Genomic DNA, 226,647 nt, shown 5'->3' on the forward strand with positions numbered 1-226,647 from the left:
CAAGATGCCCAAGTGGCACGTCAAACGCGCCGACCACCGCACCTGGCCCCAGCCCCAGCAACCGCCCACCTACCAAGTCAAACCCCTTAACTGAACGGTATTGGGGTTAGCCCGGATCTTTCGTGACCTCGTCGTTCGTCGTGGCGGCGGCTTGGCGGCCGGCGTTCGAGGTTGATTCTTGCAGTCGGGTAGGACAGGAACCCGAGTGTCGTCTCGGGTGGGCGCGGTTCCACGGGCCGGGTTTGTTGCGGTCGCAGTGACGGGTGCGGCGTCGTCAGCCGGGTGCGGTGAGGGCGCGGATCCGGGTGAGGCCGGCGTGCAGCAGGCTGGTCCAGACGGCGTTGCGGGCGAGGCGGACGACGGTTCGTCTGCCGGTTCGGGCGAGCCTCGCGGCGGTCGAGAACAGCCGCAGGCGCAGGCGTTTGGGCTCCCATCGGCGCGCCTCGTGGGTGGTGCCGTCGGTGTCGGTGAACGCGAGTAGCTGCATCCAGGTGGTCAGTTCGCAGGCCAGGGCGACGATCGCGCACCAGATCTGGTCTTGGCCGAAGTCGTGCAGCGGCAGATTCCTGAGTCCGGTGTCCTTGGCGCAGCGGATCCGGTCTTCGGCGCGGGCCCGGCGCCGGTGCCGCAACTCGAGGTCGGCCAGCTGGCCGCGGGCGGTGTTGGTCGCGAACGCGGTGACACGGTGCCCGTCGACGTCGGTCAGGCGCAGCTGGGCGCCGGGGTGTGGGCGTTCCTTGCGGACGATCACCCGCATGCCGTTGGGCCACCTCGACAAGTTGAGCAGGCCGGTGACCTCGGCGACCCAGGCGCCGTCGCGGACCCGGCCGTCGCCGTCGTAGGCCGGTGCCCACGCGTGGCCGGGGATGAAGGCGAGCTTGGCGGCGAAGTCGTCGGGCGGGGTGAACCCGACCGTGTACGACAGGCGCTGGCCGACGATCCAGTCGAGGAACTCGTGGGTGCAGCCGGCCGCGTCGGTGCGGATCAGCACCTTGCGCCCGGGCTTGGTCCCGGCCCGGTGTGAGGGGAGTTGTTTGAGGGCGTCGCGGACTACGGTGATGTGGTCGGCGGCGGTGTTCGAGCCGGCGTTCCCAGGTCGCAACATCACCGCCAATGGCTCACCGGACCCGTCGGGTCCATGGTCGACGAACGCGCACAACGGGTGGAATCCGTAGCCTCGCTTGAAGGTTGGCGCCGCACCCTGCTTGTCCGAATGTGCACCCACCAAGGTGGCGTCGAGGTCGATGATCAGCGGATCGTCGACGTCGCGACCGGCGTCCGGCGCGTGCCGGCCGGCCAACGCCCACACCCGCGCTCGGGCCGCGGCCCGGGCGACGTTGATCGCCTTCAGCACCGGTTCGACGTCGCCGGCGAGTGCGTCGATCGTGCGTGACACCGTCGGATCTGAGGCGACCGGGCCGAACAGCCCGGGCTCCCCGCGCAGTACCGCGATGTCGGCCAGACAGTCCCCACCCAGCCCGAGCGCGATCGCGAGATCGGTGACGATCTTAGCCGGGTCGTGCCTCGCCAACGGCTTGCGCCATGGCGCCAACAGCCGCGACAGCTCCGCGGCCACGCCGCTGGCCCGGACCGCGTCGGTGAGTAACAGGCCACCGGCCTGCGACACCACCCCGACCCGGCCGCGTCAAGCCGGACACACGGATACAACCCGGTAGTCTTCACCTCGAAGGTGCTCCTCGATTGCGCACGACATGGTCCTAGACAGACCACATCGTCGCTGGTCAGGAGCACCTTTCAGTTCACCAACACAGCCTCACCATCAACCGCCATGAAAGCGGCGGGCTAGGAGGAGGGCGTCTACCAGGTATTGGCGGAGGATGTGCCAGGGCTTGCGGGGCAGGACTCGGTGGTGAGAGTCGGGTTCGGGGCCTCGGGCATCTATGGGGGTGGTGGAGATGCTGATGTCGTCTACCAGGTCTTTGATGACCAGGCGGGTGGGGAGGCCGTTCGGGTTGGTGATGATGGCTAGGTTTTCGCCGTGAGGGTTCACGGTGATGCCGTAGTGGTGCATCAGGTGGAGTAGCGGGCGTAACAGGGTGGTTAGTAGGTGGCTGAGCCAGGTTTGCGGGTCTGCGCTGGAGCGGGTGATCAGCTCGAGGGCTAGGCCGGGGTGGAGGACTGCGGCCAGCGGCCAGACAGACTCGCCCTCGCGGAGGCGGGGGTCGATGGGGTCGCGCCAGATGCAGCCGAGGGTTTCGGTCCATTGGTAAGGGATGCCGGGAGCCGTCGAGAGTTGGGGGTGGCGGACGGTGACGGAGGCGACTTCGCCGAGGAGTTCGGTGCCTAGGCGGGTGAAGACCTCGTCCCGGGACCAGAGGCCGCGGAGCCATTGCGTGATCATGGGGGCCGCGAGGGTGCAGTGTTCGGGGGATGCCGCGGTAGACCGAGGTGTTCAGGATCTTGAGAGGAAGCTTGACCTGGCAATGCGCGGGGTTGGTGATGTTGACCATCGTGCGGATCGACTGGGTCGGCAGATACTCGTCCGGCCCCTCCCCGAGTACGACGATCTCGCCCGTGGCGAGCTCACGGGCCCACTGCGTGCGTACCACGTGGTCCAGCTGCCAGGGGTGACACGGAAGCCACACATACGAATCCGGATCGACCAACTGGGCGCGGAAGTTCTCCTGAACCGACGGACCGAGCTCTCGACCGACGACCGAGTGCTCTGACAGGTCGGGGGTGCCGCGGAACTCTGCTAGCCCGCGTCGGACAGCCAGCCACACCAACTGAAGCGGTGTGCGGGCTTCGGGCGTATAGCGCAGGCTGTCCGAGGCCGAGAACCCCAGCCGGCCTTTATTGGCCACCAGCAACGGATGCCCGGTCAGATGTCCTTCCAACCGGCTGTGGTGCAGATCCATCAGCTCAGCGGGCGGCAAACCGGCAGACGCGAGACGTACGTCGGCCGCCAGCGTGCTGGTCAACTCCGCGACATAACCGGCCACCGTGGACCCGTCGAGTCCGAGTACGCCGGCTGCGTCGACGAAGAACTGGATCGGGTCAGTAGCGATCTCGCTCTCGTCATTTCCCAGGATGCCTGCGGTGGTACGACGGATCGAGTCAGCCTCCACCCGCCAGCTGGTGAAGGCACCACGTGTCGCCTCAAAGCTGTACGACACACCACCGAGGTCCAGTCGATTGTCGACCGGCTGCAGCAGGTTCTCCGTGCAGAACTGGGAGATCAGCTTCGCCAGTAGCTCTGACGAACAGCGGGTCCACTCACTCATCCGGGGATGGCGAACGTCGTGAAGGCAGTGGACTTCGGCAGCCGGAACACCTCGCGCCCGGCCACGCTGTTCAGGATGGTCGCGTTGCGGATCGCCCCGATGCCAAGGTCCGGCGCGGCGACACCATGGCTGTGCAGATCCGCGTTCGCCACGAAGATCCGGCCGGCCAGCTCGTCGTCCGCGAGAACGCTGTGGTCGCGGTTGATGATCCACCGGCCCGCGGCGTCACGTCGTACCCGATCCTCCAGAGAGGTCACGAACGGCAACGGCCGATTGCGATAGCCGGTGGCCGCAACCACAGCATCGCAAGTGTGCTGGAAGGTCCTGCCGCTGTCCGCGTGGTGCATGGTCAGCTCGATGCCGTCAGCACGGGCAACAGCGGACACCACAGCCACACCGCACTGCAGGTCGACCGGTGCGCCGTTCAGATCGCGCTGGTAGAGCACATCGTGGATGTCGTCGAGCGTGTCCGAGGAGATGCCCTTGTAGTGCCGCCACTGCTCCTTGACCAGCTTGTCGCGCGTCGACTCGTCCAGTGCGTGGAAGTAGTCGACGTACGACGGCGTCGTCATCTCCAGCACCATCTTCGAGTAGTCCAGCGGCGTGAAGGCCGGCGTGCGGGTCAGCCACGACACTGCGGGACCGTTCGCACGCAGCAGGTCAAGTGCGCACTCAGCGCCGGACTGGCCCGATCCAACGACAGTCACCCGGCCGGTCTTCAACAAGTCCTCGCGACGGAACAGGTAGTCCGCGGAGTGCAGGAAGCGCTCTGAAGGCAGTCCGGCCAATGCAGCAGGCACAGACGGCTCAGTGCCGACGCCCACGACCAGATGCCGGGCTTCGAACGTCTCCAGCGCTTCGCCCCGCTCGACCGTCAACTCGAAGAACGAACCGTTCCAGGAGGCCGAGCGCACGTGGTGACCGAAGTGGAGTGAGTCCAGCTGCGCCGCACACCACCGCAGGTAGGTCTCGTACTCGCGTCGCGTCGGATGGAACTTCTCCCGCACGTAGAACTGGTACGTCCGGTCGTTGTCCTTCAGGAACGACAGAAACGACAGGTGATGAGCCGGCTCGACCAACGACACCAGGTCCGCCAGGAACGACACCTGCAGCATCGCGTCGTCGAACATCAGCCCGCGGTGCCAGGTGAACTCCGGACGGCTGTCCAGGACGGCCAGGCGTACGTCGTCCACACCGTCGGCCAGCGCGGCCAGTCCGAGGTTGAACGGACCACAGCCGATCGCGATCACGTCGTACATGTCATGCCTCCACGGTCCGGGTGCGGACCATCAGTTGTGCTGTCTTCTCGGGCAACTGCAGCTCCCCTTGCTGGACGAAGCCCGCTGCGACGAAAGCGCGGACAGATGGCGTGTTCTCGATGTCCGGCTCGGCCACGACGCGCTGACAGGCCGGATCGGCCCGGAGCAACGCATCGGCGAGCGCACGCAGCAACTGGCGCCCGAGGCCGCGACCGACGCGGCTCACGTCCCCGATGGCTACGTGCACACCCCAGTCATGCTCCGAAGCGTCGTAGTACTCCGCCAACCGGTCGTGCCGGACCCGGTACAACTCGACGTACCCGAAGTCCTCCGCGTCGACCCCGGCCACGCATGGGACCGAGTGCTCCCCCGCCGCCTGCCGGGTGATCTCCTCCGTCCAGCGCTCCACCGACCAGTCCTGCTGCCACCACCGCTGGATGTGCGGTTGCGCCATCCACACCGCGATCCTGGCGGCGTCCTCCGCCCCGGCCGGCCGGAGGTCGAACCCGTTGTCCAGGTGAAGCATCGATCTGCTGTCACACCTCATCGCAGTGGGTTCGGAATGTCGAGGTAGACCGACTGCGCATCCAGCGGAGCGACGACCTCGTCGATTCCGCGCAGCCGGGTCATCATGTTCGCCTTGCACGGCAGCGTCTCCGCCTCGAGCCAGCGCCGGGCCAGCCGATCGCCCTCCGGCCCGGCCGACTTCAGCAGGGACAGCGCCAGGGTCAGCCGATCGCGCACCACAGCGAGCAGCTCAACCTCGTCCGCGAGGCCGTCCACCGCCAGACAGCCGACAACTGCCAGGGCCTGGTTGTGCAGCAGGTAGTAGGTCAGTCGATCGTCGACAATCGGATCGTCGACCACAGCCAGCGTGGAGTCGTGCAGCCCGGTCACAGACAACAGACCGCGCAGGTACGACGAAGCCAGGTAGTAGCCCTGGTTGTCGCGATAGGCGCCACCCGTGATCCGGCCGGCCTCGTCCAATCGGACCAGTGTGTTCTGCTGATGCGCTTCGAGTCCGATCCCTGTTTCGGCGTACAGATGCAGCATCGGGATCAGCACGTTGTCGATGTACGACGCCACCCAGCCGGCCGGGTCCTCAGCGGCGTACTCGCTCAGCCGGCTCACGCCGCCGGGCCTTGGCGCGACTAAGCCGGCCAAACATGCATAGCTGTTGACGTCTGTTGGCACTTCTCGTACAGCAACGTCAAGACCAGTCAATGTTGGTCCACCTTCGTCAAGAGCGATCCAGGCCGGGTCGCGGACGATGGTGAAGCGCGGGTGCGCGGTCGCCGTACCCGCGTTGTAGGCGGCGTCCAGCAGCCGGTTGATCTCCAGCCCGCGCCGCAGCTCGGTCGAGGTCGACTCCCGCCGGGAGTTGGTGATGCGCAGGCCGAGCGACAGCTTCAGCATCACCGGCAGGTCCGGGTGGAAGACGGTCCGCAGACTCGACGTCGGGTACCACTGCGCACCCTGCGGACCGAGTGCCTTCAGCCGGCCGGCCTTGACCAGCGAAGCCACCCGCGGGCGCTCCAGCAACGACGCCGCCTGCCAGGGGTGCGCTGGGATCAGCACCCGACCGGACGACGCAGTGATACCGGCCAGCGCGCCCATCAACTGCACAGCGTCCAGTCCCTGCAGTGAGGGCGCCCCGGCCACCTGGTCCGACGACACCAGCTCGGCGTCGGCCTCGAACCAGTGCACTGCGAAGCCGCCACCGAGCTCCGGCGAGTACGCCGCCAGCTCGTCACCGCTCAATCCGTCCCGGCTCTTCGGCGCGGGGTGATTCAGATGCCCGAGCAGCAACGCCTGCTCGAACTCGAGGAAGCGACCAGGACCCCGCTCACCGTCGGCCTGGTCCCAGAACAGCTCGACGTTGCGCACCGACTCGGCGGTCCGCGCCGCCAGGTCGTCGATCTCCGCCGGGTCCGCGTCCGCGGACAGCAGCCGCACCAGATCCTCCGGGGCCGGCTCCACACCATCCACGCGTACGTCGGTGAACTGGTGCAGGCCGGTCCTGGACGCCTGCTCGACCCGCGCCGTCACGGTCGAGTCCCCCACCGGCAACGTCAACGGCCCGACGGCCACGGGTACGGACGTCTCCCGGGTGTAGCACCGCAGAATCGCGTTGAGGTGGGCAACAATTGCAGTAGATCTCACGCCGCTCCTTCGCCGTCCAGATTCCGTCCCCGTCCCGCCGCGCCGGTCGGGTCTGCCAGCACGTCGAGGCCGGTGGCCACGACCTGATCGAGCAGGTCCTCGATGTCCGTCGCAGTGGCGTTCGGATTCAGCAGCGTCAGCTTCAACGCGACCACCGCCGGGCGGCCGCGACCGGCCGGGATCTTGGTCCGGCCGATCAGCACCCGCCCGGACGTCAGCAACCGGCGCCGGACCGCACCCTGGAGGGCATCGGCGGCCGCTGTCTCCAGTCCCTGCCCGGCGACCCGGAACAGCACCGTGGTCAGGGTCACCGGCGCCAGCAGCTCAAGGTTGCTGTCGGCAACGACCCGCGCCGCGGCGGCATGCGCGAGCTCGTGGCAGGTGTCGAGCATCGTGCCCAATCCGGCCCGCCCGTATGCCGTCAGCGTGGTGGCGACTTTCACCGCATCCGGACGGCGGGTGGTCTGCAGGCTGCGGCCGAGCAGGCCGTCCAGCCCGGAGTCGATGTCGTCGGCCGGGTTCAGGTAGTCGACCGAGCGGCCGAGCGCGGAGAAGCGATTCCGGTCGGCCACCAGCAGCACGCTGGTCGCAGCCGGCTGCCAGCCGATCTTGTGCAGGTCGAGCGTGACGGAGTCCGCCTGCGACAGGTCAGCCAGCAAGGGCGCGAGCCGCTCGGAGAACAGTGCGCCGAACCCGTACGCCGCGTCCACGTGCACCCAGGCGCCGTGCCGCCGGGCCAGTTCCGCGATCGGCGCGATCGGGTCCACCGAGCCGAAGTCCGTCGTACCGGCGGTCGCAATCACGGCGATCGGCGTCCGCCCGGGCTTGGCCAACTCGTCCGCGAGTACGTCGGTGCGCATCCGGAAGTCCTCATCGGAGGCGATCGTGATCGCGGCCTCCTCCCCGAGCCCGAGCGCGGCACAAGCTCGCTGGACCGAGAAGTGGGCGAGCTCGGAGCAGAACACGACCGGGTGATCCAGTCCCCGCAGGCCGTTCCGCCGTACGTCGACTCCGACCGCAGCGGCAGCGTTGTCACGGGCGATCAGCACAGCGAGCAGGTTGGAGATCGACCCGCCGGGCGTCAGGACGCCGTCCGCTGCCGGACCGAACCCGGCCAGGCCGGCGAGCGCCTTCACCACCCACTGCTCGATCGCGAGCGTCGCGGGACCGGAGTCGTAGGTGTCCATCGAGGCGTTGCTCGCCGAGGCCAGCGCGTCGGCGTCGACCGCGACCTGCAACACCGGCGGCTGCAGGTGCGCCGCCGCGTGCGGGTGGCTCAGGTCGATCCCGTTCTCCTCGAGCAGTCCCGCGATCAGGTCGAGCGCCGCGGACTCACCGACGCCGGTCGACGGGACCCGCGGCTCGCCGAGGACTTCCGCCGTACGCCGCAGCACCTCCGCCGGCGAGCCGTGCGGCAACGGCCCCCGGTCGCGATCGGACACCGCCGAAGCGAGCGGCCACGCGGGGGCGAACGGGTTGCGCACAGGCGAGGGCAACGCGGTCAGACGCGCAGGATGCGGCACCAGATCTCCCGGGAAGTTGTCGAGTAAGGCAACCCTTACTAAGGCAGCCCTAACTTTTGCCCCGAGTCACTCATCGTGTCAACTCGGCCACCCAGGGAGTGGCGAGCCTCTCACCCGTTCAGGCCTGGTTCAGCCCACGCGACGCAGGCTGAGCCGTGGATGAAAGGAGCACAGCTCATGATCGGCTGGAGGAAACCCGGAGTCCTGCTCGCAGTCACCGCTCTGCTTGCGGGTGCCACTCCCATCACAAGCTCCGCGCACGCGGAGCACCACCACCCGACGGCGTGCCCGCTACCGGTGTTCGGGCCGGGCAGCCGGTACCACCCCAAGATCGACCCCGACGACTTCTCCCCGAACGTGACCAACCCGTGGTTCCCGCTCAAACCCGGGCGCACGATGGTCTCCACCGGCGTCAAGGATGGTGAGAAGGCTCTCGACCTGTTCGCCGCGACGTCCCGGACCAGAGTGATCGCGGGAGTCCGGACCCGTGTCGTCGAAGACCGCCTCTACCTGAACAACGTCCTCGAGGAGCGCACCAGCGACTACTACGCGCAGGACCGCTGCGGAAACGTCTGGTACTTCGGGGAGGACACCGCCGAGCTGGACAGCCGCGGCCACGTCGTCAGCCGTGAAGGCAGCTTCCACGCAGGCGTCGACGGCGCCCAACCCGGCGTCTTCATGCAGGCCCACCCCCAACTCGGCCGCAAGTTCCGCCAGGAGTGGTACGCCGGCCACGCCGAAGACGTCTTCTGGCTCATCGCCCGCAACACCACGGTGACCGTCCCCCACGGCACCTTCCACCACGCCCTCCGCACCGCGGAGACGACCGCCCTCGAGCCAGACGTCCTCGACAACAAGTACTACGTCAAAGACATCGGCCAGGTCGCCGAACTGTCCGTCCGAGGCCCGACGGAACAACTACGCCTAGTGGAGATCATCTCCTAGGCCGTACGGCGTTCTGGTGAGGACGAACGTGGCGACGTTGAGGTGGGTGATGCGGTTGCCTTCGCGGATGACGTGGAGTTTTTCGCCGGCCAGGTAGCCGTCGCGGCCCTGGTAGAGGTCGGGGCCCAGTGGGGAGAAGCGAGTGGTGAGGCCACCGGAGAGTTGGAGGATGCCGGCGGAGACGGACATGGTGAGGGGCGTGTTGCCCCAGTACCAGTGGCCGAGGAGGTCCGCGCCCTCGGCGAGTGGGGGCTCGGGGAGCCACTCCAGCGGGAGGCTGGGCTCATAGGTGGCCACCGTCTCGATCAGGTCGGGTGGGAGCGAGGCGACGCGACCGTACGTCGCGTTCCCGAGGGTGACGGCGCCGACGCGGCGGACGCGGTCGACGAACAGGCCGGCCAGGAAGCCGGGCATCGAGCCGGTGTGGCCGACCAGCAAATGCGGGTTGTCGGCGATCAGACGCAGGCCCAGGCCGTACGACGCGGTCAGGCCTTCTCGTGGATCCGCGGCCACCGGCGCCGCCATCTCGTCGACCGTGTCCCGGTTCAGCACCTCGTAAAGCGGATCGATCCAGAAGTTCGCGTACGTCGCCAGGTCCTCGATCGTGCTCCACAACTGCCCGGCCGGCGCCATCGCACCCGCGTCGTACGCCGGCTCGTCCACCAACTGACCGCTGAACGGGTGCACCGAGAACCCTTGCGCGGACGAGCCCGTCGGGAAGTACGTCGTACGACGCATCTCGAGCGGATCGAGGATGCGCTCCTGCACGAGGTCGAACCAGGAAGCGTTTCGCAGCCGGGCGACGATCTCGCCGAGGAGTCCGTAGCCGAGGTTCGAGTAGTGGTGCCGGCGGTCGGCCGGGCCGACCGCCTGGGACTCGTCCATCGCCGCGGTCAACTGGTCGAACGTGACGCCCGGGTTCCGCTCCCACCACGGACCCTCGGGCTCGGCGTTCATCCCGCCGCTGTGCGCGAGCAGTTGCCGGATCGTCCGATCACCGAACGCGATCCCCGGCAGATGCTTGCCCACGGCATCGTTCAGCGAGAGCAGTCCGTCGTCCCGGCACTGCATCACCAGAACAGCCGTCAGCGTCTTCGTGATCGAGCCGATCCGGTACTGCACGTCCGGCCCCGGCACACCACCGTCCGCGGTGGCGAACTGCCCCCGCGACCCGGTCCACACCAGCGAACCGTCCCGGACCACTCCGGCATTGATCGAAGGCAACTTCCATTCGCTCTGCGCTGTCGCGATCTCAGCGAGGAGCGCGGCTGCGGTATCAGGTCGAACCAGGGTCACTCAAAGGCCTCCGGGGCTGGGCAGGAGCAGATGAGGTTGCGGTCGCCGTAGGCGCCGTCGATGCGGCGGACGGGGGGCCAGTACTTCGAGGCGCGGTCCACCGAGCGGGGGAACGCGGCCTCCTCGCGAGTGTAGGCGTGCTCCCACTTGTCGTTGATCACCGACTCGGCGGTGTGCGGCGCGTTCACCAGCGGGTTGTCGCCGGCCGGCCACTCCCCCGCGGCGACCCGGTCGATCTCGTGCCGGATCGCGATCATCGCGTCGCAGAACCGGTCCAGCTCGCCGAGGTCCTCGGACTCGGTCGGCTCGACCATCAGCGTGCCCGCGACCGGGAACGACATGGTCGGTGCGTGGAAGCCGTAGTCGATCAGCCGCTTCGCGACGTCGTCGACGCTGATCCCGGTCTCCTTGGTCATCGGCCGCAGATCCAGGATGCACTCGTGGGCGACCAGGCCGTTCTCGCCGGTGTAGAGCACCGGGAAGACACCCTCGAGCCGCTTCGCCACGTAGTTCGCAGTCAGTACGGCGGCCTTCGTGGCGGCCGTCAGACCCTCGGCACCCATCATCCGGATGTACGCCCACGAGATCGCCAGCACACCCGCCGAACCGAACGGCGCCGCGCTGATCGGGCCGACCCCGGACTCCGGACCGGCCTGGTCCAGCAGCGGGTGGTTCGGCAGGTACGGCGCCAGGTGCGCGGCCACGGCCACCGGGCCGACACCCGGACCACCGCCACCGTGCGGGATGCAGAAGGTCTTGTGCAGGTTCAAGTGGCTGACGTCGCCGCCGAACTCACCGGGCTTGGCGAGACCGAGCAACGCGTTCAGGTTCGCGCCGTCGACGTACACCTGGCCGCCGTGCTCGTGGACGATCGAGCAGACCTCGCGCACGCTCTCCTCGTACACGCCGTGCGTGGACGGGTAGGTGATCATGATCGCGGCCAGCTTGGCCGCGTGCTCAGACGCCTTCGCCCGCAGGTCGTCCAGGTCGATCGTGCCATCGTCGTTGCCCTTGACAACGACCACCTTCATGCCGGCCATCACCGCGGAGGCGGCGTTGGTGCCGTGCGCGCTGGCCGGGATCAGACACACAGTGCGATCGAGATCGCCCCGCCCGTGGTGGTACCCGCGGATCGCGAGCAGCCCCGCCAGCTCACCCTGCGAGCCCGCGTTCGGTTGGATCGAGACCTTCGCGTACCCGGTCACCTCGGCCAGCCAGCGCTCCAGCTGCCCGATCAGCACCGCGTACCCGGCCGCGTCCTCGATCGGCGCGAACGGGTGCAGGTCGGCGAACTCCGGCCAGGTGACCGGCTCCATCTCGGTGGTCGCGTTCAGCTTCATCGTGCAGGACCCGAGCGGGATCATCCCGCGATCCAGCGCGTAGTCCTTGTCGGACAGCTTGCGCAGGTACCGCAGCATGGCAGTCTCGGACTGGTGCGTGTTGAACACCGGGTGCGTCAGGTAGTCCGTGGTCCGCGGCACGGCAACCGCGGCCGCGTCCAGCGAACCGTCGTACCGAACGCCGAAGGACTGGCAGACCCGGGTCAGGGTGGCGACGTCGGTCTTCTCGTCGCAGGAGATGCCGACGTGGTCCGCGTCGACCAATCGGAGCCAGATGCCGTTCTGCCGGGCGGCGTCGACCACATCCGCGGCCTGACCGGGGACCCGGGCGAGCACGGTGTCGAAGAAGTCGCCGTGCACGACCTCGACGCCCCCCGCCCGCAGCGACGCGGCCAGCTTGCCCGCGTAGTCGTGGACGCGCTCGGCGATCGCCTTCAGACCCGCGGGCCCGTGGTAAACGGCGTACATCGACGCGACCACCGCCAGCAGGACCTGCGCCGTACAGATGTTGGAGGTCGCCTTCTCACGGCGGATGTGCTGCTCGCGGGTCTGCAGTGCCAGCCGGTACGCCGGTGCGCCGTCAGAGTCGACGGAGACACCGACGAGGCGACCGGGCAACGACCGCTCGAGGCCGGACCGGACGGACATGAAACCGGCATGCGGACCGCCGTAGAACAGTGGTACGCCGAAGCGCTGCGAGGATCCGATCACGATGTCGGCGCCGGCCTCACCCGGTGCCTCGAGCAACGTCAGCGCGAGCAGGTCGGAGGCGACCGCGACCAGCGTGTCGCGCTCGTGCGCGGCGGCGATCAGCGGCTTCAGGTCGCGGACGACACCGCCGGAGCCCGGGTACTGCACGAGGAAGCCGAAGAAGTCACCGTCCGGCAGACCGTCGGTGGTGTCGGCGACGACGACCTCGATGCCGAGCGCCTCGGCTCGGGTCTGGACCACTGCGATGGTCTGGGCGAAGCAGTCGGCGTCGACCAGATAGCGATCGGACTTGCTCTTCTTGTTCGACCGGTGGGCCAGCGTCATCGCCTCGGCGGCCGCGGTGCCCTCGTCCAGCAGCGACGCGTTCGCGGTCGGCAGGCCGGTCAGGTCGGACACGACGGTCTGGAAGTTCAGCAGCGCCTCGAGCCGGCCCTGGGAGATCTCCGGCTGGTACGGCGTGTAGGCCGTGTACCAGGCCGGGTTCTCGACCAGACGCCGGACGATGACCGACGGCGTGAAGGTGCCGTAGTACCCCTGGCCGATCATCGAGGTGGCGACGGTGTTGCGGGCCGCCAGCTGGCGGAGCTCGGTCAGCGCGTCGACCTCGGAGGCCGGCTCGGGCAGCCGGAGCGCCTCGGCGGACCGGATCGACGCCGGCACCGCGGCATCCACCAGCGCGTCGACGTCGTCGTACCCGAGGAGTTGGACCATGCGGGCGATCTCGTCCGGACGCGGCCCGATGTGCCGGTCGGCGAACGTCGCCGAGAGCTGGGGTGAGTTGTTCATCTAGAGGCTCCGTTGCTGACAGTGCTTCCGGTCGCCTCCCCCTCTGTCACGCCCAGCTCACGCAGGGGCACTCCAGAGTCGCCTGTGGCACTCGGTCCATGGGCCTGAGAGGTTCCGGGGAGGAATTGCCCCTTCGGCGCCCGGTTGCGCGGGTCTCTCCCGAGTGCTGTGTACGGCTGAACCGAGGCTACCAGGAATCCTCGAACAGTTCGGGCAGCAGCCGTCGTGCGACCGGCCGGACTGGACTCCGCCGCCGTGCCGTGCGCGTAGCCGCGAACGGGATGGAACAGGTCAGCCGGTCATGCGAGCGCGGCGGCGGGCCGCGAGCTCGTCGTTCGCGTGGCTGTCGCCGTCGTCGTGACCGTCGGCACGCTCGGTCGGCAGCTCGGACAGCGAACCCTCGACCTCGCGCCAGACACCACCGAGGGCGATACCGAAGACGCCCTGACCGCCGGCGAGCAGATCGATCACCTCGTCCGGCGAGGTGCACATGTAGACCGAGGCGCCGTCACTCATCAGCGTGATCTGAGTCAGGTCGTCGATGCCGCGCTTGCTGAGGTGGGCGATCGCGGTCCGGATCTGCTGCAGTGAGATGCCGGCGTCGAGCAGCCGCTTGATCACTTTCAGCAACAGGACGTCACGGAAGCCGTAGAGCCGTTGGGTGCCGGAGCCGGTCGCCGGGCGCACGGACGGGGAGACCAGGCCGGTGCGGGCCCAGTAGTCGAGCTGACGGTAGGTGATCCCGGCCGCGGCGCACGCCGTCGGACCGCGGAACCCGACATCCTCCGGCATCGGCCGCAGGTCGTCGTCGAAGAGCAGACCCTGGACGCCGGCAGCGGCGGCCGCCTCGGCGTGTGCGTCGGACGTCGACTGCGCCGTCAGATCCGTGTCGCCGGTGCGTGTCACGCCTGAGCCTCCCTGGGTACCGACTGGAACGGGTCACATCCGTGGAGTGACAACACCCCACGACTCCTTCAAGGTAAGCCGCCGACCAGGGAGGGTCAACGACAACCGCACCGAGCCGGGAGCGTGTCGCGGCCTTCGTACGAATCGTTACCTATCTGGTCTTGTACCACTCCGGTGAACTGAACTGGTCAGCTCTTGTCGAAATCCTCGGGTTTCACCTGGTCGAGGAACTCGCGGAAGCGCTCGACCTCTTCTTCCTCCACCACTTCGTCGGCGTCGTCGGTCTCACTCTCCGGAACCGGGATGCCGGCCTCGGCCAGGATCTCCTCGGTGCAGAACACCGGGGTCCCGGTCCGCAGCGCCAGCGCGATCGAGTCCGACGGTCGCGCCGAGATCTCGGTCTTGTCGTCGAACACCAGGATCGCCTCGAAGATGCCGTCGGTCAGGTTCACGATCCGGACCTGGCTGAGGGTGTGCCCGAGCACCCGGATGGTCTCCGCGAACAGGTCGTGCGTCAGCGGCCGCGGCGGCTCCATCCCCTGCTGGGCGAAAGCGATCGCACTCGCCTCGGCCGCGCCGATCCAGATCGGCAGGTACCGCTCCCCGCCAACCTCTCGCAGCAGCACGATCGGCTGACTCGAGGGCATCTCCACCCGGACTCCGACCACGTCGACTTCGCGCACCCCTTCAGCCTACTCCGCAGGGAAGCCCCGGGCAGGCCCGCGGGGTGCGCCGGCTACCTGGGCAGGCGGGAACGGACCAGCGCCGCATGCAGGCGGACGGCGAGCGCGGCCAGTTCCTCGGTCTGTTCGGTATGGCGGGGGCCTGTCACCTGCTCGATCAGACCGGCCTCCCGATCGGCCGCCGTACGGAACTGGCGCAGGTGCCGCGGCTCGATCCCGTACGGCGCGAAGTCCGCGGCCAGCCGCGCGATCACGATCGCGTCCCCGTCGTAGTGGTTGCCACGGGCCACCACCAGGCCATGGCCCTCCAGCTCGCCGAGCAGCTCGGCGGAGATCCCGGCGGCGGCGCGGAGCTCCTCCCGGGTCAGCTTCAGATCGATGCCCGCAGCACCGAAGTCGTCGGCGACCGGAAGCCCCGGTGGCTCCGGCAACGAACTCGGCGCGACCGGTGGACCGCCGGCCGCCGGGCGCAGGCCGCGATCGATCGCGCCGAGATGCTCCTTGATCACCTTCAGCGGCAGGTACTGGTCACGTTGCGCGGTCAGCACGTAGCGCAGCCGCTCGACGTCGGCCGCGCTGAACTTCCGGTAGCCCGAGGCGGTCCGGGCCGGGGTCACCAGCCCCTCGGCCTCGAGGAACCGGATCTTGGAGATCGTGACGTCGGCGAACTCGGCCTGCAGCAGCTGCAGCACCTCTCCGATGCCGCGGCCTTCAGCGGGGCCCTCGACGGAAGGCTCAGGCTTGGCCACTGGCGTAGTACACCAAGCGGTACTTGCCGATCTGGACCTCGTCGCCGCTGGTCAGCTGGACCTCGTCGATCCGGTCCCGGTTCACGTAGGTGCCGTTCAGGCTGCCCACGTCGCGGACCTTCACGCCGTACGGGTCGCGGCGGAACTCCGCGTGCCGGCGCGAGACGGTGACGTCGTCGAGGAAGATGTCGCTGTCCGGGTGCCGGCCGGCGGTGACCACGTCGACGTCGAGCAGGAACCGGCTGCCCGCGTTCGGCCCGCGCTGGACGATCAGCAGGGCGGATCCGGCCGGCAGGGCGCCGACCGCGGCCTCGTCCTCCACCGACAGCGGCTCGCCGGTGCGCTCGGGCTCGGGCTCGGCGCCGATCGGGGTCAGCATCGCAGTGTCGGTGACACCGTTGGTCGCCGGCGGGGCCGCCGGGGCTGCTGCCGCCGGGCGGTCCGCGCCAGGAAGCATCGCTCCGCACTGCGAGCAGAACCGGCTGCCGTCGGAGTTCTCGTGCCCGCACTGGTTGCAGAACGGCATGCTGTGATCCTCCCGATCGCCGGTGGTCCGGCGACGTTTTCGATAGACCCCGTATGAACAAGTGTGGACGCAGATTCGCGGACCTCAACCCTCGACCAGCGGTTGAGGTCCGGACAACGTACCAGGCGCGGCCAAGCCGCTGCCGGTCAGCTCTGGTCGAGCTGTCCCTGGTAGGTCTCGGCGTCCATCAGCGCAGCCACCTCGGCGGCGTCCTCGACCTCGATGTCGAGCAGCCAGCCCTCGCCGTACGGGTCGCTGTTGACCAGGTCCGGCTGGTCGGCGAGCGCCTCGTTGACGGCGGTCACGGTGCCGTTGACCGGCGCGAACAGGTCGCTCACGCTCTTGGTCGACTCCAGCTCGCCACAGGAGTCGCCGGCCCGCACCGCGCTGCCGATCTCGGGCAGCTGCACGTACACGATGTCACCGAGCGCGTCCTGTGCGAAGTCGGTGATGCCGACCCGCACCGGCGCCTCGCCGTCGGCCTTGACCCACTCGTGCTCGGCCGTGTACTTCAGGTCTTCGGGGTACACCTCGGTCCTCTTTCTTTGAACACAGCTTTCGAACGGACACAGCTACTTGGTCGGGCTGGGTGCCGGGCGAGCGTAGCGATGCTCCTCCGGCGCGTGCAAGGCGGTGATCTGGAGCGTCGGAACCTCGGTCACCTCGGCCGTTCCGCCCACCTGCGGACCGGTCACCTCACTGACCAGGCCGCCCGGGAAGTTGGCCGCCTCGGACAGATTGTGCGACTCCCCGATCGCCTCGACGACGTACGGCGAATTCAGCTTCTGACCGTCGATCCGGATCCCCGGTGCGTCGTCGACGAAGTCGGTGCTGGCGACGACCCGGACCGAACCGTTGATCTGGATCGCCTCGGCGCCGGCGTCGCGCAGTTCCTCGATCGCGTCCAGCAGGTTGCTCGAGGTCATCTTGCCTTCGGGGTCGTTCAGCGTGATCCGGACGCCAGGCCCCTGGGCGGGCAGGGTGCCGGCCAGGATGCCGAGCACCTGGACCTGCGCCTCGGCCTGCTCGCGCGCGGTCTGGGCCTTGTCCGCGCTGGAGGACAGCGAGTTCTTCCGCGCCTCCAGCTCGGCGATCTCGCTCTCCAGCCGGCGGGTGTTCTGGCCTAGGCCGTCGAGGATCGCGATCAGGTCTTCGCGGCGGGCGTTCTGGTAGCCGTCGTCGGCCCGGTTCACCCGCACCTGGACGACGGCCACGCCGGCGACCAGCGCGAGCACGACGGCGACGATCGCCTGCCCTCGGGACGGCTTGAACCCGGCCCGCAGCCGCCGCAGCGCCAGGTTCGGCGTCCGGGGCTTGGGCATCGGTGTCGGCGTCTCCGGCTGCGGCCGGTCGGCCGGATCTGCGGCTGCCGGATCAGGCGTCGGATCGGGTTTGTCGTCGCTCATGTCAGGCCCTGAAGATGTGCCGGCGGATGGCGGCCATGTTCGTGAAGATACGGATGCCGAGGACGACCACCACGCCGGTGGACAGTTGTGAGCCGACGCCCAGTTGGTCGCCGAGGTAGACGATCAGCGCGGCGATCAGGACGTTCGACACGAACGAGACGACGAACACCTTGTCGTCGAAGATCCCGTCCAGGAACGCCCGCAGCGCCCCGAACACCGCGTCCAAGGCGGCGACGACGGCGATCGGCAGGTACGGCTGGGCCCACTCCGGGACGTCGGGCGCGACCAGCAGGCCGATCACGACACCGATCACCAGTCCGAGTACGGCGATCATCTGGGTCCTACCTTCGCGTAGCGCAACGCGATGGTCGCATCGGCCGGCACCAGCAAGGAATCCTCCGTCGTGGTCGTCATCCGGACACCGAAGTTGCTGACCAGATACTGCACCCATTGGCCGCCCGAGCTCTGCGCGAAGCGGGCCGGCATGGTCGCGGTGTCCCCGATCGCGAGCACCGTGTACGGCGGGGTCAGCGAGCTGTAGTCGACCGTGATCGCACTGCCCGCACCCCGGATCGCGGTCAGCGAGGTGAGCCGGTGATCGTTCACCGAGATCGCCTCGGCGCCCGCGGTCCACAGGCCGTTGACCAGCTGCTGCAGGTCGACGTCGAGCAGGCGGCCCTCCTTGGCGTCGGCGTCCTTCGCATCGTCGATCACCGCCTTGATCCCGGGCCCGGTGGCCGCGACCGCGCCGGTCTGCAGCTCCAGCGCGTCCAGCTGCTGCTGCAGCGTCGCGCCCGAACTGGTGTTGCTCAGTCCACTCGCCTGCAACCGCCGTACCTCGTCGGCCAGTTGCGTCTGCTGGGTGCGCATGCCGTTCAGCCGGGTGTTGGCCTGATTGATCCGGGTGATCAGCTCCTTGCGTTGCTTCTCCGCCTCGGGCGCTCCGCGGTAGTTCTGCGAGGCCGCGACCGCGAGCAGGAAGCCGAGCACGATGGTGGCCACCACCAGCATCACCCGGTGCCGGGACCGGAGCGACTTGCCGCCCTTGTCCGGGCGGGTCCGGGCTGCGACGGCGTACCCCTCGTCCAGCGGGTGCGCCATCAGGTTGTTCAGCAGCGACATCGACGCGTCGACGCGCCGCGGCTTCGGTGGGGATTGCTGAGTCACGGGTCTACCCGGCCGGATGGTTGATCGGTTTCACCGTCTGGACGAGGTGGCGCAGCTGGACGAAGTACAGGACGCCGGCCCAGTAGTACAGCCCCGTCCCCCAGATCGCGAACGCCCAGCCGAACACCCGCGCGAGCAGGTTGAGGGTGCTGTCGCCGTCACCGAGCAGGAGCAGCGGGAACGCGTACAGCAGGCAGAACGTGGCCGACTTGCCCAGGAAATGCACCGGCAGCGCGTTGAAGCCGCGACGGTGCAGGGCCGGCAGGGTGAACGTGAGCAGCAGGTCCCGCAGCGGGAGCGCGATCGCCAGCCACCACGGGATGATGTCGCGCAGCGCCAGGCCGATCACGGTCGCGAAGATGTAGAGCCGGTCCGCGACCGGGTCGAGCATCTGGCCCAGCCGGCTGGTCTGGTTCATCCGGCGGGCGATCTGGCCGTCGGCCCAGTCGGTGAACCCGGAGATGGCCAGCACGAGCAGCGCCCAGCCGTCCTCCTGCGGGCCGAGGATCAGCCACAGGAACAGCGGCACTCCCAGCAACCGGAGGAAGCTGAGCGCGTTCGGGATCGTGAGCACCCGGTCGGACACTTCCACCTCCGGCACGCGATCCCTCCCTCTCTCACCCTGATACCGGTCGTAACTGTACTTGGGCACCTCGACAGGTTTACTCCCGGCCATCCCGGGGCAGGCCGGGCCATCCCCTGCTACCTGAACGCGCCGGCCCCCTTCCCGCTACGCCCGCTATGAACCGGTGACCCGATCGATACGCAAGGGTGATGCTTAGGTTGTTGAACGGGAGGGGTATCCATGAAGTTCCTGGTGCTGATCTACGGCAACCCGGAGTCGCGGGCGGTGTGGGACTCGCTGTCCGACGACCAGAAGCGGGAGGGGATGGCCGGCTATACCGCTCTGAACGACGCTCTCTCCGCCAGTGGCGAGCTGGTGGCCTCGGAGTCGCTGGGCGACCCGGCCGCCACCAAACAGGTGCTGGTCCGCGACGGCCGGGTGATGACCACGGACGGCCCGTTCGCGGAGGTGAAGGAGCAGTTGGCCGGCTTCTACCTGCTCGACTGCGACAGCGTGGACCGCGCCGTGGAGATCGTCGCGCAGATCCCGGAAGCGCCGTTCAGCATCGTCGAGGTCCGCCCGGTCCGGGACCTCGGTGCCCTGACTTGATCATCGAAGAGCTGCTGCGGGAGCAGGCGCCGCAGGTGCTGAGCGCGCTGGTCCGCCGGTACGGCGACTTCGACGCGTGCGAGGACGCCGTCCAGGAGGCACTGCTGGCCGCGTCCCTGCAGTGGCCGGGTGACGGCGTACCGGACAATCCGCGCGGGTGGCTGACCACGGTCGCGTCGCGGCGGCGGATCGAGGTGCTGCGCAACGAGGCGGCACGGCAGCGACGGGAGGAAACGATCGCCGCTGCTCCGGAACCAGAACCCGCGTCGTCGGTCGACGATTCGCTGACGTTGCTGATGCTGTGTTGTCACCCGTCGCTCACTCCGCAGTCGCAGGTCGCGCTCACCCTGCGGGCCGTCGGCGGGCTGACCACGAGCGAGATCGCCCGGGCGTTTCTGGTGCCGGAGGCAACGATCGGGCAGCGGATCAGCCGGGCCAAGGCCAAGCTGCGGGGTGCCCGGTTCGCGTTGCCGCCGGCGTCCGAGCAGCCCGAGCGGCTGGCCGCCGTACTGCACGTGCTGTATCTGATCTTCAACGAGGGCTACACCGCGTCGTCCGGCGCGTCACTGCATAGGGTCGAGCTGAGCGCGGAGGCGATCCGGCTGACCAGGCAGCTGCACTTCGCACTGCCGCACGAGGGTGAGGTCGCGGGGCTGCTGGCGCTGATGCTGCTGACCGACGCGCGCCGGCCCGCGCGAACGACGGCCGACGGCGCGCTGGTGCCGTTGCCGGAGCAGGACCGGACGCGGTGGGACGCGCAGGCGATCTCCGAGGGCACCGAGTTGATCGCGTCGACGCTGCAGTCGGCACCGGTCGGTCCGTACCAGCTGCAGGCCGCGATCGCCGCTGTCCACGACGAGGCGAAGCGCGCCGAGGACACCGACTGGCGCGAGATCCTGATGCTGTACGAACTCCTCGAGTCGACCGCGCCAGGCCCCATGGTGACGCTCAACCGGATCGTCGCGGTCGCCATGGTGCACGGTCCGGCGGCCGGGCTCGCGCTGCTCGACGACGCCGATCCCGCGTTGAAGGATCATCACCGGCTGGCCGCCGTACGCGCGCATCTGCTCGAACTGTCCGGCGACCGGGCGGCCGCACGGTCCGCATACCAGCTGGCGGCGCGGTTGACGCAGAGCGTCCCCGAGCAGCGCTACCTGCAGATCCGCGCCGACGCCCTCTAGGCGACCCGCGGCCGGCCCCAGCTCAGCTCGGCGACGATCTGCAGCTCCAGTACGCCGTCCTGCGCGTACGGCGACACCGCACGCTCGATCGACGTGTCGAAGGTCGCGGCCTCGTCGGCGGGCATCAGATCGCGGGCCAGGCTCGAGGTCGAGTGGAACTGCCGATGTAGTCGTCGACCCGCTGGTGGTACGTGACCGGCGCGGTCCTCGTCGTACCGGCCAGGTCGAGCAGCCCGCGCTCGCGGATCGCGTCGACGACGCTGAACTTCGGGTCGTGGTTCTGTTTGCGGGAGTGGCGCTGGATGACCTGCACGATGTCGTCCCACCACGGTTCGTCCACTGCCCCGTGCTCGATCACGACGAGCTGGGCGTTGGGGCTCAGGTGCGGGACGATCCGGGCGAACGTCTCCTCCCACGGCATCCAATGAATGCTCGCGCCGGCGGTGACGAGCGCATACGGCCCGGTCAGCTCGGCGGTCTCGATGCTGTTCACCTGCCAGTGGATGTTGGCCTGGTCGCCGCCGGGTCGCTGCCGTCCCGCGGCGACCATCGCCTGCGACATGTCGACCGCGTCGATGGACTCGACCCTGGACGCGAGCGGCCGCGCGATGGCGCCCTCCCCGGCACCGATGTCGAGCACGCGGCGCGGCTCGTCGGCGATCAGCGCGTCGAGCCGATCGAAAACCTCATCCGGGTACGGCGGCCGGTGCTGGTACGCCTCCGCCACGGCCTCGTGCTTGAACGTCGCCGCAAGATCTGTCATGCGCGCCAACCTAGTCGGGTGATTGGGCGCGGGCTCGGGGTTTTCTGTTCCGGACGGTGATCGTCCGGAACCGGAGTTAGCCTGCGGGCATGAGGCAGCAGACCGCGGTGATCGAGGACACGCAGGTGACCTTCGTACCGGCGAACGAGGCGTCGTGGGAGGACCTGCAGGCGATCCTCGGCACCGCCGACGCGGGGCACTGCCAGTGTCAGTGGTTCAAGATCCGGGGGTGGATCTGGCGCGACTCCACCTATGACGAGCGAACCGCGATGCTGCAGGACCAGACCGCGTGCGGGACCCCGGACGCGCCGTCCACGAGCGGTTTGGTCGCGTACGTCGACGGTGTGCCGGCCGGGTGGGTCGCGGTCGAACCGCGGACGGCGTACCCGAAGCTCCGCGGTTCGCGGGTGCCGTGGACCGACCGGTCCGAGGACAAGGACGACGAGAGTGTTTGGGCCGTCACCTGCATGGTCGTCCGTAAAGGCTTCCGCGGCCGCGGACTCACCTACCTGCTCGCCCGCGCCACCATCGACCACGCCCGCACCCGCGGCGCCCGGGCTCTCGAGGCCTACCCCATGCTCACCCAGCCCGGCAGAACCATCACCTGGGGCGAGCTCCACGTGGGCCCCCACCAAGCCTTCGAAGAAGCCGGCTTCCACCAGATAACCCACCCCACCCTCCGCCGCACCGTCATGCGCATCGACTTCCCCGCACCTCAGTCGTAGGTGGCTTGGGCTTGCCAGGTTGTTTGGTGGAGGGTGAAGAGCCAGGCGCGGGTGTCGGCGGTGTGGAACTGGAAGCGGGCCTGGCGGGATTCGGTGCTCGGGTCCCACCAGCGTTCGTCGGTCAGCCAGGGGCCGGCCCAGGCGGTGATCGGGTGGATCTTGTTGCTGTCGGCAACCTGTGGGGCGGGGGCCAGGCAGAAGGCGGTGGGGACACCGGAGAGTTCGCCGCGGGCGCTGACCGAGACCTGAGTGCCGTCCTCGGCGAACACCTTCGCCTGCAGAGGCTGGGGAAAGATCGTCGTCGGTGCGAGGGTCGGCCAGCGGACGGGGTCACTCGAACTGATCGCCCCGGGCCACGGCTGATCCGGCGGCCGGGCCGGCACCGGAGGATCGCCCCACGGGACCAGCGTCTGCCGCTCCGCGAACCCCCGGCCACCGCCGATCACCACCGACGCGACCGCACCATGGCCGAGCATGCTCTGCACCCGCGACAACGCCCGGTGGATCCGCTCGTCCGGCCCACCGCCCCACAATCCGTCGACATGCGCACCGACCGGATCCGCTTGGTCGGGGACGAGCCGGAGCCGTACGACGGGTGACGTCAGCTCACTCGTCGCCGTGCCACTCCCCTGCAACTGCCAGCGGACCCGGTCCACCACGTCTGCCGCGGTGAACCAGCGTGGATGCAACCACTCCCGCTCGTGGATCCGCCCGGACTCGGTGCCGATCTCGACCCGGAGCGTCGTACACACCAGGCCGAGCTCGGTCAGCCGGGCGATCAGTTCGTCGGCGACCGACCGGACCGCGAAGGCGACCTGGTCGACCCGGTCCACGGCCGGCTCGAAGTCGAGGGTGCGGGTGAGCTCCGGCGGGATCTCCCGGCCAACCACCGGGCGATCGTCGTACCCACGGGCCAGCCGGTGGGCGAAGGCGCCGGTCGGGCCGAACCTGGTCAGCACCTCGGTGCGCGGCAGTTGCGCGAACGCACCCAGCGACCGCAGCCCGAGCCGGCGGAGCAGGTCCGTGAGGGTGGGTTGCTCGAGGACGTCGACGGTGAGCGGCGCGAGGAACTCCGGGGACTCCCCCGGCGGCACCACCAGAACCCGCGCCCGCACCGAACTCGCCCGCGCCGCCTGCTCGGCGGCGAACGGACCGTCGGCGATCCCGACCCGGCCGCCGAAGACGTCGAACGTCTCCAGCCGGTCGAGCAGCTTCTCCGCGGCCACGGACTCACTGCCGTAGAACCGGGCCGGCCCCCGCGCCTTCAACGCACACATGCCCGGGCGGATCACCTGGATGCCGGGCGTGAGCGCCTCCAGGCACGCGATCACCGGGTCGAACGCGCGGGCGTCGATCACCGGGTCGTACTTGAGCACGACGAGCTCCGGGCACCGCGACTGCGCGTCCCGGGCCCGTTGACCGCGGCGGACGCCCTCGGCCCGCGCGGCGGCGGAGGTGGCGAGCACCTTGCCCTTCTCCAGTACGGCGATCGGCTCGTCGGGCGACCGGCCCGTGGCCACCGCGGCCGCGGTCACCGGCCAGTCCGGCACCCAGATCACCATCGTGCGGGTGAGACGTCCGTCGCCCATCAGCCCACCGCCTCCTCCTGCCAGCGTGGCGCCTCGTCACGAACGATCTCGGCGGAGCGGATGGCGCCGTCCGGGCCGGGGAGCCAGAGCTGGTGCCGACGGCGCACGGCGGCTCTCCGGCCGGTCACCACGACCGTCGCCTGCCGTGCGGTGAGCAGACCTTCCCCGTCGCCGAGACCGGTCCAGGTGTTGCTCTCCACCTCCAGCCGGGCCTCGCTCCCCGGCCAGGACCCGTACGCGATCAGCAACGCTCCCCGCGTCCGCAGCCGAGCGGCCAGCCGGGACGCCTCCCCCGGTGTCACCTCACCGGGCGGCCGGACGACCACCACGGTCAGCGCGTCGACCAGCGCGGCGACGACGTTGAGCCAGTCGTGCCCGGGGTCGGGCACCAGCACGAGACGCTCGAGGTCGACCCCCAGCCCGCGCGCCGCCTCCGCGCCGAACGACGGCAGTCCGACGACCCCGCACCACGCCCCCTCCGCGGACGGGCCGGCCATCAACGCCATCACCAACGCGGCCGAGCCACGCACCGAGTACGCCGATCCGCCACGCAGGCCGGCCCCCGACAGCAACTCGGAAACAGCCGGCAGCGTGGGCAACTCCCGATCCACTCCGGCGGTGTCCAGGGCCTGCTGCATCCGGGTCTCGGTGACCCGGGTGTCGAAGCCGGTGATCGAAGCCAGGCGAGCCGTGGGATGGGTGGGGGCATCGAGGGCTAGATCCGGATCGAGGTCGTGCCTCGAGTCGGGGTCGAAGCTCGCGACCGAGGCGAGGCGAGCGGAAGAATCCGGAGAGTCGGTGACAGGGGCATCCTGGGCTTTGCCGGCCTGCACTTGGGCAAGGAGCATCCGGGCCCGGTCGAGCGCTGTGACCCGGCCCGCTTGCTCGGCTGTCGAAGTCCCCGTCATAACCCCATGTTCGAACACCTGTTCGAACATGTCAATCCGGTCGCCGGACCCATAGGGTGGAGGCATGCCGAGGACTATTGCCACCAACACCAAGGTCGACCTCGAGGGACTGCTGGAGTTCGTCCGGCCCCGTCACCACATGCTGCTGATCACCACCCGGGCGGACGGTACGCCGCAGGCGTCACCGGTGTCGGGTGGTGTCGACCCCGAGGGCCGCATCGTCATCTCGTCGTACCCGGAGCGGGCCAAGAGCACCAACGTGAAGCGTGCGGGGCGGGCCGGCGTCCTCGTGCTGTCGGACGACTGGAACGGCGCGTGGGTCCAGGTGGACGGCAGCGGCGAGGTCATCGAGTTGCCGGACGCGGTGGAGCCCCTGGTCGACTACTACCGCTCGATCTCCGGCGAGCACCCGGACTGGGACGAGTACCGCGAGGCCATGCGGACCCAGGGCAAGTGCCTGATCCGCATCACCCCGGACCGCTGGAGCCCGGTCGCCACCGGCGGCTTCCCGGCCCGCCTTGCCGACTGACGTGCGTACGGCGCTCGTCGTCCACGCCCACCCGGACGACGAGGCGTTCGCCACCGGCGCTGCGACCTGGGTGCTGCACGACGCCGGCTGGCGGGTCGTCCTGCGCGTTGCTACGCAGGGATGGCAAGGCACTGCAGACCACCTCCCCGCGTCGTGCGCACTGCTCGGGATCGACGAGTGGGACTGGCTCAGCGACGCGGACCGGTGGATCGACGACGGAGGGGTCAACGGATCCCGCACACTGGCCCACGCCGAGCCCGGTGCGGTCGCGGAGGAGATCGAGCGGGCCATCGACGAGCTCTCGCCGCAACTGCTGCTGACCGTCGGCAGTGACGGCCTCACCGGCCACCCGGACCACATTGCGATCTCACAAGCCGTCCGACTGGCACTGAAGGACCAGCCGTGCCGGGCGCTGGGCGCACGGCTGCGAGCCCAGGACGTCCGTGCGGGTGAGCGACTCGTGCGAGAGCTGTTGCCAGGCGAGTCGATCGGGTCAGGCCGTGTCACCGGATGCGACGACGGCACACCGCTGGAGGAGATCTCCGGGGTACCGGAGCTGCGCCGGCGCCAAGCACTCGACCAGTACTACGACGGCCTCGGGACTCAGTCGCTCCCCGACCTCGTGACGACGTACGGCGGTCGCGGGGACGGAGTGCTGCTGAGGGCGGTGTTCGACGCGTCCGGCTGGCAGCAGGACCGGTTCGAGGTGCTCACGGCTTGGCGGAGCGGCGCTCCATCGTCTCGGTGATGCGCTGCATGGCGCCTTCGAGGTGTTCGCGCAGAGCTGTCTCCGCGCCCTCCTCGTCGTGCGCGACGCAGGCGTCGAGGATGGCCTGGTGCTCGCGCCGGGTCTGTTCGATCCGCGCCTTGGTCTGCCGGGAGCCGAACCGGTAGCGCTCACTGTTCTGCCAGACCGGCTCGATCGCCCGTGGCAGCCAGCGCGAGCCGCCGGCTCGGTAGATGGCGAAGTGGAACTCGGTGTGCGCCTGCCGGGACGCGATGTTGTCGCCGAGCTTCGACAGCCGGACATGCTCGGCCAGTGCGGCCCGGGCGAGGGTCGCATCCGATTCGGCGAACCGGGTCGCGGCCGCCCGGACCGCGAGCGATTCCAGCGCCAGCCGGGTCGCGTGGGTGTCGCGCAGATCCTCGATCGACAGCTCGCGCACCCAGGCGCCCTTGTGCGGAACGATCTCGACCAGCCCGAGCGCCGCCATCCGCCGCAGTCCTTCCCGGATCGGCATCTGGCTCATGTCGAGGCGCTTCGCGAGCTCCTCCAGCCGGAGCGGCGTACCGCTGGGAAGTTCGCCGGACAGGATGAGCTCGTGCAGCTCGGCGGCGGCTTCCTCGGCGAGAGTACGACGGCCGGTCGGTCCCCCAGGTGTGAGCTCGAGTCGTCGGGTCATCGGTTGCGGGCTACCTCTCTCCTTCATTGCATACAACTCTGGGAGGTAACCGTAGCCGCCGCTCGGGGTATCGCGGGCACTCCGACGACCAGATTGCCCAGGGGAGGTTCTGACAACCCTGTGTGGTCTAGGCCAGCCAGCCCGCGGAGAGCAGTCAGCTCAGCACCGTCAGGTCCAGCAGAACCCGTCCTGCTTGCGGATCCAGCACCTCACCGACACGGTCCGCGGGCAGCAGTTCGAACTCCGGTCGCCACTGCGCCGTCGCGACATCCGCAAGCGCCTGAGCGACCGCAGAGGGTTCGAGGTTGGTCCGCTGCAGATTCACCGGCAGCACTCGCAGGTCCCGGCCGATCAGCTGATGCAGATCGATCGTGGCGAACTCACCGGCGTGAAAACCCAGCACGGCGACCCGTCCGCCCGGACTGATGTGCCCGAGCACCCCACTGGTCACCGGACCACCCACAGTGTCGATGGCGGCGTCACACCAGGACAGCTCGCGACCGACCTGCCCCAGCGAGTCCACCCGGACGATCTGGTCGACCAACCCGGCCGCGGACTCGACGGACTCACCAGTCCACGCCAGCCCGATGACCTTGGCCGCCCCGGCCGACCGGGCCACCGCGGCACAGAGCCGACCGAGCAGACTCGTGATCCCGGTGACCACGACCGTCTCGCCCTCGGCTACCTCGGCAACACGTCGTACGGCGGTATGGGCCGTCAGCACAGGTGTCAACAACGCTACAGCGGCCGTCGGCTCCAGACTCGACGGCAGACGATGTACGGCGGCATCCGGTACGACGGCGTACCGGCCCCACAGACCGGGCCTGGTCACGCCGACGCCCTCGCCCCGAACCACCACTGCAGTGCCGGCCTCGATCACGCCAGAGCTGACCACGACTCCTGCTCCCTCTGAGCCCGGCGTGAACGGCGTACTGGGCTGCTTGCCCGCCAGCACCGACCTGTCCTGCTGGGTCACCGCGGCCAGCCGCATCTCCACCAGCGTCTCGCCCGTCTCGGCGACGAGCTCGATCTCCTCGGCCTTCAACTGCTCTCCAGGCCCGTGACTCCGAACTACGATCCCCCGCGTACTCATGCCTTTGCCCCGTTCACAATTTGATATCTGATCACACCGAGGCGCTGCCGAAAGCGTTGTCTCACGAGGCGACAACCTCCTTCACCAGCGGCCTGGTCAGTTCCTCGGCCGCGCCGGACCGCGCGGCCGACACCACGTCACCGCCCATCGGGAACGGCCAGTCGCTCCCGGCCAGCACCCGCTCGGCCCCGAACGTCTTGGTCAGCAGCTCCAGTACGGCGTCGTCGTGCACCAGATCGTCGACGTAGAACCGGCGCAGCGCCTCCGCCACCGACAAGGACAGCGGTTCGATCCCCGGCCGGGCCTGATCGATCCCGCGCTGCCACCGTCCGGCCAGCGTGGCCGTCACACCACCCCCATGGCACAGGCAGAACCGGATCCCCGGAAACCGCCCCGGCACATCCGCGAAGACCAGCGACGCCGCGGCCACCCCAGTCTCGTACGGATTCCCCAACAGGTTCGACAAGTAGAACGAATCGAGCCGCTTGTCGTCACTGGGACCCGGGTGAACAAGAGTGAACGCCTCCAGCTCGTGCAGCACCCGCCACACCGGATCCAGTCCCGCGTAGCTCGGCGTACCGAGGGCGAAGCCGCTGAAGACACCTTCACCGGCCAGGGCCGCGGCAACTGCCGGTGCGGACGGATCGAGCAGTGGCAGCTGGCCAAGGACGCGCAGCTGGGGTGTGACGAGCTCCCGAAGGCCCTGGTTCACCAGCTCGGCCCACTCCACGCCGGCGTCGTACCGGAACAAAGCCGGCGGAACGGACACCACAGCACCGTCCAACTCCTGGTCGGCGATCCACTGCAGCAGTGCAGCCGGGTCAGCCAGGCGCCCCAACGGCAGCCGCTGCCCGTCGACCACCAGCCGGCCGCTGTCGATCGACAGACCGAACTCACCGCGGTGCGCCGCCGTCAGCACGGTCGGAGGGATCAGGTGCGTGTGGACGTCCCAGCCGGCCATGTCAGCGAGCGTCCTCGTCGTTGTCGTAGAACTCCGGCCGCTCCGGGTAGTGCGGGCCGTCGTACACCTCCAGCAGGATGGAGGTCTCCTCGGCGAGCGTCGGCCCGTGCGCGCACCCCTTGGGGTTCCAGTAGAAGCTGCCCTTGGTCAGCGTCGTCCCGGTCGGCAGGTACACGTACCGCCCGGACAGGCAGAACATGAACTGGTTCGACGCGTGCATGTGCTCCGACGGGATCCCCGACCCCTGCTCGAACCGCACCAGCGCGATCGACGCCTCGGTCTCCGGGTCACGCCACAGCATCTTGTGCGACAGCCCGGCGAGTGACTTCTCCACCCACTCCAGGTCCTCTGTCTGCAGCAACATCTCTCGCAGCGGCTCGTCGAAGGTCATGGAGCCCTCCGGCCGGTGATCCGGGTGTACAGCTTCTCGGCCACACCGGCGGCCAGCGGAGCCATGGCAGCGATGTGCCCGTCCGGCCGAACCAGTACGACGCTCTCCGGCGGTACGCCGTACCTGTTCGTGGCAACGCTGCCCGGATCGAACAGAGCGCGGTCCCGCAGGCCGGAGTCGTGCGGTGCGTCCCACCGGGAGACGGCGTAGTGCTTCAACGCCGGCGAGTCGTTCAACGGGATGTCCGGACGCCGCCGTGCGTCGGTGAAGTACAGCGCGACGAACGAGTCCCGGCACAGGTCGTGGATCGTGGTCCGGCCGGTCGGACTCTGCAGAACCAGGTCAGGGGCCCGGTCACCCGCACGGACGGCCGGAGGTTCGGCGCCGGTCGCCACCATCGACCAGTCGCCCACACCGTCCACGTCGAGCCGGACACTCAGCAGCGTGCGGTTGTACGCCGTCGCCCAGGCACCCGTGTCCTCGGTGACGGCACCACGCTGCTGGGCCATGTACTTGCGCGCGGCCTCGGCCATCTCACCCGAGCCCTCGATCGCCACCGGCCGCTGCTCCTGCTCGTACCCGTCCAGCAGCGAGGGCTCCGCCCAGCCACGCAGCACCCATGCCAGGCGCCAAGGCAGGTTCGACGCGTCCAGCGCGCCCGTGTTGAGGCCCAGCGCCCACATCGGCGTGATCAGGTGCGCCGCGTCGCCCATCAGGAACACCTTGCGGTCCTTGGTCCACTGCTCGGCGATCCTGTGGTGCACGTTGTAGACCACCGAGCCCAGCAGCTCGATCCGGTCCACCTCTCCGATGAACTGCTTCACCTTCACCAGCAGGTCCTCGTCGTCCGGCGGCTCTGCCCCGGCAGCGAGCGGGAACAGGAAGCGCCAGTTGTCAGGCTGCCGGATCAGCACCATCCACTCGGACCGGTCCGCGAAGTACGCGAGGTAGGGGTAGTCGCGCGCGTTGTTGACGTCCAGATCCACCAGGACGTCGATCAGCATGTACCGCTCGGGCAGGGTCTCCCCCACCACCTTCACACCGAGCGCGTCGCGGATCTTGCTCCGGCCACCGTCACATGCGAGCAGATGCGAGGCCTCAATGTCCCGCAGCCCGTCCGGTGTTTCCACGTGCAGCACGACCCGGTCGTCCAGGACGTCGAACGACAGCAGGCGGTGCCGGGTCAGCACCGGCTGCTCCAGCGCCGCCGCGAGGATCGGCTCCATCTTCTGCTGCGGCAGGTTGATCACGAACGGGAACTGCGTGTCGTTGACCAGCTCGGCCAGCTGCACCGACGCCCGGGGCGTGTTGGTGGCCCGGTCGATGTCACCGATCTCGTCGATCCGCAGTCCGGCCGCCAGGATCCCGTCCACGACGCCGTACCGGTTCCAGATCTCCAGTGTCCGGCTGAGCGTCGTACCGGCCTTGGTGTCCGAGGACAGGACGGCGTCCTCCTCGAGCAGCACGAACGGTACGCCGTAGTGCGCCAGGCCGAGAGCCGTGGTGAGGCCGATCGGTCCAGCACCGACTACCGCGACGGGAAGCTGATCAGTCACTCATCACTCCGCAAACCTCGTGAGCTTGGCAAAGGCACGTTCCCGGGTCAGCACCGACCCGGTCATCGCGGCCGCGTCGGACAGCAGGAACAGCAACGGGCCGGCCACGTCCTCGGGGTCGCCGATGCCTATGGTGTCGTGCCAGTGCTCCCGGTCCGCACCGGCGTTCGCAGTACGGAACTGCTCGGTGTCGATGACGCCGGGGGCGACCACGTTCACGCGGACCCGGTGCTGAGCCACTTCGGCGGCCAGTGTCTTGGCGAAGGCGATCAGTGCGGCCTTGCTCGACGCGTACGCCGCCGCACCGGCGTACCCGGTGAGAGCCATGCCCGACGTGAACACGACCACCGATCCGGACCGCCGCGCCACCATGTGCGGTACGACGGCCTGGCACGTCCACACCACTCCGTCGAGGTTCACCTGCAGAGTCCTGGTCCACTCGGCCGGGTCCATCTCCAGCACCGGCGACCGAGGCTGCACGGCCGCTCCGGCGACCAGTCCATCGATCCGGCCGTAGCGGTCGACGACAGCCGAGACACCCGCCTGCACCGAGGACCGGTCCGCGACGTCGACCTCGACGTACTCGACCGCTGCGTCGGCCGGCTTCACGACGTCGAAGACCACCGCTGTACCACCGGCGGCGTTCACGGCCGCGGCCAGCGCCGCACCGATGCCCTGCGCACCACCGGTGATCACCACGACCTCACCGGTCGCGTCGAAGCTCACCTTCATGACGTCTCCTTCTGCTTCGACGTCTCGTGCTGCTTCCCCTCGGCCCGCCTCGTCATAGTCTCGGTGATCCGCTGGAACGCGCCGGCGAGGTGGTTGCGCAACGCCTGCTCGGCTCCGTCCGAGTCGCGCGCGAGACACGCGTCCAGGATGGCCTGGTGCTCCTGCCGGTTCCGCTCGATCAGGAACGCGGTGGGCCGGCTGCCGAACCGGTACCGCTCGCTGTTCTGCCAGACCGGCTCGATTGCTCGCGGCAACCACTGCGACCCGCTCGCGCGGTAGATGGCGAAGTGGAAGTCCGCATGCGCCTGCCGGGCCCCCGCCGAGTCATGCGCCCGGGAGAGCTGGAGGTGATCGGCCAGTGCGGCCGCCGCCTTCTCGAAGTCGTCACTGGTGAACCGCCCCGCGGCGGCACGGACTGCCAGCGACTCCAGGGCCAGCCGAGTCTCGTGGGTGTCGCGCAGGTCCTCCAGCGACAGATCGCGCACCCACGCACCGCGGTGCGGGATGATCTCGACCAGTCCGAGCGCCTCGAGTCGGCGAAGTCCTTCCCGGACCGGCATCTGGCTCATCTCCAGCCGATTCGCCAGCTCCACCAGGCGCAACGGCGTACCGCTGGGAAGCTCACCGGACAGGATCAGCTGGTGCAGCTCGGCCGCGGCGTGCTCCGCGAGCGTACGACGCCCGCCCTTGCCCCCACCCGGAAGCAACTCCAACGGCCCGCTCACGTCAGGTCCACCCGACGGCACACACGTACCTCCCCCCCGGTCATGGGGCCGCCCAGCCTGGACTGAGGAGCGCAGGGAGCGAAGCGACCGGAGCGACGAGGGAAGGCCGGGCGTAAAGCCCCATGACCGCGCCGAGCCGGAGGCGAGGCCAAAGGTACAATCATGAGATCACTGCGATCGCGTTGATCTCGATCAGATAATCGGGGTGCGCGAGCTTGCTGACCTCGACCATGGTCGAGGCCGGCAGCGGTTCGGCGAAGTACTGGGCCCGGATCTCGTGGATCTTGGCGAAGTCCTCCATGTTGCGCACGTACACATCCACCCGGCACACGTCCGCGAGACTGCCACCGGCCGCCTGGACCGCGGCCCGCACGTTCTCACACACCTGCCGGGTCTGCTCCCGGATGTCGCCGACGCCGGCGATACCGCCGTCCGGGCGGCGCGCGGTCATGCCGGAGACGAACACCAACCGCCCGGTCGCCTCGATCGTGGTCGCCTGCGAGAACACCCCGTTCGGGGTGTGCAGCGCGGTCGTCGAAACCTGTGTCTTCGGCATCAGCTCAGTAACCCTCCCGCCGGAACCACGGCACCGACCGCCCGCGCGGCCGCCAGCAGCCCGTCCAGCCCCGACCTCTCGATCAGTACGCCGTGCCGCCGCTGATGTGCTGCCCGGTCCGCCTCGATCTCCCCCGGCAGATGCAGCCGGTTCACCCCCGGCGCCGTCGCACTGCCCCGGACCCGCGCGGCCAGCCCGGACGAGCGCCGCCGGAAGCTCTCCACGCCGCCCATCAACTCCGGGTCGATGGCCAGGAACAGGTGGGCACAGTCGTTCGGCCGGTCCGGCTCCCGGTACAGCGGCCGGACCTGGTCGCCCCAGCCGCCGCCGCTCAGCACGCCGGTCAGTACGTCGATCATCAATGCCAGCCCGAAGCCCTTGTGCCCGGCGGCCGGCAGCAACATTCCGAGCACGGCCTCCTCCGGGTCCGAGGTCGGGATCCCCGACGGGTCGGTCGCCCAGGTGTCCGGGATCGGCCGGCCGGCCGACGCCGCCAGCCGGATCTTGCCCAGGGCAACGGCCGACAGGGCCATGTCGAGCACGATCTCCACGCCGACCGACGTCGGCACGGCGATCGCCAGCGGGTTGTTGCCGACGATCCGCTCGGCCCCGCCCGGAGCCGGCATCAACGGCGTGGTGTTGGACATTGCGATACCGATACACCCGGCCTGACCGGCCTGCATGGCCCAGCGGCTGGCCGCACCGAAGTGATGTGCGTTGCGGACCGACACCAGGCCGATGCCGAACTGCCCGGCCCGCTCGATCGCGTGCCCCATCGCCTGCGGGCTGGACAGCTGTCCCATACCGCCGCGCGCGTCCACGACCATCGCCGCGCCGGCGTCGTACAGGATGTCGAGCTCGCGTTCGCGGGTGACGCCGCCGGCGTTCAGGCGCTCGACGTACATCGGGACGAGCATGACGCCGTGCGAGCTCACGCCGCGCAGGTCGGCCTCGACCAGCGCGGCGGCGATCTTCGCCGAGTCGGCCGGGTCGAAGCCGAGCGCACTGAAGACCGCCGAGACAGTCGCTTCCAGCCACGCAGGCCGGACCAGAACGCGCGGATCCGCGTCGGAGGCTTGAGCGGTCATCGGGTCTCCTGGGCCCAGGGGAGCAGCAGGTGCTCCAGTAGGACCAGGCTGTAGAACAAGACGATGCTCATGATGCTCAGCAGGGTGATCGCGGCGAAGGCCAGCGTGGTGTCGGCACTCGCGCCGGACTGCTGGATCACGTAGCCCAGACCGCGGGTGGCGCCGACGAACTCGGCGATCACCGAACCGATCACCGCCAGCGAGATCGCCACCTTCAAGCCGGTGAAGATCTGCGGCATCGCGTACCGCAGCCGCAGCTTGAAGAACTCCTGGGCCCGGCTCGCGTTCAGCGACCGGAGCAACTCGACCAGTTCGACCGGCGTCGACTTCATCCCCTGCGCGGTCGAGATGACGATCGGGAAGAAGCACATCAGCAGCACCATCACGACCTTGGGCAACTGCCCGAAGCCCATCCACACCACCAGCAGCGGCGCGACCGCGATCTTCGGGATCGCGTTCACCATCAGCAGCAGCGGATAGACCAGGCGCTCCAGGACCGCCGAGCGGACGATCACGATTGCGATCGGCACACCGATCACGATCGCCAGGACGAAGCCCTCGATCGTCTCCAGCAACGAGACCCCGGTCTCCTGCAGCAGGTACACCGGCTGCTCGGAGAACTTGCTGATCACGTCACCCGGGCTGGGCAGCAGGAACGGCTCGATCGAGAACACGATCGTGGCCAGCCACCACAGCGCGATCGCGCCGATCAGGCCGAGGATCGGAAGGACGACGGCGGCGCCCGGTGAACCGGTCAGCCAGGAGCGCTTTCTCATCCCTGCCGCACCTCGTCGACCGGGCGCTGCGCGGTCTTCTCGGCCAGCAGTCCGTGCAGCCGGACACTGATCTGCGCCACCTCGGTCAGGTGCGCGTCCTGGCCGAGACTGCGCGGACGCGGGATGTCGATGTCGACGATCGCACGCATCCGGCCCGGCCGCGGCGTCAGCACGACGACCCGGTCGGCCAGCACGATGGCCTCCTCGATCGAGTGGGTGACGAACACGATGGTGGTGGACAGCTCCATCTTGATCCGCTGCAGTTCCTCGGACAGCTCGGTCCGGGTCAGTGCGTCGAGCGCGGAGAACGGCTCGTCCATCAGCATCACCTGCGGGTCGCGGATCAGCGACCGGCACAGCGACACGCGCTGCTGCATGCCGCCGGACAGCTCGTGCGGCAGCCGCCGCTCGAACCCCTGCAGGCCGACCATCTCCAGCAGCTGATGGGCCCGGTCCCGGTACGCCGCCCGCCCGCGATCACCGCCGTCGATCTCGACCGGGAGCATCACGTTGGACAGCACCGACCGCCACGGCAGCAGGGCCGGGCGCTGGAACATGAACGAGACGTCCCGGCGCGGCCCGGTGACGGACTCGCCCGCCACCTGGACCGCACCGGACGTCGGGGAGATGAGTCCCGCGATCAGCCGGAGCAGGGTGGACTTGCCACACCCGGACCGGCCGATCAGCGTGACGAACTCGCCGTCGCGGACGTGCAGGTCGATCTTCTCGAGGGCCGTGACCTGGCCCTCGCGTCCGTCGAAGACCTGCCCGACACCGTCCAGCTGGATCATCGACAGGATTCTCAGGCCTTCGGAGCGAGGCTGACGGTGACCACGTCGTCCGGAGTCACCGAGCCGGGCTGCGGAATCGCCTTCGCGTTCTCGAGCAGTTTGATGATCGTCTTCACCCGGTCCACATCGACCTCACCGAGCGGGCCCTTGAAGTCACTCGGCTTGGTGTAGTCCTTCATGATGGTCAGCTCTTGGGTGGCGACCGCGAGATCGGTGTTCGGCACGTACTTCTTCAGGATCGCGGCGGACCCGGCCGGGTCGTCGACGGTGTCCTGCAGGCCCTTGAGCAGCGCACCGGTGAACTTCTTCACCTGGTCCGGGTGGTCCTTGGCCAGGTCGGAGCGGGTGATGATCGCGTTGCCGTAGAGGTCCGGCAGGGCCTTGCCGTACGACAGCGTGACCGCCTTGCGGTGCTTCGGGTCGGCCTTCTCGATCAGCGGCTGGCCGACGACGAACTGGCCGATACCGTCGACCTTCTTGGTGGCGAGCAGGTTCGGCAGCGCCGGCGGCGGCGACGGGATGAACTTGACCGAGTTCGGGTCGATGCCGACCGCGTTGGCGTAGACCGGGAACATCACCGTGTTGGTCGAGCCCGGCTGGTCGCCGATCTGCTTGCCGACCAGGTCCTTGGGCGAGTTGATGCCGTAGCCCTCGAGCGACATGATCGCGGCCATCGACCGCTGGTGGACCATCCCGACCGTGGTGACCGGCAGCTTCTGCTTGCCCAGGGTGATGACGACCGCGGTGAAGTCGCCGATGCCGTAGTCGGCCTGGCCGCCGGCGACCAGCTTCATCACGTCGACCGTGCCGGAGCCCGGGTTGATCGTGACGTCGAAGCCGGCGTCCTTGAAGTAGCCCTTCTCCAGGGCCACGTAGGCGTAGGCCTCCCGGCCGAAGGTGTTGAACGAGGTCAGGTAGCTGACCTTCGTCAGGCCGCTGTCCGCTGCCTTGTTCTTGTCGTCACCGCTGTTACAAGCACTGACCAGGGCGAGCCCCAGGACCGTCACCAGTGCGATGACGGAACGCCTCAACCTCATATCGACCTCTCTCGTCCGATATTTGATCAAACATCAAATATGGAAAGGTGGTCAATCGGCCCTCCGGGGACTTCACGGTGATTTCACATCCACCGCGCCGAGCCTCGCCGAGCCTACCGGCCACCTGTCCTGGAGCCGTTCCCCATACCTGTCCGTGGTCGGACCGGCATCCCGCCCCGACCACAGACCGTACCCGTCCGGACAGCAGATCGCGACGTCCACCGGCTCCGAACCCGTCCGTACCCCGTCAAATTTGCGTTAACCCTCACTTCCGGGCGACTCAGGCCACCCTCCGACGGGGGCCGGATCCAGGGGTTCCCCGCGATCCCTCCGGGGAGGGAGGTGGCCGGAGACGGGATTTGACACGATGAGGGGGTGACGGACGGACTGGTGCGTGGGTCGGCGCGTCCCGCGCGCGAGCCGGGTCGCCGGTCGTCGCCGCGCCGCTGGGCGTCGTACGCCGGACATGCGGTGACCAGCCTGGTCCGCACGTCGACGTACCTGCGCTGGGTCTATCTGCTGCTCGGCGCCGCGCTGGTCCTGGCGTTCATCCTGGTGGACAGTGCCCTCGGCTCGGTGGTCGAGGATCTCCAGTTGCCGAATGTTGCCGCCGGCATCGTCCTCGCAATCCTGGTGGCCGGGCCGCCGCTCGTGCTCGGCATGCTGCCGGCGGTTCGCGAGGTCGAGGGCATCGCGGTCGAGTCGCTGCTCGACGTACGGTTCGAGGAGCGCCCGCTCGGTCCGGCGCGGACCGGAGCCCAACGACGGCGTACGGCGGTCTGGTTCTGCCTGCACCTGGTCGCCGGCGGTGTCATCGGCATCCTCAGCACGATCGTGTTCGGGGTCGGCGCGATGTGGCTCGCGGCGCCGTTCCGCTCCCCCGGCCCGCACGACATCGTGCCCGGGATGTCGTACGACATCAGCGGCACCTGGACCGACATCTGGCTGCCGGCGGCCGCGCTGGGCGGGATCGTCGTGTTGTTCATGCTGTCCGCCGCGGTCGGAGCGCTGCTCGCCCACCTGGCGCCGCGCGTCCTCGGCCCGACCGCCGCGGAGCGGATCGAGCTGCTCGAACGGCAGACCGCAACCCTTGCCGAGCGCAACCGTCTGGCCCGGGAACTGCACGACAGCGTCGGGCACGCCCTCAGTCTGGTCACCATCCAGGCCGCCGCCGCGCGCCGCGTGCTGGCGACCGATCCGGAGTTCGCCGAGACCGCGCTGGCCGCGATGGAGACGTCCGCCCGGGCCGCGCTGGCCGACCTCGACCACGTCCTCGGCCTGCTCCGCGACGACCGGCGACCGGGTTCCCGAACCACTCCGCAGGCGACCCTCGGTGAGCTCGACCGGCTGGTCGACGCGACCAGGGCCGGCGGGATCACGGTCGAGCTCGAACGCTCCGGCGATCTCGACCAGCTGCCGGCGGCGCTGTCCCGGGAGGCGTACCGGATCATCCAGGAGGGCCTGACCAACGCGATCCGGCACGCCGGTCACCCTGCCGGTGCGCTCAGCGTGGACCTGTCGATCCGGCTCGACGCCACCGGACTGCGGCTCGCCGTGACGAACCCGGTCAGCGGGCCGGTCGACGGTCCGGCGGACCACGCGGGCGGCGGCCGTGGACTGGCCGGGATCCGTGAAAGGGTCGCCGTACTGCGAGGGACCGTGGACGCCGGCCTGACTGGGGAGACCTGGCGGCTCGCGGTCACGTTGCCGGTCAGCGTGACGACGAAGGGATGACATGAACCTGTCGGTGGTCGTGGTCGACGACGAGCCGCTGATCCGCAGCGGGCTGCGCGCCATCATCAACGCCGAGCCCGACCTGACGGTCGTCGGTGAGGCCGGTGACGGCGCGGAGGTGCTGCCGGTGGTCCGCCGGACTCGCCCCGACGTCGTGCTGATGGACGTCCGGATGCCGGCCGTGGACGGCATCCAGGCGACCCGGTTGCTGCTGGAGAACCTCGACCCGGCGCCGCGCGTCCTGGTCGTCACGACGTTCGAGAACGACGACTACGTGTACGACGCACTCCGCGCCGGCGCGTCCGGATTCCTGCTGAAGCGGACGCCGCCGGACGACATCATCGCCGCGATCCGCACGGTCGCCGGGAGCGAGTCGCTGTTGTTCCCGGAGGCGATCCGGGCCCTCGCGCTGGCGCACGTGGGCACGCACGCATCCCGGTCGACCGGCCTGGACGAGTACCAGCTGACCGATCGCGAGCAGGAGGTGCTGCGGTTGATGGCCCGCGGCCTGTCGAACGCGGAGATCGCCGAGGAGCTGATCCTCGGACTGCAGACGGTCAAGACGCATGTCGCCAACGTCCTGGCCAAGCTGAACGCGCGGGACCGCACTCAGGCCGTCATCCGCGCGTACGAGTCAGGCTTCGTGCCGCTGCACTGAGTCTCAGGTGTCGGCTGGGTCGACGGTGGCGTCGGCCAGGGCGCACGCGTTGTGCAGCGGGTCGATCGCGTCGGCCCTCATCGCCACGCGCTGCAGGAGCAGGCGGAAGCTGGAGCGCTCGGACTCGTCGAGAATGCCGAGCACCTCCTGCTCCGCGGTGGCCAGGCGGCGCTCGAGGTCGCAGAGCGTCTCCAAGCCCTGCTCGGTCGGCACGATCAGCCGCGCCCGCCGGTCGGCCGGATCGGGCTGGCGCTGCACCAGACTTGCCGTCTCCAGGTCGTCCAGCAGATAGGTCATCACCGTCCGGTCCACGCCGAGCAGCGCGGCCAGATCCAGCTGGCGCTTCGGGCCCTCGGAGTTCGTGGTCGCCAGGACCTGGTAGCCCCGCGGCCCGCCCGGTATGTCGTCCAGCGCGGCGGCCGCCGCCTTCGCGTACCGCCGGAACACCACGCCCAGCGCCCAACCGAGGTCGGACTCCACGGGCGCGCCGCTGGCGGTCCCGGGCTCGGCCTCTCGGGTGGCCCGGGTCGCGATCTCGGGCGAAGAACTGCTCACGTCCCCATCGTACGTGGTGTACGCCACTCGGAATACGATCTGACTTGAATATGTTCTGCTTCACAGACTATCTTCAGAACAGCCTAGCCCTCTCACACTCCGATGGAGATCTACGACATGAGCACCCTGTTACGCGTCGACGCGAGCATCCGCGTGGACGGATCGGTGACCCGCGCCCTGGCGGACAGCGCGGAGGCCGCCTGGAAGGCGGAGCACCCGGACGGCGTCGTGGTCCGCCGCGACCTCGGGCTGCACCCGCTGCCCGCAACCGCCTGGCCCGCGCTGGCCGGAGCCATGCTCGGCCAGGAGTCCCCCGCCGACGGCATGCCGGTGGCGGAGGCGAAGGCCCTCGCCGAGGAGCTCGCGGCCGAGGTCAAGAACGCCGACGCGATCCTGCTCGCCGTACCGCTGTACAACTACGGCATCGCACAGCATGTGAAGACCTGGATCGACCTGCTGCTGATCGACCAGGAACTGGTCCGCGGCCCCAGCCCGACGGCCGGCCGGCCGGTCATCTTCACGCTGGCTCGCGGTGGCGGCTACAGCCCCGGCACCCCGAAGCACGGCTGGGACCACGCCACGCCGTACCTGGAGCGCGTCTTCGGCGACATCCTCGGTATGAACGTCCGCACCGCCGTCGCCGAGCTCACCCTCGCCCCGGTCACCCCGGGCATGGAGGAGCTCATCGACGCCTCCAAGGTCTCCGAGTCGGAGGCCCACGTCACCGCCGAGGAACACGGCACCGTGGTAGGCCGCGAGCTCGTCGGCAAGGCCGCCTGACAGGTCGCGGACTCCCGCCATGTGGGTGGCGGGAGTCCGCCTAGGCGGGCCGCCAGGTCGACAGCGTGACCGACAGCGTGACGATCGCCGGTTCCGGGAGTACGGCGAGCCGCCCGGTGAGCTCCCGGTAGTTCACGTGCCGCGCGCTCGGCGTCATCAGCACCAACTGCTCGACCGCTGTTCGGTCGAGCCGCATCGTCTCCTCGATCACCTCGCTGCCGGACCGGGCGAACACCCCGGCGAACGTCTCCTGCAGCCGGCGCTCCTTCTCCTCGTCCACCGTCACGAGCCCCAGTACGCCGACCAGCTCGGCAAGGTGCTGCTGATTCGGTGTGACCACCAGCAGTGTGCCGTCAGGCGCGAGTACCCGGGCCATCTCGGCTGCGTTGCGCGGGGCGAACACGTTCAGCATCAGCTGGGCCGAGTCGTCCAGCAGTGGCAGCTCCTGCCAGGCATCGCACACCACCGACCCGATCCGTGGATCCGCCCTTGCCGCGCGGCGAGCGGCGTACCGCGAGACGTCCAAGGCGACGCCGCGCCGGCCGGTTGCGGTGCCGAGGACGCCGGTCAGGTAGTAGGCGGTGCCGGCGCCGACTTCCACCACCAGGTCGTTGTCACGCAGACCCGCGGCTGCGAGGATCAGCGCGTCCCTGATCGGCGCGTAGTGGCCGCTGCCGAGGAACACGGTCCGGGCGCCGATCATCCCCGCGGAGTCGCCGTCGATACCGGTCGATGCCGAGGGCAACAAGTTGAGGTAGCCCTGCTTGGCCAGGTCGTAGGCGTGGCCGCGCGGGCAGCGCGCGGTCCGGTCGGTCAGGGCGAGGGCGTCGCCGCAGACGGGACAGCGCAGTACCGCTACCAGGTCGGCTTCCACCGGCCCAGCCTCTCAGGTGATGTCGCGGCTGGTGATCCGGGCCCAGGCGGCGGTGTAGAAGACAGCCAGATACCCGGCCTGCAGCAGCAGGTTGAGACCGATGTCATGCCAGTACGGCGGATCTCGCAACAGGTCGGCGAACGACGACCAGCGGTACATCAGCAGCCACGGATGGATCACGTGGATCTGCGGGATCGCGGTCATGATGCCGAGCACGATGAACGTGCCGAACGTGGCGGCCATCGCGGCCAGCGGGGTTGACGTCAGCGACGACACGAACAGCCCGATCCCGGCGAGCCCGAGCAGTGACAGCGAGATCACCACGGCGATCCCCAGGGCGCGGAGCAGGCCGTCACCGAGCGAGACCGTCGTACCGGAGAGCAGGAGTACGTCGCCGACCGGGAACAGCACGAATCCGACGATCAGGCCGGAGACCCAGATCGTCATCGTCGCGGCCAGGCAGAACACCGCGAGCGCGACCATCTTGGCCGCGAGCAACCGGGAGCGCCCGGCCGGCGCGGTCAGCAGGACCCGCAGGGTGCCGAGACTGGACTCGCCCGCGAGCGACTCCCCCGAGATCACCGTCACGGCGGTCGGCAGGAAGAACGGCAGCGACAGCCCGAGACTCGCGACGATCAGGAACAGGCCGTTGCCGGCGACCTGGCCGAGGAAGCCCTCGGTCCCGCCTTCGGAGCCGGAGAGCTTGATCGCGATCCCGATCAGCAGCGGGACGGCCGCGAGTACGCCGAGGCCGACCTGGGTGCGGGCCCGCCCGAAGACGAGCCGCAACTCTGAGCGGAACAGCCCGAGGGTATGGCGGCCGGCGGACACCGGCCCGGCGACGGCCACTGCACTACTCGGCGACATCGAAGCCCTCCCCGGTGAGTGCGACGAAGGCATCTTCCAGGCTGGGGCGTTCCAGCCCGAAGCCGTGGATGCGGACGTCGGCGGCGACCAGCGCGGCGGCGAACTTCTCGATCGGCAGTTCGCCCGGGTCGCCTTCGACGGTCTCGGCAGTGGTCTTGAGGTCGGTGACGCCCAGGCCCTGGAGCGTGTCGGCTGCCTGGCTCAGGTCCGGCGTACGGACGATCAGGCGAGGCCGGAGCTCGGAGCGGAGGTCGGCGACGGTGGACTGGCGGACCAGGCGACCGCGACTCATCACGGCGGCGTGGGTGCAGACCTGCTCGACCTCGGCCAGCAGGTGGGTCGAGGTGAAGACCGTCGTGCCGTCGGCGGCGAGCTCGCGGATCAGGTGGCGGACCTCGCGGGTGCCCTGGGGGTCCAGACCGTTGGTCGGCTCGTCCAGGACGAGGAGTTCGCGGCGCTGCATCAGCGCGACCGCGATGGCGAGGCGCTGCCGCATACCGAGTGAGTACGCGCGGAGCTTCTTCCCGGCCGCGTTCGAGAGGCCGACCCGTTCGAGCGCCTCACCCGCGCGGGCCTTGCGGGTCCGGGGGTCGGCAGTGCGGTCGGCGGCGTCGAACCGGAGCAGGTTGGCCTGGCCGGTCCAGAACGGGTAGAACGCAGGGCCTTCGACCAGCGCTCCGACGCGTGGCAGGACCCTGAGGTGCGCCTTCGGCATCGGCTCACCGAGCAGCTCGACCGAGCCGGAGGTGGGGGCGATCAGGCCGAGCAGCATCCGGATCGTTGTCGTCTTCCCCGACCCGTTCGGCCCGAGAAACCCGAACACGCTCCCCGCCGGCACCTCGAGATCAACCGCGTCCACCGCCACCTGGCCCCCGTGGAACCGCTTCGTCAGGCCCCGAGTCACCACCGGGGTCGGTGTGCTCACGGTTAGCGGGGTGCCTTGGCTGCGGCGGCCTGCAGGGTGTCGGGGGTGACCAGGCCGACGAAGACGCGGCCGTCGTCGGTGATCAGCGCGCTCACCATCTTGCTGGTGACGACCTTGCCCGTACCCCACGAGCCCCGGACGGTCGGCGCCTTGGCCAGCAGCTGGTCCAGCGCTCCGTTCCCGGTGGTGACCGTCACGCCGCGCACCATCGCGACGCTCTCCCAGCCCTTACCGATCACGGTCGGCCCGCCCGACTTCGCCGTACCGGGCTTGCCCGGCTTCTCGCCCTTCGGACCGATCGCCTTCGGCGGCGTGCCCTGCTTCGGGATCTCACCGGCAGCAGGCGCCTTCTCCGTCACCTTCACACCCGGGGGCGGGGTGAACGCGAAGGTACTGGCAGCCGGTACGTCGAACGACACCGAGGAGAACCCGAGCTGGACGGCCGGGTCGTTCCCCGTCCGCGGCATCACGGTCACCTCGAGCGGGACCCACGTCTTCGAGTCGACCGCCAGCGTGACCGAGCCGACGGTCGTCTTGTCAGTCTTCGGCACCAGGCGCAGCTTGTACGCATCCCGGCCGGCGACCTTCTCCGTGCCGCTCACATCGCCCCTGGTGGTCGGGTCGATCGCGTCCAGGAACTGCTTGGCGACCGCCTGCGGGTTGTAGTCCTGCGGCATGGCCTTCTCCGGCTTCGACGTGTGCGCCGGGACAGTCAGCTTCACGGCCTCACGCTTGGACGAGTCGTACGCCCAGGCGGACTTGCCATCCGTCGTCCACACCCGCTCGGCCATGTTGTCGAGCACCGAGACCCGAGCCTTGTCCGGGCTCGCGAACGCAACCCGGGCAGTGTGCTCGCCGTTCAGCAGGTCGAGGACCTGGTTGCTGCCACCGCCCATGCCAGGGATTGCGGGCAGACCGAGATCCGTGGCGGAGCGGACGGTGCCGCTCAGGCCGTCCACCTTCGCGGTCTGCACCTTGGCGAGCAGATCCTGCGCGGTGATCCCGGGCAGCTTGGGCGAGGCATCGGCGACCACCGGCCCGAGTGCCCCCACACCTGCCACCACGGCGACTGTCGCGACCGGAACCAACCACCGTCGACTGCGCTGCGCTACACCCATGGCTCAAGACTCGCACCGGCGCAGGCCGGAACCAAGGGTCTCAGGGTCAGTTCACCCAAAAGAGTGAGCCCGGCATACGACCGTGGTAGTACACCGGACTCAGCTTTCCCTCAGCCGGCTCGCCGTACGGCGTGAATCAGCGGCCCTGCAGGGCGTCGAGGGCAACCGTCATCGCGGCGGCAACGCGGAAATCCAGGCGCTGGTCCTGGACGGTGATGTGGTAGCGATCCCGGACCGAGATCTTCCGCTCGACCGACAGTACCGGTTGCCCGGTGCCCCGATCGGTGAAGTCGAAATGGAAGATGAACGGCAGCGGGATCTCCCCGACGAACGGGACGAACTCCCAGACCCGGCGGACGATCGCGATGGTCGGGTTGCGCTCCGTGCCGTCCGCGTCGACGCCGGCGCCGCTGAGCTGCCAGCTGGACCGGAGCAAGCTCTTGCCGAACTCCTTCTTGAACCACCCGATCTGCTGCCCGTTCGCGTCGAACACGTCGTACCCGGAGCCGAGGTCGACCTTCTTGCGCGCCTTGAACGAGAACACCGGCTGGGACTTGGTGTCGTCGGTGTAGAAGGTGACCTGTTCCTTGAACGCCATCCGCTTCTGCTGCGCGAACGCCAGCAGCGGGCCGTCGCTCCCGTCCGGGTTGGCGGCGATCAGCTCGTACTTGTTAGCCATCATGGTGACCCGCTGCTTCATCGAGAACGCGGGCACGTACATGGTCGGCTCCGGTGTCATACCGGGAAGTCTGTCATCTCATCGGTGCAACTCATTCCACAAGCCGACGCGCCAACCCGCAGTCCGCGGGCCAGTCCGTCCGCCTCCGCTGACTGCTCTGCCGTCCGTACGACGATCTCCCCGACGCCCTGCATCGCCAGATCCCGTGCAATCTCGACTCCGAGCTCGACCGCCTCCACCGGCGTCCGCGCCGGCCGCCACAGCACCCCGAAGTCGGGTGCCGGTTTCTCAGTTCGCAGTACGACGACCAACGCGTCGGACTGCTCCAGGTCTCTCGCCGGATCGCCGCCCACGATCACTGTGATTCGCTGACGGCCTTCAGCTGGTACGGCGTTCTGCCCGGCCTGCAACGCATCGTCGACAATCGACGCGCGTCGGCCCCATTCCTCGTGGTGAACCGCCCAGGCGAGCGGCCGGCGAGCGGCCCAGCCCGCGCGCACCAGCTCGGGCGCGGCGGCGAACTCCTCCACGTGCCCGACACACAGGTAACCCACAAGCTCGATGTGAGCCGGGAGATCCAGCACCGCCGCGACCTCATCCGGCGCGAAGAACGAGACCCAGCCGACGCCAAGCCCTTCGGCGCGCGCGGCCAGCCACAGGTTCTGGATCGCGATCGCCGCGGAGAACCACGTCGTCCGCGGATCCGCGTGCCGCCCCAGCACATGCCGCCCACCCCGGCCCGGGTCGCAGGTCACCGCAATGTTCAACGGGGTATCGAGAATCGCCTCGATCTTCAGCCCGTCGAAAGCCCCGCGCCGATCCGCCGGCAACGACGCCGCGAACGCATCCCGCTGAGCCGTCGCCAGCTCATGCACCTTCCGCCGAGTAGCCACATCCCTGATCAACAGAAAGTCCCAAGGCTGGCTCAACCCCACACTGGGCGCCCGATGCCCCGCCTCCAGCACCCGCAACAGCACCTCGTCATCAACCGGCACATCCAAAAACCCCCGCCGCACATCCCGCCGCTCGGCAATCACCCGATGCACCACCGCCCGCTCCTCAGCCAGGTAGCCGGGGGCCGCCACGCTCGCCGGAGCCGGGCGAGTGCCGGGCCCCGGTAGGCGGCCGACGGCTGCGGTTGCCTGGGCGGAGCGACGCTTGGGGACGAGGAGCTCTGCTCCGATTGCAAGGACGGCCGCCTCCGCGACGCTTGGGATGCCGGTTAGTTGCTCGACCGCCTGGCTCGGGGTCGGCACCGGTTGGCGGGCCAGCTCTTCAGGCGCGGCGGTCTTGAGTTCGGCGCCGAGTGATGCCGTGAGGCGTTGCAGTCCCGGCTCGGTTTCACGGCCGGCGACCGTGACCACGTAGCGCACCGTCCCCGTGCCTGCTTCGGCGAGCGCACCGGCAACCAGGTCGCGGAGTTCCTGATAGCGGGTACCGGCGCGGAGGCCCACTCCTACGACGAGGTTCATTTCTCGAGGCCCGCATGGACGCGAGCCGCGGCGACGAAGCGGGCTGGGATGTCCGGGGTCGCCGTCCAGTGCAGATGCAGGTACGACGCGTGCAGCCGGGGCAACGCGATCCCCTCGACGCCACCCGGCAGGTACCAGGCCGGATCCACCTCGGCGTCGAGCTCGATCGCCGTACGGTGGAACTCGTGGCCCCGAACGCGGCGGCCCTCGTCGAGGAACGTGGTGGTTGTGGCGGCGATCGCCCTCCGGTAGCCGAGGGTCAGACGGCTCGTCATCCGGCCTGCGGCGGGCAGGACGCCGGTCATCGGGTGGCCGTCGAGCTCGCGGCAGAGGTACAGCAACCCGGCGCACTCGGCGATCACCGGGAGACCGGCCGCCACCTCGGTGGCGACCTGGCGGCGGAGGCCCTCGTTGGCGGACAGCGCCTCGGCGTGCAGTTCGGGGAAACCACCGCCGAGGTAGAGCGCCGCAGTTGCCTCAGGCAATGGATCGGACAACGGGTCGAAGGCAACCACTTCGGCGCCGGCGGCAACGAGCAGCTCTGTGGTCTCGGTGTAGTGGAACGAGAAAACCGGGCCGCTGGCAACGGCAATCACCGGACGCCCGTTCTCGGCCGGAGTCACCTCGGCAGAAGGATCCCAGGCCTCGACGACGGCCGGCGCGGCAGCTCGGGCGCCCGCGACGAACGCGTGCAGGTCGACCCCTTGGCGGACCAGTTCGGCCGCCGCCTCGACCGCGTCGGCCGCCTGCTCCCGTTGCTCACCGGCCGGGACGAGACCGAGGTGCCGGCTGGGCACGGTCAGGCGGGTGTCGCGCCGGAGGACGCCGAGCACCGGTACGCCGGTCGGCGCGACGCCGGCGCGGACCTCGGCCTCGTGCCGATCCGAGCCGACCTTGTTCAGGATCACGCCGACGATCCGCACCTCGGTGTCGAAGGCAACGAAACCCTGGACGACGGCACCGACACTGCGTCCGGCCGCCGACGCGTCCACGACCAGTACGACGGGTGCCCGAAGCAACTTCGCGACGTGGGCGGTGGAGGCATATCCCTCGGTTCCGAGGGCACCGTCGTACAGGCCCATCACACCCTCGACGACGGCGATGTCCGCACCGACGGCCCCGTGCGCGAACAGCGGCGCGACCCGCTCCTCCCCCGACAGCATCGGATCGAGATTCCGCCCCGGCCGACCGGTGGCGACCGCGTGGAACCCGGGATCGATGTAGTCGGGCCCGACCTTGAACCCCGCGACCGTGTGCCCGGCCTGCCGTAGCGCCGCCATCAGCCCGACGGCAACGGTCGTCTTCCCGGCCCCCGAAGACGGCGCCGCCACCACCACCCGCGGGATCACGCGCCCTTCCCCCGCGACCGTGCGCTCACCACTCGATGCCCTTCTGGCCTTTCTGGCCGGCGTCCATCGGGTGCTTGATCTTCGTCATCTCGGTCGCCAGGTCGGCGGCTTCGAGCAGCCGCGGATCAGCGTTGCGTCCGGTGATGACGACGTACTGGTGGCCCGGTCGGTTCACCAGCGTGTCGACCACCTCGTCGACGTCGACCCAGCCCCACTTCATCGGGTACGTGAACTCGTCCAGGACGTAGAGGTCGTGCGTCTCCGCAGCGATCCGGCGCTGGATCTCACGCCAGCCTTCGAGCGCGTCGGCGGCGTGGTCTTCGTCGGTGCCGGCCTTGCGCGACCAGCTCCACCCCTCGCCCATCTTGTGCCACTCGACCGGGCCGCCCGCACCGGTTGCCGCGTGCAACTGCCCGAGAGCCTTGAAGGCGCTCTCCTCGCCGACCTTCCATTTCGCGCTCTTCACGAACTGGAACACGCCGATGTTCCAGCCCTGGTCCCAGCCGCGCAGCGCCATCCCGAAGGCGGCCGTCGATTTTCCCTTCATCTCGCCGGTGTGCACCATCAGCAGCGGGCGGTTCCGGCGTTGCCGGGTGGTCAGGCCGTCCTCCGGAACGACCGTCGGCTGTCCTTTCGGCATCTCAGGCTGCCCTCCGCTCCGTGACCGTGCGGATGAGGTTGCCCGCGGCAACTTCCCCGAGGTCGAGGTACTCCGCGCCCAGGTCCGCGGCGAGCTCCCCGGCCAGGCCGAGCCGGACCCCACGATGCGGTTCGCAGTCAACCACGACGGTGGCGATCCCCTGCTGAGCAAGCCATCCGGCGGCCTGCCTCGCCCGGGCGAAGGCTTTGTCTCCATGGGTCGCCCGGCCGTCCGTGACAAGCACGAGCAAGGGCCGCCGTCGCGGGTCGCGGATCGCGGCGATCCGTAGTACCTCAGCCGCCTGGAGCAGGCCTTCGGCAAGGGGTGTGCGTCCACCGGTCGGTAGCGACTCGAGACGACGTACGGCGGTCTCGACGCTGCCGGTGGGCGGCAAGGCAACCGTGGCGGCGGCGCCGGCGAACGTGACGAGGCCGACGGTGTCGCGACGCTGGTACGCGTCGAGTAGCAGCGAGACGATCGCGGTCTTCACCGCCCCCATCCGCTGCTTCGTCCCCATCGACCCCGACGCGTCAACACAGAACAGAACGAGGTTGCCCTCGCGCCCTTCCCGCACGGCGAGCCGCACATCGGAGGGTCGTACGGCGAGCCCGGCGCCGGCTCGACCGCGAGCGTGCTGATGCGGGGCGGCGGACCGGATGGTCGCCAGCAGATGCGGACGTCCAGCCTCGCGCCCGATGCGGGCGCGATCACCCACCACGCGCCCGACCTCGGTGATCGCCCGGGACCGCCGCCCGGCGACACCGGCGCCCGCGGCCTGCACGCTGAGCAGTCGCGCCTTGTAGGGCTCGGAGCTTCCGACCACCTCGCCGACCGGCGCCGGCCGGCCACCCACATCGCCGGCATCCGCGCCGTCCTCCCGGCCCGCGCCGTGGGCCGCCGAGTCCGGGTCGGTGCCGGACTCAGCACCATCCGAGGCGGCCGAGTCCGCATCCACCCGGCCCGCGTCGGACTGGTTCGCGTCCGACCGGTCTGCGTCGGCCGGGCTGCCGTCGTCTGCGGGGTCCGCTCCCCCACCCGGGCCATCCGGGTCGTCGTCGGGGTTGGGTGGTGGTGTGCTGTCTTGGATGGCTTGTTCTAGTTGATCCTCGTCGAGGCCGGGGGCGTCGAAGGGGTTCCGGCGGCGGCGGTGGGGCAGGGCGAGTTTGGCGGCGGCGCGGACGTCGTCGACCTCGACGACGGTGCGGCCGGACCAGGCCGCGTGGGCGACCGCCGTACGCGCGGTGACCAGGTCAGCGCGCATGCCGTCAACGTCGAAGGACGCGCAGATCTCGGCGATCTGCCGGAGCGCGGCGTCGGTCAGGATCACCTCGGTGATCAGGTCGCGCGCCTTGACGATGCGCTCGGCGAGCTCCCGCTGCGGTCCGTCGTGCCGCGCAACAAAGCCCGCCGGATCGGCCTCGTACGCGAGCCGCGCCCGCATCACCTCCACACGCACGGCAGGATCACGGCTGGCGACGACGTCGACGCTCAGGCCGAAGCGATCGAGCAACTGCGGTCGGAGCTCGCCCTCCTCCGGGTTCATCGTGCCGACCAGGACGAAGCGCGCCGGGTGCGTGACGGACACCCCGTCACGTTCGACGGTCGCGCGGCCCATCGCGGCGGCGTCGAGCAGTACGTCGACCAGGTGATCGTGCAGGAGGTTGACCTCGTCGACGTACAGAAGTCCGCGGTGCGCGGCAGCAAGCAGACCGGGTTCGTACGCCGTGATGCCCTCGGCGAGCGCCTTCTCCAGATGCAGCGACCCGAGCACCCGATCCTCGGTCGCGCCGACGGGCAACTCGACCAGCCGGGCCGGCCGGTTGAGGGCCTCCGTGCTGTGGTGCGGTCCGTCGGGGCAGGTGTCGTCAGGGTGCTCGGGGTCGCAGGAGAACCGGCAGCCCGGTACGACGTCCACCGGCGGGAGGATCTCGGTCAACGCGCGGACCGCGGTCGACTTCGCCGTACCCTTCTCGCCCCGGATCAGCACCCCGCCGATCGCCGGCGAGATGGCCGCCAGGATCAGGGCGAGCTGAAGGTCGTCCATTCCGACCACGGCGGTGAACGGGAATCCGGTGGACGGTGAGGTTGGCCGCATCGGCGGTGGGTCCCTTCGTCGAGCGGGTATCCACGCCCGCCACGGCTGGTACGCCGTACCGCGGTGACCGCGGCCCGGCGGACGGACGCGGATGTCCTGGCTCCCGGGCCGCGTCGACTTCGATCAGGCCCGGTCACAGTGGCGGGACCGCCCCGGACTCCCGGCCTCAGCCGGTCACCGGTGTTCCTCCACAACCGTCGGCCCGATCATGGCACACCCCGCCCACCCGGCAACCACCACGGTCACGTGGCAACCCCCACGTCGACACGAGCCTCACGAGGTGCATCGGCCGACGGAGACGCGTACCGAAGGACGGGTAGTAGTCCGCCCGGCGCCGGGTCGCGGCCGCCGTGCACGCGGGGGTGTCGAGGCTGGGGCTGACCACTACCCGTCCTTCGGCACACCGGCAACCCGTTTGCCTACGGGCGGTAGCCGGACAGGTCGAGGGCTCCCGTCGGCACGGCTCCGGGTGTTGACTGGGGACGCATGGGGGGTCTGCGGCCCGATCATCGCTTCGCCGGACGCGCAGCCGAACAACGGTTCTTCGGCGATGTGCTGCTCGATGCCGTGGCCGGCGTACCGCACGCGATCGTCATCCATGGCGAAGCCGGCATCGGCAAGACCCGCCTCGCCCGTGAGGTCTGCGGCGATTCGCAGCTGAACGTGCTTTGGGGATCGAGCGTGCACTTCGGTGGCGCGTCGGTCCCGTTCGCCCCGATCGCCGGCGCCTTGCAGGACTGGCTGAGCCGAGCGGATGCCGACGAGAGGGCCGAAACTCTCGCCGGGACCGACGGGCTGAGTGCCTTGCTGCCGTCGCTCGGCGTCAGCGGCGGCGGCGACACCAGGAGGCTTCCGATGCTCGTCGACCTCGTGCTCAATCGGATCGCGGTACGACGGCCGACAGTGGTGGTCGTCGACGACCTGCAATGGGCCGACGTGGCCTCGCTGGATGCGATGGCCTACCTGATCGCCGGATTCCGCTCCCAGCCGTTGGTACTGCTGGCCACGTGCAGGACGGAGGAACGCGGCGAGGGGCACCCCCTCCACTCCTGGCTCGCCGACATGCGCCGGATGCCCTTCTTCGGTGAGCTCCGGTTGGATCCGCTGGACCTGGACGGCACCAGCAGCGAGATCGAAGGACTGCTCGGCCAGGCGCCCGACATCGAACTCGCCGCCGAGGTCCTCGACAGGTCGGACGGCAACCCCTACCTCGTCGAACTGATGGTCAGCGGTCTGTCCGGCGCTGAGCGCACTCTCCCGGCCACCGTTCCCGCTGCGCTCCGCGAAGCCCTGCTCGCCGCCTGGCACAGCCTGTCGGACCAGGCCCGCTTGGTCACCAGAATCCTCGCCGTCGGCGGCCGACCGACCTCATCGGCCGTACTGACCGAGGTCGCCGCCGGCCACGGACTCGAGGCGAGCTCGATCGCCTCCTGTCGCGCGGAGGCCCACGACCGCGGTGTCGTGGAAACCGCACCCGACGGAACCTCCTGGTTCCGGCACCCGCTCCTCGCCGAGGTCCTGTACGACGGTCTGCCACCGAACCAAGCCAAGGAGCTCCACGCCGACTACATCCGCGTACTCGAATCGCGGCCCACCGAGGTTGAGGCTGCGGACCTGGCGATCCACAACGAGAGAGCCGGAAACATCGACGCCACCTACCACTGGTCCCTCGTGGCAGCCGATCACGCGGCGAGTCTGAGGGCGCCAACGGAAGAGGCGATCCAGCTCCGCCGCGCGTGTGCTGTCTGGGAAACGGTGTCACCGACCATCCGCGGCGGCCGCGACGAGAGAATCGCCCTGTTACGGCGAACGAGCGCAGTCTGCGAGCGGGCAGGCTGGCCCGAGGTTTCAGTCACGCTCCTCACGGAGGCGCTGAGTCTGGTGAACAGGAAGCAGCAGCCGCTGCTGGCCAGTGATCTACTGGTCTCGAGGGCCAACTGCCGCTGGCAATCGACGACGCCGGCGATGGCCGACCTGGAAGAGTTCCTCGAAGCGATCGAGCTGACGACGGACCTCCCTGAGAGTGCAGAACGCGCCGTCGCGTTCGCCGAGCTAGCTGCGACCGAGTCTTTCCACGGCCTGCCGAGTGACACGATCCACGCGGAGGAAGCCGTCCGAATCGGCCACCTCTCAGGCTCGACGCAGGCCCTTGGGCGGGCGCTCTGCGCACACGCGGCGGTGTTGGAGGCTCCAGCTGCGGTGTCGATGGCTTCCGCGCCGCTGGCCGCGCTCGCCGAGGCGGAGCGGTCAGTGCAGTTGGCGACAGCGTGTGGAGATACAGCCACCGCCACCGAAGCCGCCATCGTCCGTTTCCATGCCCTGCACGGGCTCGGCCGGTGGGCCGACGCAGCCGAGGCCACCCGCGCGGCCTACTTCGACGCGGTCGCCTCCGGGGTCGGCGCCTGGGCATATTTCCTAGCCGGCCTGGCCGCCGAAGAACTGTTCACCCTCGGCCGCTGGGACGAGTGCCGGGTCCTGCTACGGTCCGCGTTGGCGGGACGATCCGCCGGGATCCCTGGAGCAACTGTCAGGCTGGCTGCCAGCGGGCTGGCCGTCAGGTCAGGGCGGAACGAAGAAGCACGACAGCACTTCGATCGGGCGTTGGAGTTGATCTCCGACGACTTCAACCCATCCCGCCCGCGCGTCACCAGAGTCGGCATCGAGCTGATGATCGCCGATGGGACGGCTGCGGACGCCATGACCTGGGCACGCCCGCGGCTCACAGCTCAGGATCAGCCTCCCGATCCCTGGGACGACGAGGCGCTTCCGGACTACGCCTGGGCCGCAGCCGAGGCAGCTCGCGTCGCCCGGGATCGCAGTGATCCTGCTGGAGTGGCCGCGGCGGTGGAGGCGCTGGACGGTGTCATCGACGACTGGCCGCGGAGCCGTTCGTCGACGCCATGGGAGGGGTGGATGTCCAGGCGATGAATCAGGCCCTCTGGGCGGCCGAGATCAGTCGCTGCCGGGATACTGCGGATCAGCCCAAGCGTTGGCGCCGGGCCGCGGAGACCTGCGGTATCGCGGGAGATCGCTGGCACCAGGCGGTCGCCCAATGGCGGTGCGCCGAGGCAGAGCTAGCGAACGACTGGACCTCGCCCGAAGCGCGCGATTTGCTGCGCCAAGCACACCGATGCGCGGTCGAGCTCGGCGCCAAACCCTTGCAGACCGACGTCGAAGCGCTGGCCCGGAGGTCGAGGATCGATCTTCACGAGCCGGCTCCGGTCGTGCCGGTGGCCGACGACCCCGTCCTGGCAGGACTCACTGACCGAGAGCGGGAGGTACTAGCTTTCCTGGTGGCCGGGCGGTCGAACGGTGAGATCGCGAAGGAGCTCTTCATCAGTGACAAGACGGTCAGCGTCCATGTCTCGAACATCCTTCGGAAGACCGGCACGACGAGCCGGGTGGCAGCCGCCGCCCTGGCTGAGCGACGGCTGCCGGATCAGTGAACGCTGATCGGATGGCGGCGCCGGTAGGCCCAAAGGGCTGCCACGGCGATGCCGGCGCCGCCGAGGGCGGCTGCGCCTGTTTGCAGGACTTCGGCGACGGTGTCGTCGACCTCGACGACGGGGCCTGGTATCGGGACGACTGCGAAGCTTTCGCCGTGGGCGCCTGGCTCCGGGTCGACGTTGGTGGCCGAGGCTTGCGATGCGCCAGCAATCACGGCGCCGCAGGTCAGGACGGGCACGGCCACGAGGGTGCAGATGTGCTTCATAACTCCTCCTCACGGCGTGGATCGCCGTCTGCATCCACCGTGCGCTGAGCGCTAGGACCGCCACATCAGGCGCCCTCCCTTAGATCCGCGCCGCACCCCCTTAGGTCGGGCCCGAAGTCGCGATGAGCTTGTCGGCGACCCACTGAGCGACGTCGCGCGGATAGGGAGCTGACAGGCCGAGGACGATGTGACGGAAGCCGGCCTCGAGCGCTTCGTCGATCGCTTTCCGGGTGACGTCAGGCTCGTCGTAGGAGATCTGCAGGTGGATCGAGCGGGTGATCGAGGCGGGGTCGCGGCCGATCTCGGCGCAGTAGCGGTCCAGCAGTGCGCTGCGGCGTACGACGTCTTCGATGTTGCCGCCGGGGATGTTCCACAGGTCAGCGTGCTCGGCGACCAAGCGGAGCATAGCGGACGAGCGTCCGCCGATGAGGATCGGCGGGTGTGGGCGCTGAACGGGCTTCGGGTTGCCGAACGCTCCGGTCAGGCGGACGTCGCTGCCCTCGAAGTCGAACGGCTCAGCCTCGGTCCACAACCGCCGAATGACTGTCAACGCTTCGGCGAGATTCCCCACCGAGTGTGCGAAGTCGTCGTACGGCAGGCCGTGCGCCTCGTACTCGCGCCGGGCCAACGGGTGACTCGGTCGTGAACCCGCGCCGATGCCGAAGTCGAGCCGCCCGCCGGAGACGATGTCGACGGTCGCCGCGATCTTGGCCAGCATCGCCGGCGGCCGGAAGCGGTTGCTGGTCACAAGCAGGCCGAGGCGCAGTCGTTCGGTCTGTGCGGCAAGCGCCGACAGCAGCGTCCAGCCTTCGTACGTCGGTCCGCCCGGGTCACCGCCGATCGGCATGAGGTGATCGAACAGCCAGGCGTGCTCGATCTCCGGGACGGCGTCCGCCTCGCGCCACACCCGCAGTACGTCGTGATAGTCGACCTGCATCGGCGCGGTCATGATCCCGAAACTGGGTTGCGACATAGCTCGTCCTTTCACCGGCGCCGCAGCGACGGCTCGAGCAGCGCCGGTGGTGTGTCGAACTTCTCGTGCGGGGCAAGATCGATGCCGGGGGCAACGATGGCGTCGATCGCATCGAGGACATCAGGACTGAGCACGGTATCGGCAGCGGCGAGCTGCGAGTGCAGGTGAGCCAAGGTCCGTGGGCCGATGAGGGCGCTGGTGACGGCAGGGTGGGCGGTGACGAAGCCGAGAGCCAACTGGATCAGCGTCAGGCCGGCCTCGTCGGCCACCTTCGCCAACTGCTCGACCGCGTCGAGCCTGGCCTGGTTGTACGGAAGCGTGGTGTCGAAGCGTTCCGGCGCGAAGACCGAGCGGCTGGTGCTGATCTCCTGGCCCGCGCGGACCGCACCCGACAGCCAGCCCGATGCCAGCGGACTCCACGCCAGCACCCCGAGACCGTACTCCTCGGTCACGGGCAGGACGTGGGCCTCGATTCCGCGCTGCAGGATCGAGTAGCTGGGCTGCTCGGTGACGTAGCGGCCGAGGTGGTGCTCGCGGGCAGCCCACTGGGCCTGCACGATCCGGTACGCCGGGAACGTCGAGGAGCCGAACGAGCGGATCTTCCCCGCGCGTTGCAGGTCGGTCAGTGCCGACAGCGTCTCCTCGTCGCTGGTGCTCGGGTCCCACCGGTGGATCTGGTAGAGGTCGACGTGATCGACGCCGAGCCGGCGCAGGCTGTCGTCGAGTGCCCTGACCAGCCAGCGACGCGAGCTGCCCTGGTGGTTGCGCTCGTCACCCATCGGCATGGTCGCCTTGGTGGCCAGCACGAGGTCGTCCCGGCGGCCGGCGATCGCCTTGCCGACCAGTTGCTCGGACTCGCCCTGGCCGTACATGTCGGGGGTGTCGATCAGGTTGATGCCGGCCTCCAGAGCGGCGTCGACGATCGCGGTGGCCTCGTCCTGGCTGGTACGGCCGATCGCGCCGAAGTTCATCGCGCCGAGCGCGAGGGTGCTGACCTGTACGCCGGTGCGGCCCAAGGTGCGGTACTGCATAACGGTGCTCCTCCTGGCATGATGGGCGGATACGGAACGATGTTCCGTTACCCAACATACGGAACAGCGTTCCGCTTAGCAAGGTAGGAGGCAGCGAGAGCATGGCCGACGACGGATCAGCGCAGCCTGCTCAGCGCAAGCGGGCCGACGCCCGGCGGAACGAGAAGACACTGCTGGACGCCGCCGCAGCGGCCTTCGTCGACTCCGGCGTCGATGCGCCCGTCCGCGACATCGCCGGGCGGGCCCGCGTCGGCGTGGCCACGATCTACCGCCACTTCCCGACCCGGGCCGACCTCATCATCGCCGTCTACCGGCACCAGGTCGAAGCGTGCGCCGAGGCGGGTCCGGCGCTGCTGGCGGACAGCACCTCACCGCACGCCGCCCTGGCAAGTTGGATCGACCTCTTCGTCGACTTCCTCGTCACCAAGCACGGCCTCGCCGAGGCGCTGCAGTCCGACGACGCCGCCTTCCAGACGCTGCACACTTATTTCCTCGACCGCCTTGTGCCCGTGTGCGCCAAACTGCTCGAGGCGGCCGCCGCGGCCGGAGAGATCCGCGCCGACGTGGACGCCTACGAACTGATGCGAGGCGTCGGCAACCTTTGCATCGGCGCCGAGAACGACGTCCGGTACGACGCCCGCCGCATGGTCGGCCTCCTCATCGCCGGACTGCGGCTCACCTAGGAGCGTTCCAGAGATACGTGTCCACCTTCGGGGGTCGAACGCTGCCCACTTCACCGAAGGGTCCCGCCAAGGGGCTGCAGGGTGTTCACTGAGTACCCATGGGGGGTCTGCAGCCCGATCGTCGCTTCGCCGGACGCGCTGCCGAACAACAGTTCCTCGGCGACGCGCTGCGACACGCCGTGGCCGGCGGCCCGCACGCGATCGTCATCCATGGCGAAGCCGGGATCGGCAAGACTCGACTGACCCGGGAAGTCTGCAGAGCCTCAGAGTTGAACGTGCTCTGGGGATCCTGCGTGCACTTCGGTGGCGCGTCGGTCCCGTTCGCCCCGATCGCAGGCGCCCTACAGGACTGGCTCACCCACGCGGACGCCGACGAAAAGGAGGAGATCCTCGCCGGCACCGAGGGCCTGAGCGCATTGCTCCCCTCCCTTGGCACCAGCGCGGGCATCGACACGACGAGACTCCCGATGCTCGTCGACCTTGTGCTCAACCGGATCGCGGTACGACGGCCCACGGTGGTGGTCGTCGACGATCTGCAATGGGCCGACGTCGCCTCGCTGGACGTGCTGGCCTACCTGATCGCCGGATTCCGCTCCCAGCCGTTGGTACTCCTCGCCACCTGCCGGACGGAGGAACGGGGCGAGGGGCATCCCCTCCACTCGTGGCTGGTCGACATGCGCCGGATGCCCTTCTTCGGTGAGCTCCAGCTGGATCCGCTGGACCTGGATGCCACCAGCAGCGAGATCGAAGGACTGCTCGGCCGGCCGCCCGACATCGAACTCGCCTCCCGGGTCCTGGCCAGGTCGGACGGCAACCCCTACCTCGTCGAACTGCTGGTCAGCGGTCTGTCCGGCGCTGAGAATGCCCTTCCCACAACGGTTCCGGCCGCACTCCGCGACGCCTTGCTTGCCGCCTGGCACGGCTTGTCGGACCAGGCCCGCCTGGTCACCAGAATCCTCGCGGTCGGCGGGCGACCGACCTCATCGGCCGTACTGGCCGAGGTCGCCGCCGGCCACGGACTCGATGCGAGCTTGGTCGCCCCCTGTCTGGCGGAGGCTCACGTCCGCGGCGTGGTGGAGACTGCAGTCGACGGGACCTCGTGGTTCCGGCACCCGCTGCTGGCCGAGGTCCTGTACGACGGCCTGCCACCGGACCACGCGGCACAGCTCCATGCCGACTACATCCGCGTACTCGAGTCGCGGCCCACCGAGGTTGAGGCTGCGGACCTGGCGATCCACAACGAAAAGGCAGGGAACATCGACGCCACCTACCACTGGTCCCTCGTGGCAGCCGATCACGCACAAAGCCTGCGGGCGCCAACGGAGGAGGCGATCCAGCTCCGCCGAGCGTGTGCTCTCTGGCAGACGGTGTCACCAACCGCCCGCGGGGGACGTGCTGAGAGGATCGACCTGTTACGGCGGACGAGCGCCGTCTGCCTCCGGGCAGGCTGGCCCGAGGTGTCAGTGACGCTCCTCACGGAGGCGTTGACTCTGGTGAACAGGGAGCAACAGCCGTTGCTGGCCTGCGATCTGCTGGTCATCAGGGCTAACTGCCGCTGGCAATCGACGGCGCCGGCGATGGCCGACCTGGAAGAGTTCCTCGAAGCGATCGAGCTGACGACGGATTACCCCGTGAGTGCGGAACGCGCCGTCGCGTTCGCCGAGCTAGCTGAGACCGAGTCTCTGCACGGCCTGCCGAACGCCGAAATCCACGCGGAGGAAGCCGTCCGGATCGGCCACAAGTCAGGCTCGACGCAGGCCCTTGGACGGGCACTGTGCGCGCGCGCGTCGGTGTTGGAGGACTCCGCGCCGTTGGCCTCGCTCGCCGAGGCTGAGCTGTCAATACAGATGGCGACGGCATGCGGAGATACCGACACCGCCAACGACGCCGCCATCATCCGTTTCAATGCCCTGCACGAGCTCGGCCGGTGGGCCGACGCAGCCGAGGTCACCCGCGAGGCCTACTTCGACGCCGTCGCTGCCGGCGCCGGCTCCTGGGCAAACTTCCTCGCCGGCATCGCCGCGTTCGAACTGATCGACCTCGACCGTTGGGACGAGTGCCGGGCATTGCTGCGGTCCGCGTTGGCTGGACGATCCGCCGGGATCCCTGGAGCAGCTGTCAGGCTGGCTGCGAGCAGGCTGAGTGTGAGGTCAGGGAGGACCGAAGAGGCACGACAGCACTTCGATCGGGCGTTGGAGTTGATCTCCGACGACTTCAACCCACTCCGCCCCACCGTCGCCTACGCCGGCATCGAACTGATGATCGCCGAAGGAGCGGCCGCGGAGGCCGTGACCTGGGCACGCCCACGGCTGACAGCTCAGGATCATCCTCCCGGTCCCTGGGACGACGAGGCGCTTCCGGTGTATGCCCAGGCGGCGGCCGAGGCAGCTCGCGTTGCCCGGGATCGCGGTGATCCTGCTGGGCTGGCCGCGGCGGTGGAGGCGCTGGACGGCGTCATCGACTACTGGTCGCGGGAACCCTTCGTCGATGGAATGGGTGGGCCGGACGTCCAGGCGATGAATCAGGCGCTCTGGGCTGCCGAGATCAGTAGATGCCGGGATACTCCGAATCAACCCGAGCGTTGGCGCGAGGCGAGTGCGGCCTGCGCTACGGCGGGAAGTCGTTGGCACGAGGTCATGGCGCAGTGGCGGTGCGCGGAGGCAGGGCTGGCGAGTGGGTGGACTCCGTGGAATGCGCGTGAGCTTCTGCGGGAGGCTCATCGTGGCGCGGTCGAGCTGGGGGCCGAGCCCTTACAGGTCGAGATCGAAGCGTTGGCCCGGCGGGCGCGGATCGATCTGGAGGAGCCGGTTCCGGTGGTGGCGGCCGATGACCCGGTCCTGGCGGGGCTTACCGGGCGGGAGCGGGAGGTGCTGGCGTTTCTGGTGGCTGGGCGGTCGAACGGGGAGATCGCGAAGGAGCTGTTCATCAGTGACAAGACGGTCAGTGTGCATGTGTCCAACATTCTCCGGAAGACCGGTACGACGAGCCGGGTGGCAGCCGCCGCTCTGGCTGAGCGACGGCTGCCGGATCAGTGAACGCCGACCGGATTACGACGCCGGTAAGCCCACACGGCTGCCAGCGCGATCCCGGCCCCGCCGATGGCGCTTGCACCTGCCTGCACGCTCTCGGCGACGTTGTCGTCGACCTGCACCTTCGGTCCCGGCTGGGTGACGACCACGGCACCTTCGCCGTGGGTGCCACGCTCGGGATCGGCATACTGAGCCGACGCTTGGGTCGCCCCGGCCAGCACAAACCCACAGGTCACTACCGGTACGGCGATCAGGGTACGGAAGTGCTTCATAACTCCTCCTCACGGCGTGGATCGCCGTCTGCATCCACCGTGCGCTGAGCGCTGCGACCGCCACATCAGGCGCTCCCCCTCAGATCCACGGCGCACCCCCTTAGGTGTCGGGGGCCGGTGGGTTCGGCGCGCGGTTTGGGCTGTCGCCAGGCCGAAGTGAGCTCGGAGAGCCGCCCGAGTGGCCGAGGTTCGCCTACCGCTCGATCCCCAGGTGCTCAGGAAGTGATAGCCGTCGCCGTGGCCGTGGATGAAGAGCTGCGGTGGCGCGCGCTGGACTCGGCGACGAGGAACTTCATGACAGGCGTTTCTCGAGGGCGGTCGCTGCCGCGTCGTCCTTGACCTCTCTGATGCCGACGATCGGGGTGACCGTGACGAAGCCCGCGGCGAGCAGGGCCTCGTCGGACCCCGCGACCGGGTTGGGATGAGGAGCTTCCAGCTCGATCATCGGCTCGCCGGTCGGCGCCGTGGCGCCGATGATGCGGGAGCGTTTGATCGGGGCCAGGGAGGCGTGGCGGACGCCGGCCAACTGGTCGACAGGGCGGTCGGGGACGTTGATCGTGACCACCGTGCCGCCCGGCTCGGAGATGATCCAGCCGAGCGCCTCGGCGGCGACCGTGGCCGCGGTCGGCCAGTACGACGGGTCCTCCGAGTCGATGCTGATGGCAACAGCCGACCTGCCCTGCTCAGCCGCGGTGAGCGCCGCGGCGACGGTGCCGGAGTGGAAGATCGGTACGCCGATGTTGTGGCCGCGGTTGATCCCCGACATGACCACATCCGGTGCCCGGCCGAACGCCCCGACGGACGCCAGCGTCACTGCGAGTGCCGGCGTACCGTCGATTCCGTTGAAGGTGACGCCGGACTCCTCGTCGGAGGCGATGCGGATCGGGCGGCCGACCATGCCGGCGCGGGCCGAGCCGACACCGCTCTCGTCGTGCAGCGGTGCGACCACGAGTACGTCGTACCCGAGCTCGGCGATCGCCGGGGCGAGCGCCCGGATCCCCGGAGCCTGGTACCCGTCATCGTTGGTGATCAGGACTCTCAGCTGCTCCGACGCCATACCTCTACCCAATCAGCCGCGGTCTTCGATGTCACCTTCCGTCTCAAGGACCGCACTGCGCAGCGTCTCAAGGGCCTCGTCGGTCGGAGCCGACCACAGACCGCGTTGGGCCGCCTCGAGCAGCCGCTCGGCGATCCCGTGCCGGGCCCACGGGTTCGACTTGCGGAAGAACTCCGCCATCTCGGGATCTGCCACATACGAAGTGGTCAGCGTCTCGTACATCCAGTCGTCGACCACGCCCGCGGTCGCGTCGTACCCGAACAGGTAGTCCACCGTCGCGGCCATCTCGAAGGCGCCCTTGTACCCGTGCCGCCGCATCGCCGCCATCCACCGCGGGTTCACCACCCGGGCCCGGAAGACCCGCTTCGTCTCCTCCTCCAGCGTCCGCGTCCGAACCTGCGCCGGTACGGCGGAATCCCCCACGTAGGCCTTCGGATTGGATCCGGTCAGGTGGCGGACCATCGCGATCATGCCGCCGTGGTACTGGAAGTAGTCGTCGGAGTCCATGATGTCGTGCTCACGAGTGTCGGCGTTCTTCGCCGCCACCTGGATCCGGGCGTACGCGCGTTCCATCGAGCCGCGCGCCTCGGCCCCGTCGAGGTCCTTGCCGTAGGCGTACCCGCCCCAGACCGCGTACACCTCGGCCAACTCGGCGTCGGTGCGCCAGTTCCGCGCGTCCACGAGCGGCAGCAGGCCGGCGCCGTACGAGCCGGGCTTGGAGCCGAAGACCCGCGCGGTGGCGGAGCGTACGTCGTTGCCCGCAGCAACATCGGCGTCGACGTGCGCGCGAAGGTAGTTGCCAGCGGCATCCTCATCCAGGGCGGCGACCGTCCGCACGGCCTCGTCGAGCAACGCGACCACGTGCGGGAACGCGTCCCGGAAGAAGCCGGAGATCCGGATCGTCACGTCGATCCGCGGCCGGCCGAGCTCCTCCGGACCGACCACCTCGAAGCCGGTGACCCGCCGCGACGCCTCGTCCCAGACCGGGCGGCAGCCGAGCAGCCACAACACCTCGGCGAGATCGTCGCCCTGGGTCCGCATGGCCGACGTACCCCAGATGGTCAGGCCGACCGACCGCGGCCACTCCCCGGTCTCGGCCTGGTGCCGGGCGAGGAGCGAGTCGGCCAGCGCGACGCCGACGTCCCAGGCGTTGCGGCTCGGGATCGCCTTCGGGTCGACGGCGTAGAAGTTGCGGCCGGTCGGCAGCACGTTGACCAGGCCACGCGTCGGCGAGCCCGACGGGCCCGCCTCGACGAAGCGGCCGTCCAGCGCGCGCAGGACGTTGGTCAGCTCGTCACCGGTCCGTGCGAGCCGCGGCACGACCTCCTCGGCCGCGAAGGTCAGGGACGACTCGACCTGGGCCGACGACCGCCCGAGCACCTCGGTCACGACGACCGGGACCTTCGCGGCGTCCCAGCTCAGGGTCTCCATCGCCACGACAAGCTTGCGCGCGACCGCCTCGAGCAGATCCACCCCGTCGGCCCCGCTCACCGCGGGCAGATCGGCCAGCGTTGCGAGGTCGGCCAGGTCCGCGGCTCGTCCCGGGTTCGCGAGCAGCTCGGCCTCGTCCACGCCGAACGTCTCCCCCAGCGCGGTCCGCAGACCGGGGATCGAGTACGAACCACCCCACAGCTGACGAGCCCGCAGTACGGCGAGCACGAGGTTGACCCGCGCCTCGCCGGCCGGCGCACCGCCGAGGATGTGCAGCCCGTCGCGGATCTGCACGTCCTTGATCTCGCACAGATACCCGTCGAGATGCAGGACGAACTCGTCGAACTCCAGGTCGTCCGGCTTCTCGTCCGTGTGCAGATCGTGGTGCAGCTGCGCCGCCTGGATCAGTGTCCAGATCTGCGCCCGCAGGGTCGGCACCTTCTCCGGATCCAGCGCCGACACGGTCGCGTACTCGTCGAGCAGGTACTCCAGCTTCGCCATGTCGCCGTACGTCTCGGCGCGCGCCATCGGCGGCACCAGGTGGTCGACAACGGTCGCGTGCGCGCGCCGCTTGGCCTGTGTCCCCTCGCCGGGGTCATTGACGATGAACGGGTAGACCATCGGCATATTCCCCAGGACGGCGTCCGGCGCACAGCCGGCCGCCATCCCGATCCCCTTGCCCGGCAGCCATTCGAGCGTCCCGTGCTTGCCCAGGTGGACGACGGCGTGCGCGCCGAAGCCGCCCTCCTCGGCCGGGGCCTCGAGCCAGCGGTACGCCGCCAGGTAGTGATGCGACGGGGCCATGTCCGGGTCGTGGTAGATCGCCACCGGGTTCTCACCGAAGCCACGCGGCGGCTGGATCATCAGCACGACGTTCCCGAAACGCAACGCCGCCAGGGCGATCGCAGGCTCGTCGCCGGAGGTGTCGACGTACAGCTCGCCCGGCGCCTCGCCCCACGCCCCGGTCATTGCCGTACGCAACGAATCCGGCCCTCGCCCGAACCACTGCTCATAGACGCTGAGCGGAACCTTCGCGACGGCGTTCGTCAACTGCTCGTCGGTCAGCCAGTCGACGTCGTGACCACCTGCGGCGATGAGCCGATGGATCAGCCCGTCGGCGCCGTCCGGCCCCTGGAGCTCACTGAGATCGAGGTCGCCGAGATCGTACCCGGCCTCTTGGAGTTGACCGAGCAGGACCACGGCCGACGCCGGTGTGTCGAGACCGACCGCGTTCCCGATCCGCGCGTGCTTGGTCGGGTACGACGACAACACGAGAGCCAACCGTTTGTCGTGAGCCGGCACGTGCCGGAGGCGGGCGTGCGCGACCGCGATCCCGGCCAGCCGGGCGCACCGCTCCGGGTCCGGCGCGTACCGGGCCAGCCCATCGGCGTCGTATGACTTGAAGGAGAACGGGATCGTGATCAGTCGCCCGTCGAACTCCGGGATCGCGACCTGCGTGGCAGCGTCGAGCGGGCTGACCGCGGCGTCACTGGCCAGCCACTGCTCACGGGTCGACGTCAGCGCGAGGCCCTGGATCAGCGGGATGTCGAGCGAGGCGAGTGCCCCGGCATCCCAGGAGTCGTCGGAACCGCCGGCGCTCGCGTTGGCCGCGACGGATCCGCCCGCGGCGAGCAGGGTCGTCACCAGGACATCGCACTTACGCAGCAGGTCGAACAGTCCGGCATTCTCGGACGACGTCGGATCCAGTCCTCGCAGGGTCCCGCAGTACACGGGCAGCGGCTGCGCACCCGCCGCCTCGACGGCGGCGGCCAGCGTGTCGACGAACGTGGTGTTCCCGGAGATCTCGTGCGCGCGGTAGTAGACGATCCCGACCACCGGCCGGTCGTCCTCGACGTACGTCCCGCGGACGCCGTACGCCGGGAGCGCGCGCGGCGGCTCGAATTCGTCGCCGGTCAGAAGCAGTGTGTCGCGCAGGAAGCCGGCCAGGTTACGCAGGTTCTCGGAACCGCCCTCCCGGAGGTAGGCGAGCGCCTCGGTCACCGCACCCGCGGGCACGGTCGACAGCGACATCAGCTCGGCGTCAGGTGCGGCCTCACCGCTGACGACCACAGCCGGCTTGCCAGACGCGATGACCGCGTCGAGACCTTCCTCCCAGGCGCGGCGTCCGCCGAGCAGACGGACCACGACGACCTCGGCGTCGGCGAGTAACGGCGCCAGGCCGTCGAGGTCGAGCCGGGCCGGGTTCGCGACCGTCCAGCCGGCGTCCGCCTCGGCGGCGGCGAGCAGGTCGGTGTCGGCGGTGGAGAGCAGCAGCAGGTTCGCGGGCACGCGTAACCGGTCCTTCCTCGGGGTGTCCACGCCCCGACCGGAGGTACGACGGCGGCAGTTCCTGACTCCCCCTCGGGTGCGAGGGGTTCACAGTGGCGGGACCGTCCCGGACTCACACCGGGTTCCTGCACGTGCCGTCGATGACGTGCCGACTCTAGCCGACCAGCCCGGCGACCTGCCGGGCACAGCTCATGACCTGAGCGGGCTACAGGTGTAGGCCGGAATGCCAAACGGGTTTGTACTGCGGACGCCCTCCGGCGTCGCACGACAGCGTCTTCTTCAGCGCAAGCCATCGGCCCGGCTTCACCTGAAGGAGGCAATCATGCGCTTGAAGGTCTGGAGACTTCTGGTCGTCGTCCTGACGGCCGGACTCGCCGCTCCTGCCCTCGCCGCCACGCCGAGTCAGGCAGGCGGCAACCACGCGAACCCGGCGGTCATCACCCAGTGGAACGCGATCGCCGGCCGGACGATCTACACGGAGAACGCCACCCCGGTCCCGGTGGGGAGTCTGTACTACGCCTTCGCGTCGCTGGCCGTGTACGACGCGGTGGTGGCCATCGAGGGCCGCTACGAGCCGTACATCAAGCAACCGAAGGTCCGCGGCAGGGCCTCCTCCGAGGCGGCGGCCGCGACCGCGGCGTACGACGTGCTGCGGTACTACTTCCCCGCCTCGGCCGCGAACCTCGCAACCGACTACGCCGCGTCGCTCGCCACCATCCCCGACGGTCGCGCCAAGGCCCGGGGGACCGAGGTCGGCCGGCACGCGGCTGAGACGCTGATCCGGGCTCGGGCCGACGACGGCAGAGGCGCGACCATCCAGCTGACGGTGACGCCCGCCCCGGGAGTCTGGCGTCCGACACCTGATGCCTTCGCGCCGATGCTGGCCCCGTGGCTCGGCTTCGTCGTACCGCTAGCGCTCCGCTCGCCAACCCAGTTCCGGCTGCCCGGCCCGTACCCGATCACGTCGAAGGCCTATGCCCGGGACTTCGCCGAGGTGAAGGCCAAGGGTGCGCTGGTCGGATCCACTCGGACCGCGGCGCAGACCGAGACCGCGCTGTTCTGGAACGCCAACGCCGTGCTGCAGTACCAGACGGCGCTCCGCGAGCAGGTCATCGCACGGGGGATGAACATCACCGACAGTGCCCGGGCGTTCGCCCTGCTCAGCACGAGCATCGCCGATGCGCTGATCGCGTGCTGGCGGTCCAAGTACGACTACGCCTACTGGCGACCGATCACCGCGATCCGGCTCGCGGACACCGACGGGAACCCGGCGACCAAGCCCGACGCCACCTGGATGTCGCTGGTCCAGACGCCGCCCTATCCGGACTACGTCAGTGGGCACGCATCCGGCACCGGCGCAGCAACCGGAACGTTCAGCTATCTGTTCGGCGCTCGGTCCATCAACCTGGACATCTCCTCGTCGGTGACCGGGACGACCCGGCACTACGACAGCGCCGCGGCCCTCGATGCCGAGACCATGAATGCCAGGATCTGGCTCGGCATCCACTTCCGGAAGGCCATGACCGACGCCAACCGCCTCGGCCACCGCACCGCCACGTGGACGATCACCCACGAGTTCCGGCTGCTCCACCACTGAGCGTCGACTCGGACCGTTTCCTCGCCGCGCGCTGCGTCAGCGATGCATCGCGTAGTGGGCGGCGAGGAGGTCGGTGGCCCAGTCGTTGCGGAGGTCTCGCCAGACGGAGTGGATGTGGTTGGCGTTGTCCTGGGTGTTGTCGTACTCGGCGAGGAAGGTGGGGCCGGCGATCGAGTAGTAGTGGCGGTGGCCGACGCCGGGTTCGGTCTCGCCGGCCCACGCGAAGGTGAGGCGTTCGATGCCTTGGTCGGTGATGTCCTGCCAGGTCTGCAGCCCGATCGGTCCGGCGGCGCGGCCGACGTACTGACCGATGAGGAGGCTCAGGAGTTGACGTTGCTCCGGTGTCATGTCGCCGTACGCGAGCCCGCGGTGCAGCAGGGATGCGTCGGCGACCGGGTCGTGCCGGGTCAGGATGTCGTCCGGCGCCGCGTCGGAGACCAGCGCGACGGACAGCTGGGCCGGCTCGAGGGCGTGCAGGAGCTGGAAGCCGAGGTCCTGCTCCGCGGCAAGGAACCGTCGCCCGGCGTGCGGGCCGGTGCGGACCTCCGCCGGGTTCGAGCCGAAGAACTGCGGGGTGAACGAGATGGCGCCGTCGACGAGCGTGACGTGCAGCGCGAGATGGTGACCGTTCAGCCGCCAGGCCCACGGCCCGGACCCGGCCGGGTCGCCGAGGACCCGGAGGTAGTAGCGATCACCGACCGTCGAGCCGGCCCAGCCGCCGACCTCCGCGACCTCCATCGGATCGGCGAGGCCGCGGACGATGATCTCGGCGGCCATCACCCCGCGGAAATCGGCCAGACCGCGCTCGCTGTAGACGAGGCCGAGCAGGCGCACGACGAGGGCCTCCTGCGCCGCGGACAGCTCGTGCAGCGGCAGGCCCGGAACGGCACCGGGCAGATACGTCCATTGATGGTGATCCGGCGTGTCGAACGCCGCCTCGATCTTGTCGAGCTGGGCGGGCGAAAGACTCGCCAGCAGCTCGAGGACCGCTTCCCGGGTCTGCTCTACAACCATGCCGATCGCTCCCGTTCCGTCGGTTCGTCGTGCGTCCACTGTTCGAACGGCCGGTCCAGCTTGTACTGGAAATCCGGCTGCCGCAGCAGGACGCGTGTTTCGGCGTTGCCCGGGTTACGCAGCGTCTCGAAGAATCGCACCGACCAGTGGAACCAGCGCATGCAGAACAGCCGCATGGTCAGCCCGTGCGACACCAGCAGGAGGTTGCGCGGCGCGTCCGGAGTGTCGAAGTCGCGGTGCATGGTCTCCAGGAACGACGACACCCGGTCGTACACGTCCGCGCCCGACTCACCGTCCGTGAACCGGTAGAAGAAGTGCCCGTAGCGGTTCCGCAGCTCCTTCTGCTGCTCGATGTCCGCGGTGTCCTGATAATTGGCCCAGTCCTGCTCCCGCAGCCGCGGCTCCTCGCGGGCGAGGCCGATCAGATCGTCCAGCCCGAGCGAGTCCAGCGTCTGCAGAGCTCGCAGGTACGGCGAGACGTACACGCGGACAGGCTCGTCCTCGAACAGCTCCCGCAGCTCCTTCCCCGCCTTGGCCGACTGCTCGTGCCCATGCGGCGTGAGCGGGATCCCGTGGTCGGGGACGCGCTCGAAGATCGTCTTGTCCAGGTTGGCCTCGGACTCGCCGTGCCGGATCAGTGCGATCCGCAACGGCCGCCGACTCAGATCCATCGTGTCCCTTTCCGCCGTACTGCCAGCATTGCGGCGACCCCCGCCGCCGCGACTCCGACGCGCCGGGCGAGCGCGGCGGTACGGCGTACGTCGGCAACCGCCGGCGTGGGTCCGTCGCCCAGCGTGCCACGGTCCTCCTGATACGACCCGTAGCTGTTGGTCCCGCCGAGCGTCAGATCGAGGGCCCCGGCGAACGCAGCCTCGACCGGTCCGGCGTTCGGACTCGGATGCTTGGGCGCATCCCGCCGCCAAACGGTCACCGCTTGCCGCGGCCGCCCCGCCACGAGTCCGGTGAGCAGCGCGCACACCCGGGCGGGCAGCAGATTGAGTACGTCGTCCAGCCGCGCCGATGCCCAGCCGAAGTTGAGGTACTTCGCCGACTTGTAGCCGACCATCGCATCCAGTGTGTTGGCCGCGCGGTAACCGAGCAGGCCGGGTACGCCGAGCACACCGCCCCACAGCAGCGGCGCCACACACGCGTCGGACGTGTTCTCGGCGATCGACTCCACGGTCGCGCGAGCGAGCTCGTCGGCTTCCAGGTCGGTCGCGTCGCGGGCGCAGAGGTGGCTGAGGCGGTCTCGCGCGGCCGGGATGTCCTTCTCCTCGAGCAGCCCCGCCATCACCTCGGCCTCACGCTCCAGGCTGCGCGCGCCGAGCACGGTCCAGGTCGCGGCCGCGGTGACGATCGTGTGGACAATCGGACGATTCCGGGTGAGCCGTTCGGCGACGACTCCGGCGGCGGTCGCCGTACCGACGAGGACGGTCGCGTACGCCGTACCCGTCACGCGCGAGTCGTCGTACCAGCGAGACTCGAGCCGGGCGGCGGCCTGGCCGAAGCCGGCGACCGGGTGGAAGCGCCGCGGGTCGCCGAGGACACGGTCGGCGGCGAACCCGAGGAGGATGCCGAGAGCCCTGGACACCCTCGGCAGTCTGCCAGGTGGGGTTGTGATTGGGTGATCCGCATGGGAATCGCGGAGCTGCTCCGGGAGGTCGACGGGAGCGGGGAGTTCGGGGTCTGGCTCGGACGGCTGGACGGCGTACCGGTGTTCGAGCACGCGGCGGAGCGGACGCACTACGCGGCCAGCACGATGAAGCTGCCGGTGGCGATGGCGATGCTGCGGAAGATCGAGGCGGGTGAGCTGACGCTCGACCAGCCGGTGAACGTGCACAACGACTTCGCGTCCGCGGCCGGCGGACGGTTCGGGGTGAATCCGGACGAGGACGAGGCGCCCGCGACCTGGACCAAGCTGGGTACGCCGGTGCCGCTCAGTTGGCTGGCGAGCGAGATGATCACCCGCTCCAGCAACCTGGCGACCGACCTCGTGCTCGAGCAGGTCGGCGTCGACGCCGCCCACGCGGTGCTCGCGGAGTACGGACCCGGGGACAGCGCGATCCGGCGCGGGATCGACGACGCCGCCGCTCAGCGGGCCGGGATCAGCAACACGATGAGCCCGGCCGGACTCGCCGGCGTACTGGTTGCGGTCAGCAACCAGAAGGACGACTACCTGCGGGATCTCCTGGCCGGCAACCAGTGGAACGGCGAAATCCCGGCCCTGCTGCCGGCCGGGACGCGGGTCGAGCACAAGAACGGCTGGGACACCCGGATCCGGCACGACGGCGGCATCGTCCGGCCCCCGGATGCGGACCCGTTCGTCCTGGTCGTGTGTACGACGTCCGACCTGCCGGACTCCGAGGCACAGAAGCTGATCGCCGCGATCGCCCTCGAAGCCTGGAATCACCGGCACGACCTGGAGACGATCCGGTGAAGATCACGACGCACCTGGTGTCGGCGCCGCTGCACACACCGTTCGTGACGGCTCTGCGGACGGCGACGCACGCTGACTCGTTGCTGGTCGAGATCAGCGACGGTGAGCTGAGCGGCTGGGGCGAGGCGCCGCAGGTCTGGAAGGTGACCGGCGACTCGCTCGCCGGCGCCCAAGCCTGCGTCGAGGGCCCGATCACGACCGCACTCGATGGTCTCGGCCCGGACGACCTGACCGAGGCACTGCGCCGCGTGCAGAACGCCGCCGCCGGCAACTTCGGCGCCAAGATGGCCGTCGACGTCGCCCTGCACGACCTGGCCGCGCGCCGTCGTGGTCAGACGCTGCACGGGTTCCTCGGGTCGACGGTCGACGTCGTACGCACCGATGTGACGCTGTCGGTGGGTGACGCTGAGGCGCTAGCGGCCGCCGGACGAGCCCGGGTCGCGGACGGTTTCGACGTACTCAAGGTCAAGGTGGGCACCGACGCCAAGGCCGACGTCGAGCGGGTCCGGCGGGTCCGCGAGGCGATCGGCCCGGGACCGACACTCCGGCTGGACGCCAACCAGGGCTGGTCGCGACGGGACGCGGTCACCGCGATCCGTGCGCTGGAGGACGCGGGCTGCGCCATCGAGCTCGTCGAGCAGCCCGTCGTCGCGGCCGACCTCGAGGGGATGGCGTGGGTGACCGATCGGGTCGGTACGCCGATCCTCGCCGACGAGTCGGTGTACGGCGTACGCGATCTGGTGGCGGTGATCCGGCAGGGCGCCGCGGACCTGGTCAACGTGAAGCTGGCCAAGTGCGGCGGGCTCGGTCCGGCGCGGACGCTGCTCGAGCTGGCGCGGGAACACGGTCTGGGCATGATCGTCGGCTCGATGATGGAGAGCCACGTCGGCGTCGGTGCGGCGGCCGCGCTGGTGTCGGCGTACCCGACGACGGCGGTCAACGACCTGGACGCGGCGTGGTGGCTTCGCGAGGCTCCGGTGGCCGGCGGCATTCGTTATGAAGGCTCGCTGATCCACCTGCCTTCGGCTCCCGGGCTCGGCGTGACAGGCTTGACCGTATGAAGCTAGTCGCCGCCAAAGTCCCGGTCAGTACCGTGTGGACTTCGCCGGATGCGCCGCGTGACATCGACGCCCCGGCCACCGCTGCCCGGCCCGACGTGGCCGCCTGGGCCAAGTCCATGGACACCGAAACGCGCCTCGGCCTGCACGGCCGGACCCTGACCCAGCTGTTGTTCGCCGAGCCCGTGCTGGTCCGCTCCGAACGGGACGGCTGGTCCGAGATCGTCGCCCCGTGGCAGCCGTCCTCCCAGGACGAGCTGGGCTACCCGGGCTGGGTCCCGTCGAGCCACCTGGGTGAGTTGCCGGGCAGCGCCTCGGCTCCGGTCGCGATCGCCGTACCGACGGCATCGCTGACCGCCGAGCCTGGCGGTGCCGCGCTGACCGAACTGTCGTTCGGGACCGTGCTGGCGTCGATCGAGCACGCGGACGGGCACACGCGGGTCGCCACCCCGGATGACGGGTCCGGCTGGCTGGCGGACGACGTACTGCGGCCTGTCGAGGACCCGGCGACTCCGGAGGACCGACTCCGGCTGGGGTCGATGTTCCTCGGCCTCGAATACCTGTGGGGTGGTACGTCCGCGTACGGACTGGACTGCTCTGGTCTGATCCACGCGGTCGGGCGCGTCCTCGGCCTGCGGACGCCGCGGGACGCCCACGACCAGGCTGCCGCGCTGGAGGACATCCCCGTCGACGAGGCTCGGCCCGGCGACCTCTACTTCTTCGGCCGCCCTGGTCAGCAGGTCCATCACGTCGGCTTCGTCTCCGCCGAAGGCATGCTGCACGCCTCCGAGACGGGGAAGAAGCTCGAGAACGCACCCCTGACCGACGACCGCCGAGCCACGTTGGTCACCGCCGCACGCTTCTGACCGCCACTTTCGCAGGAGATGTTGTGCACAACGCGTTGGATCCGCGCGACCTGGTTCCGGACGACGCCGAGCAACGGCTCAGCGCGGGCTATCCCGCCGCGGACCTGCTGGCGCGAGCCCGGCAGGCTGCCGCTGACGACGACCTGACCACGCTCGCCACGGTGGAGACCGAGCTCGCCGTCCTCGAGCGGGCGACGGACTGGCCGTACGACGAACCGCCGGCAGCATCCGTGGAGTTGCCAGCGGTACCGGTCGACGAGGACACGCTGGCGGACCGGATCAGCGGCGCGTGGCTCGGGCGCTGTATTGGCAACACCATGGGGAAACCGGTGGAGGGTTTGTCCCGGGCGGACGTGCAGACCTACCTGCGAGCGGCCGATGCGTGGCCGTTGACCGGATTCGTGCCGTATCTGGAGACACCACCCGACGGGCTCCGGCCGCATCCGTCAGCCGGCGAGGCGTCGGACGGGCGGTTCGACGCGATCCCGCGCGACGACGACATCGACTGGACCATGCTCGGGCTCCACCTGCTGGAGAGGTACGGGCGCGGCTTGACGACCGACGACGTCGCCCGCGAGTGGCTGGACCGGATGCCGTTCACCCAGACCTACACGGCCGAGCGCGTCGCCTACCGAAACCTTGTCGCGGGGCTCCGGCCACCGCTGACGGCCACGGTCCGCAACCCCTACCGGGAGTGGATCGGCGCCCTGATCCGCGTCGACACCTATGGCTACGCGAACCCGGGTGACCCCGCCGAGGCCGCCCGGCTCGCGCTGGTCGACGCGTCGTTGTCCCACACCGCCAACGGCCTGTACGGCGCACAGTGGGCCGCCGCCCTGGTCGCCCAAGCACTCGTCGCCGATTCGGCCGCGGACGCGCTCCGCGTCGCCGTCGAGGTCGTCCCGCCGAACTCGCGGCTGGCCGTCAGCCAACGTGCCGTCCTCGAGCTGCACACCGACGGCGCCACCGCTGAGCAAGCCCTCGACTGGGTCGACTCGGCTCTCGACTACAACTGGGTCCACACTCTCAACAACGCGGCGATCATCAGCATCGCCTTGCTCTGGGGCGACGGCGACTACCGCCGTACTCTCGGCCTGTCGGTCTCCGCCGGCCGGGACACCGACTCCAACGCCGCCACCGTCGGCAGCACCTTCGGCGCCCTCCACGGCGCGTCCGCCGTCCCCGCCGACCTGGTAGCCCAAGGCAATCGCATCGTCCGCAGCGCTGTCCGAGGATTCGACCGCATCACCATCGACGAACTGACCACCCGAACCCTCGCCGTACGCAAGGCCCTCTCGCAGAGCTGATCAGCACGCTTCGCGCCTACGCTGGCTGGATGGAGGGGAAGCGGGCTGAGGAGATCGCCTTGAACCGCGAGCTGTGGGCGCTGGTCAACGAGCACTTCACCGGTCCGGCCGCGGAGGGGCTGTGGTCCAGGCCGGAGATGGTGTGGGGGTTGTTCGAGGTACCGGAGCGGCATCTTGGCGTCCTCGGGGAGGTCGACGGCCTCGAGGTACTCGAGCTGGCCTGCGGTACGGCGTACTGCTCGGCCTGGCTCACCCGATCCGGGGCCAGCGTGGTCGCCGTGGATCTGTCGGCTGAACAACTCCGGACGGCTCGCGCGCTGCAGCGCCGTACCGGACCCTCTTTCCCGCTGGTGCAGGCGGATGCCGAGCACGTGCCGCTCGCGACCGCCTCCTTCGACCTCGTCGTCAGCGAACACGGTGCCGCCGCGTGGTGCGACCCGGAACGCTGGCTCGCCGAGGCGGCCCGAGTACTGCGGCCCGGTGGACGACTCGTGTTCCTCACCAACAGCCTGCTGTCCGCGCTCTGCGTACCGGACCACGAAGGCGTCGCCACCGACAGCCTCCACCGCGGACAGCGCGCCGCGTACCACGTCCGCTGGCCGGGCGGCGGCGCCGAGTTCCACCCCTCCCACGGCGACTGGATCCGCCTCCTGCGCCGCTCCGGCTTCAGCGTCGAAGCCCTGCACGAGCTCTACGCCCCACCGGACGCACCCGACCACCCGTACTACGAGATCGTCAGCACCGCCTGGGCCTCGCAGTGGCCGGCCGAAGAACTCTGGGTGGCCCGGCTCACCGCGGCGGCAGCCATCCACAACGGATGAGGTCCCCACCGCTGATCCCGCCGAGAATCGACAGCGAGCGGGAGGGGTTCAGCATGTGGTACGTGTTCATCTTCTCGGGGCTGGCGATCCTCTGTGTGGTCGTCGTCCTGATCCGCAACGCCCGCACGAAGGCCGGCGAAGAGACAGCGTCACCGAGCGGTACCGACCACCACCACACGGACACCGAGCAGGACCGTGCACGCCGCGAGCGCAAGCGCCGCCGCGCCCAGTCGAAGGCGGACCGCCGCAAGCGCCATTGAGTCGCTCAGCGCCCGGGCGCGGCCGACGGACGCGGGGAGCTTGGGGCCTTACACACGAGCTGCGGTGTGCACCGTTCCCGGAACTTGTCGTCCCGGGCCGGGGACGGTTGCCCCGAACCGGCGGCGCAGGTCCCGGGGCGCTGATCATCAGGTTGCGGGGTGCGGGCTTTGGGGGTGCGGGCTTGCGGGGTGCGGGCTTGCGGGGTGCGGGCTTGCGGGGTGCGGGCTTGCGGGGTGCGGGCTTGCGGGGTGCGGGCTTGCGGGGTGCGGGCTTGCGGGGTGCGGGCTTGCGGGGTGCGGGCTTCGGGGGTGCGGGCTTGCGGGGTGGGGGCATGTGGCGTGCGGGCTTGGGGGCAGCCGGGTCGGGCAAGGGCTCGGCCGACTACTTGGCGCATCGCCGGGGCCCAGCCGACCGCGGCCGTCGTCGGCTTCCGCTCCAGGGTGGGTTCGGCGGACGGTGTCGACTTGGGTGATCCAGTCCCCGCCGACCCGGACCCAGACGTCCGCGGCTGAGACGGCTTCGGCTCGGGCGATTGAGTCGCCTCGTGCTCGGACGGCTGATGCTCAGTCGCGTTCGGCTGCGACGGCGTCGGCCCGGGCGGCTGAGTCGGCTCGGCCTCAGACGGTTGATGCTCAGACGATTGGGGCTCGGTCGCCTTCGGCCCGGACGGTTGGTGCTCGGACGCCTGCGGCTGAGACGGCTTCGGCTCGGACGGTCTGGGCTCGGACGGCTTCGGCTGAGTCGGATCTGGCTCGGACGGTCGGGGCTCAGTCGCCTTCGGCCCGGACGGCTTCGATCCGCGCGGTTGAGTCGGGACCGGCTTGGGCGGTTGAGGCAGGGCCGGTTCGGACGGCCTCGTCTTGGTGGTCAGGGGGCCGACCGTGGTCGGGGCTGGTTTAGGAGCGGCGGTCTTGCTGGGCCGGGGAGCGAGCGGGTTCGGCTGGTTGGGCGGCGGGTTCGTCGTCTGCGGGCGGTTCACCGCACGTGGTGGCGCCGCGGGTTCGGTCTGTTGCGTCGGAGCGGGCTTGGCGAGCACCGTGTCCCCCGGCGGCGCGCCTGTGGCCCAGGAGCGACGCGCCGGCGGCACGTGGGTGGGCCAGGAGCCAACCCCCGGCGGCGCAGTGGTCGGCCAGGGGCGTAGCGCCAGCGGTTTGTCGGTCTCGTCGGGGAGGAGTTCGCCGGTCGACGGCAGACCGATTACTCGGCCGGTCTGGTAGATCCGGGCCAGCGCGAGCACTAGACGGATGTAGGAGTCGGCGTTGTTGTAGCGCCGGATCGCCTGGGCTGCACGGGCCGGGTCGCGCAGGTTCGACGTACCGGTGCAGAGGTACTGGGCAGCGCCTTGCGCGGCGTCGAACATGTTGTTCGGGTCGGCGAACCCGTCGCCGTTGCCGTCCGCGTTCACCGCGCGCCACGTCGACGGGATGAACTGCATCGGCCCGACCGCGCGGTCGTACACGGCATCGCCGTCGAGCGCGCCACCGTCGGAGTCGCGGATCAGCGCGACGTTCGGCCGGCCGTCGAGCGGGATGCCGCGGATCCGCCGGGTCGCCGAGCCGTCGTCGCGCAACTGTGCACCACCGAAGCGTCCGTGATTGGACTCCACTCGTCCGATCGCGGCAAGCAGCGTCCACGGCACCCCGCAGCCGGGGTCGGTCACGGCCAACCGTGCCTCGGCCTTCTTGTACGCCCGCACGGCGACGTCCGGGATTCCGCTCTCGCCGAGCGTCCTGATCACCGGCGCACCCGAGAGCACCATCTGCACCGGTTTCGCGACCCGGCCAGGCCCGACCGGGACCGCCACCAGCTGCTCCGGCGTGACCAACTCGTCCAGCACCTCGTCATCGACGAACGGATCGGCCGGTGCGTCCTCCGGCAGCACCGTACGCCCCATCGCTGACGCCTCCGCAGCCCCGGCCGCGTCGTACCCGCCGCTCTCCGAGCGGTCCGGGAGCTGCGCGGTCGCCGACGCGGCGAGGGTGACCACCGCGGCGACCGAACCCGCCACCTGCCAGTGATTCTGGGCCGCCGACCGGCCGCGGCGATACCGTCCCCGGTCACGTCCGTGTCGCTCGATGAGCTTGTGCACTTCGGGCACTCGCATGATCCCGATCCCTCCGCCAGTCCGCTGTCGAAGCAGACCCCGCCTTCCCCAGCGGTTCGGGGCAGACCGCACCCCGGATCGGTCCGTCCACACCAGATCGCTGGTAGGACGAACGGTGTGCGGGCGAGCGCTCGGGTGCCTCGCCAAGAAACGACGACGTCGTTACCGCACTTGGCTTCCGCGCGGGGTCAATTTGCGGGGAGAACCTCCCAGCTGCACCGTTCCCCCACCGCGTACTTGGGGTGAAGGGTCCAGATCAGGGGTGAACCCCGCACCTGGCCGCCAGGGCCGGCTTCGGGGGCACTGCGGATTACCTCCCCAGCCCTGTTTGACGCGGCACTGGCACAGAGGCGTCGCCCCGGACCGGAGGTCCGGGGCGACGTGGGTAGGTCGGATCAGGAGTTCTTGGCGTCTGAGTCGTGGGGCTCTGGCGGACGGATCGCGTCGAGTTCGGCCTTGGTTTTCGGGTCGAGCTCGGGCTCCGACGGGCCGGGCGAGGCTTCCGGGGTGGTCGCCGTAGCCTCGGCCTCGGCCTCGGCCTCCAGTGTGCGGGACTTGCGGAGGCTGGCGACGGTGGTGATGCCGAGGGTGATGATGATGAAGCCGAGGGAGAACCAGATCGGGATCTCGGGGGCCCAGTCGATGTGGTGGCCGCCGTTGATGAACGGGAGTTCGTTGACGTGCATCGCGTGCAGGACCAGCTTCACACCGATGAAGGCGAGCACGACCGACAGGCCGATCGAGAGGTAGACCAGGCGCTTCAGCAGATCGCCGAGCAGGAAGTACAGCTGCCGCAGGCCCATCAGCGCGAACACGTTCGCGGCGAAGACCAGGAAGGGTTCCTGGGTCAGGCCGTAGATCGCCGGGATCGAATCGAGCGCGAACAGCAGGTCGGTGGTGCCGAGCGCGATGATCACGATCGCCATCGGGGTGACGAGTCGCTTGCCGTTCTTCAGGATGGTGAGCTTGACGCCGTTGTACTCATCGGTGGCGTTCAGCCGCTTCTTGGCGAACCGGATGACCGCGTTCTCCTTGAAGTCCTCGTCGTCGTTCTCCCCCTGCCTGGCCAGGTGGATCGCGGTATAGACCAGGAACGCGCCGAACAGGTAGAAGATCCAGGAGAACTCGTTGATCGCGGCCGCGCCGACCGCGATGAAGATGCCGCGGAACACCAGCGCCAGGATGATGCCGATCAGCAGCGCGGTCTGCTGGTATTTCCTCGGCACCCCGAACCTGGCCATGATGATCAGGAAGATGAACAGGTTGTCGACACTCAGGCTGTACTCGGTCAGCCAGCCGGCGAAGAACTCCCCCGCGTAGTTGCCGCCGGAGAATACCCAGACCCCGAGGCCGAAGAGCACCGCCAGACCGACGTAGAACGCGATCGCGGTGGCCGACTCACGGGTGGTCGGCTCGTGCGGGCGGCGGCCGATGATGAAAACGTCGAAGGCCAGCAGCGCGAGCAGGACGCCGACGGTGATGTACCAAACGTAGTCAGCAACGTCCACAGAAAACCTCCGGAGCTCAGACGAAACAGGACTCCGAAGGTCTCTTCCGCCGGACTCACGGAGTGAGCCTGGCCGGGGGCACCGGGCGCGGGACACAAGCCCTTGACCGTGATGACGATGCCGCCGCGAAGGAATACTCCCCTTCTCCACCACCATTCTGACGGGTGGACGTACGAGTCTCCAAATCCGGGACACCGTGTCCGGCTGTCGAAATGATCACAGCCGGTTCGGGGAATAGTCGCGCCGAGTGATCAGTGATCGACTACCGGACGTCTGCTCTTCGGCAATTTGGCCACGATCGTCTCGTACGAGGTGTCGATGAGCTCGAGGATCTCGTCGTCGGGGACGGTGCCGCCGAGGCGCACCGTGTTCCACCCCGAGCGCCCGATGTACGCCATCTTGCTGACGTCGCCGGGATAGGTGTCGACCAGCTCGTCCGCCTCGTCCCGGTTGGCGCCGCACTTGAGCCCGACGCCCTCGCCGCCACCGAGGAACGCGAAGATCTTGTCCCCGACCTTCGCGACGACATCCCCCTCCCACGGCTCGTCCTGCCAGGCACCCGGCTTGCCCAGGCAGTGCGCGAGGATGTCGTCCCCACTCAGCCTCGCCATCGCGTGCTCCTCTCAGCTGTGGGAGACGACCTCGACGTTGTTGCTGTCGGGGTCGCGCATGAAGACCGCGTAGTAGCCGGCGTGGTACTCCGGCCATTCGCGAGGCTCGTGCAGGACCTCGGCCCCGAGCTCCCGGACCGCGCGATACACGGTGTCGACGGTCGCGCGGTTGGGAGCCGTGAACGCCAGGTGGATCTCCCGCTGAGCTCCCCCGGTGGTCGTCTTCCCCAGCCAGAACTTCGGTACGCCGTCCTGCCCGGCCAACCCGAGGACGTCGCCGAACTCCATCGACACACCGATGCCGAGCGGTGTCAGGACCGTCTCGTAGAAGCGACGGCTCGCGTCCACGTCGTCGCATTGCAAGGACAAGTGGTCGAACATGGTTCCTCCCCTGGTGGCTCTGAGAGGCACAGTAGACCCCGTCGCGGACAGAACTACGCTGCTCGGCATGACTTCCGTTGTCGTCGCCGCAGTACAAGCGGGTTCCACCCTGTTCGACACGCCCGCGACCCTGGCCAAGGCCGAGCGGTACGTGCGCGAGGCCGCCGCGGTCGGCGCCCGGCTGATCGTGCTGCCCGAAACGTTCCTCGGCGGCTATCCGAAGGGGCTCGACTTCGGCGTGACGGTCGGCTCCCGATCACCCGAAGGGCGCGACGTCTTCCGGCGCTACCGCGAGGCCGCCGTTCAGCTGTCCGGTCCGGAGATCGCCCGGCTGGCGGACCTCGCGGCGGAACTCGGTGTTCACCTCGTCGCCGGCGTGATCGAACGCGATGGCGGGACGCTCTACTGCACCGCCGTCTTCATCGACCCGCGGCACGGGCTGGTGGCGCACCACCGCAAACTGATGCCGACGGCGGCCGAGCGCTTCCTCTGGGGGCAGGGCGACGGCTCGACCATGCCCGCGGTGCACACCGATTTCGGTGTGCTCGGCGCGGCGATCTGCTGGGAGAACTACATGCCGCTCTTCCGCCAGGCCATGTACGCGAAGGGCGTCGAGATCTGGTGCGCACCGACGGTGGACGATCGCGATCAGTGGCAGGCGACCATGCGGCACTTCGCACTCGAGGGCCGCTGCTTCGTGATCGGCGCGAACCAGTACCTCACCCGCGGTGACCTGCCCGACGACGTCCACCCGATCCAGGGCGACGCGCCGGCGACCGTCCTGATCGACGGCGGCAGCGTGATCGTCTCCCCGCTCGGCGAGATCCTCGCCGGCCCGCTACGAGGCGGCGAGGGTGTCCTCGTGGCGGAGCTCGATCTCGGCGACCTGGATCGGGGCAAGTTCGACTTCGATGCCGTCGGCCACTATTCGCGGCCGGACGTGTTCACCCTGTTCGCCGACGAGTCGCCGCAGCACACCGTCGTACCCAATCAGTAGCCGGCTACTTCATCCCCGCGTTCGTCATCTGGCGGAGCTCCTTCTTGAGCTCGGAGATCTCGTCGCGGTAGCGGGCCGCGACCTCGAACTGCAGCTCGGCCGCCGCGTTGTGCATCTGGTCGGTGAGCTGCTGGATGAGGTCGGCCAGGTCGGACGACGGCAGACCGCCGGCCAGCTCCTTGGCCTTCTCCCCCGCCTTCGCCTTGCCGCCGCCCGGCACCGGCGCCTTGCCGCGCGACTGCGTCCGCCCCGAACCGAGCAGTTCGGCGGTGTCGGCGTCCTCGCGGGCGAGCATGTCGGTGATGTCGGCGATCTTCTTCCGCAGCGGCTGCGGGTCGACGCCGTGCGCCTCGTTGTAGGCGATCTGCTTGGCACGGCGCCGGTTCGTCTCGTCGATCGCCATTTCCATCGACGGGGTGATCTTGTCGGCGTACATGAACACCTGGCCGGACACGTTCCGGGCGGCGCGGCCGATGGTCTGGATCAGCGACCGGCCCGACCGCAGGAAGCCTTCCTTGTCCGCGTCCAGGATCGCGACCAGCGAGACCTCCGGCAGGTCGAGACCCTCACGCAGCAGGTTGATGCCGACGAGTACGTCGTACTCGCCCATCCGCAGCTCGCGGAGCAGCTCGACCCGGCGCAGAGTGTCCACCTCGCTGTGCAGATACCTGGTCCGGATGCCCATCTCCAGCAGGTAGTCGGTCAGGTCCTCCGACATCTTCTTCGTCAGCGTGGTGACCAGGACCCGCTCGTTCCGCTCGACGCGGCCGCGGATCTCGTGGATCAGGTCGTCGATCTGGCCCTTGGTCGGCTTCACGATCACCTCGGGGTCGACCAGACCGGTCGGCCGGATGAGCTGCTCGACGTACCCGTCCGACTTGTCCTGCTCGTACTGCCCCGGGGTCGCGGACAGGTAGACCGTCTGGCCGATCCGCTCCAGGAACTCCTCCCAGCGCAGCGGCCGGTTGTCCATCGCCGACGGCAGCCGGAACCCGTGCTCGACCAGCGTCCGCTTCCGGGACATGTCGCCCTCGTACATCCCGCCGATCTGCGGCACGGTCACGTGCGACTCGTCGATGACCAGCAGGAAGTCCTCGGGGAAGTAGTCCAGCAGGCAGTGCGGCGCCGTACCGGCCTCACGTCCGTCGGTGTGCCGCGAGTAGTTCTCGATACCGGAGCAGGTGCCGATCTGACGCATCATCTCGATGTCGTACGTCGTCCGCATCCGCAGCCGCTGGGCTTCCAGCAACTGGCCACCGCGCTCGAGCTCGGCCAGCCGCTCCTCCAGCTCGGCCTCGATCGAGGTGATCGCGCGCTCCATCCGCTCCGGCGCGGTCACGTAGTGCGTCGCGGCGCCGATGTAGACCTCGTCCTCCTCGCTGATCACCTCACCGGTCAGCGGGTGCAGCGTCATCACCCGCTCGATCTCGTCGCCGAAGAACTCGACCCGGACGGCGAGCTCCTGGTACACCGGGAACACCTCGAGCGTGTCGCCGCGGACCCGGAACGTGCCGCGGGTGCCGGCCAGGTCGTTCCGCGCGTACTGCACCCCGACGAGCTTGCGGAGCAGGCCGTCGCGGTCCATCTCGGTGCCGACCTTCACGTGGATCATGCGGTTCAGGTACTCGTCGGCGGAGCCCAGGCCGTAGATGCAGGAAACGGTCGCGACCACGACCACGTCGCGGCGGGTCAGCAGCGACCAGGTGGCCGAGTGCCGCAGCCGCTCGACCTCCTCGTTGATCGAGGAGTCCTTCTCGATGTAGGTGTCCGTCTGCGGGACGTACGCCTCCGGCTGGTAGTAGTCGTAGTAGGAGACGAAGTACTCGACCGCGTTCTGCGGGAAGAAGTGCCGCAACTCGTTCGCGAACTGGGCGGCGAGGGTCTTGTTCGGCTGGAGGATCAGCATCGGGCGCTGGATCTTCTCGGCCAGCCAGGCGATCGTCGCGGTCTTACCCGTGCCGGTGGCGCCCAGCAGGACGACGTCCTGCTCGCCGGCGTTGATCCGCCGCTCCAGGTCCGCGATCGCGGCCGGCTGGTCACCGGCCGGATCGAAATCGGACACCACCTTCAGCGGGGCGACCATACGCTGGAGATCCGAGACCTGTCTCATGCCCTCCACCGTACGGCGCGCCGCCGACAGTTTCTAAAAACCGCAGGTCAGAAGCTCTTGACGACCGAATTGTTCATGTAGATCAGCTCGTTGACGCGCCGCTTGTAGACGCGGGTCTCGAGGGCGGCGTCGGTGGCGGTGACGCGGTCGAACTGGTCCTGGTAGGCGGTGACGAAGCCCTGCATCGCGATCTTCTTGCCGTTCTTGGCCACCCACACCCCGGTGTACGACAGCGCGTAGCAGGCCTTGACCGCCGGGGTGGCCGGCTTACACGCCACGCCCTTGCCGATCCGGACGCCCTGCATGCCGTTCGACTCGATGTCGACCAGGTGCTCGGCGAACCCCTTCGCGTCGTACAACTCGGTCTGCCGGACCCAGTAGTACCCGTCGATCAGGCCGCGCGCGTTGAACTGCTGCAGGATGTAGTTCTTCCCGCCCTTGGACTTGTCCCAGTCCGGCAGCCAGCCCTTGGCCGGGGTGAACCAGACGCCCCAGCCGACCTCGACACCGATGTCGTTCGGACCCTTGGAGTCGTTGGGTGTGGGCGTGGGAGACGGCGTGTACAGCGTGCCGACAGGATCCGGGGTCTGCTGGGTGACCGGGTCCGTGTCCTTGCCGCCGCCGGTCACCAGCAGGACCACGCCGACCGCGACGAGTACGACCGCGAGGACGGCGCAGCCCATGATGATCCACTGGTTCCGGCTCGACTTGCCCGGCCGGTCCTGCGGCCGGCTCGGCCCCGGACCCCAGCCACCAGGACCGGAACGACCCGGAGTACCCGGTCCGGGTCCCCAGCCGCCAGGAGCGGGGGCGGGAGGCGGTCCCGGGGGCGGCCCGTACTGCTGACTCATAGCTCTTCCTCGCGGTGTGTCTCTGGTTTCGTCATCACAGGCTGTCGAGCACGGACTTCTTCATCGTCTCGGCGTCGGCCTCGGCCTTCGGGGCGAAGTCGACCCGGGTCCGGAAGTCCAGCGCGGTGACCACCTTGTCCTTGCGCCGGTACGCCTCGACGTAGCCCTGGACCCGCACGTCCGCGCCGGTCTTGTCCTTCGCGGTGGAGGTGTAGCTGATCGCGACGCACTCCTCCAAGACGTCCTTCGGGCACGGCAGGTTCCGCACGTTGCCCAGCTGGGCGATCTCGTTCTCGGTCTCGCCCTCGACGATGCCGAGCACGTACGCCTGCGCGGTCACGTTCTCCTTCTGCCGGACCCAGAAGAACGCCCGCGGATCGCCGTTCGGTGCGTAGGTGACCAGCTCCTTGCCGCGAGTCTCCTTCGCCAGCAGGCTCCAGCCCTCCACCGGTACGACGGAGACGCCGAAGCCGACCGCGATCGCGTTGGCCGGCGGCTGGTACGACGTCGTCGGCGTACTCGCGGTCGGCGCCGGCGACTGGCTCGGAGTGGGGTCCGCGGTCTTGTCGTCGCCACCGGACAGCAGGACCAGCGCGACCGCGACCAGCACGACCACGATCAGGCCGGCGCCGATCGGGATCAGCAGCGGCGGGACCCGCGGCCCCTTCTTCTCCGGCGGCGGCCGCCGCAACGACGGCGGCCCGACCTTGTCGCCCCACGCCGAACTCGTCTCCGTCGCCGGTCCGGGTCCCGGCCCGGCGGTGTTCGGGTCACCCCACGGCGACGGCGGCGGTGGCACCTCCAAGTTCCACGGCGACGGCGGCAGATCCGGTTCAGTCGGCTCTGCCGCGTCGTCCGCGTCGGGACCCGGCTGGTTGACCCAGGGGTTGTCCGTTCCGGAACCCTTGTCGCGCTTCCCGCTCACTGGCTCTTGACGACCGACTGCAGCATCGCCGTCGAGTCCGGCTGGATCGTGGACACCTTGTCCTTGCGCCCGTACACCCGGATGATCGTGATCACGCCGTCGTTGCGCTCGATCACGCCGACGAACCCGACCACCGGCAGGCTGCCGTTCTGGGAGCTGGAGACCGCGTCGAAGCTCTGGGTGGTGACGACCTTGACGTCGGTCTTGTCGTCCGGACCCGGCTTGCTCTCCTTCGGCTGGCCCGTCTTGACCGAGGACAGGTCCTTGGTCTCGGCGGTCAGCAGCTGCGGGAGCACGGTCGCGGTGTTCTCGTCGGCCTCCGCCTTCCAAGCGTTCACCATGAAGTAGGCCTCGCCCTGCTTGAGCAGGTAGACGCCGGTGAACTTGTCCAGGCTCTTGCGGATGTAACCGGGCTGGGGCTTCACGAAGACGCCCTCGGCGACCTCGATGCCCTCGTCGACGTTGGGGGTCGGCTGGTTGTTGCTCTGGCTGGTCGTCGGCTGCGGGTCCGGCTCCGCCTTCTTGTCGTCGCCACCGCTGAAGATGAGGGCGAGGACGACGCCGATCACCGCGACGACGGCGAACGCGCCGCCGGCGATGAACAGGATCTTGTTACCGCCCTTGCCGCGCGGGGAGCGGCCGCCGTACTGACCCCATTGCTGCTGGCCGCCGCCGTACTGCTGCTGCTGGCCCGGGTAGCCCTGCTGCTGCGGGTACTGCTGCTGGCCGGGGTATTGCTGCTGGCTCGGGTACGGCGGCTGCTGACCGGGGAAGGTCTGCTGACCCGGCTGCCCCTGGTACGGCGGTTGGCCCGGCTGCTGGCCGTATCCCGGGGGTGCCTGCGGCGGGCGCCCGTACCCCGGCTGAGCCTGCGGCGGCTGCTGCCCGTACCCGGGCTGCCCTTGCGGTTGGCCCTGCGGCTGGCCATAGCCCGGCTGACCCTGCGGCCGGCCCGGCTGCTGGCCGTAACCCGGCTGGCCCGGTTGACCTTGCTGGCCCGGCTGGCCGCCGTACGGCTGCTGACCGGCCGAGCCGTAGGGCGGTTGCTGGTTGCTCATGCCTGCATCTCCCCAGTCGTCGCTTCGTAGCCACTCGCACCCGCCACGGCCGCCAGGCCGCGGGCGGACTTCGGCACGGAGCGCACCGAGTTGCCGCACGCGGAGCAGAAGTCGGAGTGCGGCAGCAGCGGCATCTCACAACGCGAGCAGAAGGCCAGATCGCCCGACGCGTGGTTGGAGCCACCGCGCGCGGCCGACTCCAGCGCCGCCTCGAGCAGACCCTTGTGCAGTACGGTCCGCACCCGGATGATCAGCGCGCCGAGCAGCAGCAGGCCCCAGACCACACCGAGGATCGCGCCGATGGTCGAGCCGTGGCCGCCGACGAAGCCGAGCAGGTAGACACCGCCCTGGAACAGCGCGTTGACCACCATCGCCTGCAGCACCGCGAACACCCAGCGCGGCGTGAAGCCGTCGTACCCCTCGCCCAGGCCGGAGAACTCCGCACCCGCGAGGCCGGTCGCCGATCCGTAGATCAGCGGCTTGATGAAGCCGTGCAGCACCACGATCGAGATCCACGTACCGGCACTGCTGCCCGGACCGGCGAAGCCGCCGCTGATCCAGCCCCAGTGCAGCACCAGCGTCTCGAAGCACGCATAGCCGACACCGGCCACCACGCCGAAGGTGAAGCCGTCCATCAGGTCGTCGTACCGCGGCCGGGAGGCCAGGTACAGCGGGCCGATCTGGCGGATCAGCTCCGACACCACCGGCACCAGCAGGAGCAGGATGAGCAGGTCGCGCCCGGACGGGCCGGCGTGGTTGCCGCCGATCGTGTCCAGGGAGAGCGCGAGCTTGTCCGACCAGAGCCAGGTGAACACCGCGGCCAGGACGCCGGTCAGCACGAACGCCGCGGCGACGACCGGGATCGGCTCGTCCTCCCAGAGGTTCACGTCGTACAGGTAGAGGATGTACACGATCGGAATGGCGAACGCCGCGATCATGATGGCCACCGGCAACGCGCCGAGCGCGGCCGTCACGACGGTCAGCAGCAGGGCGACGCCCAGCGCGACCTTGTACGTGTAGGGCTGTTTACCCGAGCCCTGCGGCATGATCGTGGACACCAGCTTGAACGACGCGACCGGCTCATCGGGCCTGGCGGCGTACGCCTTCTTCCGCTCCGCATCCCCGGAGCGCACGTCGTTGCCACAGTGATGGCAGAAGTGCGACACCTCGGGGACGTCAGAGTTGCAGCGCGGACAAACCACGCCATCCTCCCAACCTCGGACATCATTCCGGACCGGCGCGGGGCGCGCCGTCGGTGGTCACGGCCCGATCACCCCGGGCCGAACCGGGACAGATTCTCGTACAGCAGGTCCCGGAGTCATCATTTACCGCGCGAGGGTCACCTTTTCGTGTCCGGACCGTGGCCTGCGCGTCGTTGGAGTGTGGCCCACACCTCGTCGATCCGGCGGTCCAGCTCGGCGAGCGTGCCGGAGTTGTCGATCACGACATCCGCCACCGCGAGCCGGTCCTCCCGGGACGCCTGACTGGCGATCCGCTGCTTGGCTTCCGTGTCAGCCATCTCGCGCTCCGACGTCAACCGCTCCAGTTGTACGTCGAGCGGCGCATCGACCACGAGGACGAGATCGAACCGATCCGCCTGACCGGTCTCGACCAGCAACGGGATGTCATGGACGACGATCGCGCCGGCCGGCGACTGCGCCTCGATCTCGGCGGCCCGGGAGCGAACCCGCGGATGGACGATCGCCTCGAGCCTCCGCCGCGCAGTCTCGTCACCGAACACGATCCGCCCGAGCGCCGCCCGATCCATCTCGCCCTCGGCGGTCAGTACGTCGTTCCCGAACGCCTCCACCACCTCCGCGAGCCCGTCGGTCCCCTTGGCGACCGCCTCGCGCGCGAGTACGTCGGAGTCGATCACAACCGCCCCACGAGCGGCCAGCCGCGACGACACAGCACTCTTCCCGGACCCGATCCCACCGGTCAGTCCCACTCTCAGCACGCCAGCACCTTAGCCAGTCAATGCCTAACATGGCGTATGGGGTGGTTGCGACGCAGGCGCGCGGTCGACCTGCGGCAGGTGCGATTGATGGCCGAAGAGGACATGGTCCAGTTCGGTGAGGAGCTCGCGCGCTTCGGCGAGGTCCGGACCGGCGAACTCGACGCCGAGACGCGGCAGGACTACCAGACCGCGCTCGATGCCTACGAGTCCGCCCAACGGATGGTCGACCACCTGACGTCGGCCGAGTCGGTCAGCACCGTGGTCGACACCCTCACCGCCGGCCGGTACGCGCTGGCGTGCGCCCGGGCCCGGGTCACGGGCGCTCCCCTGCCGGAGCGGCGTACGCCGTGCTTCTTCAACCCGCAGCACGGACCGTCGAGCACAGATGTCGTCTGGACGCCGGCCAGCGGACCGACCCGCCGAGTGCCGGCCTGTGCGCAGGACGCGGCCCGCATCCGGGCCGGCGAAGACCTACCGGTCCGAATGGTCCGGTACGGCGAGGTGCAGGTGCCGGCGTGGGAGGCAGGCGCGCCGAACGAGCCGTACAAGGTCGGTTTCTTCTCCGCGAGCCCGGCCCGGGCGCAGGTGATCGAGCTCAAGAGTCAGCTCAAGGGCGAGGGCCGCGGACGCTGGGGCATCGACTTCGGTAAGCGGAAGAAGCCCCGCCTCCCCTACGACTGACCCACCCGCGGACAGGCGAGACCCCCGCATCCAGTACGGGGATGCGGGGGTCTCGGGCCTTACTTATCCGGTCAGGATCAGCCCTGGCCGGTCAGCTTCTCGCGGAGGGCCTGCAGCGCCTCGTCGGAAGCGAGCGCGCCCTCGACGGGAGCGTCGTCCTTCGGAGCCGCGGCGGAGGAGTACGTCGACGCCTCGCCGGCCTCGACGTCCGCCGTCTTGGCGTCCTCGATCTGCTTCTTGTGGGCCTCCCAGCGCGCGTGGGCCTCGGCGTACTGCCGCTCCCACTCCTCACGCTGCTTGTCGAAGCCCTCGAGCCACTCGCCGGTCTCCGGGTCGAAGCCCTCGGGGTAGACGTAGTTGCCCTGGTCGTCGTACGTCGCGGTCATGCCGTACAGCGTCGGGTCGAAGTCGTCCGAGACCGGGTCGACACCCTCGTTGGCCTGCTTCAGCGACAGCGAGATCCGGCGCCGCTCCAGGTCGATGTCGATGATCTTGACCATGACGTCGTCGTTGACCTGGACGACCTGCTCCGGGATCTCGACGTGCCGCTCGGCCAGCTCGGAGATGTGCACCAGACCCTCGATGCCCTCCTCCACGCGGACGAACGCACCGAACGGAACCAGCTTGGTGACCTTGCCGGGCACGATCTGGCCCATCTGGTGGGTCCGGGCGAACTGCTGCCACGGGTCTTCCTGGGTCGCCTTCAGCGACAGCGAGACACGCTCGCGGTCCATGTCGACGTCCAGCACCTCGACGGTGACCTCCTGGCCGACCTCGACCACCTCGGTCGGGTGGTCGATGTGCTTCCAGGACAGCTCGGACACGTGCACCAGACCGTCGACGCCGCCGAGGTCCACGAACGCACCGAAGTTGACGATCGAGGACACGACGCCCTTGCGGATCTGGCCCTTCTGCAGCTGGGTGAGGAAGTTCATCCGCACCTCGGACTGCGTCTGCTCCAGCCACGCCCGGCGGGACAGGACCACGTTGTTGCGGTTCTTGTCCAGCTCGATGATCTTGGCCTCGATCTCCTGGCCGACGTACGGCTGGAGGTCGCGGACCCGGCGCATCTCGACCAGGGAGGCCGGCAGGAAGCCGCGCAGGCCGATGTCCAGGATGAGACCACCCTTGACGACCTCGATGACGGTTCCGGTGACGACGCCGTCCTCTTCCTTGATCTTCTCGATCGTGCCCCAGGCCTTCTCGTACTGGGCGCGCTTCTTCGAGAGGATCAGACGGCCTTCCTTGTCCTCCTTCTGGAGAACCAGGGCCTCGACGTGATCGCCGACGTTGACGACCTCGTTCGGGTCGACGTCGTGCTTGATCGACAACTCGCGGGAGGGGATGACGCCTTCGGTCTTGTAACCGATGTCGAGCAGGACCTCGTCCCGGTCGACCTTGACGATGGTGCCCTCGACGATGTCGCCGTCGTTGAAGTACTTGATGGTCTGATCGATCGCCGCGAGGAAGTCTTCCTCCGACCCGATGTCATTGACCGCTACCTGCGGGGTGCTGCGTACTGCGGGGTCGAGAGGTGCCTCGATGCTGGCCGTCATGTGGTGGGTTGCTCCGTGGACTGGTGGTGTTGTGCGGTCGCGTCATGAACCGTTGGATCGCATCAAACCGCTGGATTGCCTGAAGAGCACAGATTCACCACCGACTGCTGCGAGCACGAGCCTGCTCCGTCCGAGGTCGCGCGGGCCCATAGCGCACCTGACAGAATACCGGTCTTGACGAAGGCAGCACAACCTGGGGCACCCGGTGCCTACCGGCCGCCCGCCGAGGTCTCCCGACGTGCCATCCATCTCAATGTACGACGTCCAGGGCGGGTCGTCCTCCGGAGAGGGTACTCGTGTCCGCCATTCGGGCCACCAGGTCGTGCGCGGCGGCCGCGACCTCGTGCTCGGTCGACCGCGCGGCGAGGTCCAGCAGCGCCCACAGATCGGCCGCCCGGCCCAGGTCCACCAGCGGCTCGCCGAGCGCCGGCCCGCTCCCCCGCAGCACGCTCAGCACCGCCCCGGCCAGCACCGGGTCCACGCAGAACCGGAAAAGGTTTCCCAGATCCGTGTACGGCGATCCCGCGTGGGCGAACTCCCAGTCGATCAGCCCGGTGATCCGCGCGGTCGCCGGGTCCACCAGCAGGTTCTTCGGATTGAAGTCGCTGTGCACCAGGCAGACCCGGTCCACTCCGTCGGCCAGCACGTCCTCGGCCTCGGCGATCACACCGGCGAACCGCTCGGACTGCTCAGGGCTCAGCCCCAGGTCGAGGCCCGCGACGTACCGCTCCAGGTCGCCCATCCCGAACGGCTCGATCGCCAACTCGCCGTCACGGAACATCCCGAAGGTGAGGAACGGCATCCCGCTCAGCCGCACCAGCAGCTCACCCAGCTGCTCCCCGACCGTCCGGCGCTCGTCCTCCCCCGCTGTCTCCAGATAGAGCTGCAGGTTCACTCCCGGCAGCCGCTCGGTCAGCAGATAAGGCGGGTCCTCGGCAGATCCCTCGCGCTTGGTGTCCAGTACTCGCGGAACGGGCAACAGCCCGCGGACGAGGTGGAGGAGCGCCGCGTCCACAGCAGCCCGCCCAGGGTCCTTCACATACAACTTCAGTACGGCGTCCTCGCCGCCGGCGCTGACCGCATACGTCTGACCGCCGTACCCGCCTGTCAGGGGGACCGCACTGGCCGCGAAGTCGCTCATACAGCCGAACACTAGAGTTTCCTCCGTGACCGGGCCGGTGCGGGTGGAGTTGACCGAGGCGGAGACCTCCCGGGCCAGCCGGGCCTACTGGAACTCGGCGGCCGGCGAGTATCTCGCCGAACACGGCGACTTCCTTGGCGACGACCGCTTCATCTGGTGTCCCGAGGGGGTCGACGAGGAGCACGCCCAGTTGCTCGGCCCGGTTCGGGGCCGGCGCATCCTCGAGGTCGGCTGCGGCGCCGCGCAGTGCTCGCGGTGGCTGGTCAAGCAGGGCGCGGACGTCGTCGCCTTCGACATCTCGGTGGAGCAACTCCGGATCGCACGAGAGCTCGACGCCCGCACCGGCACCGTTGTCCGGACTGTCGCGGCCGACGCGACCGCGATCCCCTACCGGGACGCCACCTTCGACATCGTCTGCTCTGCGTTCGGGGCGCTGCCGTTCGTCGCCGACGCCGGGACTGCATTGCGCGAGATCGCCCGGACGCTCAAGCCGGGCGGCCTGCTCGTGTTCTCGGTGACCCATCCCTTCCGCTGGACCATGCCGGACGACCCCACGCCCGCCGGCCTGCGGATCACCCATTCCTACTTCGACCGGACGCCGTACGTGGAGGTCGACGCCGCGGGTACGCCGGTGTACGCCGAACACCACCGGACAACCGGCGACTGGATCCGCGAACTCACCGACGCCGGGCTCGTCGTCGACGACCTGCTCGAGCCCGAGTGGCCGGCCGGGCACGACCTGGTCTGGGGTGGCTGGGGACCAGACCGCGGCCGCCTGGTCCCAGGCACCGCGATCTGGTCCGCGCACAAGCAGTAGGTCAGTCCGCCTCGGTCCGCCGCCGCGTCTGCAGGAAGCCGACGGCCACCAGCAACAGCAGTCCGAGGATCAGCGACAGCAATGGCACCCAGAAGCCGATCAGGTGCAGCTGTGCCGCCTTCGACTGGTAGCCGCCCTCGTCGACCCCGTTCTCGGTCGCGCCCTTCACGTTCTTCTTCACGGTCGCGTCGTCGTACGCGATCGTGACCTGTGTGGCGGTCAGCTTGTCCTCACCGTCGTACGCGATCGTGGCGAGTTGCTTCTCCTCGCCCTTGATGATCGCTCCGGTGATCGGCTCGATCCACAAGGTCCGGGTGTTCTTGTAGGTGCGCTGCACCGCGACCGAGTCCTTGCTGAAGTCGTCGACCAGGCTGCCCGGCACCAGCAGCGGCTTGGCCAGCGGCACCTCCTGCTTCGGGATCTCCTGTTCGAAGACGTAGACCTTGAGCCCGTCCAGCTTGGTCTCGTTCTTGTACTGGATCGGGAACGCCTTGCGCAGCGTGGTGTCCCAGAAGGAGTACGTCTTCTTCTCGGTGCCGAACGGGAACTTCAGCACCAGACCATCGTGCCCCTTGAACAGCGGGCTCTTCGGGTTGGGCTTGAGCCGGTCCGCCTTCTCCAGCGTGGTCGAGATGTACTCGCCGCTGTCGTCGCCACCCGACGGGTTCCAGCGCACCGCCTCACCGGTGCGCGCGTCCAGGACGACGCGTTCCTGGACGAAGCTCAGCGGCATCAGACCGGTGAGCGACGCGTCGTCGGGGAACTTGTAGTTCTTGGAGTCGTCCGTCACCACGGCCGTGTCGAACACGACCACCTTGCGATTCAGCGCCTTGCTGATCTTCTCGGCCGCGGCCACGTCACCGCGGACCGTCCGCCGGGCTTCCAGCTCGACGCCCTTCTTCTCCTTCAGGTCCGCGACGCTGAAGATGGTGGCGTCCGGACCGGCCGACACCGTATGTGCGATCTGGCCCGCCGGCGCGACCGCCAGCGTTGGATACGCATAGAACCTGGCCAGCGCCGCAACGCCGACGAAGAACACCCCGAGCCCGATCAACACCGCACGACTGCGTGTCCCCACTGCATCCCCTCCCGGTCTGTCCGCGGGACGCTACCAGCGGGTAGCCATCTTGAACAGACGATGCGGGCGGGAATTTCGAACTGTCATATAGTCGCGCGGCATGAGGGGGAACTGGGCTGTGCCGGCGCCACCACAGACATCGGTTCTGCGTGGTGTCGTGGTGGCGATCGCGGTGCTGCAGTCGGCGGTTCTCGGTCTGCTCGCCCGCCGAGGTTCGTGGCTGAGCGACGACCTCGACTTCCTCGTCCAGGGCGGTCGCGGCTTCGCGCCCGCCGAGCTGCTGACACCGGTGAACGACCACATCGCGCCCGGGCTGCGCCTCGTCTACGCGATCTTCGCCGAGGTCGCTCCACTGAACCATGGCTTCACCATCGGCTGGCGGGTGCTGATGCAGGCGCTCGCGATCACCCTGATGGGTCTGCTCCTCCAGCGCATCCTCGGCTCGAACTGGTGGGTGGTCGTCGGCACGATCTTCTACGCGATCACCCCACTCAGCATGCCGTCGTTCATGTCGCTGTCGAGTGGCGTGAACAACCTGTCCGCGCACGTCTTCGGGCTCTTGTTGCTGCACGCAACCATCGACTGGCACGACGGCCACCGCCTGCGGGCCGTTGCCTACGGCCCATTGTCGCTGCTGATCTCAGTGGCCTGCTGGGAGAAGTCCGGCCTGATCCTGGTCACGGCCGTTGCCCTGGCGCTCTATCTGCGCACCGACCCGCTCCGCGAATGGATCCGCGACTGGTGGCGGTACGCCGCCGCACTCACCGTGCCGATCATTGCCTTCGGCATCCTCTACCTGACGCACGGCAATCCCTCGACCGGCCGGCTGCCCGGCCCCGGCAGGCTGCTCGAGCTCACAGCGCGCGGCTTCGGCGTGCCGCTGTCCGCACTGGTCGGCGGTCCTTGGACCTGGGCCGGCACCGGGCAGTCGATGAGCGTCGCCACGCCTCCCGTCGCGGCGTTCGCGCTCGGTGGGCTGGTCGCCGTTGTGCTGCTCGCGACCGCGTGGCGACGGGACCGGCGTGCGCTGCTGCTGTGGGCCTCGGTCGCCGTCTACGTCCTGGTGACCGTGCTCCTCGTGTCCTACGGACGCTTCCGTGGGTTCGGCTCGATCTTCACCGTGCACTACCACTACTGGTCCGATCTCTCGATCCCACTCACATTGGCTGTGGTGCTGTCGGTTCGGACGGTCCAGTTGCGGCTGGCCGTCGTACCCGTCGCCTGTCTGGTCGTCGGCGTGGTCGTGTCGGACGCCGGATTCGCCCGGGAGTGGGGGAACAACCCGGCAAAGGCGTACTTCGCGACCGTCACCGCGGAGCTGGATCGGGCCGGACCGAATGTGAATCTCTGGGACACCCCGATGCCGCGCTCGATCGCCACTGCGCTGATGGCAGACACCCGGCTGTCGCCTGTGCTGAGGATGGCCAGGGTCCCGTTCCTGTTGCAGGCACCGACCAGTGAGCCGCTGCTGGTCGACGACACCGGGCACCTCCGCCGGTCGCAGCTCGCGGTCTGGTCGCGCGGTGCGCCGACGTCGCAGGCCAACTCCTTCTGCAACCTGCTGGTGCGTGGCACCGATCCGGTGACCGTGCCGCTGGTGCCCACCCAGCCCGGAGTCGCGACCGCGGAGTGGTTCGTCAAGGCGGCGTACTTCTCCAACCGCGAGAACACCGTGGCGATCGAACTCCTGGACGCCGACGGCAACGTCGCGGCGCTCCCTGCGGCCGACTGGCCCGCTGGAGCCGGGAACATGTACTTCGGCCCGTCGCCCCGGATCACCGCCACGCAACTGCGGCTACGCTCCTCCGACCCCGCGACGAACCTCTGCATCGAAAACCTCGAGATCGGACTCCCTAGGTGACACGGACCAGATTCCCGGCGTTGGACGGGTTGCGGGCTATCGGTGCGCTTGCGGTGCTGACCACCCATGTCGGGTTTCACACCGGGACCTCGTTGAACGGACCGTTCGCCGGGATCCTTGCCCGGTTGGACATCGGGGTGGCGATCTTCTTCGCGATCTCCGGGTTCCTGCTCTACCGGCCGCACGCGGTGGCGTGGTTCGAGGGGACGCTGCCGCCGCTCACGCTGCCCTACCTGCGCAACCGCGCACTGCGGATCCTGCCGGCGCTCTGGCTGGCGGTAGTGCTGGCTGTCGTCCTCGTGCCGCACAAGGACGGTGTGACCTGGGCGACGTACCTCCAGCACGCCACACTCACGCAGGTCTACTTCGACGGGCCGGCGGCGGACGGACTCACGCAGCTGTGGAGTCTGGCGACCGAGGTCGCGTTCTACCTTCTCCTGCCAGGGCTGGCGAGACTGCTGACCGGATACGAGCGTCCCACTCGACGCAGCGTGCGCTGGCGACTCGTCGTACTCGGTGCGCTGATCGTTCTTGGACCGGTCTGGATGGCTGCTGTGAACGCGACCGGTCACCCGCAGGCCGGCCTCTGGCTACCCGGGTACGTCGGCTGGTTCGCCGTCGGGATGGGGTTCGCCCTGTGGCAGGTGGCGCGCAGCAGCGGCCGGCTCGGGCCGTCCGCGCTCGACACGCTCACCAAGGTCCCAGGGACGGTCTGGGGTGTCGGTGCAGCGCTGCTGCTCATCGCGTCGAGCCCGGTGGCCGGGCCGTACAACCTGTCCGCATCCACACCAGGCCAGGCGTTCGTGAAGGCCATCCTCTACACGGGCATCGCAGCGTGCGTTCTCTTCCCGGCGTTGACCCCGACCACCCGCATCGCCGGCGTCCTCGGCGGGAGTGTCGGTCACATCGCCGGCGACATCTCGTACGGCGTCTTCGCGTACCACCTGATCGTGCTGGGCCTGGTCGAGCGGATCAGCGGCTACAACCTGTTCAGCGGCAAGTTCGCCCTACTCTTCTTCCCAACGCTCGTCATCTCGGCCGCTGTCGCCGCAGCGAGCTACTACGGGATGGAGCGGCCCATCATGCGCCTGGGCAGGCGAGACAAGTCGTACGACGTCTCACCGGTGAACGTGGACAACAAGGCCAGCGCACATCCGAACAAGATCGACGACTGGACGACTGCCGAGGTCACTCCGGCATCTCCGTTCGGCCAGGGCTGAACGGCCGCCACCAGAGTCCCCAGCGTCACCACAGCCGCGACCACCACCAGCACGACCCGCTTCGGCAGGAACCACGAGCAGACTGCAGCAATCGCAACAGCAGCCAGGCCGATCCACCCGGACATGACCGTGCCCGCGACCGCACCGAGGACCAAAGCGACCCATGGCCCGACGTTGCGGCCTTCGCGCAGGCGATGCCCCGAATGCCTTGACCGACGCCGGAAGAACACGGCCATGGCGATGACCGACAGCAGTGCGAGCAGTCCGACCAGCAGACCGCCGCGGTACGTGCGATCCGGCATGAAGCGGGCTGTCACCACCTGCTCGGGCCCGGCCGGCAGCACCCACCCCTGCTGCCAGCCGCCGATGCGGATCGGCGTCAGCTTGTGGCCAGTGCCGTCGTACGCCTCCCAACCGTCGTTGTAGTTCTGGGCGACGGTCAGCACGGACTGCTCGTCCGCGGCCGGCACCTCGGCGGTCAGTTCGGCAGGGTTCGGCCGCCACACGTCCACGTCCTGCACCGGCGTGACGGACACGTCGCTGAACCCTGCCTTGGTCAGCGTGGTCTCGATAGGTACGAAGCCGCCACCGGCCAGGACGTCCACGGCATGGCGTCCTGCCTGCAGTGGAACCGCGGAGTCCTTTCCACACGTGCTGAACGCGACCGGCCGTCGCTGCAGCAGGTCCCGCACCGTCGCCTTGAGCTGTGTGTCCGCCGGTACGCCGTCAACGCGCACCCCCGGCCCATAGCCGCAGTACGCCCCGGTCTGGCTGTTCAGGTCGAGTGCCTTCCGCAGATCGTCGGCGCCGAGCACCCGCACCTCGGCGACGCCGACCGGCGCCGTCTGTGCCAACCCGGTAGCCGAGTCGAAGTCCACCATCGGTCTGGTCTCGGCGAAGTCCAGTTCGACCGTCCGCGCCTTCCGCTCGGCGAACCGAACGTAGCCCTCGGAGTCCACCGTGCTCCGGGTCGGCGCGCCGCCGTCGAACCGCAGCAGCACCTCGGTCGGCTGAGAGGCCGTCAGGTACGGATCGGTGAGGAACTGCAGCCCGCTCAGCTCCCTTGCCGCAGGCAACTTCAGGGTCAGGCTCGGAGCCGGATCGCTCGGGTCCGCTACCCAGCCGGTCCCGAGATCACGATCGACGGCAGCGCCCGGTCGCCCCTCGGGAGCCGTGACGGCTCGGGACGAGGCAGACGCGGTGATGGCACCCGGCACCACGAGCATGCCTTCAAGAGTCGCGCCGTCCTTCGGCAGTGCGGTCCCGTGCAGCTGGTACGACGCCGCCTGCGGGAGCTCGACACTGCGCAAGAGGCCGGTCGGCTCCTCCGAGTCCTTCGCCACGCTCTGCCGGCACAGTGGCCGGGTGTCCACGTGAAGGCAGGCAGACCGCCCGATCTGCTCGTTCCTGAACACCAGGGCACTCGGCTGCCGGTCAGTGTCCGGCACGCTGAGCCGGCTGACCGCCTGCATGCCCGGCAGGGTCACCTCGGCGATCGACACACCGCTCGGGTTCTTGCCGTCGGTCACACCGACACTCAGCCGCAACCGCTTCGTCTGGCCCGGTGGGGTTGGGATGCTCTGCGCATCGCCCGACCCCGAGACCACTGACGTCAGCGATCCGGCGTCCGTGTCCACCTGCAACGTCCGGACCGGCTCGGTCGTCGGTGGCGCCAGCGAGAACTGGACCTTCAGCCCGTCGACCGAGTGCGGCGAGTCGAAGGTCAGCTCCAGCCATTCCCCACTGCTCCGGCCGAACGTCCCCGAGATCCAGCGACTGGACGGATCGCCGTCTACTGCGGCGAACGGTCCGTTGCCCGGCCCGGTCCGCAACGTGGCGTCCGCATCCGATGCCGACGAGGACGCCCGTACGTCGGCAATGCCGCCACCCCACGTCCTGGTCGTACTCGGAGTTGCGGTGCCGTCGTCGTACCCGAGGGTGCGGCGGTGTTGCCGACTCCCCTCGGTCGCGGTGAGCACGGGCGAGTAGTTCTCGGCCGGACGGCCGACCGACACCTCACGACGTTGCATGCCGTCGGTCTGGATCAGCGGTAGTCCGTTGAGTCGCCCGGCGGCGGCGGAGCTGGTCACCGCGTCACGGTCACCGCCGAGTGCCGTCAACACGGCCGGTACGTCCTCAGCCGCGCCGCGGACTTCCACCAGTCGCGACTCCGGGACCAGCCGGCCCGCACTGGTGTCACCGACGTCGTAGATCTCCACGCTCGGGTACGGCAGCCGCATGTGGCCGTCGAGCGTCACGCCGGGCTGCTCGATCGTGCTGCCGGTGGGCGGGCCGAAGGACGCGACCCGCTTGATGCCGGACTCGGCCAGGCTCTCGTGCACGGCCAGGGTCGGCGTCACCTGCGCGTCGTACCTGAGGTCGTTGCGCACCACGACGTACCTGACGCCCGCACGCGCGAGAGCTTGCCGCAGTGTCTGGTCGCCGACGCCGGACCCGAGCCGGCGTTCCACCTCGTCGAGCCATCGCGTCGTCCCGGCAGACCCCAGTGGTACGGCGTCTCGCACGGCCATGGGTCGCTTCAGCAAGGCCTGGAACGGCTCGTCCTTCGTCGAGCCCCAGGTGAAGTCCGCGAAGGATGCGGCCGGCACCACGAGGACACTGCCCGGCGCGGACTGGTTGTCGAGCCAGGACGCGGCTTCCCGCCAGTGCGCCGGGATAGCGTCGTACCCCTCGCTCCTGGGCAGTTGACCGAAGATGGCCGGCGTTGCGACCGACACGACCAGACAGGCCACCAGCACCGGTACGACGCGACGGTGGATGCGATGCGATACCGCCCACTCGGCGAGGCGGCTCAGGGAATGCGCTGCGGCGAGGGCGAGTGGCAGTCGAACGACCAGCTCGAACTTGTGCGTGTTGCGAAGCGCTGCGAGCGGTCCGTCGAGCAGTTCCTGCAACTGCGGCGCCCAGGGTGAGCCGGCCGCACCGGCGTGGCCGAGCGTCACCAGCAGGAGTCCTGCCACGAGGGAGAGCTGCAGGAACCCGCGGTTCTTCAACGAGCCCATCGCGAGGCCTGCAAGGCCTAGCAAGGCGATGGCTGCGGTGGTGAGGATCAGCATCGGCTGCGTGACGTAGAGCCAGCCGGCCGGCCAGCTCGGTCCGCCACCGCCGGACAGGAAGTTGAGCCACTGCGACGTACCGCGGAAGGACTCGAACACACTCGCCATGCCGGTCGTCACCCGGGCGTTCTCGATCCAGTCGAGGAACGGCGGGCTGTACCGGCCGAGCAGCATCAGCGGCACGAGCCACCAGACCGACACCGCCACCACGCAGCCGAGCCAGCCGACCGCCACCTTCAGCGTCGACCGGTCCACCCGCCGAGTCATCAGCCAGATCGCCGGCAGTACGAGCGTCGCACCGGTCGCGACGGCGTTGACTCCCCCGACCAGTGCGAACGCCACGGCCGACCAGCCGACCCGCCACCAGCCCGAGCGGGCGCGCGGGGTGACGAGTGGCAGCAGTACCCACGGGGCCATCGCGATCGGCCATACCTCGATCGAGGTGATCGACAGCTCGCCGAGCATGCGAGGGCTCAGTGCGTAGAGCAGCGCCACGGTGAAGCGCGTCCACGGCACGCCGTACTGCAGGGCGTTGCACAGCTTCCAGACGCCGAGGAACGCGACGCACAGGACCAGGGACCACCACAGGCGTTGGGTGATCCAGTCCGGCACCGACAGCGAGTCGAGGAGCCAGTGGAACGGGCCGATCGGCAGCAGGTAGCCGTAGGCCTGGTTCTGCAGCTGACCGAAGGCACCCTGTGGATCCCACAGGTGCAGTGCCCGAACGAGGAAGCCGCCGGGTCCGGCCGTCAGGTCGAGCTTGGTGTCGGGCACGATCTTGCCGGGCGCTTGATGGAAGCACAGGGCGATCAGGACCAGGCAGCCCAGCACGAGCCTCGCTCGCCAGACCACCTGCTCCGAACTGCCCGCCTTGAGTCTCCTCATCGGCGCCGGAGGACCAGGACGAGATTCCAGGTCACGACCTCCCGCACACCGGGCACCGCGAGTACGCCGTACGCCCAGCGAGGGTGATATCTCGGCACCGCCGCAACGAGGTCCGCTGTCTGGCAGGAGCGAGCCCACCGCAGTCCCGCGGCCACTGTGATCGGGAACAGCGACTCACCGAACTGGTTCTTCGGCGGATGCCCCTCTCGGCGCTCGTACCGGCTGGCAGCGCGGTGTCCGCCGAGGTAATGCCACGGCGCGGTCTCATGGCCGCCGTGCGGTCCCCACCAGCCGGTGTACGACAGGAAGACCGTCCCACCGGGCCGTGTGACTCGGACCAACTCGTCAGCCATCAGCCATGGGTCGGGCACGTGCTCGACCACGTTGGACGAGAAGCAAATGTCGACTGCGGCGTCAGCAACCGGCAGCGCCATACCGCTGCCGAGCACAGTGCCCGGTGTGGGCTCGCCGCGCCCGCTCAGCTCGCCGAGGTCGGAGTCGATCGCGTAGTACGTCGCTCCAGCCCGGCGGAACGCGTCGGCGAAGTACCCGGGCCCGCCACCGACGTCGAGCAGCAGTGCGCCCTGCAGCTCGGCGTACTGCCGGACCTGCCCGACCGAATCTGCGGCAAGCGTTTCGTAGAAGCGATCCGGGTCCGACTGCTCGACTCCGAACGCCCGGAACAGCCGGACCGCCCGGCCGAGATCGGCCGTCCACTCCGGGCTTTCCGTCGCGTTCGTCATCAGTTGCACAGGCGGGACATTAACGGATCTCGCGAGGTCTGGCGGACATCGTTACTCCTTGGTAACGTCCCCGCCCATTACCTCGGGGGAGGTGACCGGAGGGGTGGGGCTGACCAGGTGCGTGCGCAGAGCGTGCTGTTGCTGAATTGGCGGGACACGACGAACCCGGAAGGTGGAGGTTCGGAGCGCTATGTGGAGGAGGTGGCGAGAGGCCTTGCAGCACTGGGCTGGTCGGTGACCGTGCTGTGCGCGGCGTACCCGGGGAGCCCCCGCGAAGCCAGTCGCCACGACGTCCGGTACGTGTATCGAGGCACCAAGGTCACGGTGTACCTGCGCGGTCTCGTGCACACCTTGCTGCACCAACCGGACCGCGTTGTCGACGTGCAGAACGGACTCCCATTCTTTACCCGTCTCGTACGTCGTACCGTCGTCGTCCTCGTGCATCACGTGCACCAGGAGCAGTGGCAGGTCGTGTACCCGGGCTGGCGCGGCCGGCTCGGCTGGTGGCTCGAATCGCGGGTAGCACCACGGTTGTACGACGACTGCCCTTACGTGACCGTGTCGTCGGCCTCACGCGACGAGCTCACCGGACTCGGCGTCGGCGACATCACGGTGATCCACAACGGCACCGATCCGGCGCCGCCACGCCAGCGCCCGCAATCGACAGTGCCAACGGTCGTATGCGTCGGACGGCTCGTTCCGCACAAGCAACTCGAGCACGCCGTCGACGCGATCGCCGAAGCACGCAAGGTCCTTCCCGCTGCACGGCTGATCGTTGTCGGCTCAGGTTGGTGGGAGGACTCGCTCCGTGCGTACGTCGACGAGCGCGGTCTGCGGGACGCGGTCGAGTTCCGCGGCCATGTGAGTGAGGACGACAAGCACGCGGCGTACGACGAGGCCTGGGTGCTCGCACTGCCAAGCCTCAAAGAGGGTTGGGGTCTCGTCGTCGGCGAGGCCGCGGGTCACGGCGTACCGACGGTGGCCTACCGCAGTGCGGGCGGCCCGACAGAGTCCGTCCACGACGGAGTGTCGGGCGTGCTGGTGGACAGCCCGCAGCACTTCGCCGGCGCGATCGCCGCGCTGCTGCAGGACGACGCACTGCGGCAGCGGTTGTCAGAAGGGGCGTCGGCCAGTGCGGGCAAGTTCACCTGGTGTGCGGCCGCACTGGCCTTCGACCGGCTGCTGACGCCTACTTCACCCCGTAGCCGACGATCGGGTCGTCCGCCTGCCCCTGCGTCTGGCCGGGCGGCGGCGCCGGGTCGTCCTTCACCGACTGCACCACCCCGACAACCGTCGTGGTAGCGACTGCCAGTCCGGCGAGTACGGCGATGGCCGCACCGATCAGTGATCCCATGGAACGTGTCCCCTCCCGGTCAAGTGAACCGAAGAGTAACAACGCCTCGCCAGAGAAACCAGAGCGGCGATCAAGGTCGCCCAGGCAGCCGCCCAGGCAGCCAGTACGACGACAATCCGCCAGGGCGCGTGGTGTTGCGGCACGGGCGTTCCCGCGAGCCGGTAGACGGTCACGGTCGGACCGGAGAACTCCTCCCTGAGCCCGTGCAACAGCGTTGTCGGGACCGGACCGCCCGCCTCGCGATCGACCACGATCCAGCCCACACCATGCTGCAGCAGAACGTCAGTCGGATCCGACCCGTCCCGCACGCCGGCCCGGATCGCGGTTGCCACGTCGGCCGCCTGTGGATCCTCGCCGGCCAGGCGGTGCCCGCCGACGATCAGTTCGTCGGGCGCGATCGATGGCTGCGCGAAGTAGCGGGGCATCGGGTCGAGCACGGGACGGCGGCTGTTCCACACCGGTGCCCGATAGGACTCGTAGGGCCAAGGAATGAAACGGCCAGCGACCGCGTGCTGTGCCTGCTGCCAGTCCGACGGATACTCCGAAACCTTCAGGCCGGCTCCTCCGGCCAACGCAGGCAGAGCGGCGATCGGCAGCAGCACCGCAGTGGCTCCCACGACACGCTGCATGCGGACGTACCGGAGTACAGCTGTCACCGCAACACCGAAGCCGACGGACTCGAGCAGGATCAGTGGTGGCAGATAGCGCTGCCCGTCGCGGAACAGGCCGGCTCCTGGCACGTGCGCAACGACCTGGGCGAACGCACCCGGCGCGACCACGCCGGCCAGCCCGATGAGCAGAGCGACCACGGCTGCTGTCACCAGTGCGCCGACTACGCGGTCTTGTCGCCACCACAGCACCACGCCGGCCACCGACAGGACCAGCATCGCGACCGCAAAGATGGTCGGCAGTAGGTCGCCTCGATTGCCGGGGACAACGTTTGCGTTCCACACGCCTCCCAGCGTGAGGAGTGTGGGCAACACGCCCCCATAGCCCTCGTCACGTGCCGCGAACGCAGTCACCGAGGCTGGATCGCTGGTTGCACCTCCGCCATGGACGAGACCCGCAACCAGCCACGGTGCATTGACGAGCAGTGCTGCGCCCAGCGGCCAGATCTTCGGAGCCCGTGGCGGCCACAGCAGGATCAGCCCCGCCATCAGCAGTCCGGTGATTCCACCCGATGCCGTCAGCGCACACCCGGCCGACGCCAGCACGAACCCTGGCCACCCTTGTCCCCGGCGCAGTCGTAGTGCCGACCGCACCAGCCACGGCAGGGCGGCGTACCCGAGGAGGAGTGCCCACGCACCGAGCCGGAGCCGCTCGGCGACGAACGGGTTCCACAGGTAGAGCGTGGCGGCCGCAGCGCCTGGCAGCGCGCCACCCAGCCGGACCTCGCGCCAGAGAGCGGTCATGCCGAGGCCGGAGAGTAATGGGATGGCCACGAGGACGAGCTTGTTGACCAGTACGCCGCCGACCACGTCGAGCAGGGCCACGACGACATCCGACGGGACCGCGCGCGGCATGGCCGTTGTGACACCGAAGAGGTCAAGCCGTACCGTGAGGTCCGGCACGAACACCATGTCGTAGCCGACCACGAAGCCTGGAGCGAGCAGCGGAGCAGTGATCAGCAGGGTGAGCAGGACAGGCCACAACCACGGCAGGACGCGCTTGGCACGTTCTGACATGACCACCTCCCCACCCAATGCCCTGAGGCAGTAGAGCATGAGTTCAGACACCACTCCGGAGCAAGAGCCCAGACGGTTGGCATTCCTGCGCAGTGCCACGGTCGTTGCCGTCGGCATGGCCATCATGAACGTAGCCGCCTACGGTTTCACGCTGATCGGGACGCACACGCTCGTGCCCGAGCAGTTCGGCGCCATGACCGCGCTGCTCGGCCTGCTGCTGATCGGCAACGTCGCCTCGCTCGGACTGCAGGCAACCGGGGCCCGCCGCCTCGCCACTCACAGCGGGAACAGCGCCGCGGGCTTGGCCGACACCATGCTCAAGGCGGGTCGCCGTGCGGCTGTCGGACTCACCGCGGTGTGCCTGGTGGCGACGCCCCTGTTCATGTGGATGCTGCACATCGACTCCGTGGTCGCGGTCCTGCTGCTCGCTCCCACACTCGGCTTCCTGACGCTGATGGGCTCACAGCTCGGTGTCCTCCAAGGCAGCCAGCGCTGGACCGAGTTGGCGGCCGTCTACACCGCTGTCGGCATCGGCCGCCTCGTGCTCGGTGGTGGTGCACTGCTCGTGCACCCGTCCCTCGACTCGGCGATGATCGGTCTGGCTCTCGGCGCCGCCGTACCTCCACTGCTGGGCGGCTTGCTGCTCCGGGGATCGGCCGGCGGTACCGCCGCGGAGATGAAGGCGGTACTGCGGGAGACGATGCACGGAACGCACACCCTGCTGGCGTTCTTCGCGATCGCCAACGCGGACGTGCTGTTCGCGCGTGCGTTGCTCGACGGCAGGGACAGCGGGTACTACGCGGCCGGGCTGATCGTGTCGAAGGCGTGCCTGTTCCTGCCGCAGTTCGTCATCGTGCTCGTGTTCCCGTCACTGGCCAGTTCCCCCGGTGACACCCTCCGGCTACGCCGGGCGATCGTCGCCGTCGCGGGGCTCGGTGTCTGCTCGGTCATCGGCACCCTCGTGCTGCCCAACCTGATCGTCGCGATCATCGGCGGCCAGGAGAAGTACGCGGCACTCGGTCCGTACACGTGGTTGTTCGCGGTCTCCGGCTCGGCGTACGCCGTACTGCAACTGGTCGTGTACGCCGCGATCGCGCAGCAGGAGAAGCGTGCCGCCCTGGTGATCTGGGTCGGCCTCGCCGTACTCGCGGTCGCGGCCGGGATCGTGCTCGGCACCGGCATCGCCACCGGGCTCAACGGCGTGAAGGTGCTGGTCGCGATGACCAGCACCTGCGCGCTGCTGCTGTCGGCCGTCCTGGCGACGGGACTCCACCGCCAGGCCAGCAGCACCTGACTCACCAGAGACTGGACTTGGCGAACCGGCGGGCGAAGGTGTTCGCCAGCACCAGCAGCACCAGCCCGATGACGGAGCGGAACAACCCGATCGCCGTCGCATAGCTGAACTGCGGCACCGCCGAGGCCAGACCGATCTTGTAGACGTAGGTGTCGATCACTTCCGCGGTGTCGAGGTTGAGGTTGTTCTGCATCAGCAGCACCTTCTCGAACCCGACCGACAGGATCGAGCCGATGTTCAGGATCAGCAGGATCACCGCCACCGGCACGATCGCCGGCAGGTCGATGTGCCACATCCGCCGCAGCCGGGACGCGCCGTCCACGATCGCCGCCTCGTGCAGTTCCGGCGGAACACTGGTCAGCGCGGCCAGGTAGATGATCGCGGCGAACCCCATCGTCTGCCAGGCCCCCGACCACACATAGATGTGCCGGAACATCCCGGAGTCGCCCATGATGTCGACCGGCCCGAAGCCGAACAGCCCGAGGAACTTGTTCGCCACCCCGGTGTTCGGGTTCGTCAGTACGACGACCAGCCCGACCACGACCACCGTGGAGATGAAGTGCGGCGCGTAGGTGATCAGCTGCGCCGACCGGCTGAACCACTTCTTCCGGATCGTGTTCAGGCAGAGCGCGAGGATGATCGGCAGCGGGAACGTGGCCACCAGTTCGTAGACGTGCAGGTACACGGTGTTCTTGATCAGCCGCCAGAACTGGTACGATTCCACGAACCGGTGGAAGTGCTTCGTCCCGACCCACGGGCTGCCCCAGATCCCGGACACCACGTTTTAGTCCTTGAACGCGATGATCACGCCGTACATCGGCCAGTAGGCGAAGATCGCCAGCCAGATCAGCGGCAGCGCCAGCATCGCGTACAGCTGCCAGTTCCGGCGCATCCGCAACCCCAGTCCGACCGCGGACCCCGCCGTACGCGTGCGCTTTTGGGCCGCCGTCCGGACCGACGAGCGGGCTTGTGCTTCGGTGGATGTCACCATGTGCTCATCCCTTCAAGGAGCCGATCATGGCTCCCTTGACGAAGTGCTTCTGGACGAACGGGTAGACCAGCAGCGGCGGGATCATCCCGATCACGATCAGCGAGTACTTCAGCTGCTGCTGCAGCTCCTTCAGCTGGATCAGCTTGCTGGTGTCGGGCATCTGCGACGGGTCGATCTTCGACTGGATGAGGATCTGCCGCAGGATCACCTGCAACGGGAACAGGTGCTCGTTGGTCAGGTAGATCAGCGCGTTGAAGAACGAGTTCCACTGCCCGACCGCGTAGAAGAGCAGGTTCACCGCGATGATCGGCTTGCTCAGCGGCAGCACGATCCGCCAGAAGAACCCGAAGTCGCTGCAGCCGTCCACCTTCCCGGCCTCGACCAGCTCCTCCGGGATCGTCACCATGAAGTAGGTCCGGGTGATGATCACGTTCCAGACCGCCAGCGCGGCCGGCAGGATGATCGCCCACCGCGTGTTCAGCAGGCCGAGCTTGTCCACCACCAGGTACGTCGGGATCAGCCCGCCGCTGAACATCATCGTGAATACGAACGCCGCCATGATCAGGCCCTTGCCCGGCAGCCCCTTCCGCGACAGCGGGTACGCCGCCAGCAGCGTGAGGACCGTGGCCACCACAGCCCCGACGACCGCGTAGTACACGGAGTTGCCGAAGCCACTGACGATCGAGTCGTAGTCGAAGATCGCCTTGTACGCGTCCAGGGTGAACCCGACCGGCCACAGCCAGACCTCACCGGAGGCCACCTTCTTGGTGTTGCTGACCGAGGCGCTGAGCACGTAGATCAACGGGTAGAGGACGGCGAGGCAGAACAGTCCGAGCGCGGTGTAGATGCAGGCCGACGCGATCTTGTCGCCTCGGGTGTCCTGGATCGACGCCCCCACCGCGAGCCGCCGCTCGTCCGGCGGCAGCGTGCCCGCGCTCATGCGTTGTAGGTCTCGTAGGCGGCCTGCTGGAGATCGAGATACGGCTTCACGCCGATCTTGCCGACCCGGTCCTTGAAGTCGTTCCAGGCGCCGTCGTCGTTCGGGTCGAGTTGCCCGGTGACGAACCGCGCGAACGACTGGTTGACCTCGGTCTTCAGGTTCGTCTTCAGCTCCGACTCCTGCGCGGCCTGGTCCTGGTCCAGGGTGACCGGCGGGAACTGCATCTCCTGCGGCTGCTTGTACGGGAAGTAGTTGTCGACGGTCTGCTGGTAGAGCGGCTTCTCGAAGGTCATGTCGGCGGGGTTCACCCGCTCGGCGAGCCGGAAGTCCTGGGACCGGTACATCGTGTTGTCCTGGCTCCAGCTGATGTTCTTCTCGGTGTTCCAGGTCGCCGAGAACCCGAACACGGCCTGCTTGCCGTTGATCCCGAGGTCGCCTTTCTTGGCCCACTCGAACTTCGGGCCGCCGTACCCGCGCAGGATCGCCTCCAGCTCCATCTGCGCGTCGGCCCACTGGACCAGCAGCTCCGGCTTGGCGCACTTCTTGGTGATCACGAGCTTGGCCACCTCGACACCCACGCCGAGATAGTTCCAGGCGGCGTACCGGACCTTGTTCGGTCCCTCCAGCGGCGGGATGGCCAGGTACTTGCGCCAGCGCGCGTTCGGGTCCTTCTGGTCGATGTCGAGGAAGCCGCCCCAGTAGTAGGACCGGGCGCCGCCGATGATCGGCTTGCCCGGCGCCTTGCCGTACCGGTCCATCTGGTCCTGGTCAGCGGTGAACACGTCCTTGTTGATCAGGCCCTCGGCGTACAGGCCGTGGATGTACTTCAGGCCCTCGCGCCATTCGTCCTTGTCGAAGGTGACGTCGACCTTGCCGTCGTTGACGACCAGCCACGGATCGCCCGGGTTGTAGAGGAAGGAGTTCATGAAGAACGTGTCGAGCGGCGCGTCCTTGTAGCCGGCGAACGGGATGGTCCGGCCGTTGCCGCCGAGGTCGGCCTTCTTGAAGGCCCGGAGCACCTCGCGGAACTCGTCGGTGGTCTTCGGGACGTCCAGGCCGACCTGCTTGATCCAGTCGGTGTTGAGGAATGTCCGGCTGTTGCTGGCCCGGCAGTGGTAGCAGTCGTTGATGTTCGGGAACGAGTAGATCTTCTTGTCCGGCGCCTGCACCAGCTTGCGGGTGTCCGGGTAGTCCTTCATCGCCTGCTGCAGGTTCAGCGCATACCCGTCGATGTACTGACCGACGTCGGTGAACAGTCCCTGCTGGCCGTACAGGTACAGCTGGGAGCGGGTGAAGTGCACACCCATGAACGCGTCCGGGATGTCGCCGGCCGCGATCATCGCGTTCACCTTGGTCATGATGTCGTCGTCGGTCCCGCCGACCTGGTTCCACTCGATGTGGATGTTGGTCTTCTGCTCCAGCCACTTGGTGAAGGCGTTGGTCTTCCAGTCGCCGATCGTCACGTCCTGCGGTACGACGATCTTGAAGGTGACCTTCTCGCTGGTGATCGGCTTCAGCTCCCGGGCGACCGGTCCGACGTACCCCTCCGGGTACTGCACCGTGGTCAGCTTCGGGCCGAGGGTGACGCTGGGCGCGGCCTGGCCGGCGCCGGCAGCAGCACCGCCGGCACTGCTCGAACTACTGCAGGCACTGAGCAGACCGCCGCCGGCTGTCGCGGCGGTCAGTCCGAGTGCCCCCGCGATGAGTGATCGACGGCTGAGTCCGGTGCGCCGGGCATCGAAGTTCGGCATGAGTTCCTCCTAGGCGGCTGGGTCGGAACGGCACGAAATATCCGATAGGATCTCGGATCTTGCCCGGGAGGATGACATAGAAAAAGACGGTGCGGAAGACCTCGACGGCAACCGAACGGAATCAGTCGCTCACTGTCCGCATCTTGCGTGCAACCGCTTTCCACTTACTGTCTATCGGACATCTTTCTTGCGGAAAGTAAGTCCCAGCAGCGGCTCGATAGGGTGCTGCGCATGACGACCCCGAAGTTCATCCTCGAACTGCGCGAGAAGATCGGGCATGACCTGCTCTGGCTCACCGGCATCACGGGTGTGGTCCTGAACGACCGCGCGGAGATCCTGCTCGTCCGGCGCGCCGACAACGGGCGCTGGAGCCTGGTCGCCGGCATCCTCGAACCGGGCGAGCAGCCGGCCCACGGCCTGGCCCGCGAGATCCACGAGGAGACCGCGGTCGACGTCGTCGTCGAGCGCCTGGTCAGCGTCACGGCGCTGCCCCCGGCCAGCTACCCCAACGGCGACCAGGTCCAGTACCTCGAGCTCTGCTTCCGCTGCCGCCCGCTGCGCGGCGAGCCCCGGGTCAACGACGATGAGTCCCTCGAGGTCCGCTGGTGGCCGTTGGCTGACCTGCCCCCGCTCACCCCCCGCGAGCACGAGTCGATCGCCAACGCCCTCTCCCCCAACCCGCTGCCGCTACTACCGGGAGTCGGAGGCTGACAAGCCCTGGCTGGGCGCTAGTGAGCTGCCTCGTGCCAGGTGCGGCCGATGCCGACGGAGACGTCGAGGGGGACGGTCATCTCGACGGCGTGGCCCATGTCGCGACGGACCAGTTCCTCGAGCGCCTCGCGCTCGCCGGGGGCGATCTCGAAGACGAGCTCGTCGTGGACCTGCAGGAGCATCCGCGACTTCAGGCCGGACTCGCGCAGTGAGGCGTCGACCTTCAGCATCGCCATCTTGATCACGTCCGCGGCCGAGCCCTGGATCGGGGCGTTCAGCGCCATCCGCTCGGCCATCTCACGGCGTTGGCGGTTGTCGCTGGTGAGGTCCGGCAGGTACCGCCGGCGGCCCAGGATCGTCTCGGTGTACCCGCTCTTGCCGGCGTCGATGACGATCGACCGCAGGTAGTCCCGGACGCCGCCGAACCGCTCGAAGTACTCGTCCATCAGGCCGCGCGCCTCGTCCACGCCGATCTTCAGCTGCTGGCTGAGCCCGTACGCCGACAGGCCGTACGCGAGCCCGTAGTTCATCGCCTTGATCTTGGCCCGCATCTCCTGCGTCACCTCGGACGGCTCGACCGAGAAGACCCGCGACGCCGTCACCGAGTGGAAGTCCATGCCCGAGTTGAACGCCGAGATCAGCCCCTCGTCCTCGGACACGTGCGCCATGATCCGCATCTCGATCTGGCTGTAGTCCGCGGACATCAGCGCCTCGTTGCCCTCGCCGACGATGAACGCCTGCCGGATCCGGCGGCCCTCCTCGGTCCGGATCGGGATGTTCTGCAGGTTCGGGTCGGTCGAGCTGAGCCGCCCGGTCGCCGCGATCGTCTGGTTGAACGTGGTGTGGATCCGGGCGTCCTTCGGGCTGATCGTCTTCAGCAGCCCCTCGACGGTCTGCCGCAGCCGGGTCGCGTCGCGGTGTGCGAGCAGGTAGGCCAGGAACGGGTGCTCGGTCTTCTCGAACAGCGCCTGCAGCGAGTCCGCGTCGGTGGTGTACCCCGTCTTGGTCCGCTTGGTCTTCGGCATCTGCAGCTCGTCGAACAGCACCACCTGCAGCTGCTTCGGCGACCCGAGGTTGATCTCCTTGCCGATCACGTCGTACGCCGCCGTCGCGGCCTCCCGCACTCCGGTGGCGAACCGCTCCTCGAGCTCCTCCAGATACGGCCGGTCGACCGCGATCCCGTCGCGCTCCATCCCGGCGATCACGTCGATCAGCGGCAACTCGACATCCGCGAGCAGCGCCGTACCGGCCTGCTTCTCGAGCTCGGCGTCCAGCGTGTCGGCCAGGTCGGCGATCGCCCGGGCGCGCAGCATCGTGTGGTCCGCGGCCGGGCCGCCCTCGATGTCGTCGAAGCTGAGCTGACCGTTCTCGGCCTCCTCGTTGCGCAACTCGCGCTTGAGGTAGCGCACGGTCAGGTCGGCCAGGTCGTACGAGCGCTGGTCCGGGCGGGCCAGATACGCGCTCAGCTGGGTGTCCGAGCTCAGGCCGGCCAGCGTCCAGCCACGCTCGAGGAACCCGAGCAGCGGGCCCTTCGCGTCGTGCAGCGCCTTCGGCTGCTTCGGGTCGGCGAGCCAGGCCTGCCAGGCCGCGTCGTCGTCCGGCGTCAGTGCGATCGGGTCGAACCAGGCCGCCGCGCCGGAGGTGTTCGCCAGCGCCAGGCCGGTGATCTCGCCGGTGCCGCGGCCCCAGCTGCCCTGCACCGCCACGCCGACCCGCTCGCCGGCGCTGACGTGCTCCTTGAGCCAGCCGGCCACCTCGCCCGGCTTGAGCTGCACACCGTCCAGCTCGAACCCGTGGTCGACGGTCGCGTCGACCTCCTCGTGCTCGGCGACCAGCCGCTCGCGCAGCACCCGGAACTCCAGGCTGTCGAACAGCGTGTGCACCTTGTCCCGGTCCCACGGCGTGCGGACCAGGTCGTCGACCGTGACGTCCAGGGTCAGGTCGCGGACCAGCTCGTTGATCTGCCGGTTCCGGATCACGTCGGCGAGGTGCTCGCGCAGCGACTCGCCGGCCTTGCCCTTGATCTCGTTGACCCGGTCGACCACGTCGTTCAGCGAGCCGAACTGGTTCAGCCACTTGGCCGCGGTCTTCGGCCCGACCCCGGGCACGCCGGGCAGGTTGTCGCTCTGCTCGCCCACCAGGGCCGCGAGATCCGGGTACAGCTGCGGGGTCACGCCGTACTTGTCCTCGACTGCCGCCGGGTCCATCCGGGCGATCTCGGACACGCCACGCTTCGGGTACAGCACCGTGACGTCGTCGCTGACCAGCTGGAACGCGTCCCGGTCACCGCTGCTGATCAGCACCTCGAAGCCCTGCTCGGCGGCCTGCGTGGCGAGGGTGGCGATGACGTCGTCGGCCTCCCAGCCGTCGATCTCGGTGGTCGGGATCCGGAGCGCGTCCAGCACCTCCTTGACCAGCGAGACCTGTCCCTTGAACTCGTCCGGCGACTTCGACCGGCCCGCCTTGTACTCCGCGTACTGCTCGGAGCGGAAGGTCTTGCGGGACACGTCGAACGCGACGCAGATGTGCGTCGGCTGCTCGTCGCGGAGCATGTTGATCAGCATCGAGGTGAACCCGTACACCGCGTTGGTGTGCTGCCCGGTGGTGGTGGAGAAGTTCTCCACCGGGAGCGCGTAGAACGCCCGGTACGCCAGCGAGTGCCCGTCCAGCAGCAGGATCCGCGGGCGGCCGGCGCCGGCCTGCGGGGTGTCCTTGGTCATCGTCGAGGTGTCGGTTTCTGGAGCCACACACCGACTCTAGTGGTTCCCCCCGACAGTTCTGACACACCCGCGTAGTCTGCCCCTGTGACTGATCAATTGGACCTCGGGCCGGGCATGGGCATGGACGGGACTCTGCTGCAGCTGATGGGAATCGTTGTCAGCGAGGCATCCCCGGACAGGGTGGTCGCGACGATGCCGGTCAACGGCAACACCCAGCCCTACGGTCTCCTCCACGGCGGCGCGTCGTGCGTACTCGCGGAAAGCCTCGGCTCCATCGGATCCGCGCTGCACGCGGCGGGCTACGGCAAGGTCGCGGTCGGTGTCGACATCAACGCCACCCACCACCGCGCGGTCCGCGAAGGGACCGTGACCGGGGTCGCCACCCCGATCTACCTCGGCCGGACCACGACGTCGTACGAAGTGGTCGTCACCGACGACCGGGACAAGCGGGTCTGCACCGCGCGGATCACGTGCCAGCTGATTCAGGCTCCGCCGGGTAGCTGACGTCGACACCCAGCGGCGCGTCGGCCGGCAGCGGTCGGCTGAGCTGAGCCCGCCGGGCGACCGCGGACCGGCGTGACGAGAGCAGGGCGAGCAGGTTCGGCGCGTGCTCCGCGGCGATCCGGCGACGCACCGTGTGCGTAGTCGCGAACCGCAGTACGCCGGCCTGTCCGAGACCCAGCCGCGCCAGGAACCTGTTCGCCTCACGGGCGATCGCGGGCGCGACCACGGCCAGGTGTGCGCAACTCTCGTGCTCGGCCCATGCGACCGCCTCCGCGATCAGCGCCTTGCCCAGGCCGTGCCGGCGGGCGACGTCACTGACGTGCAGGTACTCGACCGCCACCGTCTGGTCGTCGTGCAGCGGAGTGACCATGGTCCGGCGCAGATACGCCATCCCGTGCACCTCGCCGTCCAGCTCACCCACCAGCAGCCGGCCGAACGGATCGTCCAGGTGCTTGCTGACGGCAACCTCGACGGCGGCCGCGGACGGCGTCGCGGGCAACCGGGACGGATGCGCGCCGGCGCCGGCCAGCTCGCGCCACAACGCGACGAGGGCATCGGCGTCACCACGCCGGGCGTCCCGCACCTCGATGGCTGCTGCCACAGCGACCTCCTGGTCTGGTCCACCCCCGAGGTGAACGGAGACGGCGGATACGCTCGTCCTCGCGCAACAGTAGGCCCTCGGAGGTCACTTGCAAAAGCTGCACCGCACGGGGTGATCGGAGACAGTTTTGTTCATCGGAATCGGCACCGTGGTGAACGTCGCGACGGTGCTCGTCGGGTCGGTACTCGGCGTACTCATCGGCCACCGGCTGAGTCACCGGACCCGCGATCTCGTCACCGATGCGATCGGTCTGGTCACGCTGGTGATCGCGATCTCGGGGGCGCTCGCGGTCAGCGATCGCGTCCTCAGTGACGCCGTCGGCGACAGCGCTCCGGTACTGATCGTGCTCGGCGCGATGCTGATCGGCGGGATCGCCGGCTCGCTACTGCGGATCGAGCTGCGGCTGGAAGGTTTCGGCGCGTGGATCCAGCAACGGTTCGACCGGGGCGAGGGACAGAGCACCTTCGTCGAGGGCTTCGTTTCGGCATCGATGGTGTTCTGTGTCGGGCCGCTGACGTTCCTGGGGTCGTTGTCCGACGGGCTGGGCCGCGGCGCGGATCAGCTGTACCTGAAGGCGGTTCTGGACGGTTTCACCTCGATCGCGTTCGCCGCATCGTTCGGCTGGGGCGTGGCTGCCTCCGCGCTGGTGGTGCTGGTCGTCCAGGGCTCGGTGACCGCGGTCGGCGCCGTACTGGGCGACGTACTCCCGGAGGCGCATGTGACTGCGTTGGGGGCCACTGGCGGGGTGATGCTGATCGGCGTCGCGCTGCGGCTGCTGAAGCTCAAGCAGGTCGCGGTAGCCGATCTGCTGCCGGCGCTGATCGTCGCTCCCCTGCTCGTGCAGCTACTTGTTGTCATCCGCAACTGAACCCCCTGGTGCTGTGTTCGCACCAGGGGGCTCAGAGCAACGGAGTCAGTCCTCGCCGAGGTAGGCCTTGCGGACCTCGTCGTTGACCAGCAGGTCGCGGCCGGAGCCGGACAGCACGATCTTGCCGACCTCCAGCACGTAGCCGAAGTCGGCCCGCTTCAGCGCCGCCTGCGCGTTCTGCTCCACCAGCAGGATCGTGGTGCCCTGCTGCTGCAGTTCGGTGACCGTCGACATGATCCGCTTCATCATGATCGGCGACAGCCCCATCGACGGCTCGTCCAGCATCAGCAGCTTCGGCCGGCTCATCATCGCCCGGCCCATCGCCAGCATCTGCTGCTCACCACCGGAGAACGTCCCGGCCGGCTGCTTGCGCCGCTCCCCCAGGATCGGGAACAGGTCGTACGCCGCATCCAGATCGGTGCGCACGCCCGCGGGATCCTTCCGGGCGAACGCGCCGAGCAGCAGGTTCTCCTCGACCGACAGCCGCGGGAAGATCCGCCGCCCTTCCGGGGAGTGCGCCAGTCCACGCGCCACGATGTCGTGCGCCGCCACCTGCTCGATCCGCTCGCCCTGGAACAGGATCTCGCCCGACGTCGGCCGGAGCAGGCCCGAGATCGTCCGCAGCGTGGTGGTCTTGCCGGCGCCGTTGGTGCCGATCAGCGACACCACCTGCCCCTGCTCCACGCTGAAGCTGATCTTCTTCACCGCGACGATCTTGCCGTAGGCAACTTCCAGGTCGCGGACCTCGAGCATCGCGGTCACGGCTTCTCCTCCCCACCGTCGACTACGTCCTGCGGTACGACGTCCTCGTCGTCGTCCTGCTCGCCGGTGCCGATGTAGGCCTCGATCACCCGCGGGTCGGACTGCACCTCCTGCGGCGTGCCCTCGATCAGCGCCTCGCCGCGGACCAGGCAGAGCACCCGGTCGCAGAGGTTGAAGATGAACCGCATGTCGTGCTCGATCACCACGACCGACAGGCCCGAGTCCCGGATCTTGAAGATCAGGTCACTGGCCTGCCGCGTCTCCAGCGGGTTCATACCGGCCGTCGGCTCGTCCAGCAGGACGAGCTTCGGGTCGGTGGCCAGCGCCCGCGCGATCTCGAGCCGGCGCTGGTCGCCGTACGGCATGTTCCGGGCCAGGTGGTCGGTGGACTTGCCGAGGCCGACGAAGTCGAGGAGCTCCTGGGCCCGGGCGATGGTGGCAGCCTCCTCGCGGCGGAACTTCGGCCCCCGCAGGACCGAGGTGAGCGCGCCGGAGCTGGTCCGGCAGTACCGGCCGACCATCACGTTCTCCAGCGCGGTCATGTTGGCGAACAGGCGGATGTTCTGGAACGTCCGCGCCATCCCGGCCTTGACGACCGCCCGCGGCTTCGGCGGCAGCGGCGTACCGGCGAACCGGACCTCGCCGCTGGTCGGCTTGTAGAGACCGGTCAGGCAGTTGAAGAAGGTCGTCTTGCCGGCCCCGTTCGGGCCGATCAAGCCGACGATCTGGCCTTCGCGGACGGTCAGGTTGACGTCGTTGACCGCCAGCAGACCACCGAATCGCATGGTCACGCCGGTGGCTTCCAGCACCGCGGCGCCGGACGCCCGGGCCGGTGCCGGGGTCGTTTCGGTGACGGTCATTTCGCCTCCTCGACGAACAGGTGCTCTTCGTCGATCTCGACGGCCAGCTGCTCGTCCTCTTCGTGGAACTCCAACTGGCGGCGTCTGTTCGCGACCAGACCCTCCGGGCGGAACCGCATCATCAGCACCAGCAGCAGGCCGAACAGCAGCAGCCGGTACTCCGAGAAGAACCGCAGCTTCTCCGGCAGCAGCTTCAGGATCATTGCCCCCAGCAACACACCGGCGATGGTGCCCATACCGCCGAGCACGATCGCGGCGAGCAGGAACGCCGACTCCAGGAAGATGAACTGGTCCGGGCTGACCGCGCCGTCCTGATGGGCCTTGATGGTGCCGGCCAGGCCGGCCAGGAAGGCACCGGTCGCGAACGCGAGCAGCTTCAGCCCGAACGTGTTCACGCCCATCGCCTCAGCCGCCTTCTCGTCCTCCCGGATCGCCACCCAGCCACGGCCGATCCGGCTGTTGTTCAGCCGCGAGAAGACGAGGATGACGAAGCCGGTCAGCACCAGCAGCAGGAAGTAGTAGTTCGAGAACCGGCCCAGCTCGATCCCCGCGACCGTGTGCACGTCGCCGAAATTGAAGCCGCCGATCTCCAGGTCCGGGATGCCGGGGACACCGTTCGGGCCGTTGGTCAGGTTCGGGCCGTTGTTGCCGTCCAGGTTGAACATCGAGAACCGGAAGATCTCACCGAAGCCCAGGGTCACGATGGCGAGGTAGTCACCCGAGACCCGCAGTGTCGGCGTGCCGATGATCAGACCCAGGGTCGCCGCGACACTGGCGCCGATCAGCATCACGACCAGGAACGGAGGCTTCCACCCGACGGTGGCGAACGCCGACGTCGACATGGTGGCGGCCACGTAGGCGCCGCACCCGAGGAACGCGATGTACCCGAGGTCGAGCAGGCCGGCCAGACCGACCACGATGTTCAGACCCATCGCGGTCGCCGCGAAGACCAGCACCTGGGTGGCGATGGACATGTTCGCGTCCGAGCCCCCCTGGGTGAACGGGAACAGGAACGCGACCACGACCGCCGACAGCGTCAGCACCTTGCGCTGCCGCTGCGAGACGTGGCCGACCCAGCTCATTGCCCCGGACCGGAACAGTACGGCCACGACCGCGGCGATGAACACCAGGCAAAGGATGAACGACCAGGCGTCCTCCAACCCGAGCGCGTACGCCGCGAGGAACAGCACGCCGGCCATCAGCACCGCGATCGCGAGGATCTCGAGCCAGGCCGGCAGCTTGGCCTCGCTCATGTCGCGCAACTGCCGCAACGGCAGCATCCAGGCGCTGACCAGGATCAGCACGGCACCGACGAACGAGATGTACGCGCCGGGGTTCACGTTGATCAGGCCGTCGGAGTCGACCGAGATCGCGATCAGAACCAGCAGCATGTACAGCGTCAGAGTGAAGCCCAGTGCCCGCAGACCGGCCGTGGCGTCGAGCCACACGCCCAGCTTCGTCAGCGGGCCCTTCTCGGCCAGCAGCAGGACAAGCGCGAGCAAGGCGAGGATGATCGCCAGGATCTGCAGGCCACCCGGGTAGAAGTTGATCGACAGGTCGCCCAAGATCGTGCTGTCGTAGCTCCACGACAAGAACGAGCCCACGACGACCAGCACCACACCGGCCAGGCCCAACGGCCAGGCGAACGGGTTGGCGTACGGCTGAGCCGCGGTCTCCGGCTCCGTCGGAGGTGTCTTCACATCGGTCATGCCCGGTCCACCACCCTCGCGCCGAGCAGGCCTTGCGGCCTGAACACCAGTACCAGAATCAGGATCACGAAGGCCCAGACATCCTTCCAGGTACTACCACCGAACTGACCCGGGATGTACTGCGTGGCCATCGCCTCGATGACGCCGAGCACGAGACCACCGACGACAGCGCCGAACACGTTGCCGATACCACCGAGCACCGCGGCGGTGAACGCCTTCAGACCGGCCAGGAAGCCCATCCGGAAGTCGATGTTGTTGTTCTGCAGTCCCTGCGAGACACCCGCGATGGCCGCGAGCACGGCGCCGAGGGCGAACGCGACCACGATGATCCGGTCGACGTTGATACCCATCAGCCGGGCGGTGTCCGGGTCCTGCGACACGGCCTGCATACCGCGGCCGAGCCGGGTCCGGTTGATGAAGAACCACAGCAGAGCGGCGCAGACCGCCAGCGCGGCCATGGTGAAGATCGCGGACCGCTGGATCGTCACGCCGCCGACATCGAACGCGGTCCCGGTCACCACATCGATCTGGGGGAACGGGATGCGCTGCTTGGCGCTCGGCCAGGTGATGCTGTTGATGAGCTTCTCGAAGAGCACCCAGCCCACCACCGCGGCGACGGCTGCGGTGGCCGCGGACGCCGCGATCGCCGGGATCTTGATCTCCGTCCGCGCCCTCCGTCGTACGGCCAGACCGGCCAGCCAGCCGATCGCCGTGCCGACGACCGCGCCGACGATGACCACGCCCACCACCAGCACGGCGGACAGGTCGTTGTTGATCTGCCGTACCACTACCCAGACGGCGACGGGGCCGACCACGGCGCCGATCAGCGCGGCACGGTCGTACCACTTGGTCACCGGGTGGTTCAGCTCGGCCTTCGACACTCGCGCGCCGACGTAGTAGCCGATGCCCAGCGCCAGGCCGGCGAAGGCGAACAACGTCCAGCCCGGGCGCTCGTAGAACAGCCGGACGAACTCCTGCAGGAACACCGAGATACCGATCGCGGTGATCAGCGGTGCGAGTCGTGGCGCGTTCCGCAGGGGACGGTACGCGACACGTTCCATCGCCACGGCGGTACTGACCGAAGCGATGATGGCGCCGATGATCATGATCGGCAGGATCCACAGGTCGGTCTTGCCGTCGAAGAACAACAGCCACGTCGTCAGTGCGCCGAACGCACCGATCATGAACACCTCGCCGTGGGCGAAGTTGATGAGCTGCACGATGCCGTAGACGACGGTGTAACCGACCGCGATCAGGGCGTACAGCGACCCCAGGGTCAGCCCGTTCACGAGCTGCTGGAAGAACTGGTCCACGTCGACCTCCCATCTGCCTCAGTTATGACACGCCACGGGGGTGGGAGGATCGCTCCCACCCCCGAGGCATGGGGTCGACTCTGGTTACTTGGACTCGAAGGCCTTGGTCTCGACGGTGGCCCACTTGCCGCCGGCCACCTTGTACACGGTGAGCACCTTCGACGTGGTGTCGCCGTACTGGTCGAAGGCGACCTTGCCGGTCACACCGTCGAAGGAAACCTTGCTCATGGCATCGACCGTGGCCTGGCGGGCCGACTCGGCGTCGCTGGCGTCCTTCAGCGAGGTCTTCAGCGCGTTGATGATCGAGTTGGCCGCGTCGAAGGAGTAACCGCCGTACGCCGCGTACGGGTCCTTGTAGCCCTGCGCGTTGTAGTCGGCGACGAACTTCTTCGCCGAGTCCAGCGTGTCCACCGGCGCGCCGACCGAGGTGGCCAGGTCGTTGTCGCTGGTCTTACCGGCCAGGGTGATGTACTTCGGGTCGTAGATGCCGTCGCCGCCCATCAGCGGGACGTTCAGACCGGCGGCCTTCATCTGCTGCGAGAGCGGACCGGCCTGCGGGTACTCACCACCGTAGTAGATCGCCTGCGGGCCGGACGGCTTGATCGAGGAGATCACGGCCTGGTAGTTCGAGTCGTCCGGGTTGATGGTCTGGGCCGCGACGACCTGACCACCCAGCTTCTTGAACTCCTCGGTGAAGGTGCCGACCAGGCCCTGGCCGTACGCCTTCTTGTCGTGGATCGTGGCGACCTTGGTGATCTTCGCCGTCTCGTACAGGTACCGGGCCGCGAACGGACCCTGCACCGCGTCGGTGGTGCAGGTGCGGAAGTACGTCGGGTACGGCCGCTTCGGGTCGGTCTGCCAGTTGGCGCCCTGGGTCAGGCCCGGGCCGGTGTTGGCCGGCGAGACCTGGACGATCTTCGCCGAGGCGAGGACCGGCTGGACCTGCTGGCTGACGCTGGTGTTCAGCGTGCCGACCACGCCGATCACGTCCTTGTCACCGGCCAGCGCGGTCGCGGCGTTCTTACCCGGGTCCGGCTTCGCCTCGTCGTCCTTCGGCACGACCTCGAGCTTCCAGCCCGGAATCGCGTTGGAGTCGTTGGCCTGCTTCACGGCCAGCTCGACCGAGTGCTGGATGCCCAGGCCCAGCGCCGACAAGTCTCCCGACAAGGGCGCGATCACGCCGATCTTGGCAGTCTTCGTCGAACCTCCGGAGTTCCCCCCGGAGTCGTTGCCACTGCGTGAGCCGCAGGCAGTCAGGGCCAACGACGCAACGATCAGCGACGCGCCGACCCTTACTACGGAACGCTGGTGCACTGTTCCTCCCATGTCTGGATAGTCCGGGAAACTCCGGACTCCCGCGTTTCCCGCGAGCACCCGCAGGTTAGACCTCAGCAAGCTCTTCCGGCGATGTGACGGAGCGTGTGTTGTGAGGTCGTTACAGCGGTAAGCAGTGTGAGGATCAGTGATTGCTGTACGCGCGCTCACGGGTATGAGCGGAGAGTGATTCAGTCGCTACCGCCAGCCTCGTCAACAACCAACTCCGCGACCTGACGCATGGAAACTCTTTTATCCATTGCGGTTTTCTGGATCCACCGGAACGAGTCCGGCTCGGACAGCCCGAACTTCGTCTGCAGGATCGATTTGGCCCGGTCGACCAGCTTGCGGGTCTCCAGCCGCTCGGCCAGGTCGGCGACCTCACGCTCCAGCTCGGCGAGCTCGACGTACCGGGAGGCGGCGATCTCGATCGCGGGCAGCAGATCGGCCTTGGAGAACGGTTTCACCAGGTACGCCATGGCGCCGGCGTCGCGGGCCCGCTCGACCAGCTCGCGCTGCGAGAACGCGGTCAGCATCAGCACCGGGGCGATCCGGTCGCCGGCGATCTTCTCCGCCGCGCTCAGCCCGTCCAGCTTCGGCATCTTCACGTCGAGGATGACCAGATCCGGCCGATGCTCAGTCGCCAGCCGGATGGCCTCTTCCCCATCCCCCGCCTGCCCGACGACGTCGTACCCCTCCTCGGCCAGCATCTCGGCCAGATCCATCCGGATCAAAGCCTCATCCTCAGCGATCACCACACGCTTAGCAGTCACACCAGACACCTTATCGACCCCGCGTCAGCTCTTCGGACCCACGAAGCCATCCAGCGCGGCGACCCCCTCCTTCCGGCTCACCGCGATGGCGTTGCGTCGCGGCCTCCGCCACGGGATCCCGAGTAGATCCAAGGCATCGGTGAGGATCCCGATGATGTCTTCGGACTCGTTCGAGAACATGTACCGCACGTAGTAGTACCGCCTGCCGTCCGGCTTACTCGCCCAGTTCACAAACCGGCACCCATCCGAGTGAAACAGTCCTCGCAGCAACTGTTCGGGGTACTTGGCAACGATCTCCCGCTGCCAGTCCGCCAGCTCGATCTTCCGCAAATGCTTCAGCCCGGGACCATGCTGCGGAAACAGGCATGGCCAGTGCTTCCACCGAGCCTCGATCCGGATCATGCCTTGCCCATTCCGCAGGCACGGACTCGCGGTCGGCTTCACCAGCCTGATCGTGGCCGCGATCTCCTGGTTCAGCTGCGGATACTTCTGATCGTTGGCGATCTGCAGACAGAAGACCCCACGCCGCGCTTTCGCGATATGCCCGTCACCGAGATACCACCCCAGCAGGAGCGCGTACGTCGTCTCGTCCAACGCGGCACCATCACACCGTGGACACGGCGTCCCCTGAAATCCTGTCCCTCGCGGTAGTCCCCGCCGCTGATACAGCCGCCGCCATCGCCGGATCGTCTTGATCGCCACGCCATGGATCTCGGCGTTCACCCGATCGCTTACGCCGTTGTCCGACATCCGCAACGCGGAATCCACCGTCTCCTGCGCCCTGATGTGCCCCATGCCACATGCTCGGTCAGAGCACCGACAGTTTCGTGTCGCCCCGGATTCACGGCCGATCGCCTGAGTACGCTAGGATCTGGCAAGCCAGCCCTGGTACTCCAATTGGCAGAGAGCGCGGATTCAAAACCCGTTCAGTGTGGGTTCGAGTCCCACCCAGGGCACCTCTCTCCACAGACCGAATTCTGTCGGTCCTTCCTGCGAATCTCACATCACGTACGACGAGCAAGTGCGTGCTGTGGCGCGAGCTGCCATGGCGCGCGGTGAGAGTCTCAATGCGATGAGCAAGCGGCTCGGCGTGAGTCGGGCCACGCTCCGCGACTGGCGGGAGCGCGAGGGTCGTCGGCCTTACCCGAGTGGCTGCCCCCGCTGCACGGACGTGGCGCTGGCGGAGGCGTCGTACGCGCATCTCCTCGGGCTCTACCTGGGCGACGGATGTCTTTCGAGGCATCGGAAGGACGTCTATGCGCTGCGCATCGCCTGTGACGATGCCTATCCGCGACTGATCGACGAGGCAGAGGCGGCAACGGTCGCGGTGCACCCAAGTCGACCAGTCCATCGGGTCCAGGCTGTTGGCTACACGTCAGTCGTTTCATACTGGAAGCACTGGCCGTGCTTGTTCCCCCAGCACGGGGTTGGGCCGAAGCACCGGCGCCGGATCGAGCTGACGACTTGGCAGCGGGAGATCGTTGCCGAGCACCCGGAACTGTTCCTTCGCGGGCTGTTCGACTCGGATGGCTGCCGGGTGGCGAACTGGGCCACACGGACGGTTGGCGGCCAGGTGAAGAGGTACAAGTACCCGCGCTACATGTTCTCCAACGAATCGGCCGACATCATGGGGATCTGTCAGTGGGCGCTCGGCTTGCTGGACATCGCGTGGCGAATGCCTCGGCGCAACGCGTTGTCGGTGGCTCGGCGCGAGGCGGTCGCGAGGCTGGACGAGTTTGTCGGGCCGAAGTCGTAGGCGAGGTGCTCGTCGTACCGTGAGGGTTGGAGTGAAAGGAGTTCGGCGTGTTTGTTGGGGCTCATGTGATTTTGTACAGCAGGGATGCGGAGGCTGATCGGGGGTTCATTGCGGAGGTGCTGGGGTTTCCGCATGTGGATACCGGGGCGGGGTGGTTGATCTTTCGGTTGCCGCCGGCGGAGGTCGCGGTCCATCCGAGTGATGGGGACGAGCGGCACGAGTTCTATCTGATGTGCGAGGACATCGAGGCGCTGTTCGACAAGCTGGCCGCTGCCGGGGTCGACGTCTCGCGTGAGATCAGCGAGGAACGCTGGGGCCGGCTCGCCAGCATCCCGCTACCCAGCGGCGCGCGCCTGCCCGTGTACCAGCCACTGCACCCGGTCGCCTACAACCTGCAGGAATGACGAGAGGCGGACAGCCGACTCGGCTGCCCGCCTCACCTCAGGTGGTTACGGGTTGGGGCTGCGGTAGGCCGGGGCAATGCCTTCGATGGCGTCGCCCATACGGTGGACCCGGAGGGCGTTGGTGGAGCCGGGGAGGCTGGGTGGGGAGCCGGCGACGATCACGACCAGGTCGCCCTTCTGGAGTTTGCCGAGCTCGAGCAGCCGCTGGTCGACCTGGCGGACCATCTCGTCGGTGTGGTCGACGGTGGGGACGATGTGCGTCTCGATGCCCCACACCACGCTGAGCCAGGCGCTGACCGACGGGACCGGGGTGAACGCCAGCAGCGGGACCTCGGTGCGGTAGCGGGCCAGCCGGAGCGCGGTGTCGCCGGACTGGGTGAAGGCAATCAGGTACTTCGCCTCCAGCCGCTCGGCCACGTCCGCGGCGGCCCGGGCGATCACGCCGCCCTTGGTCCGCGGCTCCCACTCGATCGACTGGACCCGGCTGAGGCCGTGCTCCTCGGTCGACTCCACGATCCGGGCCATCGTCTTGACGGTCTCGATCGGGAACCGGCCGACGCTGGTCTCACCGGACAGCATCACGGCGTCGGCACCGTCCAGGACGGCGTTCGCGACGTCGGACGCCTCGGCCCGGGTCGGCCGCGGCGCGGAGATCATCGACTCCAGCATCTGGGTGGCGACGATCACCGGCTTCGCGTTCAGCCGGGCCTGGTCGATGATCAGCTTCTGGACCAGCGGGACCTCCTCGAGCGGGAGCTCCACGCCGAGGTCACCGCGGGCCACCATGAACCCGTCGAAGGCGTCGATGATCTCGTCCAGGTTGGCGACCGCCTGCGGCTTCTCGATCTTGGCGACGACCGGGATCCGCAGACCCTCCTCGTCCATGATCTTGTGCACCAGCTGGATGTCGGCGGCGTCCCGCACGAACGACAACGCGATCATGTCGGCCGGTAGGTGCAGCGCCCAGCGCAGGTCCTCGGCGTCCTTCTCCGACATCGCCGGCACGCTGACCGCGACACCGGGCAGGTTGATGCCCTTGTGGTTCGACACCGGGCCGCCGACGGTGACCCGGCAGACCACGTCGGTCAGGGTCACCTCCTCGGCGACCAGCGCGATCCGGCCGTCGTCGATCAGCAGCTGGTCGCCCGGCTTCACGTCGCCCGGCAGGCCGTCGTACGTCGTACCGCAGATGGTCGCGTCACCGGGCACCTCCCGGGTGGTGATGGTGAAGCGTTCGCCGTAGGTCAGCGTGGCCTTGCCCTCGGCGAACTCGGCCAGCCGGATCTTCGGGCCCTGCAGGTCGACGAGGATGCCGACGTTCTTGCCGGTCTCCGCCGCGGCGGTACGGATCCGCTGATAGATCCGCTCATGCTCGGCATGGGCACCGTGGCTGAGATTCAGCCTGGCGACGTCCATACCGGCTTCGACGAGTTCCAGGATGCGCTCGGGGGCGGCCGTAGCCGGGCCAAGCGTACAAACGATCTTTGCGCGACGCACGTCACAAAACCCTACTCCTACAAACCACTACACCCGGTGGTCCGCCCCCCTTACTGGACCGTTAACAGGTGATGACAACCGGGGACGATGCCTGAATCGTCAAGAAGGCAAGGGGGTGTAGGCGCCGACCGTGATGTCGCCGGTCAGTTCGGCGGTGACCGTCTGGAGGCCGATCGGCTGACCCTTCTGGTACGTGATGAGGGTGACCTCACCTGGCCGGCGCAGCGTGTAGCCGAGGGCGAAGGCGTACGCCGCTCCCCCGGTCGTGCCGTTCGTGTACGTCGTGACCGGGCGCTCGTCGACCACCTTGCTCTCCGGGCCGACCTGCCGGTGCAGGTGACCCGACAGCAGCAGGGTCGCGCAGCCCCGGGCGGCGGTGTCGGCGAACGACGACGGGTCGTGGACCACGAACGTCGAGATCCGCTTGTCCTCGGGTTGCTCGCAGGCGACGTCCGCCAGCCGCTTCGACTGCTCGGAGGTGGTTTCGTCGCCGGGCTGGTCCGCACTGCCCAGGCCGGTCTTGGTCGGATCGCTGTCGCCGAGGAAGCGGATGCCCTCGACCTCGACAGGCTTGCTGTCGAGCACCGTGAAGCCGTTCTTGCGCATGGCGTTCTCGACGTGTCCACCGGCGTCGTGGTTGCCCGCGACGGCGACCACTTTGAGGTCCTTGAAGTGCTGGCGCAACGAGTTGATGCTGAACACCTCCCAGGACTGACCCGACGAGGTGTCGTCCCCGGCGTCGATCAGGATCTTGGCACCGGCCGCCTTCGCCACCTCGGCCGCGAAGCCGTCGATGCCGATGTTGTCGTGCCGGTCGCTGACCTGGATCGCGACCTTCTGGCCTTCGCCGGGCTGGTGGATCTCGTCGGCGACGTCCCCGACCCGGTCCTTCAGCTGACCGTAGAACCGGGTGGATCGCTGGTACGTCTCGACCGCCGTACGGATCACTCCCACCCCACCCGTGGTGGAGAACCCGGACGCGACTTCGACCCCCTGCAGCTGTTTGTCCAGCGGGATCTCCGGCAGCAGCTGGGCGAGCGGGCGCCACTCGGTCGGCGGTACGTCGGCCGGCCGCATCCGCGCCGGGCCGAAGATCGACGCGATCGTGATCAGCATCGCGACCAGGACGACGATCGCGCGGTGCTCGATGCGTCGTTCGTGCCGGTGCACCAGGTGCCACAGCTCGCGGCGCCGCCGGGCGCCGATCACTGCCCAGACGGTCGCCACCACGACGACCACGAGTAGACCGGAACCGGCGCCGGCCAGCCCGTCGTCGACCGCCATGTCCTGCACCACCTGCTGGATCCGCGCGATCTCACCGTCGGGCTGCGAGGCGATCAGGGCGTCGCGGTTGATCAGGTCGGTCAGGTTGTCGGCGTCGGTCTCCTGGACGTCGACGTTCACGCCGAGCCCGAGCGGATTGTGCGCCGCGATCCGCAACCGGGGCAGCACGGCACCGAGGTCGACGGTGGCGTGCCCGTCGAAGGTCGGCGAGACGGTTGCCGCGTGGGCGCCGATCGTGACCCGCTCGGAATCGTTGGCGAACGCGAGCAGACCGATCGCGACCGAGGTGACCAGCCAGAGCGCGGTCAGTGCGGCCCACGGCGCGATCGCACGGAGCCGAGCCTTGGTCACCAGGCGCGTAGCCACCCTCTCAACCTATCGGGACGCCCCACCTTGGGCACCGACCAACCACTTTTCGTGACGAATTGTGGTTGGCGGGTGCACAAGGTCAGACCGCCAGCGGGCGGGCGGTGGGAGGGATGGGGGTGGGGAGGGTTGAGGAACCGGTGAGGTGGGTGTCTACGCCGTTGGCGCAGGAGCGGCCTTCGGCGATGGCCCAGACGATCAGGGACTGGCCGCGGCCGGCGTCGCCGCAGGCGAAGACGCCCTCGACCGAGGTCTGGTAGGTCTTGTCCCGCTTCACGTTGCCACGCTCGTCGAGCTCGACGCCGAGCTGCTCGAGGAAGCCCTCGCGCTCCGGACCGAGGAAGCCCATCGCGAGCAGTACGAGCTGGGTCGGGATGGTCCGCTCGGTGCCCTCGACCGGGACGAACCTGCCATCCTGGAACTCGACCTCGACCAGGTTCAGCCCAGAGACGTTGCCCTCAGCATCAGCCTCGAAGTTGACGGTCGAGACCGAATAGACCCGCTCGCCACCCTCCTCGTGCGCCGAGGCGACCCGGTAGATCATCGGGTACGTCGGCCACGGCTGCCCGGCCGGCCGGTCGTCGCCGGGGCGCGGCATGATCTCCAGCTGGGTGACCGAGCGAGCACCCTGCCGGTGCGCCGTACCGAGGCAGTCGGCACCCGTGTCACCGCCGCCGATGATCACCACGTCTTTGCCGGTGGCAACGATCTGGTCGTCGACCGGCTTGCCGAGCGAGGCCCGGTTGGACTGCGGCAGGTACTCCATCGCCTGGTGGATGCCGCCGTGCTCGCGGCCCGGCACCGGCAGGTCGCGCGCCGCGGTGGCCCCGGTCGCGATGACGACGGCGTCGTACCGCTGCTTGAGCTGGGTCCCGGTCACGTCCACGCCGACGTTCACGCCGGAGCGGAAGACCGTGCCCTCCTCCTTCATCTGCTGGATCCGGCGGTCGACCTGTTCCTTTTCCATCTTGAACTCGGGGATCCCGTACCGCAGCAGGCCGCCCGGCGCGTCCGCACGCTCGTACACCGCGACGGTGTGACCCGCGCGGGTCAGCTGCTGGGCGGCGGCCAGGCCGGCCGGGCCGGAACCGACGACCGCGATCGTCTTGCCGGTCAGCCATTCCGGCGGCTGCGGCTTGACGTCACCGGACTCCCAGGCCTTGTCGATGATCGCGACCTCGACGTTCTTGATCGTGACCGGTTCCTGGTTGATGCCGAGCACGCAGGCCGGCTCACACGGCGCCGGGCAGAGCCGGCCGGTGAACTCCGGGAAGTTGTTGGTCGCGTGCAGCCGCTCGATCGCGCCGGTCCAGTCGTCGCGCCAGACCAGGTCGTTCCACTCCGGGATCAGGTTGCCCAGCGGGCAGCCGTTGTGGCAGAACGGGATGCCGCAGTCCATGCAGCGACCGGCCTGCTTGCTGATGATCGGCAGCAGCGCCTTGCCGGGCCCACCGGGGTACACCTCTTTCCAGTCCTTCACCCGCTCGTCCACCGGGCGCCGCTCGGCGACCTCACGCCGGGTGGTCAGGAATCCCTTCGGGTCAGCCATCAGATGGCCTCCATCATCGCTCGCGTGGTGGCGTCCTCGTCCAGCCCGTCGCGCTCGGCGGCCGCCTTGGCTGCCAGCACCCGGGCGTAGTCGCGGGGCATCACCGTGGTGATCCTGGCGGCGGCCGCGGGCCAGTCGGCGAGCAGCTTGGCCGCCCGTTCCGATCCGGTCTCCTCGAAGTGCCTGCGGACCAGGTCGTGCAGCAGTTCGGACTCGTCCGTGGTGACCGGGTGCAGATCCACCAGCTCCGGGTTCACCAGGGCGTGGTCCAGATCGAGCACGTGGGCCACGCCGCCCGACATGCCCGCCGCGAAGTTCCGGCCGACGGCGCCGAGTACGACGACGCGCCCACCGGTCATGTACTCGCAGGCGTGGTCGCCGACCGATTCGACGACCGCGGTGGCACCGGAGTTCCGGACACAGAACCGTTGCCCCACGCCACCACTGATGAAGAACTCGCCGGACGTCGCGCCGTACCCGATGACGTTGCCGGCGATGATCTGGTCGGCCGCGTCGAACCGCGCGTGCCGATCCGGCCGGATCACCACTCGGCCACCGGACAGGCCCTTGCCGACGTAGTCGTTGGCGTCACCCTCGAGCCGCAGCGTGACACCGCTCGGGACGAAGGCGGCGAACGAGTTGCCGGCCGACCCGGTGAAGGTCAGGTCGATGGTGCCGTCGGCCAGGCCGGCCGCGCGGTACCGCTTGGTGATCTCGTGACCGAGCATCGTGCCGACGGTTCGGTTGACGTTGCGGATCGCCAGCTGCGCCCGGACAGGTTCGCCGCTGTCCAGCGCCGGCTGGCAGATCCGGATCAACTCGTTGTCGAGCGCCTTGTCCAGGCCGTGGTCCTGCTCGACCACCTGGTGCCGCGACGCGCCGTCGGGCAGCGCGGGCACGTGCAGGATCGGCGACAGGTCGAGCCCGTCGGCCTTCCAGTGGTCGACCGCGCGCTGGATGTCCAGCACCTCGGCGTGCCCGATCGCCTCGTCCAGGGACCGGAAGCCCAGCTCGGCCAGGTACTCACGGACTTCCTCGGCGATGAACTCGAAGAAGTTCACCACGAACTCGGGCTTGCCGGAGAACCGCCCGCGCAGTACCGGGTTCTGCGTGGCGACGCCGACCGGGCAGGTGTCCAGGTGGCAGACCCGCATCATGATGCAGCCCGACACCACGAGCGGCGCGGTGGCGAAGCCGTACTCCTCCGCGCCGAGCAGCGCCGCGATGACCACGTCCCGGCCCGTCTTCAACTGACCATCGGTCTGTACGACGATCCGATCGCGCAAACCGTTGAGCAGCAGGGTTTGCTGGGTCTCGGCCAGCCCGAGCTCCCACGGACCACCAGCGTGCTTCAGCGAAGTCAGCGGCGCCGCACCGGTGCCGCCGTCGTGACCGGAGATCAGTACGACGTCCGCGTGCGCCTTGCTGACCCCCGCGGCGATCGTGCCGACGCCGACCTCGGAGACGAGCTTCACGTGGATCCGCGCCCGCGGGTTCGCGTTCTTCAGATCGTGGATCAGCTGGGCCAGGTCCTCGATCGAGTAGATATCGTGGTGCGGCGGCGGCGAGATCAGGCCGACACCCGGCGTCGAGTGCCGGGTGTTCGCCACCCACGGGTAGACCTTGTTGCCGGGCAGCTGACCGCCCTCGCCCGGCTTGGCTCCCTGCGCCATCTTGATCTGGATGTCGTCGGAGTTCGTCAGGTACTCCGCGGTGACGCCGAACCGTCCGGACGCCACCTGCTTGATCGAGCTCCGCCGCGCCGGGTCATGCAGGCGGTCGGAGTCCTCGCCGCCCTCACCGGTGTTCGACTTGCCGCCGATCCGGTTCATCGCGATCGCCAGCGTGGTGTGCGCCTCGGCGCTGATCGAGCCGTAGCTCATCGCGCCGGTGGAGAACCGCTTGACGATCGCGCTGACCGGCTCCACCTCGTCGACCGAGATCGGCTCCCGGTCGGAGTTGAAGCCGAACAGGCCGCGCAGCGTCATCAGCCGCTCGGACTGCTCGTCCACGCGGGAGGTGTACTGCTTGAAGATGTCGTAGCGCCCGGTCCGGGTGCTGTGCTGCAGCCGGAACACCGTGTCCGGGTCGAACAAATGCGGCTCACCCTCACGCCGCCACTGGTACTCGCCGCCGATCTCCAGCTTGCGGTGCGCGGGCAGGATGCCGTCCGCCGGGTACGCGCGCAGATGCCGGCGGCGCACCTCCTCGGCGATCGTGTCGAGCCCGACGCCGCCGAGCTTGGACGACGTACCGGTGAAGTAGGTGTCGACCAGCTCCGGGGACAGCCCGTTCGCCTCGAAGATCTGGGCGCCGGTGTACGACGCGACCGTCGAGACACCCATCTTCGACATGACCTTGAGCACGCCCTTGCCGAGCGACTTCACCACGTTGCGGACGGCCTGCTCGGGCTCGACGCCCGGCAGATAGGTACCGCGTCGACAGAGGTCCTCGACCGCTTCCAGCGCGAGATACGGGTTGATCGCGGCCGCGCCGTACCCCATCAGGAGGGCGACGTGGTGGACCTCGCGGACGTCGCCGGCCTCGACGACCAGACCGACCTGCGTGCGGGTCTTCTCCCTCACCAGATGGTGATGAACCGCGGCGGTCAGCAGCAGCGACGGGATCGGGGCGCTGTCGGCGTTCGAGTGCCGGTCGGACAGCACCAGGATCCGGGCCCCGCCCCTGATCGCCTCGTCGGCCTCGGCGCAGATCTCGTCGAGCCGTGCCTTCAGCGCCTCGCCGCCGCCTTCGACGTCGTACACACCGCGCAGGACCGTGGTGGCCAGGCCCGGCATGTCGCCGTCCAGGTTGATGTGGCGGAGCTTCGCGAGCTCGTCGTTGGTGATCACCGGGAACGGGATCACCACCTGACGGCAGGACGCCGGGCTCGGGCTGAGCAGGTTCGCCTCCGGGCCGAGGCTCGACGACAGCGAGGTGACGAGCTCTTCGCGGATCGCGTCCAGCGGCGGGTTGGTGACCTGCGCGAACAGCTGGGCGAAGTAGTCGAACAGCAGCCGCGGCCGGTCGCTCAGTACGGCGATCGGCGTGTCGGTGCCCATCGAGCCGATCGGCTCGGCGCCGGCCCTCGCCATCGGGGTGAGGATGACGCGCAGCTCTTCCTCGGTGTACCCGAACACTTGCTGGCGGCGCGTCACCGACGCGTGGCTGTGGACGACGTGCTCGCGCTCGTGCAGGTCCTCGAACCGGATCAGGCCGGCGTGCAGCCATTCGTCGTACGGGTGCTCGGTGGCGAGCGCGTTCTTCACCTCGGAGTCGGTGATGATCCGGTGCGCCTCGACGTCGACCAGGAAGATCCGGCCGGGCTCGAGCCGGCCCTTCTCGGTCACGGTCGCGGGGTCGATGTCGAGGACGCCGGCCTCGGACGCGAGTACGACGAGACCGTCCTCGGTGACCCAGTAGCGCGACGGCCGGAGTCCGTTGCGGTCCAGGACCGCGCCGACCTTGGTGCCGTCGGAGAAGACGACCGACGCCGGGCCGTCCCACGGCTCCATCAGAGTCGAGTGGAACTCGTAGAACGCGCGCCGCTTCGGATCCATCGTGGTGGCGTTCTCCCACGCCTCCGGGATCATCATCAGCATCGCGTGCGGGAGTGAACGGCCGCCCAGGTGCAGGAGCTCCAGGACCTCGTCGAACGAGGCCGAGTCCGAGGCGCTCGGCGTACAGATCGGGTAGAGCTGCTCGAGGTCGCCGGGGATCAGGTCGCTACTGAGGAGCGCCTCGCGGGCGCGCATCCAGTTGCGGTTGCCCTGCACGGTGTTGATCTCGCCGTTGTGGGCGATGTACCGGTACGGGTGGGCCAGCGGCCAGGACGGGAACGTGTTGGTGGAGAAACGCGAGTGCACAACACCGATCGCGGAGGCGAAGTCGGGGTCGGTCAGCTCGGGGAAGAACTTGTCCAGCTGGTCGGTGGTCAGCATCCCCTTGTAGGTGATGGTCCGGCCGGACAGCGACGGGAAGTAGGTCTCGGTCTCCTTCTCGGCCCGCTTCCGCAGCCGGAACGCCATCCGCTCCAGCGCCAGGCCGAGCACCCGGCCGGCCTTCGCGGCGACGAACAACTGCTTGAAGGTCGGCATCACCGAGCGTGCGGTCGCGCCGAGCAGATCCGGGTCGGTCGGGACGTCCCGCCAGCCCAGGACTTCCAGGTTCTCCTCGGCGGCCAGTTCCTCGATCCGGGCGACCGCCTTGGCCGCGTCGTCGGCCTCGGTGGGCAGGAACGCGATGCCGGTGGCGTAACCGCGCTGCACCGGCAGCTCGAACTCGCACACCTTGCGGTAGAACGCGTCCGGGATCTGGATCAGGATGCCGGCGCCGTCGCCGGAGTCCGGTTCGGCGCCGGACGCGCCGCGGTGCTCGAGGTTGCGCAGGGCGGTCAAAGCCTTGGCCACGATGTCGTGGCTCGGTTCACCGGTCAGGGTCGCGACGAAGGCGACACCACAAGCGTCGTGCTCGTGCTGTCCGTCGTACAGTCCCTGCTTCGGGAATGGGGGGCGACCAAACATTCAGGGGCTCCCGTCGTCCTACGGTCAACAACTGGCCGCGGGACAACATTGGCCCAAGCCGGGTGTCCCGAGACTACCTCATGACGCTCGACAGATGGACAGCCATTCCACCGTCACAACGCCCTCATAACCCTCAGTAAGCAAGCGCTCACTACCAGCCTCCATCATCCCAGCCACCCGCTCCCACAACCACCCACAGCACCTGAAATTCACCTGCCGAGACCGCCCGTCCCTGATAAGCCACGACCATGTCCTGGCACCCCTCCCCCGACTGGCAAGCCCTCACGTCCGGCACCGGACAAGCTACCGGCGGGGTCTGGCTCACGCCCGACCAACAGGTCGTCAAACGCCTCGTCCCCGGCGTCATCGACCCACGCCACCACGCCTACTGGGAACGCCAGGCCTTGGTTGCCGAATCCGGCATCGTCGCGGCCACTCCAGGCCTGCGCTCACCGGCGTGTCTGGGCGTCGAACGCGACCCAGCCGGCATCACGCTGCGGATGGCGCTCGTACCCCCGGTCGCGTCGACACCACTCGCCCTGGCTGCCGCTCTGGGCCGCTTCGCATGCTCCCCGACGCCAGAGCCCGCCTGGGCCGCTCGGGACGTACTCCGAGACCGCCTGGCAACCGTAGAGCGGCGCGGTGGGTGGAGTGCGTTGGCGCGAGCCGGGCTCAGCTCGGCGGCGGCTGACGCTCTGTGGGTACGGCGAGACGCGGCGCTGGCGGTCCTGGACGAGCTGCCGCGAGTCCCGACCCACGGAGACGCCCATCCGGTGAACCTGCTCGGTCGCGACGGAGACGACGTACTGGCCATCGACTGGGAGCAGTTCGGCCACGGCCCGGCCGGCTTCGACCTCGGCTACCTACTGCTGGCCGTGGACGCGCCACTCGATCAACTACTGGCAGCTCACGGCGGCGACCTGGACGCCGTTCGACGAGGTGCAGTGCTGGTGGCGGCGTTCACCGGCTTGTCGCGTGCGGCCTGGGCACTCGGCCAGCCAGACCCCAGCGATCACGTCGAGCGTCTCGTCAGGCTCTCCCCGGTCGTCGAAGAGGCAGTCGCCTATGCCTAAGGGCGTAACGACAGGAGGTAGTCGATCCAGCGCAAGACCCGGACAGGTGTTGAGGCGGGGACCGCCCCCGGCCGGCGGCGTCGACCCGACTACCTGCTGTCGTTACGGGCCCTCGGCACAACCGACGCATCCGTCCACCAGCTGAACACCGCGGCGCCGAGCCGGCCCCACTCGCCTGGCTTGGTCGGTCACATTGTGTGCACGAGATCCGTGCGCGCCGGCCTTGCGGGTACGGATCTGGTGCACAAGGTCGATCCCTGCTGTGGCCTACACCGGTTGGGCCACGGCATCGACACCGCCAAGATTGGGCAGCCACCGAGATGCCACAACAGCCCGGACAACGCCTCGGGTCCGGGGGTTCTCCCCTCGAACACCCGCAGACAACTCAGCACGCGTCGGACATCCGGTCCACCATCCCGGGGATGCCGTTTGGCGGGCCGGGGCGGACACCATGTCGGGGCCTCGGACAACTCATGACCTGTTCCAGGTCCCGACGTCTTGTCCCAGCTCCCTGCTCCGGCCCGAAATCCCCGCCTGTCCGCGGTCTCGAGTTCCTGTCCGCAGACCCACGGAGCTGCGAGGTTTCCTGGCGACCCGACTGCCGGGCGGACCCGCAGTACCGGCCGCGCGGCCACGTCTCGCCGAGTACGTGCGATCCACAGCGTCACCCAGGCGTGAAACCGGCGGTCCGCCCGGCCGCGTACCACGCCCGGTAGAAGGCGTCGTAGCTGGGATAGCGGGTGGTGGTGGCTTCCTGAAGTACTGCGTACTGGGCGTCGGTGCCGCGGAACGCGTCGGGGTCCAGGGTGGTGTCGGAGAGGAGGATCAGGGCGGCTCGGGCCAGGACGTAGGCGGTGGTTCGAGTGTCGATGGGAGCGCCGCGGGAGAACTGTTCGGGGGCCATGAAGCGGCTGGAGCCGAACATGCGGCCCATGTCGTTGCGGTGCGGGCCTCGGCGGTAGGTGTCGAGGTCTACAACGGTCAACTGGTGGGCTTCGAAGTCGTAGAGAAGGGCGCCGTCGTAGAAGTCGCCTTCGACCCAGCCGGCCGCGTCGAGCCGAGCATGGAGGTCGTAGAGAGCATCCAGGGCGGCGAGGATCTCCGGCACCGGCAAGGCCTTGAAGCGTTGATGGGCGCTGGCAGAGTCGTCGCGGTTGGTGCCGAGGTGTTCGCCGATGCGCCAGTCGTAGACGAGGAGCGGGCCGGCTGGGGACTCGATGACGGCGTGGAGGGCTGGGAGGGTGGGATGTACGACGGACTCCGCAAGGGCTGCGGCGTTGCGCAACAACGCGATCCGGCCGTCGAAGTCGAGGTACGGCGCGGAGTCCGCGGGATCGCCCGCGGTCTTCACGAAGTACTTCCGGGTGGCGGTTCGGACGCCGTACGAGATGTTGCCGGAGTCCTGGGTGGTGAAGCGGGTGAAGATGGTGCCCAGGTGATTGAGGTAGGTGGCTGGGAGTACGTCGATCTCGCCGGGGAACATCTGGGGGACGCTAGTCAGGACCACGCCGGACGGCGACCGAGTTTTGGGAGGAACGTATGGCGCTGGGTGACTTTCCGCGGTATTCGCTCACGTTCGGGCCGAGTCCGGTGCATCCGCTCGATCGGCTGAGTTCGCACCTGGGCGGGGCTCGGGTCTGGGCCAAGCGGGAGGACTGCAACTCCGGGCTTGCGTACGGCGGGAACAAGACCCGGAAGTTGGAGTACCTGATTCCGGACGCGCTGGCGCAGGGTGCGGACACGTTGGTGTCGATCGGGGGGTATCAGTCCAACCACACCCGGCAGGTCGCGGCTGTCGCGGCGAAGGTCGGGTTGAAGGCCGTGCTGGTGCAGGAGAACTGGGTCGACTGGCCGGACGCGCTCAACGACCGGGTCGGGAACATCCTGCTCAGCCGGATCATGGGCGCCGAGGTCCGGCTCGATCCGGCCGGGTTCGGGATCGGCTTCAAGGACAGCTGGAAGGAGGCCCTGGCCGACGTCGAGGCGCGCGGAGGTACGCCGTACGCGATCCCGGCAGGTGCTTCGGACCACCGGCTCGGTGGACTCGGATTCGCGAACTGGGCGGTCGAGGTCGAGCAGCAGGAGCGGGAGCTCGGGGTCTACTTCGACACGATCATCGTCTGTGCGGTGACCGGGTCGACGCAGGCGGGGATGATCGCCGGGTTCGCCGGGCAGGACCGGCCGCGGCGGGTGATCGGGATCGACGCGAGCGCGAAGCTGCAGGAGACCCGCGACCAGGTCGAGCGGATCGCCCGCGCCACCGCCGAGCTGATCGACCTCGGCCGCGACCTGCGCGACGACGAGATCACCGTGCTCGAAGGCTGGGCCGGTGACCGGTACGGGATCCCGGTGCAGTCCACGCTGGACGCGATCCGGCTCACCGGTCAGCTCGAAGGGATGATCATCGACCCGGTCTACGAGGGGAAGTCGATGGCCGGCCTGATCGATCTGATCCGGAACGGCGACATCCCCAAGGACTCCAACATCCTCTACGCCCACCTGGGCGGCCAGCCCGCGCTCAACGCCTACAGCGGGCTGTTCACGCACAGTCAGCCGATGCCGGGTCCGACCAACGTCCCGACGCCGTAGGTGAGTGCTGCGGCCAGACCGCCGAGGAGCAGCTGACGGAGGCCGGAGTACCACCAGGACCGGCTGGTCACGCGGGAGACGATCGCACCGCAGACGAAGAGAGCGGTCAGCGACATGATCAGGGCCGGTACGACGCTGCCGGCGCCGAGCAGGTACGGCAGCAGCGGGATGAACGCGCCGACCGCGAAGCAGATGAACGACGACGCGGCCGCGACGACCGGGTTGGGCAGGTCGTTGGGGTCGATGCCGAGCTCTTCGCGGACGTGTTCCTCGAGGGCCTGGTCGGGGTCGGTGTGGAACTGTTTCGCGACCTTGCTGGCCAGGTCCGGGTCGAGGCCCTTGGCGCGGTAGGTCTCGGCGAGCTCGATCTCCTCGTCGATCGGGTGCCGCTGGATCTCCTTACGCTCTTTCTCGATCTCGGCCCGGGCGAGCTCGCGCTGCGAGGCGACGGAGGTGTACTCCCCCGCCGCCATCGAGAACGCGCCCGCGGCCAGGCCCGCCAGCCCGGCGAGCACGATCACACTCGAGCCGGACGCCGTACCGCCGTCCATGCCGGCGATCAGGGCGAAGTTCGAGACCAGGCCGTCCATCGCGCCGAACACGGCCGGGCGCAGCCAGCCGCCGCTCACATCACGATGAGTGTGATCTCCGTGATGCTCGGCAGAAACCTCGGGAACCTCAGTCACGAGACCCATCTGAGTCGGAACCGTTGGTCGCCTCGACCTTCGGTTTGTCCGGTACGGCGTCCGTTGAATCAGCCGCTGCTCCAGTATCAGCCGATTCGTCGGTACTCGCCTCCTCGTCGTCATCCGATTCCGGCGTCGACTCCTCGTCGGTCGGCTTGCCGGCGGAGGGGCCGGTGGAGATGTCTTCCTGGCCGGGGTACTTGCGGGCGCTGATGATGAAGGCGGCGACGGCGAGGACGAACAAGATGATGGCGGTCCACACGTTCAGCCGGAGGCCGAGGAAATGGTTGACCGTGTCGATGCGCAGGTTCTCGATCCAGACGCGGCCCGCGGTGTAGCCGGCCACGTAGAGGAAGAACGCGCGGCCGTGGCCCAGCTTGAAGCGGCGGTCGACCAGGATGACCAGCGCGACCACGCCGAGGTTCCAGATCGCTTCGTACAGGAACGTCGGGTGGAAGGTGGCGAAGTCGGCGTACCCGTCCGGGCGGTGCTCGGGCGAGATCTCCAGGCCCCACGGCTTGGTCGTCGGCTTGCCGAACAGCTCCTGGTTGAAGTAGTTGCCGAACCGGCCGAACACCTGCGCCAGCGCGATCCCCGGCGCCATCGCGTCCGCGACCGCCAGGAACGGCACCTTGGCCCGCCGGCAGGCGATCCAGGCGCCGAGCGCGCCGAAGCCGACGGCGCCCCAGATGCCGAGCCCGCCGTGCCAGATCTTCAGCGCGTCGATCGGGTGCCGGCCCTCGCCGAAGTACAGCTCGGCGTCGGTGACGACGTGGTAGATCCGGGCGCCGACCAGCCCGAACGGGATGGCCCAGAACATGATGTCGGCGAGCACGGTCGGTGAGCCGCCGCGGGCGACCCAGCGGTGGCGGCCGAGCCAGTAGCCGGCGAAGATACCGGCCAGGATGCACAGCGCGTACGCGCGGATCGGCAGGCCGGCGATGTGCCAGACACCCTGGCTCGGGCTGGGAATGAACGCCGGAACCATCACGGCGGGAATCAGACTAGACATGGCAAGGGGGAACGCTACTCGACCGGCCCGGGCACGACCAGAAACTCATGGTCACGATGGGGACTCGGTGCGTCAGCTCGCGATGGCATCGACAGCCTTCTGCAAGCCGTCGGCGGTCAGCTGGTCGGCTTCCAGCTGCTTGTCGTTGACGTAGACCGTCGGCGTCCCGGTCACGCCGCGGTCGTCCGCGGCCTTCGAAACCGTGTCGAGCCAGCCGCCGTAGGTGTTGTCCCGCACGGCCTGCTGGAACTTCGCGTCACCGATACCGAGCTGGCTGCCCAGGTCGAGCAGCTGGTCCGTGGTCCACGACTTGCTGAAGTCGCCGTACATCTCGTCAGCGTAGCTGAGCGCCTTGCCGTTCGCGGCCGCTGCGGCGAACGCGTTGGCCAGTCGCGGCGAGGCGTCCGGGTTGACGAAGGCGAGCGGCCAGTAGGTCAGCGTCGCCGTACCGTCCTGGACGAGTTTGTCGACTACTCCACCGGTCGACTCCTCGAACTCGGCGCAGTGCGGGCAACGGAAGTCGAGGTAGATGGCGATGTGCACCTTGGCGTCGGCGTTGCCGACGGTGACGCCCTTCCCGGACGTGCCCGGGCCGGTGATCACCGTGGGCTCGGGTTTGCCGTTCGAGCTCACCTCGACCTTGGAGTGCCCACGCCAGTACTGCACGCCGACGCCGCCCGCGAGGGCCAGCAGCAGCACGATCACCACGATGATCCCGGGCGAGATCCGCCGCTTCGGCTGCTGCAGCAGCGGAGTCGCTGGGGCATTGGTCTTGCTCACGACGCGGTGACTCCTTGCGGTTCGGGTTCCAGGGCGTACTTGCTGGTGGAGTTCAACCACAGCCAGGCCGCCAGCAGCAGCAGGCCGACGTCCCGCAGGATCTCCTGCAGGTACTTCGTCTGACCGGGGGCGACCTGGCCGCCGCCGCCGAAGCAGCCGCAGTCGATCGCCAGGCCGCGCGCCCAGGCGGACGCCACCGCGGCGATGAACACGACCATGAAAACACCCGCGGCGGCCTCAGCGGCGCGGACACCGAAACCGACGATCAACAGCAATCCGATCGCGATCTCCAGGAACGGCAGCCCCCAGCCCACCGGCGCCGCCAGCGACGCCGGCAGCAGCTCGTACGCGCGGACCGCCTGGGCCGCCGTCTCCGGATCGGTCACCTTCAACGCGCCCGCCACCAGCATCACGCCGCCGAGCACGAGCCGCGCTCCCAGCGAGACCCATTCGAACCAGGGTCGACGATTCACTGGTTGTCCTCCACCAGCTTCCCGAAGTCGTGGGCCAGGTCGCCGATGGCGGCGTTCGACAACCAGAGCACGTTCGCCTTGTCGTTCTTGCCGAAGCCGATCACCTGCGCACCGTGACCGACCTCGTACCCGCCGGAGGGCAGCTTCTGCATCCCTTCCACCGGTACGCCGACGGCCTTCGCGATGTCCTTGATCGACGTCAGCGAACCAGTCAGCCCGACGAACGACGGGTCGAACCGGTCCAGGTACTTGCGAATCACCGGGCCGGTGTCACGGGCCGGGTCGGTGGTGATGAACAGCAACTGCACCTGGTCCCGCACCGGCTGGTCCAGCTTGGTCAGCGCGGACGCCACATCGGCCATCACGGTCGGGCACACGTCCGGGCAGTTCGTGTAGCCGAAGAACACCAGCGTGACCGGCTTCTTGGTCGAGGTGACCAGGTTGAACGGGTTCCCGCCGGTATCGGTCAGGGTGGCCGCGGGCAACGAGTACGGCCGGTCCAGCGTCGCCCCGCGCAGACCGTTCGGATCCTGCGTGGTGCGGATGATCGCACCGCCGGGGTTGTCCGCCTTCTCCTTGTCGCCGCCACTGCAGCCCGCGAGGGCGAGCAGAGCCACCGCGGCCAGTAGAAGTGCCGCGTTCCTGGTTCGACTCACGGCGTACTAACGACTCGCGGCGGCGCTGGGTTCCCTGCGGACGCCTTCGGACAGCGCTTCCGCGAGCGCGCGGACCCCGGCCGGGCCGCCGTCCTCGAGCGCCTTGACGAGAGCCGCGCCGACGATCGCCGCGTCCGCGAACGCCGCCACACCGGCCGCCTGGTCAGCGTTCGAGATTCCGAGGCCGACGCCGACCGGCAGGCCGGTGACCGCCTTCGTGCGCGCCACCAGTGGCGCCGCCAGCTCCGAGGGCTTGTCCCGAGCACCGGTGACACCCATCACAGCGGTCGCGTAGACGAAGCCGCGGCAGGCGGCCGTGGTCATCCGGATCCGCTCGTCGGTCGACGACGGTGAGACCAGGAACACCTTGTCCAGGTCGTTCTTGTCCGCGGCCGCGATCCACTCCGCACCCTCGTCCGGGATCAGGTCGGGCGTGATCAGGCCCGCTCCCCCGACGCCGGCGAAATCCGCGGCGAACCGGTCCACGCCGTACCGCTCGACCGGGTTCCAGTACGTCATCACGAGCACCGGCACATCGGAGTACGCCGCGACCTTCTCGATCGTGCTCAGCACGTCGCGGGTCCGTAGCCCGCCGGCCCGGGCCACCTCGGTGGCGCGCTGGATGGTGACGCCGTCCATCACCGGGTCGCTGTACGGGAGACCGACCTCGACCACGTCGACGCCGCCGTCGATCATCGCCTTGATGCCGTCCACGCCACCGTCGTACGTCGGGAAGCCGGCCGGCAGGTAGCCGACGAGGGCGCCGCGGCCCTCGTCGTTGGCCTTCCGGATCGCCGCGCCGGCCTTGCCCAGGGCAACCAGATCAATCACCGGTGGCCTCTTTCTCGCCGAGGCCGAACCAGGTGGCGGCCGTGTCCATGTCCTTGTCCCCGCGACCGGACAGGTTCACCAAGATGGTTGCCTCCGGCCCCAACTCCGTCGCGATGTCGAGCGCGCCCGCGACCGCGTGCGCGGACTCGATCGCCGGGATGATGCCCTCGGTCCGGGACAGCAGCTTGAACGCCTCCATCGCCTCGGCGTCCGTGATCGGCCGGTACGACGCCCGCCCGGTCTCGGCCAGCCACGCGTGCTCCGGCCCGACCCCGGGATAGTCCAGCCCGGCCGAGATCGAGTGCGACTCGATCGTCTGCCCGTCCTCGTCCTGCAACAGGAACGACCGCGCACCATGCAGTACGCCGACCTGTCCGGCGGTGATCGTGGCCGCGTGCCGGCCGGTCTCGAACCCGTCGCCACCCGGCTCGATGCCGTACAGCAACACCGTCTCGTCGGGGATGAACGCGGTGAACAGGCCGATCGCGTTCGACCCGCCGCCCACGGACGCGACCGCGGCGTCGGGGAGCTTGCCGAGCAACTCGAGCGCCTGCTCCCTGGCCTCGTCACCGATACCGCGGACGAAGTCGCGCACCATGGCGGGGAACGGGTGCGAGCCGGCCGCCGTACCCAGGATGTAGTGCGTCTTGTCCACGCTGGCGACCCAGTCGCGCAGGGCCTCGTTGATCGCGTCCTTCAGCGTCCGGCTGCCGGTCTTCACCGAGATGACCTCGGCGCCGAGCAGCTGCATCCGGGCCACGTTCAGCGCCTGCCGCTGGGTGTCGACCTCACCCATGTAGACCACGCACTCGAGGTCCAGGTAGGCGCACGCGGTCGCGGTCGCGACGCCGTGCTGGCCGGCGCCGGTCTCGGCGATCACCCGGGTCTTGCCCATCCGCTTGGTCAGCAGGGCCTGGCCGATCGCGTTCCGGATCTTGTGCGCACCGGTGTGGTTCAGGTCCTCACGCTTCAGCAGGATCCGGGCGCCGGCCGCGTCGGACAGCCGGGTCGCGTCGTACAGCAGGCTCGGGGCGCCGATGTACTCGTGCAGCATCCGCTCGAACTCACCGGTGAACTCCGGGTCGGCCATGGCTTCGCGCCAGGCCGTGGTGAGCTCGTCGAGCGGCGCGATCAGCGCCTCCGGCATGAACCTGCCGCCGAAACGGCCGAAGTGCCCGAGCTGGTCGGGCAGCACACTACTCATCCGACAAACCTTCCAAAACCCGGCTCTACAGCGCGGGAGAGTGTCCGTCCCGGTGCCGTTTGGACCGGCCGGGTCTAGTGCCGCTGCTGGATGGCGGGATGCGATCCGGCGGCGACGAGGTCGGCGACCGAGGCGCGGGGATCGCGGCCGGTCACCAGGGTTTCACCGACGAGGACGACATCGGCCCCGGCGCGCGCGAACTCGATTACATCATGCGGGCCGCGAACGCCGGACTCCGCCACCCGGACCAGGTTCGACGGGATCGTCGGCGCGACCCGGGCGAAGGTGTCCCGGTCGACCTCGAGAGTCTTCAGGTTCCGGTTGTTCACGCCGATCAGCTGGGCGCCGGCATCGACCGCCCGCCGGGTCTCCTCCTCGTCGTGCACCTCGACCAGCGGGCACAGGCCGATCGAGTGCGCGCGCTCGATCAGCGAGACCAGGGCCTCCTGCTCCAGCGCCGCGGCGATCAGCAGCACCATGTCGGCGCCGGCCGCACGGGCCTCCCAGAGCTGGTACGACGAGACGATGAAGTCCTTCCGCAGGACCGGGACGTCGACCCGGCCGCGGACCGCGCGCAGGTCGTCCAGGCTGCCGTTGAACCGGCGCTGCTCGGTCAGCACCGAGATCGCCGCCGCACCGCCCTCCTCGTACTCCCCGGCCAGCGCGGCCGGGTCGGTGATCTCGGCCAGCTCGCCCTTGGACGGGCTGGATCGCTTCACTTCGGCGATGATCGCGATCCCGTCACCGCGGAACACCGGCATCGGGTCCTTGGCGTCGGGCTTGCGCTGGGCTTCCTGCTTCAGGTCGTCCAGGCTGACCCGCGCCTGGCGCTCCGCGAGGTCCTCCCGGACCCCCGCGAGAATGTCGTCAAGCACAGTCATGTCCGTCCGCCCCTCAGTGGTCGCCGTCGGCCGGGACCCCGAACCCCAGCAGTTGCATGACCTTGCCGGTCAGCACACCCAGCACAGCGATGGCGACCGAGATCCAGAACAGCACCCAGTTCGGACCGAGCACCATCGCGATGGCGCCGACCGTGAACGCGATCAGCACGATGGTCACCGCGGTCCACGCCGCCGGGCTGTTGCCGTGCAGGTCGTGGGGAGCCTCCTCGCTCACCCGCGTCGCTACTTGATCGGCCGTCGTATTGTCCATGGTTGGCGCCACTCCTCGTTGTCGTCCCGTCCTATTGTGGCGGTAGGCCGCCGCGGTCAGAGAGTCGGGTCCTCCCCGGCGTCGATCGCCTTCCACTGATCGGCCGGTGCGGCGGCCGGATCACGCTCGTAGCGGGCCGTCGCGCGACGCCAGCGATGCGCTGTCAGCAAGGCGATCAGGCCCGCCGCGACCAGCGCCGCGCCCCCGGCCAGGGCGAACCAGGGCGCCGGACCGCCGGACAGACTGACGTGGTCGGTGACCGCCTGACTGAGCTCCGGCCGGATCCTGCTCAGCTCACTCACGTCGGGCCGTACCTGCAGCGCGACGGCGATCGCGGCAACACCCATCAGCAGCACCAGCGCACCCAGTACGCGACGCAATGCTGTACCTGCGAGTTTCGTAACGACGATCGCGACCACCGACGCGAGTGCCAGCGTCACCGGTGCCTTGGTGACGGTGTACCCGTTGAAGTCCACACTCGGACGCCCGCTCCCCGGGTGCGCCGTCGACCACGTCAGGTACGCCGACAACCCGAGCAGCACCAGCGCCACGACGGCGAGGAGATCGACGAGTCGCTGCGGCTTCATACGTCGCTGAACGTTCCCGCGACCGCGATCGCGTTCAGGACGGCGGCCGCCTTGGTCCGGCACTCGGCGTCCTCGGCGGCCGGGTCGGAATCGGCGACGATGCCCGCGCCGGCTTGCACGTACGCCGTGGAGCCGCGCAACACCGCGGTCCGGATCGCGATCGCGGTGTCCACGTCACCGGCGAAGTCCAGGTAGCCGACGACACCGCCGTACACCCCGCGCCGGGTCACCTCGAGCTTGTCGATGATCTCCATCGCCCGCGGCTTCGGCGCACCGGACAGCGTCCCGGCCGGGAACGCGGCGGTGAGCGCGTCGAAGGCGGTCTTGCCGGCCGCCAACTGCCCGGTGACGGTCGATTCCAGGTGCATCACGTGGCTGTAGCGGCGGACGTCCATGAAGTCGACCACCTCCACGGTGCCGGGCGCGCAGACCCGGCCGACATCGTTGCGGCCGAGGTCGACCAGCATCAGGTGCTCGGCGCGCTCCTTGGCGTCGGCGCGCAGCTCCTCCTCCAGCGCGTGGTCCTCCTCCGGCGTGGCGCCGCGGCGGCGGGTGCCGGCGATCGGGTGCAGGATCACCTTGTTGTCGGTGACCTTGACCAGCGCCTCGGGACTGGAGCCGACGATGTCGAAGCCGTCCAGGCGGACCAGGTACATGTACGGGCTCGGGTTGGAGCGGCGCAGCACCCGGTAGATGTCGAGCGCGGACGCCGTGGTCTGCAGCTCGAACCGCTGGGACACGACGATCTGGAACGCCTCGCCGGCCCGGATCTCCTCCTTGGCGTGCTCGACGGCCTCCCGGTACTCCGCGCTGGACCGCTGCCGGTGGGGATCGGGCACCGCGGTCCGGTCCGCGCGCACGACGTACGACGGGGTCGGCTGCGCCAGATCCGCCTCCATCGCGTCGAGACGGCGTACGGCGTCCGCGTAGGCCTCGTCGACACGCTCGTCGGAGTCGTCCCAGTTGACCGCGTTCGCGATCAGCCAGATCTCGCCGGTCTCGTGGTCGAGGGCGGCCAGGTCGGTGGCGAACAGGAACGTGAGCTCGGGCAGGCCGAGGTCGTCGGTCGTTGTGTCGGGCAACCGTTCGAGCCGGCGGACCGCGTCGTACCCGAGGAAGCCGACCATGCCGCCGGTCAGTGGCGGCAGGTCAGGCAGCCGGGGCGTGTGCAGGATCTCCAGCGTCTCGCGCAGCGCCTTCAGGGGGTCACCGGTCTGCGGCAGGCCGACCGGCGGGCTCCCGGTCCAGATCGCCTCGCCGTCGCGCTCGGTCAGCGTCGCCGCGCTGCGCACGCCGATGAACGAGTACCGCGACCAGACGCCGCCGTTCTCCGCGGACTCCAGCAGGAAGGTGCCTTCGCGCTCGGCGGCGAGCTTGCCATAGACACCGATCGGCGTCTCCGCGTCGGCCAACAGCCGCCGCGTCACCGGGATAACGCGGCGGTCCTTGGCATACTCGCGGAAGGTCTCGATGGCCGGGTTCGTGGTCATGGGGCCTCCCGGCCTGGACTGAGGAGCGCAGGGAGCCCGGTCATGGGGCCTCCCACCCTGGACTGAGGAGCGCAGGGAGCGAAGCGACTGGAGCGACGAGGGAAGGGCGGGAGTAAAAGCCCCATGACCCGCCGCCCCGGAGGCGCGGCCAAAGGCACAGCGACTGGAGCGACGAGGGAAGGCCGGGAGCCGAGGCCCCATGACCCCGCCGGCGCCGAAGGCCCGGCCAAAAGCACTGTCATGCGTTGACCTCGATCTGGCCGTGCTCGAAGCAGGTGCGGGTGCCGGTGTGGCAGGCCGGGCCTTCCTGGTCGACGAGGACGAGCAGGGTGTCGGCGTCGCAGTCGACGAGGATCTGCTTGACGTGCTGACGATTGCCGCTGGTCTCGCCCTTGACCCAGTACTCCTGCCGGCTGCGGGACCAGAACGTGCTCCGCCCGGTCGCCGCCGTCCGGCGGACCGCCTCGGCGTTCATCCAGCCCACCATCAGGACCTCACGCGTGTCGTATTGCTGCACCACTGCTGGGATCAGCCCGGCCGCGTCGAAGGTCAGCTCGTCAATACTCACCCGCCCATTGTCGCCGATCACAAGGAGTACTCCGAACACGGTGCCTTGCGACGAACACGCGCGTGGGACGGGCTGACAGTATGAGGGCATGACGACGAGTGAGGCACGCGTGCAGGAACTGCTGACCGAGCACCCGGTGATCGACGGGCACAACGACCTGCCGATCGCGTTCTACGAGCTGTGTGGGTACGACCTGGACGCCCACGACCTGAGCGGCTCGGTGCCGTCCCTGCACACGGACCTGCCGCGGTTGCGGACCGGACACGTCGGCGCGCAGTTCTGGTCCCTGTGGGTCCCACAGGACGAGCACTCGGTACGGCGTACGTTCGAGCAGGTCGACTTCGTGCATCGGCTCGTGGAGCGGTTCCCGGCCTGGCTCCAGCTCGCATCGACCGCGGACGACGTCGACGCCGCGATCAAGGCCGGGCGGGTCGCCTCGCTGATGGGGATGGAGGGCGGCCACTCGATCGGTGAGTCGCTCGGGGTGCTGCGGGTCATGCGGGAGCTGGGCGTGCGCTACATGACGCTCACCCACAACAACAACGTGTCCTGGGCGGACTCCGCGACCGACGAGCCGGTGCTCGGCGGGCTGAACGAGTTCGGCGAGGAGGTCGTCCGGGAGATGAACCGGATCGGCATGCTGGTCGACCTCTCGCACGTCTCCGCGGACACCATGCGGCACGCGTTGCGGGTGACCAGCGCGCCGGCGATCTTCAGCCACTCGTCGGCCCGCGCGATCTGCGACGTACCGCGGAACGCGCCGGACGACGTGCTCGAGACCCTGGCCGGCAACGACGGCGTCTGCATGGTGACCTTCGTCCCGTACTTCGTCTCCCAGGCGTACGTCGACTGGGTCAAGGGAGCCAAGGAGGCGCAGCCGGACCTGAACCCGATGAACCCGGCCGACCAGGCGAAGCTGACCGAAGCCTACGACGTGCCGAAGCCCGAGGTCACCCTGGCCGACGTGGTCGACCACATCGACCACGTCCGCGGGATCGCCGGCGTCGACCACATCGGCCTCGGCGGCGACTACGACGGCTGCCCCGAGTTCCCCACCGGCCTCGCGGACGTCGCGTCGTACCCGGCCCTCTTCGAGGCCCTGGCCGACCGCGGCTGGAACGACACCGAACTGGCAAAACTTGCCGGCGGCAACATCCTCCGCGTCCTCCGCGCCGCCGACGAGGCAGCGGCCTAGGCGTCCCGGTACAGGTCTCTGGTCTCGGGCAACCGCTCGAAGCCCGCCGCCTCGTAGGTGGCGATCGCGCCGACGTTGAAGCCCGGCGTGCACACGACCGCGCTGCACGAACCCAGCTCCTGCAGAGCTCGCGCTGCCGCGACCGTGATCGCCGTGCCGTAGCCGCGCCCGCGGTGCAGTCGATGCACGCCCATCGGCTCGATCAGCCCCGGCTTGCCCTCCCCCGCCGACCACACGGTCACGGCCGCCACGGACTCACCCAGCTGGTTGCGGCCCACGAGACAGCGCGCGTCGGCGTACGGCTCGCCGTCAGCCATCGCGTACCACCGGGCGTCGGTGAACGTCGACCCGTCGAACGACGCCCGCTGGACGGCGGTCCGCTCGTGCGCCTCCTCAGCTCCGATGACGTCGACCCGCAGACCGGGATCCGGCACGGGCTCGCTCAGGTCGCGCCGCAGCGGCACCCACGGGTCGTCCGCCTTCCAGCCGTCTTTGAACAGCAGGTCCTGGACGAGCGCTCCCATCGGGGCCTCGACGTACACCTTGCCCTCGATCAGTACGCCGGCCTCCGGCGCGGACACGTCCTCGACCAGGCGCTGCGCGAGCTCCTCGTCACGCTGGGCCTCCGGCGCGATCGCGACCCGCAGCAGCTCCGGATCGTCGAGCATCCCGACCGCCAGGATCTCCCCGTCCCGGCTCCAGGTCCTGATCGCCGCCGCCGTCGCCTCATCACCGAACCGCCAGAACCACCCCAAGTCCCCCGGATGCAGCTGCACCGGACCCTCGTCGTACTGCCACTCCCGCAGCACCCGCACAACATCGCCCAACCCATCGATCCCCAGAGTCCCCAACACAATCGCCATCCCCCGATCACACACCACCCCACCGACACCCCGCACGCGACTTTCCGGCGACCTTGAGCACCGATCAACCAGATTCCCCGACGAAATCCGGTTGGCCCGTGCCCAAGGTCGTTGTCCACAGGTTGGTGATGGTGGGGTGCGAGGGGCGATGGTGAGGCGGCAGGCTTGGTGAATGGATCGGCTTGACGATGTCGCCCGCGAGCAGCTGCTGGTGCTGGCGCGCACTCCGCGGCGCCGGCAGGAGCTGCACGACCTCGGCCTGGGTGACCCCGATCTTCGACGGCTCGTCCGGCGAGGCCACCTGCGGCACCACCACGGGCACTACATCGACGGGCGCATCGACGACCAGGTCGCGGTGATCGCCTGTGCCCGGGCGGCCTATCCAGGGTCGATCATCAGTCATTTCAGTGCCGCTTGGCTGGCCGGCCTCAGCCTCTGGACCGACCGCGGCCGCTCGTCCGCTCCGCCGATCGAAGCCACGTGGCTGACCCGCCCACCGACGGCCCAGCGCAATCAGCGTCGTCCTGACATCGTCGTACGACGAGCTGGTCTGACAGCTATGGACGTGTCACGCCATGTCTGGCTCCCGGTCACGGGCATCGCGAGAACCGTTGTCGATCTCGCCAGGGAGTTGCCCCTCCGCGAAGCGATCGTCACAGTCGACCACGCCCTGCGAACGGGTACGGCGACCCGCGATGAGCTGATGGCTGTTGCCGACCGGCAGCAACGCTGGCCCGGAATCCTGCGAGCGCGGTCTGCGATCGACCTCGGCGACGCGAGATCGGAGTCCGCACTGGAGTCCATAGCGCGGGCGGTGTTCGCTGCGGCGGGGTTGCCCGCGCCTGTGCTCCAGGCACAGTTCTTCGATGGATTCGGGTGGATGCCCGAACGGGTCGACTTCTGGTGGCCGCAGTTCCGGACGGTGGGAGAAGGCGATGGATTGGCGAAGTACGAGGCCGACAGTGCAGCGGAGCGGAGACAGAGGATGCGCAGGAGCCACCGACGTGACCAACGCCTCAGTGATCGAGGTGTCGAGCTCGTGCATTTCGGCTGGGAAGACGTCATCAATCCCCGATCCGACCTCGTCGCTCGTCTCCGAGCGGCCTTTGCCCGAGGCGCGTCCCGCCCCACCGACCCCCCTTCCTGGCGCCTCGCACCCATCGCTCGCGCCCACGTCGCCTGACCTTGGGCACGGGTCGACCGCGCTGGGCGTGAATTCGTGGTTGGTCCGTGCTCAAGGAGTCGGTGGTGTTTGGCGTTTGGGTGAGGGGGCACGGGGCGGGTTCAGTGTTGACCGACGGATGGAGTGGTTGTGCTTACCCTGACTGAGAACGCGACGCTGGTGATCAAGAGCATCACCGGGGTCGAAGGCGCGCCGGAGGGTGCCGGAGTGCGGATCTCGCAGGAGAACCCGGCGGATCCGGCGCTCGCGGTGACGACGACGGAAGCGCCGCGGCCCGGTGACCAGGTGGTCGAGGAAGCCGGAGCGCGGGTGTTCCTGGAGCAGAACGCGGCGAACGCGCTCGACGACAAGATTCTGGACGCAGCGGTCGACGACAAGGGCGGCGTCGAGTTCCTGCTGGTACCGCAGCCTGGTGCCGGCACTGCGCCGACCGCCTGACAGGTGAGACCGCGAACGGCCGGGACCCTCCCCTCCCCTGAGGTCCCGGCCGTCGCGCACACCTAGACGCCGGCCGTTGTGTGGGTTTATACGGCGCTTCGTTGGGCGATCCAGCTGTTGTGGAGGCGGGTGTAGACGCCGCCGGCGTCGACCAGGTCCGCGTGTGGGCCTCGCTCGACGATCTCGCCGTTGTCGAAGACCAGTACCTCGTCGGCCGCCTCCGCGGTCGACAACCGGTGCGCGATGGTGACCGACGTACGCCCGGACATCAGTCGCTCCAGCGCCGCATTGACCCGCACCTCGGTGCCGGGGTCGACGGCCGATGTCGCCTCGTCGAGCACGAGTAGATCGGGGTCGGCGATGTTCGCCCGCACCAGCGCGACCAGCTGACGCTCACCCGCGGACAGCGACTCGCCCCGCTGGCCGACCGGCGACTGCAGACCGTCCGGCAGCGACTCCAGCCAGTCGGTCAGCCCGAGTGACTGGAAGGCCTCGAGCAACTGCTCGTCCGTCACTTCCGGACGCCCGAACCGCACGTTCTCGGCCAGTGGCGCGTCGAACAGGTACCCGTCCTGCGGCACCATCACGACCCGTTCCCGCAGCGACTCGAACGAGATCTCCCGCGCGTCCACCCCGTCTAGCCGGACCTCGCCGGCGGTCGGATCCATCAACCGGGTCAGCAGCTTCGCGAACGTCGTCTTGCCGGACCCGGTCTCACCGACCACCGCCACCCGCCGGTGCGGCTCGATCCGTACGTCGACATCGCGCAGAACCAACTCGCCTTCCGGGTAGGCGAAGTCCACGTCCGCGAAGTCGACCGTGATCGGACCGCGCGGCTGCTTCACCCCCGCATCGCCCGGGTCGACCACATCGGCCGGGGTCGCGATCACACCGAGCACCCGACGCCACCCGGCGAACGCGCTCTGCGCGTCGGTCAGCACCTGGGTCGCGATCTGCACCGGATCCGAGAACAGCGCGACCAGGAACATGAACGCGAGGAGCTCCCCCAATGTCGCCTGCTTGTCGACACCCAGCAGCACGCCGACCGACAGCACACCGGCGTTGGCCAGGCCCGCCGCCAGACCGCCGATCGAGAACGTCACACCGGTGAGCGCCTGTGCCCTGGTCGCGGTCCGCCGGTAGTCCTCGATCGAGGCGTCGATGCGGTCCTGGGTCCGCTTCTCGACCGCGTACGCGCGGACCACCTGTGCGCCGACCACGGGCTCCGCGATCGCGGACAGCATCTCGCCGACCTTCGCGCGGACCACACCGTAGGCCTTGGACATCGCGCGCTGCAGATACTTCAGGCTGGCGAACAGCGGGATGAAGCACCCCAGCACGACCAGGGCCAGCTGCCAGGAATAGAAGAACATCACCACGGTGGCGAGCAGCATCTGCCCGATGCTGACCAGGAAGATGAATCCACCGAACTGCAAGAATTGCGAGACCGTGTCCACGTCCGACGTGACCCGGCTGACCAGCGCTCCGCGCCGCTCCGTGCTCTGCGTCAGCACCGGCAGGTCGTGCACGTGCCGGAACGCCTTGATCCGCATCGTCGCGAGCCCGTGCTCCGAGTTGATCGCGAGCCGCACTGTCGTCAGGTACGACGCTCCCGCCGTGACCACGATGCCCAGCGTGCAGACCAGGCACATCCACGCGACGTACGAGATGTCCGGGCCGCCCGCACCGGACAGGCCCTTGTCGATCGTCTGCTGAACCGCGATCGGTACGACGATCCGCCCGGCCGTCATGGTCAGCGCGAGGATCCCCGTGACCCACCAGCCGTTGGCCAGCTCGGGCGAGACCTTCAGCCCCTGCCGCAACGTGTCCAGGCCACTCGCGTCGTCCGCATGGTCCAGCCGACTCGCTTCCGCCGCGCTCACGCCGACGCTCCTTCCGAATCGAGGTCTTCGATCTCAGCGGCCAGGTCCGCCTCTTCCTGGCGGCGCTCCGCGTCCTTCTCGTAGGCGTCGACCAGGTTGCGGTAGGCAGCCGACGTCTCCTGCAGGTCGGTGTGCGTCCCCTGCGCCGCGATCCGGCCCTCGTCGAGGAACAGCACCTCGTCCGCTAGCGAGATCGTCGCCTTCCGATAGGCGATCACGAGCACGGTCGTCGCCGCTTCGGCACCCTGGACCGCGGACCGCAGCCCGGCCAGGATCCGCGCCTCGACCTGCGGGTCCACCGCGCTGGTCGCGTCGTCCAGGATCAGCAGCCGAGGTCGCCGTACCAGCGCCCGGGCCAGGGCGATGCGCTGCCGTTGACCACCGGACAGCGTCGTACCGCGCTCGCCGACCTTGGTGTCCAGACCATGCGGCAGCCCCTTCACGAAGCCGTCGCCCTGGGCGATCCGCAAAGCGTCCCAGACGTCCTCGTCGCTGTAGTCGCCGCCGAGCGTGATGTTGCCGCGGATCGTGTCGTCGAACAGGAACGCGGTCTGCGCCACCAGCGCGACCGAGCCGGCCAGCTGGTCCCGGGCCAGGTCGCGCAGATCGACGCCGTCGAGCTTGATCGCACCCTCCTCCGGGTCGATCAGCCGGGTCAGCAGCGTGGTCATCGTGGACTTCCCGGAACCGGTCGGTCCGACCATCGCGACAGTCCGGCCGGGCTCGATGACGAAGTCCACACCGGCCAGTACGTCGCGCTCCGGCAGGTACCCGAACCGCACGCCGGCCACCTGCAACCGGGCCGCCTTCGCCGACGTCAGCACGGCATCGCCGTACTCCATCCCGCCCTCGGCGGTGAGCACCCGCTGGATGCGATCCCACCCGACGACCGAGCGCGGCAGCTCGCCGAGCACCCAGCCGAGCGCGCGGATCGGGAACCCGATCAGCGTGAACAAGAACGCGACCTGGACCACGTCACCCGCGTCGGCGCCGCCGGAGCTGACCCGGTAGACACCGACCAGCAGCACCCCGAGCACCCCCAGCCGGGGCAGGCCGTCGATCACCGGATCGAACATGCCGCGGGCCTTGTTCACCGCGATGTTCGCGTCCCGGAGCGCGTACGTCGGGGCGCGGAAGCGCTCGGTCTCGGCGCTCTCACGGCCCAGCGTCTTCACCACGAGCGCACCGTCGAACGACTCGTGCGCGACCTCGGAGACATCCGCCCGCAACTGCTGCGCCCGGGTGGCGAGCGGCTGCAGGTAGCGCTGGAAGATCACGTTCGCCAGGAACACCAGCGGAAACACCAGGCAGCCGACCAGCGCGAGCCAGACGTCGGCCGCGAACATCGCGACGGTCGCGAACCCGAGCATCGCGAGCACCCCGATCGCCATCGGCAGCGGAGCGATCACGAACCAGGTCGACTCGACGTCCGCGTTGGCGTTCGAGAGCAGCATGCCGGTCGAGTGCTGGTGGTGCCACTCGAGCGGAAGCTTCAGGTACTGCCGGGTGACCCGGCGGCGGTACGTCGCCTGCAGCCGGAACTGCATCACACCGGCGCCGAGCCGACGCCCGACCACGCCGATCGCGTTCAGGATCGCGATCCCGATGAACAACCCGATCAGCGAGGCGATCGCGGCGAAGGTGGTGTCACCACTCTCGAAGGCCGGCCGGAGCACGTGGTCGGTGGCCCAGCCGAGCGCCCAGCCGCCGGCCACCGTCATCGCGCCGTAGAGCATCGCGGCCAGCACGGACAGCGTGAAGATCCGCGGCTCCTCCCAGATCGCCACCCGCAGAACCGCGAGCCCTCTCCGGGTGACGCTGCCCTTGTCGGGGACCTTCGGCATGGGCAAGACGCTCTCCAGGACAGTCAGGTGCGAACACCGGGCATAGGCATGACAACGATTGACATTCTGCCACCCCGGCTCCCCCTCCTGTCTTCTGCTTTCCGTCCCTCCACCTGTGGCTGAGGGACGGAAACAGGAAGTTGCAACTGGTGATTACGATCGAGTTGTGACCGACTACAGCCGGGTAGAACGACTCGCTCTGTGTGATCTGTTCGACCAGTTGGGGCCTGACCAGCCCACGCTCTGTGAAGGGTGGGCGACGTACGATCTCGCCGTCCATCTGTATGTCCGGGAAGCGGATCCGATGGCCGGGCCGGGGATCATGATCCCGGCGCTGGCGGAGACCACCCAGCGGCGGATGAAACGGGCCAAGGAGCGCTACAGCTTCACGGAGGTGGTTGACAAGGTCCGCAACGGGCCGCCGCCGATCTCGATCTACGCGTTCCCCAAGTTCGGTCACCAGCTGAACACGACCGAGTACTTCGTGCACCACGAGGACGTCCGCCGGGCGCAGCCGACGTACGACATTCGCACACTGCCGGCCGATCAGGAGGCGGGACTGTGGAAGTCGATCCGGCTCGGCGCGAAGACGCTGATCCGAAGGGCGCCGAGCGGGATGGTGCTCCGGCTTCCGGACGGGACGACGTCCGTCGCTAAGCGGCCGACCGAGCTGGGGTCGGTGACCGTCACCGGGGCGCCGGCCGAGCTGGTCCTGTTCTGCATGGGCCGCCAGCAGGTGGCCGACGTGGAGCTGGACGGCGACGCGGAGACGGTCGAGCGGCTCCGCAGCGCCTCATTCGGAGTCTGATTTCGCGGCGGCCCGATTGCGCCGCGCCCGCTGGACCAGGCTGCTGAGCACGGTCACGAGCACGACGAGCACGATCGCCGCCAGCACGCCCTCCCACGGCTCGTCGAAAAGCGCATACCCGAGCAGCCCGATAGCCATGTAGACCGCGGCCCACAGCGACGACGCGGCCAGGTCCACCACCGCGAACCGCTCCCACGGGTACCCGGCCAGGCCGGCCGCGAGCAGCACCGGCACCCGGCCTCCCGGGATCAGCCGGGAGGTCAGCAGCACGCTGATCTCGTGCGCGTCCAGCCGGACCCGCAGTGCGTCGAGCGAGGCATTGTCGCGCAGCCACCCGACCCGCTTGGCCAGCCGTTCACCGCCGAACCGGCAGCCGGCATACACGATCAGGTCGCCGGCATACGCGCCGGCCATACCGGCGATCAGTACGCCGCCCAGCCCGATCGGATTGTTGTGCAGCGCGAGTACGGCGCCCGCCGAGACGGCCGCGCCGGTCGGGAGCACCGGCAGGACCGCGCCGACCAGCACCGCCCCGGCCAGCGCAATGAGGTACCACAGGTCGAACCGCGTGTCCCCACTCATCCACGTCCTCGCTTCGCTCCGGGCGCGGATGAGGCACGAGCGCACTGTGCAGGATGGTGAAACTCGCTGCGCTCGTTCACGGGGCATCCTCGGTCGACTCTCCTGGTGCGAGGAGCTCTACCGACACCTCGGGAGCCACTTCGGTCATCGCGGTCTTGAACTTGTCCCCCGGTGGCAGGAACAGCTCCGGCTTCAACCAGTCGCACCCGATCGGCCAGAACGTCCCGAAATGGATCGGGATCGCTCTCCGGGCGCCGACCAGGCGAACCGCTTCCGCCGCACGGACCGGATCCAGATGTCCTGGACCGAGCGACGGCCCCCAGCCGCCGACCGGCACCAGGGCCAGGTCGACCGGTCCGGCTTCCGTGGCCAAGTCGTCGTACAGGTCGGTGTCACCGGCGAACCACACGCTGGGCGAACCTTCCACCCGGTATCCCAGGGCCGGTCCGGCGTACGACGACCACGGCAGCCGGCGCCCGTCGTGAAGCGCGGTGACGACGGTGATGTCAAGCGACCCGATCCGGATCTGATTGCCCGGGGCAACTTCGATGCAGCGGTCCGAGAACGCGGCGCCGCTGTCCTGGTGGATCAGCTTGGCCGCGCCCCGGGGCACCACCAGCGCGGCGTCCGGCGCGACCAGCGGCAGCGAGCTGAGGTGGAGGTGGTCGGCGTGCATGTGCGAGACCAGTACGGCGTCACACTGGCCGGCCTCGGGCAGCGGAGCCGGTCCGCGCCGCCGGCGCACGTGCGCGATCCGCGAGGTCAGCACCGGGTCGGTCAGCAGCCGCGTGCCGTTGGCCTCGATGGTGGTGGTGGCGTGCCCCCACCAGGTGATCCGCACGCTTCAGGCCTCCAGACTCGACTCGACCGATTCCCGCAGGTCCTTGCGCTGGCCCAGCTTCTCCAGCCAGCTGATCAGCAGTTCGTGAACCGCGTCGGAGCCTACGGGAGGCTCCTTCAAGACCCAACGACTTGGGTGCACCAGGACCGCCTCGGTCTGCCAGCCGCCGATCCCGCCGTGGCATCCGACCAGCTCCTCGAACGCCGCCACCTCGTGGGTGTAGTCGTCCAGCCGGCTGACCACCACGATGTCGCCGTTGTGCGGCATCTCGGCCTGCCGCAGCATCGACGCCGGCGCGAACGGCCCGTACGGCGCCAGTGGGTCCTCCCCCTCGATCCGGCCGGACCGCAGCACCCGGACCCCGGCCCGCCCGATCGCGACCGGTCCCTCGGCCAGCGAGTCGACCACGATGAACCCGACCCCTGGGTGCGTCGCCAGACCGTTCACCAGCTTCGGGTGCAGCAGCTCGATCTCTTCGAGCGGCACCCGCCCCGGGGTGGTCGCGAGGTAGATCAGCGCGAGGTTGCCCGAAGCGGTGACCACGACCTGCTCATCGGCGGCGACCGGCGGCTCGCAGTCCTTCGGGCCGAGCTCGAACTCACCGCTCCTGGCCTTGCCGTGCAGGGCTCTGCGGGTGACGGTTCCGGCCACGCTCCGGCGCAGCGACAGCTCGGTCAGGAAGGCGTTCACCGGGCCCCAGCCCTCGGATCTCCCGACCGCCGCGACCGACTCCTTGGTGGTGTCGACCAGGTCGTCGACGACCTGGGTGAGCGTCCGGCCGTACCGCTGCAGGAAGGTCGAGCCCTGGCTCTGGCCGTGGTCGGACAGGACCACGATCTCGTACGAGTGCGGCAGGATGTCGATGATCCGCTGTAGCGCGCCGAGCACCCGGTCCAGACCCTCCAGCGTCTGCAGCGACTCCGGCCGGGTCGGGCCGGCGTGGTGCGCGACCTCGTCGTAGTCGACGAAGTCGCAGTAGATCACCGGGGTGCCCTTGACCAGTTCGTCGGTGATCAGCGAGACGTTGAGGTCGCGGAGCAGGACGTTGCTGATCGCCCGCAGGAAGATGTAAGACCCACCGCGCTTGACCCGTGGGACCAGGTGCCGGACCCGCTGCCGCCGGGCTTGGTGCAACTCCTTCACCATCTCGGCGAAACACAGGATGAGGCCGCGGGCCGCACCCTGCGGACTGGAGAAGAACCGGACATAGCCGCGGCTCCGGCTGTCCGGCAGGCCGGCCCGGCTGAAGACGAGTTCGCACTTGTCCGCGTCCCCGGACCAGTTGTTGCTGATGCTGACCCCGCCGTCGGCCAGCAGCCCCCGCCCGGTCGACATCCGCGTCTCGATCTCGGCGGCGTCCCGGCCACGGTTGGTCACCATCACCCGGCCGGTCTCCTTCTCGTACCACCGGAACGCGGGGATCTGCCCGGAGCCGCCGTGCAGGATGCCGGCCTGACTGGCCGGGGTGGTCGCCGGTACGCCGGTGTGCCAGCCGACCATCGAGTGCCGGCCGTCCCGGATCCAGCCGCCGAGGTTGGGCAGGTTCCCGGCCAGCACCATCCAGTTCAGCAGCGGCTCGGACAGCCCGTCGATCTGGATGATCAGCATCCCGGTCTTCGGCGCGGCCTCGATCTTCCGGGCCCGCCGGTGCACGACCCGCATCACCTCGGCGACGTACGCGTCGTCGGTGCCGGCGTACGCGACCCAGCCGACGAACGCGCTCACCGTCGACATCCAGATCGCGACCAGCAGTGGCGCCTCGACGCCGCCGTGCAGAGTCACGCCCGGATCCACGGTGATGCCGAGGTAGACGACGCCGAACTGCGACAGCAGTCCCCCGACGAGCACGCCGATCGAGCCGATCAGGATCGCGACCCCGGCCAGCGCCCAGCGCATCAGCATCGAGAAGACCGCCAGCAGCACGACCAGCCGCACGATCGGCAGCCGGCCGTCACTGCTGATCTGCGGCAGCGTCCAGAACACGATGATCAGCGAGATCAGCGAGGCCAGACCGCCGAGCAGCATCGCCCGCAGGCCCCGGCCGGTCCGGCGCAGGTCCAGCCAGACCGGCCGCGGACGTCTCCGCCGCCGGTCGCCGGACATCTGTTCTGGTGGTTTCGTCATCGCCCGCTTCGTGCTCCCGGTCGGTGCCGCTGTGCTCTACCGAGAGTACGAGGCGGGCCGCAGGGCCGGGGCACCACGCCACGCACCGGACGGGTGGTTCCCGGGTCAGAACCGGGGTCCCGCGGGGTGATCCCCTGACCCGGCAACCTCACTGCAACTCGAGGTAGTCAACCTCCGTGTAGAGGTCACCCTTCGTCAGGCGGATGGTGTTCCACCCGGCGTTGAGCGTCACCGAGACCGAGCTCTGCTGCCAGTTGTCCCAGCCGGTGACCGGGTAGCTGACCACGCCCTGACTGTTGCCGTTGACAACAAGTCCGTGGCTGGCGGTCGCGCCCGAACCGTTGGCGTACCCGACGTGCAGCGTGTAACCACCCGCGACCGGCGCGAAGAGCGAGTTCTCCACCCAGGAGTCGGCGTAGTCGATGTACGCGACCACCTTGCCGTCCGAGGCGCCGGCGGCGTTCGAGCGGACCGTGCAGTGGTTCAGCGTTCCGCGCTCAGCCTCGTACCGGACCCGGCTGCCCCGGACGACCGGGTAGTCGTTCGCCCACCCGACGTCGGCGACGTACAGATGCCGCGAGCCGTTCACCCAGCCGTGCCACCACGGCCGCCAGAAGTCGTCTGCGCATGTCACTCCTCAGGTGGGGCGGGTACCTGTGCGGAGAACTTTTCCATCGATTCACCTTCAGAGCGAGAGGTCAATCGCGCTGATCACTGGACCCGGGGCGATCGGGGGTGGAGACTCCCGCTAGTTGATTTCCGCCTGGGTTGAGGGAGTTTCTCGTGAAGTATTTACCGAGAGTGTCGGGGCGCGCGGTGGTCGCCTCCATCGCTGCAGTGGCGGCGGCCGTCGGTGGGGTGGTCTCCCAGTCGGCCGGAGCGCCGACCGCCGTCCAAGGGACGGCGCTGCAACAGCGGCTGGACAGCCTGCTGAACGACAGCCGGTACGACGGCTCGCAGGTCGCGCTGGTGGTCCGCGACGCGACGACCGGCGAGACGTTGTACGACCGGAACGGCGATCAGCGGATGCTGCCCGCGTCGAACACCAAGCTCTTCACGTCGACGGCCGCGATGCACGTCCTCGGCCCGTCGTACCGCTTCCACACCGACGTGCTGGCGACCGCGCCCGTCCGGGGCGGCAAGCTGCGCGGCGACCTGTACCTCAAGGGGTACGGCGATCCGACCGCACTGGAGTCCGATTACGTCGGACTGGCCAAGCAACTGAGCGCGGCCGGTGTACGCCGCGTCGACGGTGACCTGATCGCCGACGACACGTACTTCGACCACGTCCGGCTCGGTGACAGCTGGGCCTGGGACGACGAGCCGTTCTACTACAACGCCCAGATCTCCGCCCTCACGCTCGCCCCGAACACCGACTACGACTCGGGTACGGCGATCGTCGAGAGCCGGCCCGGAGCGGCGGCCGGTACACCGGTGAACCTCTCACTGGTCCCGGCGAACGGCGTCATCAAGCTGATCAACACCGCGACGACCGGCGCGGCCGGGTCGTCCAACACGCTGAACATCGAGCGCGATCACGGCACCAACGTCGTCCGGGTGACCGGTTCGGTCCCGCTGGGCGCCTCGGTCGGTCAGGAGTGGGTGACGGTGTGGGAGCCGGAGCTCTACGCGGCCGACGTCTTCCGCCGCGCACTGGCATCCCAGGGCATCCAGGTCAGCGGCCGGATCGAGAACGCCGCCACTCCCTCGACCGCCAAGCAGCTGGCCCGGGACGAGTCGATGACGGTCGGCGAACTGATGACGCCGTTCCTCAAGCTCTCCAACAACATGCACGCCGAGACGCTGGTCAAGGCGATGGGCGCGGTCGTCGAGGCCGACGGCAGCTGGTCGGCCGGACTGGGCGTCGTCACCGACTACGCCCAGAGCATCGGCGTCGACACCAGCCGGATCCGGCTCTCCGACGGCTCCGGCCTGTCCCGCAAGGTCAACGTCACAGCCGACAGCGTCACCGACGTACTGATCGGCGCCAAGAAGGAGCCGTGGTGGCAGCAGTGGTACGACGCGCTGCCGATCGCCGGCAACCCGGAACGCTTCGTCGGCGGGACGCTGCGCAGCCGGATGCTCAACACCCCGGCCGCCAACAACCTGCACGGCAAGACCGGCTCGCTGACCGGCGTGACGGCGCTGTCGGGTTATGTGAGCACCAAGGACGGCCGCAAGCTGGTCTTCTCGATGCTCAGCAACAACTACCTGGACAGCCCGCGCTCGATCGAGGACGCGGTCGGCGTCACGCTGGCCTCCTGGTCCGACCAGGCTCCCCCGGCGGCGGTGTCGCCGCAGAACCTGCGCTCTGCTCAGACCACCTGCGACCTCGAGTGGGAGAAGGCCTGCTGAGCTAATCCGTTCGACAGTACGGCGGTCGTTCACCACGATAGGTGAATGACCGCCGTCCTGCCGGATACCCACACCGTTCGCCCGCCGACGAAGGACGACGCGGAGGCGGTCTTCGCCCTGGTGTCCGCCTACAACACGGCCGTGATCGGCTTCGCCGACTACACCCTCGACGACATGGTCGACCAACTCACCGACCCCGGGTTCGAGCCCGCGACCGACGCCTGGCTGGTCTTCGACGGAGACCGGCTCGCCGGCTTCGGCATGGTCTCCGGCCGCGGCGACCACCGCCACCTCGATCTGGACGCCTACACCACCGACCCGGTGGTCTGGAGCTACCTCCTCGACCGGATCACGCGCCGGGCGGGCGAGTTCGCCACCCAGTACGGACACCCGGCGGTGCAGCTCGACGCCGTCGCCTATCGCGCCGACGAGGCCCGCCGGGATCGGCTGACGGACGACGGGTTCAAGCCCGCTACGACGTACCACCGGATGCGGATCGATCACGACGGTCCGGTCGCCGCGCCGGCGGTCCCGACCGGTGTCACGGTGCGCCGGGGAGCTCCGGACGAAGACAGTCAGCGGGCGGCGCACGCCGTACTGACGAAGACCTTCGAGGGGCAGTTCGGGTTCACGCCACGGACGTTCGAGGAGTGGCAGGTGGCGCACGAGAGCCAGTCGACGTTCGACTGGTCGATGACGACGCTGCTCGAGATCGACGGCCGGGCAGTCGCGCTGCGGGAGTGCACGGACCAGTTCGTCGAGGACGAGAACTGCGGCTACATCGGCCGGTTGGGCGTCCTCGAGGAAGCCCGTGGGAAGGGGCTGGCGACGTTCCTGCTGCGCGACCAGTTCGCCCTGGACGCCGCGGCCGGGCGGACCGGCACGATCCTGCATGTCGACACCAACAACCCCACCCCGGCGCTCGGCCTGTACCTCTCGGTCGGCATGCGGGCCGAGCTGGTGATGGACGTCCTCCGGCTCGAGGTCGACGCGGTATGACTCTGCCCGCCGGCCACACCGCCCGGCCGATGCGGCTGACCGACGCCGCAACGATCGCCGCGCACTCCGGCGACTACACGCGGGCCTTGCTCGGCTTTGCGAAGCACAGCCCCGAGGACGTCGCGAACTATCTGGGCGACCCCGGCTTCAACCCCGCGACGGACGGATGGGTCGTGCTCGACCCGGACGGCGGCTTCGCCGGATCCGCGACTGCCCTGTCTTCCGGCGACGGGTCGCGAGTGAACGTCGAAGCGCTGAGTGAGACGCCCGCGATCGTGATGTGGCTGCTTGATCGGGCCGCGCGCCGGGCCGTCGAGGTCGCGCAAGCCGCCGGACGAGCCGACGTGCTGATGAGCGTCGCAGTCATCCGCCAGGACGAGTTCCTGCGAGGAATCGTCGCCGCCCAGGGGTTCGAGATCGGTACCTCGATACATCGCATGCGCATCACCTTCGACGGCCCGGTCCCGCCACCCACGGCGCCGGACGGTGCAGTCGTACGGCGCGGGGCCCTCGACGAACCGAGTCGCCGGGCGGCGCACGCCGTACTGATCGAGGCTTTCAGGGGGCAGCCGTCGGCGTTGCCGCGGCCGTTCGAGGAGTGGGCGGCGTCGCGGGAGAGCCGATCGACCTTCGACTGGTCTCAGCTGACCACGGTTGAACTCGACGGGCAGGCAGTCGCTGTGACCGAGTGCAACGACAACTTCGTCAGCACCGACAACTGCGGGTACGTCGGCCGGCTCGCCGTCATCGAGGAAGCACGTGGCCGCGGGCTGGCCAAGTTCCTGCTGCAGAACGCCTTCGCCGTCGACGCGGCCGCCGGACGATCCGGCACCATCCTGCACGTGGACAGCAGCAACCCCACGCCGGCGGTCGCGCTCTACACCGGGGTCGGAATGCGGCCCGACCTGATCAGCGACATCTGGCGCCGGACCATCACTGTCTGAGGACGACTCGCTGACCGGTGCTGCCGGCGTACACCGTGCGGCCGTCGAGCGGACTCCGCAGCCTGATCCGCAGCGTGGTCGGCGCCCTGCTCCGCTGGGCGCACAGATGGCCTTCGTTCTGATCCGGTCCGACGCCGTACCGGTACGCCGCGACCCGGATCGACTGGTCGTCCTGGGACAGGATCCGGACGATGGTGTTCGGCGCGCACGGCTCGATCGCGATCTCGTCGGGCGCGACGTTCACGATGAGCACCGACGCGTCGCGAGGATCCGGGGTGACCGCTGTCACCGCGATCTCGCCACGCAGCAACAGCCGGATGGAACCGATCCTGAACTCCTGCGGCGGCGGACCGTCGTCCACCGCCTTCGGCGCCGGCACCGTGGGCGTCGGCTCCGGGGTGACCGGTTCACGCAGTGCCCGCGGGACCCCGATGCCCGCGATGATGCCGGCCACGACCACGACCGCCGCGACCGCGGCGGACACGACGTACTTTCGCCGGCGCCGCTCTCTGACGGCCTGCTCGACGTACTCGAACGGCGGCGCCTCGTCCGGTGTCTGTTTGTCGACGTACTCGACCAGACGGCTACGCATTCTCGGACACCTCCAGCAGCGGACCGAGCGCATGCCGGGCTCGGGCCAGCCGGGACTTCACCGTTCCCAGTGGGACTTGCAGTTCCTCTGCGATCTGCTCCACCGGCAGGTCCATGACGTGATGCAGTACGACGACCGCCCGCTGATCCGGCGTGATCCGGGCCAGCGCGGCCGCCACGTCGAAGGCGTCGCCATCCGGTCCCCGAACCGTTCCGGGCCGGCCAGTGAGCTTCGACAGCGCCCGGTGTGCGACCTGCTGCCGGCGCAGCCGGCTGATCAGCGCCCGGACCGCGACCGCCCGGACCCAGGCCTCCGGATCGTCGTACCGGCGGATCGAGTCCCAGCGGGCGAGGAGCTTCACGTACGCGTCCTGGGCGACCTCCTCGGCGTCGGCCCACGTTCCCCCGATCGACACCAGCACGCCGATCAGCCGCGGCCAGGTCCGCCGGTACAGCGCGGCCACGTCCGACACCAGCTCAGGGTCGTCCGGCACCCGGTACCACCTCCCCACCGCTCATTACACGGCTAACACGCGCGACCTGCCAGTCCGGTTCCGTCCGCCGCGGAGAAAGTCTCCGGGGTTGCCCTTCGGAGATCTGAGAGATTACTCTCGAAACATGTCTCTCAGAAATCCGTACGGCGATTTCGAGATCACCGACCCACAGGCCATGCGGGCGCTGGCGCATCCGGTCCGGCTCGCCGCGCTCAGCTACCTGCAGAAGAACGGCCCGGCCACCGCCACGCAGCTGTCCGAGCACGTCGGTGCCTCGCCGTCGGTCACCAGCTGGCACCTGCGGCATCTGGCGACTTTCGGCCTGGTGGTCGACGGACCACCACCGAGTGGGTCGGACCGGCGGCAGCGGTGGTGGAACGCGGTCGCCCGCGGGTTCCGGTACGCGATGCCGGACACCCCGGAGGGCACCGAGGCGGGCCGCCTGCTGCGGACCGAGATGATGAACCAGGCGCTCGAATCCGCCCAGCACTGGATCGCCGAGACCGAGCCCGTCCTCGATCCCGAGTGGAGCCGGCTGGCCGGATCCGCGAACACCCTCCTGATCCTCACGCCCGCGGAGGCCGAGGCGATCGAGTCCGCGATCGAGCAACTGCTCGCGCCGTACGTCCAGCGCCGCGACGCCGGCGACACACCGGCCGGCGCCCAGCCGGTCCGCTACCTCCGCATGTCATTGCCCGAAGCAACAAACTGAATCTCCTGGGGGGATCCCGTGAAGACTGATGCCGCCCGCAGTCTCTGGCACGATCGGCAGTTCCGGACCTTCTGGTCCGCGCAGACCGTGTCCGAGTTCGGCGACCGGATCTCCGAACTCGCGCTGCCGCTGATCGCCGTCACGCTGCTCGACGCCTCCCCCAGCCAGGTCGGCTTCCTGACCGCGGCGGTCTGGCTGCCGAGCCTGGCCAGTCTGTTCGTCGGGTCCTGGGTCGACCAGCGCCGGGACAAGCGGCCGCTGATGATCGCCGCCGATGTGTCCCGCACGATCCTGCTGCTCACGATCCCGGTGGCGTACTGGCTGGACCTGCTCAGCCTCGGCCAGCTCTACGTGATCGCGATCCTGGCCGGTACGGCGGGCGTCGTGTTCGGCACCGCGTACGCGTCGTTCTTCGTCCGGCTGGTCGACCGGGACCACTTCCTCGAGGCGAACGGCAAGCTGTCGGCGACCCGCTCGATCTCGTTCATGGGCGGCCCCGCGGTCGGCGGCGTACTCGTGCAATGGCTGAGCGCGCCGGTCGCGATCGTGGTGGACGCGTTGTCGTTCGTGTTCTCGGCGATCCGGATCAGCCGGCTCGACGTCCCACCGGGAGCGGCCGACGAGACGCCGGAGTCGCTGCTGTCCCGGGCCCGGACCGGGATGCGCTACCTGCTCAAGCACCCGTACCTGCGCCGCAGCCTCGGCTGCGCGACCACGGTCAACTTCTTCAACATGATCGGCATGGCACTGCTGGTGCTGTACGCCAGCCGCGATCTCGGACTCTCGCCTGGCACGATCGGTCTGGCCTTCGGGATCGGCTCGTCCGGCGGTCTGCTCGGCGCGGTCGCAGCCGGCCCCTTGACCCGGATCTTCGGGGCCGGCCGGGTGATCGCAGCCGGGACGATCATCTTTCCGGGCTCGATGGCGCTGGCGGTCCTCGCCCATGGGCCGGACTGGGTCCGCGCGGCGGTGCTGGCCGGCGGCATGTTCGTCGCGACGTTCGCCGTGATGTGTTTCGACGTACCGCTGAACTCACTGCAGGCGGCCGTCACCCACGACCACATGCGCAGCCGCGTCGCGGGCGCGTTCAGCAGCATCAACTACGGCGTCAGGCCGCTCGGCGCGGTCGTCGGAGGATTCCTCGGCACCTGGATCGGTGTCCGCGAAACCCTTCTCGTCTCCGCGGCCGGCGGCCTGTTGTCCGTGCTCTGGCTGGCCCGTTCACCGATCATCCGCACCCGCGACCTGGCCGGTCTGCAACCACCTCAGCTTTAGTCGTGCACGCTGCTGTCGACCAGGTCCTCGATCTCGTCGACCTTGGCGACGGTGCGCCGCAGCGGGACCTCCTTGATGAAGAACACGGCCACCAGGCTGACCAGGGCGCACGCGGCCGCGATCAGGAAGACCCGTCCGGTGGCGTCGCCGTACGACTGCCGCACCAGCTCGGCCAGCTGCGGCGGCAAGTGGTTGACGTCCAGCAGGCTCGTGCCGCCGGATCCACCGTCCTGCAGCTTCCGCGCCGCCTCGGCACCGCCGGGGCCGGCCAGCAGCCCCTGGATGATCAGGTCCTTGACCCGCGCCGCGAGTACGGCGCCCAGCACCGCCACGCCGACCGCACCACCAAGGCTGCGGAAGAACGAGACCGTGGCACTCGACGCGCCGATCTCACGGACGTCGACCGTGTTCTGTACGGCGAGGACCAGGTTCTGCATGGTCATACCCATGCCGAGCCCCATCGCCAGCATGCCGAGACCGGTGTACCAGTACGGCGTGGTGTGGTCGATCGTGCCGAGCAGGACCAGGCCGATGACCAGCAGGATGGCACCGCTGACCAGGTACCGCTTCCACTTGCCGTAGCGGGTGATCATCTGCCCCGAGCCGATCGACCCGAGGAACGAGCCGAGCATCATCGGGATCGTCAGCAGGCCGGCCTCGGTCGGGCTGTAGCCACGGGCGATCTGGAAGTACTGACCGAGGAACAGCGCGCTGCCGAACATCGCGACGCCGACCGCTACGCTCGCCACGATCGCCAGCGCGGTGGTGCGCTGCTTGACGACCTTCAGCGGAACCAGCGGCTCCGGGAACCGGCTCTCAACGACTACGGCGACGATGGCGAAGAGCAACGTGCCACCGACGAACAGCGCCGACTCCCACGAGATCCACGCGAAGTTCTGGCCGGCGAAGCTGACCCAGAGCAGCGGCAGGCTCGCGGCCACGGTGATCAGAATCGCGCCGAGGTAGTCGATCCGGACCTCACGCTTGAAGGTCGGCAGGTGCAGGTACTTCTGCAGGATCACCAGGCTGATCACGGCCAGCGGGACGCAGACGTAGAAGCACCAGCGCCAGCCCAGCCAGGAGGTGTCGACGATGACGCCGCCGATGAGCGGGCCGCTCACGGTCGCGACCGCGATCACCGCACCCATGTAGCCGGCGTACCGGCCGCGGTTGCGGGGCGGGATCGCCGCGCCGATGATGGCCTGCGCCAGCGCCATCAGACCGCCCATCGCCAGGCCCTGCAGGACGCGGGCACCGATCAGGAACGGCACGCTGTGGGACAGGCCGGCCAAAGCGGAGCCGACCACGAACAGCGAGATCGCCAGCTGCACCAGCAGTTTCTTGTTGATCAGATCGGCGAGCTTGCCCCAGATCGGGGTGGACACCGTGGTGGCCAGCAGGCTCGCGGTCAGCACCCAGGTGTACTGCGTCTGGGTGCCTTCGAGGTCGGCGATGATCGTCGGCAGGGCGTTGCTGACGATCGTCGAGCTCAGCATCGCCGTGAACAGCGCGGCGAGCAGGCCGATCAGGATCTCGAGGATCTCGCGATGGGTGAGTTCCGGTGCAGCGGGCAGGTGCTGCTGCCGGGTCTCCGTGACAGTCATCAGTCTCCAGTCGATTGGGGGCGCCGCACGCCCTGACCGGCCTCGGTGATGGCGTGCGCGATCCGCTGCATGGTGTCCGCAGCGGCCAGCAGCGCGTCGTCGTCGAGGTCCGCCAGGGCGGCACGAAGATGCTGGGTGTAGGACGAGTAGAGGGACTCCAACTGGGCCCTTCCGCGCGGCGCCAGGCTGACCAGCCCGACCCGGGCATCGGCCGGATCCGGCCGACGGCTCACCAGTCCGTCGGCCTCCAGGGCGGTCAATTGCCGGCTCACCACCGACGCGTCGACGCCGAGCTTGGTGGCGATCTCGCCGCCGCGCTGCTCGCCGTCGCGCAGCAGGACCTTGAGCACACTCGCGTCGGAACGGCGCAGACCGCCGTCGGGCATCAGGTGCCGATGTTCGATACAGCGCACGGCCCGCACCAATGAGCTGACACCTTCGAGCAGTTCCTGGGCCGACGCGTCCCGCTCTACCCCCGGGACAAGGGGTTGCTGAGCTAGTTGCATAACCCAACTATATATTGCGATAGTTGGTTTCTGCAACCATATGGCAGACTGGCCGGTTCCGTTTACGGAGTGTAAGTCTTCGGCCGAAACGACCCCCTTTTGGCGACTCTCCGTCTATCATCGCCCGGAAGGGGGCATTTGCTGGGGCGGTGCACCGAAGTCCAGGGGAGCGACTGAGGTGAGGCCATGATGGCCACGAGAATCGATCAAGGCCGGTTCGAGCCGACCGTCTTCGGCGCGGTACGCCGTTATCGCGTCATGGTGCTGATCATCAGTTTCCTGGTGGCAGCTGCCGCGCTGGCCTACTCGCTGGTGCAAGCGGAGGTGTACCGCGCGAGCGCCACGGTCACGGTCCCGCAGAGCGCCTCCGCCCAGAGTGAGGCCCCCGACCAGTACTTCGACAGCCAGGTGCTGCTCTTGCAGTCCCAGCGGGTGGCCGACCGCGCCGCCCGGATCGCCAACACGACCCTGAACGGCACCATGCTGTCCCCGGCGGACTTCAGCGGCCAGGCGAGCGCGTTGGTGATCACTCCACCGGAGCACGCCACGCCCGGCAGCTTCGGCTCGAGCATCGTCGCGGTCTCGTTCACCTGGCCCGACGCCATGGTGGCCCAGGCCGGTGTCAACGCTGCGCTCCAGGCATTCGACGAGGTGCGCTCGGCAGAGATCGCGACTCAGGGAGCGGCCTCCGTCGCCGCCGTCGAGCGAGCGATCCGGGACGCGCGGACCAAGGGCCAGCAGGCCGACCTGCTGAAGCAACGGGCCCAGACCCTGCTCAACCTGCAGGTGGATCTCGCCACCCATCCGACCATCGGCTGGGCACCGGAACCGCAGGTGCCGATCAACGGCAATTCGAAGCGGTCCGCGGCGATCGGGCTGGTGGCCGGGCTCGGGCTGGCTGCCGGGCTGGCGTACGCACGCGCCCGGCGCCACCGCTGCGTCGAGGGACCGGATGATCCGGCGGCGATCTACGACGCGCCACTCATCGGCGACATCCCGCCGACGCGGAACAGGATCATTCCCGGCCACACGGAGGCCACCGATCCCTTGCCGGTGGCCCGTGATCCGGACTCCCCTGCCGCCGAGGCGTTCCGGTTCAGCGCGGGTTCGGTCGAGCGGATTCGCGTCGGCCGCGACCGGCACCTGGTCGTCGCCTTCGTCTCCGCCGGCAGCGAGAGCGACCGGAGTACGGTCGTGGCCAACATCGCCCTCGCCGTCGCCGAGAGCGGCACGCCGGTTCTGGCGGTCGACGCCGACACCGGTGAGGGCGGCCTCACCGGCCTCCTGCTTCCCGGCAGCCGACCGGCCGACGGCTTCGGGCAAGTGGTGTCCGGTCGCTGCGCGGTGTCGGACTGCGTGGAGTCAAGCCCGCTCAACTCGGCCGTCGCCGTTCTCCCGGTTGGCTACGCCCGGGCGCGTCAGCCGTCCGGTGTGCCCTACCCGGAGGCCGTCGCGAAGCTGATCGCGGAAGCCAAGGAATCCTTCGAGCTCGTCCTCATCGACTCCCCCGGGCTGCTGCATGCCGCGACCGCGGTGGACCTGGTGCACGACTCCGACGCGGCCGTCCTCGTCCTCGGCCCCGGCGAGCCTGTCGACGACCACGTCACCGTCGCGGACCGACTGGACCAGGTCGACTCCGACGTCGTCGGTTATATCTACCGGCGCGAGCGCCGCTGGCAGAGGTTGGTACGCCGGCTGTGGAAGCCGGCAGCTCTCCGAGCCGGTGGACGGACGGAGCGAACGTCCGATCCCCACTTCACGTTCGGGCCGACCGGGGACACGCACTCGTCGGCGCGGCCGCCACGGGGGTGACGCGGGATGCCGTCGTCCTCCGGACGCCTCTGGGTCCTCTACGGCCGGTCGCTCGCGTTCCTCCTCGGCGGTTACCTGCTGTTCGACCGGGCGTTCGCGTACCTGCATCTGCCGGGGAGTCCGCTGTTCATCGGTGAGATGGTGCTCGGGCTCGGTGTGGTGGCAGCCCTCGCGTCCACCCGGTACTTCGTGGTGCCGCTCAGGGACGAGCCCGTGTTCGCGCTGCTCCTCGCCTTCGTCTTCTGGGGACTGATCCGCACGCTGCCCGGCGTGGGCACCTATGGGCTGGATGCCGTGCGAGACGCCGCGCTCTGGTACTACTGCCTGTTCGCGTTCCTGATCCCGGCCGCACTCTCCAGGTCTCCGGAGCTCCTCGACCAGATGATCGCCGGACTCCACCGGATCACCCCTTGGCTGCTGGTGTGGTTGCCGCTTGCACTCGTCCTCACGCCCTTCGCCGACGTCGCCCCGAAGGTGCCCTTCTCCACCGTGTCGGTGCTGTCGCGCAAGCCCGGCAGCGCGGCCATCGCGGCACTGATGGTGCTCGGGCTGATGTGGCTGATGCCCGGGAATCGCAGTGCCCGCAGCCGCGCGCTGTGGAGCCTTCCGGCACTCCTGGTGATCGCACTGGCCGCCACCCAGAATCGGGGTGGTCTCCTCGGAGTGATGGCGGGTGGAGCGATCGGACTGATGTTCATGCGCCACCCGTTGCGACTCGCGGGCCGCGTCGTGCTCGTGATGGTCGTCGGGCTGGGTGTGGCGTCGCTGCTGTCGCTGCAGGTGCCGACGCCCGGTGTCCAGGGCCGGGCGTACTCCGCCTCCCAGTTGATCGCCAACATCGAGAGCCTCACCGGCAAGGACTCCCCTGGAAACCTCGGTGGCACCGTCGAAGGCCGTCAGGACCTGTGGACCCGGATCCTCGACAAGCAGGTGAAGGACGGCCATCTCGTCGACGGCTCCGGCTTCGGGCAGAACCTGGCCGCCGAGGTGGGCATCTACGACGAGGGCAAGGAGACCCTGCGGAGTCCGCACAACTCGCACCTGCACATCATGGCCAGGCTGGGCCTGGTGGGCCTGTCGCTGTGGATCGCGCTGTGGGTGGCCTGGTTCTGGCGGATGATCGCCGGTTGCCGACGGCTGACGCGGCAGGGCCGGCACACCGAACGCCAGGTTGCCGTGCTGTCGCTGATGGTGTGTACGGCGGTGCTGGTGTCCTCCTTCTTCGACCCGCAACTGGAAGGACCACAGATCGCGGCCTTGTTGTGGACCATGTTCGGCATCGGGGTGACCGTGACTACGATTCGGCCGTGGTTCCCCGGCGTACGCGCGGAGTCTGAAGAGGCCACGGGGCAGCGCAGGGCGCGGCCGTGACGCGGCGGTGGACCGCGGTCGTCGTCGCGCTCGTGGCTGTCCTGGCTGCGTCGTCGTCCTGCACCCGCGAGCCGACCGAACGGCCCTCGCAGGCGAGGGCCGGCCTGGCCGGTCCGATCGGACCAGTCGGCCCGGTCGGACCGATTGCGAGGTCGTGTGAGGGTGTCACCGTCGAGCCGTCCGACGCCGTTCAACCCGTCATCGACGCGCATCCACCGGGAACGACGTACTGCTTCTCCCCCGGCAGCTACCGGCTGCGCGAACCGCTGCGGCCGAAGGCGGGCGACGCCTTGATCGGTCGTCAGGGTGCCGTCTTCAGCGGGTCGAAGGTCCTGACCGGCTGGCGGAAGACCGGGCGCGGCTGGTCCACGACGGGATTCCTGCCGACCGCCCCGGGCGACCACGGCAACTGCCGGCAGACGGAGCCGACCTGCACGTACGCCGAGGACGTCTTCGTCGACAAGCAGCGGCTGGACCGCGTGCGATCCCTGTCCAAACTCGTCAACGGCACCGTCTATGCCGACTACCGCACGAACACGATCACGATCGGCGACAATCCGTCGCGGCACCTGGTCGAGCAAGCCGTCGCACCCAGCCTGATTCGTACGACGGCCGACGACATCACGGTCGCCAACCTCGTCCTCGAGCAGGCCGCCAACGAGGCTCAGGTCGCCGCCCTCGAGAGCCGCCAGGTGACTCCGTACGCGATGGGGTCCGGCTGGCGGATCCTCCACAACGAGGTACGGCTCAACCACGGCGTCGGCCTGGGGATCGCCGACGGGGCCTTCGTGTCCGCCAACTTCGTCCATCACCAGGGCCAGCTCGGCTTCGGCGCCTGGGGTGCCGGAACGGTTGTCAACGGCAACGAGATCTCGTTCAACGGGACCGCCGGCTACGCGCAGGACTGGGAAGCCGGCGGCAGCAAGAGCTGGCAGACCGACGGCCAGTCCATCACCCGCAACAACATCCACGACAACCTCGGCCCGGGACTGTGGTCCGACGGCGGCGCCATCCACACCGAGTACGCCGCCAACCGCATCACCGGGAACTGGGGAGCCGGCATCCAGCATGAGCTCAGCTACGACGCCACCATCCGCGACAACGTGATCACCGGCAACGGCAAGGACCACAAGGGGTGGGCCTGGGAAGGCGGCATCCAGATCCAGTCGTCGGGCGGGACCGAACTCATCGAGGTCACCGGCAACACCGTCGCCCGCAACGCCAACGGGATCGTCCTCATCGACAGCGGAAACCGGGTCCACGAGTCGCCCGCCCCCCACGGTCCGCACCTCGTCCGGAACATCTGGGTCCACGACAACCGGATCACGATGGAGCCGGGCCAGACCAGCGGCGCCGTCCAGGACACCGGTGACACTGCGATCTACGGCCAACAGAACAACAATCGCTTCGAGAACAACACCTACTACCTGACCGACCTCGGCGGCCTGCACTTCTCCTGGCACGACACCGATCTCGACTGGGCCGATTGGCACGCGCTGGGTCACGACGCCGACGGCCGGGCCGAACGCGCGCCCCGCTGACCGACGTCAGCCCAGGTCGGTGTTGAGGCGGGCGAGGAGGCGTCCGAGGTCGGCGAGGTCGGTGGGGTTCCAGCGGGTGAGGATCGCGCGGAACTCGGTCTGGCGCTGGGCGCGCATCGCGTCGAAGCGCTCGGCTCCGGTGCTGGTGAGGCGGAGCAGCCGGGCGCGGCCGTCGTCGGGGTCGCCGACGCGTTCGATCAGGCCCAGGTTCTCGAGCTGGGTGATGCCGCGGCTGACCGTGGACTTGTCCAGGCCGAGGACCTGGGCCACGTCCGACGCACGGACCCCGGCGCCACCGCTCGCCGTACCGAGCTCGATCTGGGAGATCAGCGCGTAGCCGGCCGCGTCCATCTCGGGGTGCACCCGGCGGGCGAGCCGCAGCGAAGCGGACCGGGATCGGCGGAACAGCGCGGACAGTTGCTGCTCGATGTCCGCGACCAGCCGCTCGCCGTGCTCCGATCGTCCCGCCTCCGGCATCTGCACACTCACCGGACCACGATCCCGGCGTCGCGCAACGCCTTCTTGACGTCCGCGATCCGGAAGTCCCCGAAGTGGAACACACTGGCGGCGAGTACGGCGTCCGCCCCGGCCTCGACCGCGGGCGGGAAGTGCTCCGGCGCCCCCGCTCCCCCACTGGCGATCAGCGGTACGCCGACCACCTCGCGGACCGCCCGGATCAGTTCGAGGTCGAAGCCCTGCTTGGTGCCGTCGGCGTCCATCGAGTTCAGCAGGATCTCCCCCGCGCCCAGCTCACACCCGCGCTGAGCCCACTCGATCGCGTCCAGGCCGGCCGACCGACGGCCGCCGTGGGTGGTCACCTCGAACCCGCTCGGCTGCTCCGCGGAACGCCGTACGTCGAGGGACAGCACGAGCACCTGGTTGCCGAAACGGTGGGCGATCTCCCGGATCACTTCCGGCCGGGCGATCGCGCCGGTGTTGATGCCGACCTTGTCCGCACCGGCCCGCAGCAGCCGGTCCACGTCCGCCGCCTCGCGGACCCCGCCGCCCACGGTGAGCGGGATGAACACCTGCTCGGCGGTCCGTCCGACCACGTCGTACGTCGTCTCGCGCGAGCCCGAGGACGCGGTGATGTCGAGGAAGGTGAGCTCGTCGGCGCCCTCCGCGTCGTACACCTGGGCCATCTCGACCGGGTCCCCGGCGTCCCGCAGGCCGGTGAAGTTCACACCCTTGACCACCCGCCCGGCATCGACGTCCAGACAAGGGATCACGCGCACGGCAAGAGTCACGCGGAAAGGGTACCGACTCGAACCTGGCAAACCCGGTCGTCTCCGAAATCTAGTTGCATTGCAACTAGATGCCCTGCAACTATCGGATCTTCCCTACGAGAGGACCACAATGCGCACCACTCTGATCGCCGCGCTCGCCTTGGCCGCCGCGGCGCTCGTCACGTCGCCGGCGCAAGCCAAGCCTCGCGACCCCACCTGGTCGGCTGCCTGGGCGACGGCGATGCAACGTCCCACCCCGGCGACCGGCAACTGGAGCACGGCCGGCTTCGATCACCAGACGATCCGGCAGACGGTCCGGCTCAGCACGGGCGGCCGGAGCCTGCGGATCCGGCTCTCGAACCAGTACGGCACCAAGCCGCTCCACCTCACCGGCCTGACACTCGGCGAACGGCACCTGACGGCGACCTTCCACGGCTCACCGCGGACCACCATCGCGACCGGCCGGACGATCAGCTCGGACCCGCTGGAGGTCGCGACCACCGCCGGCGAGCAACTCACCATCTCGCTGTACGTCGAGGGCGCCACCGGGCCGGCCACCTTCCACGAGGACGGCCTCACTACGACGTACGTGGCCGACGGCAACCACCTGTACGACGACGCGGCCGGTGGCGAGACCAGTCACTCGGTCTACTACCTCACCGGCGTCGACGTGACCGGCGCGACGGGCACTGTCGTCACGTTCGGCGACTCGATCACCAACGGACACAACTCGACCGCCGGTGCCGATCACCGCTACTCCGATGCATTGGCACAGCGGCTCCGGACGCGTCGGCTCGGTGTGGCCAACGTCGGTATCACCGGAAACCTGCTGCTCAGCGAGTTGCCATGCTTCGGCGCGCAGGGCGTGTCCAGGTTCGATCGCGACGCCCTGGGGCAGCCGGGGGTTCGCACCGTGATCGTGGAGGAAGGCGAGAACGACATCTGGGACAGCGAGCACAACTTCGGCTGCGGCGTCACTGCGAGGGTCACCGCGGAGCAACTCATCGGCGGTTACCGCCGCATGATCGCCGCCGCGCACGCGCACGGTGTGCGGATCGTCGGCGGCACGATCACGCCGTTCAAGGCCGACTACATGGAACCGGCCGAGTTCGCCCGGGCGGAGGCCATCCGCGACCAGGTCAACCACTGGATCCGCACCTCAGGCCAGTACGACGCGGTCGCCGACTTCGCCCTGGCCGTCGGTGATCCGGCGGACGGGCAGCGGCTCGACCCCGCGTACGACTCCGGCGATCACCTGCATCCGAACGACGCAGGCTACGCGGCACTGGCCACTGTCGCCGCCTGCACCATCTGACCGTTGCGTCCGAAGATCTGCGGCTGATAGCCCACAGATCTTCGGACGTAAGGAGGTTCTACTTCCAGGCGCGGTGGTTGGTGCGGGCCGGCTTGATCGGGGCGGTGGATTCCCAGACGCGGCGCCAGCGGGCGGCGTCCGGACCGGACTGGGACGGGGACTGGCCGGCCGCGACGCGACGGCGGGACTCGTACCAGGTGGTCGACTCCTCGTCGAGGAGGGCCGAGACCGCGGCGGAGATCTTCGGCGCGAACTCGCGCGCGCTCTCCCCCTCGGCCGGGTGCAGCGGATCGCCGTACCGGACCGCGACCGCCGGGCGGCCGGGGATCGGCCAGCCGCGGCCACGGGGCATCGCGGCGAACGAACCCTTGATGCCGACCGGGATCACCGGCACCCCATGCTCGACGGCGAGGTACGCCGCACCCATCCGGAACCGCTCCATCCAGCCGTCGGGCGAGCGGGTCCCTTCCGGGAAGACGACGACGTTCCAGCCGTCCGCGAGCAGGTCGCCAGGGGTCGAGCTGAGCTTGCCGCCGCGACGCTCGATCGGGAACGTGTTGAACACGATCGCCGACGCGGTCGCCCGCCACCAGGTGTCGAAGAAGTAGTCCGCTGCCGCGGCCACCGCGGTCTTGCGACGCATGCCGTCCGGCAGCGTGCACAGCAGCAACGGAGTGTCCAGGTGCGACGAGTGGTTCGCCACGATCAGCGCCGGGCCGTTGAGCTTCAGCAGCGAGTCGAGCCCGCTCACCTGCGGGTTCACCTCGAAGCGCAGCACCGAGTTGAGCGCGCCCTTCTGCAGCACCTCGCGGACCGCGATCGCCGCCGGCGTCCGGGCCCACTTCGTCGGGAAGACCGAGGTCTCCTTCGGGATCACGTACGGCTCGGCCGACCGCGGCACCTGTGGCCGCCGGCCCCACCGCCAGCCGCGCGCGACCTGCTTCACGTCACGCGCGGTGTCCCGGCTGAACTTCACCAGGCCGGTACCCATCAGCGCACGTCCGCGAGCAGGTGCGGGGGGTTGTGCAGGTAGGTGATCGACGGCGACCGGCCGACCGAGTGGCTGACCATCTCCAGCGCGTCCTGGAGCGTCGACGCGGACCGGAAGCCCATCCGCTCGACGGTCTTGCGGTTCGCGCCGACCCAGACGATGTCGCCGCAGTGGTCCAGCGCGTGCGAGATCCAGTACCACATGTAGAACGGGTGCACGCCGTGATACGCGTACGACGTCCGGTACAGGTGGATGTACCACGGGTCCTCGGCGTACTGCTTCTCGAACTTCGCCTCGATCGTCGCCGGGTCGGTGCTCTCCGAGAGCACCTCCTCGAAGAAGTCGACGTACGACGGGTGGTGCAGCTGGCTGAACTCGTACGGCACCGGGTGGTAGAGGATGACCGCGCCGTCCTTGCGGACCACGGGATTGCCCCGGTACGAGTTGAAGTAGTAGCCCAGGCCCATGCAGGCGGCCAGGATCGGATTCATCACCGAGTTCACGTTGTACGGGCCGACGAACGGCACGCCCATGATCGCGACGTCGGACTGGCCCTGCACCTCGACCAGGTGCTGGCGGTGCACGTTCGCGATGGTCTTCTCGTGCACCGGCTCGATCGCGCCGGCGTGGATCCCGGTCAGCCCGTAGTTCGACCGGACGTCGGTGAAGATCCGATGCCGCAGCTTGTTCGGCGCCGCCGCGAGCGCGCGCTTGGTGCCGAGCATCGAGGCCTGGTCCTTGATCGACCACTCCCACTCGCGCTTCTGCAGGAACTCCAGCGGCCCGCCGAAGATGTCGTTGTTCAGCGTGGTCTCGATCTGGAACACCTTGACGTGCTGGGTCAGCACCTCACCCATCCGCCAGGCCGAGTGATGCATCTTCGAGGCCTTGTGATCCATGAACGAGCGGGAGTGGATCATCGTGTGGCTGTTGTGGTGGTGCTTCAGCGACTTGTACGACGCCAGCCCGATCGACGTCGACTTGTGGCCGCCGTCCATCGCCACCAGGTTCACGTTCACGTAGACCAGCAGGTCGGACTCGGCCGCCCGCTTGGAGATCTCGACGTCCTCGCCGTGCTTGGTCTGGCCCAGGTGGGTCAGGTTCGCGGTGTCCTCGGCGTCGAAGTTGTAGAGCTTGCCGTCGGGGAAGAACGACCGGAAGACCCGCTCGCCGACGATGTCGCGCAACTCGTTCGGGGTCAGCCGGCGGTGCAGCGCGTTCGCCGAGATCAGCTCGACGTCGTCGACGCCCGCGTCGGCGGCCAGCGTCAGGACGGCCTCGATGACGCGCTGGCGGATGTCCGGCTTCTTCATCGGCGGCAGCGGCAGCGAGATGTCGTCGAAGGCGATCGTCAGCCGCATCCCCGCGTGTAGCAACTCCGGCAGCGGCTCGGAGTCGATCGGGTTCAGCAGCGCGTTCTGGATCGCCTCCTCGACGTCGCGGACCGGCGGCAGCGCCTCCGGCGGGTACACCACCCGAGTGCCGAGCGGGAACCGCTCCAGCAGGAAGCCCTCACCGTTGTGCACGAGCAGCGGCGGCGTCCGGTCGTCAACCTCAAGCACAAACCCTGGCCGAGACATGTCAGAACCTCTCTCGTCGTACGTTCGGCGCCCTCATGAGGCCCTCACATCGAATGCGACCTTGACCGTGCCGAGTCGGCCGGCCGAATGCGCGTGGTCGATCGCCTCGCGCCAGCGGTACAGCGGATACTTCGCGCCGACGATCCCGTCCAGCGGAGCCTTCGCGGCCAGCTCCAGCGCGGTCTCGAAGGCGGGCCGGCCGTTCGGCTCCTCGCGGGCGGACGCGTAGGTGCCGGTCAGCTCCAGCTCCCGGAACCAGATCGGCGACAGGTCGGCGCCGCTGGCCGGCATCCCGGACAGGACGACCCGCCCGCCGGCCTTGGTCACCCGCAGCACGGTGTCGATCGAGTCCTTGCTGCCAACCGCGTCGACGGCGACGTCGACGCCGCCGAGCAGGAACTCCTTGGCGCCGAGCTCGGGCTTGAGCCGGAACGCCCCTGTCGCCCGGCGCACGCCGCGGAATACCTCGTCGGGCGCTACGACGTCGCTGGCACCGAAGGCCCGGGCAAGCTCACGCTGCTTGGCGTGCTTCGCGACCACGGTGATCCGGCCCGCCTGGGTCAGCTCACGCAGCGCGAGCGTCGCGAACAGGCCGACCGCCCCCGCGCCGCTCACGAGGACAGACTGGCCCGGCTCGACTCTGGCTCGCAGCGCGGAGTGCACAGCACCGGCCAGGGGCTCCACGAGCACAGCGCGCTCGTCGGCCAGCCCGTCCGGCACGGCGTACAGCTGACTGCGGTGCGCGACCATGAGCTTGCCCCAGCCGCCACCGGTGTCGCTGCAGAAGCCGGTCTGCAGACCGGGCGTCACGTGGCCGACCGTGATCCGGTCGCAGCGGTTGGTGGCCCCGGACACGCAGTTCTCGCACGGCTCGACGCCACGGGCGGCGCAGGTGAGCACCGAGTCCATCACCACGCGCGTGCCCTTCGACAGGTCCTCGCAGTCGTCGAGCAACTCGCCGACGATCTCGTGGCCCGGGACGAACGGCATCGAGACGAGCGCGGAGAAGTACATCTTGGTGCTGCCGGTCACCATGCCGAGGTCGGAGCCGCAGATGCCGGACAGGATCGGGCGGATCCGCGCCCAGCCCTCCCGCTCGGCCTTCGGCTCGTTGATCGTGACAAGACGCAGCGGCGCGGCCGGACCGGTCAGGATGCCGGGGATCCGGCCGCCGACCGCCTTGGCCGCCAGGAACTTGGCCGGCGACCGGTACATCTCGAGAGCGAGCATCATCGGGCGTTCACCCCAGGGAGCTCCAAGCGGGACGAGGTGGACGGGGTCTTCCAGTCGACGATCTGCCAGCGCGCGGCCCGGGCGGCCCGGAACAGCGACACGTCCGGCGAGACCGCGACCGGATTGCCGACGGTCGTCAGCATCGGCAGGTCCGAATGGCTGTCGGCGTAGGCGTAGGACTTGGACAGGTCGATGTTCGTGCCCCGGGCGCGGTGCTTGATCCACGCGGCCCGGGACTCACCGACCAGCGGCGGCCCGGACAGGAAGCCGGTGCAGCGGCCGCGGTCGTCAACCGCCAGCTCGGCGGCGACGATCTCGTCGAACAGCGGCTCGAGCGGCCGGGTCAGCGGCCGGATCGCGCCGGTGATCAGGATCGTCTTGTGCCCGGCCGCGCGGTGCTCGCGGATCCGCCGTACGGCGGCGCCGCTCAGCCGTTCCAGCACGTGCTCGGCGAGGATCTCGTCGACGATCCGGTTCAGCTCCTCCAGATCGGCGCCCTCGTAGCGGCGGTAGATCGTGCGGAGGAAGGTGCCACGGTCCTTGCGCTCGGCCGAGATGAGCTTCGGCAGCCGGCGCAGCATCGAGCTGATCTCGCCGACCCGCTGGTGACTGTCGAGCTCGGGCAGCCGCATCCACAGGTAGGTCTCGATCACGTTCGACGACAGCAGCGTGCCGTCCATGTCGAACGCGGCGATCACCTCCGCGTCCTGCGTCGGCTCGACCTTCTTCAGCACGCCCGCGGACTCGGCCAGCGCCTTGTTCCGCTTCTTGCGGACGACGTCCAGCCGGCGCAGCGAATCGGTGACACTCGGGCAGTGCACCTCCTGCAGGTAGTGCTGCCAGTCGACAATCGAGGTGTCGCACCAGAACTTCTCGCGGTCGTCGCCCTCGAGCGCGTTGTGCAGGGCAAGCACGTTGTCGTCGATGAACTGGAGCTCCGCCTGGGCGTACTCGGAGTACAGATCCATGTAGCGGCGGAGGAAGTCGAGCCGGCGCTTCTGCACATCGAGCTCGCGGGCGTACTTCCGGGTCCGCTCGCCGCGCGGGACGCGGGTGATCACGGCGTCGGCCAGCTTGTGCGCGCGTTCGCCGTACCGCAGCATCGACTCGACCGAGTCACCGCCGGGGAACTTCCACACCGGCAGCCGGACCGCGCCGCGCTCACCCAGGTCGAACGGGTGCTTGGAGAAGTACGCGCGGACTCCGGCGTACAGCTGTTCGAAGGTCAGCGGGTTCCGCGCGCCGGAGCTGACGTGGTAGTACTCCGGCTTCGACAGCTCCGGCTCGGTCGCCATCACGGCGCAGATCGCGCCGACGACGTGGTCGACCGGGATGATCTCGACCACGGAGTCCGGGCTGGCCGGGAACTCGGGCAGCTCGCCGCGGCCGTAGGCCAGGATCAGCGGCTCGGCCATCTTGAAGCCCTCGATCCAGCCCGGGTGCGGGCTCTGCACCGCGGACTCGATGATGGCCGGCCGGACGATCGAGGTCGGCAGCTTCGACGAGAACTCCTCGACCACGCGCTCGCCGAGCGCCTTGGTGAACGTGTAGCAGTCGGTCCAGCCGAGGCTGCGGGCCCGCTCGGTGCCGGTCTCGACCAGCTTCTTCGCGACCCATTCGGTACGCCGGCGCTCGGTGTCGGCCGCAGCCGTGAGGTGACCGGCACGACGGTGCAGCTTCTCGGCGTCCTTGCGGAACTTGGCCAGCATCGGCGCGGACCGGGACTGCTCCTCGATCCGGGACTTCATCGCCATCCCGGCCTCGGCCTCGGCCCGCCAGTCGACAGTGTGCTCGACCGACGCCTCGGGGATCGCGCCCCGCCGGCGGCCCGCGGTGTACGCGGTGGAGATGTGGACGTAGTGGACCGGCCGCCCCGTCTCGACGATCCGCTCGAGCAGGCTCTTCGTGCCGAGCACGTTGGTCGTGAACGCCTCGTGGATCGGCGGGTCGAAGCTGACGTCGCCGGCGCAGTGCACGACGATGTCGAGATCCGTCGGCAGCTCCGGTACGTCGGACAGGTCGCCGTCGATCACCTGGATCCGGGCCGCGGACAGCGCCTCGGCGTCGGCGTGCTCGGTGCCCTCGCCGTAGAACGGCTTGAAGATGTCCTTCTTCAGCAGCTGCGCCATCCGGTCGGTGCCGGTGAGCGAGCCCTTCGGGCGGATGATCGCGACCACGGTGGTGCCGGGCAGGTCGCCGATGATCCGATGCAGCAAGGCCTCACCGACGAACCCGGTGACGCCGGTGACCAGGACCTTCTTGTCCTTGAGCTTGTCGGCCAGACTCACTTCTCGCCTCCACGCGTGAGCTCGAGTGCCTCGGTCAGGGTGAACGCACCGGCGTACAGAGCCTTACCCACGATGACGCCTTCGACGCCGTCCGGGACCAGTGTGCTCAGCGCCTTCAGGTCGTCCAGGCTCGAGACGCCGCCGGAGGCGACGATGGGCTTCGCGGTGCGCGCGCACAGATCGCGGTACAGGTCCAGGTTCGGGCCCTGCAGCATGCCGTCCTTGGTGACGTCGGTGACCACGTACCGCTCGCAGCCGGCCGCTTCCAGCCGCTCGAGCACCTCGTACAGGTCGCCGCCTTCCTTGGTCCAGCCGCGGGCCGCCAAGGTCCGCCCGCGGACGTCGAGCCCGATCGCGACCCGGTCGCCGTACTGCTGGATGATCCGGTCGCACCACTCCGGGTCCTCGAGCGCGGCGGTGCCGATGTTGACCCGGCGCGCTCCGGTCGCGAGCGCCGCCTCGAGCGAGTCGTCGTCGCGGATGCCACCGGAGAGCTCGACCTGGACATCCAGCTTGCCGGTCACCTCGGCGAGCAGTTCACGGTTGCTGCCCCGGCCGAACGCCGCGTCCAGGTCGACCAGGTGGATCCACTCCGCACCGGCGTCCTGCCACGCCATCGCAGCGGCCAGCGGATCGCCGTACGACGTCTCGCTTCCGGCCTCGCCCTGCACCAACCGGACCGCCTGACCGTCCGCCACATCCACGGCAGGCAGCAGCACCAGGTTCTCAGACATGGCCCACACCCTAGAGGGCGTTCCTCCGGGATCCGTAACCCGGAGGCCCGCTGAGTCGTTGAGATCCAATCTGTCTCAGCAATACCAGTCTACTCGGTGGTCTCATCGATCTAGGGTGGCTGCGTGGTCACCCTGGAGGAACTCGAGACAGATCCGCACCCGGCCCTCGCCGCGCTGCGGCCGGTGGGGTGGGTGGAGGCGCTCGGCGGGTGGGTGGTGTCCTCGCGCGGGCTGGCTCTTCAGGTCCTGCGTGATCCGGAGACCTTCACCGTTGACGACCCGCGGTTCTCGACCGCGCAGGTGGTCGGGCCGTCGATGCTGTCGTTGGACGGGGCCGCGCATGCCGCCCACCGCGAGCCTTTCGATCCGCCGTTCGGTCTTGCCGAGACGCGCCACCGCTTCACGACCTTCGTGCAACAGACCGTGGACGAACTGCTCGCCGCCGTCCAGCCTGCGGGCGCCGACCTTCGGACAGCTCTTGCCGGGCCGTTGTCCGTTGCGGTGGTCGCCTACTCGCTCGGGTTGCCGCCGGCCTCGGCCTCGACGGTGCTGGGCTGGTACACCGCGATCTCCGACTCGGTGTCCGGTGTCTCGGCCGGACGGCCGGTCACCGCCGAGGGCGCCGCCGCCTTCGCGGAGTTGCACAAACACGTTGCCTCAGGCATCGACTCGTCCAACTCACTGGTCGCGGCGGCGGCACAGGCCGGACTCGGTGTGGACGAGGTGGTGGCGAACGCCGCTGTACTGATGTTCGGCGGGATCGAGACCACCGAGGGCATGATCACCAACGCGCTGTGGCATCTGCTGATGCACCAGGATCAGCTGGATCTCGTGCTGGCCGACCGCTCGTTGCTGCCCAACGCGATCGAGGAGTCGCTCCGCCTCGAACCGGCCGCGGCCGTGGTCGACCGCTACGCCACCCGCGACGTAGACCTGGCTGGTGAGTCCATCCGACAGGGCGACCTCGTCACCGTGTCGCTCGCCGGCGCCGGCCGCGACCCGGCGGTCTTCGAGTCGCCCGACGAGTTCGACGTACGGCGGTCCAACGCGCGACGCCATCTCGCCTTCGCCAGCGGACCGCACATCTGCCTCGGGATGCACCTGACCCGCCTGGAGACGCTGACCGCGGTTGACGCCGCACTGCGGCTGCCAGGCCTGCGCCTCGCACCCGGGTCACCACCACCGCGGGGCCTCGTCTTCCGCAAGCCGTCCGCTCTCAACGTGCTGTGGGACGACTGACCCGCTGCATCGCAGTCGCCCAGAGGCGGACCGGAAGCAGGCGGGCGATCTTCATCAGCACGGCCATCGGCAGCGGGAAGACGATCTCGGCCCGGCCCTGTTCGAGTCCGTCGCAGATCGACCGGGCGGCCTGATCCGCTTCGATGATGAACGGCATCGGGAACGAGTTCCCGGCGGTCAGTTCGGTCTTGACGAACCCGGGACAGACCGTGACGACATCGACTCCCAGCCCGGCGACCGCGATCCGCAATGCCTCCAGCAGGTTGATCTGTGCGGCCTTGGTGGCGCCGTACGCCTCGGCCCCGGCCAGGCCGCGATATCCCGCCACGGACGACACCCCGACGAACCCGCCATGGCCACGCTCGAGCATCGGTGGCAGCACCGCACCGAGAAGGTTGTTCAGGCCGAGCAGGTTGACCTCGATGTGCCGGGCAAAGAGGTCCCAGTCCCAGGCTGCGGCGTCCAGTTGCTCCCAGACGCCGGCGCTGAACACGACCAGGTCCGGCGCACCGATGAGGCCGGCGACCTCCTTGGCGGCCGCATCGACCGCGATCCGATCGGTCACATCGAGCGGTACGGCGGACATCCGGTCGCCGGCGACATCCTTCAGCTGATCGGCCCGCCGAGCCGAGATCGCCACCCGCGCGCCCCGCCCGACCAGCTCGGCGGCTAGTGCGGCACCAATTCCGCTGGAGGCGCCAATCACCCAGACCGCCCGGCCCGCGAGGGCGCTCATCGCGATCCCCGGGCCAGCTGCAGCTGGCCGACATCGAGATAGCCCGACGCGAAGCCCGCCTCGGAGTAGGCCAGATAGAACTCCCAGGTCCGGCGGAAGCTCTCGTCGAACCCGAACCGCCGGAGCTGTGGCCACTGCTCCTCGAAGCGTCGCCGCCAGCGCCGTAGCGTCTCCGCGTACTGCGGACCGAACCGATCATCGGCGACGATCCGGAGCCCAGTGTTCGCCGCCAGGCTCTCCTCGATCGCCCGCCGAGACGGAATCAGCCCGCCCGGGAAGATGTACTTCTGGATCCAGCTGAACGAGTTGCGCGTCGCCAGCATCCGGTCGTGGTCCATCAGGATCGCCTGCAACGCGATCGTGCCGCCGGGAGCCAACAGCCGGTCGAGTGCGGCGAAGTACGTCGGCCAGTACTCCTCGCCCACGGCCTCGATCATCTCCACGCTGACGATCGCGTCGAACTCACCCTGCACCGACCGGTAGTCCTGCAGGCGCAGCTCAATTCGATCGCCGAGACCGGCGTCGGCCACCCACTTCGTCGCGAGGTCGAGCTGCTCACTGGACAAGGTCACGCCGGTGACCAGTGCGCCCCGGCGCGCGGCGGCGATCGCGAGTGCGCCCCAACCGGTGCCGATCTCCAGCATCCGGGTGCCCTCGGTCACTCCGGCTAGGTCGAGGATCCGGTCGATCTTGCGGCGCTGGGCCGTCTCCAGACTCTGAGCGCCGTACGGCGGCTGTCCGTCGAACACCGCGCAGCTATAGCTCATCGTCGGGTCGAGGAATCGAGCGAAGAGCTCGTTGCTCAGGTCGTAGTGCGCACTGACGTTGGCGCGTGCCCCGGAGAGCGAGTTGCGCAACCGGCGGGGAACGCGCTGGTCCACGAGACCGCGCAGCCGGGTCAGCGGGCCGGGCAGCAACGCGGTGAGCCGGGCGGCGAACGGCGTCAGCAACTCACCGAGATCGGTGCCCTCGGCAACGGTCCAGTCTCCGGCCGTGTAGGCCTCGCCCAGACCGATCTTCGGGTTGCGCCCGACCCGGTCGAAGAACGCGACGGGCCGGACGATCCGCAGGGCCGGATCGTTCGGGCCGCCGCCGCCCCGGACGGTGCCGTCCGGGTAGAGCGCCCGTACCGGCACGCCCGCTAGGACCCGGTCCACCAGGGCCCGGGTGAGCCAGGCCCGGGGACGTAGCGGGCCTGGCCGACTGTGGATGCGCGGCGAGGTGATGATCGAGGTCATCGGACTCCTTCCGGTGGTTGGTGAACGGGTCGGGACAGCACTGGCAGGCGGCGGAGCCACAGCCAGATCCCATGCGCGCGGATCAGGATCGAGGCGCGCTGCGGCATCGCCGGCAGTACAAGTGCGGTTTTAGCCACGGCGATGGCGGTCGCCGGGCGGATCCGGCCGCCGAAGCCGGCCGCGAAGACCGGTCGGTCGCCACGGTTCAAGGTGATCGAGATCGACAGGTGCTCCGGCGACACCGCGAACCGGAAGGCGTAGCGGCCGGAGACGTCGTTGAACGGCGATACGAAGAACTCCTTGCCGACTTCCGCCGTACCGTCCGCCTCGGGACGGAGCAGGTACGCGTGCCGCTCGCCGTACGTGTTGTGCACCTCCGCCACCACGCACCGGAGCGCGCCGTCGGCGGTGAAGCACCAGAACACGGTGAGTGGGTCGAAGACATAGCCGAGAACCCTGGCGTTCGCGAGCATGACGACGCGGTCGCCGGGTCCGGGTACGACGCCCTGGTGGGCCAGGTAGCGCTCGACAGCGGGCTTGATCCCGGCCGATCCGCTGCCGAGGTGGTCACGTGCGTCGAACTTGGCGAGCGGCCGCAACCAGGGTGGAAGCTCTGGCAACTCGTCAAGGTCGACGAGCCACAGGTACGCACGGTGCCGGAACTCGTGCCGGATCGGGATTCGGCGCCGGTGCCAGACATGTCCGACGACGAGTGACGGGAGCGTCGGCAGATCGCTCGGTGTCGTCACCACTCGACTCCGAACGCGGCGGCGGCCGCGACGCCCGAGCGGCAGCCGTCTTCGTGGAAGCCCCAGCCGTGGTACGCGCCCGCAAAGGCCGTGCGTTGGGTGTTCAGGGCCGGGAGCGTTGCCTGAGCTGCAACCGCGGCCGCGTCGTAGACCGGATGGCGGTAGTCCATCACCGCGAGGACCGCGGCCGGATCGATCCGCTCCCGGGCGTTCAGCGTGACCAGGAACTGGGTTTCGGTGTCCAGACCTTGCAGCCGGTTCATCCAGTAGGTCACCACCGGGGGCCGATCGTCGGAGGTGGTGCGGAAGTTCCACGCCGCCCGGGCCTTCGGCGTCCGTGGCAGCAGCGAAGCGTCGGTGTGCAGCACTGTTTCGTTGCGCGAGTACTCGAAGGCGGAGAGGACCTCCTTCTCGGCCGGATCCGCATCGGTCAGCAACTCGAGCGCGGTGTCGGCGTGGGTCGCGACGACCACTCGATCGAAGCACGCCGTCTGGCCGGCGGCGTCCGTCACACGCACGTCGTCGACGCCACGAACGATGCCCCGAACCGGCCTGCCCGCACGGACCGACTCGAGCCGGTCGGCGATCGCGTCCACATAGGTCCGCGAACCACCCACGACCGTGGACCATTGCGGCGAATCCCGGAAGGACAACATGCCGTGCCGCTCGAGGAAGCGGAACAAGTAGCGGGCCGGATACTGCAGCGACGACTGTGCACCGGTCGACCAGACACACGACACCAGCGGTACGGCGTACAGCCGCCGGAACCGCGGTGAGAAGCCCTCCGAGTCCAGGAAGTCGCCGAGGCTGGTCAGGTCCGCATCGCTGGTCGAGGCCAGGAACGCGGCCGCCCGCCGATGGAACCGGCCGACCTGGCCGAGGACGCCGAGGAACCGGGGATCGGCGACCAGGCGACGCTGGGCGAAGACCCCGCCGGCTCCGAGACCCCCGGCGTACTCGAGGCGAGTGACCGGATCGCTGATGCTCATGCTCATCTCGGTCGGCCGGGTCGCGATGCCGAGCTCTCCGAACAGCTTGCGGAGCTTGGGGTAGGTGCGGTCGTTGTGCACGATGAAGCCCGTATCGACCGCCAGTGGAGCGCCGGCAGCGTCGCGGACGACCTGGGTGTTCGCATGGCCGCCGAGCCGGGGCTCGGCCTCGAACAAGGTGACCGAGTGCGAGCGCGACAGCAGGTACGCCGCAGTCAGCCCGGAGACCCCGGCTCCGACGACCGCGACCGTCGGATGGGTGGTGCGGGTCATCGGCGGTCCCGCGCAGCCGCGAGCGAGGAGGCGCACAGCAGTCCCCAGCCGGCGGCAATACCGGCCACCTTGGCCCGCGATCGTGGTGGTCCGGCCAAGCCGAACCCGGCCACATCAGTGAGGTCGCACGCGACCCGGGCGACGATCGCCGCCTGCAGCGGGCGACCCGCCGGGGCCAGCAGCATCGTCGCGCCCGACAACACATCCCGGACCCCGATCACCGTGCCGAGTACCCGCCCGGACCGGCCGATCGCCAGGCCGTCCGCCAGATCCGCGGCCCGGATCAGCGAGTCCGGGCGGGCTGCTGTGTAGGCGCCGTACCCGAGGGTGAGCAGTCCCAGGAAACGGGGCAGGAGCTGAGCTCTCATCGAGTGGCCCTCCATGTTGTCTAGGTTCTGTCTAGGAATCCTAGAGCAATCAAGGTGGATCTGTCTAATGTTCGTCTAAGGAATGTAGAGTGTCTGCCATGGATTCCGCGGACGCGCCCGGATTGCTCCGGATCGGCGAGCTGAGCCGCCGGGTGGGCGTCAGCGACCACGTCCTGCGCGCGTGGGAGAACCGGTACGGGTTGCTCTCCCCGGTGCGGTCCGCCGGCGGCTTCCGGCTGTACTCCGAGAACGACGAGCGCCGGGTACGACGGATGCAGGCCGAGCTGGCCAACGGGCTGTCAGCCGCTCAGGCGGCCCGGGTGGCCTTGGCCGGGGATCTGCCGGTGGGCGTAGCTGACCGCGCGGTCCACGAAGTGCCGCCCGTTGACGGCGCCGCGGCGGTATTCGGTGTCGCGCTGGACGCGATGGACGAGCCGGGCGCACAGGGCGCGCTGGACCAACTGCTGAACGAGTTCACCGTCGAGACCGTGCTCCGTGACGTCGTGATCCCCTACCTGCACGACCTGGGCGAGCGCGTCGCGCAGGGCGTCGTCGGGATCGGTCAGGAGCACTTCGCGAGCCACGTGATCCGCGGCCGGCTCGCCGGGCTGGCTCGAGGCTGGGGCGGTGGGCGCGGACCACACGCCGTACTGGCGTGCCCGCCCGAGGAGCACCACGACCTGGCGCTGATGGTGTTCGGCATCGTACTGGCGCGCAACGGGTGGCGGATCGGCTATCTGGGCGCGAACACCCCGATTGCCGACGTACTCCGGATCGCCGAGGACACCACACCCGAACTGGTCGTCCTCGCCGCCACCGTCCCCGAACGCCTCACTCCGATCGCCGGCGAGCTGCGCCGACTGGCGTCGGCCGCACCACTCGCGCTGGCCGGGGCCGGTGCGAGCCAGGCGATCGCCGACGAGACCGGGGCCTGGCTGCTCGCCGGCGATCCGGTCAGCGAGGCGCTCCGAGTGACGCGCGCCTCTGACCTCACCGATCGGGGCGCGTGAGGACCAGCATCGCGGCGGAGTAGACAGGCACGAGGCGATCCGGGTCGCGCTCCACGTCGACCGCGAAACGCTCGAAACCGGGAGCGATCTCGTCCTCCGGCAGGTGCTCGAACGTCGAGAGCGCCCGCAGCTTGAGCCGCTCGTACGCCGCGCGGAGCGTGCGTGGTTCCTCGGTCGTCACCCAGACCGGCTCATCGTCCGGGACGAGCCCGGCCTGTCGCGCGAGCTGTTGGGACTGCTCGACGGTGAGATACATGCCGGCGTCGACCGCGCGGGCGGACGGGAAGTAGTCGTACCAGAACAGGTCCGGCATCAGGTCGGCGAACTGGCTGCGCAGGCACGCCACGCCCCCGGGCCGCAGCACGCGGTGCACCTCCTGGAGCGCCTTGAGCTGGTCCGGGAAGTGGTGGAAGGACAGGAACATCAGCACCCCGTCGACCGATGCCTCAGGCAATGGAATGTCCTCGGCGCTGCCCTTCAGGTAGGTCACTGCGGGATGCGCGGCGGCGTGCTCCGCCGTCTCCCGCATCCGGTCCGACGGCTCCACGCCGTACACCGGACCCTCGAACTCCTCGGCCAGTCCAGGGGTGAAGCGGCCGCTGCCGCTGCCGAGGTCGAGGATCTGCACGGGTCGCTGCTCAGGGAGGTACGCCGCGAGCGCCGCGGTCCCGTCGTACTCCTTCGGGGGACATCCCCCGGCCGGCGACGTACACACTGCCCATTCGACCGTCGTAGTCGACCATGCCGCCGACCCTATCGCCTGACGCGGATCAGCCGCAGAATGGCGACATGACGGAGCTGCTGGCTGGACTGGACGCGGCGCAGACCCTCGGCGAGGTCGGCGAGGTCGTTCGCGTCGAGGCGCGCCGCCGGACCGGAGCGCAGGGCGCGACCTTCGTCCTCCGCGAGGACGACCGCTGCTTCTACGCCGACGAGGATGCGATCGCGCCGCTCTGGAAGGGACAGCGTTTCCCGATCGCCACCTGCATCAGCGGCTGGGCCATGCTCCACGACGAGACCGCCATCGTCCCCGACATCTCCGTCGACGACCGCATCCCCCTCGAGGCCTACCTCCCCACCTTCGTCCGCAGCCTTGTGATGGTCCCGGTCGGCTCGCCCACCCCCATCGCCGCCATCGGCGCCTATTGGTCCCGCCGCTACCACGCCACTCCCGCCGAGATCGCGGCCCTGCAGGCGCTGGCCACCCAGACCTCCATCGCCATCCACCGCATCGGCCTCGACGACGCCCCCTGGGCTCCCACCTTCACCAAGCACTGAGAGTCAGCCGTGGAAGACGTCGTACGCCAGGCGGAGGATGAGGGCTGAGACGACGATCAGGAAGATGACGCGGACGAAGCGGCTGCCGCGGGCTACGGCGGTGCGGGCGCCGAGCAGACCGCCGAGCATGTTGGCGGTACCCATGATCAGGCCGAGGAGCCAGAGCGGGGAGCCGTGCAGCGCGAAGATGATGATCGCGCCGAGGTTGGTGGCGACGTTGGCGATCTTCGCCTTGGCGCTCGCCTGGAGGAAGTTGTAGCCGAGGAAGCCGACCAGCGCGAAGATCAGGAACGAACCCGTGCCCGGACCGACCGCGCCGTCGTAGAAGCCGATCAGTACGCCGATCCCACTCGCGGCGACGTAGTGGTCACGGCCGTCGAAGCGGAGCGCTGTCCGGGCGCCCAGTGACGGCTTGAGCGCGGTGTAGATCGCCACGCCGATCAGCAGCACCAGCACGATCGGCTTGAACCACGACATCGGGATCTTCGTCGCCACCAGGGCCCCGGCCGCGGATCCCAGCCCGGCCAGGATGGCGAGCGGCAGGACGGTCTTCTTGTCGGGGCGCACTTTCACGCCGAACGTGACCGCGCTGGTCGCCGTACCGCACAAGGACGAGATCTTGTTGGTCGACAGGATCTGCGCCGGCGACGCGTTCGGCAGTCCGAGCAGCATCGCGGGCAGTTGCAGCAACCCGCCTCCGCCGACCACCGCGTCGATCCAGCCGGCCGCGAAGGCCGCAATCACCAGGAAAACCAGGGTCCACAACGAAACATCAGGCACGGCGGGAAGTCCTCACGCACCGATGATCAGGTAAGCCCATAGTTCGGCTCAACCCTTACACCGGGGAATGAGAGACAAACCACGTCCGCGATGCCACAGTGGGCAGATGGCGTCCTCGATCCTGCCACCTGAGGGCGAAACCCTCGCCACCGGTTGGGAACCGGAGCTCGCGCCGGCCGACTCACTCGTCCGGCAGGCCGTCCTCGCGCACGCCTCCTGGGCGATCGACGCGCCCCGCCGCGCCGGCCAACCCTGGTACGACGGTGACACCTGGGCCGGCGGGATCCTCGGCGACCGCGGCCCACTCACGAACTGGGTCGTCCCGAAGCAACCCGTCGACCCGGCGGAGGTGATCGCCGAAGCCGCGCGGGAGCTGCCGAACAACGCGCCGTACCTGTTCGTCAGTGCCTGGCCGACGCGCGATCTGCGCGAGCACGGCCTCGCCCTGGCCGGTCACCCACCGCTGATGGTCCACCTCCCGGCGCTTCCGACCACTCCCCCGATCACAGATCTCGAGATCCGCCAGGTCACCGACGCCGCCGCCCTGGCCGACGCCGAACGCGTCCTGGTCGAGGGGTATCCGCTCCCCGAGCTCCAGCCGTTCCAGCCCGGCGCCGTGTACGACGTCTCGTTCCTCGAGGGCTCCGCGGTCTGGGTCGGCTACGACGGCGACGTACCGCTGGCAACCTCGACAGCCCACCATGCCGCCGGCCTCACCGTCGTCGAGAACGTCGCTGTCATGCCCGCGGCGCGCGGCCGCGGCGCCGGCGCAGCCATCACCTGGGCAGCCACCACCCACCACCCCGACCACCCCGCCGCCCTGATCGCCTCAGACAACGGCCAGCCCGTCTACCAACGCCTCAACTACCTCCGCCTAGAACGCTGGACCGTCTGGGTCAGGCCCTAACCCGCCAACCCACGCCGGCCGCTCCAACAGAACGTCCGGCACCGACGACGTCGCCGCCACGTAGGCTCCGAGATCACGATCGAGCAAACCACCGAGCGCGCTGATCTTGGCTGCTTCGCGCGACAGGTTCTCACCGATCAGCGGCTCATGGTGGGCGACGCGATTCCGTAGCCGGTTGAGAGTTGCCACCTTGCTGTCCACGTCTCGCTTCCGATCGGTGCCAGGCGGGAACACCTGGTGCAGGTACGGCACCCAGACCGTCTTCTCGTGGGCCGACGAACTCAGGAACCGCCAGAAGCCGAAGGTCAGTTCGGCGATCACCTTGCCCGGCGCGGTCTCCGGCCCCACCCGCTCACAGGCCTGCTCGAGCTGAGCACGCTGCTGGGTGTTGATATCCACCTGCCGGCCGTCACGCATCCGGTAGACCGGCGGAAAGAGCGCCTGGGCCGAGCGGGTCCAATGCAGTGGAGAACCAGCCCAGTAGCGTTCGATGACGGCGGCGTAGGCGTTCCGCAGCCCGACCTCGATGTGGCCGAGATCCCGCATCAGCGCGGCGCTGATGCGGGAGTTCCATTCATAGAGTGCGAGCGCGCGGCCGATATCGCCGCCGGCCGCAGTGCTGTACTTCGCGAGCCGGGCCGCGCTGAGCCAGCGCCGCACCCATGGGCCTGCGGGCGGCGGCTCGAGATCGGTGGATAGCACAGGCTCCTCCCCGCTTCGGGTGGTAGCATCGACAGTGAAAGCCCCGGTGGACCGCTGACTCAGGTCATGTCGCCGGGGCTACGACTTTCTGGGGGTCAGGTCCCGCGAAGACAGGCGCACCATCGACCACGTCAGGTGGCAGTGGGTACGCCGAAAACCGCGGACATGTGACGCACTAGATGTGGTGCAAATCGGCCCCCACTCGCGGGAGTGGGGGCCGATGGGGTTAGGCGCGGACCGTGGCTACCAGGTGGTCGACGACCTCGGCTACGGGGATGTCGGCGCGGGTGCCGGTGCGGCGGTCCTTGACCTCGATGGTGCCGTCGGCGAGGCCCTTGCCGACCACGGCGATGGTGGGGACGCCGAGCAGCTCGGCGTCCTTGAACTTCACGCCCGGGGAGACTTTCTCGCGGTCGTCGTAGATGACGGACAGGCCGCGGGACTCGAGCTCGGCGGCCAGTGCGGCGGCCTTCTCGAACAGCTCAGCATCCTTGCCGGTGGCAACGAGGTGGATGTCGGCCGGGGCGATCTCGCGCGGCCAGATCAGGCCGAGCTCGTCGTGGTTGCCCTCGGCGATCGCGGCCACCGCGCGGGTGACGCCGACACCGTACGAGCCCATGGTGACCGTGACGAGCTTGCCGTTCTGGTCGAGCACTTTGAGGTCCAGGGCCTCGGCGTACTTCTTGCCGAGCTGGAAGATGTGGCCCATCTCGATCCCGCGCGCGCTCGACAGCGGACCCGAACCGTCCGGCGCCTCGTCGCTGTCGCGCACCTCCGCGGCCTGGATCGTGCCGTCGGCGGTGAAGTCGCGGCCGTGCACCAGATTCATCACGTGGAACCCGGACTTGTCCGCACCCGTCACCCACGCGGACCCCTCGGCGACCCGGGGGTCGAGCAGGTAGCGGATGCCCGACGTGTTCTCGGACCCCAGCACACCCGGCCCGATGTAGCCCTTCGCGAGCGAGGGGTGCTTCTCGAAGTCCGACTCCTCGAAGGCCACGACCTCGGCCGGCTCCACCTGCGCGCCGAGCCGCTTCTCGTCGATCGCCCGGTCCCCCGGTACGCCGATCGCCAGCGGCTCGCGCGTGCCGTCGGGGCGCACCAGCATGACGAGCACGTTCTTCAACGTGTCGGCGGCGGTCCACTCCCGCCCGTCCGTCCGAGCATGCTTCGCGTTCATCGCGTCCACCAATGTGTCGATGGTGGGCGTGTCCGGAGTGTCGACGACCTCCGCGGCAGGCACGGCCGACGCGTCGACCGGCGCGGCCTGCGGGACCACGACCGCCTCGACGTTGGCGGCGTACCCACCGGGCGAGCGGACGAAGGTGTCCTCACCGTTCTCCGCGATCGCGAGGAACTCCTCCGAACGCGAGCCACCCATCGCACCGGACATCGCCTTGACGATCACGTAGTCGAAGCCGAGCCGGTCGAAGATGTTGATGTACGCCTTGCGGTGCAGCTCGTACGACGCCGCGAGGCCGTCATCGTCGACGTCGAACGAGTACGAGTCCTTCATCACGAACTCGCGCCCGCGCAGCACGCCGGCCCGCGGCCGCGCCTCGTCGCGGTACTTGTTCTGGATCTGGTAGATCGACAGCGGCAGGTCCTTGTACGACGAGTAGAGGTCCTTCACGACCAGCGTGAACATCTCCTCGTGCGTCGGCCCGAGCAGCATGTCGGCGCCCTTGCGATCCTTCAGCCGGAAGATGTTCGGCCCGTACTCGGTCCAGCGGCCGGTCGCCTCGTAGGGCTCGCGGGGCAGCAGCGCCGGGAACACCAGCTCCTGCGCGCCGATCGCGTCCATCTCCTCGCGCACGATCCGCTCGACGTTGCGCAGCACGCGCAGGCCCAGCGGCAGCCAGGTGTAGATGCCGGGCGCGGCCCGCCGGATGTACCCGGCGCGGACGAGCAGTTTGTGGCTCGGGACCTCCGCGTCCGCCGGGTCCTCGCGAAGGGTGCGGAGGAACAGCGACGACATACGCAGAATCACGGGAGTCTCCCAGCGTGCAACGGGTCAGGAATACAACAACGGACGGAACAGAGAATATCGGCCCGGCGGTAATGCTCTCACCACGTTATCCACAGGCTCACGCCGCCCGGTCCTCGCGGGCGGCCTTCAGCGCCCAGCGGATCAACGGCAACTGCAGCGGCAACCGGGCCCAAGCGATCGCTTGAGCCGGCCGGGATCCCTTGCGCTGCAGGTCGGCGGCCATCTGCACGTTCGCCGGGAAGATCGCCACCAGCAGCCCGGCACTGGCCAGGCCGGCCACCCGTCGCGTACGCGGGTGGAGCAGACCGGCCGCGCACGCCAGCTCCGCCACTCCGGATGCGTAGACGAGTTCCTTCTTCCGCGGCAGTGCCCGCGGCACGATCTGCTCGAACGGCCGCGGCTTCAGGAAATGCAGCGTGCCGAGAACGCCGAACAGAACAGCGAGGCCGGTCGTGGTCTTGCTCCGAGACGCCATGCGCCGGAGCTTACTCGCTGGTAGTCAGAACAGAATCGTCGCGAACGTCTCGATCGTCCGGAACCCGACCCGCTCGTACGCCGCCCTCGCCGACAGGTTGAACGCGTTGACGTACAGCGTCACCACCGGCGCGATCTGCCGGGCCAGCTCGACCACCGCCGCCATCCCCGGCGCGGCGAATCCCTGGCCGCGGAACTCCGGATCCACCCAGACCCCCTGGATCTGGCAGACCCCGCTGCCGACCGACCCGACCTCGGCCTTGAACACGACGCGCCCGTTCTCGATCCGGGCGAACGCACGCCCGGCCCGGATCAGCTCGGCCACCCGCGACCGATAGAACGTCCCGTCCGGCCCGGTCTGCGGCGGTACGCCGACCTCCTCGGTGTACATCGCGACACAGGCCGGGTACAGAATCGGCAGTTCCACCGGCTCGACCGCGCGGACCAAGGGATCGGGGGCGATCACCGGCGGGCCCTCGATCACCATGAACGGCTGGTTGTCGCGCACCTCGCGGGCCGGTCCCCAGTGCGGTTCGAGGATGCTCCACAACTGCTCGACCGAGCGGGCCTGGCCGAGGATCTGGAAACAGTTCCGTCCCCGCCGCATCGCGTACGCCGCGAACGCGCGCAACGCGGCGTCGTCCGCGCCGACCGGCACCATGTTGCCGCCCGCGTGACACAGCGCCTCCAGCGCGCCCTTCTCGACGTACCCCCAGACCTCCGCACCCCGGCGCGGATCGAGTCCGGACGCCTGCACGAGGCTGTCGACGAACACGTTCACGACCGGATCGCGGGCGATGACCGCGCGCGCCGCCGCGAGGTCACGAGGACCGAGAACCCGTACGCCCACGCGCAGAACCTAGCGGATGTTCAGCAGTTCGGCATGCAAGGGGCCGGATCAAACCGCCGCTGGATCGTGTGTCGCCGCGATCCGGCGCAGCGGCGACGTCCACGCGACCACCACCGCGACGAAGCCGGCGAGCCCCATCACCACCATGCCGGTCCGGATCCCGAACTCCTTGCCCAGTAGGCCGCCCACCACCGAACCGAACGTCCAGCCGACACCCCACGACAGCATCCGGGCGGCTGTGTTGACCCGTCCGAGCAGCTTCTCGGGCGTGACCTGCTGCCGGTACGACACCGCGTTGACGATGACCAGCACGTACGCCGAACCCCACACCAGCAACGCGATCGCGGCCGCGACCCACCCGGGCGCCAGCGGCGAGAGCACCCCGAGGAGCGCCGAGACCGGCAGCGCGTAGAGCGTGATCGCCGCCGGCGACAGCCGCTTCAGCAACCGCGGCAGCGCGACCGCGGCGATCAGCCCGCCGATCCCCCACGTCCCCCACACGAGCCCGAACCGGAGTCCCGACGTACCGACGTGAAGGACCTGGTCGCACCAGACCACGATGAGCGCCATGAACCCGCCGCCGCCGAACGACTGCAGGCTGCCCACGATCGTCATCGTCCGGACACCTGGGTGACGGACCAGATAGCGCAGCCCTTCAGCGATATCGGCCAGAACCACTCGCGGTCTCAGCGGCGCCAGTCCCTCGCGCCGCTCGGACATCGCCCGCACGATCCCCCGCACCGCGAAGGCCGACGCGGCGAAACTCAACGCGTCGAGCGTGAGCAGGCTGGCCGGATCCAGCACGGCGAGGAGCAGACCGGTCAGCGGCGGGACGAACAACTCGATCAGACTCGACGCCGTCCAGACCGCGGAGTTCGCCTGCGCGACCCGGGCCCGGCCGACCAGCACGGGAAGGGCGCCGAAGTTCGCTCCGTCGAAGAAGGTGTAGACGCTCTGGACGGTGAACGCGACCACGAGCACCTGCGCGACGGTCAGTACGTCGAGCAGGTGCGCGACCGGGATCGACCCGACCAGCACCGCGTTGACCAGGTCGGCGCTCACCATCACCCGGCGCCGGTTCCACCGGTCGGCGAGCGCGCCGGCGAACAGCCCGGTCAGCAGGTACGGCGCTGATTCGAGCGCGGTCACCAGGGCCGTCAGGACGGTCGAACCGCTCAACCGATAGACGAGCACCGGCAGCGCGATCGCGGTCACCATCGATCCGGTGATCGACAGCGCCCGGGCCAGCCAGTACCGCCGGAAGTCCGGATCGTCGCGCAGCCTCGTCATGGCGGAATCTTGCAACCTCACGTGCGGTGGAGGTCAATGACCATCCACATCAGGTCGACGCCGAGATCCCGGTCCGGGGTTGCCCGCGCCTCGGTGAACCCGTGAGCCCGGTAGAAGCCGATCGCCTTCTCGTTGGTGACCAGGACGTCCAGCAGCAGTTCCGTCGTACCTTCGGGAAGCGCGGCGATCGCGGCGTCGAGGAGTGCCGTGCCGATCCCCTTGCCCTGGTGCTCCGGCAGCACGTACAGCTTCCACATCACCCACGAGTCGCCCTCGCGGCCAAGGCCGGCCATCCCGACCAGGTCGTCGCCTTCGGCCGCGACCAGGGTGATCCCGTTGCGGATCCCCCACTCGACCACCTCCGGCGACCACCACTGCGCGACTCCGTCGCTGATGAACTCCTCGGACGCCAGACCCGCGTACGCAACCGGCCAGCTCGTCACCCCGATCTGCCGCACCGCGTCGACCTCAGAGAGCTCGGCCCTTCGTATTTCGATCACTCGTGCACCACCACCGTCGCCCCGTCCGGATCCACGATCTCCAGGCCTTCCTCGGTCCGCGTCACCTGATGGCCGCTGAGTCGCCGCCGTACGTCGTCCAGGTCTTCGGTGGTGGACAGCTCCAGGCGTACGGCGTACTCCGCGTCGGCCGGCCCGAAACGCAGGGACCCGTCAGCGCCGAGCAACTTGAGCAACCGCAGCCAGGCCGCCTGATCCACGCCGGTCAGGTACGGCGTGACCGACCAGCGATCGTCCGGCCGGGACTCGTGCAGCTTGTAGCCGTACAGGTCCTTGCTGCGCTCGTCGATCCAGAGCTCGACCCCACCCGGCCCGGTGATCGACAGGACCCGGCCGTACGCCTCGTCCCAGATCGTCGCGTCTGCGAAGCCCGCCTGTTCCAGAGTGTCCTTGAGTTCGTCGATCTCGTCGGCCTCGAAGGTGAGGCTGGTCTGCCCCGGCCGGCCGGCCATCGCACTGCCCGCGGCGTCGTGCAACGCGACCATCCCGCGACCGGTCAGCATGTCCACCCACCCGCCGCGCTCGGACTCGATCCGCGACCGCAGCCCCAGTGCCTCCAGGAACGCGCGCATCGCGCCCACATCCGCCGTGAACCGCAGCGGCCGGATCAGTACGTCGTTCATCCTCGGGCCTCCCCGTGCTTGTCCAGGTACTCGGTCAGGGCCTGCTCCACCAGCGCCGACAGACTCGCCGCCTCGTCGATCGCCTTGTGCTTGACCCGCCGCACCAACTCCGGCGGCAGATACACGTTGAACTGCACCTTCTCTGCCATGGCTATATTGCTAGCATCCTAGACAGCTAACCGTCAACAAGCCGACGGCGATTGCTGTTCTCCGTCGGCTTGTTGACTCAGACTGCGGCGAGCAGGGCGTCGTCGATTTCCTTGAGCAGCTTGTGCTTCGGGCGAGCGCCGACGACGGACCAGATCACCTCGCCCTGGCGGAACAGCATCAGCGTCGGCAGCGCCATCACCCGGTAGCGGGCCGAGACCGCCGGGTTCTCGTCGGCGTTCAGCTTCAGCACGGTCAGCTGGTCCTCGCGCTCGGCACCGATCTGGGCGAGCACCGGCGCGATCTGGTGGCACGGCGGGCACCACTGGGCCCAGAAGTCCACCAGCACCGGCTTGTCGGAGCGCAGTACCAGCTCGTCGAAGGTCGCCTCGTCAACGGTCCGCAGGTCACTCATCGTTGGTTCATCCTCCAGCTCTCGGCATCGGTCAGGAGGTCGGTCAGCCGGGCCCGCAGGTCGGTGAGCTCCGCGATCCGGCGATCCACCTCGGCGATCCGGCTCCGGTACGCCGTCAGCGAGGCCGGGCAGACGTCCGCCCGCTCGTTGCCGGCCCGCAGGCACTCGATGAACGGGTACGTCTGCTCCGCGGTCAGCCCGAGACTCAGCAGCGCCTTCACTTCGCGTACGACGACCACGTCGTCGGCCTCGTACGACCGGTAGCCGTTGGGCTCCCGCCGCGGCTTGAGCAGCCCCTGCGACTCGTAGTACCGCACTGCCTTGACCGTCACACCGGCCTCGGCCGCCAGATCACTGATCCGCATCCCGCCTCCTTCACCCAACGCTAAACCTTGCCCCCAGGGTCAAGGTCAAGCCAGGATAACCGGGATCAATGGCCGCGGAACGCCTCTTCCAGCCACCAGGACGGATGGTCCGCGACGACCTTCGCGTCGACGAGCATCGGCGCCGACCGCGGTCCGTTCAGCCAGTCCGTGACCGCCGCGAGGTCGCCGGCGGTGCGGACGGTCGCGGCCTCGAAGCCGTAGCCCCGGCCGATCGCGGCGAGGTCGGTCGGCGGGAACCTCACCGTGTCCAACGGGTACCCGCCGGGACCGAAGTGGTGCACCTCGGCGCCGTAGGCGTCGTCGTTGTACACGACCACCAGCATCGGCAGGCCGAGCCGGCGTACGGTGTCGAGCTCCGCGGCGCTCATCAGCGCACCGCCATCGCCGAGTGCGGCGACCGGCAGCCGGTCCGGCTGCGCCAGCGCGGCGCCGATCGCGGTGGCAAGCCCCAGCCCGACCGACTGGAACGCTTGGGTGAAGCAGAGACCGTTCTCGTCCGGCACCGACAGGTAGGCGCTCGGGTAGCCCATGAAGTTGCCGGAGTCGACGGCGACCACGCGTTCGGCCGGAAGGAGGTCGTCGAGCGCGATACTCAGCGTCCGTGGGTCGATCCGCTCCGCCGTGCTCGTGTCGTCGTACGGGACGTCCCGCCAGCGCACGCTCCCGCGCCCGGCCGTGCGCCAACCCACCCGCTGCTCCCCGAATGCCTCCCAAGCCATCGTGGCGGTGAGCCCGACGTCCCCGGTGACGCCGAGCTGGATCTCGCGGTGGGCGCCGAGCGCCGACGCGTCGTCGTCGACCTGCACCACGATCGTGTCGGGTCCGATCAGCTGACCGTGCCGCATCGTCCACATATTCAGCGCGCATCCCCACCCGACGATGAGGTCGGCGCTGCGGATCAGCTCGGCGGTCCGTGGCGAGGCGAAGCCTCCCGAGATCCCGAGCGACCATGGGTTGCCGTGGAACAGACCGTGCGCGACGGCCGAGGTCGCGAGCAGCGCGCCACTGCGTTCCGCCAACAGTTCAAGGGATTGCCGATGTCCACGGGACCCGCGGCCCGCGACGAACACCGGTCGCTCCGCACGCCGTAGCAGGCCGGTCAGGGCGGCGACCTCGGCGGTGTCCGGCACCACCGCGTCTCGCGAAGGCGGCGACGCGACGGCCGGTGCCGCGGCGGGAATCTCCAACGCCTGCACGGGAAGCGGAACGTTCAGCAGCACCGTACGGCGTTCCCGAACGGCGGTCGCCACGGCGTCCAGGGCCTCCACCTCCGCGGTGTCCGCCGAGGTGACCCGCACCGGCACCGCACCCACCGCACGGGCGAGCGCCTCCTGGTCGACGTAGAAGTTCGACCGCGGCTCGGTCACCTCCGCCGCCACCACGATCATCGGCGTCCGGCTCTTCGCGGCCTCGGCGATCCCCGTCATCGCGTTCGTCAGGCCGCAGCCCTGATGGACCGAAACCGCGGCGACGGTCCCGCTCATCCGCGCGTACGCGTCTGCCATCGTGGCCGCGCCGCCCTCGTGCCGCGCGGCAACGAACCGCGCGCCGCCGGCCACCATCGCATTCGTCAGGTGGAAGTTGCCCGACCCGATCACGCCGAAGACCTGGCGGACGCCCGCGGCCGCCAACGCCCGGCCGACGGCGACCGCGACGTTCATCCGCGTTCGACCAGCGCGAGCACTCGTGCGGGAGCGCCGGAGCCACTCACGATCGGCAACGGTCCCGCGATGATCACGGCCCCGGTCGGCGGCAGTACGGCGAGGTTCTGCAGCTGGGTCAGCCCGTACTTGTCGCTGCCCATCAGGTACGAGTGGCACGGGAACGGCGGATCGAACGAGTGCGCCTTCCCGGCGTCCGTACCGACGGTCTCGACGCCGAGCCCGAGTACGGGTGTCTCCTGCGCGACCCACCGCGCACACTCCGGCGACAGGCCTGGCGTGTGCGGTCCGGTCTCGTCGGCGTTGATGAACGCCTCTTGGGAGTACGACCGCGCGTCCCATCCCGTGCGTACGAACAGCCAGCCGCCGTCGGGCAGCGGTACGTTGTCCGCCTCCCAGGCCTTGATGTGGTCGACCTCGACGAGGAAGTCGGGGTTCTTCTCGACCTCGGCACTGAAGTCGAGTACTACGGCCGGGCGGATCAGCCGGCTGGCCGGAACCGACGCGATATCGCCGAGGTCCTTGCCGGTGACCCAGTGGTTCGGTGCGTCGAAGTGCGTGCCGGTGTGCTCGCCGCTGGTGAAGTTGTTCCAGTACCACGCCGGCCCGCGGTCGTCGTACCTGCTGATCTCCTCCAGCGCGAACGGCGCCGTCTGCCCGAACTCCGGCGGCAGCTGGATCACCGGCGTCGACGCGGACAGCGGCGACGTCAGGTCCACCACCTCGATCGACCCGTCGGCGAGTGCTGCGACGAGTACCGACAAGGGCGACGAGCCGGGCATGCGGACCTCCAAGGGAGTGGCGTACGAGACCCTGACACCGAACCTTGGCCCCAAGGCCAAGTCAGCATAGACCGCATGCTGCTGGGGATCTTTCGTTCACCCGAACTCCCGCCTGGCGGACGGCTGGTCGAGCGGACCGCGGTCCGGGGTGTGCTCTTCCGCGGGCGGGAGTTGCTGCTGCTCTCCTCGCGCCACGGCGACTACAAGTTCCCCGGCGGCGGTGTCGAGCCCGGCGAGTCGTTCGCGTCGGCGCTGCGCCGCGAGTTCCGCGAGGAATGCGGGTACGCCGACGTGGTGGTCGGCGCCGAACTCGGCACGACCCGCGAAGAGGTGCCGGCGGCTGAACCGGAGTACGACGTCTTCGGCATGACCTCGCACTACTTCGCCTGCTCCGGCGGATCGCCGGTCGGCGGCCAGCAACTCGAGGGCTACGAGGCCGACCTGGAGCTCACCCCGTGCTGGGTAACGGTCGACGAGGCCCTGACCGCCAACCACGCCGTGCTGGCCGGCGGCGTCGGCGTGATGCGCTGGCTCGCACGCGAGACCGCCGTACTCGACTGGCTCAGTCGACGTACGCGCTGACCCACTCCCCCAGCACCTTCGCACTGGCGTCCACCAGGGCCGGCCAGTCAAGCGCCGCCTCGTCGGCCGAGTCGGACACATGCTTGACGACCCGCACCGGCACGCCGTACTCACGGCACGCGTAGACGACGCCGTACGCCTCCATGTCAACGAGATGCGCCCGGTCCGCGAGCCGCGCCCGTACGACGGGATCCGTCACGAACACGTCCCCCGACGCCAGCACGGTCCCGTCCCCACCCTCGACGTGCAACTCCTCCTGCGGATCCAGCCCGATCCCCCGAATCGCCTCGGCATTGAGATCGTGATTGATCACCGTGCTCGGCAAATACAACCCCGACAACCCGTCCCTGAGCGCTCCCGTAGTGCCGACATTCAGCACCACCAACTCAGAGGTGTCCCGCCCCGCCAACGCGCGGCTGACTGCAACAGCCGCGGCAGTCTTGCCCACACCGGTGACAACCACCGGAATGCCATCAGGCACATACCGAGCCTCCCCAGCAACCGCACTCACCACCAGGTACTCGGTCACTGCCGGAGATCAGCCGACGGTGACTGTGGGGTCGCCGGAGTCGGCGGAGTCGCCCATTTGCTCGGCGATGCGCATGGCTTCTTCGATGAGGGTTTCTACGATGGCGGACTCGGGGACGGTTTTGATGACCTCGCCCTTGACGAAGATCTGGCCCTTGCCGTTGCCGGAGGCTACGCCGAGGTCGGCCTCGCGAGCCTCGCCGGGGCCGTTGACGACGCAGCCCATGACGGCGACGCGGAGCGGGACCTCCATGCCTTCGAGGCCGGCGGTGACCTGCTCGGCCAGCGTGTAGACGTCCACCTGGGCGCGGCCGCAGGACGGGCAGGAGACGATCTCGAGCTTGCGCTCGCGCAGGTTCAGCGACTGCAGGATCTGCAGGCCGACCTTGACCTCCTCGACCGGCGGCGCGGACAGCGACACCCGGATCGTGTCGCCGATCCCCTTCGACAGCAGCGCGCCGAACGCGACCGACGACTTGATCGTGCCCTGGAACGCGGGCCCGGCCTCGGTCACGCCGAGGTGCAGCGGCCAGTCGCCCCGCTCGGACAGCAGTTCGTACGCGCGGACCATGACGACCGGGTCGTTGTGCTTGACCGAGATCTTGAAGTCGTGGAAGTCGTGCTCCTCGAACAGCGAGGCCTCCCAGACGGCGGACTCGACCAGCGCCTCCGGCGTCGCCTTGCCGTACTTCTGCAGCAGTCGCGGGTCCAGCGAGCCGGCGTTGACGCCGATCCGGAGCGACGTGCCGTGGTCCTTCGCGGCCTGCGCGATCTCCTTCACCTGGTCGTCGAACTTGCGGATGTTGCCCGGGTTGACCCGGACCGCCGCACAGCCCGCCTCGATCGCGGCGAAGACGTAGCTCGGCTGGAAGTGGATGTCGGCGATCACCGGGATCTGCGAGTGCTGAGCGATCTCCGGGAGCGCGTCCGCATCCTCCTGCCGCGGACAGGCGACCCGCACGATGTCACAACCGGCGGCGGTCAGCTCGGCGATCTGCTGCAGCGTCTTGTTGACGTCGTTCGTCGGTGTCGTCGTCATCGACTGCACCGAGACCGGCGCGTCCCCACCGACCAGCACCTTGCCCACCTTGATCTGGCGGGTCTTGCGGCGTGGCGCCAGGGTCGGCGGCGGCAGCGCGGGCATGCCCAGGTTGATGCTCATGAGTCCTTAACCGTTGGTGTGAGGTCAGCCGTTGAAGAGCTTGATCGGGTTCACGATGTCGGCGATGACGAGCAGCACGCCCATCACCACGATCACACTGGCCGCGACGTACGCGATCGGCAGCAGCTTGGCCACGTCGACGTAGCCGGGGTCGGGCCGGTGGAGCAACTTGGCGAAGCCGCGCCGGATGCCTTCCCAGATCGCGCCGATCATGTGCCCGCCGTCCAGCGGCAGCAGCGGGATGAAGTTGAACAGGGCCAGGAACAGGTTCAGCGAGGCGAGCAGCGAGACCAGGAACGCGATCCGCTCACCGCCGGTCAGCGACTGGTTCGACGCGATCTCGCCGGCCACCCGGCTGGCGCCGACCACACTCATCGGGCTGTTCTCGTCGCGGGTGCCGCCGACGATCGACTTGGCCACGCCGACCAGCTTCTCCGGGAAGTTGCCGATCGCCTTCACCGTCGCGACGGTCAGCTCGCCCATCTTGCTGACGACGAAGCCGAAGTTCTGCCGCTCGAGCTTCATCTCCGGCGAGACGCCGAGGAACCCGACCGAGACGATCTTGTCCGACCCGGCCTGGTCGGGAACCTGGTTGACGATCGTCTTCGTCTGCAGGGTCTGCTGCTGACCGTTGCGCTCGACAACGATCACGGCCGGCTTGTCGGTGTTCGCCCGGATCAGCGGGGTGAGCTGGTCCCAGCTGGTGATCTGGGTGCCGTTGAACGAGACGATCTTGTCCCCGACCTGGAACCCGGCCGTCTTGGCGGGCGAGACCTGGTCCCCGGGCTCGCACTTGCGGTCGGCGGTCGCCTGCGATGCCGGGATCACGCAGTCGGTGACCGTGGCCACGCTCGTCTGCGCGACGTTGGCGCCGTACAGCATGAAGAGGCCGCCGAACAGCACGAAGGCGATCACGATGTTGACCATCGGCCCGGACGCCATCACGATCAGCTTCTTCCACCACACCTTCTGGTAGAAGAGCCGGCCGTCGTCCTCGGGCGCGACCGTCTCGTACTCCGCCGACCGCGCGTTCTCGACCATCGACTGGATCGGGCCGGTGTTGGCCCTGCGGACCTTCGTCGGGTCTTGTCCCTTCGACGGCGGCATCATCCCGATGATCCGGACGAAGCCGCCGGCCGGGATCAGCTTGAACCCGTACTCGGTCTCACCGCGCTTGGTGGACCACACCGTCCGGCCGAAGCCGACGAAGAACTGCGTCACCTTCATCCCGAAGGCCTTGGCGGGCACCATGTGGCCCATCTCGTGCAGCGCGACCGAGATCAGAATTCCGGCCACGAACAGCACAATGCCGACGAGGGTGAGAAGCGCGCTCATGCCTGGTTGGTCTCCTGTACGGCGGTCAGTTCGCGGGCCCGGGCACGGGCCCAGCCGTCCGCGGCGAGTACGTCGTCGATGGACAGTTCCTCATACGAGGGTACGTCGTGTTCGGTCACCACCCGGGCCACGGTGTCGACGATCGCGAGGAAGGGCAGCCGCCCATCCCGGAACGCCTGTACGCAGACCTCGTTCGCGGCGTTGAACACGGCCGGGGCGGTGCCGCCTCGGGTGCCGGCCTCACGGGCGAGCTGGACCGCCGGGAACGCGTCGTTGTCCAGCGGTTCGAATTCCCAGGTGCTCGCCGTGGTCCAGTCACAGGCCGGCGCAACGTCCGGAATCCGGTCAGGCCAGCCGAGCGCGAGCCCGATCGGCAACCGCATGTCGGGCGGCGAGGCCTGGACCATGGTCGAGCCGTCCACGAACTCGACCATCGAGTGCACGATCGACTGCGGGTGCACCACCACCTCGATCCGGCTCATCGGGAGCCCGTAGAGCAGGTGCGCCTCGATCACCTCGAGGCCCTTGTTCACCAGGTTGGCCGAGTTGATCGTGATCACCGGACCCATGTCCCAGGTCGGGTGGTTCATCGCCTGCGCCGGGGTGACGTCGGACATCTCGGCCCGGGTCCGGCCCCGGAACGGACCGCCGCTCGCGGTCACCACCAGGCGCCGTACCTCGTCGGCCGTCCCGCCGCGCAGGCACTGAGCGATCGCACTGTGCTCGGAGTCGACCGGCACGATCTGCCCGGGCTTGACCCGGCGGGTGACCAGCGGTCCGCCGATCACCAGCGACTCCTTGTTGGCGAGTGCGAGCGTCGTCCCCGCGTCCAGGGCGGTCAGCGTCGGCTGCAGCCCGACCGACCCGGTGATCGCGTTGAGAACCACGTCACACGGCATCGCCGCGAGCTCACTGGAGGCGTCCGGGCCGGTGATGATCTTGGGGATCTTGAACTCGCCCTGCGCGTACCCCTTGCGCTGCGCCTCGGCGTAGAACGCGAGCTGCAGGTCCTGGGCCACCGTGGCCTTCGCCACCGCGACCACCTGGACGCCGAACTCCAGCGCCTGCTCCGCCAGCAGCGCCACATTGTCGCCGCCCGCCGAGAGGGCGAGGACGCGGAACCGGTCGCGGTTACGGCCGATCAGCTCCAGCGCCTGCGTGCCGACCGAGCCGGTCGAGCCGAGGATGACGACGGTTCGCGGGTTCACGGCGCCATTGTCCCAGGTGTGCACCCATGGTGACGATCCGGTGCGTTCACGCGAGGTAGAGGCGCAGCGGGAGGCTCCCGAGGCGGATCTCGGCACCGTCGCCGACCATCGTTGCCTCGACCGGTACGCCGTTCACCCGGGTCCCGTTGGTCGAGCCGAGATCGCGCACCTCGTAGGTCATCGCGTCGATCCGGAGCAGCTCGGCGTGGTGTCTGCTCACCTCCGGATGGTCCAGGATCAGATCGCAGTCCGGCGCCCGCCCGATCCGCACCAGGTCCAGGAGTGGTACGACGTCCCCGTCCGCCCCCACAAGCACCGGCTGTGGCCCGGACTCCAGCGCCGACGCGATCTCGCCCAGGCCGGCGGTGTGGATCTCCAGCGAGACGATCAGATCGTCGCCCTTGTCCACATGCAGGTTGTGCTGAGCGCCGTACCCGACCAGCAGGTTGTCGTACTCGTCGATGACCACAGCGGACACGTGGTAGTAGCCGGGAGGCAGCTGTGCGTACGCCGCTCCGCCTAGGGCCGTGGTGAGCACCACAGCGTCGTACTCGCGGTGACTGACATCGGTGATCGTGATCAGCACCGGGTTGTTGGCGGTGAGATGTGCCTCGGCCCCGCTGTCGCCCGGGGTGAACTCGACTGTCAGCAGCGGCGCCGGCCGGGCCTCCTCGAGCCCGACCACCCGGTCGACGGCGGGGACTGTCCCAGTGGGGATGGACAGTGGGGCGTACTGACCGTGAGACCGCACGAGCAGGTTCAGCCGCGGTCCCAGCGAGCTGTCCTTGCTGCGTGCCAGCAGGAACGCACTCACCATGCCTTTGCCGAAGACGAAGGCAACGTCGCCCACCACGGCCCGCACGAATCCACTGATCGGCTCCATCGTCACCCCCGGCACATCAGTATCCCGGAACGACGACCCCGGTACGGCGCAACGCGGTGTGCCGCCGTGGTTTACCGTTGGCGACTGTGTCTGAAGCTGCCACCCACCCGACGACAGTGTTGATCATCGAGAACGACCCCGGGAGCGGTCCGGGCCGGTTGCTCGACTGGCTCGAGGAGCGGAGCCTCTCAGCGGTCGTCGTCCGCGCCTGGGACGGCGAGCCGATCCCGGCGAGCACCGACGGTCATGCCGCCCTGATCCTGCTCGGCGGCGCGATGCTGCCCGACGCGGACGCCGCCTCTCCGTGGCTCCCCGCCGAGCGGGAGTTGCTGCGCTCGACGACGGAGCAGGACCGGGTGCCGGTCCTCGGCATCTGTCTGGGCGCGCAACTGCTGGCGCACACGTTCGGCGGTGAGGTGCGGGGCAAGCACGGCCTTCCGGAGAAGGGCGTCACCGAGCTGACCCTGCTGCCCGGCGCCGAGGACGATCCGTTGCTCGCCGGCCTGCGGGCGAAGGTCCGGGCGATCGAGAGTCATCAGGATCAGATCACCCGCCTGCCAACCGATGCGGTGCTGCTGATGTCCAGCGAACGCTGCCCACATCAGATGCTGCGGATCGGCCGCAGCTGGGGTGTCCAGTTCCATCCCGAGGTCGGTGCCGAGCGGGTGCGGCGCTGGAGCGTCGACACGGTGCGCTCCATGGGCTTCAGCCCGGAAGACGTGATCGCGGAGGCCGATCGGTACGACGCCGAGCTGGAGCGGATCTGGTCCGAAGTGTTCGGCCGCTTCCTCGATCTCGCCGGACCTCGGGAACCTGCCGCGGCGCTACCTTTGGGGGCATGAGTCTGGAGCAGCCGCCGCCCGGTCATCGGGCATCTGACAACGACCGCGAGCGCGCCGCCGCCGTGGTCCAGGAAGCACACAGCGACGGGCGGTTGGACTTCGAGGAGCTGGACGAGCGGCTGACCCAGATCTACTCGGCGAAGACGCAGCTCGAACTGCGGAACGCGACGGCCGATCTGGTGCCGGTGCGGTCCGGCAACAACCGAGCCGAGATCGTCATCAAGGCGACGCACAGCTCGCAGAAGCGCGAGGGCGCGTGGCACGTGCCGGAGCGCGTGGTGACGCAGGCGAGGCACTCGTCGGTGCGGCTCGACTTCACCGACGCGGTGGTCCAGTGGCCTGAGGTCCAGGTGGCCGCCGACATCCAGCACAGCTCGATCGTGATGATCGTCCCGCAGGGCTGGTCGGTCACCATCGACGACGTCGACCTGCACGGCAGCTCGACCAAGAACAAGGCGACCGCGTCCGCCCCGAACGGCGTCCACCTCTACGTCACCGGCCGCGCGCGCCACAGCTCGGTGACAGTCCGGCATCCGCGGAAGCGGCACTGGTGGTGGCCCTGGTACCGGAAGTGATCCGGGAGCCCGTTGCGGCTAGCGTTCAGGCATGACCGTTTCGCTGGATCTCGTCGACGTCGACTCCCTGCTGACCGAGGAGGAGGTCGACGTCCGGGCGACCGCGCGGCGGTTCGCGGACGAGCGGTTGCGGCCGTCGTTGCCGGAGTGGTTCGAGTCGGCGTCGATTCCGGCGCGCGAACTGGCGAAGGAGCTGGGAGCGCTCGGCTTCCTCGGGATGCACCTGACCGGCTACGGGTGTGCCGGCCTCGGACCGGTCGCCTACGGGTTGGCGTGTCTGGAGATCGAGGCGGCGGACTCCGGGATGCGGTCGCTGGTGTCGGTGCAGGGGTCGCTGGCGATGTACGCGATCTGGAAGTACGGCAGCGAGGAGCAGAAGACCGAGTGGCTGCCGCGGATGTCCGCCGGTGAGGCGATCGGCTGCTTCGGGCTGACCGAGCCCGACTTCGGCTCGAACCCGGCCGGGATGCGCACCAACGCCCGCCGCGACGGCGACGACTGGGTGCTGAACGGCTCGAAGATGTGGATCACCAACGGTTCGGTGGCCGATGTCGCGGTGGTCTGGGCCCGGACGGACGACGGCGTGCGCGGCTTCGTCGTACCGACCTCGACGCCTGGGTTCTCGGCGCCGGAGATCACCCGGAAGATGTCGCTGCGGGCGTCGGTGACGTCGGAGTTGGTGCTCGAGGACGTCCGGCTGCCGGCGTCGGCTCAGCTGCCGGAAGCGCGCGGGCTGTCCGGCCCACTGGGCTGCCTGAACGAGGCCCGCTTCGGCATCATCTTCGGCGCGATGGGCGCGGCCCGGGACTGCTTGGAGACGGCGGTCGCGTACGCCGGCGAGCGCATCGTGTTCGACAAGCCGCTGTCGGCGTACCAGCTGACCCAGGCGAAGTTCGCCGACATGGCCGTCGAACTCAACAAGGGCATCCTGCTCGCCGTACACCTCGGCCGGCTGAAGGAGAAGGGCACGCTGCGCCCGGAACAGGTCTCCGTCGGCAAGCTCAACAACGTCCGCGAGGCGATCGCGATCGCGCGCGAATGCCGCACCATCCTGGCCGCGAACGGCATCAGCGGCGAGTACCCGATCATGCGGCACGCGAACAACCTCGAATCCGTCCTCACCTACGAAGGCACCTCCGAGGTCCACCAGCTCGTGATCGGCCAGGCGCTCACTGGCCAGGCCGCCTTCCGCTGACGGCTCGCGCATGATGCTCCCCCGGTCTGGGCACCGGGGGTGGGATCAGCTACTGCGAGTGTTCGGGAAGGAGCAGGTATGCGGATCGGGGCCGGAATCGCACTCATCGTGGCAGGGGCCATCATCGCCTTCGCCGTCCGCGACACGTCCGACACGCTGAACCTGACCGCCCTGGGGATCATCATCATGCTGGGTGGCGGCGCTGGAATCTGGTTGTCCTACCGCCTCGCCAACCGGCGCCGGCGCAGCGAAACGACTGTCATCGACCCGGAGGTGGAGAAGCAGTACCGCACCGAGCCGCCGCAGCAGGTCGCCGACGAGCCCATCGACGTCACTCCCACCCATCTGCGCGGAGACGACAGAGGCTTACGGTAGGGGTTCAAGACTGCCTGCGCGGACGGTGGCTTCATGGACCGCAATCGGGAATTACTCGAACGTCTGTGGCCTACGGACGACCAGCTCGCGCTGTCGGCCGAGGCGGAACACGAGCTGCGTGCCGACGACTACGTCCTGGAGATGCCGCAGTCGGGTGAGCGCATCGTCGGGCGGGACCGGATGCGGGCCATGCAGCAGGAGTATCCGGCGCCGCCGTCGATCCAGATCCTGCGCATCACCGGCGAAGGCGACCACTTCGTCGTCCTCGGCCGATCGGACTACGGCGGCGACATCTACTACGTCGCGAACGTCGTCGAGTTCCGCGACGGCCGGATCGCGCGCGAGACCCGCATCTACGGCGCCCCGTTCGAGGCGCCGGCCTGGAGAGCGAAGTACGCTACTTCGCCACCTCGGTAGCGCGGGACTCGCGGACCACCGTCACGCGGATCTGGCCGGGGTAGGTGAGCTCCTCCTCGACCTGCTTGGCGATGTCGCGCGCCATCACCTGGGCGGCGATGTCGTCGACCGCGTCCGGCAGCACCATCACCCGGATCTCCCGGCCGGCCTGCATCGCGAACACCTTCTCCACGCCGTCGTGGTGCATCGCGATCTCTTCCAGCCGTTCGAGCCGCTGCACGTACGCCTCCAGCGACTCGCGCCGCGCACCCGGCCGGCCTCCGCTGACCGCGTCCGCGGCCTGCGTCAGCACCGCCTCGACCGTGCGTACCTCGACCTCGTTGTGGTGCGCCTCGATGCAATGCACGACGTCGTCGTTCTCGCCGTACTTGCGGGCCAGCTCGGCGCCCACGATCGCGTGACTGCCCTCGGACTCGTGCGTCAGCGCCTTCCCGATGTCGTGCAGGAACGCACCGCGCTTGCAGAGCTTCGGATCCAGCCCGAGCTCGGCCGCCATCATCCCGGCGATGTGCGCGGACTCGATCAGATGCTTGAGCACGTTCTGCCCGTACGACGTCCGGTAGCGCAGCAGACCCATCGTCCGGACCAGCTCCGGGTGCAGGTCGGTGATCCCTACCTCCGCCATCGCGTCCTCGGCGGCCCGCTCGCACAGCTCGGCCACTTCGCCCCGGCTGCGTTCGTAGATCTCCTCGATCCGGCTCGGGTGGATCCGGCCGTCGAGCACCAGCGAGTCCAGGGTCAGTCTCGCGGTCTCCCGCCGTACGGGATCGAAGCAGGACAGCAGCACCGCTTCGGGGGTGTCGTCGATGATCAGGTTCACGCCGGTGGTCTGCTCGAACGACCGGATGTTGCGGCCCTCGCGGCCGATGATCCGGCCCTTCATGTCGTCGCTCGGCAGGTGCACGACCGACACGACCGACTCGCTGGTCTGCTCGGACGCCAGCCGCTGCACCGCGCCGGTGATGATCTTGCGTGCCTTCACCTCGCCCTCGTCGAGCGCCTGCCGCTCGATGTCGCGGACGATCGTGTGCGCGTGCCGCTTCGCCTCGGCCTCGATCGACGCGACCAGCTCGGCCCGCGCCTGCTCGGTGGTCAGGTTCGCGACGCCTTCCAGGATCCGGCGGCGCTCGTCCTCGAGATCCTTGATCTCGACCTTGCGCTGGTCGAGTACGGCGAGTTGCGCGGTCAGCTCGACCTGCCGTTCCTCGATCGAGCGGTGCTGCTCGTCGAGCCGCTCCTCGCGCTCGGTCAGCCGGTGATCACGACGCTCCATCTCCAGGCGCTGCTCGCGCAGATCGTCCCGGATCGACTGGGCCTCGGCCTCGGCTTCACGCCGTACGTCGGACGCCCGCTGCTCGGCCTCTCGCCGTACCTCCAGGGACCGGTCCTCGGCGGCGCGGCGGATCTCCTCGGCGCGCTGCTCGGCCGACTCCGCCCGAACCCGCAGTACGGCGGCCTCTTCCTCGGCCTGGCGCCGGACCAGCTCGGCCGCGGACTTGGCGCCGGCGGCGACGTGGGCAGCCTCGAGTTGGGCGCTGGCGGCGGCCGCTGAACTGTCGGCGGCTTTACGGCGAGAGAGGGTGAAGCCGATCCAGGCCAGCAATCCGGCGATCAGCAGTCCGATCAGGGTCAGCCCCAGGGAAGTCGCTGTTGGCAAGGCCGCGAGTGACATCGGCGTCTCCCCTCTCCTTCGAGTTCCGCCCAGGCGGAACTTTGGCGTCGGTCGAAGGGACTCGCCACTCGTACGGTCGAAGATACGGCTGAACGCACCACCGGCCTCCGGCGGTGCCTTGTCCTTCCGTTACGGCGCCACCGCCCACAACGCTGGTGCGTTCCGTGCGAGGCTGCGCAGTGTTCGCGCCGTCCGTTGCCGATCGTGGCCGCTGCCGGAGCTTTGTCTGGGTATGCGTCACCCAGGATCGCTGCTCATGGCCGCCACCGCCGGATCCGTCCGCCGCGGTGCCGTCTATCCGACGGCGCTGCGAGCCGCCGTCGTCCTTCCTTCAGCTCGGTCGAGCGTTTCGTGTCGTTTTCTCCGGCCGGTCAGCCGGATCAACCGGCCCGCCGGTGCTATATCCGCCACCGTCAGGTGGAGTGATCCCTTCCTGATTCCGAGGCTAGGCGTGCCCTACCACGCGGTCAAGACGGACACTCGCAGCCCCGGCCACCGATCACCGCGAGCACGAAGACCACTCTTCCCCGTCATCGCCGCCGCAAGACCACTAATCACATTGGTCTACTCCACAACAAGCTGCTCCCGGCACGCCACAGCCCGGGGCGACCTGTCGGAGTCGGCCGAAGGTTTCGGCGGTCGGTTCCGGATTCTGGCGGTCGTCCCGGATTCTCGAGCCTGGCGCGGATTCTGTTCCCGAGGTCGGCGCGGATTCTGTTCCCGAGGTCGGCTCGGACTCTGTTCTCGAGCTCGTCCCGGCTCCTGGAGGTCGGCTCGGACTCCGTTCTCGAGCTCGTTCGGCTCGGGCTACGGGCGCGGGCCGGGCAGTTCTCCCTCGGACTCCAGCGGCGGCTCGGTGCCGACGTCGGCCTGGCCGGTGGCGGTGCTGCCGGTGCCGGTGCCGCCGGCGCCGGCGCCTTCCGTGCCTGAGCCGACCGAGCTGTCCGGCTGGGACGCCGGGTCGGGAGTCTCTCCACCGACGACCTCGGCTTCCGGCGCACCGCCACCACCGGCGGACGCGACACCGCCCGCACCGGCTTCACTCGCCTGGTCCGCGGCGGACGGCGCTTCGGCGGAGGTGCCCTCGGACGCGTGGGAATCCACGAGGCCGCCGACCTTCTGCTGCACAGCGTCGACCTTCTCCGCGTACTTCCCGCCGGTCTGCTTGTCGACCAGGTCTCCGGCCTTCTCGACGCCGGCCTTGATCTTGTCCGGGTTCTGCTTGACGACATTCCGGAGCCAGTTCTTCGCCTGTTCCTGGAAATCGTTCATTGCACCCTCCGCGGTGTTCAGGGGCGGATCGACGGAAAATCCCCAGCCTACGGACCGGCCAAAACACCGGCCCTACTTCGGATAACACACCGTCACACCGCACCCGTCAACGCCCCTCGCCGCTCGCACCCCCTCCGATTGCCCTCACTCTCCGTCGTCACGCGCCCCCTCATGTCCTCCCGCGATGGAAAGCGCTGGGCCAGATGACGCTCTGACTGCTAACGTCTCGGCCGTCCGTGACACAACGCGAGGAGGTGAGGCCCCCATGGGCGCTCTCTTCGTTTTCACGGTTGGGCGACAGCTGTAGCTGTCGCCGGGAGCGCCTCGACCAACAGGCACTCCCGAAAGGCAACAGCCATGCATTTCATCGCGAAGACATCGTCGAACGGTGTCATCGAACGCAATTTCACGCTGGGCGACGTACCCGGCGTCCTCTGGTCACCCGCAGCCGGCGCCGCCGGTGCGCCTCTGATCCTGATGGGTCACCCAGGCGGCCTGCACAAGAAGGCTCCTGGACTCGTGGCCCGTGCTCACCACTACGTGACCACCTGCGGTTTCACCGTCGCCGCCATCGATGCACCCGGACATGGCGACCGGCCGCGTAATGCGCAGGACGAGCAGTGGGTCGCTGCCCTCCAGAATGCTCGGGCGGCCGGCGAGCCGATGGGCCCGATCATTGCCGAGTACAACATCTCACTGGCCGAGCGCCACGTCCCGGAATGGCAAGCCACTGTGGACGCCCTCCAGGCACTGCCCGAGCTCGGGCCCGAGACACCGATCGGCTACGGCGGCATGACGTTGGCCAGCGCGATCGGCCTTCCATTGATGGCGGTCGAACCCCGGATTGCCGCTGCGGTCGTCGGCGGGGTCTTCGTGTACGACGCTCTGACCGAGGCGGCGCGTCAGATCACCATCCCGATCCAGTTCCTGCTCCCGTGGGACGACGAGGAGATCGACCGCCAGACCGGTCTCGACTTGTTCGACGCGTTCGCCTCGAAGGAGAAGACACTCCACGCCAATACCGGCAGCCACCATCATGTGCCGTGGTTCGAGGTCGAAGACTCGGCCCGCTTCTACCTTCGCCACCTCGGTACGGATCGACCTGCTGACTAGGTCGCGTTGGCGTCGAGGTGCGCTTTCGCCAACGCCGGCCGCGCGAAGAGCAGCCACGCGTCGAGCAGTGCCTCGCTCAAGGCAGGCTCCGAGACCTGGTCCAGCTCGATGAGTACGGCGGCGTAGTTGTCGAAGTGCGGGATCGTGAAGAACCCGTCGGCGGCCCGAGCGGCGAGCAATGCTTCCTTCTCGCCGAGGTCCTCCACGCGGACCGCGAGGATCGGGCCGTCCGGCGGGGTCTCGTCGCCGAAACGCTTCAGATCGGCCTTGCTGAACGGGCGCTCCCACGCGTAACCCTTGCCGCCGACCGCCCACGTGCGGTTGCCGTGCCGCGTCGTCTGCTCGGTCTCCGGCAGCGCCGCGACCAGTCGCTCCACGTCATCCAGGGTCGCCATGCCGGTCACGCTACTCCGCCGACCAGGCCCCCGACTTGAACAAAAGGAGGTATCCCCACCGACTTCTCGCCGACACGACACGACGCGGCGGCGGGGTGGCGTGATCAGGCGATGGGGCGCCCAAGCACAACCTATTGCGCAGGTGAACGGATTCAGCCCCCGCGGTCAGTCCGGCTCCAGCCCAGACGGATCCAGCAGCGGAAGCTCCTCGTGGCCGGCGTCCAGCTCCTGCTTCACGATCGTCATCGCGAGGCCGCCGGGGTATCCCTTGCGTCCAAGCATCCCGAGCAGACGGCGCATCGCAACCTGCCGATCAAGCGAACGCATAGACCGCAACTTCCGCCGAACAAGAGCGCGAGCTGTCTCTTCCTCCTGCTCGGGATCGAGCTCATCCAGCGCGTCCCGCGCCAGCTCGTCATCCACACCCCGCCGGCGCAGCTCCTGAGCCAGTGCGCGCTTCCCCAAACCCCGCCCGCGATGCCGCGACTCGACCCACGCGTTGGCAAACGCAGCATCATCAATCAACCCGACCTCGGTAAACCGATCCAGCACCTCCTCGGCCACCTCATCCGGAATCTCACGCTCCGCCAAGAGATCCGCCAACTCAGCCCGAGTCCGCGGCTGCCCCGTCAACTTGTCCAGCAGAATCCCCCGAGCCACCACCCCCGGATCCTCCACCCCGTCCAACTCCGGATCCGCCACCCCCTCAGGCCCCTCCGCCCCACGTCGACTCCCCCGCCCGCCTCCAAAGCCCCGCCGCCCCACCGTCCGCCGCTGCCTTCTCTCCCCGCCCCCCGAACCCGCCCCCGAGTCAGCCTCCCGAGCCCTTCCGCCACCCCGAGGCTCCTGCGCACCCGCAGAGCCCACTGCCTGATCCCCCACACCCGCACCCGAGCCACCCCCAACCCGAGCGCCCTCACCACTACCCGCGGCACGCTCCTCCGCGGTACGCCCAGCGCGACCACCGCCCGAGAGACCTCCGCCATCCCCACCCGAAGCCCGCCCAGCCTGAGCACCACCACCTGATGCCCGTACCGCGCGACCACGCTCATCAGAAGGGTCTCCGGAGCGCGTACGCACAGCCTCGGCATCCCGGTCAGCCCCAGCACGCGGCGCATCACCGGCGTTGGCGCGCCCCGCCGCGCCGGTATCCGCCACAGCACCAGCGCGGGTGCCCGCGTCCCCGGCTCGGTCGGGGTCTTGCCCGGCGCCGAACTCATCGTCTCCGGTGCCCCAGGCACCAGACTTTCCTCCGGCGGCGGTTTCAGGTGCCCGACGTACGACGGCACCGGTGTCGGCCGAAGGTCCGGCAACCTCGTCAGCCGAGCCGTCTGCTGAGTCACCCCACGGATCGACGGTCCCTGCCTTGGAGCCACGACCACGAGAGCTACCCGGCGACTCGTCGACAGACGCGGTGTCATCTGAATCTGCCCACGGGTCCAGCGGGCGCGAGTCGCGGTTGCGGCTTGGTAGCTCGTCCTCGGCTGCGAAGGCTTGGGCAGCTGCCCGGGAGTCGGCCTTGCGTGCCGCGGCTTCAGCGACCTCGTCGTTCTCGGCGATTCGACGGATCGACCCTGCTCGGCGTCGGGGCGAGCCCGACCCCGGAAAGTCGTCGTCAGCCGAGACGTCGTCCGGATCGGCCCACGGATCAACACCCCTCGCCCCCGACCTACGGCCGCGGGTACGACGACCCTCGCCCGCAGAGCCACCGTCGCGCGGAGAACCGCCGGCGCGAGAGCCACCGTCACGCGGAGAACCGCCGACTCGAGAACCGCCGTCACCAGCCGAATCGCCGTCACGCGCGGAGGTGTGTGCAGCCTGATCGGGACCGTGTTGGGCGGAACCTCGGTTGGGCTGTGCGGAAGTGCCGGCAGGCCCGTTGGATGCAGCCAGACCCTCTGCCAGGAGCTTTCGCGCCAGGGCTAGGCGTTCTTCTTGGGGTAGGGACAGGGCCACGGGCGCAGCGTCGTCGGCCGGGGACCGGGGGACGCTGCCGCCCGCGGGGGGTCGATCAGAAGTCGACATCGACCTCGGCCGTGGCGGCCTCGTCGGCCGGCTGGTCCAGCGTCGGGCCGATGCCCATCTTCTCCTTGATCTTCTTCTCCAGCTCGTTGGCCAGATCGGGGTTGTCGCGCAGGAAGTTCCGCGCGTTCTCCCGACCCTGGCCGAGCTGGTCGCTCTCGTAGGTGAACCAGGCGCCGGCCTTGCGGACGAAGCCCTGCTCCACGCCGAGGTCGAGCAGGCTGCCCTCGCGGCTGATGCCCTGGCCGTAGATGATGTCGAACTCGGCCTGCTTGAACGGCGGGGCCACCTTGTTCTTCACGACCTTGACGCGGGTCCGGTTGCCGACCACGTCGGAACCGTCCTTCAGCGACTCGATCCGGCGCACGTCCAGCCGCACCGACGCGTAGAACTTCAGCGCCTTACCACCGGTCGTGGTCTCCGGCGAACCGAACATGACGCCGATCTTCTCGCGCAGCTGGTTGATGAAGATCGCGGTGGTGTTGGTCCCGCTGACCGCACCGGTCATCTTCCGCAGCGCCTGGCTCATCAGCCGCGCCTGTAGACCGACGTGGCTGTCACCCATCTCACCCTCGATCTCGGCCCGGGGCACCAGCGCGGCCACCGAGTCGATCACGACGATGTCGACCGCGCCGGAGCGGACCAGCATGTCGGCGATCTCCAGTGCCTGCTCACCGGAGTCCGGCTGCGAGACCAGCAGGGCGTCGGTGTCGACACCGAGCTTCTGCGCGTAGTCCGGGTCGAGCGCGTGCTCGGCGTCGATGAAGGCGGCGATGCCGCCGGCGCGCTGCGCGTTCGCCACCGCGTGCAGGGCGACCGTCGTCTTACCGGAGGATTCCGGGCCGTAGATCTCCACCACGCGACCGCGCGGCAGACCGCCGATCCCGAGCGCGATGTCGAGCGCGATCGACCCGGTCGGGATGACCTCGATCGGCGCGCGACCCTGCTCGCCCAGACGCATCACGGCGCCCTTGCCGCACTGCCGCTCGATCTGCGTCAGCGCGGTCGCAAGCGCCTTCTCGCGATCGGCCGCCGCGCGCTCCGCACTCGCTGCACCCGCCATGTGACTGCCACCTGACCCATCTGATATCGGGGCCGCTGTCCCAGCCGCCCGGAGAAACTTCGTGTCGCCAGAGAAGGTAAACGTCTCGTCGGACAGTTTTCGCCGCCACTTCGAATCTGTGGACAACTCGGCCGCCCGGCGCACCTTCAGGACACCAAACTATCCCGAACACGTGTTCGAATCGCAACTGACACGCCGAAGCTGTCCCGGCCACCATCCTGGACCGCCGGCTCCCTACCCTGGCGGGCGTGGCAGACCGTCCCGACGTCCCCGACTCCGCCGTCGTCCTAGCCCTCAGCCGGGTCGAGTTCGGCATCGATTCGGTCCTCGACGCGCTTCGTACCCAGGACCCGTTCGGCATCCGCAGCATCCTGGCCGACTACTCCGCCCAGGAGCAACCCAACCTGGCCGAGAAGGGCCTGATCCTGGCGGTCGACCAGCTACTGAGGATGAGAGTGCCCGGGCATGCCGAGTGGCCGACGCTGCCGCTGGCCAAGCGCTGCGACTGGTGGGTCGAGCGACTCGGCGGGTTCGCGGCCGTCGTCGCCGGTCTCCCCCGGATCACCGGTGCGGCCGCCGACCGGCTGCCGGTCAAGGACACCCTCGGCGCGGCCGTCCAGGCGATGGTGATCGGTGCGGTCTGCCGCGAGTACGGCGTCGAGGCGCATGCCGACCGTACGGCGGTGATGGCACGGGTACTGACGGACCGTCCGATCACTCCGGACGACGTACTCAAGTACGACGACCCGACAGCGGCGGGCCAGGATGTCGCGAAGCAACTGGGGCTCGGCGATGAGTCCGAGGAGGCAGGACTGCGCATGGGCGTCCGGATGGTGGGGCGGATCAGCAAGCTGTTCGGTGGGCTCGGTGAGGTCTTCGAGGACCGCCCGCGCGGCAGCATCGGTGCCCGGCTCGTCGGCAAGCTTCCCGGGGTCGGCGTGGTCGGTGGATTCTTCGACGAGCGCAAGGGCATCCGCAAGGCGGCGTACGAGACCGCGGAGTTGCTCAGCAGCAGTGCCTTCCGGGTCAAGCCGCTCTGACAAAACACTGGGGCCACAGCCGCGGTCCTGGGATGATCTCGGCATGACTGGGATCGTGATCGCACGACCGGACGACAGCTGGCCGGCGCAGTACGAGAAGATCGCGCACGCGGTCGGTGAGCTGCTCGGCGAGTTGGCTCAGCGGATCGACCACATCGGATCGACCTCAGTACCTGGCCTGCCCGCCAAGGACATCCTCGACATGCAGGTGACGGTCGGGACGGAGCCGGAGCTCGACGACGTGGCCGAGCGGATGGTGGCAGCGGACTGGGAGCTCCGCCCGCCCCGACGGGATCATCCCGTCCCCGGGTTGCCCGCCGACGACCTGCAGTGGGTGAAGCGCATGCTGCGCGAGCCGATGTACCGGCGGCGGGTGAACCTGCACGTCCGAGTCGCCGGTCGTGCGAACCAGCGGTACGCACTGCTCTTCCGCGACTATCTGCGCAGTCATCCGGCGACAGCACAGGCGTACGGCGCCTTCAAGCGCCAGGCCGCTGCACTGCAGGTCGACGTCGCGGACTACACCGACTTGAAGGACCCAGTTTGCGACCTGATCTACCTGCCCGCCGAAGAGTGGGCCGCGCGCACCGGCTGGACCACTTGAGCGATCTAGTGCCCGAGTGGGCAGCAGGACGCACGGTGAGCGCAGTACTACTGCGCGGTCGTTGACCCCGGTCTGCTGCAGCCAGCAGGCTGGATCCAGGGGCGCCGTGATCGGCCCGGCGTGCGGGCGGGCGTCCCTCTCAGGGGGCGTGGTTCGGGTGGCCGGAGCAGGACGGCTGGCGGCGTTGCCGTGCGGCAAGGTGTCCAAGTGGATCGTGCTGGCGCTGTGGATCGTCGCCGTGGCGGTGTGCTTCAGTCCGGCGGGCAAGCTGACCGGTGCGCAGGAGAACGACGCTGTCTCCTGGCTGCCCGGCAACGCGGAGTCCACCAAGGTCTTGAAGGAGTCCGCGCAGTTCTCGTCCCCTGACGAGATCCCGGCGGTGCTGGTGTACGAGCGCTCGTCCGGTATCACTCCCGCCGATCTGCAAGCAGTGGCAGGCCACGTCACGCAGTACGGCGAGCTGCCCGACGTCGACCGTGATGTCATCGGGCCGATCCCGTCCGAGGATCGCAAGGCACTACAGGTCCTCGTCCCGATCAACGCCGGGTCTGGCGGCTGGGAGACGATCGGTGCGCGCGCTGACGACATCAGGCGCATTGCCGCGGATCGCCCGGACGGACTGTCGTTCCACGTGACCGGGCCGGGCGGCTTCTCGGCCGACTCGCAGGAGGCCTTCGCAGGTATCGACGGCAAACTTCTGTACTCCGCTGCCGCCGTGGTGATCGTCATCCTGCTGCTGACGTACCGCAGCCCGGTGCTCTGGCTGCTGCCACTGCTGTCCGCAGGCGTCGCACTCTTCGCCGCACAGGCGGTGATCTACGTCTTGGCAACCCAGGCGAACCTGACCGTCAACGCACAGAGCGCAGGCATCCTCACAGTCCTGGTGTTCGGTGCTGGGACGGACTATGCCCTGCTTCTGATAGCTCGCTACCGCGAAGAACTCAGGAGGCATGAGGACAGACATGAGGCGATGGCGTTCGCGCTGCATCGGTCAGGTCCGGCAATCATTGCCTCTGGTTCCACCGTGGTGGCCGGCATGCTCTGTCTGCTGTTCGCGTCGATGAACTCCACGCGCGGGCTCGGTCCGGTCGCAGCGGTCGGCATCGTGATCGCACTGGTCGCCATGCTGACCCTGCTGCCCGCACTGCTCGTCATCTGTGGTCGCTGGGTGTTCTGGCCGCTGCGTCCGACGTACGGATCGGATGATCACACCGAGACGAGTGTCTGGGGTCGCATCGGCCGGCGGATCGCCGTACGTCCACGAGTCACCTGGATCACCACATCCGTCATCCTGGCCATCGCCGCACTCGGCACCTTGACACTCAACGCCAACGGCCTGTCCAACGAGGAGTCGTTCGTCGGTACGCCGGATTCCGTGGTCGGTGAGAAGGTCGTGGCAGCCCACTTCCCAGCGGGCGCCGGCAATCCACTGGTCGTAGTGAGCACGGCCGACAAGGCCGCCGAGGTCCGTACGGCGATGTCCTCGACGCAAGGTATTGCCGCAGTGGCGGAACCGCGGGTCGGCGGCGGACTGGCGTACCTCGAGGGGACGATGACCGACGCGGCGGACTCGCAGGCGGCGAAGGACACCGTGGATCGCGTACGGGCGTCGGTGCACGCGGTGCCGGGCGCCGACGCCCTGGTCGGTGGTGGTGCGGCGATCCTGCTCGACACACAGCGGGCGGCCGATCACGACAACAAGGTGATCATCCCGATCGTGCTCCTGGTGGTGCTGGCGATCCTCGCACTGTTGCTGCGGGCACTGGTCGCGCCGCTGATGCTGGTGGCAACGGTCGTGCTGTCGTTCGGCGCGGCGCTCGGGATCAGCTCACTGGTGTTCAAGGCGCTCGGGTTCGAGGGGGCCGACACGTCGCTGCCGTTGTTCGTCTTCGTGTTCTTGGTTGCCTTGGGCATCGACTACAACATCTTCCTGATGACGCGCGTGCACGAGGAGTCGAAGGCGCACGGCACCCGGCGCGGGGCGCTGATCGGCGTGGCGGCGACCGGTGGCGTGATCACCTCGGCGGGCCTCGTGCTGGCGGGAACGTTCGCCGTGCTGGCGACGCTGCCGGTGGTCGCGTTCGCGGAGATCGGGATCGCGGTCGCGCTCGGCGTGCTGCTCGACACCATCATCGTCCGCTCCGTGCTGGTCACGGCCCTGAACCTGGACATCGGCCGGCACCTGTGGTGGCCGAGCCAGTTGGCCAACAAGCGCGATCCCGAGCCGGCCGACAGCGTGCCCGAGAGCGAGTCGGCACTCACCAGCACCTAACAGGCGAGGGTCAGCGTTCGCTGGGTGGGAGTTGGAGGTGGGCCCAGACGGCGCGCCAAACGGTCTTCGCGTGTTCGCCGTCGGCCAGAGCCTCGACGACCGTGCGGCCGCCGAGCCCCTGGACGACCTGGGTCTCGGCCCAGGTCCGTGCATAGGCGGTACCGAGATGGCGATCCATCCGGTCCCAGAACTCCGTCAGTCTCATGCCTGCCCGTTGTCGTCCTTCGGTGGCGGTCCCCAGCCGCCCTGCTGGGGCGGCTGCTGGCCGTACGGCGATCCCTGCTGCGGCTGACCAGGCGGCTGTCCCTGGCCCGGCTGCTGTCCCCAACCGCCCTGACCCTGCTGCGGCGGCTGCCCCTGCTGCCCCGGTGGCTGCTGTCCTTGCGGACCCCATTGCCCCTGCCCCGGTTGGCCCTGCTGCGGCTGAGGCTGTCCAGGGTACTGCGGCTGTCCAGGCTGCCCCGGATACGGCGGTTGCCCCGGTCCAGGCTGACCCTGTCCAGGTTGGGCCGGCCCTGGCTGACCCGGGTACTGGCCGGGCTGACCGCCGTACTGTCCGGGTTGACCGCCGTACTGCCCAGGCTGCCCCGGGTACTGACCGCCCGGACCGTAGCCAGGCTGCTGCCCGTAGCCCGGCTGCCCCGGGTACGGCCCCGGCTGTCCGGCGTACTGCCCCGGGTATTGACCGTATGGCCCGTAGCCCTGCTGGGCCTTGGCCTTGCGACGACGCAGTACGAGGAAGAGGACCGCGCCGATCACGAGCAGCACCAGCACGACGATGAGGATGATCGCCCAGGTCGGGAAGCCGCCGCCGGCCTCGGACGTCAGCGAGACCTTGCCGAGCTTGTCGAGGCTGTCGTACGTCGCGGTCCGGCCGTCGATCTTCGCACCGTCGTCGTGCTCGAGGATCTTGCCCGGCATGGTGATCTTGAAGTTCACCTCCGGCTGGCTGCCGGACGGGACCTGGCCGAGGCTCGAGTCCTTGACCGAGACCATGACCTTGTCGCCGTCCTTGCGGAAGCTCACCCCGTCCCCGCTCGAGCTGCCCATCTTGTCGAACGGAACGCTCTCGAACGTGCAGGTCGAACCGACGTACTTGTCGTTGTCGTACGGCGTGCAGGTGACGCCCTCGGTCGTGGTCTGCTTGATCGCGTCGTCGATCCGCTTCCGGATCGTATCGAGCGACTGCCCGCTGGCCTGTAGCAGCTGCTTGTCGACCCCGATCTTCATGTTGCCCGAGACCGTCTCGTTCGACCCGACCTTGAGATCGGCGTCGAGCTGCACGCACCCGGTCAAAGCGACCAGGCAGGCCACGACGAGGAGCGCTGCGCGTACGCGGTTGATCATGTCGCCGATCATCCCAGACGAGGGGGACAGGATTCGCATCGGACGGAAAGCGCCCGTTCACAGCGGGCGATGAACGGGTGGTGAAAACTGTCGGCGGGACCCGGCAAGATGGGCGACGTGAAGAAAACCAGCGCGTTGAGCCGGTTCTCGCCCGCGACCCGGGCGTGGTTCGGCGACGTCTTCGAGGCGGCCACCCCGGCCCAGCTCGAGGCGTGGGACGCCATCACCGCGGGCCGGGATGCGCTGGTGGTCGCCCCGACCGGCTCGGGTAAGACGCTGGCGGCCTTCCTCTGGGCGCTCGACCGGCTGGCCACGACTCCCCCACCCGACGATCCGAAGCTGCGCTGCCGGGTGCTGTACGTGTCGCCGCTGAAGGCCCTCGCGGTCGACGTCGAGCGGAACCTGCGGGCCCCACTGATCGGGATCCGGGAGACCGCTCGGCGGCTGGGCGAGGCGCCTCTCGACATCGAGGTTGCGGTGAGATCGGGCGATACGCCGGCCGGCGAGCGACGACGGTTCGCCTCGCGGCCGTCCGACGTACTCATCACCACTCCTGAGTCCTTGTTCCTCCTGCTGACGTCGCAGGGCCGGGAGTCGCTGCGCGGTGTCGAGACCGTGATCGTCGACGAGGTGCACGCGGTCGCGGGGACGAAGCGCGGCGCACATCTGGCGCTGACGCTCGAGCGGCTCGACTCGCTGCTGCCGAAGCCGGCGCAGCGGATCGGTCTGTCGGCGACCGTGCGGCCGGTCGAGGAGGTGGCGCGCTTCCTGGGTGGCGAGCGGCCGGTGACCGTCGTGCAGCCGAAGTTCGCCAAGCAGTGGGAGCTGAGCGTCGTCGTGCCGGTCGAGGACATGGCCGAGCTGGCGTCCACCGAGCTCGAGACCTCCGGATCGGCCGCGGGACCGCCTCAGCACGCCTCCATCTGGCCGCATGTCGAGGAGCAGGTCTTCGACCTCATCGGCCAGCACAACTCGACCATAGTCTTCGCGAACTCGCGCCGCCTGGCCGAGCGCCTCACCGCCCGGCTGAACGAGATCGCCGCCGAGCGGGCCGAGCTCGAGCTGGCCGATCAGGGTTCGCCGGCTCAGGTGATGGCCCAGTCGGGTGCGTCGCTCGCGGCGCCGCCGTTGATCGCGCGGGCGCACCACGGTTCGGTCAGCAAGGAGCAGCGGGCGCTGATCGAGGCCGATCTGAAGTCCGCCCGGCTGCCGTGCGTGGTGGCGACGAGCAGCCTCGAGCTCGGCATCGACATGGGTGCGGTCGATCTGGTCATCCAGGTCGAGGCGCCGCCTTCGGTTGCCAGCGGCCTGCAGCGTGTCGGCCGCGCCGGCCACCAGGTCGGGGCGGTGTCGCGTGGCGTCCTGTTCCCCAAGTTCCGTGGCGATCTGATCGACACTGCCGTTGTTGTGCAGCGGATGCGCGACGGGCTGATCGAGAGCCTACACATCCCGGCGAACCCGCTCGATGTGCTGGCGCAGCAGATCGTGTCGATCGTTGCCCTGGACACCGTTGACGTCGACGAGCTGTTTGCCTTGGTACGACGCTGTGCGCCCTTCGCGACGTTGCCACGATCGGCGTACGACGGGGTCCTCGACATGCTCTCGGGCCGGTACCCGTCGGACGAGTTCGCGGAGTTGCGCCCGCGTATCGTGTTCGACCGGGTCAGCGGCGAGATCTCGGGGCGGCCGGGGGCGCAGCGACTCGCGGTGACCAGCGGCGGGACGATTCCGGATCGCGGGCTGTTCGGCGTCTTCCTGGTCGGCGAGTCGACCAACCACCGCGTCGGCGAGCTCGACGAAGAGATGGTGTACGAGTCGCGGGTCGGCGACGTGTTCACCCTCGGAGCGTCGAGCTGGCGGATCGAGGACATCACCCACGATCGCGTGCTGGTCTCCCCCGCGCCCGGGCAGCCGGGGCGCTTGCCGTTCTGGAAGGGCGATGCGGTCGGGCGGCCGGCTGAGCTGGGTGCGGCCACCGGTGCGTTCGTCCGGAAGATGGCAGCATTGCCGGCGGCCAAGGCGATCGAGCGAGCGCGGACTGCCGGCCTGGATGAGTACGCCGCCAACAATCTGGTCTCGTATCTCGCCGAGCAGCGGGACGCGACCAGCCGGGTGCCGGACGACGTGACCATCGTGGTCGAGCGGTTCCGCGACGAGCTCGGCGACTGGCGGGTCTGCGTGCATTCGCCGTACGGGGGGCAGGTGCACGGACCGTGGGCGCTGGCGATCGCGGCGCGGCTGCGCGAGCGGTACGGGATGGATGCGCAGTCGGTCTCGGGTGACGACGGGATCGTGCTGCGGCTGCCGGAGACGGACGAGCTGCCGCCGGGTGCGGAGCTGGTGCTGTTCGATCCCGCGGAGATCGAGGACTTGGTCACCGCTGAGGTCGGCGGATCGGCGTTGTTCGCGGCGCGCTTCCGGGAGTGCGCAGCCCGGGCATTGCTGTTGCCTCGGCGGAATCCGGGACGGCGGTCGCCACTCTGGCAGCAGCGTCAGCGGTCGGCGCAATTGCTGTCGGTGGCTAGCAAGTACGGATCGTTCCCGATCGTGCTGGAGACCTTGCGCGAGGTGCTGCAGGACGTCTACGACCTGCCCGCGTTGAAGGATCTGCTCACCGGGATCAGCGAACGACGGATCTCGGTCGTCGAGGTGGAGACGACGGAGGCCTCGCCGTTCGCGAAGTCGTTGCTGTTCGGGTATGTGGGCGCGTTCATGTACGAGGGCGACAGTCCGCTCGCGGAGAAGCGTGCGGCCGCGCTCGCGCTGGATCAGAGCTTGCTGGCGGAGCTGCTCGGGCGGACCGAGCTGCGCGAGCTCCTCGACGCCGAGGTCGTGCTGCGAACCGAGGCCGAGCTCCAACGGCTCGCCGAGGACCGGCGGGCTCGTGATGCGGAGGGGCTGTTCGACGTACTGCGGATGGTCGGTCCGCTGTCGTTGTCCGAAGCATCGCAGCGTTGTGTCGACGGGTCGGACGCGGAGTCTTGGCTGACCTCATTGGCCACGGCTCGTCGGGTCGTACGGGTTCGGATCGCAGGCGAGCACCGGTGGGCAGTGGTTGAGGATGTGGCCCGGTTGCGAGACGCCCTCGGCGTACCGCTCCCACCTGGGGTCGCGGAGGCGCACGCGGAGCCGGTCGCCGACCCGCTTGGGGACCTGGTCTCCCGCTACGCGCGGACGCACGGGCCTTTCCGGGCTATCGACCTGGCGACACATCTGGGGATCGGCGTTGCTGTCGTCACCGAGGCGTTGCGGCGGTTGGGTGCGGCGGGGCGGGTCGTCGAGGGCGAGTTCCTGCCGGGCGGGATTGCTCTCGAGTGGTGCGACAGCGAGATCCTGCGCTTGCTCCGGCGGCGGTCTCTGGCGGCGCTGCGCAAGGAGGTCGAGCCGGTCGATCCATCTGCGCTCGCCCGCTTCCTTCCCGCTTGGCAAGGCATCACGAGCAGCCGCGGCCGTGGGTACGACGTACTCCTCGGTGCGGTCGAGCAGTTGGCCGGATGCGCGGTGCCGGCGTCGGCGCTGGAGTCGATCGTGCTGCCGTCGCGGGTGCCGGGGTATCAGCCGTCGATGCTGGACGAGCTGACGGCGACCGGTGAAGTGGTGTGGGCGGGTTCGGGATCGTTGCCGGGGACGGATGGGTGGGTGTCCCTCCACCTCGCGGACAACTGCGATCTGACCTTGCCTGACCCCGATCCTGCCCTCGAGCTCGGAGAGACGCATCAGGCCGTGCTCGACGCGTTGTCGGGTGGTGGCGCGTTCTTCTTCCGGCAGTTGAGCGACGTTGTCGGGGCGGCCTCGGGAGTGGTGAACGACGAGACGCTGGTCGGGGTGTTGTGGGACCTCGTCTGGGCTGGTCACCTGACCAACGACACACTCGCTCCGGTGCGCTCGCTCGTGGGCGGAGGTCGCGGTAGTCACCGAACTCGCCGTACGACGCCTCGCGCGCGGCCTGGACGCCCGACGCGGCCGGGCCGACCGGCAATGCCGTCACGCAGTGGGCCACCGACAGCCGGTGGGCGATGGTCGTTGCTTCCGGCCCGTAGTGCCGATGCGACACGGCGGGCGCATGCCGCGGCGGAGACACTGCTGGATCGGTACGGCATCGTCACGCGAGGGTCCGTGATCACCGAGCGGACGCCCGGTGGGTTTGCTGCGGTCTACAAGGTGCTGAGCGCGTTCGAGGAGTCGGGGCGGTGCCGGCGCGGATACTTCGTGGCCGGGCTCGGGGCCGCACAGTTCGCCCTCCCCGGTGCGGTGGATCGACTGCGCGCTTTGGCCGAGCTACCCGGGTCTGTCGCCGGTGGTCCGGGACGCAGTCGACGTGACGAGGAGCTGACCGTGCGGGCCGTCGTACTCGCGGCCTCTGATCCCGCGAACCCCTACGGCGCTGCCCTACCGTGGCCCGAGCGCGAAAGCGCCGGCGGGCACAGACCCGGGCGGAAGGCCGGCGCGCTGATCGTGATGGTGGACGGGCAGTTGATCGTGTACGTCGAACGTGGCGGCCGGACCGTCCTCAGCTTCACCGAGGACCCGGACCTCCTCCAGCCTGCAGTCGATGCGCTCGCGCTGTCCATCCGAGACGGCCAACTCGGCAAGCTCAGCGTGGAGACGGCCGACGGCGAACAGGTCCGCCACACAGCCTTCGGCGACGCCCTCGCCAAAGCAGGCTTCCACGCAACCCCCCGAGGCCTACGCCTCCGAGCCTGAAACCCACCCCCCAGGGCCGGGCACTTGCGAATCACCTCTCGACGCCATGGCTGGCTCGACCCATCGCCGCGAGCACAACACTCCGCGATCGGCGATGCTAGTGAGATGGCTGGGGTGATTGGGAGTGCCTGAGGGCGATACCGTCTGGCGGGCCTGCAAGCGGCTGAATCAGGCGCTCGGCGGGCAGGAGCTGCTCCGGACGGACTTCCGCGTGCCGTCACTGGCGACGACCGACCTCAGCGGTCGCACGGTGCTGGAGGTCGTTGCACGCGGCAAGCACCTGCTCATGCGCCTCTCCGGTGGAGTGACAGTGCACAGTCACTTCAGGATGGACGGGAGCTGGCATCTGTACCGCCCCGGAGAGCGATGGCATGGCGGACCTGATCACCAGATCCGCGCCGTACTGGAGACCGCCTCCTGGACGGCCGTCGGTTACCGGCTGCCGGTGCTCGACCTCGTCGCGACGGACGCCGAAGAGACCGTCGTCGGTCACCTCGGGCCGGATCTGCTGTCGCCGTCCTTCGACCGCGCCGTAGCGATCACCAACGTCGAGGCCGACCCGAAGCGAACCATCAGCGAGGCGCTGCTCGATCAGCGGAATCTGGCCGGCATCGGCAACTTCTATCGCACCGAAGTCTGCTTCCTGCTCGGACTCCACCCATGGCGCCCGGTGTCCGCGGTCGACGTACCCGCGGCGGTCGACCTCAGCCGGCGACTGATGAAGGCCAACGTCCGCAACGGCACCCAGGTGAGCACCGGCGTCGACCGACCCGGCCAGCGATCCTGGGTCTTCGAACGCGCCGGCAAACCCTGCCGCCGCTGCGGTACGACGATCCTGACCGCTTC

The 226,647-nt window shown here is 69.0% G+C and carries 208 protein-coding genes, 1 tRNA gene, 4 pseudogenes and 3 riboswitches (1 of these 216 only partly in view); of the genes and pseudogenes, 64 read left to right on the forward strand and 149 right to left on the reverse strand.

What is annotated here, in order from left to right; genetic code table 11:
* Positions 1–274 precede the first annotated feature (274 nt).
* From ACXC9Q_RS23795 to ACXC9Q_RS23825, 7 genes and pseudogenes are all read right to left on the reverse strand, one after another.
* Positions 275–1,683 (reverse strand): annotated as a pseudogene (locus ACXC9Q_RS23795) (IS1380 family transposase).
* A 97-nt stretch (positions 1,684–1,780) separates the two neighbouring features.
* Positions 1,781–2,362 (reverse strand): IucA/IucC family C-terminal-domain containing protein, encoded by a 582-nt coding sequence (locus tag ACXC9Q_RS23800; protein WP_457058859.1) that lies wholly within the window; start codon positions 2,360–2,362, stop codon positions 1,781–1,783.
* 58 nt (positions 2,363–2,420) lie between these two features.
* Positions 2,421–3,245 (reverse strand): annotated as a pseudogene (locus tag ACXC9Q_RS23805) (IucA/IucC family protein); the annotation flags it as partial.
* Positions 3,242–4,504 (reverse strand): lysine N(6)-hydroxylase/L-ornithine N(5)-oxygenase family protein, encoded by a 1,263-nt coding sequence (locus tag ACXC9Q_RS23810; protein WP_457058860.1) that lies wholly within the window; start codon positions 4,502–4,504, stop codon positions 3,242–3,244. The pseudogene ACXC9Q_RS23805 and the gene ACXC9Q_RS23810, both read right to left, overlap by 4 nt.
* 1 nt (position 4,505) lies before the next feature.
* Positions 4,506–5,030, reverse strand: a complete 525-nt coding sequence (locus ACXC9Q_RS23815) for a GNAT family N-acetyltransferase (RefSeq protein WP_457058861.1) — start codon at positions 5,028–5,030, stop codon at positions 4,506–4,508.
* A gap of 17 nt (positions 5,031–5,047) precedes the next feature.
* The gene (locus ACXC9Q_RS23820) at positions 5,048–6,667 is read right to left on the reverse strand and encodes an IucA/IucC family protein (protein ID WP_457058862.1); all 1,620 of its coding nucleotides are present in this window, start codon (positions 6,665–6,667) and stop codon (positions 5,048–5,050) included.
* Positions 6,664–8,190 carry a pyridoxal phosphate-dependent decarboxylase family protein gene (locus ACXC9Q_RS23825; RefSeq protein WP_457058863.1) on the reverse strand — a complete coding sequence of 509 codons (1,527 nt, stop codon included), beginning with the start codon at positions 8,188–8,190 and terminating at the stop codon, positions 6,664–6,666. The genes ACXC9Q_RS23820 and ACXC9Q_RS23825 overlap by 4 nt, the downstream gene beginning before the upstream one ends.
* 177 nt (positions 8,191–8,367) lie before the next feature.
* On the opposite strand from ACXC9Q_RS23825, the gene ACXC9Q_RS23830 reads away from it, so the two are divergent.
* Entirely contained in the window at positions 8,368–9,135 is a 768-nt protein-coding gene (locus ACXC9Q_RS23830) for a hypothetical protein (RefSeq protein ID WP_457058864.1), read from the forward strand.
* Here ACXC9Q_RS23830 and ACXC9Q_RS23835 read toward each other — a convergent pair.
* From ACXC9Q_RS23835 to ACXC9Q_RS23885, 11 genes are all read right to left on the reverse strand, one after another.
* Entirely contained in the window at positions 9,115–10,431 is a 1,317-nt protein-coding gene (locus tag ACXC9Q_RS23835; RefSeq protein WP_457058865.1) for a serine hydrolase domain-containing protein, read from the reverse strand. The two genes, ACXC9Q_RS23830 and ACXC9Q_RS23835, sit on opposite strands and share 21 nt — an antisense overlap.
* The gene (gene gcvP / locus ACXC9Q_RS23840) at positions 10,428–13,268 is read right to left on the reverse strand and encodes an aminomethyl-transferring glycine dehydrogenase (protein ID WP_457058866.1); all 2,841 of its coding nucleotides are present in this window, start codon (positions 13,266–13,268) and stop codon (positions 10,428–10,430) included. The genes ACXC9Q_RS23835 and gcvP overlap by 4 nt, the downstream gene beginning before the upstream one ends.
* An 82-nt stretch (positions 13,269–13,350) precedes the next feature.
* Positions 13,351–13,440: riboswitch (glycine riboswitch) on the reverse strand.
* Positions 13,441–13,559: 119 nt separating this feature from the next.
* Positions 13,560–14,174, reverse strand: coding sequence for a MerR family transcriptional regulator (locus tag ACXC9Q_RS23845; protein WP_328521475.1), 615 nt, complete (start codon positions 14,172–14,174; stop codon positions 13,560–13,562).
* Between the two features lie 188 nt (positions 14,175–14,362).
* Positions 14,363–14,857 (reverse strand): bifunctional nuclease family protein, encoded by a 495-nt coding sequence (locus ACXC9Q_RS23850; RefSeq protein ID WP_457058867.1) that lies wholly within the window; start codon positions 14,855–14,857, stop codon positions 14,363–14,365.
* A 53-nt stretch (positions 14,858–14,910) separates the two neighbouring features.
* The gene (gene ftsR, locus ACXC9Q_RS23855; RefSeq protein WP_457058868.1) at positions 14,911–15,606 is read right to left on the reverse strand and encodes a transcriptional regulator FtsR; all 696 of its coding nucleotides are present in this window, start codon (positions 15,604–15,606) and stop codon (positions 14,911–14,913) included.
* Positions 15,593–16,132 (reverse strand): FHA domain-containing protein, encoded by a 540-nt coding sequence (locus tag ACXC9Q_RS23860; protein ID WP_457058869.1) that lies wholly within the window; start codon positions 16,130–16,132, stop codon positions 15,593–15,595. Before ACXC9Q_RS23860 ends, ftsR begins: the two co-directional genes overlap by 14 nt.
* A gap of 146 nt (positions 16,133–16,278) precedes the next feature.
* Positions 16,279–16,662 carry a glycine cleavage system protein GcvH gene (gene gcvH / locus ACXC9Q_RS23865; protein WP_457058870.1) on the reverse strand — a complete coding sequence of 128 codons (384 nt, stop codon included), beginning with the start codon at positions 16,660–16,662 and terminating at the stop codon, positions 16,279–16,281.
* A 42-nt stretch (positions 16,663–16,704) separates the two neighbouring features.
* Positions 16,705–17,538, reverse strand: a complete 834-nt coding sequence (locus ACXC9Q_RS23870) for a DUF881 domain-containing protein (RefSeq protein ID WP_457058871.1) — start codon at positions 17,536–17,538, stop codon at positions 16,705–16,707.
* A gap of 1 nt (position 17,539) precedes the next feature.
* Positions 17,540–17,872, reverse strand: a complete 333-nt coding sequence (locus tag ACXC9Q_RS23875; protein ID WP_131352136.1) for a small basic family protein — start codon at positions 17,870–17,872, stop codon at positions 17,540–17,542.
* Positions 17,869–18,705, reverse strand: a complete 837-nt coding sequence (locus ACXC9Q_RS23880; protein WP_457058872.1) for a DUF881 domain-containing protein — start codon at positions 18,703–18,705, stop codon at positions 17,869–17,871. Before ACXC9Q_RS23880 ends, ACXC9Q_RS23875 begins: the two co-directional genes overlap by 4 nt.
* A gap of 4 nt (positions 18,706–18,709) precedes the next feature.
* Positions 18,710–19,306 (reverse strand): CDP-alcohol phosphatidyltransferase family protein, encoded by a 597-nt coding sequence (locus tag ACXC9Q_RS23885; protein WP_457058873.1) that lies wholly within the window; start codon positions 19,304–19,306, stop codon positions 18,710–18,712.
* Between the two features lie 204 nt (positions 19,307–19,510).
* On the opposite strand from ACXC9Q_RS23885, the gene ACXC9Q_RS23890 reads away from it, so the two are divergent.
* Positions 19,511–19,879: a YciI family protein gene (locus tag ACXC9Q_RS23890; RefSeq protein WP_457058874.1), complete on the forward strand. Its 369-nt coding sequence runs from the start codon at positions 19,511–19,513 to the stop codon at positions 19,877–19,879.
* On the forward strand, positions 19,876–21,060 hold the full coding sequence (locus ACXC9Q_RS23895; protein ID WP_457058875.1) for an RNA polymerase sigma factor: 1,185 nt from the start codon (positions 19,876–19,878) through the stop codon (positions 21,058–21,060). Before ACXC9Q_RS23890 ends, ACXC9Q_RS23895 begins: the two co-directional genes overlap by 4 nt.
* Here ACXC9Q_RS23895 and ACXC9Q_RS23900 read toward each other — a convergent pair.
* Together ACXC9Q_RS23900 and ACXC9Q_RS23905 are read right to left on the reverse strand one after the other, a co-directional pair.
* Entirely contained in the window at positions 21,057–21,185 is a 129-nt protein-coding gene (locus ACXC9Q_RS23900; protein WP_457058876.1) for a hypothetical protein, read from the reverse strand. The two genes, ACXC9Q_RS23895 and ACXC9Q_RS23900, sit on opposite strands and share 4 nt — an antisense overlap.
* Positions 21,185–21,823, reverse strand: a complete 639-nt coding sequence (locus ACXC9Q_RS23905) for a class I SAM-dependent methyltransferase (protein ID WP_457058877.1) — start codon at positions 21,821–21,823, stop codon at positions 21,185–21,187. Before ACXC9Q_RS23905 ends, ACXC9Q_RS23900 begins: the two co-directional genes overlap by 1 nt.
* Positions 21,824–21,912: 89 nt before the next feature.
* Here ACXC9Q_RS23905 and ACXC9Q_RS23910 point away from each other — a divergent pair, with 89 nt between their 5' ends.
* Entirely contained in the window at positions 21,913–22,548 is a 636-nt protein-coding gene (locus tag ACXC9Q_RS23910) for a GNAT family N-acetyltransferase (RefSeq protein ID WP_457058878.1), read from the forward strand.
* Here ACXC9Q_RS23910 and ACXC9Q_RS23915 read toward each other — a convergent pair.
* Positions 22,539–24,137 carry a DNA polymerase Y family protein gene (locus ACXC9Q_RS23915; protein WP_457058879.1) on the reverse strand — a complete coding sequence of 533 codons (1,599 nt, stop codon included), beginning with the start codon at positions 24,135–24,137 and terminating at the stop codon, positions 22,539–22,541. The genes ACXC9Q_RS23910 and ACXC9Q_RS23915 overlap by 10 nt on opposite strands.
* A complete protein-coding gene (locus tag ACXC9Q_RS23920; RefSeq protein WP_457058880.1) occupies positions 24,137–25,045 on the reverse strand; it encodes a hypothetical protein in 909 nt (302 codons plus the stop codon). Before ACXC9Q_RS23920 ends, ACXC9Q_RS23915 begins: the two co-directional genes overlap by 1 nt.
* A 64-nt stretch (positions 25,046–25,109) precedes the next feature.
* Here ACXC9Q_RS23920 and ACXC9Q_RS23925 point away from each other — a divergent pair, with 64 nt between their 5' ends.
* The gene (locus tag ACXC9Q_RS23925; RefSeq protein ID WP_328521489.1) at positions 25,110–25,574 is read left to right on the forward strand and encodes a PPOX class F420-dependent oxidoreductase; all 465 of its coding nucleotides are present in this window, start codon (positions 25,110–25,112) and stop codon (positions 25,572–25,574) included.
* On the forward strand, positions 25,564–26,322 hold the full coding sequence (locus ACXC9Q_RS23930) for a PIG-L family deacetylase (RefSeq protein ID WP_457058881.1): 759 nt from the start codon (positions 25,564–25,566) through the stop codon (positions 26,320–26,322). The genes ACXC9Q_RS23925 and ACXC9Q_RS23930 overlap by 11 nt, the downstream gene beginning before the upstream one ends.
* On the opposite strand, the gene ACXC9Q_RS23935 is transcribed toward ACXC9Q_RS23930, so the two are convergent.
* The 12 genes from ACXC9Q_RS23935 to ACXC9Q_RS23990 form a co-directional block, all read right to left on the reverse strand.
* Positions 26,285–26,977, reverse strand: coding sequence for a GntR family transcriptional regulator (locus tag ACXC9Q_RS23935; protein ID WP_457058882.1), 693 nt, complete (start codon positions 26,975–26,977; stop codon positions 26,285–26,287). The two genes, ACXC9Q_RS23930 and ACXC9Q_RS23935, sit on opposite strands and share 38 nt — an antisense overlap.
* A gap of 154 nt (positions 26,978–27,131) precedes the next feature.
* Positions 27,132–28,022, reverse strand: a complete 891-nt coding sequence (locus tag ACXC9Q_RS23940; RefSeq protein ID WP_457058884.1) for an alcohol dehydrogenase catalytic domain-containing protein — start codon at positions 28,020–28,022, stop codon at positions 27,132–27,134.
* A gap of 109 nt (positions 28,023–28,131) precedes the next feature.
* Complete coding sequence (locus ACXC9Q_RS23945) at positions 28,132–29,031, reverse strand: amidohydrolase family protein (protein ID WP_457058886.1); 900 nt, start codon at positions 29,029–29,031, stop codon at positions 28,132–28,134.
* Between the two features lies 1 nt (position 29,032).
* Complete coding sequence (locus ACXC9Q_RS23950) at positions 29,033–29,422, reverse strand: cupin domain-containing protein (protein WP_457058887.1); 390 nt, start codon at positions 29,420–29,422, stop codon at positions 29,033–29,035.
* Entirely contained in the window at positions 29,419–30,978 is a 1,560-nt protein-coding gene (locus ACXC9Q_RS23955; RefSeq protein ID WP_457058888.1) for an FAD-dependent monooxygenase, read from the reverse strand. Before ACXC9Q_RS23955 ends, ACXC9Q_RS23950 begins: the two co-directional genes overlap by 4 nt.
* Positions 30,979–30,981: 3 nt before the next feature.
* Complete coding sequence (locus ACXC9Q_RS23960) at positions 30,982–31,710, reverse strand: SDR family NAD(P)-dependent oxidoreductase (RefSeq protein ID WP_457058889.1); 729 nt, start codon at positions 31,708–31,710, stop codon at positions 30,982–30,984.
* A complete protein-coding gene (locus ACXC9Q_RS23965) occupies positions 31,707–32,435 on the reverse strand; it encodes a GntR family transcriptional regulator (protein ID WP_457058890.1) in 729 nt (242 codons plus the stop codon). Before ACXC9Q_RS23965 ends, ACXC9Q_RS23960 begins: the two co-directional genes overlap by 4 nt.
* A 160-nt stretch (positions 32,436–32,595) precedes the next feature.
* Entirely contained in the window at positions 32,596–32,991 is a 396-nt protein-coding gene (locus tag ACXC9Q_RS23970; RefSeq protein ID WP_457058891.1) for a RidA family protein, read from the reverse strand.
* Positions 32,991–34,079 (reverse strand): Ldh family oxidoreductase, encoded by a 1,089-nt coding sequence (locus ACXC9Q_RS23975; RefSeq protein WP_457058892.1) that lies wholly within the window; start codon positions 34,077–34,079, stop codon positions 32,991–32,993. The genes ACXC9Q_RS23970 and ACXC9Q_RS23975 overlap by 1 nt, the downstream gene beginning before the upstream one ends.
* On the reverse strand, positions 34,076–34,855 hold the full coding sequence (locus ACXC9Q_RS23980) for an ABC transporter permease (protein ID WP_457058893.1): 780 nt from the start codon (positions 34,853–34,855) through the stop codon (positions 34,076–34,078). The genes ACXC9Q_RS23975 and ACXC9Q_RS23980 overlap by 4 nt, the downstream gene beginning before the upstream one ends.
* Positions 34,852–35,646 carry an ABC transporter ATP-binding protein gene (locus ACXC9Q_RS23985; RefSeq protein ID WP_457058894.1) on the reverse strand — a complete coding sequence of 265 codons (795 nt, stop codon included), beginning with the start codon at positions 35,644–35,646 and terminating at the stop codon, positions 34,852–34,854. Before ACXC9Q_RS23985 ends, ACXC9Q_RS23980 begins: the two co-directional genes overlap by 4 nt.
* An 11-nt stretch (positions 35,647–35,657) precedes the next feature.
* Positions 35,658–36,683 carry an ABC transporter substrate-binding protein gene (locus ACXC9Q_RS23990; protein ID WP_457058895.1) on the reverse strand — a complete coding sequence of 342 codons (1,026 nt, stop codon included), beginning with the start codon at positions 36,681–36,683 and terminating at the stop codon, positions 35,658–35,660.
* A 375-nt stretch (positions 36,684–37,058) separates the two neighbouring features.
* Here ACXC9Q_RS23990 and ACXC9Q_RS23995 point away from each other — a divergent pair, with 375 nt between their 5' ends.
* Both ACXC9Q_RS23995 and ACXC9Q_RS24000 read left to right on the forward strand, forming a co-directional pair.
* Complete coding sequence (locus ACXC9Q_RS23995; protein WP_457058896.1) at positions 37,059–38,417, forward strand: sensor histidine kinase; 1,359 nt, start codon at positions 37,059–37,061, stop codon at positions 38,415–38,417.
* 1 nt (position 38,418) lies between these two features.
* The gene (locus ACXC9Q_RS24000) at positions 38,419–39,075 is read left to right on the forward strand and encodes a response regulator (protein ID WP_457058897.1); all 657 of its coding nucleotides are present in this window, start codon (positions 38,419–38,421) and stop codon (positions 39,073–39,075) included.
* Between the two features lie 3 nt (positions 39,076–39,078).
* Here ACXC9Q_RS24000 and ACXC9Q_RS24005 read toward each other — a convergent pair whose 3' ends face one another.
* Complete coding sequence (locus ACXC9Q_RS24005) at positions 39,079–39,630, reverse strand: MarR family winged helix-turn-helix transcriptional regulator (RefSeq protein WP_457058898.1); 552 nt, start codon at positions 39,628–39,630, stop codon at positions 39,079–39,081.
* 117 nt (positions 39,631–39,747) lie between these two features.
* Here ACXC9Q_RS24005 and ACXC9Q_RS24010 point away from each other — a divergent pair, with 117 nt between their 5' ends.
* Positions 39,748–40,410 carry an FMN-dependent NADH-azoreductase gene (locus tag ACXC9Q_RS24010; RefSeq protein WP_457058899.1) on the forward strand — a complete coding sequence of 221 codons (663 nt, stop codon included), beginning with the start codon at positions 39,748–39,750 and terminating at the stop codon, positions 40,408–40,410.
* A gap of 40 nt (positions 40,411–40,450) precedes the next feature.
* Here the strand turns inward: ACXC9Q_RS24010 and ACXC9Q_RS24015 are convergent, their stop codons facing one another.
* The 9 genes from ACXC9Q_RS24015 to ACXC9Q_RS24055 form a co-directional block, all read right to left on the reverse strand.
* Positions 40,451–41,284, reverse strand: coding sequence for a putative RNA methyltransferase (locus ACXC9Q_RS24015; protein ID WP_457058900.1), 834 nt, complete (start codon positions 41,282–41,284; stop codon positions 40,451–40,453).
* 12 nt (positions 41,285–41,296) lie between these two features.
* Positions 41,297–42,151 (reverse strand): ABC transporter permease, encoded by an 855-nt coding sequence (locus ACXC9Q_RS24020; RefSeq protein ID WP_457058901.1) that lies wholly within the window; start codon positions 42,149–42,151, stop codon positions 41,297–41,299.
* Positions 42,138–43,076 (reverse strand): ATP-binding cassette domain-containing protein, encoded by a 939-nt coding sequence (locus ACXC9Q_RS24025; RefSeq protein ID WP_457058902.1) that lies wholly within the window; start codon positions 43,074–43,076, stop codon positions 42,138–42,140. Before ACXC9Q_RS24025 ends, ACXC9Q_RS24020 begins: the two co-directional genes overlap by 14 nt.
* 2 nt (positions 43,077–43,078) lie before the next feature.
* On the reverse strand, positions 43,079–44,194 hold the full coding sequence (locus tag ACXC9Q_RS24030; protein ID WP_457058903.1) for a LolA family protein: 1,116 nt from the start codon (positions 44,192–44,194) through the stop codon (positions 43,079–43,081).
* A 136-nt stretch (positions 44,195–44,330) separates the two neighbouring features.
* The gene (locus tag ACXC9Q_RS24035; RefSeq protein ID WP_457058904.1) at positions 44,331–44,933 is read right to left on the reverse strand and encodes a hypothetical protein; all 603 of its coding nucleotides are present in this window, start codon (positions 44,931–44,933) and stop codon (positions 44,331–44,333) included.
* Entirely contained in the window at positions 44,930–46,345 is a 1,416-nt protein-coding gene (bluB, locus tag ACXC9Q_RS24040; protein WP_457058905.1) for a 5,6-dimethylbenzimidazole synthase, read from the reverse strand. Before bluB ends, ACXC9Q_RS24035 begins: the two co-directional genes overlap by 4 nt.
* The gene (locus tag ACXC9Q_RS24045) at positions 46,342–47,694 is read right to left on the reverse strand and encodes a cobyrinate a,c-diamide synthase (protein ID WP_457058906.1); all 1,353 of its coding nucleotides are present in this window, start codon (positions 47,692–47,694) and stop codon (positions 46,342–46,344) included. Before ACXC9Q_RS24045 ends, bluB begins: the two co-directional genes overlap by 4 nt.
* 25 nt (positions 47,695–47,719) lie before the next feature.
* Positions 47,720–48,334 (reverse strand): cob(I)yrinic acid a,c-diamide adenosyltransferase, encoded by a 615-nt coding sequence (gene cobO / locus ACXC9Q_RS24050; RefSeq protein WP_457058907.1) that lies wholly within the window; start codon positions 48,332–48,334, stop codon positions 47,720–47,722.
* A gap of 1 nt (position 48,335) precedes the next feature.
* Positions 48,336–50,429 (reverse strand): putative cobaltochelatase, encoded by a 2,094-nt coding sequence (locus tag ACXC9Q_RS24055; protein ID WP_457058909.1) that lies wholly within the window; start codon positions 50,427–50,429, stop codon positions 48,336–48,338.
* 69 nt (positions 50,430–50,498) lie between these two features.
* Positions 50,499–50,640: riboswitch (cobalamin riboswitch) on the reverse strand.
* A gap of 275 nt (positions 50,641–50,915) precedes the next feature.
* On the opposite strand from ACXC9Q_RS24055, the gene ACXC9Q_RS24060 reads away from it, so the two are divergent.
* The gene (locus tag ACXC9Q_RS24060) at positions 50,916–53,357 is read left to right on the forward strand and encodes an ATP-binding protein (protein ID WP_457058910.1); all 2,442 of its coding nucleotides are present in this window, start codon (positions 50,916–50,918) and stop codon (positions 53,355–53,357) included.
* The gene (locus tag ACXC9Q_RS24065) at positions 53,354–53,875 is read left to right on the forward strand and encodes a helix-turn-helix domain-containing protein (RefSeq protein WP_457058911.1); all 522 of its coding nucleotides are present in this window, start codon (positions 53,354–53,356) and stop codon (positions 53,873–53,875) included. Before ACXC9Q_RS24060 ends, ACXC9Q_RS24065 begins: the two co-directional genes overlap by 4 nt.
* On the opposite strand, the gene ACXC9Q_RS24070 is transcribed toward ACXC9Q_RS24065, so the two are convergent.
* From ACXC9Q_RS24070 to ACXC9Q_RS24080, 3 genes are all read right to left on the reverse strand, one after another.
* Positions 53,869–54,141: a hypothetical protein gene (locus tag ACXC9Q_RS24070; RefSeq protein WP_457058912.1), complete on the reverse strand. Its 273-nt coding sequence runs from the start codon at positions 54,139–54,141 to the stop codon at positions 53,869–53,871. The genes ACXC9Q_RS24065 and ACXC9Q_RS24070 overlap by 7 nt on opposite strands.
* Positions 54,142–54,241: 100 nt before the next feature.
* Positions 54,242–55,114 carry an LLM class flavin-dependent oxidoreductase gene (locus ACXC9Q_RS24075; protein ID WP_457058913.1) on the reverse strand — a complete coding sequence of 291 codons (873 nt, stop codon included), beginning with the start codon at positions 55,112–55,114 and terminating at the stop codon, positions 54,242–54,244.
* Between the two features lie 11 nt (positions 55,115–55,125).
* The gene (locus ACXC9Q_RS24080) at positions 55,126–56,145 is read right to left on the reverse strand and encodes an aldo/keto reductase (protein WP_457058914.1); all 1,020 of its coding nucleotides are present in this window, start codon (positions 56,143–56,145) and stop codon (positions 55,126–55,128) included.
* A 101-nt stretch (positions 56,146–56,246) separates the two neighbouring features.
* On the opposite strand from ACXC9Q_RS24080, the gene ACXC9Q_RS24085 reads away from it, so the two are divergent.
* Positions 56,247–56,828: a TetR/AcrR family transcriptional regulator gene (locus tag ACXC9Q_RS24085; protein ID WP_457058915.1), complete on the forward strand. Its 582-nt coding sequence runs from the start codon at positions 56,247–56,249 to the stop codon at positions 56,826–56,828.
* A gap of 98 nt (positions 56,829–56,926) precedes the next feature.
* Positions 56,927–59,863 carry a helix-turn-helix transcriptional regulator gene (locus ACXC9Q_RS24090; protein ID WP_457058916.1) on the forward strand — a complete coding sequence of 979 codons (2,937 nt, stop codon included), beginning with the start codon at positions 56,927–56,929 and terminating at the stop codon, positions 59,861–59,863.
* Here the strand turns inward: ACXC9Q_RS24090 and ACXC9Q_RS24095 are convergent.
* The 3 genes from ACXC9Q_RS24095 to cobN all read right to left on the reverse strand — a co-directional run bounded on the left by ACXC9Q_RS24095 (position 59,857) and on the right by cobN (position 64,906).
* A complete protein-coding gene (locus tag ACXC9Q_RS24095; protein WP_457058917.1) occupies positions 59,857–60,129 on the reverse strand; it encodes a hypothetical protein in 273 nt (90 codons plus the stop codon). The two genes, ACXC9Q_RS24090 and ACXC9Q_RS24095, sit on opposite strands and share 7 nt — an antisense overlap.
* Before the next feature lie 292 nt (positions 60,130–60,421).
* Positions 60,422–61,186, reverse strand: a complete 765-nt coding sequence (gene surE / locus ACXC9Q_RS24100; RefSeq protein ID WP_457058918.1) for a 5'/3'-nucleotidase SurE — start codon at positions 61,184–61,186, stop codon at positions 60,422–60,424.
* 12 nt (positions 61,187–61,198) lie between these two features.
* Positions 61,199–64,906, reverse strand: coding sequence for a cobaltochelatase subunit CobN (cobN, locus tag ACXC9Q_RS24105; protein WP_457058919.1), 3,708 nt, complete (start codon positions 64,904–64,906; stop codon positions 61,199–61,201).
* A 36-nt stretch (positions 64,907–64,942) separates the two neighbouring features.
* A riboswitch (cobalamin riboswitch) is annotated at positions 64,943–65,074 on the reverse strand.
* A gap of 154 nt (positions 65,075–65,228) precedes the next feature.
* Between cobN and ACXC9Q_RS24110 the strand changes: the two genes are divergently transcribed.
* Positions 65,229–66,503: a vanadium-dependent haloperoxidase gene (locus tag ACXC9Q_RS24110; protein WP_457058920.1), complete on the forward strand. Its 1,275-nt coding sequence runs from the start codon at positions 65,229–65,231 to the stop codon at positions 66,501–66,503.
* A 36-nt stretch (positions 66,504–66,539) separates the two neighbouring features.
* Here ACXC9Q_RS24110 and ACXC9Q_RS24115 read toward each other — a convergent pair whose 3' ends face one another.
* From ACXC9Q_RS24115 to ACXC9Q_RS24125, 3 genes are read right to left on the reverse strand one after another with little or no spacing between them, the layout of a single operon-like run.
* On the reverse strand, positions 66,540–67,517 hold the full coding sequence (locus ACXC9Q_RS24115; protein WP_457058921.1) for a DUF3500 domain-containing protein: 978 nt from the start codon (positions 67,515–67,517) through the stop codon (positions 66,540–66,542).
* Entirely contained in the window at positions 67,508–68,188 is a 681-nt protein-coding gene (locus ACXC9Q_RS24120) for a phosphoglycerate mutase family protein (protein ID WP_457058922.1), read from the reverse strand. The genes ACXC9Q_RS24115 and ACXC9Q_RS24120 overlap by 10 nt, the downstream gene beginning before the upstream one ends.
* Entirely contained in the window at positions 68,179–69,108 is a 930-nt protein-coding gene (locus tag ACXC9Q_RS24125) for a cobalamin biosynthesis protein (RefSeq protein WP_457058923.1), read from the reverse strand. The genes ACXC9Q_RS24120 and ACXC9Q_RS24125 overlap by 10 nt, the downstream gene beginning before the upstream one ends.
* Before the next feature lie 42 nt (positions 69,109–69,150).
* Between ACXC9Q_RS24125 and ACXC9Q_RS24130 the strand changes: the two genes are divergently transcribed.
* From ACXC9Q_RS24130 to ACXC9Q_RS24155, 6 genes are read left to right on the forward strand one after another with little or no spacing between them, the layout of a single operon-like run.
* On the forward strand, positions 69,151–69,954 hold the full coding sequence (locus ACXC9Q_RS24130) for a serine hydrolase (protein ID WP_457058924.1): 804 nt from the start codon (positions 69,151–69,153) through the stop codon (positions 69,952–69,954).
* Positions 69,951–71,015 (forward strand): mandelate racemase/muconate lactonizing enzyme family protein, encoded by a 1,065-nt coding sequence (locus tag ACXC9Q_RS24135; RefSeq protein ID WP_457058925.1) that lies wholly within the window; start codon positions 69,951–69,953, stop codon positions 71,013–71,015. Before ACXC9Q_RS24130 ends, ACXC9Q_RS24135 begins: the two co-directional genes overlap by 4 nt.
* Positions 71,012–71,878, forward strand: coding sequence for a C40 family peptidase (locus ACXC9Q_RS24140; RefSeq protein WP_457058926.1), 867 nt, complete (start codon positions 71,012–71,014; stop codon positions 71,876–71,878). The genes ACXC9Q_RS24135 and ACXC9Q_RS24140 overlap by 4 nt, the downstream gene beginning before the upstream one ends.
* Before the next feature lie 23 nt (positions 71,879–71,901).
* Entirely contained in the window at positions 71,902–73,185 is a 1,284-nt protein-coding gene (locus tag ACXC9Q_RS24145; RefSeq protein WP_457058927.1) for an ADP-ribosylglycohydrolase family protein, read from the forward strand.
* A gap of 29 nt (positions 73,186–73,214) precedes the next feature.
* Positions 73,215–74,006 (forward strand): class I SAM-dependent methyltransferase, encoded by a 792-nt coding sequence (locus ACXC9Q_RS24150; RefSeq protein WP_457058928.1) that lies wholly within the window; start codon positions 73,215–73,217, stop codon positions 74,004–74,006.
* Positions 74,003–74,266: a hypothetical protein gene (locus ACXC9Q_RS24155; protein ID WP_457058929.1), complete on the forward strand. Its 264-nt coding sequence runs from the start codon at positions 74,003–74,005 to the stop codon at positions 74,264–74,266. Before ACXC9Q_RS24150 ends, ACXC9Q_RS24155 begins: the two co-directional genes overlap by 4 nt.
* A 5-nt stretch (positions 74,267–74,271) precedes the next feature.
* On the opposite strand, the gene ACXC9Q_RS24160 is transcribed toward ACXC9Q_RS24155, so the two are convergent.
* From ACXC9Q_RS24160 to ACXC9Q_RS24175, 4 genes are all read right to left on the reverse strand, one after another.
* Positions 74,272–76,371, reverse strand: a complete 2,100-nt coding sequence (locus tag ACXC9Q_RS24160) for a lytic murein transglycosylase (RefSeq protein WP_457058930.1) — start codon at positions 76,369–76,371, stop codon at positions 74,272–74,274.
* A gap of 395 nt (positions 76,372–76,766) precedes the next feature.
* Positions 76,767–77,879: a TerC family protein gene (locus ACXC9Q_RS24165; protein WP_457058931.1), complete on the reverse strand. Its 1,113-nt coding sequence runs from the start codon at positions 77,877–77,879 to the stop codon at positions 76,767–76,769.
* Positions 77,880–78,130: 251 nt separating this feature from the next.
* Positions 78,131–78,490: an MmcQ/YjbR family DNA-binding protein gene (locus tag ACXC9Q_RS24170; protein ID WP_457058932.1), complete on the reverse strand. Its 360-nt coding sequence runs from the start codon at positions 78,488–78,490 to the stop codon at positions 78,131–78,133.
* Positions 78,491–78,502: 12 nt separating this feature from the next.
* A complete protein-coding gene (locus ACXC9Q_RS24175; protein WP_457058933.1) occupies positions 78,503–78,871 on the reverse strand; it encodes a VOC family protein in 369 nt (122 codons plus the stop codon).
* Between the two features lie 67 nt (positions 78,872–78,938).
* Between ACXC9Q_RS24175 and ACXC9Q_RS24180 the strand changes: the two genes are divergently transcribed.
* Positions 78,939–79,868 (forward strand): carbon-nitrogen hydrolase family protein, encoded by a 930-nt coding sequence (locus ACXC9Q_RS24180; RefSeq protein ID WP_457058934.1) that lies wholly within the window; start codon positions 78,939–78,941, stop codon positions 79,866–79,868.
* A gap of 4 nt (positions 79,869–79,872) precedes the next feature.
* On the opposite strand, the gene uvrB is transcribed toward ACXC9Q_RS24180, so the two are convergent.
* The 6 genes from uvrB to coaE form a co-directional block, all read right to left on the reverse strand.
* Positions 79,873–81,978 carry an excinuclease ABC subunit UvrB gene (gene uvrB / locus ACXC9Q_RS24185; RefSeq protein ID WP_457058936.1) on the reverse strand — a complete coding sequence of 702 codons (2,106 nt, stop codon included), beginning with the start codon at positions 81,976–81,978 and terminating at the stop codon, positions 79,873–79,875.
* A gap of 47 nt (positions 81,979–82,025) precedes the next feature.
* Positions 82,026–82,829 (reverse strand): hypothetical protein, encoded by an 804-nt coding sequence (locus ACXC9Q_RS24190; protein ID WP_457058937.1) that lies wholly within the window; start codon positions 82,827–82,829, stop codon positions 82,026–82,028.
* A 34-nt stretch (positions 82,830–82,863) separates the two neighbouring features.
* Positions 82,864–83,754, reverse strand: coding sequence for a hypothetical protein (locus ACXC9Q_RS24195; protein ID WP_457058938.1), 891 nt, complete (start codon positions 83,752–83,754; stop codon positions 82,864–82,866).
* The gene (locus ACXC9Q_RS24200; RefSeq protein WP_457058939.1) at positions 83,751–84,812 is read right to left on the reverse strand and encodes a hypothetical protein; all 1,062 of its coding nucleotides are present in this window, start codon (positions 84,810–84,812) and stop codon (positions 83,751–83,753) included. The genes ACXC9Q_RS24195 and ACXC9Q_RS24200 overlap by 4 nt, the downstream gene beginning before the upstream one ends.
* Positions 84,809–85,945: a PrsW family glutamic-type intramembrane protease gene (locus ACXC9Q_RS24205; protein ID WP_457058940.1), complete on the reverse strand. Its 1,137-nt coding sequence runs from the start codon at positions 85,943–85,945 to the stop codon at positions 84,809–84,811. The genes ACXC9Q_RS24200 and ACXC9Q_RS24205 overlap by 4 nt, the downstream gene beginning before the upstream one ends.
* Positions 85,946–86,151: 206 nt before the next feature.
* Positions 86,152–86,769, reverse strand: a complete 618-nt coding sequence (coaE, locus tag ACXC9Q_RS24210) for a dephospho-CoA kinase (RefSeq protein ID WP_457058941.1) — start codon at positions 86,767–86,769, stop codon at positions 86,152–86,154.
* Between the two features lie 87 nt (positions 86,770–86,856).
* On the opposite strand from coaE, the gene ACXC9Q_RS24215 reads away from it, so the two are divergent.
* Positions 86,857–87,450 carry a hypothetical protein gene (locus tag ACXC9Q_RS24215; RefSeq protein WP_457058942.1) on the forward strand — a complete coding sequence of 198 codons (594 nt, stop codon included), beginning with the start codon at positions 86,857–86,859 and terminating at the stop codon, positions 87,448–87,450.
* 77 nt (positions 87,451–87,527) lie between these two features.
* Here ACXC9Q_RS24215 and rpsA read toward each other — a convergent pair whose 3' ends face one another.
* Positions 87,528–89,006 carry a 30S ribosomal protein S1 gene (gene rpsA / locus ACXC9Q_RS24220; protein ID WP_328521547.1) on the reverse strand — a complete coding sequence of 493 codons (1,479 nt, stop codon included), beginning with the start codon at positions 89,004–89,006 and terminating at the stop codon, positions 87,528–87,530.
* Between the two features lie 250 nt (positions 89,007–89,256).
* Entirely contained in the window at positions 89,257–90,147 is an 891-nt protein-coding gene (locus ACXC9Q_RS24225; protein WP_457058943.1) for a phosphotransferase family protein, read from the reverse strand.
* 25 nt (positions 90,148–90,172) lie between these two features.
* Here ACXC9Q_RS24225 and ACXC9Q_RS24230 point away from each other — a divergent pair, with 25 nt between their 5' ends.
* Positions 90,173–90,964, forward strand: coding sequence for a class I SAM-dependent methyltransferase (locus ACXC9Q_RS24230; protein ID WP_457058944.1), 792 nt, complete (start codon positions 90,173–90,175; stop codon positions 90,962–90,964).
* A gap of 1 nt (position 90,965) precedes the next feature.
* On the opposite strand, the gene ACXC9Q_RS24235 is transcribed toward ACXC9Q_RS24230, so the two are convergent.
* Positions 90,966–92,042, reverse strand: a complete 1,077-nt coding sequence (locus ACXC9Q_RS24235) for a DUF3068 domain-containing protein (RefSeq protein WP_457058945.1) — start codon at positions 92,040–92,042, stop codon at positions 90,966–90,968.
* Positions 92,043–92,142: 100 nt separating this feature from the next.
* On the opposite strand from ACXC9Q_RS24235, the gene ACXC9Q_RS24240 reads away from it, so the two are divergent.
* Both ACXC9Q_RS24240 and ACXC9Q_RS24245 read left to right on the forward strand, forming a co-directional pair.
* On the forward strand, positions 92,143–93,903 hold the full coding sequence (locus ACXC9Q_RS24240; protein ID WP_457058946.1) for a hypothetical protein: 1,761 nt from the start codon (positions 92,143–92,145) through the stop codon (positions 93,901–93,903).
* A pseudogene (locus tag ACXC9Q_RS24245) lies at positions 93,900–94,937 on the forward strand (acyltransferase family protein); the annotation flags it as partial. The gene ACXC9Q_RS24240 and the pseudogene ACXC9Q_RS24245, both read left to right, overlap by 4 nt.
* A gap of 26 nt (positions 94,938–94,963) precedes the next feature.
* On the opposite strand, the gene ACXC9Q_RS24250 reads toward ACXC9Q_RS24245, so the two are convergent.
* Complete coding sequence (locus ACXC9Q_RS24250; RefSeq protein WP_457058948.1) at positions 94,964–99,085, reverse strand: alpha-(1->3)-arabinofuranosyltransferase; 4,122 nt, start codon at positions 99,083–99,085, stop codon at positions 94,964–94,966.
* The gene (locus ACXC9Q_RS24255; RefSeq protein ID WP_457059186.1) at positions 99,082–99,828 is read right to left on the reverse strand and encodes a class I SAM-dependent methyltransferase; all 747 of its coding nucleotides are present in this window, start codon (positions 99,826–99,828) and stop codon (positions 99,082–99,084) included. Before ACXC9Q_RS24255 ends, ACXC9Q_RS24250 begins: the two co-directional genes overlap by 4 nt.
* Before the next feature lie 117 nt (positions 99,829–99,945).
* Here ACXC9Q_RS24255 and ACXC9Q_RS24260 point away from each other — a divergent pair, with 117 nt between their 5' ends.
* On the forward strand, positions 99,946–101,130 hold the full coding sequence (locus ACXC9Q_RS24260; protein ID WP_457058949.1) for a glycosyltransferase family 4 protein: 1,185 nt from the start codon (positions 99,946–99,948) through the stop codon (positions 101,128–101,130).
* Here ACXC9Q_RS24260 and ACXC9Q_RS24265 read toward each other — a convergent pair.
* Positions 101,093–101,182, reverse strand: a pseudogene (locus ACXC9Q_RS24265) (DUF2613 family protein); the annotation flags it as partial. The gene ACXC9Q_RS24260 and the pseudogene ACXC9Q_RS24265 overlap by 38 nt on opposite strands.
* Positions 101,170–102,867, reverse strand: coding sequence for a hypothetical protein (locus tag ACXC9Q_RS24270; protein WP_457058950.1), 1,698 nt, complete (start codon positions 102,865–102,867; stop codon positions 101,170–101,172). The gene ACXC9Q_RS24270 and the pseudogene ACXC9Q_RS24265, both read right to left, overlap by 13 nt.
* Positions 102,868–102,904: 37 nt before the next feature.
* Here ACXC9Q_RS24270 and ACXC9Q_RS24275 point away from each other — a divergent pair, with 37 nt between their 5' ends.
* Complete coding sequence (locus ACXC9Q_RS24275) at positions 102,905–104,161, forward strand: lipopolysaccharide biosynthesis protein (protein WP_457058951.1); 1,257 nt, start codon at positions 102,905–102,907, stop codon at positions 104,159–104,161.
* Position 104,162: 1 nt separating this feature from the next.
* On the opposite strand, the gene ACXC9Q_RS24280 is transcribed toward ACXC9Q_RS24275, so the two are convergent.
* Genes ACXC9Q_RS24280 through ACXC9Q_RS24295 form a run of 4 tightly spaced genes read right to left on the reverse strand, consistent with a single transcriptional unit; the run spans position 104,163 to position 107,843 of the window.
* A complete protein-coding gene (locus tag ACXC9Q_RS24280; RefSeq protein ID WP_457058952.1) occupies positions 104,163–104,942 on the reverse strand; it encodes an ABC transporter permease in 780 nt (259 codons plus the stop codon).
* A gap of 3 nt (positions 104,943–104,945) precedes the next feature.
* On the reverse strand, positions 104,946–105,152 hold the full coding sequence (locus tag ACXC9Q_RS24285) for a hypothetical protein (RefSeq protein WP_457058953.1): 207 nt from the start codon (positions 105,150–105,152) through the stop codon (positions 104,946–104,948).
* A gap of 4 nt (positions 105,153–105,156) precedes the next feature.
* Positions 105,157–106,092: a carbohydrate ABC transporter permease gene (locus ACXC9Q_RS24290; RefSeq protein WP_457058954.1), complete on the reverse strand. Its 936-nt coding sequence runs from the start codon at positions 106,090–106,092 to the stop codon at positions 105,157–105,159.
* The gene (locus ACXC9Q_RS24295; RefSeq protein WP_457058956.1) at positions 106,089–107,843 is read right to left on the reverse strand and encodes an extracellular solute-binding protein; all 1,755 of its coding nucleotides are present in this window, start codon (positions 107,841–107,843) and stop codon (positions 106,089–106,091) included. Before ACXC9Q_RS24295 ends, ACXC9Q_RS24290 begins: the two co-directional genes overlap by 4 nt.
* Before the next feature lie 231 nt (positions 107,844–108,074).
* Between ACXC9Q_RS24295 and ACXC9Q_RS24300 the strand changes: the two genes are divergently transcribed.
* A complete protein-coding gene (locus tag ACXC9Q_RS24300) occupies positions 108,075–108,554 on the forward strand; it encodes an NUDIX hydrolase (protein ID WP_457058958.1) in 480 nt (159 codons plus the stop codon).
* Between the two features lie 17 nt (positions 108,555–108,571).
* Here ACXC9Q_RS24300 and polA read toward each other — a convergent pair whose 3' ends face one another.
* The gene (polA, locus tag ACXC9Q_RS24305) at positions 108,572–111,274 is read right to left on the reverse strand and encodes a DNA polymerase I (RefSeq protein ID WP_457059187.1); all 2,703 of its coding nucleotides are present in this window, start codon (positions 111,272–111,274) and stop codon (positions 108,572–108,574) included.
* A gap of 84 nt (positions 111,275–111,358) precedes the next feature.
* Between polA and ACXC9Q_RS24310 the strand changes: the two genes are divergently transcribed.
* Positions 111,359–111,778 (forward strand): PaaI family thioesterase, encoded by a 420-nt coding sequence (locus ACXC9Q_RS24310; protein ID WP_457058959.1) that lies wholly within the window; start codon positions 111,359–111,361, stop codon positions 111,776–111,778.
* Here ACXC9Q_RS24310 and ACXC9Q_RS24315 read toward each other — a convergent pair.
* Entirely contained in the window at positions 111,741–112,379 is a 639-nt protein-coding gene (locus tag ACXC9Q_RS24315; RefSeq protein WP_457058960.1) for an N-acetyltransferase family protein, read from the reverse strand. The genes ACXC9Q_RS24310 and ACXC9Q_RS24315 overlap by 38 nt on opposite strands.
* A 127-nt stretch (positions 112,380–112,506) precedes the next feature.
* Here ACXC9Q_RS24315 and ACXC9Q_RS24320 point away from each other — a divergent pair, with 127 nt between their 5' ends.
* Complete coding sequence (locus tag ACXC9Q_RS24320) at positions 112,507–113,247, forward strand: DUF554 domain-containing protein (RefSeq protein WP_457058961.1); 741 nt, start codon at positions 112,507–112,509, stop codon at positions 113,245–113,247.
* Positions 113,248–113,292: 45 nt separating this feature from the next.
* On the opposite strand, the gene ACXC9Q_RS24325 is transcribed toward ACXC9Q_RS24320, so the two are convergent.
* The 7 genes from ACXC9Q_RS24325 to ACXC9Q_RS24355 form a co-directional block, all read right to left on the reverse strand.
* The gene (locus ACXC9Q_RS24325) at positions 113,293–114,009 is read right to left on the reverse strand and encodes an ABC transporter ATP-binding protein (protein ID WP_405066048.1); all 717 of its coding nucleotides are present in this window, start codon (positions 114,007–114,009) and stop codon (positions 113,293–113,295) included.
* Positions 114,006–114,869, reverse strand: coding sequence for an ABC transporter ATP-binding protein (locus ACXC9Q_RS24330; RefSeq protein WP_457058963.1), 864 nt, complete (start codon positions 114,867–114,869; stop codon positions 114,006–114,008). The genes ACXC9Q_RS24325 and ACXC9Q_RS24330 overlap by 4 nt, the downstream gene beginning before the upstream one ends.
* A complete protein-coding gene (locus ACXC9Q_RS24335; RefSeq protein WP_457058964.1) occupies positions 114,866–116,578 on the reverse strand; it encodes a branched-chain amino acid ABC transporter permease in 1,713 nt (570 codons plus the stop codon). The genes ACXC9Q_RS24330 and ACXC9Q_RS24335 overlap by 4 nt, the downstream gene beginning before the upstream one ends.
* Positions 116,575–117,891, reverse strand: a complete 1,317-nt coding sequence (locus ACXC9Q_RS24340) for a branched-chain amino acid ABC transporter permease (protein ID WP_457058966.1) — start codon at positions 117,889–117,891, stop codon at positions 116,575–116,577. The genes ACXC9Q_RS24335 and ACXC9Q_RS24340 overlap by 4 nt, the downstream gene beginning before the upstream one ends.
* Positions 117,892–117,975: 84 nt before the next feature.
* Complete coding sequence (locus ACXC9Q_RS24345) at positions 117,976–119,217, reverse strand: branched-chain amino acid ABC transporter substrate-binding protein (protein WP_457058967.1); 1,242 nt, start codon at positions 119,215–119,217, stop codon at positions 117,976–117,978.
* 179 nt (positions 119,218–119,396) lie between these two features.
* Positions 119,397–119,987, reverse strand: coding sequence for a response regulator (locus ACXC9Q_RS24350; RefSeq protein WP_442914054.1), 591 nt, complete (start codon positions 119,985–119,987; stop codon positions 119,397–119,399).
* Positions 119,988–120,002: 15 nt separating this feature from the next.
* Positions 120,003–120,773 (reverse strand): transcriptional regulator, encoded by a 771-nt coding sequence (locus tag ACXC9Q_RS24355; protein WP_457058968.1) that lies wholly within the window; start codon positions 120,771–120,773, stop codon positions 120,003–120,005.
* A gap of 87 nt (positions 120,774–120,860) precedes the next feature.
* On the opposite strand from ACXC9Q_RS24355, the gene ACXC9Q_RS24360 reads away from it, so the two are divergent.
* The 3 genes from ACXC9Q_RS24360 (at position 120,861) to ACXC9Q_RS24370 (ending at position 122,138) form a co-directional block, all read left to right on the forward strand.
* Positions 120,861–120,934, forward strand: a tRNA-Leu gene (locus tag ACXC9Q_RS24360).
* A gap of 116 nt (positions 120,935–121,050) precedes the next feature.
* Entirely contained in the window at positions 121,051–121,734 is a 684-nt protein-coding gene (locus ACXC9Q_RS24365) for a transcriptional regulator (RefSeq protein WP_457058970.1), read from the forward strand.
* A 65-nt stretch (positions 121,735–121,799) separates the two neighbouring features.
* Positions 121,800–122,138, forward strand: a complete 339-nt coding sequence (locus ACXC9Q_RS24370) for a VOC family protein (protein ID WP_457059188.1) — start codon at positions 121,800–121,802, stop codon at positions 122,136–122,138.
* 45 nt (positions 122,139–122,183) lie between these two features.
* On the opposite strand, the gene pyk is transcribed toward ACXC9Q_RS24370, so the two are convergent.
* The 4 genes from pyk to gltB form a co-directional block, all read right to left on the reverse strand.
* Entirely contained in the window at positions 122,184–123,635 is a 1,452-nt protein-coding gene (gene pyk / locus ACXC9Q_RS24375) for a pyruvate kinase (protein WP_457058972.1), read from the reverse strand.
* Positions 123,636–123,734: 99 nt separating this feature from the next.
* On the reverse strand, positions 123,735–125,285 hold the full coding sequence (locus tag ACXC9Q_RS24380) for a metallophosphoesterase family protein (protein ID WP_457058973.1): 1,551 nt from the start codon (positions 125,283–125,285) through the stop codon (positions 123,735–123,737).
* 82 nt (positions 125,286–125,367) lie between these two features.
* Positions 125,368–126,834 carry a glutamate synthase subunit beta gene (locus ACXC9Q_RS24385; RefSeq protein ID WP_457058974.1) on the reverse strand — a complete coding sequence of 489 codons (1,467 nt, stop codon included), beginning with the start codon at positions 126,832–126,834 and terminating at the stop codon, positions 125,368–125,370.
* A complete protein-coding gene (gene gltB / locus ACXC9Q_RS24390) occupies positions 126,834–131,357 on the reverse strand; it encodes a glutamate synthase large subunit (protein ID WP_457058975.1) in 4,524 nt (1,507 codons plus the stop codon). Before gltB ends, ACXC9Q_RS24385 begins: the two co-directional genes overlap by 1 nt.
* Before the next feature lie 248 nt (positions 131,358–131,605).
* Here gltB and ACXC9Q_RS24395 point away from each other — a divergent pair, with 248 nt between their 5' ends.
* A complete protein-coding gene (locus ACXC9Q_RS24395) occupies positions 131,606–132,430 on the forward strand; it encodes a phosphotransferase family protein (protein ID WP_457058976.1) in 825 nt (274 codons plus the stop codon).
* Between the two features lie 664 nt (positions 132,431–133,094).
* Here the strand turns inward: ACXC9Q_RS24395 and ACXC9Q_RS24400 are convergent.
* Positions 133,095–133,913: a hypothetical protein gene (locus ACXC9Q_RS24400; protein ID WP_457058977.1), complete on the reverse strand. Its 819-nt coding sequence runs from the start codon at positions 133,911–133,913 to the stop codon at positions 133,095–133,097.
* A gap of 56 nt (positions 133,914–133,969) precedes the next feature.
* Here ACXC9Q_RS24400 and ACXC9Q_RS24405 point away from each other — a divergent pair, with 56 nt between their 5' ends.
* Positions 133,970–135,019: a 1-aminocyclopropane-1-carboxylate deaminase gene (locus tag ACXC9Q_RS24405; protein WP_457058978.1), complete on the forward strand. Its 1,050-nt coding sequence runs from the start codon at positions 133,970–133,972 to the stop codon at positions 135,017–135,019.
* Here ACXC9Q_RS24405 and ACXC9Q_RS24410 read toward each other — a convergent pair.
* The 12 genes from ACXC9Q_RS24410 to hisI form a co-directional block, all read right to left on the reverse strand.
* Positions 134,980–135,648, reverse strand: a complete 669-nt coding sequence (locus ACXC9Q_RS24410; protein WP_457058979.1) for a VIT1/CCC1 transporter family protein — start codon at positions 135,646–135,648, stop codon at positions 134,980–134,982. The genes ACXC9Q_RS24405 and ACXC9Q_RS24410 overlap by 40 nt on opposite strands.
* Before the next feature lie 49 nt (positions 135,649–135,697).
* Positions 135,698–136,717, reverse strand: a complete 1,020-nt coding sequence (gene lgt, locus ACXC9Q_RS24415) for a prolipoprotein diacylglyceryl transferase (RefSeq protein ID WP_457058980.1) — start codon at positions 136,715–136,717, stop codon at positions 135,698–135,700.
* Between the two features lie 72 nt (positions 136,718–136,789).
* A complete protein-coding gene (locus ACXC9Q_RS24420) occupies positions 136,790–137,497 on the reverse strand; it encodes a thioredoxin domain-containing protein (protein WP_457058981.1) in 708 nt (235 codons plus the stop codon).
* Positions 137,494–137,970: a DoxX family protein gene (locus ACXC9Q_RS24425; RefSeq protein WP_457058982.1), complete on the reverse strand. Its 477-nt coding sequence runs from the start codon at positions 137,968–137,970 to the stop codon at positions 137,494–137,496. The genes ACXC9Q_RS24420 and ACXC9Q_RS24425 overlap by 4 nt, the downstream gene beginning before the upstream one ends.
* The gene (locus tag ACXC9Q_RS24430) at positions 137,967–138,587 is read right to left on the reverse strand and encodes an SCO family protein (protein ID WP_328521585.1); all 621 of its coding nucleotides are present in this window, start codon (positions 138,585–138,587) and stop codon (positions 137,967–137,969) included. Before ACXC9Q_RS24430 ends, ACXC9Q_RS24425 begins: the two co-directional genes overlap by 4 nt.
* 45 nt (positions 138,588–138,632) lie before the next feature.
* Positions 138,633–139,457: a tryptophan synthase subunit alpha gene (gene trpA / locus ACXC9Q_RS24435; protein ID WP_457058983.1), complete on the reverse strand. Its 825-nt coding sequence runs from the start codon at positions 139,455–139,457 to the stop codon at positions 138,633–138,635.
* Complete coding sequence (gene trpB, locus ACXC9Q_RS24440; protein WP_457058984.1) at positions 139,450–140,661, reverse strand: tryptophan synthase subunit beta; 1,212 nt, start codon at positions 140,659–140,661, stop codon at positions 139,450–139,452. Before trpB ends, trpA begins: the two co-directional genes overlap by 8 nt.
* 74 nt (positions 140,662–140,735) lie before the next feature.
* Positions 140,736–141,542, reverse strand: a complete 807-nt coding sequence (gene trpC, locus ACXC9Q_RS24445) for an indole-3-glycerol phosphate synthase TrpC (protein WP_457058985.1) — start codon at positions 141,540–141,542, stop codon at positions 140,736–140,738.
* A 13-nt stretch (positions 141,543–141,555) separates the two neighbouring features.
* Positions 141,556–141,813, reverse strand: coding sequence for an HGxxPAAW family protein (locus ACXC9Q_RS24450; protein WP_457058986.1), 258 nt, complete (start codon positions 141,811–141,813; stop codon positions 141,556–141,558).
* A gap of 56 nt (positions 141,814–141,869) precedes the next feature.
* Complete coding sequence (locus ACXC9Q_RS24455; protein WP_457058987.1) at positions 141,870–142,400, reverse strand: Trp biosynthesis-associated membrane protein; 531 nt, start codon at positions 142,398–142,400, stop codon at positions 141,870–141,872.
* A complete protein-coding gene (locus ACXC9Q_RS24460; protein WP_457058988.1) occupies positions 142,397–143,890 on the reverse strand; it encodes an anthranilate synthase component I in 1,494 nt (497 codons plus the stop codon). The genes ACXC9Q_RS24455 and ACXC9Q_RS24460 overlap by 4 nt, the downstream gene beginning before the upstream one ends.
* A gap of 238 nt (positions 143,891–144,128) precedes the next feature.
* The gene (hisI, locus tag ACXC9Q_RS24465) at positions 144,129–144,458 is read right to left on the reverse strand and encodes a phosphoribosyl-AMP cyclohydrolase (RefSeq protein WP_457058989.1); all 330 of its coding nucleotides are present in this window, start codon (positions 144,456–144,458) and stop codon (positions 144,129–144,131) included.
* Between the two features lie 88 nt (positions 144,459–144,546).
* On the opposite strand from hisI, the gene ACXC9Q_RS24470 reads away from it, so the two are divergent.
* Positions 144,547–145,653, forward strand: coding sequence for a dipeptidase (locus ACXC9Q_RS24470; protein WP_457058990.1), 1,107 nt, complete (start codon positions 144,547–144,549; stop codon positions 145,651–145,653).
* Here ACXC9Q_RS24470 and ACXC9Q_RS24475 read toward each other — a convergent pair.
* A complete protein-coding gene (locus ACXC9Q_RS24475) occupies positions 145,650–146,516 on the reverse strand; it encodes a GNAT family N-acetyltransferase (protein WP_457058991.1) in 867 nt (288 codons plus the stop codon). The two genes, ACXC9Q_RS24470 and ACXC9Q_RS24475, sit on opposite strands and share 4 nt — an antisense overlap.
* Positions 146,517–146,688: 172 nt before the next feature.
* Here ACXC9Q_RS24475 and ACXC9Q_RS24480 point away from each other — a divergent pair, with 172 nt between their 5' ends.
* Positions 146,689–147,699, forward strand: a complete 1,011-nt coding sequence (locus ACXC9Q_RS24480; RefSeq protein WP_457058992.1) for a hypothetical protein — start codon at positions 146,689–146,691, stop codon at positions 147,697–147,699.
* A 129-nt stretch (positions 147,700–147,828) separates the two neighbouring features.
* Positions 147,829–148,137: a Fe-S cluster assembly protein HesB gene (locus ACXC9Q_RS24485; RefSeq protein WP_328521596.1), complete on the forward strand. Its 309-nt coding sequence runs from the start codon at positions 147,829–147,831 to the stop codon at positions 148,135–148,137.
* A gap of 86 nt (positions 148,138–148,223) precedes the next feature.
* Here ACXC9Q_RS24485 and ACXC9Q_RS24490 read toward each other — a convergent pair whose 3' ends face one another.
* Entirely contained in the window at positions 148,224–150,020 is a 1,797-nt protein-coding gene (locus ACXC9Q_RS24490) for an ABC transporter ATP-binding protein (protein WP_457058993.1), read from the reverse strand.
* Positions 150,017–151,864, reverse strand: a complete 1,848-nt coding sequence (locus ACXC9Q_RS24495; protein ID WP_457058994.1) for an ABC transporter ATP-binding protein — start codon at positions 151,862–151,864, stop codon at positions 150,017–150,019. The genes ACXC9Q_RS24490 and ACXC9Q_RS24495 overlap by 4 nt, the downstream gene beginning before the upstream one ends.
* Before the next feature lie 166 nt (positions 151,865–152,030).
* Here ACXC9Q_RS24495 and ACXC9Q_RS24500 point away from each other — a divergent pair, with 166 nt between their 5' ends.
* Positions 152,031–152,672, forward strand: a complete 642-nt coding sequence (locus tag ACXC9Q_RS24500) for a TIGR03085 family metal-binding protein (RefSeq protein WP_457058995.1) — start codon at positions 152,031–152,033, stop codon at positions 152,670–152,672.
* Here the strand turns inward: ACXC9Q_RS24500 and ACXC9Q_RS24505 are convergent.
* The 4 genes from ACXC9Q_RS24505 to ACXC9Q_RS24520 all read right to left on the reverse strand — a co-directional run bounded on the left by ACXC9Q_RS24505 (position 152,658) and on the right by ACXC9Q_RS24520 (position 156,853).
* The gene (locus ACXC9Q_RS24505) at positions 152,658–153,254 is read right to left on the reverse strand and encodes a DedA family protein (protein ID WP_457058996.1); all 597 of its coding nucleotides are present in this window, start codon (positions 153,252–153,254) and stop codon (positions 152,658–152,660) included. The two genes, ACXC9Q_RS24500 and ACXC9Q_RS24505, sit on opposite strands and share 15 nt — an antisense overlap.
* 76 nt (positions 153,255–153,330) lie before the next feature.
* Complete coding sequence (locus ACXC9Q_RS24510) at positions 153,331–154,095, reverse strand: MBL fold metallo-hydrolase (RefSeq protein WP_457058997.1); 765 nt, start codon at positions 154,093–154,095, stop codon at positions 153,331–153,333.
* A 3-nt stretch (positions 154,096–154,098) separates the two neighbouring features.
* On the reverse strand, positions 154,099–156,219 hold the full coding sequence (locus ACXC9Q_RS24515) for an alkaline phosphatase family protein (RefSeq protein ID WP_457058998.1): 2,121 nt from the start codon (positions 156,217–156,219) through the stop codon (positions 154,099–154,101).
* Between the two features lie 148 nt (positions 156,220–156,367).
* Positions 156,368–156,853, reverse strand: coding sequence for a CBM35 domain-containing protein (locus tag ACXC9Q_RS24520; protein ID WP_457058999.1), 486 nt, complete (start codon positions 156,851–156,853; stop codon positions 156,368–156,370).
* A 149-nt stretch (positions 156,854–157,002) separates the two neighbouring features.
* Between ACXC9Q_RS24520 and dacB the strand changes: the two genes are divergently transcribed.
* The 3 genes from dacB to ACXC9Q_RS24535 are packed head-to-tail and all read left to right on the forward strand — an operon-like array spanning position 157,003 to position 160,517.
* The gene (gene dacB, locus ACXC9Q_RS24525) at positions 157,003–158,574 is read left to right on the forward strand and encodes a D-alanyl-D-alanine carboxypeptidase/D-alanyl-D-alanine endopeptidase (protein WP_457059000.1); all 1,572 of its coding nucleotides are present in this window, start codon (positions 157,003–157,005) and stop codon (positions 158,572–158,574) included.
* Between the two features lie 45 nt (positions 158,575–158,619).
* Positions 158,620–159,573 (forward strand): GNAT family N-acetyltransferase, encoded by a 954-nt coding sequence (locus ACXC9Q_RS24530; protein WP_457059001.1) that lies wholly within the window; start codon positions 158,620–158,622, stop codon positions 159,571–159,573.
* A complete protein-coding gene (locus ACXC9Q_RS24535) occupies positions 159,570–160,517 on the forward strand; it encodes a GNAT family N-acetyltransferase (RefSeq protein WP_457059002.1) in 948 nt (315 codons plus the stop codon). The genes ACXC9Q_RS24530 and ACXC9Q_RS24535 overlap by 4 nt, the downstream gene beginning before the upstream one ends.
* Here the strand turns inward: ACXC9Q_RS24535 and ACXC9Q_RS24540 are convergent.
* Positions 160,507–161,109 carry a hypothetical protein gene (locus tag ACXC9Q_RS24540; RefSeq protein WP_457059003.1) on the reverse strand — a complete coding sequence of 201 codons (603 nt, stop codon included), beginning with the start codon at positions 161,107–161,109 and terminating at the stop codon, positions 160,507–160,509. The two genes, ACXC9Q_RS24535 and ACXC9Q_RS24540, sit on opposite strands and share 11 nt — an antisense overlap.
* Positions 161,102–161,602, reverse strand: coding sequence for an RNA polymerase sigma factor (locus ACXC9Q_RS24545; protein ID WP_457059004.1), 501 nt, complete (start codon positions 161,600–161,602; stop codon positions 161,102–161,104). Before ACXC9Q_RS24545 ends, ACXC9Q_RS24540 begins: the two co-directional genes overlap by 8 nt.
* Before the next feature lie 124 nt (positions 161,603–161,726).
* Here ACXC9Q_RS24545 and ACXC9Q_RS24550 point away from each other — a divergent pair, with 124 nt between their 5' ends.
* On the forward strand, positions 161,727–162,314 hold the full coding sequence (locus ACXC9Q_RS24550; protein ID WP_457059005.1) for an ArsR/SmtB family transcription factor: 588 nt from the start codon (positions 161,727–161,729) through the stop codon (positions 162,312–162,314).
* An 18-nt stretch (positions 162,315–162,332) separates the two neighbouring features.
* Entirely contained in the window at positions 162,333–163,589 is a 1,257-nt protein-coding gene (locus ACXC9Q_RS24555) for an MFS transporter (protein WP_457059006.1), read from the forward strand.
* On the opposite strand, the gene ACXC9Q_RS24560 is transcribed toward ACXC9Q_RS24555, so the two are convergent.
* Positions 163,586–165,193: an MDR family MFS transporter gene (locus ACXC9Q_RS24560; protein WP_457059007.1), complete on the reverse strand. Its 1,608-nt coding sequence runs from the start codon at positions 165,191–165,193 to the stop codon at positions 163,586–163,588. The two genes, ACXC9Q_RS24555 and ACXC9Q_RS24560, sit on opposite strands and share 4 nt — an antisense overlap.
* A complete protein-coding gene (locus tag ACXC9Q_RS24565; protein ID WP_457059008.1) occupies positions 165,193–165,699 on the reverse strand; it encodes a MarR family winged helix-turn-helix transcriptional regulator in 507 nt (168 codons plus the stop codon). The genes ACXC9Q_RS24560 and ACXC9Q_RS24565 overlap by 1 nt, the downstream gene beginning before the upstream one ends.
* A gap of 186 nt (positions 165,700–165,885) precedes the next feature.
* On the opposite strand from ACXC9Q_RS24565, the gene ACXC9Q_RS24570 reads away from it, so the two are divergent.
* Genes ACXC9Q_RS24570 through ACXC9Q_RS24580 form a run of 3 tightly spaced genes read left to right on the forward strand, consistent with a single transcriptional unit; the run spans position 165,886 to position 170,423 of the window.
* Complete coding sequence (locus tag ACXC9Q_RS24570) at positions 165,886–167,511, forward strand: Wzz/FepE/Etk N-terminal domain-containing protein (RefSeq protein WP_457059009.1); 1,626 nt, start codon at positions 165,886–165,888, stop codon at positions 167,509–167,511.
* 6 nt (positions 167,512–167,517) lie between these two features.
* Positions 167,518–168,882, forward strand: coding sequence for an O-antigen ligase family protein (locus ACXC9Q_RS24575; RefSeq protein WP_457059010.1), 1,365 nt, complete (start codon positions 167,518–167,520; stop codon positions 168,880–168,882).
* Positions 168,879–170,423 (forward strand): right-handed parallel beta-helix repeat-containing protein, encoded by a 1,545-nt coding sequence (locus ACXC9Q_RS24580; protein WP_457059011.1) that lies wholly within the window; start codon positions 168,879–168,881, stop codon positions 170,421–170,423. Before ACXC9Q_RS24575 ends, ACXC9Q_RS24580 begins: the two co-directional genes overlap by 4 nt.
* 6 nt (positions 170,424–170,429) lie before the next feature.
* Here ACXC9Q_RS24580 and ACXC9Q_RS24585 read toward each other — a convergent pair whose 3' ends face one another.
* Positions 170,430–170,912, reverse strand: a complete 483-nt coding sequence (locus ACXC9Q_RS24585) for a MarR family winged helix-turn-helix transcriptional regulator (protein ID WP_457059012.1) — start codon at positions 170,910–170,912, stop codon at positions 170,430–170,432.
* On the reverse strand, positions 170,909–171,670 hold the full coding sequence (gene hisF, locus ACXC9Q_RS24590; RefSeq protein ID WP_457059013.1) for an imidazole glycerol phosphate synthase subunit HisF: 762 nt from the start codon (positions 171,668–171,670) through the stop codon (positions 170,909–170,911). The genes ACXC9Q_RS24585 and hisF overlap by 4 nt, the downstream gene beginning before the upstream one ends.
* Positions 171,671–171,779: 109 nt before the next feature.
* Here hisF and ACXC9Q_RS24595 point away from each other — a divergent pair, with 109 nt between their 5' ends.
* Positions 171,780–172,964 carry an SGNH/GDSL hydrolase family protein gene (locus ACXC9Q_RS24595; RefSeq protein WP_457059014.1) on the forward strand — a complete coding sequence of 395 codons (1,185 nt, stop codon included), beginning with the start codon at positions 171,780–171,782 and terminating at the stop codon, positions 172,962–172,964.
* 58 nt (positions 172,965–173,022) lie between these two features.
* On the opposite strand, the gene ACXC9Q_RS24600 is transcribed toward ACXC9Q_RS24595, so the two are convergent.
* From ACXC9Q_RS24600 to priA, 5 genes are read right to left on the reverse strand one after another with little or no spacing between them, the layout of a single operon-like run.
* Positions 173,023–173,955 (reverse strand): lysophospholipid acyltransferase family protein, encoded by a 933-nt coding sequence (locus tag ACXC9Q_RS24600; RefSeq protein WP_405066014.1) that lies wholly within the window; start codon positions 173,953–173,955, stop codon positions 173,023–173,025.
* Positions 173,955–175,535, reverse strand: a complete 1,581-nt coding sequence (locus ACXC9Q_RS24605; RefSeq protein ID WP_329475999.1) for a lactate racemase domain-containing protein — start codon at positions 175,533–175,535, stop codon at positions 173,955–173,957. The genes ACXC9Q_RS24600 and ACXC9Q_RS24605 overlap by 1 nt, the downstream gene beginning before the upstream one ends.
* Before the next feature lie 33 nt (positions 175,536–175,568).
* Positions 175,569–176,768 carry a zinc-dependent alcohol dehydrogenase gene (locus ACXC9Q_RS24610; RefSeq protein ID WP_457059015.1) on the reverse strand — a complete coding sequence of 400 codons (1,200 nt, stop codon included), beginning with the start codon at positions 176,766–176,768 and terminating at the stop codon, positions 175,569–175,571.
* Complete coding sequence (locus ACXC9Q_RS24615) at positions 176,765–179,056, reverse strand: HAD-IB family hydrolase (RefSeq protein WP_457059016.1); 2,292 nt, start codon at positions 179,054–179,056, stop codon at positions 176,765–176,767. The genes ACXC9Q_RS24610 and ACXC9Q_RS24615 overlap by 4 nt, the downstream gene beginning before the upstream one ends.
* Positions 179,053–179,790, reverse strand: a complete 738-nt coding sequence (priA, locus tag ACXC9Q_RS24620) for a bifunctional 1-(5-phosphoribosyl)-5-((5-phosphoribosylamino)methylideneamino)imidazole-4-carboxamide isomerase/phosphoribosylanthranilate isomerase PriA (protein ID WP_457059017.1) — start codon at positions 179,788–179,790, stop codon at positions 179,053–179,055. Before priA ends, ACXC9Q_RS24615 begins: the two co-directional genes overlap by 4 nt.
* A gap of 123 nt (positions 179,791–179,913) precedes the next feature.
* Here priA and ACXC9Q_RS24625 point away from each other — a divergent pair, with 123 nt between their 5' ends.
* Complete coding sequence (locus tag ACXC9Q_RS24625; protein ID WP_457059018.1) at positions 179,914–181,029, forward strand: cytochrome P450; 1,116 nt, start codon at positions 179,914–179,916, stop codon at positions 181,027–181,029.
* On the opposite strand, the gene ACXC9Q_RS24630 is transcribed toward ACXC9Q_RS24625, so the two are convergent.
* The 5 genes from ACXC9Q_RS24630 to ACXC9Q_RS24650 are packed head-to-tail and all read right to left on the reverse strand — an operon-like array spanning position 181,007 to position 185,382.
* A complete protein-coding gene (locus ACXC9Q_RS24630; protein WP_457059019.1) occupies positions 181,007–181,765 on the reverse strand; it encodes an SDR family NAD(P)-dependent oxidoreductase in 759 nt (252 codons plus the stop codon). The genes ACXC9Q_RS24625 and ACXC9Q_RS24630 overlap by 23 nt on opposite strands.
* Entirely contained in the window at positions 181,762–183,003 is a 1,242-nt protein-coding gene (locus ACXC9Q_RS24635) for a class I SAM-dependent methyltransferase (protein ID WP_457059020.1), read from the reverse strand. The genes ACXC9Q_RS24630 and ACXC9Q_RS24635 overlap by 4 nt, the downstream gene beginning before the upstream one ends.
* Complete coding sequence (locus tag ACXC9Q_RS24640; protein WP_457059021.1) at positions 183,000–183,752, reverse strand: DUF1365 domain-containing protein; 753 nt, start codon at positions 183,750–183,752, stop codon at positions 183,000–183,002. Before ACXC9Q_RS24640 ends, ACXC9Q_RS24635 begins: the two co-directional genes overlap by 4 nt.
* A complete protein-coding gene (locus tag ACXC9Q_RS24645) occupies positions 183,749–185,014 on the reverse strand; it encodes an NAD(P)/FAD-dependent oxidoreductase (RefSeq protein WP_457059022.1) in 1,266 nt (421 codons plus the stop codon). The genes ACXC9Q_RS24640 and ACXC9Q_RS24645 overlap by 4 nt, the downstream gene beginning before the upstream one ends.
* Complete coding sequence (locus ACXC9Q_RS24650; protein ID WP_457059023.1) at positions 185,011–185,382, reverse strand: hypothetical protein; 372 nt, start codon at positions 185,380–185,382, stop codon at positions 185,011–185,013. The genes ACXC9Q_RS24645 and ACXC9Q_RS24650 overlap by 4 nt, the downstream gene beginning before the upstream one ends.
* A gap of 98 nt (positions 185,383–185,480) precedes the next feature.
* Here ACXC9Q_RS24650 and ACXC9Q_RS24655 point away from each other — a divergent pair, with 98 nt between their 5' ends.
* A complete protein-coding gene (locus tag ACXC9Q_RS24655; RefSeq protein ID WP_457059024.1) occupies positions 185,481–186,392 on the forward strand; it encodes a MerR family transcriptional regulator in 912 nt (303 codons plus the stop codon).
* Here ACXC9Q_RS24655 and ACXC9Q_RS24660 read toward each other — a convergent pair.
* Entirely contained in the window at positions 186,373–187,020 is a 648-nt protein-coding gene (locus tag ACXC9Q_RS24660; RefSeq protein WP_457059025.1) for a class I SAM-dependent methyltransferase, read from the reverse strand. The two genes, ACXC9Q_RS24655 and ACXC9Q_RS24660, sit on opposite strands and share 20 nt — an antisense overlap.
* A gap of 161 nt (positions 187,021–187,181) precedes the next feature.
* Between ACXC9Q_RS24660 and ACXC9Q_RS24665 the strand changes: the two genes are divergently transcribed.
* Positions 187,182–187,670: a GAF domain-containing protein gene (locus ACXC9Q_RS24665; RefSeq protein WP_457059026.1), complete on the forward strand. Its 489-nt coding sequence runs from the start codon at positions 187,182–187,184 to the stop codon at positions 187,668–187,670.
* A 3-nt stretch (positions 187,671–187,673) separates the two neighbouring features.
* On the opposite strand, the gene ACXC9Q_RS24670 is transcribed toward ACXC9Q_RS24665, so the two are convergent.
* Complete coding sequence (locus ACXC9Q_RS24670) at positions 187,674–188,450, reverse strand: sulfite exporter TauE/SafE family protein (protein WP_457059027.1); 777 nt, start codon at positions 188,448–188,450, stop codon at positions 187,674–187,676.
* 106 nt (positions 188,451–188,556) lie between these two features.
* On the opposite strand from ACXC9Q_RS24670, the gene ACXC9Q_RS24675 reads away from it, so the two are divergent.
* Positions 188,557–189,357, forward strand: coding sequence for a hypothetical protein (locus tag ACXC9Q_RS24675; protein ID WP_457059028.1), 801 nt, complete (start codon positions 188,557–188,559; stop codon positions 189,355–189,357).
* Here ACXC9Q_RS24675 and ACXC9Q_RS24680 read toward each other — a convergent pair.
* The 12 genes from ACXC9Q_RS24680 to ACXC9Q_RS24735 form a co-directional block, all read right to left on the reverse strand.
* Positions 189,325–190,059 (reverse strand): Abi family protein, encoded by a 735-nt coding sequence (locus tag ACXC9Q_RS24680; RefSeq protein ID WP_457059029.1) that lies wholly within the window; start codon positions 190,057–190,059, stop codon positions 189,325–189,327. The two genes, ACXC9Q_RS24675 and ACXC9Q_RS24680, sit on opposite strands and share 33 nt — an antisense overlap.
* A 226-nt stretch (positions 190,060–190,285) precedes the next feature.
* Positions 190,286–192,049 carry a proline--tRNA ligase gene (locus tag ACXC9Q_RS24685; RefSeq protein ID WP_457059030.1) on the reverse strand — a complete coding sequence of 588 codons (1,764 nt, stop codon included), beginning with the start codon at positions 192,047–192,049 and terminating at the stop codon, positions 190,286–190,288.
* Positions 192,050–192,146: 97 nt separating this feature from the next.
* Positions 192,147–192,524, reverse strand: coding sequence for a DoxX family protein (locus tag ACXC9Q_RS24690; RefSeq protein WP_457059031.1), 378 nt, complete (start codon positions 192,522–192,524; stop codon positions 192,147–192,149).
* A gap of 24 nt (positions 192,525–192,548) precedes the next feature.
* Entirely contained in the window at positions 192,549–193,373 is an 825-nt protein-coding gene (locus ACXC9Q_RS24695) for a GNAT family N-acetyltransferase (protein ID WP_457059032.1), read from the reverse strand.
* A 48-nt stretch (positions 193,374–193,421) separates the two neighbouring features.
* Entirely contained in the window at positions 193,422–194,663 is a 1,242-nt protein-coding gene (locus ACXC9Q_RS24700; RefSeq protein WP_457059033.1) for an MFS transporter, read from the reverse strand.
* Positions 194,664–194,680: 17 nt separating this feature from the next.
* Positions 194,681–195,163, reverse strand: coding sequence for an N-acetyltransferase family protein (locus tag ACXC9Q_RS24705; protein WP_457059034.1), 483 nt, complete (start codon positions 195,161–195,163; stop codon positions 194,681–194,683).
* Entirely contained in the window at positions 195,160–195,804 is a 645-nt protein-coding gene (locus tag ACXC9Q_RS24710; RefSeq protein ID WP_457059035.1) for a VOC family protein, read from the reverse strand. Before ACXC9Q_RS24710 ends, ACXC9Q_RS24705 begins: the two co-directional genes overlap by 4 nt.
* Complete coding sequence (locus tag ACXC9Q_RS24715) at positions 195,801–195,953, reverse strand: CopG family transcriptional regulator (protein WP_328521643.1); 153 nt, start codon at positions 195,951–195,953, stop codon at positions 195,801–195,803. Before ACXC9Q_RS24715 ends, ACXC9Q_RS24710 begins: the two co-directional genes overlap by 4 nt.
* 77 nt (positions 195,954–196,030) lie before the next feature.
* Complete coding sequence (gene trxA / locus ACXC9Q_RS24720; protein ID WP_457059036.1) at positions 196,031–196,366, reverse strand: thioredoxin; 336 nt, start codon at positions 196,364–196,366, stop codon at positions 196,031–196,033.
* Positions 196,363–196,731, reverse strand: a complete 369-nt coding sequence (locus tag ACXC9Q_RS24725; protein ID WP_457059037.1) for a MerR family transcriptional regulator — start codon at positions 196,729–196,731, stop codon at positions 196,363–196,365. Before ACXC9Q_RS24725 ends, trxA begins: the two co-directional genes overlap by 4 nt.
* A gap of 65 nt (positions 196,732–196,796) precedes the next feature.
* On the reverse strand, positions 196,797–198,413 hold the full coding sequence (locus ACXC9Q_RS24730) for a thiamine pyrophosphate-binding protein (RefSeq protein ID WP_457059038.1): 1,617 nt from the start codon (positions 198,411–198,413) through the stop codon (positions 196,797–196,799).
* Entirely contained in the window at positions 198,410–199,195 is a 786-nt protein-coding gene (locus tag ACXC9Q_RS24735; protein ID WP_457059039.1) for a cyclase family protein, read from the reverse strand. The genes ACXC9Q_RS24730 and ACXC9Q_RS24735 overlap by 4 nt, the downstream gene beginning before the upstream one ends.
* A 75-nt stretch (positions 199,196–199,270) precedes the next feature.
* On the opposite strand from ACXC9Q_RS24735, the gene ACXC9Q_RS24740 reads away from it, so the two are divergent.
* Positions 199,271–199,777, forward strand: a complete 507-nt coding sequence (locus ACXC9Q_RS24740; RefSeq protein ID WP_457059040.1) for an NUDIX domain-containing protein — start codon at positions 199,271–199,273, stop codon at positions 199,775–199,777.
* On the opposite strand, the gene ACXC9Q_RS24745 is transcribed toward ACXC9Q_RS24740, so the two are convergent.
* The 5 genes from ACXC9Q_RS24745 to ACXC9Q_RS24765 are packed head-to-tail and all read right to left on the reverse strand — an operon-like array spanning position 199,758 to position 204,893.
* Positions 199,758–200,258: a nucleosidase gene (locus ACXC9Q_RS24745; protein ID WP_457059041.1), complete on the reverse strand. Its 501-nt coding sequence runs from the start codon at positions 200,256–200,258 to the stop codon at positions 199,758–199,760. The genes ACXC9Q_RS24740 and ACXC9Q_RS24745 overlap by 20 nt on opposite strands.
* 57 nt (positions 200,259–200,315) lie before the next feature.
* The gene (gene ispG, locus ACXC9Q_RS24750; protein ID WP_457059042.1) at positions 200,316–201,467 is read right to left on the reverse strand and encodes a flavodoxin-dependent (E)-4-hydroxy-3-methylbut-2-enyl-diphosphate synthase; all 1,152 of its coding nucleotides are present in this window, start codon (positions 201,465–201,467) and stop codon (positions 200,316–200,318) included.
* 24 nt (positions 201,468–201,491) lie between these two features.
* Positions 201,492–202,802: a M50 family metallopeptidase gene (locus tag ACXC9Q_RS24755; protein ID WP_457059043.1), complete on the reverse strand. Its 1,311-nt coding sequence runs from the start codon at positions 202,800–202,802 to the stop codon at positions 201,492–201,494.
* Positions 202,799–204,010: a 1-deoxy-D-xylulose-5-phosphate reductoisomerase gene (gene dxr, locus ACXC9Q_RS24760; RefSeq protein ID WP_457059044.1), complete on the reverse strand. Its 1,212-nt coding sequence runs from the start codon at positions 204,008–204,010 to the stop codon at positions 202,799–202,801. Before dxr ends, ACXC9Q_RS24755 begins: the two co-directional genes overlap by 4 nt.
* A gap of 46 nt (positions 204,011–204,056) precedes the next feature.
* Complete coding sequence (locus ACXC9Q_RS24765) at positions 204,057–204,893, reverse strand: FHA domain-containing protein (protein ID WP_457059189.1); 837 nt, start codon at positions 204,891–204,893, stop codon at positions 204,057–204,059.
* A gap of 86 nt (positions 204,894–204,979) precedes the next feature.
* On the opposite strand from ACXC9Q_RS24765, the gene ACXC9Q_RS24770 reads away from it, so the two are divergent.
* From ACXC9Q_RS24770 to ACXC9Q_RS24790, 5 genes are all read left to right on the forward strand, one after another.
* Positions 204,980–205,735, forward strand: a complete 756-nt coding sequence (locus ACXC9Q_RS24770) for a type 1 glutamine amidotransferase (RefSeq protein ID WP_457059045.1) — start codon at positions 204,980–204,982, stop codon at positions 205,733–205,735.
* Complete coding sequence (locus tag ACXC9Q_RS24775) at positions 205,732–206,310, forward strand: DUF1707 SHOCT-like domain-containing protein (protein ID WP_405065985.1); 579 nt, start codon at positions 205,732–205,734, stop codon at positions 206,308–206,310. The genes ACXC9Q_RS24770 and ACXC9Q_RS24775 overlap by 4 nt, the downstream gene beginning before the upstream one ends.
* A 31-nt stretch (positions 206,311–206,341) precedes the next feature.
* A complete protein-coding gene (locus ACXC9Q_RS24780) occupies positions 206,342–207,505 on the forward strand; it encodes an acyl-CoA dehydrogenase family protein (protein ID WP_457059046.1) in 1,164 nt (387 codons plus the stop codon).
* A gap of 78 nt (positions 207,506–207,583) precedes the next feature.
* Positions 207,584–207,880, forward strand: coding sequence for a DUF6458 family protein (locus ACXC9Q_RS24785; RefSeq protein WP_457059047.1), 297 nt, complete (start codon positions 207,584–207,586; stop codon positions 207,878–207,880).
* 33 nt (positions 207,881–207,913) lie between these two features.
* Positions 207,914–208,297 carry a nuclear transport factor 2 family protein gene (locus ACXC9Q_RS24790; protein ID WP_457059048.1) on the forward strand — a complete coding sequence of 128 codons (384 nt, stop codon included), beginning with the start codon at positions 207,914–207,916 and terminating at the stop codon, positions 208,295–208,297.
* On the opposite strand, the gene rny is transcribed toward ACXC9Q_RS24790, so the two are convergent.
* Together rny and ACXC9Q_RS24800 are read right to left on the reverse strand one after the other, a co-directional pair.
* On the reverse strand, positions 208,278–209,969 hold the full coding sequence (gene rny / locus ACXC9Q_RS24795) for a ribonuclease Y (RefSeq protein ID WP_457059049.1): 1,692 nt from the start codon (positions 209,967–209,969) through the stop codon (positions 208,278–208,280). The two genes, ACXC9Q_RS24790 and rny, sit on opposite strands and share 20 nt — an antisense overlap.
* 807 nt (positions 209,970–210,776) lie before the next feature.
* Positions 210,777–211,241 (reverse strand): antitoxin, encoded by a 465-nt coding sequence (locus tag ACXC9Q_RS24800; RefSeq protein WP_457059050.1) that lies wholly within the window; start codon positions 211,239–211,241, stop codon positions 210,777–210,779.
* 357 nt (positions 211,242–211,598) lie between these two features.
* Between ACXC9Q_RS24800 and ACXC9Q_RS24805 the strand changes: the two genes are divergently transcribed.
* Positions 211,599–212,354, forward strand: coding sequence for an alpha/beta hydrolase (locus ACXC9Q_RS24805; RefSeq protein WP_457059051.1), 756 nt, complete (start codon positions 211,599–211,601; stop codon positions 212,352–212,354).
* On the opposite strand, the gene ACXC9Q_RS24810 is transcribed toward ACXC9Q_RS24805, so the two are convergent.
* The 3 genes from ACXC9Q_RS24810 to recA form a co-directional block, all read right to left on the reverse strand.
* Positions 212,351–212,749, reverse strand: a complete 399-nt coding sequence (locus tag ACXC9Q_RS24810; protein ID WP_457059052.1) for an MmcQ/YjbR family DNA-binding protein — start codon at positions 212,747–212,749, stop codon at positions 212,351–212,353. The genes ACXC9Q_RS24805 and ACXC9Q_RS24810 overlap by 4 nt on opposite strands.
* Positions 212,750–212,914: 165 nt before the next feature.
* Positions 212,915–214,774, reverse strand: a complete 1,860-nt coding sequence (locus tag ACXC9Q_RS24815; RefSeq protein WP_457059053.1) for a RecX family transcriptional regulator — start codon at positions 214,772–214,774, stop codon at positions 212,915–212,917.
* Positions 214,761–215,834, reverse strand: coding sequence for a recombinase RecA (recA, locus tag ACXC9Q_RS24820; RefSeq protein ID WP_457059054.1), 1,074 nt, complete (start codon positions 215,832–215,834; stop codon positions 214,761–214,763). The genes ACXC9Q_RS24815 and recA overlap by 14 nt, the downstream gene beginning before the upstream one ends.
* 248 nt (positions 215,835–216,082) lie before the next feature.
* Between recA and ACXC9Q_RS24825 the strand changes: the two genes are divergently transcribed.
* The 3 genes from ACXC9Q_RS24825 to ACXC9Q_RS24835 all read left to right on the forward strand — a co-directional run bounded on the left by ACXC9Q_RS24825 (position 216,083) and on the right by ACXC9Q_RS24835 (position 219,750).
* Positions 216,083–216,874: a hypothetical protein gene (locus ACXC9Q_RS24825; protein WP_457059055.1), complete on the forward strand. Its 792-nt coding sequence runs from the start codon at positions 216,083–216,085 to the stop codon at positions 216,872–216,874.
* Positions 216,875–216,917: 43 nt separating this feature from the next.
* On the forward strand, positions 216,918–217,478 hold the full coding sequence (locus ACXC9Q_RS24830; protein ID WP_457059056.1) for a GrpB family protein: 561 nt from the start codon (positions 216,918–216,920) through the stop codon (positions 217,476–217,478).
* A gap of 157 nt (positions 217,479–217,635) precedes the next feature.
* The gene (locus ACXC9Q_RS24835; protein ID WP_457059057.1) at positions 217,636–219,750 is read left to right on the forward strand and encodes an MMPL family transporter; all 2,115 of its coding nucleotides are present in this window, start codon (positions 217,636–217,638) and stop codon (positions 219,748–219,750) included.
* Positions 219,751–219,760: 10 nt separating this feature from the next.
* Here ACXC9Q_RS24835 and ACXC9Q_RS24840 read toward each other — a convergent pair whose 3' ends face one another.
* Positions 219,761–219,955 (reverse strand): DUF3046 domain-containing protein, encoded by a 195-nt coding sequence (locus tag ACXC9Q_RS24840; protein ID WP_328521670.1) that lies wholly within the window; start codon positions 219,953–219,955, stop codon positions 219,761–219,763.
* Positions 219,952–221,097 carry an LppM family (lipo)protein gene (locus tag ACXC9Q_RS24845; RefSeq protein ID WP_457059058.1) on the reverse strand — a complete coding sequence of 382 codons (1,146 nt, stop codon included), beginning with the start codon at positions 221,095–221,097 and terminating at the stop codon, positions 219,952–219,954. Before ACXC9Q_RS24845 ends, ACXC9Q_RS24840 begins: the two co-directional genes overlap by 4 nt.
* 108 nt (positions 221,098–221,205) lie before the next feature.
* Here ACXC9Q_RS24845 and ACXC9Q_RS24850 point away from each other — a divergent pair, with 108 nt between their 5' ends.
* Entirely contained in the window at positions 221,206–225,801 is a 4,596-nt protein-coding gene (locus ACXC9Q_RS24850; RefSeq protein WP_457059059.1) for an ATP-dependent helicase, read from the forward strand.
* 124 nt (positions 225,802–225,925) lie between these two features.
* Positions 225,926–226,647, forward strand: the 5' portion of a protein-coding gene (locus tag ACXC9Q_RS24855; protein ID WP_457059060.1) for an Fpg/Nei family DNA glycosylase. Its footprint extends 64 nt past the window's final position; the window shows 722 of its 786 coding nt (coding positions 1–722); the start codon lies at positions 225,926–225,928; the stop codon falls past the right edge of the window.

This window comes from Kribbella sp. CWNU-51 (assembly GCF_054073265.1).

Excerpts from the sequence above, each read along its gene's own strand:
- ACXC9Q_RS24160 (WP_457058930.1), bottom strand. The coding sequence starts at position 76,371 with ATGCGAGTGCCCGAAGTGCACAAGCTCATCGAGCGACACGGACGTGAC.
- ACXC9Q_RS24565 (WP_457059008.1), bottom strand. The coding sequence starts at position 165,699 with ATGCAACTAGCTCAGCAACCCCTTGTCCCGGGGGTAGAGCGGGACGCG.
- ACXC9Q_RS24470 (WP_457058990.1), top strand. The coding sequence starts at position 144,547 with ATGACGACGAGTGAGGCACGCGTGCAGGAACTGCTGACCGAGCACCCG.
- ACXC9Q_RS23915 (WP_457058879.1), bottom strand. The coding sequence starts at position 24,137 with ATGGGCGACGGACGTCTCACCCGCACGATGGTGATCTGGGTGCCGGAC.
- ACXC9Q_RS24645 (WP_457059022.1), bottom strand. The coding sequence starts at position 185,014 with ATGACCCGCACCACCCATCCGACGGTCGCGGTCGTCGGAGCCGGGGTC.
- ACXC9Q_RS24335 (WP_457058964.1), bottom strand. The coding sequence starts at position 116,578 with ATGACCGATGTGAAGACACCTCCGACGGAGCCGGAGACCGCGGCTCAG.
- ACXC9Q_RS24730 (WP_457059038.1), bottom strand. The coding sequence starts at position 198,413 with ATGAACGTCGCGGTCGCCGTCGGCCGGGCGTTGGCGGCCGCGGGCGTC.
- ACXC9Q_RS24140 (WP_457058926.1), top strand. The coding sequence starts at position 71,012 with ATGAAGCTAGTCGCCGCCAAAGTCCCGGTCAGTACCGTGTGGACTTCG.
- ACXC9Q_RS24850 (WP_457059059.1), top strand. The coding sequence starts at position 221,206 with ATGGGCGACGTGAAGAAAACCAGCGCGTTGAGCCGGTTCTCGCCCGCG.
- ACXC9Q_RS23945 (WP_457058886.1), bottom strand. The coding sequence starts at position 29,031 with ATGGCCGGCTGGGACGTCCACACGCACCTGATCCCTCCGACCGTGCTG.
- ACXC9Q_RS24755 (WP_457059043.1), bottom strand. The coding sequence starts at position 202,802 with ATGAGCGCGCTTCTCACCCTCGTCGGCATTGTGCTGTTCGTGGCCGGA.
- ACXC9Q_RS23860 (WP_457058869.1), bottom strand. The coding sequence starts at position 16,132 with ATGCCGTTCTGCAACCAGTGCGGGCACGAGAACTCCGACGGCAGCCGG.
- ACXC9Q_RS24690 (WP_457059031.1), bottom strand. The coding sequence starts at position 192,524 with ATGGCGTCTCGGAGCAAGACCACGACCGGCCTCGCTGTTCTGTTCGGC.
- ACXC9Q_RS24800 (WP_457059050.1), bottom strand. The coding sequence starts at position 211,241 with ATGAACGATTTCCAGGAACAGGCGAAGAACTGGCTCCGGAATGTCGTC.
- rpsA (WP_328521547.1), bottom strand. The coding sequence starts at position 89,006 with ATGACGGCCAGCATCGAGGCACCTCTCGACCCCGCAGTACGCAGCACC.
- ACXC9Q_RS24030 (WP_457058903.1), bottom strand. The coding sequence starts at position 44,194 with ATGGGTGTAGCGCAGCGCAGTCGACGGTGGTTGGTTCCGGTCGCGACA.
- ACXC9Q_RS24385 (WP_457058974.1), bottom strand. The coding sequence starts at position 126,834 with ATGGCTGACCCGAAGGGATTCCTGACCACCCGGCGTGAGGTCGCCGAG.
- ACXC9Q_RS24275 (WP_457058951.1), top strand. The coding sequence starts at position 102,905 with ATGAGTTCAGACACCACTCCGGAGCAAGAGCCCAGACGGTTGGCATTC.
- ACXC9Q_RS24395 (WP_457058976.1), top strand. The coding sequence starts at position 131,606 with ATGTCCTGGCACCCCTCCCCCGACTGGCAAGCCCTCACGTCCGGCACC.
- ACXC9Q_RS24120 (WP_457058922.1), bottom strand. The coding sequence starts at position 68,188 with ATGGATCTGAGTCGGCGGCCGTTGCGGATCGCACTGATCCGGCACGGC.
- ACXC9Q_RS24775 (WP_405065985.1), top strand. The coding sequence starts at position 205,732 with ATGAGTCTGGAGCAGCCGCCGCCCGGTCATCGGGCATCTGACAACGAC.
- ACXC9Q_RS24780 (WP_457059046.1), top strand. The coding sequence starts at position 206,342 with ATGACCGTTTCGCTGGATCTCGTCGACGTCGACTCCCTGCTGACCGAG.
- ACXC9Q_RS24115 (WP_457058921.1), bottom strand. The coding sequence starts at position 67,517 with ATGGTTGTAGAGCAGACCCGGGAAGCGGTCCTCGAGCTGCTGGCGAGT.
- ACXC9Q_RS24180 (WP_457058934.1), top strand. The coding sequence starts at position 78,939 with ATGACTTCCGTTGTCGTCGCCGCAGTACAAGCGGGTTCCACCCTGTTC.
- ACXC9Q_RS24215 (WP_457058942.1), top strand. The coding sequence starts at position 86,857 with ATGGCCGAAGAGGACATGGTCCAGTTCGGTGAGGAGCTCGCGCGCTTC.
- ACXC9Q_RS24460 (WP_457058988.1), bottom strand. The coding sequence starts at position 143,890 with ATGACCACGAACCCGGCCATCGAGACCTTCCGCGAGTATGCCAAGGAC.
- ACXC9Q_RS23905 (WP_457058877.1), bottom strand. The coding sequence starts at position 21,823 with ATGACAGATCTTGCGGCGACGTTCAAGCACGAGGCCGTGGCGGAGGCG.
- priA (WP_457059017.1), bottom strand. The coding sequence starts at position 179,790 with ATGTCTGAGAACCTGGTGCTGCTGCCTGCCGTGGATGTGGCGGACGGT.
- polA (WP_457059187.1), bottom strand. The coding sequence starts at position 111,274 with ATGACCAAGGACACCCCGCAGGCCGGCGCCGGCCGCCCGCGGATCCTG.
- ACXC9Q_RS24225 (WP_457058943.1), bottom strand. The coding sequence starts at position 90,147 with ATGAGCGACTTCGCGGCCAGTGCGGTCCCCCTGACAGGCGGGTACGGC.
- ACXC9Q_RS24540 (WP_457059003.1), bottom strand. The coding sequence starts at position 161,109 with ATGCGTAGCCGTCTGGTCGAGTACGTCGACAAACAGACACCGGACGAG.
- ACXC9Q_RS24130 (WP_457058924.1), top strand. The coding sequence starts at position 69,151 with ATGGGAATCGCGGAGCTGCTCCGGGAGGTCGACGGGAGCGGGGAGTTC.
- ACXC9Q_RS24255 (WP_457059186.1), bottom strand. The coding sequence starts at position 99,828 with ATGACGAACGCGACGGAAAGCCCGGAGTGGACGGCCGATCTCGGCCGG.
- ACXC9Q_RS24650 (WP_457059023.1), bottom strand. The coding sequence starts at position 185,382 with ATGAGAGCTCAGCTCCTGCCCCGTTTCCTGGGACTGCTCACCCTCGGG.
- ACXC9Q_RS24150 (WP_457058928.1), top strand. The coding sequence starts at position 73,215 with ATGGAGGGGAAGCGGGCTGAGGAGATCGCCTTGAACCGCGAGCTGTGG.
- ACXC9Q_RS24840 (WP_328521670.1), bottom strand. The coding sequence starts at position 219,955 with ATGAGACTGACGGAGTTCTGGGACCGGATGGATCGCCATCTCGGTACC.
- recA (WP_457059054.1), bottom strand. The coding sequence starts at position 215,834 with ATGGCGGGTGCAGCGAGTGCGGAGCGCGCGGCGGCCGATCGCGAGAAG.
- ACXC9Q_RS23830 (WP_457058864.1), top strand. The coding sequence starts at position 8,368 with ATGATCGGCTGGAGGAAACCCGGAGTCCTGCTCGCAGTCACCGCTCTG.
- ACXC9Q_RS24035 (WP_457058904.1), bottom strand. The coding sequence starts at position 44,933 with ATGACACCGGAGCCGACCATGTACGTGCCCGCGTTCTCGATGAAGCAG.
- ACXC9Q_RS23990 (WP_457058895.1), bottom strand. The coding sequence starts at position 36,683 with ATGAGGTTGAGGCGTTCCGTCATCGCACTGGTGACGGTCCTGGGGCTC.
- ACXC9Q_RS24090 (WP_457058916.1), top strand. The coding sequence starts at position 56,927 with ATGGGGGGTCTGCAGCCCGATCGTCGCTTCGCCGGACGCGCTGCCGAA.
- ACXC9Q_RS24290 (WP_457058954.1), bottom strand. The coding sequence starts at position 106,092 with ATGAGCGCGGGCACGCTGCCGCCGGACGAGCGGCGGCTCGCGGTGGGG.
- ACXC9Q_RS24560 (WP_457059007.1), bottom strand. The coding sequence starts at position 165,193 with ATGACTGTCACGGAGACCCGGCAGCAGCACCTGCCCGCTGCACCGGAA.
- ACXC9Q_RS24725 (WP_457059037.1), bottom strand. The coding sequence starts at position 196,731 with ATGCGGATCAGTGATCTGGCGGCCGAGGCCGGTGTGACGGTCAAGGCA.
- rny (WP_457059049.1), bottom strand. The coding sequence starts at position 209,969 with ATGTCACTCGCGGCCTTGCCAACAGCGACTTCCCTGGGGCTGACCCTG.
- ACXC9Q_RS23815 (WP_457058861.1), bottom strand. The coding sequence starts at position 5,030 with ATGCTTCACCTGGACAACGGGTTCGACCTCCGGCCGGCCGGGGCGGAG.
- ACXC9Q_RS23890 (WP_457058874.1), top strand. The coding sequence starts at position 19,511 with ATGAAGTTCCTGGTGCTGATCTACGGCAACCCGGAGTCGCGGGCGGTG.
- ACXC9Q_RS24810 (WP_457059052.1), bottom strand. The coding sequence starts at position 212,749 with ATGGCGACCCTGGATGACGTGGAGCGACTGGTCGCGGCGCTGCCGGAG.
- ACXC9Q_RS23800 (WP_457058859.1), bottom strand. The coding sequence starts at position 2,362 with ATGATCACGCAATGGCTCCGCGGCCTCTGGTCCCGGGACGAGGTCTTC.
- ACXC9Q_RS24095 (WP_457058917.1), bottom strand. The coding sequence starts at position 60,129 with ATGAAGCACTTCCGTACCCTGATCGCCGTACCGGTAGTGACCTGTGGG.
- ACXC9Q_RS24055 (WP_457058909.1), bottom strand. The coding sequence starts at position 50,429 with ATGCGGCCAACCTCACCGTCCACCGGATTCCCGTTCACCGCCGTGGTC.
- ACXC9Q_RS24455 (WP_457058987.1), bottom strand. The coding sequence starts at position 142,400 with ATGAAGCCGCAGCGACTCGTCGATCTCCTCGCCGTCGTGGCGCTGGTG.
- ACXC9Q_RS24815 (WP_457059053.1), bottom strand. The coding sequence starts at position 214,774 with ATGTCGACTTCTGATCGACCCCCCGCGGGCGGCAGCGTCCCCCGGTCC.
- ACXC9Q_RS23950 (WP_457058887.1), bottom strand. The coding sequence starts at position 29,422 with ATGACCTTCGACGAGCCGCTGCGAGAGATGTTGCTGCAGACAGAGGAC.
- ACXC9Q_RS24600 (WP_405066014.1), bottom strand. The coding sequence starts at position 173,955 with ATGGGTACCGGCCTGGTGAAGTTCAGCCGGGACACCGCGCGTGACGTG.
- ACXC9Q_RS24085 (WP_457058915.1), top strand. The coding sequence starts at position 56,247 with ATGGCCGACGACGGATCAGCGCAGCCTGCTCAGCGCAAGCGGGCCGAC.
- ACXC9Q_RS24070 (WP_457058912.1), bottom strand. The coding sequence starts at position 54,141 with ATGAAGCACATCTGCACCCTCGTGGCCGTGCCCGTCCTGACCTGCGGC.
- ACXC9Q_RS24635 (WP_457059020.1), bottom strand. The coding sequence starts at position 183,003 with ATGACCTCGATCATCACCTCGCCGCGCATCCACAGTCGGCCAGGCCCG.
- ACXC9Q_RS24075 (WP_457058913.1), bottom strand. The coding sequence starts at position 55,114 with ATGTCGCAACCCAGTTTCGGGATCATGACCGCGCCGATGCAGGTCGAC.
- trxA (WP_457059036.1), bottom strand. The coding sequence starts at position 196,366 with ATGAGTGACCTGCGGACCGTTGACGAGGCGACCTTCGACGAGCTGGTA.
- ACXC9Q_RS24330 (WP_457058963.1), bottom strand. The coding sequence starts at position 114,869 with ATGACCGTCACCGAAACGACCCCGGCACCGGCCCGGGCGTCCGGCGCC.
- ACXC9Q_RS23900 (WP_457058876.1), bottom strand. The coding sequence starts at position 21,185 with ATGCCCGCCGACGAGGCCGCGACCTTCGACACGTCGATCGAGCGTGCG.
- ACXC9Q_RS24365 (WP_457058970.1), top strand. The coding sequence starts at position 121,051 with ATGAGCAAGCGGCTCGGCGTGAGTCGGGCCACGCTCCGCGACTGGCGG.
- trpC (WP_457058985.1), bottom strand. The coding sequence starts at position 141,542 with ATGACTGTGCTTGACGACATTCTCGCGGGGGTCCGGGAGGACCTCGCG.
- lgt (WP_457058980.1), bottom strand. The coding sequence starts at position 136,717 with ATGTCTAGTCTGATTCCCGCCGTGATGGTTCCGGCGTTCATTCCCAGC.
- ACXC9Q_RS23980 (WP_457058893.1), bottom strand. The coding sequence starts at position 34,855 with ATGAGAAAGCGCTCCTGGCTGACCGGTTCACCGGGCGCCGCCGTCGTC.
- ACXC9Q_RS24700 (WP_457059033.1), bottom strand. The coding sequence starts at position 194,663 with ATGACGAGGCTGCGCGACGATCCGGACTTCCGGCGGTACTGGCTGGCC.
- ACXC9Q_RS24170 (WP_457058932.1), bottom strand. The coding sequence starts at position 78,490 with ATGGCGAGGCTGAGTGGGGACGACATCCTCGCGCACTGCCTGGGCAAG.
- ACXC9Q_RS24295 (WP_457058956.1), bottom strand. The coding sequence starts at position 107,843 with ATGCCGAACTTCGATGCCCGGCGCACCGGACTCAGCCGTCGATCACTC.
- ACXC9Q_RS24735 (WP_457059039.1), bottom strand. The coding sequence starts at position 199,195 with ATGCCCGGCTCGTCGCCCTTGTCGGTACTCGTCGCAGCACTCGCCGAC.
- ACXC9Q_RS24190 (WP_457058937.1), bottom strand. The coding sequence starts at position 82,829 with ATGAGTCAGCAGTACGGGCCGCCCCCGGGACCGCCTCCCGCCCCCGCT.
- ACXC9Q_RS24270 (WP_457058950.1), bottom strand. The coding sequence starts at position 102,867 with ATGTCAGAACGTGCCAAGCGCGTCCTGCCGTGGTTGTGGCCTGTCCTG.
- ACXC9Q_RS24765 (WP_457059189.1), bottom strand. The coding sequence starts at position 204,893 with ATGGAGCCGATCAGTGGATTCGTGCGGGCCGTGGTGGGCGACGTTGCC.
- ACXC9Q_RS24155 (WP_457058929.1), top strand. The coding sequence starts at position 74,003 with ATGAGGTCCCCACCGCTGATCCCGCCGAGAATCGACAGCGAGCGGGAG.
- gcvP (WP_457058866.1), bottom strand. The coding sequence starts at position 13,268 with ATGAACAACTCACCCCAGCTCTCGGCGACGTTCGCCGACCGGCACATC.
- ACXC9Q_RS24250 (WP_457058948.1), bottom strand. The coding sequence starts at position 99,085 with ATGAGGAGACTCAAGGCGGGCAGTTCGGAGCAGGTGGTCTGGCGAGCG.
- ACXC9Q_RS23875 (WP_131352136.1), bottom strand. The coding sequence starts at position 17,872 with ATGATCGCCGTACTCGGACTGGTGATCGGTGTCGTGATCGGCCTGCTG.
- ACXC9Q_RS24400 (WP_457058977.1), bottom strand. The coding sequence starts at position 133,913 with ATGTTCCCCGGCGAGATCGACGTACTCCCAGCCACCTACCTCAATCAC.
- ACXC9Q_RS24715 (WP_328521643.1), bottom strand. The coding sequence starts at position 195,953 with ATGGCAGAGAAGGTGCAGTTCAACGTGTATCTGCCGCCGGAGTTGGTG.
- ACXC9Q_RS24665 (WP_457059026.1), top strand. The coding sequence starts at position 187,182 with ATGACGGAGCTGCTGGCTGGACTGGACGCGGCGCAGACCCTCGGCGAG.
- ACXC9Q_RS24610 (WP_457059015.1), bottom strand. The coding sequence starts at position 176,768 with ATGATGCTCGCTCTCGAGATGTACCGGTCGCCGGCCAAGTTCCTGGCG.
- surE (WP_457058918.1), bottom strand. The coding sequence starts at position 61,186 with ATGGCGTCGGAGCAGCTGAGAGTCCTGATCACCAACGATGACGGGTAC.
- uvrB (WP_457058936.1), bottom strand. The coding sequence starts at position 81,978 with ATGAGACAGGTCTCGGATCTCCAGCGTATGGTCGCCCCGCTGAAGGTG.
- ACXC9Q_RS24355 (WP_457058968.1), bottom strand. The coding sequence starts at position 120,773 with ATGGGGCACATCAGGGCGCAGGAGACGGTGGATTCCGCGTTGCGGATG.
- ACXC9Q_RS23870 (WP_457058871.1), bottom strand. The coding sequence starts at position 17,538 with ATGAGCGACGACAAACCCGATCCGACGCCTGATCCGGCAGCCGCAGAT.
- cobO (WP_457058907.1), bottom strand. The coding sequence starts at position 48,334 with ATGCCGAAAGGACAGCCGACGGTCGTTCCGGAGGACGGCCTGACCACC.
- ACXC9Q_RS24065 (WP_457058911.1), top strand. The coding sequence starts at position 53,354 with ATGAATCAGGCCCTCTGGGCGGCCGAGATCAGTCGCTGCCGGGATACT.
- ACXC9Q_RS24710 (WP_457059035.1), bottom strand. The coding sequence starts at position 195,804 with ATGAACGACGTACTGATCCGGCCGCTGCGGTTCACGGCGGATGTGGGC.
- ACXC9Q_RS24285 (WP_457058953.1), bottom strand. The coding sequence starts at position 105,152 with ATGGTGACATCCACCGAAGCACAAGCCCGCTCGTCGGTCCGGACGGCG.
- ACXC9Q_RS24575 (WP_457059010.1), top strand. The coding sequence starts at position 167,518 with ATGCCGTCGTCCTCCGGACGCCTCTGGGTCCTCTACGGCCGGTCGCTC.
- ACXC9Q_RS23810 (WP_457058860.1), bottom strand. The coding sequence starts at position 4,504 with ATGTACGACGTGATCGCGATCGGCTGTGGTCCGTTCAACCTCGGACTG.
- ACXC9Q_RS24515 (WP_457058998.1), bottom strand. The coding sequence starts at position 156,219 with ATGACGAAACCACCAGAACAGATGTCCGGCGACCGGCGGCGGAGACGT.
- ACXC9Q_RS24570 (WP_457059009.1), top strand. The coding sequence starts at position 165,886 with ATGATGGCCACGAGAATCGATCAAGGCCGGTTCGAGCCGACCGTCTTC.
- ACXC9Q_RS23970 (WP_457058891.1), bottom strand. The coding sequence starts at position 32,991 with ATGCCGAAGACACAGGTTTCGACGACCGCGCTGCACACCCCGAACGGG.
- ACXC9Q_RS24080 (WP_457058914.1), bottom strand. The coding sequence starts at position 56,145 with ATGCAGTACCGCACCTTGGGCCGCACCGGCGTACAGGTCAGCACCCTC.
- ACXC9Q_RS24550 (WP_457059005.1), top strand. The coding sequence starts at position 161,727 with ATGTCTCTCAGAAATCCGTACGGCGATTTCGAGATCACCGACCCACAG.
- ACXC9Q_RS23935 (WP_457058882.1), bottom strand. The coding sequence starts at position 26,977 with ATGACCCGACGACTCGAGCTCACACCTGGGGGACCGACCGGCCGTCGT.
- ACXC9Q_RS23960 (WP_457058889.1), bottom strand. The coding sequence starts at position 31,710 with ATGAAGGTGAGCTTCGACGCGACCGGTGAGGTCGTGGTGATCACCGGT.
- ACXC9Q_RS24630 (WP_457059019.1), bottom strand. The coding sequence starts at position 181,765 with ATGAGCGCCCTCGCGGGCCGGGCGGTCTGGGTGATTGGCGCCTCCAGC.
- ACXC9Q_RS23925 (WP_328521489.1), top strand. The coding sequence starts at position 25,110 with ATGCCGAGGACTATTGCCACCAACACCAAGGTCGACCTCGAGGGACTG.
- ACXC9Q_RS23920 (WP_457058880.1), bottom strand. The coding sequence starts at position 25,045 with ATGACGGGGACTTCGACAGCCGAGCAAGCGGGCCGGGTCACAGCGCTC.
- ACXC9Q_RS24675 (WP_457059028.1), top strand. The coding sequence starts at position 188,557 with ATGGCGTCCTCGATCCTGCCACCTGAGGGCGAAACCCTCGCCACCGGT.
- ACXC9Q_RS24450 (WP_457058986.1), bottom strand. The coding sequence starts at position 141,813 with ATGGACAATACGACGGCCGATCAAGTAGCGACGCGGGTGAGCGAGGAG.
- ACXC9Q_RS24175 (WP_457058933.1), bottom strand. The coding sequence starts at position 78,871 with ATGTTCGACCACTTGTCCTTGCAATGCGACGACGTGGACGCGAGCCGT.
- ACXC9Q_RS24010 (WP_457058899.1), top strand. The coding sequence starts at position 39,748 with ATGAGCACCCTGTTACGCGTCGACGCGAGCATCCGCGTGGACGGATCG.
- ACXC9Q_RS24535 (WP_457059002.1), top strand. The coding sequence starts at position 159,570 with ATGACTCTGCCCGCCGGCCACACCGCCCGGCCGATGCGGCTGACCGAC.
- ACXC9Q_RS24805 (WP_457059051.1), top strand. The coding sequence starts at position 211,599 with ATGCATTTCATCGCGAAGACATCGTCGAACGGTGTCATCGAACGCAAT.
- ACXC9Q_RS23975 (WP_457058892.1), bottom strand. The coding sequence starts at position 34,079 with ATGACCGCTCAAGCCTCCGACGCGGATCCGCGCGTTCTGGTCCGGCCT.
- ispG (WP_457059042.1), bottom strand. The coding sequence starts at position 201,467 with ATGAGCATCAACCTGGGCATGCCCGCGCTGCCGCCGCCGACCCTGGCG.
- ACXC9Q_RS24740 (WP_457059040.1), top strand. The coding sequence starts at position 199,271 with ATGCTGCTGGGGATCTTTCGTTCACCCGAACTCCCGCCTGGCGGACGG.
- ACXC9Q_RS24790 (WP_457059048.1), top strand. The coding sequence starts at position 207,914 with ATGGACCGCAATCGGGAATTACTCGAACGTCTGTGGCCTACGGACGAC.
- ACXC9Q_RS24530 (WP_457059001.1), top strand. The coding sequence starts at position 158,620 with ATGACCGCCGTCCTGCCGGATACCCACACCGTTCGCCCGCCGACGAAG.
- ACXC9Q_RS24830 (WP_457059056.1), top strand. The coding sequence starts at position 216,918 with ATGACTGGGATCGTGATCGCACGACCGGACGACAGCTGGCCGGCGCAG.
- ACXC9Q_RS24300 (WP_457058958.1), top strand. The coding sequence starts at position 108,075 with ATGACGACCCCGAAGTTCATCCTCGAACTGCGCGAGAAGATCGGGCAT.
- ACXC9Q_RS24505 (WP_457058996.1), bottom strand. The coding sequence starts at position 153,254 with ATGAGTGGGGACACGCGGTTCGACCTGTGGTACCTCATTGCGCTGGCC.
- trpB (WP_457058984.1), bottom strand. The coding sequence starts at position 140,661 with ATGAGTAGTGTGCTGCCCGACCAGCTCGGGCACTTCGGCCGTTTCGGC.
- ACXC9Q_RS24480 (WP_457058992.1), top strand. The coding sequence starts at position 146,689 with ATGGATCGGCTTGACGATGTCGCCCGCGAGCAGCTGCTGGTGCTGGCG.
- gltB (WP_457058975.1), bottom strand. The coding sequence starts at position 131,357 with ATGTTTGGTCGCCCCCCATTCCCGAAGCAGGGACTGTACGACGGACAG.
- ACXC9Q_RS24845 (WP_457059058.1), bottom strand. The coding sequence starts at position 221,097 with ATGATCAACCGCGTACGCGCAGCGCTCCTCGTCGTGGCCTGCCTGGTC.
- ACXC9Q_RS23985 (WP_457058894.1), bottom strand. The coding sequence starts at position 35,646 with ATGATCCAGCTGGACGGTGTCGGGCAGGTCTTCGACGGACGCGAGGGC.
- ACXC9Q_RS24475 (WP_457058991.1), bottom strand. The coding sequence starts at position 146,516 with ATGGCGATTGTGTTGGGGACTCTGGGGATCGATGGGTTGGGCGATGTT.
- ACXC9Q_RS24345 (WP_457058967.1), bottom strand. The coding sequence starts at position 119,217 with ATGGGAGGAACAGTGCACCAGCGTTCCGTAGTAAGGGTCGGCGCGTCG.
- ACXC9Q_RS24785 (WP_457059047.1), top strand. The coding sequence starts at position 207,584 with ATGCGGATCGGGGCCGGAATCGCACTCATCGTGGCAGGGGCCATCATC.
- ACXC9Q_RS24200 (WP_457058939.1), bottom strand. The coding sequence starts at position 84,812 with ATGAGCAACCAGCAACCGCCCTACGGCTCGGCCGGTCAGCAGCCGTAC.
- ACXC9Q_RS24605 (WP_329475999.1), bottom strand. The coding sequence starts at position 175,535 with ATGTCTCGGCCAGGGTTTGTGCTTGAGGTTGACGACCGGACGCCGCCG.
- bluB (WP_457058905.1), bottom strand. The coding sequence starts at position 46,345 with ATGAACCTCGTCGTAGGAGTGGGCCTCCGCGCCGGTACCCGCTATCAG.
- ACXC9Q_RS24595 (WP_457059014.1), top strand. The coding sequence starts at position 171,780 with ATGCGCACCACTCTGATCGCCGCGCTCGCCTTGGCCGCCGCGGCGCTC.
- ACXC9Q_RS24495 (WP_457058994.1), bottom strand. The coding sequence starts at position 151,864 with ATGCCGAAGGTCCCCGACAAGGGCAGCGTCACCCGGAGAGGGCTCGCG.
- ACXC9Q_RS24655 (WP_457059024.1), top strand. The coding sequence starts at position 185,481 with ATGGATTCCGCGGACGCGCCCGGATTGCTCCGGATCGGCGAGCTGAGC.
- ACXC9Q_RS24110 (WP_457058920.1), top strand. The coding sequence starts at position 65,229 with ATGCGCTTGAAGGTCTGGAGACTTCTGGTCGTCGTCCTGACGGCCGGA.
- ACXC9Q_RS23910 (WP_457058878.1), top strand. The coding sequence starts at position 21,913 with ATGAGGCAGCAGACCGCGGTGATCGAGGACACGCAGGTGACCTTCGTA.
- ACXC9Q_RS24405 (WP_457058978.1), top strand. The coding sequence starts at position 133,970 with ATGGCGCTGGGTGACTTTCCGCGGTATTCGCTCACGTTCGGGCCGAGT.
- ACXC9Q_RS24240 (WP_457058946.1), top strand. The coding sequence starts at position 92,143 with ATGAGGGGGAACTGGGCTGTGCCGGCGCCACCACAGACATCGGTTCTG.
- ACXC9Q_RS24060 (WP_457058910.1), top strand. The coding sequence starts at position 50,916 with ATGGGGGGTCTGCGGCCCGATCATCGCTTCGCCGGACGCGCAGCCGAA.
- ACXC9Q_RS24020 (WP_457058901.1), bottom strand. The coding sequence starts at position 42,151 with ATGTCGCCGAGTAGTGCAGTGGCCGTCGCCGGGCCGGTGTCCGCCGGC.
- ACXC9Q_RS24000 (WP_457058897.1), top strand. The coding sequence starts at position 38,419 with ATGAACCTGTCGGTGGTCGTGGTCGACGACGAGCCGCTGATCCGCAGC.